We start from the raw sequence: 230,686 nt of genomic DNA on the forward strand, positions 1-230,686 counted from the left end.
CCCAGCCATTTCCAGGTTGCCTCGCGCGTCGGCACCCGCGTTCCCTTGAACTGGACGGCATCCGGCCGCCTGCTCGTCGGCCATCTGCCGGAAGAGGAGCGAGTCGAGCTTTTCAAACGCTGCGCCCGCACGTCGCCCACCGGCCGTGCGGAAATCAACCCGGAAGCGCTTTCTCAATCGGCAGGCACGGCGTTCCGTGACCGGCTGTCGATACAGGTTGCGGAATCCGACTACGCCGTTGCCTGCATCGCCTCGCCGATCTGCGACACCAATGGAGAATGCGTGGCGACGATCTCCATCGTTCTGCCGGAACAGAAGGTGCTGGCGGACGAAAACCACTACACCGAACAGGTCAGGGTTTCGGCCGAAAGGATCGAAAAGCTGATGGGCTGGCGCAACCATTGAACGGCCTCAATCCCTAAGGGCGATGATGGCTTCTATCTCGACGGTGATGTTGCCCGGCAGCGAACCGAACCCCACGGCGGAGCGGGCGTGTTGCCCCGCATCGCCGAACACATCGATGAAGAGATCCGAACAACCGTTGATGACACTTGGGTGATCGCGGAAGTCGCTGACCGCATTGACCATGCCCAGCAGCTTGACCACCTTCTTCACCCGCGACAGATCCCCAAGCGCCTCATGCATGACGGCAAGAAGATTGATGCCGGTTAAACGCGCATGCTGGTACGCCTCGTCCAGCCCGATCTCGGCCCCGACCTTGCCGGCGTACAAGTGTCCGTTCTCCTCCCTCGGGCCCTGCCCCGAAAGATAGAGCATGTTGCCTTCCACCACATGCGTGACGAAATTGGCGATCGGCGGCGGTGGTGGCGGCAGCGAGATGCCGAGCGCGGCAAGCCGGTCGTAGGGCGAATGACGCCCATCTGCCTCAAGCGAAGACTGTTTCACGCGAATTCCTCATAATACCGGGACGGGTATCCCATATTCTCTGCGGAAGGCGGAGAGCATCCCTCCCCGCCGCTCCAGTCGGTTCAGCGCCAGGAATAGCCATGGCTGTGGCGCACGAGCTTGCGCGCTCTTGGGACATAACGGCTGGCGGCAATGGCCTCCGCACCGATGACCGCATAGCGCGGCTCGAACAGCCGCTTGAGACGCGAAACATCGCCATTGGAATCGGTCGCCTCCAGATCGGCATCGACAAGATCGAAAACCGTGAAATCCGCGCGCTGGCCAACATCGAGGCGGTTTTCCATGTCGAGGCGGATGATGGAGGCCGGATTGCGGGTGACGGCCTCGACGACATTTTCGAAGGGCATATCGACCGAGAGCAGCTTCGACATGGTCGTCGCCAGATCCCAGACGGGGAAATTCATCGAATGGCCATGCAAATCCGTGGAGATCGAGAAGGGCAAAAGGCCGCGCGCGATCGCCGCTTCCGCCACTTTGAAGGAGAAGGATGCACCGCCGTGGCCGATATCCAGCCGGATGCCTTCCCCGGCGCAGCGCTCCGCAAGGTTGAACAGGTCCTCGTCTTCCATGATGCTGGAGCCGGACTTGCCGTTGAAGCAATGGGTCACGACATCGCCGGGGCCGAGAATTTCCAGCACCTCATCGTAGAGCGCAGGCGGTTCACCCACATGCACCATCATCGGCACTTTCAGGATCTTGGCGATCTTCTTGCCGAGTTTGACCGGCGTAACACCCCAGGAACCCGTAATGACATGGCTCGCCCGCACCTTGAGGCCGACTATATGCTCGCTGTTCTCGGCATAACATTCAAGGATGCGGTCGAGGTCGATATCCTTGATATCGCGCAGTTCCGGCACCCGGTTGCAGGCGACAAGCCCGATGGAGCCGAGATTGAGGAAGGCCTTGATGCGTTCCTTCGAGGGTTCAATGATATATTCCCGGAAACCGTGGAAATTTGCTTCCCCCGCCGAACCGGCATCCACCAGCGTCGTCACGCCGCGCTCGGCCCCGCATTCTGAGGGACGGATGGAGATATCGGTGCCGCCATGCCAGATGTGCACGTGCAGATCCACCCAGCCGGGCGAGACGAATGCGCCCTTTGCGTCGATGCGCTGCGCATCCGCCGGCGCCTGAAGGGCAGGCCCAACCGCCACGACCTTGCCATCGCCGCCGATCAGGATATCGGTCTGGGCCTGTGGCGCGCCCTTTTCGAAGCCGACGGGTTTCACATTGGAGAGAAGAATGGGAGCTTGAAAAGGCGTTTTTGCCTGTTCACCGGACGTCATATTACAAATCCCTTCGCAGTCTTGGGTCGAGCATGTCCCGCAGCCCGTCGCCGACCATTTGCAGCGAGAGCACGGAAAGAATGATGGCAAAGCCGGGGAAATAGGTCATCCAGTCCGCCTGGCCGATATATTGGCGGCCAGCGGAGATCATGGTTCCCCAGGTCGGAATTTCGGGGCTGACACCCAGCCCCAGAAATGAAAGGCCGGCCTCGGCAAGCATGGCGCTGGCGAAAAGGAAGGTGCACTGCACAAGGATCGGCGAGATCAGATTGCGCAGCACATGCCGCGTCATGATGTGGAAGGTGGAGATGCCAAGCGCCTTGGCCGCCTCCACATAGGGCAATTCCCGGATCACCAGCGTCGAGGCGCGCACGATGCGGGCAAGGCGCGGCGAATAAACGACGGCAAGCGCAATGATTACCGTCGTCAGCGACGGCCCGAGTGCGGCCACTAGCGCGATGGCCAGCAAAATATCCGGAAACGCCATCATGGCATCGATCAGTCGCGCGATCGGCGTATCCAGTTTCTGGAAGAAACCGGCAAGCAGGCCGAGCGTGATGCCGAGCAACGCCGAGAGCGCCACCACGGCGGCCCCCACCAGAAGCGACAGCCTTCCCGCAAAAATGGTACGGGAAAAAACGTCGCGGCCGAACTCGTCGGTGCCGAACCAGTAGAGTTCGCTCGGCGGTTTCAGACGGTTGACGATCGACAGTTTCGATGGCGAATATGGCGCGATCATCGGCGCGAAAACGGCGAGCAGCACGAAGACGAGCAGCACGATCAAACCGGCTGCGACCGTCTTGCGCTTCAACAGACGCCGAATGAACAGGACGGTCGGGTTGCGCGCCGGCTGGGCGGTGGAGGTGATATCGGCCATCAGTAACGAACCCTCGGATCGACCAGCAGATACAGCATGTCGATGGCAAAATTGATGAGCACGTAAAGCCCGGCGATGACGAGAAGCGCGCCCTGAATGACCGGATAATCGCGCCTCAAGACGGCCGACACGACGAGATTGCCGACGCCCGGCAGGCCAAACACGGTTTCCGTAACGACCGCGCCGGAAATCAGCACGGCGGCGGTGAGACCAAGCACGGTGAGGATGGGGATGAGTGCGTTCTTCAGCGCGTGTTTCATCACAACCCGGCGTTCCTTGACGCCCTTGGCTCTGGCGGTGCGGACGTAGTCGTCGCCGAGAACATCCAGCATCGAGGCGCGGGTAAAGCGCAGAATGAGGGCGGAAGAAACGAGGCCGAGTGCGATGGCCGGCAAGGTCAGGTGGTACATGCGCTCGAGGAAGCTTGCGCCCGGACCGCCATATCCCGACACCGGGAACATATCGAGCCGGACGGCGAAGAACTGCATGAGGATCAGGCCAAGCCAGAAGCTCGGAATGCTCGCCGCCAGCATCGCAATGGTTGTCGCTGCCTGATCCACGAAGGAACCGCGCCGGTAAGCAGCATAGATGCCGATGGGAAGCGCGATGGCACTGGCGATCAACAGCGAAAAGATCGTCAGGAAGAAGGTCGGTTCCGCCCGATCCAGAAGCGCCGATCCAACCGGCATGTTGAGGAAGATCGACTGGCCGAGATCACCGCGCAGCAATTGCCCGATATAGTAGACATATTGCACGCCAAGCGACTGATCGAGGCCAAGTCTGGTGCGCAACTCCGCGATGTCCTGCGCCGAGGCATCCGGCCCGAGCATCACGGCCGCCGGATCACCGGGCGTGACGCGCAGGATGATGAAGACGATGGTGACGACGAGAAACATCACCACGATCATTCCGGCAAGTCTCTGGAAAATATACCGTATCACGTATGAATGCTCCGAAGCGCGTGATGGGCCGCTCTCAGGCGACGGTTGAACAGAGTTGTCGACGAGTGCCGGTAAACCCGGCGCTCATGGCTGGAAAACTCCCGCCTCCCTCATGCCGGATCTGATCCGGCATCCAGCCACCGCGCGTCTGCGTGGTGAAGGCGTCCTCTTGCGGTCAAAGACTTGATCGCGCTGGACCCCGGATTCAGTCCGGGGTCACGGAATGCGGAGCGGTCTTACTTCGTAACCGAAGCATTCCAGAAATAGGGCCAGGGAGCCGGATCGACGCCATCAAGCTTGTTGGACTTCGCCGCCACGGCGTTGAAGTCGCCGATCTTGATGAGCGGCAGCTCGTCATAGATCGTCTTCTGCACCTTGGCCCAGAGAGCAATGCGCTTCTCCGGATCAGCTTCCGAGGTGAAAGCGTCAACCGCCGCCTTGCGTGTCGGCGTGTCCCACCAGCCCGGCGAACCCGTGGAAAGTGCGCCGATCAGCGCCGGCTCCGGCAGGAAGGGGCTGTGGCTGATGTAGATATCCCAGAGCTTCGGGTCGGCACGACGCTGCGTCAGCGTCGCCCAGTCCACCACCTGCATATCCACCTTGAAACCGGCAAGCTTCAGATATTCCGCTGCCACCTGCGCCATTTTGTAGTGGAACTCATACTGACGGCTGGTGAGGATGCGCAGCGGCTCGCCATTATAACCGGCGGCCTTCAGCTTTTCGGCTGCGGCCTCCGGGTTGCCGACATTATAATTGCCTTCGACGCCCTCTTCCGAATGCCAGGAGAAATTGGACGGATAATAGGCGCCATCAAGCGCATAGAAATCCGTGCTGCCGAACGCCGCCGCCAGCATGTCCTCCATGTTCAACGCTTCGGTCACCGCCTTGCGGACCTCCAGCTTGGAAGACAAACCTTCCTTGGTGTTGAATACAAAGACCGGATAACCGAAGGGCTTCAGCATCAACGGCTGCGAGGCCGAGGAGGACTTCACCTTGGTGAAGGATTCCACCGGAATGGAATCGACATAGTCATACTGGCCGGAAACGGCGGCCTCGACACGGGTATTCGGATCGGGAACCGGAACGAAACGGATTTCATCGAGATACTGATGGCGCGCACCGCCATATCCGTCACTTTCACCGTCACGAGACTTGTAGCCGTCGAAACGGACGAGCTGGATATATTGGTCCGCCTTGCGTTCCTTCAACATATACGGGCCGGTGCCGACAAATTCTGTCATCGGCTCAGCCTGCTTTTCAGCGGGCAGAATTATGGCCGCTGAATTGTTGAAGGCCAGCAGGGACGTCAGCGGTGCATAAGGCTGCTTGAGGGTGATCGTCACCGTCTCGGCATCAGGCGCGGAGATATTGTCGATGAAACCGGCGACCTGTTTTCCGCGTGATGCGATCTTCATCCAGCGGCCAAGCGAGGTGACGACGTCTTCCGAGGACATATCGCTGCCGTCATGGAACTTGATGCCCTTCCGCAGCTTGATCGTGTAGGTTTTGCCGTCCGCACTGATGTCAGGCAGGCTTTCCGCCAGAAGCGGCGTCACCTTCCACCCCTTGTCGAAGGTGTAGAGCGTTTCGAAAATATGTTGCGTGACAATGCCGACGAGATCGGCCGTCGAGGCCATGGGATCGAGTGTCGGCGGCTCGCCGATCGTGGCGACATTGATCACACCGCCCTTTTCCGCAGCCATCATCACCCCCGGCGCAAGCATCAAAGCGGCAGTGGCGAGAAATGCAAGTTTACGTCTCATTGTTAAGCTCCCAGCTCTTGGTTCCGACCTTATGAGTTCCATTATTATGTTATATCAATCTTTATAACAGAATAACTCGATAAGGCGCCTTGTCAATAACAATGCGGCGCGAGGAAGGGTTTCCAAGACAGGCGAAATGGAAGACGGGCCTTTGCAAGAGGCGGAAACGGAACGTAAGTCGATGGAAAAGAGGCTATTTCGCCCGAAACACGGCGCGCGGCAAACACCGCTGCTGCCAGCCGGAACTGCGGAAACTACGGCTGGCTTTCGACGGGAAAACGAAGAGGAGGAATTAAGAGGCTTTGATATTTCGCATTTGCGAACAAAGTGCTATTGAGGATCAGACCAAGACTAGATTACGACAGACATAATCTCGCATTCTTATTAATCGTTACGTTATTCGCCTTCCCCAGCCGTGTTTTTAAGGGCTGCAGACAGACCAGATATTCTAAACCGCCGAGCTTTATTCCAAGGCGGGTTATAAATTTTTATTACGTTGAAATTATTGAGGAAATCATGAAGACGGCAATCGTGCATGACTGGCTCACCGACAGAGGTGGGGCCGAAAAAGTGCTTCACAACCTTCTTGAGATCTATCCTCACGCGGATCTCTATTGCCTTGTCGATTTCATGAGCGATCGAGACCGGGGCTTTCTCGGCGGCAGGCCGGTCAACACCTCCTTCATCCAGAAACTGCCTTTCGCTCGGAAAAAATATCGCTCCTATCTGCCGCTGATGCCGCTGGCCGTCGAACAATTTGATCTCAGCGGCTACGATCTGGTGATTTCCTCAAGCTACGCCGTCGCCAAGGGCGTCATCACCGGACCCGGCCAGTTTCACGTCTCCTATATTCACAGCCCCATCCGTTACGCCTGGGATCTCCAGCACCAGTACCTGAAAGAATCGAAGCTTAGTCGCGGTTTCGCCTCGTGGATCGCCCGTGCCGTTCTTCACTATATTCGCATGTGGGACATCCGCACCGCCAACGGCGTCGATCTCATGACGGTCAATTCCAAATTCATTCGCAGCCGGGTTCGCAAATGCTACGGACGCGACTCTACGGTTATTTATCCGCCCGTGGATACTTCCCATCTCTCCCCTTCCGACCTGAAAGGCGATTATTTCGTCACGGCTTCACGGCTGGTGCCTTACAAGAAGGTCCACCTCATCGTGGAAGCCTTTGCAAAAATGCCTGACAGACGACTGGTCGTCATCGGCGACGGCCCGGACATGAAACGCATCAAGGAAATCGCAACTCCAAATGTCGAGATTCTCGGCTTCGTCGGCAATGACGAGCTTCACAAATACATGGCGGAAGCCAAGGCATTCGTCTTCGCCGCCGAAGACGATTTCGGCATCGTCCCGGTTGAATCGCAAGCGCTGGGAACACCCGTCATCGCCTATGGAAAAGGCGGCGTACTAGAGACCGTTGTTCCTCTCGGCGCCTCCAATCAGCCGACCGGGCTTTATTTCCGCGAGCAAACGCCTGAAGCCATCTGCGCTGCGGTGCAGGAGTTTGTCGACAACTCCGACAGTTTCGACAAGAACGCCTGTGTCGACAACGCCGCCCGCTTTTCAAGTGAACGCTTCCTGCGAGAATTTGCCGATACCGTGAATTTCGCGCTGGCCGAGCGGGCCTGACAAGCAATTTCCAAGGTCGAATATATCCATATTGGATATACTCTGTTGACGTCGACGGAAAGGCCCAAGTCGCGTGACGGACCCTCTCTTGTCCAGCGCCGCTTCGCCGTCGCCTTGTCCGTAGTGCAGTCGCCGTGCATAATGATTCCTCGTTGTGAGCGAGGCGGCCCTGACCGGCCTACCTCATGAGTGATTTGGTCTTTGTACAAACAGAGGAATATCACAAATTGGTATCTAGTAAATACCAAATCGTGATATTTGTGCGGAATTATGAGCAGGAAACGCGTCGAGCCAAAGACGCCGTTAGGAAAACGGCTGACCGAGGTCCGCGAAGCACTGAAATTTGACGAGCGTGAGCCATTTGCTGAGGCACTAGGCCTGACAGTTGCAATGCTTGGTTACTATGAACGGGGCGACCGTATTCCCGACGCTGGCGTTTTGGCTCTTTATCGTGAGCGGTTCGGCATCAATATAAGTTGGCTCGTGGCCGGTATGGGTGACATGTTTGACACGGCGCCAGCGGCACCTACTCTTGCCTACGACGTTGCCCTGCTGCAAAAAATCAGCGACCGGGTCGAGACGATCTTCACGGAGTGCAGCCAAAAGTCGCCTACACGGTCTACAATAACGGAGGCCGCGCTTATTTATAACGAACTGGCCAAAACCATATCGGACATTCGCGACGTCCAGATGGTAGAGGCAATTTTACCCGTACTTCTGCTACGCTTCAGGGAGCGTATAACAACAGCGGGATCGGGCCTCGGCAAATACGAATCTTCAAGGTTTTAATAGTCAGCATATTTATACAGATGCCATAATAGACATATTTTCAATCTAATTCAATACTTCCGAGATATGATTAGTATTCATAATAAATTTCGTATCCATCTCAACTAAATAGTTCACTAAATTATAAATAATTTTTAAATTTACATTAGGTGTTTTCATGGAAGATAAGGCGTTGCGTGATCACAGCTATGATATAGCCAAGGGTCTCGGCATAATTATGGTTGTCTTCGGTCACACGGAAAGAGGTTTGAGTGTTTCCGGTATGCCGACGCACTTCAGCCTTATGGGCTTTATTGACTACACGATTTACACCTTCCATATGCCGTTTTTTTTCTTCGTGTCTGGACTTTTTTTCTCCGAAAAAAATGTCGCCCCGAAGGATTTTCTTGCCAAGCTCGGAAAGAATATCGCTTACCCCTATCTGTTTTGGTCAATTCTGCATGGCAGTCTGATGGTGGCTATGGGGCGTTTTGGTCTCACTAACACGACCATAGATTTCACCCGTGTCCTCGAAATCCTGTGGAACCCGATCAGCCCCTTCTGGTTTCTCTACGCATTGTTTTTCTGCCAACTTGCATCATATGTTTTCGTTCAGGTGCCTTCGCTTGTCCGCATGGCATTTGCGCTTGCCCTCTTCACGCTTTTTTATCTGTACAGCCAGTCTGTTCCTTTGGATATCGCATATGGGCTCGTCTATTTCACACTTGGCATTGTTGCCAAGAAATATGGTTTTCGGCAGAGGCGATACACGGTACGCTCATTTCTCGCGCTTCTCGTCGCCTTTGCGATTTCCACCTATTTCTCGTGGCAAACCGAAATTCCCGAACGGCTTCCTTTCCCATCCGCAATCCTCGGCATATTCCTGATTATCGCAATTTCGCAGGCGCTCGTTATTCGCGAAAGCGCGATTTCGTTGATGTTCAAGACACTCGGCCAGTTATCCGTTGGCGTGTATGTCATGCACATCATCGCTATCGGCTTTGCCCGAGCTGTCGCGGTGAAGCTTTTCCACGTAACGGATATGGCGAGTTTGCTGGCGATCACGACCGTTATCGGCGTTGCCATACCGGCCATCGTACAGATGACCGCTATCCGCTTAGGGATTCAAGAGTGGCTGGCGCTGCCGGCCTCCGCCCACCGTAAGCGTGAAACCAGCGCCGCAGACCAACCGGGGAGACTGAGGATCGGCCGCTGACGCAGGGAAAACATCCTGTAAAACAACCAATTATCGTGTTTTTAAGTCAAGCCTGAAAGAAACTGGACAAGCGTGACAAAACTGCACTAGCGCTATGCGGTAATCGCAGTGATTATGGCGTCCGATTGAATATTGAAGAACGACGATACTGACACCATTCGGGTTCGTGAATATTGTGCATGCTACGGGTTTTCCGGCGCAATCGAGCGACGACTTAACTTGAAGCGTCGCCTGAAGTTAGGCAATAAGCCTGATGCAAGCGTAGACATTTCGTGACACGATTCTGCTGAACGGATGTAATGCCCGGTTGAGATTTGATTTACCGGTGTCAAATATGAAGTGCCGATTTTTATAAAACTATACGATGTCCGGTTTGTTTCTTTTTTTCGGACGAAATTTATTTTGAGGACCAAATGCGTTTATTGAATGTTTCGATTCTGCTTGCCTCCGCAGCACTTGCGGGGTGCACCGTCACCGCGGCATCAGGCCCCGATGCGGCAACAATCGAATCCAACGCTTCGGTGAAATTCAGTTCCAAGGACAAAAAGAAAACCGCGGGCGTTGACTACGCCCTCATCGATATCAACAGTTCCGTCCTGAACTATGTCGGCGATACCACCACCGCTACCCTGCTCGGCAGTTTCGGCGGTGGCAAGGGTGGTGTTCCGGCGTTGCCGATGGGCGTTGGTGACGTGGTGCAGGTCGCAATCTTCGAAAGCCAGGCGGGCGGGCTTTTCATTCCAAACGATGCGGGCAGCCGTCCCGGCAACTTCATCAGCCTGCCGAACCAGACGGTAGACCGGGAAGGCAATATCAGCGTTCCCTATGCCGGCAAGATCCGCGCAACCGGCCGCAATGTCGAGGATGTGCAGAGCGAGATCGAGGAGCGTCTGGCCAACCGGGCGATCGAACCGCAGGTCCTCATCACCAAGATTTCCAGCCGCTCCGCACAGGCATCCGTGCTTGGCGACGTCAAGGAGCCGACGAAGGTCCAGCTTTCAGAAGCGGGTGACCGCGTTCTCGACGTCATCTCCTATGCAAAAGGCCTCAGCGCCCCGAATATCGAATCCTATGTCACGCTGATCCGTCGCGGCAAGACTGCGCGCGTCAACTACAATCACCTTGTCAGCACGCCTTCCGAGAACATCTATGTGGTTCCGGGCGACACGGTCATGGTGGAGCGTGAACGCCGCACCTATCTCGCTTTCGGCGCTTCCGGCCTCAATGGTCGTTTCGAATTTGAGGACGCCGCGCTCAAGCTCTCGGATGCACTGGGCAAGGCGGGCGGATTGCTCGATTCCCGTGCCGACCCTGCGCAGGTCTATGTCTATCGTACCGTCAAACGCGATCTTCTCGTGAAGCTTGGCATCGATATGTCCAAGTTCCCGGGACAGGAAGTTCCGGTCATCTTCCGCGCCAACCTGCGCGATCCCTCAACCTTCTTTGCCACCACGAAATTCCCGATGCAGGATCGCGATATCATCTACGTCACCAACTCGCAGGCAACCGAACTCTACAAGTTCCTGGATCTCGTCGGCTCCGTTCCCGCAACGGCCGGCAACGTCTCTGAGGATGTACTTGCGACGCGCAACGCCATCCGGGCGTTCTGACCCTCGGCAACTCGCCGCTCCTGTTCAAAGCCGCCCCGGAAACGAGGCGGCTTTTTCTTTTGGCCACGAGTGGGGTCAACTGTTGTGCATCGAGCCCGGCGACTGGCATATGCCCAAAACCGCCACAACCCTTGTTTCGCAAGGCAACATGACGGCAGACATCGTCGCCGCCATTACAAAAGTTTAAGGTGATTTTGCAGCGCATTGGGTGTCTTGTGGGAGCTAAAGCTGCTCCCAGGGCTTGCCGAACATGTTCGGGAAACATGTATTGCTCTCATTTTGCGGAACCGTCAGATGAAACGTTTCTGGACCGCCCTCAGCGTTCTCGCCATCGCAGCCGCCGGCGCGTGGTATTTTAAAGATCGCCTGCCGCTTGATCAAATTCCCTACCTCAAACAATTCGCCAGCGTTTCGCCACATGCAGAAACGGCAACGGCCGATGGATCTGCCGGCAAGAAGGGCCAGCCGTCGCAGAACGGTCAAGCCGGCCAGCAGACAGGCCAGAGGCAAGGCAGCGGGCGGCGCAATGGCGGGCCGCCTACCGTCAGCACCATCGCCGTCAACAAGGCGACGTTGCCGATGGATGCAACGGCGACGGGATGGGCGGTTGCGGCCGACATCACCAATATAGCGCCGCTTCAGGCCGGTCTCGTCACGGAAATCTCCGCGAAGGACGGCCAGCATATCAAGGCGGGCGATCTGATCCTCAAGATGGATGACCGTATCGCCCGCGCAGCCGTCGACAAGGACAAGGCCAATATCGCTGCCGATCAGGCAACACTGGAACAGACGGAAGCCGCCTTCCAGCGCGCCGCCAATCTGGTCAAGCAGAGCGCAGAGTCCCAGCAGGTACTGGATCAGGCACGGGCAGCCCGGGACAGCGCCGCCGCCAAGATCGATGCCGACAAGGCGGCGCTCGCTTCCGACCAGGTGACGCTCGAACATATGGAGATCCGTGCGCCCTTCGATGGGCGACTTGGCGATGTTACCGTCAGCCCCGGTGCCTATCTCAGCGCTGGCATCAATATTGTGACGATCACGAAATACGATCCCATCTCTGTCAGTTTTCGCCTGTCGCAGCGCTACCTGCCGCAATTGCGCGAAGGCGTTCAGAAGGACACGGCGGTCGATGTAGACCCGGCGGCAACCGGCGGCGAGCCCATGAGCGGCATGCTGCGTTTTTACGACAACGTCGTAGACCAAACGTCCGGTACCGTACTTGCCAAAGCGGAATTCAAGAACGATCGCGGGCTGTTGTGGCCCGGCCAGTCCGTCAACGTCACGGCTCATTTCGTCTCCGACGCGGAGATGATCGTCGTGCCGACGGTTGCCGTGCGGCCGGGGCCGAAGGGCAATTTCGTCTACACCGTCGATGACAACCACCGTGTTCATATGACGACCGTGGAAGTTGCCCGCTCGAACGGAGATCTCACCGCCATTGCAAGCGGCCTCACCGGCGGCGAGCATGTGATCATCGAAGGCCAGTCGGGACTTGCCGACGGTCAACAGGTGGTCGAGCAATTCTCGGACAAGGGCGGCGCGGCCGCCAATCTGGCCGCCAATATTCCGCAGCAGGAACAGGTGGGTAACCCATGATCCCGAATTTCTGCATCAACCGACCCGTCGCAACCACCCTTCTCGCCATCGGCCTCGTGCTCGCCGGGCTTGCCGGTTTCCGCCTGTTGCCCGTCGCTGCGCTGCCGAAAGTCGATTTTCCGACGATCAGCGTTTCGTCGTCGCTGTCGGGCGCCTCACCGCAAACCATGGCCACCTCAGTCACCACGCCGCTGGTGAAGCAGTTCGAGACCATTCCGGGTGTCAGCGAAATCAGCGCCACCAACACGCTGGGCAACAGCTCCATCGTGCTGCAATTCGATCTCAACCGTGACATCGACGCAGCGGCAGCCGATGTTCAGGCGGCGATTTCGCGCGCACAGCGACAGTTGCCAAGCAACATGACGACAACGCCGAGTTACCGCAAGACCAACCCGGCCGATGCGCCGGTACTGCTGCTTGCCATCAACAGCAAGGAGATGCCGACTAGCAAGGTGGACGAAATCGCCGAGAATATCATCTCGCCGCTGCTTTCAACCATTTCCGGCGTCGCGCAGGTGAGTATCTACGGCGCGCAGACCTATGCCGTGCGCATTGGCCTCGATCCCTCGCAGCTTCAGGCAAGAGGGCTTGGCGTCGATACCGTCACAACCGCCATCGCGCAGGCGAACAATCAGGTGCCCGTGGGCGCGCTGCAGAATGACAACCAGCGCCTGACGATCGAGGCAGACACCCAGCGCACCGATGCCGCGGCCTTCCGCTCGCTGGTGGTAGCGACAAGCAACGGTGCTTCCATCCATCTCGGCGATATCGCCAATGTCACCGACAGTATCGACAACCCCAATGCCGGCAGTTGGTTCGATGGCGAACAGGCGATCGTTCTTGCCGTGCAGCGCCAGCCGGACGCCAACACCGTTGATGTGGTGGATGCCATCCGGGCCAAGTTACCGGCGCTGCGCCAGCAATTGCCGCCATCGGTCAATATCAACGTCATGAATGACGCCTCGACCGCGATCAAGGACGCGATTGCCGACGTGCAGTTCACGCTGCTCCTCACCATAGGGCTGGTGGTTGCGGTTATCTATCTCTTCACCGGGCATCTGACGGCGACCATTATTCCGGGCCTTGCCGTGCCGCTATCACTGATCACCGCCTTCGGTGCCATGTATGTTCTGGGATACAGTATCGACAATATCTCGCTACTCGGACTGACATTGTCGGTCGGACTTGTGGTGGACGATGCGATCGTCATGCTGGAAAACATCCTGCGACTGCACGAGGAAAAAGGCCTGACGATGCGCGAGGCGGCCCTTCAGGGCGCCGCGGAAGTCAGCGGCACCATTCTGTCCATGTCCATCTCACTGGTTGCCGTGTTCATTCCCATTCTGCTGATGGGCGGAGTGATCGGCAGGCTGTTTAACGAATTCGGCATGGTGGTCACGCTGGCAATCATGGCGTCGGCGCTGGTTTCGCTGACTGTCACGCCCATGCTCGCCTCACGGCTTTCGGGTCATTCCTCCAGACCGCCGGCCATCATCCGTTGGTTCGACGCCGGCTTCGAACGCACGCTTCGCCTCTATGGCAAGGCCGTCGGCTGGTGCCTTTCCCATCGCCGCGTGGTTCTGGGCGCATTCCTGGCATCAGTTGCAGCATCGCTTTATCTGTTCGAGACTTTGCCCTCCAGCTTCTTCCCGCAGGAGGATATCGGTCGCCTTTCCGTGTCGACGCAGGCGCGTGAGGACATTTCCTATACCGCGATGCGTGATCTTCAGGCGCAGGTGGCCGATCAGATCCGCAAGAACCCGGCCGTGGTGCATGTCACCTCTACAGTCGGCGGCAACTCCCGCAACCCGCTGAATAACGGCTCGATGTTCGTGGAGCTGAAACCGAAGGAAGAGCGTGCACCGCTAAGCCAGGTATTGGCGGAACTGGGGCAGGCGACATCGAAGGTGGCGGGCATCCGCACCTATATCAATCCCCAGCAAAGCTTGCGTTTGGGCGGGCGCAGCTCCGCCAGCCAATACCAGCTCGTCATTCAGGGCCTGAATGCCGACGCGACCAATGAATGGTCGAACAAGCTGATGGAGGCGATGCGCCGCGACCGCACATTCGCCGCCGTCAATTCCGACGCTCAGAACGGCGCAATTGCGGCGACGATTTCGGTCGACCCGGAAAAGGCCGCCGCCTTCGGCATTACCAACGACCAATTGCGCAAGACGCTGGAAATGTCGTTCGGCGGTTATACGGCGGCGCAAATCCAGTCAACCGGTGATAGCTATGATGTGATCGTGGAGTTCGACAGCTCGAAACAGTGGAATGACGATTTCCTGAGCGACATCAACATTCTCTCGGCAAAATCGGGTGTTCTGGTTCCGCTTTCCAACTTCGCCGCCCTCACCCGCACGCAGGCGCCGGTGACCATCAACCAGACGGGCCAGCTCGTTTCCACCACGGTCTCCTTCAACCTGCCGGATGGCGTGGCGCTTTCGGATGCGACGAGCCGCATTGACCAGATCAAAACCACCATAGGCCTGCCGCAGGACGTATTCACCAGCTATGGCGGCACGGCGGCGATATTCCAGCAGAGCCAGGGCAATACCGGCATCCTCATTCTTGCGGCGGTGTTGACCATCTATGTGGTGCTGGGTGTGCTTTACGAAAGCTTCATCCACCCGCTGACCATCCTTTCCGGTCTGCCGGCGGCGGCTTTTGGCGCGCTGGTGGCGCTGAAGGTGATGGGCATGGATTTCTCGATCATCGCGCTCATCGGGCTGTTGATGCTGATCGGCATCGTCAAGAAAAACGCGATCATGATGATCGACGTTGCGGTGGAACTGATCCGCGAAAAGGCCGAACCGCCCACCCGTGCCATCCACGAAGCCTGCGTGCGCCGTTTCCGGCCGATCATGATGACGACCTTCTGCGCGCTGCTGGGCGCCCTGCCCATCGCCCTCGGCTCAGGCGCCAGCTCGGAACTGCGCCAGCCACTTGGTGTTGCCGTGGTCGGTGGTCTCATCGTCTCGCAATTGCTGACGCTGTTCATCACCCCGGTCATCTTCGTGGAAATGGACAGGTTGGGTACCTATCTCACCGGGCTGTTTTCGCGCAAGAAATCGGCCGAAAAACACGCGGAACCGCAAAAGCCGGAGGGTGCCATAGAACCCGACTCCGTCGCGGCATAGATCGTAGATACGCATTTCCGGACACAAACCGCGATGCGGTTTCTACCGGAAATGCGCTAATGCAAGCTTCCGAGGCGCTCCAGTGCCTCGGAAAATCCCTGTCCCTGCAACTGGAACGAAACCGTTCGGCCCTGCAGATCGGGGGCCTCTATCGTCAGGGTTTGTCCGGCCTTCAGCGCGGTTACAAGTTCGACGAACGGCGTGAAGGAAACGACGCAGCCCACGGGCAGACACGTGCTGACCTGAACTTCCTGCAACCGCACATTTCCGGATTTTACCGAAAACAGCTTTGTGACGGCAAGGCCGAAAGGCATGACCATGGTGCCGGAAAGCTTGTCCGGCGTCCCGACATCGTCCAGCCGGAATTCGACGGAGACGACCAGTTTGCGTGTCTTCTCCTCAAGCTGGACCTGAGCGATGGCGCAGAGCGGTTTTGCCGTCTCTGCCACCGGCGTACTGGCGTCATTATCATCTTTTTTCGCAGGCGCGACGCAAGCAAGCTGCCAACTCCCGTGAACCTCACGCAACGGCGCGTCCGCCTTTTTTTCTGCATCTTGCGCGGGAGCACCGCCTGCCACCAAACCGGCGGACAGGAACACCGTGAGAGCCGTTTTCCAAAGCGTGTTTTGACTGCGCTTCATCAGAAACGAACTCCAAGTTGGGCTGAAGCAGATTGATCCAGCAGACCCGCGCTAAAAACCGCGCCGTAGCGGAATGTCAACGTGGCGGATGGGTTGAGATTGTAGCTAAGCCCCAGATTGATCAATGCCACGTCGCGCGCCGTGGCAGCACTTGTCACAGAAAACGCACTGCCGCCCTCGTAGAACAGTGCGCTCTCCATCATCGGATCGCCATAGGCATGACGCCACCCGATATCGAGCATCGCGCGTCCAAGCATCCCCTCCAGCGCAATGTCACGGCTGATGCGCGCTCCGAGCGTCGAATAAAACTCGTCGTGGCTGACGGCACCCGAAGACACGGCGGCGATACCGCCCATTTCCCGGAAAGCATCCGTCCGCGTATTCACGTAAGCGATATTGGCGTAAGGCTCGATATGGGTGAGATCGAAATCGAACCGCCAGGCGGCTTCGGCAAAGACCTGCGTGGTGGAAGCGTCGTAACCGGCGGTGAGGTCCTCCTTCAATGTTGAAAAAGAAACCGCCCGGCGGGTTTCGACATCCTGAAAGGCATGGGTTGCACCAAGACGCAGGGATGCAGGGCCAATTGTTTTGCCCGCATAACCCGCCACATAGTAGCTGTCCACGTCAGCAGATGCAGCAGGAGAACCCTGGCTGATCACATCACGGCCGTAACCGGCCGCCACCCCGGCACGCCAGCCATCAGCCAAATCTCCCTCAACACCAAAGAGGACGCCACCGCCCTTCATGTCGGCCGATGCGCCGTTGCCATCGTCATCGATGCGGCCGCGGGAGCCGAAACCACTGGACCAGAACGTGAGGGAACCCTCGTCAATGTCAAACGGGTTTGACCCGCCTTCAGCATAGGCGACCGGAAGGATCGGGCGCGCATCGACACCTTCGAAAGCACTACGCAGCCGGTTGAGAATGACATCGCGGGTGAGTTGGCTGCGGTTGATCAAAGCCATGGCAAGCGAGGGGTGAATTTCCCCGGCAAGCTGCGCGAAGGCGGATTGGGTTTCGCCCTGCTGCAGAAACACGGCTGCCTCGTAGAGCTGCGAGCTTTCCCCAAGCGCCTCTATGGCGTTGGCGGCCCCGCGCGCATTGGCCGTCGATGTTTCAGCGGCCAGAAAGCCGGCATCCGCTGATGCCCGGGCGAAGGAAAGATAGGTGGCGCCGTCGTCGGCACTCCGGGCTACCCTTGCGGTCAGATAGGCGAAATTTTCGCCGACACTTGAAAACGTACCGGTAATTCCGCCCGTTGCCGTCAGGATCGTGTAGCGGGTGCCGAGGCTATAGGCGGTTTGGTTCACCAGCGACGTAACGACAAGACTGACATCATTGTCGATGGTGATGGTTCCGGTCACGGCAAGCCTGTCGGAATTGCCGGCGGCGTCGATTTCAACCTCATAGCGAGAGCCATTGGCAAATGTTGCGCTGCCCGTGGAAGCCAGCGTGCCGATCGAATTGCCGGGCGCGAGCGTGCCACCCGAGCCGACGGTCAGGCCGCCGATGGTGCCGGAGCCGCCAAGTGTCGCGCCGGTACCGACCGAAACAGCGCTTGCAAGCGAGCCATTGACGCTGAGCTTTCCAGAGGAAACCGCAGTGGTGCCCGTATAGGTACTATTTCCGGTCAAGACCAGATTACCATCGCCGGTCTTTTCAAAGGTACCAGTACCGCTGATGGCATTGGAAAGCGTGCCGGCACCATCGACAACGAGTTGCGCATCATTGGCGATGCCGCCCGAGCCGAAACTTTTTGCGGTGCCCTTCAGCGTGCCGGAAGAAATCGTGGTGCCGCCGGAATAGCTGTTATTGCCGCCAAGCGTTGTGACGCCAGCTTCGGCAACGACTTTGCCCGCACCTGAAATATCGGCTGAGAGTATATAGCCGGTCTCGGAATGGTTGAAGACGATGCTCCCATTGCCGGCACCGAAAGCAATCGTGCGCGCTTCCAACGCACCGGCTGAGCGGGCGGTTTGGCCCGCGGCAGCTCCGATGTTGAGCACGCCTGTGGAACCCGCCGACGCGGCAATGAGAATAGTGGGCGCAGCAAGCGAGGCTCCGCCGGTTATCTCCACGGAACCGTTTCCTGCATCGCCGACGACCATGAGATTGCCAACCGCAACACGCGATCCCACACCGCTGACCAGAACGTTTCCATTTGATCCCGCCGCACTGCCCGCATAGAGATCATAGGCAGCAAGCGATCCGCCGTTGGTAACGGTCAAGCTTCCGGAACCTTCAAAACCCACATCGACGGAGCCGGAGTTCACAACGCCGTTGTCGATATAAGCGGTGACGTTCGAACCCGCTCCTGTGATCGTCATCGTGCCGGAGGAACCGGCAAGATCACCGAGCATCACCTTGGCAGCTTTGATACCGCCGCCGGCGCTGACCGACACATTTCCTGTAGCCCCGCCTCCGTATCCGACAAAAAACGTTCCAGTCATCGCCCAGCTCGATCCGTCGCCCGCCACCGTTACGGTGGAAGTGGAACCGCCATGGGCCGCAACATAGCCGTCGCGGCTTTCCACCGTGCCACCGGCCTCGACGGTCATGGAACCGTTGCCGTCAAGGCCGACATTGAGATCGCCGCGGCTTTGCAATTTGCTGCCGACGCCGGATACGCGGGCGGAACCAGTACCACCGGCATTTGTTCCGATGATGATATTCGCTGCATCGACAAGGCCGCCGCCCGTGACCGCCAGCGAACCCGTGCCATTCACCCCCACCTCGAGGTCGCCGCGGTTGACTGCCCAGACCGAGCCCTGCCCATCCACGGCGGCAGCGCCCGTCGCACCCGCCACAACGCCGAGCCGCGCCGCCGTACTATCAACGGAGCCACCCGCCATAACGTTGAGCTTACCATTGCCGGCGGCACCGCCCGGATCGGCGACATCGCCACCGACCTGCAGGTCGCCGGTCTTCCAGTTCGAGCCGTCGCCGGTGACAGTCGCCTCACTTGCCGAATGGCGGCCGATAATGGCCTCGCCACTGGTTACGGTCCCTGCGGCCTCTACGAGAAGCGTTGCAGCTCCCGAATTTCCGACGACGAGCGATCCGCCGCTTTGCAGCGAGGAGCCCAGACGGCTTACCGTCACAGAACTTCCGTCCGCAGAAGCCAGATTGGCAATCACCGTCCTTGTCTGACTGATGACCGTACCGCCACCGGTTACGGTGAGCTTACCAACGCCTGCTTCGCCAACGACTATATCCCCCGACATGGTCCAGTGGCTGTCTTCACCGGAAACCAGCGCGGTTCCCGTCGTGCCGAGGTCTTCGGCCAGAACGCCTCTCGCGCTGTAAAGCGCGCTGGCGCCGAGCACCTCCAGATTTCCACCGCCGCCAGCTCCGGAAGACGACCCACTCACAAAAACGGTGTCGGAAGTCGTGAGAGTGGATGAATTGTCGAGCTTGAGGGAGCCATTTCCGGTCCCGCTTCCGCCAATAAGGACGTTCTTCGACGATGCCGTCGTGCCGTGCAAAAGGGAAAGGTTACCCACGCCGCTGTCTCCGATGGAGACGTCACCACCATTCTTCCAGTTCGCACCGATGAAATTTGCGGTGCCGGACGCGCCACTGACAGCGCCGAGAAGAACCGAATCTGTCTGCAAGCCGCCCTGCACCACCAGCGTGCCGGCCCCTGGCGCGGTGCCTATCAACAATTGACGGGCTTCAGCGCTCGTGCCTATCGTAATGACCGGGCCGTAGGTATCGATCATCGCATCATCGCGGGCATCAGGCACACGGCGCGACGGCCCCCAGTCCGCGTCGTTAAACCAGTCCCCCCCATCGGATCCCGTCCAGAGCAACGTTTCGGCGATAGCCTCTGATGCAGCGGCAAGCGAAAATATAAAGAAGAAAAGACCCGCCGTCCCGCAGACGAAAAGCCTGCTTGGCGTCAAGGCACGCATTTCCGCTGTCGGACAGGTTTCCCCTTCCGAAACATGGCAGAAACAAGCGGACATTCAGTCTCCCTAACCCGCGCGACGTGCGGTCTTCCTTTGATCGAGCGAATCATTTTGTGAATGAGATCAACTACGCCAGTTTGAAAGATGATTTCCAGTATGAACAGCGCAAAGCGTGGTTTTTACTGACAGACGAAACAAAAACGGAGCACGACAGGCGTGCTCCGTTAAATAAGCAACAAATGGCTGGAGTAAATCTCTACCGAGATCGAACGGCAAAATCCCGTTCTGCCTACTGCTTTGAAAACCGCCCGAAGGCTCCGCCTGAAAAGCACAGGGGATCGCCATCGCGGTGGGCGGCGCGCAGCACTTCGCCGACGATGATGGTGTGATCACCCGCATCGTGAGCTGCCGCCTGCCGGCATTCGAAACGGGCGAGCGTGCCCGGAATGACCGGAACGCCCTCGTCGTTGATTTCCCAGTCAAGATCGTCGAATGCGCGGCCGTTGCGGGTGAAGCGGGCGCTCAGCACGTCCTGATCTGCGCTAAGCACATGGATGGCGAAATGCGTTGCGCCGCTGAAGGCCGGATAGCGCGACGAATTTTTAGCGGGCGACCACAGCACCAGCGGCGGATCGAGCGATACCGACGCGAAGCTGTTGACCGTCATACCGATCGGCCCTTCGGGCGTCGTTGCCGTCACCACCGTTACGCCGGTGGTGAAAGCGCCGAGCGCATTGCGAAAGCTGCGGCTGTTTTCGCCGCCGGGAACAAATACATGCTCATTGGGCATTTTGATCGCTTCTGCGACTGTCATCACGGCACCTCGCTTCCAATTGCAAGTGTGTAAAGCTCAAACCATGTCTGGCGGTCGATGGTGACGCGCAGGGCATCGGCCGCCGTTTTTATGCGCTGAATATTGTTGGTGCCGAGCACGGGCACGATCTTTGCCGGATGCCGCAGCAGCCAGGCGATGGCAACGGCAGTGGCATCGACGCCCTGCTCGTTGCCGATGCGCTGCAGGGCGGCCATGGTTCCACCATGCGCACCGGAAAACAGCGAACCGCCGCCAAGCGGCGACCATGCCATCGGTGAAACGCGCTTTTCCTGCAGGAAGGCCAGATCGCCATTGGTGAAGCTATCGGTAGCAAGCAGGCTCATTTCGATCTGGTTCGTAACCAGCCGATTGCTCATAGCCGATTGCAGCAGGGCGAAATCCCACGGGCGGAAATTGGAAACGCCCACGGCCTTGACCTTGCCGGACGCTACCAGTGCATCGAGCGCCTTGCCGGTTTCTTCGGGATCGATCAGCGGATCGGGTCGGTGGATCAGCAGCAGATCGACATGATCCGTGCCCATGTCACGCAAGGAGGCCTCGACTGAAGCGTTGATATGGCCAGCCGTGGTATCGTAGTGCTTGACGCGGGCGGCTGAGTGACGCCCGGTCGGCGCCACGATGCCGCATTTCGTCACGATCTCGATCTTGTCGCGAAGGGATGGAGTTGCCTTGAGGCCGGCACCCAGAATGGCTTCCGCCGTGTATCCACCATATATATCGGCCTGATCCATGGTGGTGATGCCCTGCGCCAGGCAGGCTTCGATCTTTGCCTGTACATGGGAAGGCGAAGTATCAGCATCGTCGCCGATGCGCCACATGCCGTAAACGATGCGGCTAAGTTCCAGGTTTTCAGAAAGAGCGATACGTTCCATCAGTGGCGTTCCCCGTTGCCGAGCGGCGTGGCAGGTGTTTCAGAAGGCACCCGGCCGTATGCATGCGGCAGGGAGCAGGTTTTCATTTGCGGCAGGACCTTGGTTCCGAAGTGTTCAGCCTCGTCGAGATGCGGGTAACCCGAGAGGATGAAGGCGCGAATACCCATCTTCTGGTATTCCTCCAGCGCCGAAAGAACCTTGTCGGTGGAGCCGACGAGCGCTGCACCACAGCCGGAGCGCGCCCGGCCGATGCCGGTCCACAGGTTGGGTTCGACATAACCAAACTTGTCGGCCAGTTCCCGGGCACGCGCCTGATGCGATACACCGAGTGAGCCGCTGTCGTGGGCGCGGTTGCGGATCAGCTGGCCGTACTCGTCATTGAGCTTCGAAACAAGATGCTCGGCATATTCGCGCGCTTCCTGTTCGGTATCGCGCACGACCATATGGACGCGCAGGCCGTAATCCAGCGTGCGGCCATGGGCTGCGGCACGCTCATGGGCAGCGCGCATGCGATCTGCGAGCTGGTCTTTCGTTTCGGGCCACATCAGATACACGTCGCATTGCGCGCCGCACAGCTCCAGCGCATCCGGCGAATAACCGCCGAAATAGAGCAGCGGACCGCCATTCTGCTGGTACGGACGTGCAGGCTCGGTGGAGACACCCTTGAACTGGTAGATCTCGCCGTCATGGTCAATCGTGTCACGGGTCCAAGCCTGGCGCAAAATCTGCACGACTTCATGGCTGCGTTTGTAGCGAAACGCGCTGTCAGCCACCTCGCCGGGAAAATCGGAGCTGATGACGTTGAGCGTCAGGCGGCCCTTCAGCATGTGATCGAGCGTCGCCACCGTACGCGCCAGCATGATCGGCTGCATTTCGCCGCAACGGATTGCAGCAAGGAAATTGATGCGGTCGCTGATCGGAGCGCAACCCGCCACGAAGCTCAACGTGTCCTGGCCAACCTGATAGGAAGAGGGGCAGAGAATGTTACGAAAACCGAGTTCCTCGGCCTTTTTGACGATGTCGGAGCAATGTTCGAAGCTGGAGCGCAGGCTGCCATCCGGCACGCCCAGATAGGCGTAATCATCGGAACAAAGGGCAGAAAACCAGGAGACCTCGGCAGCATCGAGATCAGCGGATGTAACGGGTACGACGGTCATGCAATTCCTCCTCAAGGCCGCTCTCGTTTTTCTTGCATAACATCAAGAAATATGTAAATCAATGATGTATCAATTTTTGTTTTGCGGAGGGGATGGCATCATGAAACACACGGGCGGCAGCCTGCCTATGTATTTGCAGATCGCCGAAATGCTGGTGCGCGAAGTCGCTGCGGGCCGTCTGACAGATGGTGAAAAGCTTGCTCCCGAACGGGATATGGCAGCCGATCTCGGCATTGCTGTCGGCACGCTTCGCAAGGCGCTTGCGGAGTTGCAGGAGCGTGGACTGCTGGAGCGCGTGCAGGGTTCCGGTAATTACATCCGGGCAGTCAGCGATCCGCAGAGCGTTTATGCCTTCTTCCGGCTTGAGATGATCGAGGGCGGCGGCCTGCCAACGGCGGAGGTGCTGGATGTTGCCCGCCTTGCCAAGCCCTCCACCCTGCCCGCCTTTGGCACATCGCCGGAAGGCCACCGCATCCGCCGCCTGAGGCGTATCGCAGGGAAACCGGCGGCGATCGAGGAGATCTGGCTCGACGGCTCCTATGTCGACACGATTACCATCGAGAACCTGTCGGAATCGCTCTATCTCTATTACCGCACCCGCCTCAATCTCTGGATATCGAAGGCCGAAGACCGCATCGACCTCGGGGAAGTGCCAGAGTGGGCGCCTGCACAATTCGGCCAGAAATCCGGCGCGTCGGTGCCGCGTGTCCTTCGCCTGAGCCAGGGTCAGGACGGCGCCGTGGCTGAAGTCTCATGGACATGGTTCGACCACACTGTCGCGCGGTACGTTTCACGCATACGTTGAAAACGCACGAAATTCGCGTGATCCACATGAACAGAGAAAATTGACCGCAGGCAAGGAAGCCGCGACCTGCCACGCAGGGGTTTTCGTTGAAATATTTCTACAAATCAAAGCTTTGCCGGTTTTTGATTTCTGTCAGAAATAAAATTGATACACTATTGATTTCCTTTTGACGAAAGGTAATATCACGGGCCTAGGGAGACAGGCGTTTTGCCGTCCCACGATATCGCCGGACGATCGGGATGATTTTTTCGAAAAGCGATGCGTGGATTTGAAGGTTGATGCCGGGTTTGCGTTCATCCGATTTTGGACGCCCCGGACGTGAGGAGGAAAAGATGGCTTCAGTCAGCCTGCGCAAGCTGGACAAGAGTTACGGTGCCCTGCGCATCGTCAAGGGTATCGACCTTGAAATCAACGATGGTGAATTCGTGGTTTTCGTCGGCCCCTCCGGCTGCGGAAAATCCACGACGCTGCGCATGGTCGCCGGGCTGGAAAGCATCAGCGGCGGTGAGGTGATGATCGGCGACCGTGTTGTCAACAAACTGCCGCCGCGCGAGCGCGACATCGCCATGGTGTTTCAGGACTACGCGCTTTACCCGCACAAGACGGTGCGTGAAAACATGGGTTTCAGCCTGAAGGTACGTGGTGTCAGCGCCTCGCAGGCCAATGCCAGCATTGATGAGGCAGCGAATATGCTGGGCATCGGCCATCTGCTGGACCGTCGTCCGGGCCAGCTCTCAGGCGGCCAGCGCCAGCGCGTGGCCATGGGCCGCGCCATCGTGCGCCGCCCGCAGGTGTTCCTGTTCGATGAGCCGCTTTCCAACCTCGACGCAAAACTGCGCGGACAGGTTCGCACGGAAATCAAGCGCCTGCACCAGCAGCTCGGCACCACCATCATCTACGTGACGCATGATCAGGTGGAGGCGATGACGCTGGCTGACCGCATCGTCATTCTGCGCGGCGGCGATATCGAGCAGGTCGGCACGCCGGACGAGGTCTATAACCGTCCGGAAAGCGTGTTCGTCGGCGGTTTCGTCGGTGCGCCTGCCATGAATTTCGCCCGCGCCAAAGTGATTGGCGACAGGCTTACATTTGCGGACGGCAACTCTCTTCCATTGGCAGCAGTCAGACCGTCCCGTGAAACGGCGCTCGATGGACGGGAGGTCATCGTCGGCATTCGCCCTGAACATTTCGGTCCTGCCGGGGGATTTGACACACAGCTTTCCGTCAAGGTGCAGGTGGTGGAGCCTCTGGGGTCGGATACGCTGGTGCATTTCACCCTCGGTGATGCAGCGCTGACGGCGAGAATGCCGCCAGAGATGAAACCGGCGCCGAATGAGGAACTGAAGATCGGCCTCGACCCATCGAAGGTGCACCTGTTCGACGTGACGACGGAACGCTCCATTCAGTGACAGGATCGGGCCGCCACCGGCCCGGCTTCAAGATTTCAATAACGGGAGGAAAACATGAAATTCAAAGCCCTTACGGGAGCGGCGCTCTGCGCGACGATGCTCAGCTTTTCGGGACAGGCCTTTGCCGACGCCGAACTAAAAATCTTCGTTTCCAGCCAGCATCAACCCGATGTATGGCGCAAGGCGCTCGATCAATATGAGGCGAAGACGCCCGGCGTGAAAGTCGTGATCGAGACCGGCGGCAACACCTCCGAAATGCAGGCGCAATATCTCAACACCGTCATGTCTGCCAAGGATTCGAGCCTTGACGTGCTGATGCTCGATGTCATCCGTCCCGCACAGTTCGCAACCGCTGGCTGGACCAGCGATTTCTCCGGCAAGGACTTGTCCGCCTACCTGCCGACCTATGCCGAGGCAAACACCGTGAACGGCAAGATCGTGGCGCTGCCGGCGTTCGCCGATTCCATGTTCCTCTACTATCGCAAGGACTTGCTGGACAAATACGGCATGCAGCCGCCGACCACCTGGGACGAGCTAAAGGAAGCGTCCAAGAAGGTTATGGAGGGCGAAAAGAACCCCGAGCTTCAGGGCCTTTCCTTCCAGGGCAAGGCCATCGAAGGTGCAGTGTGCACGTTCCTGCTGCCCTACTGGAGCGAAGGCAAGTCGCTGGTTCAAAACGGCAAGCTGAATTTCGACAATCAGGCGGCCGTGGATTCGCTGAAGCTCTGGAAGAGCTTCGTCGACGAAGGCGTTTCCAAGAAGAACATTTCCGAAGTGGCGACCGACGACACGCGCAAGGAATTCCAGGCGGGCAAGGTTCTCTTCGCCGTCAACTGGTCCTACGCCTGGACCCATTTTCAGGGCAAGGAATCGCAGGTGAACGACAAGGTTGGTGTCGCCCGTCTGCCGGCTGTCAAGGGCGGGGAGCAGACGACGTGCCTCGGCGGCTGGGAATTCGGCGTTTCCGCCTATTCCAAGCAGCAGGACGAAGCCAAGAAACTGGTGGAATATCTGTCCAGCCAGGATGTTTCGAAGTTCATGGCCATCAACGCCGCGCTGCTGCCCACCTATGCCTCGCTCTACAAGGATGCTGATGTGACCAAGTCCATCCCTTGGTTTGCGGATGCGCTTCCGGTTGTTGAAACGGCAAAGGCCCGTCCGGTCACACCGCGTTACAACGAGGTCAGCGAAACGATCCGCACCACGGTCAATGGCGTGCTTGCGGGCGTGATGTCGCCGGAAGACGGCGCAAAGCAGATGGAAAGCCGTCTGCGTCGCGTGTTGCGCTAAGCCCTGTGGCCGGGGGCGGCATGCAAGACATGCCGTTGCCGGCCTGTTTGGCCGAACCAGTTAAAATCGCCTGAACGGCGCGATAGACGGGCCGGAACTTAACCGGTCTGATCGGGAGACGATGACGTGAATTCAGTTGCGGGAGTGGCAGACGTGACGATGCCGGAGAGAACAATGGTCAGGGTGGACGAGAAACCGCAGCCGCGCTGGACACGGTGGCTCGATCTCGGTGACCGGTCGCTTGCCGTGCTTTTGCTGGCGCCTGCAGCCATTCTTCTTTCGCTTATCATCGTCTATCCGGTGGCGCGTCTCGTCTACACCTCGTTTTTCAGCCTTTCGCTGACATCAGGCCTGCCGGCGGAATTCATCGGCTTTGAAAACTACACGGCGATGCTCGATGACCCGATTTTCTGGGAAACGACCTGGAATACGGTGCTGATAACGCTGATAACGGTGCCGGGAGCGCTGTTCATGGGCCTGGGCCTTGCGCTCCTCGCCAACCTGCCGTTTTCCATGCAATGGCCGATGCGCCTGTCGCTGCTCATCCCCTGGGCGCTGCCGCTGTCGTTCGCCGGCCTCATCTTCGCGTGGTTTTTCCACTACGAATACGGCGTGGTCAACGATGTGCTGAACCGGCTGGGCTTTGAAGGCATCATCTGGTTCAACTCCCCGAACTGGGCCTTTGCGGCCATCTGCCTGACCATCATCTGGAAGACCTCCTCCTTCATGGCACTGATGATCCTTGCAGGGCTGCAAACCATTCCGCGCTCGCTTTATGAAGCCGCAGATGTGGATGGCGCCGGCAAGCTCAGGCAGTTCTTCGAGATCACGCTGCCGCTCCTCAAGCCCTCGATCGTCGTTGCTCTCATCTTCCGCACCATCACGGCGCTGCAGACCTTTGATATTCCATACATGATGACCGGCGGCGGACCCGGCACATCAACCACGACGCTCGCCATGTACATTCACCAGAACACTGTTTCCTTCCTTGATCTCGGTTACGGTTCGGCACTGGCGGTCATGATGTTTGCGCTCTCCATGTGCGTCACCGCCGTTTATCTCCGCATTATCAGGACGAAGGACTGATCCCATGAGCACCGTTGCAACCTCCTCCGGTCTGTCCTCCTTCTTCTCCGGCAAGCCGCTGCGCTTCATTGCGGCCTCCATATTGCTGGTCAACGGCCTGTTTCCGGCAATATGGATCCTGTTCACCTCGCTGAAAACCGAAGCGGAACTGACGGTGAAACCGATCACATGGTTTCCGCATGCGCCAACGCTTGCCAATTACATGCAGGCCTTTTCCGACCAGCCGTTGCACCTCTTCCTGTTCAACAGCTTCATGGTTGCGCTGCTTTCCACGGCCCTCACAATTCTGATTTCGGTGCTGGCAGCCTATGCGCTGGCGCGGCTCGATCTCAAATATCGGGCGCTGATCCTCTCGCTCATCATCGCCGTTTCCACATTCCCGCTGGTAACGCTGCTGGTGCCTCTGTTCGAGATCATGCGTGCGCTCAACCTGCTCAATAGCTGGACTGCTCTTATCCTGCCTTACACCGTGCTCTCCCTGCCGGTCTGCACGCTGATGCTGGTGTCGTTCTTCGAAAGCATCCCGCGCGATCTGGAAAACGCCGCCATGATTGATGGCTGCACCCGCATCGGCGCGCTGTTCAAGGTTGTCGTGCCACTCTGCGCGCCGGGCGTCTTCACCGCCGGTATTCTCGCTTTCGTGAACGCCTGGGACGAATTCCTGCTGGCGCTTTCCTTCAATTCCAATCCGGCACTGCGCACGCTGCCGGTCGGCATCCAGCTTTACCAGGGTGAGTTCGCTTTCCCCTGGCCCGTCATCTCGGCGGCGCTAGTGGTCGGCATCGTCCCGGTCGCGATCCTGATCGTCATCTTTCAGGAACGCGTCGTCTCCGGTCTCACCGCCGGCGGTCTCAAGGGTTAAACAGGTACAGTCATGCAATTCGAAAAGACCAGAGACGGCTTCACGCTTGCGATTGGCGGCCGCACCATTCTTTCTCATTCGCCTGAGAACCCGGCTTTCTTCGCCGGTTTCGGCAAGGAGCGGATGGATATGTATCGCGGCAATTTCGATATCGAGGACTATGTCATCGAACGAACTGCGCTCCGCCACGCCGAAGTCAGTGGCGACAGCGTTACGCTGTCTTCCGCACCCGGGCAGGCCGCGCGCTTTCATCTGGCGCTGGATGGAAATGCCATCAGGGTCACGGCGCTGGATGAAACCATCAATCGGCTGTGGCTGCGGATCGTCGCAGATGAGGACGAACATGTCTGGGGCGGTGGCGAACAGATGTCCTATTTCGACATGCGCGGCCGCCGCTTTCCGCTCTGGACCTCCGAACCCGGTGTCGGCCGCGACAAGACCGCTGAAATCACCTTCAAGGCTGACGTCAGCGGCAAGGCGGGTGGCGATTATTACAACACCAATTACCCGCAGCCGACCTATCTGTCGTCGCGCAAATATGCTCTGCATGTGGAGACCAGCGCCTATTCGGTCTTCGATTTCCGCAACGAAGATTTCCACGAAGTCGAGATCTGGGCGATCCCCGAGAGGATCGAGTTTTTCACCGGCGATCGTTTCACCGATATCGTTTCCGCCCTCTCGCTGCGGTTCGGACGCCAGCCGGAACTGCCGGAGTGGGTCTATAGCGGCGCGATCATCGGGTTAAAGGATGGCGCCAACTCCTTTGCCCGGCTGGAAAAAATCCGCGCTGCCGGAACCAAGGTCTCCGGCCTGTGGTGCGAGGACTGGGTGGGGCTTCGCCAGACATCCTTTGGCGCCCGGCTCTTCTGGGACTGGCAGGCCAATGAGGCGCGTTATCCGCATCTGCGTCAGAAGATCGCCGAGCTTGCCGATCAGGGCATTCGTTTTCTGGGATACGTGAACCCCTATCTCTGCGTCGACGGCCCGCTTTTTCCGGAGGCGGAGGCGGCCGGTTATTTCGCCACCGGTGCGGACGGCAAGACGGCGCTCGTGGATTTCGGCGAGTTCGATTGTGGCGTGGTCGATTTCACCAATCCGGCCGCAGCCGAGTGGTTTGCCGAAGAGATCATCGGCAAGAACATGCTGGATTTCGGCCTTTCCGGCTGGATGGCCGATTTCGGCGAATATCTGCCGATCGACATCACGCTATCGAACGGCATCGACGCCAAACTGATGCACAATGCCTGGCCGACGCTCTGGGCAGAGGTCAACGCCAAGGCCGTTGAAAGCCGCGGCAAAACCGGCGAAGCGCTGTTCTTCATGCGGGCGGGCTTTACCGGTGTGCAAGCCCATTGCCCGCTACTGTGGGGCGGTGACCAGTCCGTCGATTTCTCCCGCCATGACGGTCTCGTCACCGTCATATGTGGCGCATTGTCTTCCGGTCTTCTCGGCAATGCCTATCACCATTCCGATATTGGCGGTTATACCAGCCTGTTCGGCAATGTCAGAACCCCGGAACTCATCATGCGCTGGACAGAGATGGCAGCCTTTACCCCTGTCATGCGCACCCATGAGGGCAATCGCCCGCGCGACAATCTCCAGATCGATCAGGACGAGACGGTTCTTGGTCATTTTGCCCGCATGACGGCGATCTACGTTGCACTCGCTCCCTATCTGAAATCGCTCTCCACTGAAGCGGCCAAAACCGGCCTGCCGGTACAGCGCCCGCTTTTCCTGCATCACGAGAACGACCGGCAGACCTATGCCATTCAGGACAGCTATCTCTACGGGGCCGACATGCTGGTCGCACCCGTGTGCAAGGCGGGGGAGACGCAGCGCACGCTTTACCTTCCGGGCGATAGTGAATGGGTGCATCTTTGGAGTGGCGCGCGGTATTTTGGCGGGCACGAGATCACCGTGGAGGCTCCGATAGGCCAACCGGCTGTGTTCTACCGCGCTGAAACGCCCTTTACTGCGTTATTTGAACAGCTTCGCAATATCGCTTGAAGCATCACCTTCCGGCCATTTCCAAAAAACGCCGCAAATATTGCGGCGTTCAACCGATGCTTTAACAGGCCTCGCTAAACGGCCATCAGCCCGTCAGGCGTGGTGATGTAATGGCTTTCTTGAACAGCACCGTCATCGCGTCGCTGATGCCCTGGGACGGGCTGACTTCGAAGTACAGGCCCGGGGAAGCACAGCTCTGCATGCGTGAGCCGATTTCCGCCTGAAAGGGTTTGATCCAGCTATTATACCAGTCATTCGTCGGCAGCGGCAGATAGGTGGTATAAAGCACCGCGATACGAAAACCCTTTTCCTTCAATTTCGTACAGTCTTTGATGTCGATCGGCTCCTGACAGCGGCCTCCTGTCAGTTTTTTCGTACAGGAGGACGGCTTGTAACTGTCGCCCACCCCGTCTGAAACAAAGAAAATAACCTTATCCGGGTTTGCCGAGCTTGCGCCCGTGCCCGAACTGCCGACCTTATCTCCAATCTGGACCAGTGCCCGGTCGAAATCGGTTTGCTGGTCGTTGTTGTATCCCTGATAGGGGATCGACATCAGGTTGATTTCACCAGCTTTTTTCTTTGCTGCGTCCAGATCCGAGGTTAGCGAAACGACCTCAAGCAGCTTGGTATCTTCCGCCCGTTCCCCGAAGGTATAGACGGCCATGCGATATTGATTGCTGCTTTTGCGCGTGGACTTTGCCGTGTCCATCAGGCTGGCGGTTGCCTTAGCAACCACGTCGATACGCGTCGTAACCCCGAGTTTCTTGGCCTTGAAGTAATAGCTGTTCGGGTCTGCCACGCCGTCCTTCACGATGTGACAGGCAAAAGCGCATTTATCGCCAGTATTCGCAACCAGGGTGGCAACATCCGTGGGTGTGGCGCCCACTCCCATGGAGGGCGTATTATCAAGTAGAAGATAGAAATCGCTGAAGGTTTCCGTTTCGTATTTGGCCGTGGCCGTGCCGCCAACCGAAACGAAATCTTTCCCCAGAAGCCCTGAGAGCGTCGTGCTGACCGACGCCTTGAAGCTGACGGACGACTCGACCACATTGCCGTGCTTGATCACCGAAACATCGACAGAGGTAATGGTGTAGTCCGCGTCGCCGCGCTGATTGCCATCGAAGAATGCCCGGGCTTCGTCATTGCCGACGGGAATGACACCGTCCCCCGACATCTTCTTTGCCGCCTGAACACTTGCGGACATATCGGCGACTGCCGCCAGAGCTGCGGAATCCGCCGCCTGCTGCAGATCGGCTTTGACCGACATGCCGCGCGTAATATCGAGCGCCACACCGGCAGCCCCGCACAGAGGCACCATGAGCAGCGCGGTCAGAATGCCAAAATTTCCAGATTTCTCTTGCCAGAAGTTTTTCAAGTTCGCCCCCAACCATTCTGGGAGCTGAAGCTAATACAGCGGAATTGAAAAGCGGTTTCAATAAATAACTAATTTTTGATAAACTTAATATAATCAATAACTAATATGTTCGCGGCAAATTCGCCAATATTCTCGTTAACTTTCAACGTTGACATTACTTCAAAACCCTCCTAGCAAATCAGTCTCTTCCGAGGGGAGCACCTGACGGTGCTGAGATGGCGATGAGCCGGACCCTTGAACCTGATCCGGGTCATGCCGGCGTAGGAACGGAAACTGTAGCGCGTTTGCGGTACTGCCCTTTCTCTTCTCCGCTTTGCCCGGATCTCCGTGATCGCCACAGCTGGAGACCGAACGATGATGATGAAACATCCTTCCCTTCGTATACGGTACGGCTGCGTCTGAGGCCCGGCCGATGCGTGCCTCCCATGCGCTTAAGGGCGTCGTTCTCATTCTGATTGTCTGGCAGCTGGGCATCTGGCTGTTTGCACCGCCCCGCTATATCCTGCCCTCGCCCGCCGATGTTGCCGCAGCACTCCTGCGCCAGCCTGCCTTCCTGTTCGGACAGGCCATGGTGACATCAGGTGAAATGGCCGCCGGGCTTGCGGCTGGCATTGCCGCCGGCATTCTCGTTGCCTTTACGATTGCCGCCGTCCCGCGTTTTGGCCGCCTCGTCTGGCCCATGGTTCTCGTGTTGCAGGCATTTCCGGTCTTCGTGCTGGCCCCCATTCTCGTACTCTGGTTCGGTTTCGGCATGGCTTCGAAAGTGGTCATGACGGCGATCATCATCTTTTTCCCCGTCGCTTCAGCCTTCACCGATGGCCTCAATCGCACGGATCGGACGATCCTCGATGCCGCCTCGCTGACGGAGGCGAGCCACTGGCAAATCCTAATCCGGTTGCGTGTGCCGCTGGCGCTTCCCTCACTCATTTCCGGGCTGAGGGTCGCAGCTCCGCTCGCCCCGCTCGGCGCGGTCATTGGCGAATGGGTGGGCGCCTCCGCCGGGCTGGGTTTTGTCATGATCCAGTCCAATGCCCGCATGCAGACCGACACAATGTTCGCCGCCATGACCATTCTCGCCGTCATGGCGGTGCTGCTGCGGCTTGTCGTCGACCGGGCAACGGCCAACCTCGCCCCCTGGGCCAAAGAAACAGACCACGTCATTCCTTTCAAACATTTGCGGAGACTTTCGGCATCATGAAACGAACTCTTCTTTCCCTCATCGTTGCGGCAGCAAGCGTGCTTTCGCCCGTGCAATCGCAGGCGGCAGACAAGCTTACCGTATTGCTGGAATGGTTCGTGAACCCGGACCATGCACCGATGGTGATTGCCAAGGAACGCGGCCTTTTCGCCGATGCAGGGCTGGAGGTCGAGTTGATCCCGCCCGCAGACCCATCCGCCGTACCGCGTCTCGTCTCGGCAAAGCAGGCCGATATCGGTGTACACTACCAGCCGAACCTCTATCTCGACCACGATGCAGGGCTGCCGCTTGTCCGTTTCGGCACGCTGGTGGAAACCCCGCTGAACACCGTCACCGTTCTGGCCGATGGTCCGATCAAGAGCCTGAAGGACCTGAAGGGCAAGAAGGTCGGCTTCTCGGTTTCCGGTTTCGAGGATGCTATGCTGAAGCGCATGCTGGAGAAGGAGGGACTGACGAAAGACGATGTGGAACTGGTCAACGTCAATTTCTCACTCTCGCCGTCCCTGATTGCCGGCAAGGTCGATGCCACGCTTGGCGGTTTCCGTAATTTCGAACTGACGCAGATGAAGCTTGAGGGCCACGACGGCCGCTCGTTCTTCCCCGAGGAACATGGCGTGCCCGCCTATGACGAACTGATCTTCGTCACCCATCGTGATCTCGTGAAAGACAGCCGCCTGCCGCGTTTTCTCTCGGCCGTTGAGCAAGCCGCGATTTTCATCACCAACCACCCGCAAGAATCCTGGCAGCTTTTCATCAAGGCCTATCCGAACCTTGACGACGCGCTGAACAAACAGGCGTTTTTCGATACGCTGCCGCGTTTTGCCAAACGTCCAGGCGCACTCGATCGCACCCGATACACGCGCTTCGGCACCTTCATGCAGGACATGCAACTGATCAAGCAGGCGCCGGCGGCGGAAGACATTGCCGTGGAGCTGCAATAACCATGGCAAACAGTTTTCCGACTGCGGCGAAGGCCGCGGAGATCCTCGAAAGGGTAAGGCAGACGCGCCCGCGCGTGCATTGCCTGATGAACACCGTGGTGCAGAAATTCACCGCGGACGGCATTACCGTTGTCGGCGGCATCCCCTCGATGACAACCTCACTCGAAGAAATCGGTGCTTTCGTCACGAAAGCCGATGCGGTGACGATCAATCTCGGCACGCTCGACGCCGACCGGCGCAAAGTCATTCGATTTGCCGTCGAGATTGCCCGCGCGGCTGGCAAGCCGTGGATTCTGGACCCCGTGCATTGCGACTATTCGCCATCGCGACTGGCGTTCGCGCGTGACCTGATCTCGCTTGGACCCACCATCGTGCGCGGCAACAGCGCTGAGATGAGCCTGATCGGTGCTGTTCCGAACGCCATCAGGATAGAGACCGGACCTGTCGATAACCTGCGCGACGCCACACGGAGCGTCAGAATCGTTAACGGTCACCCGTGGATGGCGAAGGTGACAGGCACGGGTTGCCTATCGGGTGGCGTCATCGCCGCCTTCATGGCGGTGGAAAAAGACGCACTGACGGCCGCCGCCGCCGCCCTCGCCATCACGGGTGTAGCAGCCGAACTGGCAGCGAAAAACGCCAAAGGTCCCGGCACATTCGAACCGGCATTTCTCGATGTGCTTTCAGAAATTTCCGGCGAAGACATAATAAACCATGCGAGGATTGAGCATGAACAAGGTTGATTACCGTCTCAACGCGCTGGTTGATGCGAGCCTCGGCGATGTCGCGCCGTTGGCCGAGCTTGCTCTGGCGGCCGCACTCAACGGCGCGACCATCCTGCAATATCGCGACAAACACGCCTCCACGCGAGAGATGATCGAAAACGCCCTCGCCATTCGCGAAGCCATTGCCGGCACCGGCGTGCCGCTGGTCATCAACGACCGGGTGGATGTGGCGCTCGCCTCTGGCGCGGACGGGGTGCATCTCGGCGCCGATGATATGGATGCCCAAACCGCCAGACGCATCCTTGGAGATAAGGCGATCATCGGCCTCACCGTCAAGAACCGCGCCGATACCGAGCGGGCGGCCTCCATGCCCGCCGATTATGCCTGCATTGGTGGCGTGTTCGAAACGGTTTCCAAGGTCAATCCCGACAAGCCTGTCGGCCTCGACGGCTTTACGACGCTTCGCACTCTGCTTCGCGAATTGCGGCCCGGCATGCCGGTGGGCGCCATCGCCGGTATCGATCTTGCCCGCGTGCCGAACGTCATCGCCACCGGTGCGGATGGTGTCGCCGTCATTTCTGCAATCTTCCGCGCAGGCGATATTGCCAGCGCAACCAGGGACTTCCGCGCGGCAGTCGATGCAGCGCTGAAAGCGAGACAGCCATGACAGCAATCGCATTGACCATTGCCGGCTCAGACAGCGGCGGCGGCGCGGGCATTCAGGCCGACATCAAGACTTTCTCGGCGCTTGGCGCTTATGCCGCCAGCGTCATCACCGCCATTACCGCACAGAACACCAAAGGTGTGACAGCAGTGGAGGATATTTCCGTCGCCACAATCGTCGCGCAGATGGATGCGGTTTTTTCCGATCTTGCCGTCAATGCGGTGAAGATCGGCATGGTATCGCGGATCGAAACCATCGCGGCCATAGCTGCAAGGCTTCGGCAGCAGCCCCAGCCGGTGGTGCTCGACCCCGTGATGGTTGCGACCTCCGGCGACCGTCTGTTGCATACGGATGCGATCGAGACATTGCGGCGCGACCTGCTGCCGCTCGCCACCATTGTCACGCCGAACCTACCTGAAGCAGCGCTTCTCACCGGCTTGCCGATCGCAGCCACGCAGACGGACATCACCCGCCAGGCAGACATGATCCTGACGACGGGTGCAAAAGCAGTGCTCATCAAAGGCGGCCATGGCGACGGGCCGGAAAGCACGGACTATCTTTTCGCAAACGGCACCATGCAGACGCTTTCCGCACCGCGGGTGGACACAAAAAACGACCACGGCACCGGCTGCACGCTGGCGGCGGCGATCACCGCGCATCTGTCCATGGGGCATGATCTGGCGGAGGCAGTGGGGCTTGCGAAGGAGTATCTGAATGGGGCGCTTGGCGCTGGTCGGGGGCTTGCCATTGGGCAGGGTCGCGGGCCGGTGCATCATTTTTATCGGTGGTGGGGGTGAGGCCGAGGCACTGAGCAAGGGGCTTACCCCTTCGATCCTGCCGGACATCTCCTCACAAGGAGGGAGATTGGCTGGGACTTCTGCCTCAGTCCACGCAATCCTCTCAATGAAAGACACTCGCTGACAGGATGGTGATTAAGCCGCTTGTCGATCTCCCCTTGTGGGGGAGATGCCCGGCAGGACAGAGGGGGGTGGCCGCGCCTTCCGCCGTGAGCTAGAGTTCGCTACAGGCTACATCACCGCGCCTTCGGCGTCGCCAACACATTCCTGATCGCAAAACTCGAATGAATCCGCGAAACACCCGGCAGCTTCGACAGAATCTCCTTATGGATGCGCTCGAAATCGCCCGCACTTTCCGCCTCACATCGCAGGAAATAATCCGACCCGCCCGTCATCAGGTAACATTCGCGGATTTCTGGATAACGCCGCACCGCGTTCTCAAACCTGTTGAGAAAATCCTCCGTCTGGCGGTCGAGCGTGATCTGCACGATCACAGAGATCACCTCGCCGCCGGCAAGGCCGCTGGTGAGCGCCGTATAGCCTCGGATGATACCCTCCCGTTCCAGAATATCGACCCGGCGAAGACAGGCGGAGGCCGAAAGGCCGACTTCTGCGGCAAGTTTCGCATTGCTGATGCGGGCATTGAGCCGGAGCAGGCGGATGATGTGGCGGTCGGTCGCGTCGAGTGACGACATAGAAAATTCCAATATGACAATGAAAGTTGCGTAGATTGAAATTTTATCGCATTTTCTTCGAATAATAGCCAAGAAATTCGATAATCGTTGCAATACTCTCATATGATAAAAATGAGGGTGAACGACCATGGACATGCAGATCAGCCGCCAGCAGGCAGCGGGTGGTGCAAGCGGCCATCTGACCATCGATCTTGGCGCATTACGCGATAATTATCTCGCGCTTGCGGCAATGGCGCCCACATCGCAGACGGCAGCGGTCGTCAAGGCTGACGCATACGGCCTAGGCGCGGATATCGTCTCGCAGGTGCTGTTTGAAGCGGGCTGCCGGAATTTCTTCGTCGCCCATATCGATGAAGCGCTGGCGCTCCGGCTGCGTCTTTCAGCGGAAGCGCGGATTTTCGTCCTCAACGGGCTTCAGCCCGGTAACGAAACCTCCTGCGCAGCCATGGCCGTCACACCGGTTCTGAATTCGCTCGAGCATATCGCCCAATGGGCAGCCCACGCCAAAAATCTTGGCAAGACGTTACCCGCCGCAGTGCAGATCGATACCGGCATGTGCCGTCTCGGCCTCTCTCCCGAGCAGCTTGAAGTCCTCGTCTCCCGGCCGCAACTGCTTGATGGTATCGACATCGCCTTCGTGATGAGCCACCTCGCCTGCGCCGACGAGCCGGATCACCTCTCCAATGCCGCCCAACTCTCTGTGATGCGAAAAGCCGCTGTCGCTTTTCCTGATGTATCCGTCTGTTTTTCCAATTCCGGCGGCATCTTTCTGGGCAACGACTATCATAACTCACTGCTACGCCCCGGCATCGCGCTTTATGGCGGCGCGCCCTCCGTTACCCGTCCCAATCCGATGAAACCGGTCGTCCGGCTTGATATCGCCGTCATTCAGACCCGCGACGTTCCCGCCGGATCGCTGGTTGGTTACGGCGGCTCTTTCGAAGCGGCCGGGCCGACGCGCCTTGCGACGATCGCGGCTGGTTATGCCGATGGCCTGCCGCGATCGCTCAGCAATCGCGGCGCAGCATGGTACAATGGCGTTCGCCTGCCCATTGCTGGTCGCGTTTCAATGGACAGCATCATTCTCGACATATCCGCCCTGCCCTTGGGAACATTGACGCAAGGGAGCTTCGTGCAGATGATCGGGCCTGACCAGACGCTGGAAGACATTGCCGAGGATGCGGGCACGATCGCCTATGAAATCCTGACCGGCCTCGGACGCCGTTACCGCCGCAATTATATTCAGCCGGGCGAAACCCCGGCCGTCGCTTCAACATCTGTCAGCCATAAGTGAGACGATCATGAACGTCACTATCCTCGGAGCCGGCGTCGTCGGCGTGACCTCCGCCTGGTATCTGGCCAAAGCCGGGCACAAGGTGACGGTGATCGACCGCCAGCCGGCCGCAGCGCTTGAAACCAGCTTTGCCAATGCCGGCGAGGTTTCCCCCGGCTATTCCTCGCCATGGGCCGCGCCCGGCATTCCGATGAAGGCCATGAAGTGGCTGTTCATGAAACATGCCCCGCTCATCATCCGCCCGACTGCCGATCCGGCGGCGTGGCGCTGGATGAGCCAGATGCTGCGCAACTGCACATCGGCGCGTTATGCCATCAACAAGAGCCGCATGGTGCGCATTGCCGAATATAGCCGCGATTGCCTGATGGCGCTGCGAGACGAAACCGGGATAGAATACGACCAGCGCATGCAGGGCACACTGGAGGTTTTCCGCACCCAGAAGCAGTTCGACGCCATCGGCAAGGATGTGGACGTGCTGACGGCAGGTGGCGTGCCTTTCGAAATTCTCGACCGCGACGGCTGCGCCGCCATCGAGCCCGGCCTTTCTCCTTCCAGGGAAAAGATCGTCGGCGGCCTGCGCCTGCCCGGTGATGAAACCGGCGACTGCTTCATGTTCACCACCGAACTTGCGCGCATGGCTGAAGAGGCGGGAGTCACCTTCATCTACGATACCGGCATCATGCGCCCCATCGTCGAGGCAGGCCGTATCAAGGCCGTGGAAACCACCAAGGGGCTGGTGGAAGCCGATATTTTCGTCGCCGCACTGGGCAGCTATTCCCCGCAATTCGTCCGCCAGCTCGGCCTTACCCTGCCGGTTTACCCGGTCAAGGGCTACTCCATCACGGTTCCGATCGTTAAGGAGGAACGCGCGCCTGTTTCGACCGTGATGGACGAAACGTTCAAGGTGGCGATCACCCGGCTCGGCTCGCGCATCCGCGCCGGTGGCATGGCGGAAATCGCCGGTTTCAGCAAGGATCTGCCCGCAGCAAGACAGGAAACTCTGGCCCATTCGGTGGAAGACCTGTTCGGCGGCGCAGGTGACCAGAGCCAGGCGAAATTCTGGTGCGGCCTGCGCCCGATGACGCCGGATGGCACGCCTGTCATCGGCGCCACCCGCTACAGCAATCTTTATCTCAACACCGGCCACGGTACGCTTGGCTGGACCATGTCATGCGGCTCGGCCCGTGTGCTTGCCGATCTCATCAGCGGGAAGAAGCCCGAGATAGACACGCACGATCTGGCACTCAGCCGTTACGCAGCCTGAAGTGCGACAGGGCGCTTATCCCCGTCTGAACAGCACGCTTGTCCCCGTCTGAAAGGCGGGGATGGTGGCCGCTCAAAGTGCCAGTGCGTCTTTCAGCGCCAATCCTTCCTTCATGCGAAGGTCGAGATCGGCCTCGATGTGATCGAGGTGCTGCAGCATCAAGGCACGGGCCTTTGCCGCATCCTTCGCCTCCAGCGCATCGAGCAGGTCGGCATGATCGTTGTGGCCGCAGCTTGAAACGCCCGAGCGCCCGTAGAGCGCGATAACCAGCGACGAGCGGGCGACCAGTTCGTCCATGAATTTTTCGAGGATGGCATTGCCGGCAAGCGAGGCCAGCATCAGGTGGAAATCGCCTGATGCCTTAATTTCCGCGCGCCTGGCGTGCGGGCCGCGCTCATGCTGGTGGCGGCTTTCCTGAACCAGATGCTCTCTCAGCTGCTTCACCGCCGCAGGCGTAATCTTTTCGATTGCGGCGTCCAGAACGCCGGGCTCGATCAGCCGGCGCGAAGCAAAAACCTGCCGCGCTTCGTCCGGTGTGGGGTTGGAGACGAAAGCGCCGCGGTTGCGCTCGGCCTTTACCAGTCCTTCGTAAGCCAGCATCTGAAGAGCCGCCCGCACCACCGTGCGGCTGACATCGAACAGCGTTCCCACTTCCGATTCCGACAGCTTCGTTCCCGGGGCAAGCCGTCTGTCGACAATCGCATCGCGCAGCGTATCTCGAATAGCCTGGGCACGGTCTTCGTGGGATGAATCGGAATTGACGGTTATATGGGCAAGGCTCATGGAATTGTCCTGTTTGAACTTGAGTTCTAGCGCGAAGCGCGGCTTGCGCAAACAGGAATTGCGAGCTGTCGCCAGCCGCCACAATTCATTCAGCGCCCGTTCAGCAGGCGCGCTATATTTCTTTAACCATCGAATTTGCAACTGGCAGCGCCCTGCCATCCGGATGGAAGAAGATCATGTCGTCCTTTGCAGCTAAAACCGTTCTGGCTATCGCCGTCGCCGCCGCCACCATCGTGCCCTTCAACAGCGCATCCGCCGATGACTGGGGCCGCCGCGACCGTCGCGATGCCGCCATTCTGGGTGGCGTGCTTGGCCTTGCCGCCGGTGTCGCCGTTGGCTCAGCCCTTTCCCGCCCGGCACCGGTAGACGACGAGCGCGTCTATATCGACCCGCCGCGTCGCTATGAACCGAGCTATGTCTACGAAGAGCCGGACTACCGCTATTATCAGCCGCAGCCGCAGCCCGTTTATCGACCCGCTCCGGTCTATCGTCCGGCACCGGTTTACCGTGCCCAACCGGTCTATGACAATAATTCCGGCTACTACCAGCAACGCCGTACCTACCGCACCATCGAGCCGTGGACGAATGCCTGGTACGATTATTGCTCGCAACGTTATCGCAGCTTCAACGGCCGCTCCGGCACCTATGTCGGCAATGACGGCCAGCGTCATTTCTGCGTAGCGGGTTGATCGGGGACAACGTCTGCGCAGTTATCGCTGTTAATAATCAGGCCGCGGACGGAAACGTCCGCGGCTTTTCATTAAGTGTCACCCCAGATCCTGCGGCACCTCAAGCAGCGCCGTTCTTCACATAATCCGCCCGGTTGATGCCGTGACGTTGCAGCTTGTCGTAAAAGGTCTTGCGGGCAATGCCGAGTGTCGCAATGGTTTCGGCCACGTCGCCATTCGATTGCACAAGCGTTTCGCGAATGATCTGCGCTTCTATTTCATCCATTCGCTCCGGCAGGGTGCCGGAAGCCGGAATGCTCGATTGCGAAACAGTCGTGTTGGCCGCTTCCATCTCCAGCCCCAATATTACCCTTTCAGCGAAGTGCCCGAGTTCGCGCACATTGCCCGGCCAGTCGTGGTCGTTAAGGCGGCGGGAAACGCCGGCGCTGATCTGCGGCACCGGCATGTTGAACCGGTTGGCGGCCTTGGTGACGAAGTGCGAAAACAGCAGCGGAATATCCGCCTTGCGTTCGCGCAGAGGCGGTATCGACAGCGTCACCACATTCAGCCGGTAATAGAGATCCTCGCGAAACGTGCCACGCTCGGCCGGGTCGCCGAGATCCACCTTCGCCGCCGCCACCACGCGAATATCGACCGGCCGCTCCTCATTCGAACCGAGTGGCGAGACCTCGCGCATTTCCAGAACGCGCAACATCTTCACCTGCACGGCAAGCGGCATGCTTTCGATCTCGTCCAGAAACAGCGTGCCGCCGCTTGAATGTTCGATGCGACCAACGCGTTTTTTCTGCGCACCGGTGAAAGCACCCGGCTCATGGCCGAAAAGCTCGCTTTCGATCACCGTTTCCGGCAGCGCCCCACAATTCAGCGCCACAAAATTGCCCCTGGATCGCTTCTTGCTCCAGCGGTGAAGGGCAGTTGCCACCACTTCCTTGCCGCTGCCCGTCTCACCTGCCACCAGCACGTCCACGTCCGTATCAGCAATGTGCCGGAGCGTGGTGCGCAGGCGTTCCATGGCGGGCGTCTGGCCAATCAGCGGCAAATCGTCCTCGGCTTGAGCACTCGCCCGGCGAAGCGCGCGGTTTTCGAGCACGAGGCGGCGCTTTTCCAGCGCGCGGCGGGCGCTTTCAACCATGCGTTCGGCGGGGAATGGTTTGGCGATGAAATCATACGCGCCGTTATGAAGGGCATCGACCGCCATCGGCACATCACCGTGGCCGGTGATGAGGATAACAGGCAGATCGACGTCGATCTTGCGGACATGGTCGAAGAACTCAAGCCCGGTCATGCCGGGCATGCGCACATCGGTGATGACGACGCCGTCGAAATCCTCGTTGAGCGCCGCAAGTGCCTGTTCGGCGCGGGAAAAGGAGGTGACGGGCAATCCGTCGAGTTCCAACGTCTGCACCATCGCCTTGCGCAACTGGGAGTCGTCATCCACCAGAAATATGGTTCCACCTGCCATCATGTCATGCTCGCTTCAGATATACGGAAAAAGACGTGCCTGCCTCGCTGCTCGTTACCTCAATACGCCCGCCATAGTCGGAGGCGATATCGTTGGAGATAACGAGACCAAGGCCGAGGCCGCTTTCCTTGGATGTATTAAAGGGCGAAAAAAGCTGGGCGCGGATCGCTTCGGGAATGCCGGTCCCATTGTCGCTGACCGAAAGCAAGACCATGTCGCCTTCCTCGCGCACCCGCACCTCGACACGCGCCGCATCAATCGCTTCAGTGGCTTCCAGTGCGTTTTGCAGAAGGTTGATGAGAATTTGCTCGAGCCGGATGCGGCTGCCAAGCACCTTCAGGTCCTGATCCGGCAACACGATATCAAGCGCATCCATCTGACCGGAAAAACGGCTGCGCAACAGCATCACCGCGCCTTCGATGACCAGTTTCAGACTGACCGGTTCGGCAGCGGTGCGGCCCTTGCGCGCCAATATCTTCAAGTCGCCGGTAATCGTGCCGATGCGATCGGTCAATGCCGCGATGTTTTCGAGATTTTCGTTGGCCTCCGCCCTGCGGTCGCGTTTCAGCAGGGTGCGGGCATTGTCAGCAAAGGCGCGGATCGTCGCTACCGGCTGGTTGATTTCGTGGGCAACGCCGGCCGCCACCTGCCCCAGAATGGAGAGACGGTTGGCCTGCACCAGCTCGTGCTGCACGTTGCGCAATTCACCTGTCGTCTTTTCGTGCAGGGTAATTTCCGCCTGAAGATGGTCGCGGGTCCTCGTCAGGTCACGGGTGCGCTCCTGCACCTTCATTTCCAGCTCGGTGCGGGCGCGCTGCTCCTCTTCCTTTTCCCTCAGCGCCTTGTGCCTGCGCCACAGCCACAGAGCCGAAAGAGCCATAAGCGGCATCAGCGTCGCCAGCGCCACCACCCTGCCCTCGCGAATGGCGGCGTTCAGCGCCGGTGCCACCGGTTGCAGATAATGCAGGGTCCATGAGGTCGTCGGCACCGGCGTTTCCAACCGCAGATAATCGCCGCGCTCACTTGCCGGGTCATCGACACGGATGAGCGGAACGCCGTCGCTCGAGAGTCGCGCCATCCGGAACGGCAGCGTTGTCAGCGCCTCGTTACCGAATTGCAGGCTTTCGGAAATGGCTTTGCGTCGCGCCTCGTCAATCGGCGCTACGGTCTTGAAGCGCCAATCCGGCACGCTCGTCATCAGCACGACGCCGTTCCTGTCAACCACATAGACCGGTTTACCGCCGATGTTCCAATCCGCCTCCAGACGGTTGAACTCCACCTTGGCGATGACGACGCCGAGCGGCCGACCATCTGCGGCATCGATGCGGCGCGAGATATAAAGGCCCGGCCGTCGGCTGACATTGCCAAGCGCATAATGTTCGGACATGCCGGTATTCATCGCCGCCTGAAAATATTCGCGGAAGGCATAATTGGAGCCGACGAAGCTGTCGGCCTGCCGCCAGTTACTGGAGGCAATTGTCAAGCCGGTCGGTCCGGTCACATAGATGACAGAGGACTGCGTGCCTTCGATCAGCCCCTCCAGCTTGCGGTTCAGCCGGTCAATGGCAGGCGCGCCACCGCCATCCAGCGCAGTCGCAAGGTCGGGATCGCCGGACAGAACCAGCGGAATGGCGCGTGGCCGCTCCAGAGCGACATTCAGAAGCGCGATCTTGAGTTCGGCATCGGTGGAGGCCTCGGACGCGGCGGTGCGTATTGCCTGGTTTCGCGCAAACTCATCGGCAACCAGTAGAGCTCCCAGGCTGACGAGCAGCCACAAGCCCGCCAACGCCAGCCATTGAGCGCGCCGTCGTGCCTGGGAATGAGAGGCCTGATCTTCTTGGGTCATGCGACAATTGTGCGGATTTACACACAGACCGCAAGAGGTTTTGTCCGGATATCCGCACATACGCCGGCGAGCTGATACGGCGTCAATAAAAAGTACTTTTTAAATCAGCCAGTTACACCAAATAAGCAAGTCTGGCATGCGTATTGCACATGACTCCTCAATCGGCGCGAAGCCGTCAACGACACGGCGATCCCGGGAGGCCAATTAAGGCAGGGTGAGGCCGAGGAGGAAAAAACATGATCGATACAACAACCGTGGCGGCAGGCCACGCCAAGCAGCCATTCTACAAGCACCTGTATTTCCAGGTTCTGGTCGCCATTATCGCCGGTATCGCGCTTGGCCATTTCTATCCGGCCTTCGGCGAACAGCTGAAGCCGCTCGGCGACGGCTTTATCCGTCTCGTCAAGATGATCATCGCTCCCGTCATCTTCCTCACTGTCGCAACCGGCATCGCCGGCATGAACGATATGAAGAAGGTTGGACGCGTGGCCGGCAAGGCCATGATCTACTTCCTCGTGTTCTCCACCCTCGCGCTCATTGTCGGCCTCATCGTCGCCAACACCGTGCAGCCGGGCGCCGGCATGAACATCGATCCGGCCACGCTGGATGCCAAGGCCGTCGCGACCTACGCCGACAAGGCCCATGAGCAGACCATCACCGGCTTCCTGATGAACATCATCCCGACCACCATCGTCGGCGCATTCGCCAGCGGTGATATCCTGCAGGTGCTGTTCTTCTCCGTGCTGTTCGGCATCGCGCTCGGCATCGTCGGTGAAAAGGGCAAGCCCGTCACCGATTTCATGCATGCCATGATGTATCCGATCTTCAAGCTGGTCGCGATCCTGATGAAGGCCGCCCCCATCGGTGCCTTCGGCGCCATGGCATTCACCATCGGGAAATACGGCATCTCGTCCGTCACCAACCTCGCGATGCTGATCGGCACCTTCTACGTCACATCAGCACTGTTCGTGTTCGTTGTCCTCGGCGCTGTCTGCCGCTATAACGGCTTCTCGATCGTCGCGCTTATCCGCTACATCAAGGAAGAACTGCTGCTGGTTCTCGGCACCTCGTCTTCGGAAGCCGCCCTTCCGGGCCTGATGAGCAAGATGGAAAAGGCCGGCTGCAAGCGCTCCGTCGTCGGTCTCGTCATCCCCACCGGTTACTCCTTCAACCTCGACGGCACCAACATCTACATGACGCTGGCTGCCCTATTCATTGCCCAGGCGACCGGCATCCACCTCTCCTTCGGCGAACAGATCCTGCTGCTGCTCGTGGCCATGCTCTCCTCCAAGGGTGCTGCCGGCATCACAGGCGCTGGCTTCATCACGTTGGCCGCAACGCTCTCCGTCGTGCCATCGGTTCCGGTTGCCGGCATGGCGCTCATCCTCGGCATCGACCGCTTCATGTCGGAATGCCGCGCACTCACCAACTTCGTCGGCAATGCGGTCGCCACCATCGTTGTTGCCCGCTGGGAAGGTGAACTGGATCAGGAGCAGCTCGCCCGCGTTCTCAGCGGCAAGGAAGAATTCACCGGCATCGCGGATGTGGATTCGCTTCCGGGTGCGGTTCAACCCGCCGAGTAACACGACCTCCCAAGGTCCAGCCTGTCCCGGTTTGTCCGGGCAGGCTCTCGCATGAAGGCCGGCGCATCAGATCGATGCTCCGGCCTTTCATCGTTTGAAGCCCTCCCAACCGTCGAAAACGGTTTTTATCGCCGTGCGGATGTTATAGGCCAGATCGAGCAAGAACGAATGCGAAAAGCGGAGTAGGCCCTTATGAAGAACCTGTTTCTGGCCTGGCAATTCTGGGCACTGCTATCGGCGGCCCTTGCGGCATTGACCGCGATTTTTGCGAAAATCGGCATCGAAAACGTCAATTCCGATTTCGCCACCTTCATACGCACCATCGTCATTCTCGCCGCCGCTGGCCTAATGGTTTATGTTACCGGCAACTGGCAGCAGCCCTCCACCATTTCGGCGCGGACTTGGACCTTTCTCGTGCTTTCGGGGCTGGCGACCGGCGCATCTTGGATATGTTACTTCCGGGCGCTGAAAATCGGCGATGCCGCCCGCGTCGCCCCCATCGACAAGCTCAGTGTCGTGTTCGTCGCCGTCTTCGCGGTTCTGTTTCTGGGGGAACGGCTGTCGCTGCCCAACTGGCTGGGTGTGGTGCTAATCGCCTGCGGCGCGGTGCTTGTGGCATACCGGGGATAAGGCGAGCTAACAGCGGTGCCCGGCCGGACGAACCGGCCGGGACATTCGCAAAGTCATCAGGCGCGTGCGGCCGCAACCTTGTCCAGTCCGCGCTTAACGCCGGCGAACAGCTCATCAAGCTGCTCGGCCGTGATGATCAGCGGTGGGCAGAAGCAGATGGATTCGCCGATCGGGCGAGTGATCACGCCCTCATCCTCAATGGCGGCGGCAATGGCGAGCGTCGCATCACCCGGCTTCGTACCTTCCCACGGCTTTATCTCCAGCGCGCCAAGAAGACCGACGCCGCGCGAGGAATGCACCAGCGGATGGTCGGAAAGCGCTTTCAGATGATCGAGGAACTTTCCTTCCAGCCTCGCGACATTACCGACCAGATCGCGCTCCTGAATGATCTTCAGGTTTTCGAGACCTACGGCCGTCGCGACCGGGTGGCCGGAGGCGGTATAACCATGGCCGAAGGAGCCGATCCTGTCGGATTCGTCGGCGATCGGCTGGTAGAAACCGTCATTCATGATGATCGCCGAAAGCGGCATGTAGGATGAGGATATCTGCTTGGAAACAACAAGCACATCCGGCTTGATGCCGTAGGTCTCGCAGGCGAACATCTTACCTGTGCGGCCGAATCCGCAGATGACCTCGTCCACGACAAGCAGAATGTCGTATTTCTTAAGGATTGCCTGCACACCTTCCCAATAACCTACAGGCGGCAGAAGAACCCCGCCGGCACCCATCACCGGCTCGCCCCAGAAGGCGGCGACGGTTTCCGGGCCTTCGCTGAGGATCAGATCTTCGAGTTCCTTCAGAATACGCGCGGTAAAATCCGCCTCGCTTTCACCTTGCTTGCCGAAGTGCACATAGGAGGGGCAGGCCGTATGCAGCATGCGGTCCAGCGGCAGGTCGAAGCTTTCATGGTTGCGCGGCAGGCCGGTGATCGAGGCCGAGGCAATCGTCACGCCATGATAACCCTTGATGCGGCCGATGATCTTCTTCTTGTCCTTTTTGCCCAGCGCATTGGAGCGATACCACACCATCTTGGCAACAAGATCGTTCGCCTCCGATCCCGAAGACGTGAAATGGACCTTCGACATCGGCACTGGCGCAAGCTCGATCAGCAACTCGGCAAGATCGACCGATGGGCCGTGCGTCTTGTAGGAGAAGGTGTGGTAATAGGGCAGCTTCTGCATCTGCTTCGTCGCAGCGTCCACCAGTCGCTGTTCACCGAAGCCAAGCGCCACAGACCAAAGCCCCGCCATCGCCTCGATATAACGCTTGCCGCTGCTGTCGGTCACATAGATGCCTTCACCACTTTCGATGACCAGACCACCGGTCTTTTCGAATTTACGCAGATTGACGTTCGGATGCATCTGGTAGGCGATATCGCGTGCCTCGACGGAATTCGGCAGAATGGTCATGGGATAAAGGCTCCGTTTCGGTTGGATGGGCTGAAGCGTCAGACGTGCTGGCCGCCATTGATGAGAATTTCTGCGCCGTTGATGTAGCTCGACTGCTCCGAGCAGAGGAAGTAGATGGTCTGCGCCACCTCTGCCGTGGTGCCGAGCCGCCCGAGCGGGACCTGCGCCTCCACGAGTTCAGCGGTTCCGGGTGAAAGGATGGCGGTGTTGATTTCGCCGGGCGCAATGGCATTGGCGCGCACGCCGCGCGGGCCGAATTCATGCGCCAGCTCCCGTGTCAGCGCCGCAAGTCCCGCCTTCGATGCCGCATAGGCAACGCCCGCGAAAGGGTGCACCCGCGAGCCGACAATGGAGGTAACGTTGACGATGCAGCCTTTTGCCGCCTCCAGTTCCGGCAGAAGCGCACGGGCAAGAAGCGCCGTCGAGACGAGATTGACGTTGAGCACCCGCGTCCAGATCTCCGCCGTGGTGTCGGCAACGCCAAGGCGGCTACCGCCTTCGCCCTTCGGCGAGATTCCGGCATTGTTGACGAGTGCGGCCAGCTTTCCTTCCGGCAGGCGCGAGCGCACCTCGTCGGCCAGATCGTCGATGCGGGACAAGTCCTCCAGATCGGCCTGGATATGGCTTTCGCGCGCAGATGGCCAGCGGCATTCCTCTGAAAAGGGTTGCCGCGACACGGTCAGGATTCTCCAGCCTTTTTCCTGAAACAGCTTGACGGTGGCATGCCCTATTCCGCGGCTCGCACCAGTCAAAAGCATAAAAGGAACAGCCATGAGAGAACTCCTTTGCCATGCGAACCGTTGAGCCGGCCGCGCATTCAGCCCGCATGTTAGAGTGCTGCGACCCGCTGACAAGGGCTATTTTGTCGCGGTGCACGAATGGGAGCCGCGTCACGGGCTAATCCCATTTGATATAGGCCTTTCACCCGAAGGGAATATTTGAAGCCGGCCATTTGCTCATAAAATGCAATCTCCCGAATCTGTGATCCGTATTGGGAGGGGGACGAATGCGTATCGACATCATCGACACCGACGCCGGCTTCGAGGCGATCCGGCAAAACTGGGAAGCGGTGTTCATGGCCGATCCCCATTCCCGACACTTCCTGTCCTGGGGCTGGCTGCGGGATTACATGCCGCGCCGCAAGCGCTGGTTCATCCTAGCGCTCAGGGAACGCCCCGAAGGCTCGCCCTATGTGGCATTTTTTCCGCTGCGCATCGTCACCGAACCAGACAAGAAAACCGGCCGCTTCCACGACAGCATCGTCATGGCTGGCAATGCCGCGGCGGACTACACCGGCTTCATTACCCTGCCGGAATATGAAAATAACGCGGTTGCCGGTTTCTGTTCCTATATTCGGCAGCAGAACTGGACCGAACTCAAGCTCGACTATCTTTCCGGCCCGCCGGAGCGGCGCGACGCGATGATCCGCGCGCTTCAGGGGCCACTCGTCATGTTCCGCGACAACATGCCGACCAACCCCTATAACATCAACAATTGCATCTGCCCGGTCGTGGCCCTGCCGGACACGTTCGACTCCTATCTCGACAGCCATATGAGCAGCCAGTCCCGGCAAAAGCTCCGGCGCTTCATGAGGAAGGTGGAAGGCGGTGACGAATACCGTATCACCTTCGCAACGAGAGAAACAATCAAGCGGGACATGGGCATCCTGTTCGATTTCTGGCGCATCCGCTGGGCGCCCCACAAGGGCAAGGAGCGCACCGAACTGTTGATCGGCGCAACACGGCAAATGCTGATGGATGTCTATATCCGCGGCGATCTGGAAGTGCCGGTCCTATGGTTCGGCGACCAGCCGCTCGGCGCGCTTGCCAATATCATCGACCGGCAGAAAAAGTCGGTATTGTTCTACATTACCGGTCGTGACGAGAACTGGAAGACCCCCTCACCCGGCCTCGTGCTGCACGGACACTGCATCCGCAGGGCGATCGAACAGGGTTTCAAGACTTATGATTTCCTGCGAGGCAACGAGCCGTACAAATATTTTTTCGGCCCGGAGGAGCACAAGCTCAGCTGCACGCTGTTCCGCACCCGCTCGGGCGACAATCTCGGCGGCAAGCTCCACCCGCGCAGCATACGCTTCGTCTACGAAGAGGGTCTCAAACTTTACAAGACGGGCAAGAAGGCAGCCGCCAACATCGCCTTTTCCCAGGTGCTGGCAGCCGCGCCTGATCACCTTGGCGCACAATTCGGGCTGGCCAATCTGACCTTCGACCGCGGCGAATTCCGCGAAGCGGAAATCGCTTTCCTCGGTCTCCTCGGCAGCGGTCAGGACCCGGTTCTGCTGTGGATGCGCATAGGCGAAGCGCGGTTGGCGCAACGGCAATATCACGAGGCGTCCGAAGCATTCCGTCAGGTGACCAATCGCGCACCCTTCCACCGCGAGGCGCTCTACAAATGCGCCGTGGCGCTGATTGCCGCCGAAAGAACGATGGAAGGCGCCGAAATCCTCGACAGATTGCAGCATTACCATTCTGACGACGCGGCGCATCTGGAATATGCCGAAAAGGCGCGCGCAGCCCTTGCCCGGCTGGAACTGAGAAAGGCCAGGATTCCGCTGCCTGCCGATGTCATCACGCTGAGCGCCAGGCCAAAATCGACGGGCAAGCGCTGGCGTCCGCCAAAGGTTTTGCATTGAACGTAATGACCTGTAAGTTGCGGCAGACAAAATCGGCCGGACGACTTGCAAGGGTTTTTTATGTTTCTGACCAACAAGGATATGCTCGACCTCATCGAGCTGCGCCATGATCTGCACCGCCATCCGGAAATTTCCGGCGAGGAGAAGGAAACAGCGCGGCGTATTCGCGATTTCCTCAAGCAGGCAAAACCGGATCGGATGTTCACCGATCTTGGTGGTCATGGCGTGGCAGCGGTCTACGACAGCGGCAAAAGCGGTCCGGTAGTCCTCATCCGCTCGGAACTCGACGCTCTGCCCATTCAGGAAAAAACCGACGCCGAATACCGCTCCGGCACAGATGGTAAGGGCCATCTTTGCGGCCATGACGGTCATTCCACCATTCTGACGGCGCTTGCACTCGGACTTTCCAGAAAGCGCCCGGAAACCGGCAGCGTCGTACTGCTCTACCAACCGGCGGAAGAGACAGGTGCGGGTGCGGCCGCCGTCATCGCCGATCCACGCTTTGGCGAGATGAAGCCGGATTATTCCTTTTCTCTTCACAATCTTCCCGGCCTGCCATTCGGCCATGTCAGCGTGGTGGAAGGGCCGGTCAACTGCGCATCACGCGGCATCAAAATCCGCTTCTCTGGCAAGACCGCGCACGCCTCCTCCCCGGAGCATGGCGTCTCGCCGATGCGGGCGATATCTGAGTTGATGCCGGCTTTGACCGATCTCGGTTCCGGTTTTCCACCGCAACCCGATTTTTCGATGGTGACAATCACCCATGCCGTGATGGGTGAAGCGGCCTTCGGCATTTCTCCGGCAGACGCGGAAATCTGGGCGACGCTCAGGACGCTGACAGACGACCGAATGGAAAAACTCTGCGCGGATGCGGAAGCGCTGGCAAAAAAGGTGGCGGAAGAACAGAAACTGACACTCGATATCGCCTATGACGATATTTTCCTGCATTGCGAAAACGCGCCGGAAGCCGTCGACCATATCCTGCGGGCGCTGACTGAGGAGAAAATTTCCCACGGGTCGGAAGGTTTGCCAATGCGGGCCTCCGAGGATTTCGGACGGTTCCGCGCCGTCTCGTCATCGGCCATGTTCTTTTTGGGCGCAGGCAAGGACTATCCCAACCTGCACAATCCCGACTACGACTTTCCGGATGGGCTGATCGATATCGGCGCACGCATCTTCATGCGCATCATCCGCAACCTCACCGACGCGGGGTAAGCAACGGCAGCCCATTGCCGCCCAACGCCATCAGCCGCCTTGGGGCCCTCTGCTCGGCCGGGCGGCACGGACCGCTGCCAGTCCCCTGATGCCCTCCTTATCGCCAATGGACGTCAGACTTTCGAAAATCTGCGCAGCATCGGCGTAGCGGTTCATGGCAAGATAGGAATAACCGCGCAATACCATGAGATCGGTGCGCTCATCGGCAAGCCGCGCCCGCTGATCAAGCAGCAGAAGCGTTTCCGCATAACGTTTCGACTGGAAGGCGGAAACCGCCCTGTCCGCCAGGATTGAAACCTGCAACTCGGTCGCGCGCGGGCGGTCCATGCGCGATTTCGTCGCCGAGACAGCGGCATGGTCCGTCAGCCCCATGCGCAGATAGGCAAGGGTCTGGCCATAGGCCGCATCGCTTTTAACAGTCGACTGGCCGCCGGCAATGGCGGATTCGAAAGCCTTCAGGGCTTCCGCCGGCCGGTTGGTCTCCATCAGGCACCAGCCGAGATCAAGCGCCTGCTGTGCGGGCAGGCGCTGCGGATCGGGATAGACCGCGCAGGAGCGTGGACGCGACGAGGCACTTACGGTCCTCTGCGTCTGCGCTGGCAGACGCGCCTGCTTGCGCGAAGGCTCCGGAGCCGGCTGCTGGACAGACGGCTGGCTATAAGCCACCACTGTCTCAGGCTGCGGCGCATAGGGCGCGGGTGCCGTTGTCTGGGAAGCTGTGGCGACAGGCGGTGCGGTGACCGGCGCTATCTGCTGCGCGGACTGGTCCACCATGCGTGCCGTTCCCACATCAGCGATGCGTTGCGAGCGGCTTGCCCATTGCTGCTGTATGCCGCGCAGACCGGCGAGATTGCGCAGATCGTGATAGCTGACTGCCATGCCATAGGCCGATGGTTCGTCATCGGCTTTCCAGCCAAGCGCAGTGCTGAACCATTGCAAGGCGAGCGGCGTCTGCCGGAAAGCAAGCGAATACCAGCCGAACTGCTGCGCGGTTGCTGCATCCTTCCGGGTTATTGTTTCAGCGGCGATGCGCTGCAGCACATCCGGCGGCAGGACCACAGGCGGCTCAAGCGCCAGAAGATTGGCTGTCGCGGCAAGATAGGTCGCAAGCCCGTCGTCCGAAGCGGTGCGCCACTTATACATGACGTCCTCGGCTTCACGCGGTTCGTTGCGGTCGATCAGCGCCAGCGCCAACCCCTGCGATGCAGACGCGCTGTCTTCCTCTTCCCGCGCCTTGCGAAACCACTTTTCCGCCTCCGCCATGTTCTTCTGGCGGATATTGTACCAGCCGAGCAGCAGGGCATCGCTTGCAAGCTTGTCGGTCTCGGCTAGCCTTTCAAGCCGCATCAGATAGGCGGAAGGAACGGAAATTCCCTCCTTCTCCCCTGCCTTCGCCACGAACTGGCGGGCGAGATCGTTTTTGACCGGTTCGAATTCCAGCTGACCGTCGGCGTTGGGCTTTTCCTTGGCAAGCAAATCGCCGATCATCTCCGCCGGCAAAAGCGCGGATGCCTTCTGCACCGTGGCGAGCCGGTCGCTGGGCGTCGTGCAATTGTTGAGAATGTAGAGATAGGCGTCGCGCGCCCGTCCCATCCGGTCGGTATTGGCAAACGCATCGGCAACCCGCCACAGGACATCCACCTCGCTACAGGTCAGCAGGCCGGGATTGCTGGCGGCCGCGTCCACCACTGTCGCATATTGCTTGAGATCGGAAGCGTTGACGAGCCGCTGGCGGGCCTCGGCGAGGGAAAGCATGCCGGTCAGATTGTCGGGCGGCTGCCAGCCGGGCTCCGCCTGCTGGCGGTCGGCGATCGCCTTTCTGACCTCGGCGTAACGACCGTCGCTATAAAGCTGCCACATGGCATCGAGCCGGGGATCGCCGTTCACGGGAATGGCGAGCGGATCGGCAGGCGGTGTCCAGTTCGGATAGAGCGTGCGCAGCCTCGCGATTTCGGCCTGAAGGCGCTGGGTATCGCCCTTGGCCGCGAAATAGCGCAGCGCGCTGAGATCGACCTCGGGCATATCTGATGACGCCGGCTGGGTCTCGCGGGGTACGGGCGCCTGCGCCATTTGGGGCTGCGATATCTGTCCACCCGTCTGTGTCTGCGTAACCGGCGGTTGCGGATCAGTCGCCGGCACCGTTACCGCTGGCGTCACGGGTTGGGTTAGCTGCGCCATCTCGCGATCTTTAAGGAACGCGTTGATCTGGGCCGGATTGGCTGCCGCTGGAGAAACGCGCTGCGCCGCACGGTTGTCGCCAACCGCCGAAGTATGCATGTCCGATACACGTCCGAGAATGGTGTCGCGCCAGTGGAAGGCGGCGAGCGCAATCAGAAGCAGGATGAGAGCCGAGGTAGACAGCGGTTTGTTCATCGGCACTCCCCGTTATTCCTTGCCAGAAACGACAATGCCAGAAGATGCAATGTAGAAGGATAATAGAGCGTTGGCTGAAAGCCTTTCAGTTCGGCAGGCACAGTCGGGCCACCGCCGGCGCAGGCTGCGAGCGCCGGAATGATGCGATAACCGGGATCCGACAGAACGTCCTTGACCGCGCCGCTCTTGAGATCGAAGGTTCCCGCAGCACCGCTTTCCAGCGTCATGCCGTTTTTCAGGCGGTCAAGCAGCTCCGGCGAGCCCATTTTCGCCCTTGCAAGATAAAGCGGAATCCGCACCGCATTGTAACCAAACTCGGGTGGAAACGCCGATGCCGGTTGCGGTTTCGTCTTCATCGACACCCAGTCGGCGGGCAGTTTCCTGTCGCTGAAAGCAAACGTACCGATCTGCGCCACGCCGTCGTCGGCAAGCGCCTTCCAGAGTGGTGATGGTGCGACGAGATTGAGGACCGGAAATGCTTCGAAAATCAGATACGAAGGATTGACCACCGGGCCGTCGCCCCGGTCAACCTCGCCAAAGCCGCTGGCGGCGGGCAAAAGCAGCGTTCGCCCGCCGCGCTGAACGACAGTCTTCTTGAGGACGGCTGATGCGATGGCCGCCGATGCCTCGGCATAGTCCTGCCGGTTCCACTGCCCGGCAGCCAGCGCCAGCGCGTAGGCAATCAGAATATCGCCATCCGTGGCATTGTTGATGTCAGTCACATGTGGTCTGGTGCGCGGATCCCATTTCCACGCGGAGAGACCGTCGTCGCGCACCAGGAGTTCCGTGCGGGTAAAACTCCATATCAGCTCGAAGTCGGCAATGTTCTCTGAAAGAACGGCAAGCCACATGCCGTAACCCTGGCCTTCGCTGTGGCTGATATTGCCGTTACCGGTATCGATGATGCGCCCGCCGGGATCGAGAAACGCACTTTTATAGGCAGACCATGCCTCAGGCGAGACAGATGCGGCGCGGGCAATCGAGATGCTTGAGATCAGCGCCATCAGCGACAAGCAGAAAATGCCGGCAAGTCTTAAAATCCCAGGCCTCATCGGTGTCGCCCCATCATACGCAGCATCGCGAAGGTGGCAAAGCCCAGGAGCGACACGAACCCGATGAATGCCAGCGAATAGGAAAGAACATTGGAAGACAGCCAATTAGCAGCGATCAGCCTCCAGTTCGAGAGGGAAAACGCCCGCGTGACATAGAAATACGGCTGCCCCACCTCGACCGTTTCGATCTTTTCTGCACCGGCATCGTAAGCTGCGACCCTCCCGGTGACGTCGCGCCAATGGTTTTCACGCACCATCGAAGACATGCCATCACGAAGCTCCGCCGACGTCGGGGCGGTAGCCAGCGTCCAGACCCCTTCGCCGGAAGGGCTGAGACCCTGCACCAGCATGAAGGAGACATTGCCGGGTGGCGCATAGGGTTGCTCGGCCGCCGGCAGGAAACGCAGCGTATCGGAACTCAGATCGAAATTCCGCTTCATCCACTCCTCAAAGGAGGACACCTGCCCCTGCCAGATGCCGCCATCCACCCGCTCCCGCCAGTCATTAAAGAGGGTTTCGCTGTTCTGCGCAGGCGGCTGAACGCCTGTTCCCATTTTCCAGGATATCTGGCTGGAAGGGACAAGATTGAACTGGCTGATCAGCGATTGCGGGAATTGCGAAATCGTCCCGACGAACAGGGCGTCACGGTCGCCGATCACAAGCGGCGAGGCGACGGTCTCGACATTGATCGGATATCCCGCGGCGCTTGCCAGCCGGCTGACCAATGTCGCCGCCGCCGACATGGTGTCGGTATCGAAACGATCAAGCGACAATGCGACGGGATTTGCGGCAAACCTGTAGGGCTGCCCGGCACCGGACATCGCGGCGAGATCGGGCTTGCGACCGATCTGCGCGTAATCAGGAATATGGATTTCCGATGTGTCGAACAGGGCAAAACGCGGGGTCGTGCTGGCCGGCGCTCCCGGCGCACAGACCTGATCCTGCGCCGTCATCAACACGGCCTCGATGGTGATCTTGTTCGGGCCAGGCTTGAAATGGCGCATTGTCACATTGATGGGCAGATGCCGGAAAATGCCGCCACCATTGTTGGAGATCGGCACGGTCGAGGCGATCTCGTCATTGACGTAGATGTCTATATGGCTACCGGGCAGCACCTGCGAGGAATAGGCGGCATCGAGCAGCATGGCCGCCTCGCCATAGGCCGACGCATAAAAATCGGCGGGCATGCCGACGTAGAATTCGTTGCGGAAACGCCGTCCACCAAATTCGCTGCTCTCAAGCCCAAGCTCGGAAAGCGCGATGCGACGGTCCGACATGATGAGCGGCACATCCGGCGCATGCCAGCTGCGGGTGGAAAAGGTCGTTCTCTGGGCACCGGGCGTGCGCGAGATCGAGGAAAACAGCGTCTCAATCGCCGCCTGGACCGCCTGCGGGGTGGGACCGCTGACGAAGAGCGGCGAGAGGCCACCCGGTGCAGTGGTATCGAAGCCGGCAAAAGCACCCGCCGACGCCTCGGGCGGCACCGCGCCGGTGAAGCCGGCAATTTCGCGTGCGGTGCCGACAAGAACCACCAGCGTTCCCGCCTTGCGTTCAGCGGAGGGTGCTGCCATGAAACGGATCGTCTGGTTCGGCATCTGGGTTCGGAGCGCCAGAGCCTGCGAAAGGCGCAGCAGCGAATCTGCAAATGCCGGATTGCCGAGCGCAGGTGCAACGATCTCGATCGACGTTGCCGCCTTAGCGTCCGGACCGGTTGCCTGGATGTCGTCGATATTGGTGAAGTTGCCCGCGACATCGGCGTTGAAGCCGATATAGGTGTTCGCCGGATTAACATCGGTCCACAGATCATAAGTGGACTGGATTGTGCAATCGGTTCTGTGGCGCTGCTGCACGCCAAGCGTCACGACATTCGCGCCCACCTGCAGGACACCGGGTGGAATTTTCAAGGAAACATTGCCCTCGCCGTCGGGCGCCTCGATGCGCGCCGTATCCAGCGGAACATTGTTGAGGCTGACCTGGAAATTCGAGTCTTCCGGCGCGACCACGATGGCGTTCTGATAACCGATATTCAGCGAAACGGCGGCATTCACCTGCTCGGGCGTCAGATAAATGCTCCACTGCCGCCGGTCCATTTCGCCGGAAAGGCTGAGCTTTTCATACGGCAAGATATACCGGCGACGGCTATCCGCCGCGGATGACGGTGCCTGAACGGGTGCGGGTCTCGCCTGACCCTGCGGCGGCATGGATACGGGTGGCGTCAGCGGCCGCAGCGGCGCAGGTGCGGGCTGCATTACCACTGGAGGCTGGCCCACTGGAGGCTGGGTCGATTGCTGGGCTGGCTGCGGCTGGCGCGGTACAGCTGGGGGAAGCGGCGGCGGCGGCACGGGTGCCGGGGCTGTCTGTGCAGGCTTCTCCGGCGACATGTCGAAGGGTGAGGACTGCGCCATCGCACCGGTTGCGACGACACCCAACATCAGCGCTGTCAGTGAACTCCTGATCGTTTTACCGCCGGTCATTTTATAACTCCGGCAGGTTTGACGGTTTTGGAGGCGGGCCGGAGCGCCTTGGCCAGATAAAACAGGCCGCGCTGCGTCTGGAACAGCGATATCGCGAGAAAGATCGCCGTGCCTCTGATGAGGCCGGGGTTCTTGCGGCGCACGCGCTGGAACTCGCTCCATTGTTCGGAATTGGCGAAGATCAGGTCGGCGATCAGGCGATGATCGATGGCGCGCTGCGGCGAGAATGTGCAGCCTATGGAAATGAAACCGTCGCTACGGACCGTGCGGACCACATTGATGGTCATGGTTTCCGGCACGCCCTCGCTATGCGGCTTCACCCTAATTATCGCTGTCGTGTTCTTTTCGATCGCGGTGGTGCTGTCGAAAAGATTGATCAGCAGGCCATGCACCGACACGTTGTCGATGGAGGCCGGCACCCATGCGTCGCTACCCTCAAGCTTGACCTCGCAGCGCCGCTTGACGGTGATGCGCCGCGACGCCGATTTTTCGCCGCGCTCGGAGACGACGCCAAGCGCACAGCCCGCGAAAATGAGGTTGAGCAGGTTCCAGCCGCCGACGACGAGTGTGACGTCCGCCTTGTATGGCTCGGCATAGATGCGCCAGATGGCAAAGGCCATCGCAACCAGCAAAAGCGCGAAAATGACGAAGAACGGGCGGCTGATTTCCGAAAGCCGCGCCTCGGCGATGGATTCGTCCTTCGCCGTCACCTTGAAGGTCGGCTTGCCCGGATTGAAGATCACCGACACGACGGCTGGCAGAAGGTGGACCGTCTGCACATATTCGTAGAGTTCAGAAATCCACGGCCAGCGGAAGCTGCCGTAGAGATAGTTCTGCATCATCAGGTTCACGAGCATATACGCGGCCGTATAAGCCAAAAACTCGCCGCCGGAGGCCACGAAAATCTGAAGATCGAAGAACAGGTAGAACAACGGCGCAAACAGGAAGATCGTGCGCGGGAACGGGAAAAGCCAGAACAGCGTCGACGACATGTAGCAAAGACGCTGCGTGAAGGAGAGACCACGGCGGAACAGAGGCTGGCGAAAGATCAGGATCTGCATCATGCCCTGCGCCCAGCGGCTGCGCTGGCCGATGAAGCTTGCGAAGGTGGCCGGTTGCAGCCCGGCGATCAGGGGCTTGTCGACATAGACGCTGTTCCAGCCGCGCGAATGCAGCGCCAGCGCCGTTTCGCAGTCCTCGGTGATGCTGACGCCGCTGAACCCTTCCGTATCCAGCAGTGCCTCGCGCCGCAGCACGGCGGCGGAACCACAGAAGAACGCGCCGTTCCACTTGTCGAGACCGCGCTGGATGATGCCGTAAAACATCTCGTTTTCGCTCGGCATCGTCTCGAAAGTGCGCAGATTGCGCTCGATCGGATCGGGATTGACGAAGAAGTGCGGCGTCTGCACCAGGAAGAGCCGGGGGTCTTCCTCGAAATAGCCCACCGTTTCCAGAAGGAAATCGCGCGCCGGCGCATGGTCGGCGTCAAACACCGTCACCAGTTCGCCGGTCGAGTGGGCGAGGCCGTTATTGAGATTTCCGGCCTTGGCGTGGACGTTGCGCTCGCGCGTCAGATAACGCACGTCGAGGTCCTCGCAAAGCTTCTTCAACTCCTCATGGCGGCGCTGTGCCGCCTGAGCCTCGACGATATTGCTGGCATTACGCTTCTGCACCGAGCCGCCGTCGTCCAACAGCCAGACGGTGAACTTGTCGGCCGGGTAATCCATGTTCTTCGCCGCCGCCAGCGTATTGGCGAGAAGCTCCGCGTCCTCGTTGTAACTCGGCACGAAAACATCGACCGTCGGCCGGTAATCGGGCGAGCCAGGCCGGGTCTTGCGGGAAGGCAGCGGCATCGACACGATGACGAGGCTGAGACCCAGCATCACGACGCTGTACATTTCCGCGAGATAAAGCAGAAAGCCGGGAATGAAGTTTTCGAGCTGGTTGACGGGCGGCAGCGTGCTCGTGGTGCGCCAATAGACATAACGAAGGACGATGGCCGTGCCGAAACCAAGCGCCACGAGCCGCCAGGCTCCCTGCCCGTTAAAACTCTTTATTGTTGCGAGAAGTACAAGCGAGATCGCCGTGGCGACCAGGTGCGTCTGCAGGCTGACCGGCATCGTGACGATGGCCAGAACGCAAAGCGACACAAGAAACCAGACAATGATTGTGATGGCCTTGTTCATCCCGAAACTTTCCGCTCTCTTCCCCGCCCGGAATTTTTACCGGGATCTTTTACAATGCCCTCTTCTGCTGTTGCTCCAGCCATCACCTGCATCCCGGAGGCGCTGCCGAACCGGACAGACATGTGGGCGACGGAATAGCCACCTGCGGAACCTGCGTCGGCTGCTGGCTCTCCACCTGCACGCTGGCCGCGCGCCTGCCGACTACAGCAGGCCTTGCGGGCTGGGCGGGTGCGCCAACTGATGTGGGTGACGGAATACTGACTGCCGCCACCGGCGGTAGCGGCTGCGCCGTTGGCTGAACAGGCGTGACGGGTACGGCAGCACGGCGCACGGGTTGCAATGGTATGCTCGCGGTCACTTCACTGCCGGGCCGCATCGGCACATCATTGGTCTTCATGGGATAGACCGGATGGCCCGGCCGCCCAAGGTTCTGATCCACCGCCTGCGGCGTGCCATAGGGGTTCCAGCTTTGCGAGGCATAGGTGCCGGTGATCGTGTAATTATACATTACCGTCAGAAGCTGCTCGACACTTGCCCCCGACTGGCAGAGACGGAGCCGCACCTTGATACGCCCCAGGTTGCGGAAATCCTGCCGCATGCTTTCGGGCGAGCGGATGTCCTGCCAGCCATAAAGGCAGGTATCGCTGCCTCGGCCCTTGCCGGCCGCATAAGAAAAGGCGCCGTAACCGTTCTGCAGATAGTTCGCCGACATGACGATGTTCTCACCCGGAAACTCCGAGCGGATTTCCCGCGCGACGGAGGATGCCTTAAAGCCGGAGAAAGTCAAAGCATCGCGATCGGTGTCGCCGGCCTGCTGCGGACCGAAGAACTCGGCCTTGATGTAGTTCTGTCCGGGCGTAGCGGCTTCGGCGCGCAATACGACCTGCTGTGCCACGGCATTGGAATAGGTGCGGTTGACCACGGTGACGATTTCCGGACCGCCGGGCGGTGGGAATACCAGCGCTTCGGATGCAGACAACATCTTTGCGCCCCCGAACGACCTGACGCCCGAGGGAGTATTGCAGCCCGAAAGAACTGCAATAGAGAATAGCAATGAAGTAAAGGCAGAAAATTTCACTGCCCCGTGCCCCTTTATTTCCCCAAGCCCTAACAGGTTAAAAGGAGACCGAATCACTAATGACCAGACCATTGTTACGAAATACGGGAGGCAGGCGAATAAGCAATATCAAATTTAAGAAGTATCAAACTTACGTTGTGGTTTCTGAAATTTGTGACGTTCGAATCACTCGCAGGGCGTTACCCTTTACGAGACGACGGAACCAAATCGCGCTGGTGCGGGTTCGCTCGGCATGAGGTCGATATTTTTACGGTTGCAGCGCAATATGTCCCATGGTCTACTTGTGTCTATAATGACGTATTTTTATTGATCACTTTTTTCATTCAACTGTAAAAACAGAGAGTTGACGCATGACTGTGCAATTTCCGAGTATCGCGCAGGCGCTTGCCGAAGAGATCGGAACCTTACGGAAATGGCTTGAAGAGGACGCACTACCGCTGTGGTGGGAGGTGGGCTCCGCCCGTCCGGACGGCGGTTTTTACGAGCGCCTCGGCCAGGATGCGAAACCGGTTTTTTCTGATGACCGCCGCGCCCGCGTGCAGCCGCGTCAGGCCTATTGTTTCGCTGCCGCCGGCCAGAACGGCTGGCAGGGTCCGTGGAAGGACGCGTTGCTGCATGGGCTGAGCTGGTTCGAAAAGGTCTATCGCCTCGATAACGGCCTTTACGGCAACCTCGCCGACCAGACCGGCAAGCTGATCGATCCGTCCTTCGATCTCTACAATCAGGCTTTTGCGCTTTTCGCCGCAGCACAGACGGCCGCAGCCCTTCCCGACCGCAAGGACGAGATGCGTGGCCGGGCGCTCGATATCCTCGCCATCCTCAATCGCGACTACAAACACTCCGTCGCCGGCTTTGAGGAAGCGAACCCGCCGCGCACGCCGCTCTGCTCCAATCCGCATATGCATCTTTTCGAGGCGATGCTTGCCTGGGAGGTACAGGACCCCGAAGGCCCATGGACCGCGCTGGCCGACGAGATCGCCAGCCTTGCACTCACCCGCTTCATTGATGGCAGCAATGGCGGGCTACGCGAATTCTTCGGCCATGACTGGATGCCGTTTGAAGGCGAGAAGGGCCGCATCATGGAGCCCGGCCACCAGTTCGAATGGGCCTGGCTTCTGGTGCGCTGGGGCAGCCTGCGCAACAATGGCGAGGCAATCGCCAAGGCCAAGCGCATGTTCGAGATCGGCGAAGCGCATGGCATCTGCCCGCGCCGCAAGGTCGCGATCATGAGCCTGTACGATGATTTTTCGGTACATGACGGGCTGGCGCGGCTCTGGCCGCAGACGGAATGGCTGAAGGCAGCCGTGCGCCTTGCCAGCGTGACCACTGGTGAGGAAAGACAGCGTTATCTTGCCTCGGGCCTTAGGGCCATCGGCGCGCTGCAGCCTTTCCTCGACACACCGGTCAAAGGGCTTTGGTTCGACAAATGGCCGGCCGACAAGCCGATGCTGGACGAACCGGCACCGGCCAGCACTTTTTACCATATCGTCTGTGCCATCTATGAGGCTGAGGCCGTACTCGCCTCCAGCCATTAAAGTCCGGGCGGGCGAGCGGGCCGGGCGTCCGCTCTACCCGCTCCAGCCTCAGTTAAGCCGCGCCGGGCGCACAACGCGCCAGTCGGGCTTACCGAGATTGTGCGGCCATGGGTGCACGTCCTTGTCGTTGAAATAGACGACCTCTTCCAGCTTGGGAAAATCCGCCTGTTTCAGCGTCACGTCGTTCATCCATGGACGGACGTAGGAATCGCCGCCTTCATAACCCAGTTCAGCAACCCAGACCGGTTTATTGAAGGTTTCGACAAGCCCATAGCCCTTGCGCAGGAGATCGGTGAACTTCTGCGGCCCGCCATATTCGATCTTGTCATAGTCCTCGAGACCGAAGACCGAGAGACCGACCAGGTCCGCGTAATTGTCACCAGGATAGTAAGCGCGCAGACCGTCGAGACCTTTCGGCGACCACATCACCTTGACGCCGGGGACCGCCTTGCGGGTCATGTCCACCATGCGTTTGTAGGCCGTGATATAGTCCTGCGGGTTCCAGCCCGACCACGAGAAGCGGCCGGATGTGTCTTCCATTTCCTGTCCCCAACGCAGGATCAGCGGGCTCTTCATTGCGGACATGCGTGCGGCGATCGCCTGCATGTTCTTGTCGTAGTCGCCTCCCATCACCTTGCGGCGCAACTCGTCGGAGGTGAGCCGCCAGTTGACGTCCCATGACCAGGGTTCGACCGTGATCAGCACATTGCGCTTGCGCTCCAGAGCATAGGCGTCTGCGAGCGCGAGGCTGTCGAGATCAACGTCCTCCCAAGGCAGGAACAGATGTTCCGTCGCCACCCCGGTCTGGCCGGTGAAATCGCCGTGCGGATCGTAGGCGCCGAAGCGTATACCATCCGCGTGCAATATCGGACGTTTGTCGGCAAGCGTCTTCATGCCCGTGGAGCCCATGGGCGCGACCCCCTGGGCATCGAGTTTGAATATGGGGTACATGCTGGCTGAAGCAGCAACAGCAGCCCCGCTTGCAAAGAGCAGTCTTCTTCTTGTTATTTGCATGACACTTTCCTCCTACCTCGTCGCAGTCATCGCCTTGCCGTAGGCGGCGATTTGCGGGGTGACGTCGTCCTTGCGGACAAGTTTCAGGAATTCATCTCCGGGCCGTGGCGGATTATGCCGGAAGACGTACCAGGGGCCGCCCTGCTTGCGCTGGTAAAGCACCTGACCGATGCGACCGTGGTCGAAACACGTATCGGCCTTGCCGTTTCCGGCATCGGTTTTCCAGGTAGCGCGCATGCACAGCGTACCTTTGGCATCGACGGTCCAACGGCCTTCACCGACGGCCTTCTTGCCTTTCTCTTCAGTCAGAGCGATGAACTTGCGGCCATCGGCGATGAAGCGTCCGCCGCCAGTCTCCCATTTCCAGGTCTTGTCGTAATACATATCTACGACTTCGCTGGTCCGGAGCGGTTTCGGCGTCTTCGTGCCGCCCGCGGCGTGGACGGCACTTGGCGCGATCACCGCAAGGCAGAGTACGAAAGCGGAGAACCCGCATTTGCTTATTGTTGTTCTCATCACAGCCTCCTCCTTCTATTGTCCGACCCTATTGTCGGCCAGCATGATTTCTCCGGTTGTCATGACCGGTGGCGGCACCATGGGCTCCGCCTGCATGTTTCGAATTCCGGGCATTCCCGGCAGTACGATGCGCAGTTTCAGACGCACCGATCTCGCTCCCTCCACGCCAGCACCGGCCACGGTGAACCGCGTCTCAGTGAAGCTGACATAGGGTTGCCCGTGCGACAGGGCCTCCAGCCCACCAATCGCATGGGAGCTGAGTTCCGCGGCACTACCTGCCACAAGCAGCAACGAACAGGCGGCGACCGTCGCCCCTCCGCGCAATGCCGGCAGCCGTGGCAAGCCGTTTTCCATGGTGTGTCGGACGAGAAGAAAAACCGAAAGGCCCGCGTAGATCGCCACGTTGATCGCGGCGAAGACGAAGAAACCTTCCGCAGCGTTTTCACGCGGCGCCAGCACCATTGCGAGAAGGCTTAGTGCCGCCAGAACCATGTACGGCGCGATTACGCGCAGCGGCAGCGGCGGTTTTGCCTGCGTGCCCTTGGGTGTAATGCGAAAGTCGACGAAATCGCCACGGATCGTATCGCGTATCGCCGCAAGCACACCCATCAACGACCAGGGCCAGCGCAGGAACAGAAACACGATGGCTTCCCACCCGAAGAGTTTCGCATCATGCGGGCGAAAGGCCCCCGTGGCCCGCCAGAAAAAGGCGAACACGATCATGATGAGTGAAATCGGCAGGAAATGCGCCAGAAACACCGGATAGGAGGCATTGACGAGTACCTGGCCGCTCAACAGTGCAAAAGCGGGAAGCACGAACATCAGTGCCATGAAGCCGGAAAACAGGGGATACCAGAGCTGTGAAAACAGGAACTGGAATTTCAACCGCAAGGGAAGCTTCGGCACGTAATGCCGCGAATATTGCAAGAGGATGGTCATCAGACTGCGTGACCACTGGAATTCCTGCACCACGAGATCGGTAAAAGTCACCGGCCCGTCGCCATGCGCGACTGCGTTGACGGCGTGGACGCCGCGCCAGCCGCCAGCGTTCATCAAAAGCGTGGTGGAATGGTCCTCGGCAAGCTCGGGTCCCAGACCGCCCACCTCACGCAGGGCTTTGGTGCGCACGGCATAATGCGAGCCGATGCAAAGCGGCGCCCAGCTGTTGTTGTAACCCAGCTGCAGGGCGCCGTGCAGGCTTGCTTCGGCATAAAGCCTGCCGCGCGCAGCCCAGCTCTCCTTTGCATTGGCATCGCAGATGCTTGGTGCGGAGACATATCCAACCGCCGGATCGGCGAAAGGACGGATGATTTCGCTCAGATAGTCCGGTTCCGGAACGTGATCGGCGTCGAATTGCGCGACGAAATCATAACGCTCATACCCGTAATGATCGTAAAAATAAGCGAGATTGCCTTCCTTGCAACGGGTGCGGCGAGGCCATGTCTTGCGGTGATAATCGACGACACCCTTCCGGGTCGAAACGAAAACGCCGTGCGCGCCGCACCATTTCAGCGTTTGCGCATCCGGGTCCTCATCCGCAAGCCACACATCGAATTCCAGGCCCTTCTGCTCCAGCATGGCCTGCAGCGTCTTTTGTACTACGGTAAAAGGTTCCGACGGCGCCTTGGTTACAACCATCGCCACCCTACCCTGCGGCAGAGGCGAGCGCCGGTCGACGACCCTGGCGTTCAGGAAGATGAAGATGAAATAGGACGGCAGAAGCGTGATCCACGCGAGCGTTACCGTAACGATCGTAAAATACGGCCAGTCGATGACCCGATCCCGGTCCAGCCACCAGATCCAGAAATAGGCAAGCGTCACCAGCCAACCGCCAATGCCCAGACGATAGGCCATGCGGTTCCAGCCGGTGAAGACGGGCAGCATTCGCAATTGGCCCGCGACGGGACGCGATGATGGTACGGAAGGGGTAGAGCGAGCTTTCATGACAGCACCTCCAGCCCGAAGCCGGGACCAGCCGTGCGGATGATGGTGTCTATATCGGAGCGCTTCGGCGCAAAGCCGAGGGTCGCCCTCGCTCTTTCTATGTCGGCGAACAGGGCGGGCGGATCACCGGCGCGCCTTGCGCCGAAATGCACCGGCACTTCCTGTCCCGTGACGCGATGGATCGCGCGGATGATATCCCCGACCGATGTGCCGTGGCCGGAGCCGAGATTGACACGAAGGGTCTCGCCGCCATCGGAAAGATAGTTGACGGCGGCCACATGGGCATCAGCCAGATCGCTGACATGGATGTAGTCGCGGATACAGGTGCCGTCGCTGGTGTCATAATCCTGGCCGAAGACATCAAGTTGCGGTAGCCGTGAGGCGGCAGCCATCAGTGCCCGGGGGATCAGATGGGTTTCCGGCTCGTGGCGTTCGTAAAGTTCGCCATCCGGGTCGGCACCCGCCGCATTGAAGTAGCGCAGCGCGACGAAACGCAGGCCATAGGCGGCAGCGTAATCATCGAGCGCCATTTCAAAAATCAGCTTCGTGCGACCGTAGGGATTGACCGGCATCTGCGCCGTTTCCTCACGGATCGGTAATTGCGGCGGCACGCCATAGGTGGCGCAGCTGGAGGAAAATACCAGCCCGCCGATATTCTGGTCGAGACAGGCATCCAGAAGCGCCAGACTACCGCCGACATTGTTGCGGTAATATTTGCGCGGATCCTCGACGGATTCGCCGACATAGGCATTGGCGGCGCAATGGATGACGAAGGCTGGCGAGAACTCGTTAAGCGTGGCCTTCAAGAGACTACGATCCAGAATGTCGCCCTCGATGAAGGGACCCCAGCGAACCGAATCCGCGTGACCCGTGGAGAGATTATCGTAGGCAATGGGCTTGAAGCCGGAATGCGCCAGCGCCTTGCAGATGTGGCTGCCTATGAATCCGGCCCCGCCCGTGACGAGGATTGTACGGGACATCTCATACGGCCTCCGCAACCTTCTTGCCGGCCAGCAGCGCATCGAAATAGACGATGGTTTTCTCCAGACCGGTTTCGAGCGGTACGCGCGGTTGCCATCTGAGCATTTCCTTGGCACGCGAAATATCGGGACGGCGCTGCTGCGGATCATCGATCGCAGCGGGCAGATGAACGATGCGCGAGCGGGAATTCGTCATGCGGATGACGATATCGGCCAGTTGCCGCACCGGAATTTCAGTCGGGTTGCCGAGATTGATCGGTCCGATGCAATCCTTCGGCTTGGCTGAAAAGCGCAGGAACCCGTCGATCAGATCATCGACGTAGCAGAAGGAGCGCGTCTGGCTGCCGTCGCCATAAATGGTGATGTCCGAACCCTTCAGCGCCTGGACGATGAAGTTGGAAACCACCCGCCCATCATCGGGGCGCATGCGCGGCCCATAGGTGTTGAAGATGCGCCCAACCTTGATATCGACGCCATAAAAGCGGTGATAATCGAAAAAAAGCGTTTCGGCGCTGCGCTTGCCCTCATCGTAGCAGGCTCGCGGCCCGATTGTATTTACGTTGCCGAAATAGCTTTCCGGCTGCGGATTGACAAGCGGGTCGCCATAGACTTCCGATGTCGAGGATTGCACCACGGTTGCACCGCATCTGCGAGCGACTTCGAGAACGTTGACCGCGCCGAGCACATTGGTAAGCAGGGTGCCGACTGGATCACGCTGGTAGTCCGGCGGCGAGGCCGGCGACGCGAAGTTGAAGATCAGCGAGACGTCTATGTCATAGGGCTTGCGGACATCATGCTCGACCATCAAAAACCGCTTGTTGGCTTGCAAATGCTCAACATTCACGGTCCGTCCAGTCGAAAGATCGTCGAGACAGATCACCTCATGACCGCAAGCCAACAGACGTTCGCAAAGATGGGAGCCAAGGAAACCAGCCCCGCCGTTGACCAGAACGCGCTGGCCTGGCCGCCACTCGGAATAGATTGTAGCGCCGTTGTCATGGTCGTTGGGAACGAAATTACGCATTACACACTCCTCCCAATGAGGAACCAGCCCGGCTGATTCGACTTGAACTAGATCAAACTCCAGATTGCAGGATATTTCGAATGTCACCTCCGGTTTTTATTTCTTCTGGAGGTTTTAATATTTGGATTCGGTATATTTCAACTTTTATGATAGGCGCGTCATAAAACAGGTCAACTTTATTTTATCGAAATATTACAATTGATTACCCCGAATTACTCGTATTAATCACTCGATTTAATACTTTTTAACTACGCCTCCATTATGCCTTTCTTATTGAGCATTAGCGCAAGCTTCGCTCAACCAGTCGGGACTATTCTGGTTTTGTAAGGCTCGGTCCACCGGGGCAAAACCACCCGGCGAGATGCGACAGCTAGTCGATTTCAGGGGACATACATCATGAATGAAATGCCTTATTCCCATAACAGCAAAGCGGCCCGCCGCTGTCGTTTTGCACTTGTTGCCGCCGCACTTGCGACGTTCACTTTCGCAACGGCCTCGTGCTCCGTCGTTGAAGATGCCGTTCTGATCAAGACCGCATCTGCTAATACGGCGACGATCAAGAGCCGGGTTGCTCCAGCCAAGGCGTCCTACGGCTATGACAAGACAGGCAACGCAGCCGTCACGCTTGTTGCCGATACTTACGACACACCGACGATATCGCCGCGGCATTCCTATTCCGGTTCTTCTCCCTATATCTGCTCACCGAGCGGATTTGGTCAGAAGTCCCGCTGTTTCCTGAGGCCCTGAGCCTCAAGCATAACCTCTGCTTGAAACTCGCGTCCTTGCGGCATCAGGCCGCCAGATGTTCAGTTTCTCCAGCCGGAGATAGCCGCGTCGTCATCCTTGTGAAAGAAGCGCGACGCTGCCTCCGTTCGGTTGCGCACATTCATCTTCTTGTAGATGTTGCGAACGTGCACCTTTACGGTATTCTCGGACAGGTGAAGCCGGTCGGCAATGATCTTGTTTTGCGTTCCCTTGCAAAGCAGGTCGAGGATCTGCACCTCGCGCGTCGTCAGCGCCGCCATTTCACTCTTGCTGACGGCAAGAGCATCGGCGCGGTTGGCGATCACGGCGTTGCTTTGAACGCTTTTGCCGTTCACGGCCTGGGAATAGGGGGTGAGCTTGCCGAGAAGGGCAGCGGGAAAATGCTCCCCGCCCTTCATGAGGAGATCAACCGCCGCCATGAAAACGTCGAGCCGCAGATTAAGCGGCAGCACGCCATCGATGATACGCATCCCCACCAGTTGCTTCAGCGGCTCCTCAAACTTGTCGATGGTTTCGACGACAAGTGCAATCGGGGCGTCCGGATGCTTTTCGCGGACTGCCGAAAGAACGGTATGAAGCCGCTCGCCCGACATGCGGTAAGGCAGGACCAGCCGGACATCGGCGCCATAGTCATCGTCGATCGTTGCCGACGACATAACGCTCATCACAGCGAATGTAGGGAACTTTTTGCCCAGCGCCTCCACGAGGCACTCGGAAAACAGGTCCGGATCCGCGATGATCAATAAAGTTCCATTTATAGGCGCAACGGCTCCACTTTGTTTTGCCGCATAATCTGAAGTTCCCATGAACATCGACGTCTCCCCTAAAGCGCTACGCATTACGTTCTTTTTGGTTGTGTGCTCTGTCATTCGCCGGGACACCCCCTAGAAACAAATGGGGCAACTCCCGCTTCACGCCATGTCAACTATCATTAATTACCCGTTAATTAAGGAGGCTAATACGAAAAGCTGTGCAAAGAAATGGCCCAAATGGGTTATTTATTGCAATTGACGTACAAAATTGGTTACGCCCGTAATGAATCGTTCACCCCGGAACCATTGCAAAAACAAACACATCGGAAAAGCTTTCGCTGCGGTTTTGCAATCCGGGAAAATATAACTTTTGGTTGATATCCCTTTACATACCTGCCCGGCAAACGAGCTTCCGGAATGTGCCATTTCGGGATAGGGACCCTTTCCACCGCCATTGACAATATTTTTCGAAAAAGCAGCTTTTCCCGGCCTGAACACAATTATTTGCGTCTGAACCGGTGGCAAATCTCCATGCAAACCGCCCTCCAACATATATATTGGTGGTAAGGGTGCCGATATGTTTAGCCCGAATTGATAGCTAGGAAGAGCGATTTTTCTGCTGCACAGTCTGACCGTCGCTGCAAACAGTGACCGATGGAAAGACAACCCTGGCTTTGACGTGTGTTTGCAAACGCCGGTTCCTTTTCAAGCCATAACGAAAGCAAAAAGACGAAGCCACCGCGCTCCCAACGGAGCGAGGAACGGATTTGTGCGCCTTAATACCGAGTAGCGCACAAGGGCTGAACGAGAAGAGCCCGGTTACGGGCCGATGCCAAGCCGCAGATGAGACGTACCGATTGCATCTGCAGAACATCAATCTTTGTGCAACGCGGAGCAAGCGCGAAAAAATCCCGTTTTAGATGAGAGGGATTTCGAAAGCTGCTCCGAGCTTTTTCGGAGGAAATCGACATGGGTTACAATTCACAGCCTGCGGGCGACGACATCACCAAGATTGGCGCGCTTTCGGAGGGTTTCGCCAACACCTCGACCAATGACGCAGAGGTGGACGACAGCAACGTCGGCACCGCAAACGGTGAAAACCGCAACAACGACAACAGCGACAACAGCACCAATGTGGATGTTGACGCCAAAATCGACGTTGCAGTGGGCAACGGCGACAATCGCGACAACGACTATGACTGGAGCTATGACAGCAAGTCTTACAGCGACAACGATACGACCGTAAAGACGAGCACCGAAACCAGCACCGAAATCAAGACCGATTACGACTGGAGCTATGAAAGCAAGTCGTACAGCGACAACGACACCAACGTGAAGACGGTCACGGACACGGACACCAAGACCTTCTCCTACTCCGACGACGACACGACAACAACAACAACGACGACTTCCGACAGCTTCAACTCCGCTGACAGTTTCTACAAGTCGGATGACGACTTCGGCAACATCGCCGGCGTCAAGGATGTCGGCAATCTAGGCATCGCTGGCGGAGACCTCACCTTTAACCTCGGTGACGACTTCTCCTTCACACTTGATGTCGACAATATCCTCAACAGCTCGCTCAACGGCGAAGGCAACGACACGGGCTTCAGCCTTGTGCAGGCCAACCACCTGGCGGATCAGGATCAGGCCTGGGATGTCAGAATGGACAATGGTGGTGCCCAGAACCACCTGAGCGCGAATGCCGGCGACGCCTTTGGCGCAGAAGGCATGGACGGCAAGGGATGGGACCTCAAGGCCGGCGACGACGCTGCGGGTACCAGCACTGCCGATGCATCGGCTATCCTTGCAAACTCCGGCTTCCATCTGGAACTGGTGCAGGGTGCCAACATGCTCTCCAATGCCGTTGATGTCTCGGTCACAGGCGGTAACTCGCATGTTTCTGATACAGGCGAGGACAGCGGCTCCTGACGAGTACCTCTCTATGAAAAAAGCTGCACCGGCATTCGCCGGTGCAGTTTGCGGTTGAAGGACCGGGTTTGCGTGAAGACGAAGCACCGCCTCTTGGACGTGTGCCGCCCGCCGCCCCAGGCTCTGCCGCGATGATCAGGGAGGAACCTGCAATGCAAATCGACAGAATTTCAGACATGATTGCGCATTTCATCGGCCTGTTCGACACGGTGATCGAGGAAGCGCGTCTAAGAAGCAACTATGCCGAAGGCACGGCACACGCGAACCAAGACCGGTTGTCGGATGATGACGCGGCAAGACTGCTCGACAAGAACTACGACTTGCAGCTTCAGGATTACGATCCCGGCGTTAAATATCGCGCCGGCTATTACGACTTCGACTATCTGCAACCGCATTTCGCCCGCATGGTCGAACACGACATGCAGCAGCTTGCAAATGCGATACCGGTCGATATGTCAGCCGCGCATTTCCGTTTTCCGGGCAGTGTCTCCTTTGAGCAAGAACGCGAACTGGTGGTGCACACCGGCCCCGGCTCGGTTATCGCCCATGTCACGCAGGTCAATATTCTTCAGGACGACGACTATCTGAACATGACGGACGGCCCCAATGTGGCGCGCGACACCAGTTTCGTGACCCAGCGCACCGTCGAGTTCCATAACGAAGCAGCCGTCTTCACGCCCTTTTCCGTTTTCCAGCGCACCGACAGCTACGACGCGTTGCAAGCGCTCGCCAAATCAGCACATGATTATATCGACCATGCGCGCGAAAATGACGTGACGTCCCTTGGAACCGGCGCGGAACAGGATTTCGTTCTCGCCGGCAATGACATCAACAGCCTCTACATCAATGGCTCCATGGCAAGTGAAAAGCCAACGCTCGACGACTTCATGCCGGATCGTGGCATTGCCAAGCCCGCTGAAGAGCCGGAAAAGAGCGATGTTTCGCTGCATGAGGATAGCCCCGCCGGAAACAGCCTCGATGTGGCTGCCGGCGCAAATGTCGTCGCCAACATAGCAACGCTGGTCAATACTGCCGTCATGGCCTCCGTCACCACCGTCATGGGCGATTATCACCAGATCGACGCAATCACCCAGGCCTATGTCTATAGCGACCGCGATGAGGTCGATTCCGTTTTCACGCAGTCCGAAGACCATGCCGCAACCGCCGCCTACAATATTGCGACCTTCTCACGCAGTGTCTATCCGGGCGCGGAAAGCGCCGACAGCAGCCACGATAGTGGTGAAACGCCAATATTTCCCACCGCCTGGCGTGTCAGCGTCCTCGAGGGAGACGTGTCCTTCGTCCACTGGATCGAGCAGTACCAGTTCATCAGCGACAACGACACACTGACGGTTACCTCTTCGGGTGCCAGCGTCAGCTTGCTGAGCGGTGGCAACGCTGCCCTCAACATCGCCAATTTCCTCGGCATCGGCATGCAGTACGATCTGGTCATCGTCGGTGGCAATGTGCTGGACATGAACCTCATCAGCCAGATCGCCGTGCTTTACGACAATGACTGGATCCGCGCCAACCCCGACGCGCCTGAGGGCGCCACCGTTCAGTCCGGCAACAACCTGTTGTGGAACGACGCCAGCATCCACAATGTCGGCAGCAACGACCGTTTCGAAACCATGCCGGACTACATGGCGCAGACGGTGAAAGCGATTAACGAGCGTGATCCGAACATGCCGGACGCGCTTGCCCACGATGCCAATTTTGCGGGCTATCAGGGGATCAACGTCCTTTACATCACTGGCAATCTTTATGACGTCAGCATCATCAAACAGGTGAGCGTGCTGGGCGATTCCGACTATGTGACGCAGGCAGCAGCAAAGATTCTCGAAAACAACGAGAACGTCACGATCCATATCGATACCGGCAGCAACGCCGTCATCAATCTCGCGCAGATTATCGATTACGACAGCTTCGGTTCCACCACCTACGTCGCAGGCGGGCTTTATTCGGATGCTATCCTGATACAGGGCGGCATCATCGAAAACGATGCGTCGCAACCGGGTCACCAAGGCCAGCAGCTGGCAAACGAAGTGATCGCTTTTCTGCACGACGATCCCGCCACCATTCAGAATGAATCCGATGGCGTCATCAACGCCGGTCACGACATGTCGTGGTCGAGCGCGCATTCATCCGACGTCATGCAGGCGGTCACTGCATAGGTTTTGACAGGCGGGGAGAGACGCCAGCCGCCAAAGCCGCAAAAACCGCGAGATCACCGAGGGGATTAATAAAAAAATGGATCATATTTCAAGAAAAACCATTGCCGTCGGGCGCTCGCTGGACTTGCCGCTGGATCAGGATGCGGAAGACAGCAAGCTGACTGATGCCTGCATTTCGGCCATAAACGAGGCCGTCGAAAACCTGCGCCACCTGTCCGGCGCGGAACCAACGGCGAAAGCAGCCCCACCCTCCCCTGAGATCACACTGCCCCGGCCCCTTCCGCAACCTTCCCCAAACGCCGAACAACCGCAAATGCGTAACGTTCCGCAGAAAAGGCCAGTGCCGCCGCAGCAAGACCGGCGCCCCGCCTCGCCGCCGGAGCCGGAAGCAAAGGTGGACAATACCGAGCTGAAAAGCGCACCCGACCTGCCCTTCGTCAAGACCATCGACAATAATGACGGGCCTATCCGTGAAAACGAGCGCCGTCCGGTGACGGGCGGCGGCGGCAACGGCAAGGAGCCGACGGAGAATGGCGGTGGTGGCGGAGGCGGAGGCGGAGGCGGAAGCCAGAGCGGCTTCCACAAGCGCAGTGAACCCGTCAATTTCGCCGCCAGCCTCGCCAAGGGCATCGCCGCGATGCGGCGCAACATGGTGATCGTGATGCTGTTCACCGTCGCCATCAACGTTCTGCTGCTTGCCATCCCGCTCTATCTGTTTCAAATCTCGGACCGAGTCCTGACAAGCCGGTCCATGGATACGCTCGTCATGCTCACGGTCGCCGTTCTCGGCGCGGTTTTACTGCAAGCCTTCCTGGACGCCATCCGGCGCTTCATCCTGATGCGCACCGCTGTCGAGCTTGAAGTGCAGCTTGGCGCGCCGATCCTGTCGGCAGCGGCCCGCGCCTCCCTGCATGGCAACGGCAAGGACTACCAGATCCTGCAGGACCTGCAGCAGCTGCGTTCCTTCATTACCTCCGGCACCCTCATCGCCTTTCTCGATGCGCCGTTGATGCCGCTCTTCATCGTGGTGGTTTATCTTGTTCATCCGCATCTCGGCATCATCATCATGGTCTGCTGCGCGGTGCTGTTCATCATAGCGTGGCTGAACCAGCGTTTCACCGCCAGACAGTTCGCCGAAGCCTCGGGTTATCTGAGCCGCGCCAATTTCCATCTCGATTCCATGTCGCGCAACTCGCAGATCATCAATGCCATGGCGATGATCCCAGAGGCCGTGAAGATGTGGGGCCGTGAAACAGCCGGATCGCTGAAGTCGCATGTGGCGGCGCAGGATCGCAACATCATGTTCTCAGGTGTTTCCAAAGCAGCCCGCATGATTACACAGGTCGCACTCCTGGGTTGGGGCGCGCATCTGTCTCTCGCAGGCGAACTGACCGGCGGCATGGTGATCGCAGCATCCATCATTTCCGGCCGCGCGCTGGCGCCCATCGAAGGAGCGATCGAGGGCTGGCATCAGTTCAACAAATCTGCAGCCTCCTATAGCCGTATCAAGCAGCTTCTCATCACCTCACCGCTCAATTTCCCGCGTCTGCGCCTGCCCAATCCGGAAGGGCGTCTGGATGTGGAACGTATCCTTTTCGTGCCGCCGCCGCAGAAGAAGGTGATCTTGAACGGCATTTCCTTTTCGCTGAAGAAAGGTGAATCCCTCGCCATCATCGGCAATTCCGGTTCCGGCAAGACGACGCTTGGCAAGATGCTGGTCGGCTCCATCCTTCCCACTTCCGGCAATGTCCGTCTTGACCTCATGGACCTGCGCAACTGGGACCAGCGGCAATTCGGTGAAAGCATCGGTTATCTGCCGCAGGACGTGCAGCTGTTCCCCGGTACCATCAAGGCCAATATCTGTCGCATGCGTGACGATGTCGAAGACCGGCAGATCTACGAGGCGGCTGTGCTCGCCGACGTGCACGAACTGATCGCCGGTTTCCCGCAGGGTTACGAAACCGTGGTTGCCGCCGATGGTGCACCGCTTTCGGGCGGCCAGAAGCAGCGCATCGCGCTTGCCCGCGCCTTCTTCGGTGATCCAAAATTCGTGGTTCTGGACGAACCAAACTCCAACCTCGATACGCAGGGCGAACAGGCGCTGGCAAAAGCCATTCTGCACGCCAAGAAACAGGGCATCACCACCGTCACCATCACCCAGCGACCCGCACTTCTTCAGTGCGTCGACAAGATAATGGTGCTGAAGGATGGATCGGTCGCCATGTTCGGCGAACGGATGGACGTGCTGAAGGCCATTTCCGGCAATGGCCGGCAAAGTAGCCAGTCTCCGCAGATCGAGGGTTGAGGATCGTCATGTTCAAGAAAAAAACTGCCGTTGCCGTCGCAGAGGTAAAACCCCAGGGCCAGCTTGAGTGGTACAGCGAAGTGCCACGTTCCATTCGCCTCCACAGTTCAATCGGTCTTGCCGTGCTGCTCGCTTCCTTTGGCGGCTTCGGGTACTGGGCCGGCACTGCCCCACTCTCCGCCGCCATCATTGCCCAGGGCAGCTTTGTCGCCACAGGCAACAACAAGGTCGTGCAGCATCTGGAGGGCGGCATCATCAAGGAAATGATGGTCAGCGAAGGCGACACCGTCAAGGAAGGCGACGTGCTTCTGACGCTCGACAAGACGACGGCGCTCGCCAACGAGCGCATGTTCCAGCTGAGACGCCTTCGCCTCGAAACCATCGTCACGCGCCTGCGCGCCGAGGCGCAGGGCCAAAAAAGCTTCAAGGTGCCTGACATCGTCATGAAGGAAGCCAGCGATCCTGATATCAAATCCATCATCCAGAGCCAGAACATCGTGTTCCACAGCAAGATCGTGAAGCTCGACGAGCAGCTGAATCTCATCGAAAAGAATATCAAGTCGCTGGAGTTTCGTTATACAGGCTATGAGGGGCAGAAGCAGTCCTTCGACCGTCAACTGGCACTTTTGACCCAGGAGCGTGATTCCAAGGAAAGGCTTGCCAAGGACGGTGTCATCCGCAAGACCGACATGCTGGCGCTGGAGCGCGCGATTGCCGATGCCATGGGCGATATCGCCCGTCTGACCGGCGAGATGAACCAGAGCGAGGCTGAAATCGCTAAGTTCAAGCAGGAAGCGGTCATTGCCATCAACGCCAACAAGCAGGCTGCTCTCGACGCGCTCGAAACCGCCGAAGCGGATCTGGACAGCGTGCGCGAGCAGGTACGAGGTGCCGCCGAAGTGCTGGAACGCACCGTCATCCGCTCCCCCGTCAACGGTACCGTGGTGCGCGCCTATTACCACACGGCAGGCGGCGTTATCACGACCGGCAAGCCGATCATGGAAATCCTGCCCGCCCACGTTCCCCTGATCCTTGAGGCGCAGGTTCTCAGAACGTCCATCGACCAGTTGCATGAGGGCCAGACGGCAGCGATCCGCCTTTCGGCGCTGAACCGCCGCACCACGCCGGTTCTGAACGGCAAGGTCTTTTACGTCTCCGCCGACAGCATCGAGGAAAATGCAGGCCTGCAGGTTAAGGACGTCTATATCGTGCGCGTGCAGGTTTCAGACGAGGAGATCGCGAAGGTCCATAATTTCCATCCCGTTCCCGGCATGCCGGCGGATGTCTTGATCCAGACTTCGGAGCGAACCTTCTTCGAATATCTGACCAAACCTATCTCCGACAGCATGTCCCGAGCATTCAAGGAAAGATGAAGAAATACCGCTTTTCCAGGAAGGTTGGACGGCAGTTTTGCGTCTGGAAAATGCGGAACGCAGAATGGACCTACACTGTCAATCCCGTCCAGATCGGCATAGAATGCCAGTATAGGTCTGGTGGGGCGGGAGAACAGCATGGCGGCAATGTCTGATATATTGCTGATGGTCGGCAGGCTGAATTACGTGTGGACCAACACCGAAAGCCTGATGATCTATCTGATCGTCCATCTCCTGAAAGTGGAGAAGGAAGCGGCCATCGTCGTGTTTCTGACGCTCAACACCACGCGCGCGCGCATGGATCTCATCGAGCGTCTGGCAAAGCTTCCCTCAACGCCGGCGCCGGATCGCAAGACCATTCTCTCCATCATGGCGCGGCTCAAGAAAGAATCGAAGACGCGCAACAAATACAATCATTGCATCTACTCCTTCGACGAGAAGGGCGAAATCGCCAGCACCCAGCTCATGCGACTGGTGGAGGACGAAACCCAGGTCCGTTACGGCAAGGTAGAACGCATGGACGAGAAAGAAATCGAACACCTCGAGAAATCCATCGCCGACATCGTCTCCGTCAGCAAGGACATGTGGAGTTTCATCCACGCCAGCCCGCACGTCTCTTCGGATTACCTCTAGGATCGGGCAGCGCGAACGCTCAGGCTCTCGTTTGTAACCGCACGCCAATCGCGGGATGAGTTTCGCTATTCTGCATGGCTTTCGCCGGAAGGCACAGTTTTCCGGCGGCGAAATACAGCAGGAACGAACCGATCTGGAATGGGAAGATGATATCGATCTCCACGAAGGAGCGGACGACGAACAGCGCGCAGATGGCAAAGAGAATGACGCCCTGCGGATCGCTCTGGCGCATCAGGACCGAGCGCAGATGGCCGAGCAGCGTTCCGTAAAGCACCATGCCGAGCAGAACCATGCCGACGATGCCATTCTCCACCACAGTCTCGATATAGGTGTTGTGAAAATGGAAGCCGCTGCGTCCGGTGATGAAGAAGTCGTTCCACAGGCGCTCGGCATCGGCAAAACCCACCACCCAGAACCCCTGGTAACCAACGCCGAGGATCGGTGTCTGCTTTGCCGCTTCGATGCCCTGCTGCCAGAGATAGGTGCGTCCTGTCAGTGTCGAATCCTTGCCGAAAAGGCCGAGAATGGCATCAAGCAAGCCGAACTGCAGGGACGCAACCACCAGCAATATGCCAAGACCGCCAAGTGCGAAAAAGGTCATCTTGCGGTTGGCCGGTGAAAGCATGCCAATCGGGATGAAACCGATGATGAGGGCGACCACCGCCGCCGTGGTAATGGTGGATGTGGCCGATTGCGAAGCAATTAGGCTATAGGCCGATAAGAGCCCGGTGACGCCCGCGACCGGCAGCCAGATACCCCTTTGCTTGAGGATCAGCACGGATGAGACGGCAAAAATGACGCCGAGCGAGGCGTAAAAGCCAAGCTGGTTCTTCGATGAGAAAGCCCCGACGAAACTGTAGGTTCCATCAAGCGCATCGAAAAGGTGGACACCGAACAGCAGCGAATAGAGCAGAATGACGGTGATACCGATCAACGCCCCACGCGTCAGCGTGCGGATGGAGACCACCCGCATGGCGATAAGTGCACAGACGATATGCGTCATATACTGGATCGATGCGCGCATGGTGACCGATGCTGCCTCTGACCAGAAGCTCGACAGCACGGTCAGGATGCCGAAGGCGAATATCCACAGATAGCGCGGATAGTTACCCAGCACGCGCCGGTAATTGACCACTACAAGGGGCAGCCACATGCCATAATAGGCCAGAACCGAGATTTGCCCGAAACGCGACGAATAGGCGAAAACGAAGAATGACAGCGCAATCGCCGCCATTCCGTAGACTTCATTGCGTTCGGGATCGATCAGTGCCGATTTGGCGATCCGCATGAAAACCTCACTGCATCAGGATTTCGGACGAGACCTTGATGACGTCGCCTGGCTGGAGCAAGGCGTTTTCATCCACCTTCACTTCCTTCGGCTTGCCGTTTTCCTCACGCACCACGACGTAGCTGATTGTCGCGGATTTTCCCGACGGATCGAAACGGATCGCCTCAGCCGATTGTGCGAGCGCCTCCGACATCAATTCCCGGCTTGTACCCAGTTGCAGATTGAGCTTGTCGAGTTCCGCTTCCGTGTCCTGCAATTCCTTGGAGCGCTGTGCCACCCAGTCGTTGCGCAGGTTGATCTCATCCTGGGTCGCCTTGTTGATATCCTGCTTGGCCCGCAGCGACTGCGTGTCGATATCGAGCAGTGCAGCCTCCACCTCTGCTGCCCGTTCTTCCGCGGAAATACGCCGTTGCGATAGTGCAAGGCCCTGCTCGTTCAGCCGATTGACGCGATCTCGGTCCTCATTGGCAAGCTCGAGCTGGCGGTTTTGCGTTTCCGATTTCTTCTTCAGCGATTCGACTTCGCTTTCCAGGAGCGCATGCAGATCCGTCAACGCCTTAAGCTGCAAAGTGTAACGCTCGGTGCGCGATTTCATCAGCGCGCTTTCGCTGGCGAGAAGCGCGTCGATCTCGGCAATCTTTTCCATCTCCGGCGTCTTGGCGATGACCGTGTCACCCTTGACCTCGGCGATCAACCGCGCCTGACGGGCAAGCAGCCTTGCGCGCTGGTTGTCGTAAACGGCTGCGTCGCCGCGGGCATTGATGAAGTCGCGGGCAAAACGCTGCCCGGCATCGGAGCGCCGCAACCCACCGGCAAGGCTTACGGCCTTCAACACCGTGAGATTGGCAGCATAGGGATATTCGCCAGGCGTCTGTACATCACCGCTGAGGAAGATCGGCCGGAACTGGGCGATTTCGACAGAAGCCGACGGCAGGTTGCGAAGGGCGAACTTGCTCTGAAGCTGGGCTCCAATCGCCTCACCGACCTCCGCTGACGTCTTCCCCGCCACATCCAGCTGGCCGATGAAGGGCAGCGACAGCGCGCCGGATGGGCCGACGGAATAATCGCCGTTGATGACATCCCAGTTGCGGATGCTGCCATCGGCCGGCTGCCATTCGGCAACGCGGATGCGCAGCTTGTCGGCGGTGCCGAGCTTGTATTGAGCGCCTTCCGCAGCCATTGCGGAAAGCGGCGCTCCGAATGCGACGGATGCGACAAGCAGAAGGGCGGAGAAAGTGCGTCCGGCGGTTCTTTTTACAAGCGGACGGCTGGCGACGGCAATAGGACCGTTCATCGGGAAACTCCCTGTTTGCGGATCGCCGCGCGGGCGATCAGGCGATAGAGCAGCCGGACGGTGCCGGCTCCACAGCGCCGCAAAAAGCGGCCATTATGATTTGCACCAATGACGCACCCAAAGACCGGACTTGGGATCCCGGTCAGGGTGCGTGGCAAAACAAAGATCGATAAAGCCAAACTCAATATCGGTTTTCAGTAGCTTCCGCGTGAAAGGCACACGGCGGGAATGGTCTTGACGATGATGAAGACGTCCTGTCGCATCGACCAGTTCTGCACATATTGCGTGTCGAAAGCCACGCGGGTCTTGTAGCTTACGTCATTGCGGCCGCTGATCTGCCAAAGGCCGGTCAGGCCCGGACGGGTGCTGAGGTAATAGGCGGCATCGCTTTCGTAGTAGCTCAGCTCCTCGTCGACAACGGGGCGCGGGCCAACGACGCTCATTTCGCCGCGGATGATGTTGAGAAGCTGCGGCAGCTCATCAAGGCTGAGCTTGCGCAGCACGGCACCAACTGCGGTTACGCGCGGATCATTCTTGAGTTTGCGGGTCGCACGCCATTCCTCGGCGGCTTCCGGATTGGCGGCAAGATATTGCCGCAACATTTCATCACCGTTCATCGCCATCGTCCTGAATTTCAGGCAATGGAAATAGCGGCCATTATGTCCCACACGCCGATGCCCATAAAAGATCGGGCCGGGATCGGACAATTTCACCAGTGCGGCGATCAACAGAAAAATCGGGCTGAAGATGAGCAGCGCAAGCACGGCCGATGTCATATCGAAGCTGCGTTTTGCGATGCCCCCGATAGGGAAACTGACATCGAAGTCTTCGGAACTGCTGAGTGTCTGTTCAGCCGATTGGGTCGCGGACTTCATAGAGAGAACTCCATTTATGTTTTGCGATTGGTCGGTGCCCGGAGGCGTGTCTTTCCGTCTAAAAGAGATAACAAGTCTGTGTTCTGAATTTGATGCTAATGGATTTTTTGTAAGGCACATTGCCCCTGACCGTCTATGCGATTTCTTGCGAGAGCGGCCGATCAACGTCAGGGCAATATTAACGGTTGCATAAAAAAGCAACAAATGTGCCGGCGGCCATGTGTTGAGAGCATGGGTGCCGCTCCCGCATGTATTGCGTTTTCGACAACAGATAGTCTTTTCTTATATGTTTCTTGTGACTTAATCAGGTGAGACAGGAACGCCAAGAACAGCCATGCGTCGGGAAGAATATTAAATTTTTTTGCAGCGCAGCAAGATTGTGGCAATGCATATAAAATTTGACATATTAGCCGGGATTTTTTTGCCCGCACGCCAACTTCACCAAGAAAAAGCGATGGAAAAATTGCAAAAGCGGCGCAAAAGCGGCAAAATAATGGCAGAAACCCGTATCAAAGTTTGGTCGGATCGTAGAAAATCTCTTCGGCTGGACCATATTATCTCCGGCCACAACGGTCAGACCACCATTCCGGCGTAACTTTACGCGAAAAGCCATGGAATCAGAAGGTGGGTGGCGTGCAGGCACTGATGACCTCGCACGGCACTGGACCAACGCAGCGGAAGCGGTGCGGCCTCCGGCTTTCGAAATAATAGGCATCCCCCGGCCCGAGCACCCGCCGCTCCTCGTCGACCGTCACCTCCAGACGCCCGGAGAGGATGATACCCCCCTCTTCTCCATCGTGGACCAGTGGCACCTTGCCGGTATCGGCACCCGGCTGGTAACATTCCTTCAGGATTTGCAGGCTGCGACCAAAAACATTTTCGCCCACCTGCCGGAAGGATATCGGCCCCTTGCCGATTTCGACCAGTTCATCCGCGCGGTAAAATGCCTTGCGGCTGGTCTCCGGCTCGTAGGCGAAAAATTCGGCAAGGCCGATCGGTATACCGTCGAGAATGCGCTTCAGCGCGCCGACGGACGGGTTGGAGGTGTTGGATTCGATCAGGGAAATCGTCGAATTGGTAACGCCGGCGCGTCTTGCCAGTTCACGCTGGGAAATATTGTGACGCAGCCGCAAATGGCGCAAACGCCCGCCTATATCCACCGACATGCGTGATCCCCCGTTGCCGTTGTTTGAAATATCGAAAACTACCTTTCCCGCCTATAACATTTTCAATGGCTTGGCCACAGCGAGAAAAGGGCTTGTTCAGCCCGGAAAATAGCTTTCAATCACCGGCACCGAACAGGAGCACCGTTATGGACAACCCCAACCGATCCAACTCCACCTCACTCGACAGCTACTGGATGCCATTTACCGCCAACCGGCAGTTCAAGGCCAATCCCCGCCTGCTGACGAGCGCGGAGGGCATGTATTACACCAGCAATGACGGTCGTCAGGTTCTCGACGGCACAGCTGGCCTGTGGTGCGTCAATGTCGGCCATGGCCGCCACCAGATTGCATCCGCCGTCAAACACCAGCTTTCGACCATGGATTATGCGCCCTCGTTTCAGATGGGCCATCCCGTCGCCTTCGAATTCGCCGAGCGGCTGGCGGAAATCGCGCCCGGCCCGGAGGGCGCGAAGCTCGACCGCGTTTTCTACACCGGCTCGGGTTCTGAATCAGTCGATACGGCGCTGAAGATTGCCATCGCCTATCAGCGCGCCATCGGTCAGGGCACCCGCAGCCGCCTGATCGGCCGTGAGCGCGGTTATCACGGCGTCGGTTTCGGCGGCATCTCCGTTGGTGGCCTTGTCAACAACCGCCGTGTTTTCCCGCAAATCCCGGCCGACCACCTGCGTCACACCCACGATCTGGCGAAAAACAGCTTCGTAAAGGGCCAGCCCGAGCATGGTGCTGAACTGGCAGACGATCTGGAACGGCTGGTTGCCCTGCATGGGGCCGAAACCATCGCGGCCTGTATCGTTGAACCGGTAGCCGGCTCCACCGGCGTGCTGGTGCCGCCGAAGGGTTATCTGGAGCGCCTGCGGGCCATCTGCGACAAGCACGGCATTCTGTTGATCTTCGATGAGGTCATCACCGGTTTCGGCCGTATGGGCTCGTCCTTTGCCAGCAACTACTTCGGCGTGACGCCTGACATCGTCACCACCGCCAAGGGGCTGACCAACGGCGCAATCCCGATGGGTGCGGTTTTCACCAGCCGCAAGGTGCACGATGCGTTGATGCATGGGCCGGACAACCAGATCGAGCTGTTCCACGGCTATACCTATTCCGGACATCCGGTTGCCTGCGCCGCCGGCATCGCCACGCTCAACATCTACCGCGACGAAGGGCTCTTTACCCGCGCGGCAGAAATGCAGGATGTCTGGCACGACGCGATCCATTCGCTGAAGGGCTTGCCCAATGTCATCGACATCCGCACCATCGGCTTCATCGCCGGCATCGAGCTGCAATCGCGTGATGGAGCTATCGGCGCACGCGCCTATGACGTTTTCGTGGATTGCTTCGAGCGCGGTCTGCTCATTCGCGTCACGGGCGATATCATCGCCCTTTCGCCGCCGCTTATCGCCGAAAAATCCCATTTCGACGATATCGTATCGATCTTGGGCGACGCGCTGAAAAGAGCGGATTAAGAGTATAAATCTCTAATAAATAAAAGGCTGCAATTTCTATTGCAGCCTTTTTGCATTTATCAAGGCCGCAACAAAAATAGATCATTTCTTAAGCATATTCTATTAATTTCCCGCAGTATAACCAACCGAGCGGGAATGGCCTCATGGCGTCGATTCAGAAAAAGATTATATTGGCAAGCATTGCAATATTTTCCATCACCGGAAGCGCGGCGGGGGTCGGCATCTGGGCGACGAATACGCTCAATCGCAATAGTACGGATGTATCGCGGTCCGCCGAGATACTTCACAATCATATGCGTGCCGACATGATGCACGATGCGCTGCGCTCAGACGTGCTGGCAGCCATTCTTTCCACGAATGATACGATGGGCCTGTCGTTCGACGCGGTAAAGGCTGACCTTGCCGAACATGAAGCCACTTTCCTTGAAGCAATGAAGCTAAACAAGGCGCTTACCGAAGGCACGAATGCCAAAGCCGTTATCGAGAGCGTTGAAAAGCCGCTTCAGTCGTATCTGGAAAGCGCCAAAACGGTGGTTGGCCTCGTCAACGCCGATCCGGGCGCGGCGACAAAAATGATTCCGGACTTCATGCGCCAGTTCACCACTCTCGAAACCGCGATGGAAACGGCGAGCGAACAGATCGACGCGCTTTCCGAAGCAACTGTCGCGGAAAGCCAGGAAACGAAAGCGGTAATCGAGCTGGTATTAAAAGGGCTGCTGGTTCTGGCGACACTCTTCTGCGTAGGCCTCTTTATCCTCACCCGCAAAACGGTAACCGGTCCAATCCTGCGCCTGTCGAAGACGATGGAAATCCTTGCCAGCGGCGACACGTCACAGCCACCTTCAGGCATCGACCGGAAGGACGAGATCGGCTCCATGTCCGGCGCGGTCGAAATATTCCGGCAGGCGGCGATTGCCAATCGGGCGCTCGAAGAACAGGCCGCAGCAGCCAGACTGCAGGCAGAAGCCGATCAGGCGGCCGCGCGGCAGCAAGCGGAGGACGATGCGTCTGAGCGGCTGCGCATCGCCACTTCCGGTCTTGCGACAGGACTGAAGCGGCTGGCATCGGGCGATCTGGCGTTTCAGCTCGATCAGGCCTTTGCCCCTCAATTCGAGGCCTTGCGTCACGATTTCAACAGCTCAGTGCGTCAACTCGGCGAAACGCTGTTCGCCATTTCCGATGGCATCAGCACGATTGACGGCAGCAGCCGGGAAATCGCCGCAGGTGCCGGCGATCTTTCCCGCCGCACGGAAAATCAGGCGGCGTCTCTGGAACAGACCGCAGCAGCGCTCGATGAAATCACGGTCAATGTTTCAAACGCCAACAAGCGTGCCGCCGAAGCGCGGCTCGCCGCCACCGATGCCAACCACAGCGCACTGAAATCTGTGGAGGTTGTCAGCCATGCGGAAGAGGCGATGCGTCGCATCGAAACCTCGTCCCGGCAGATCACCGGCATCGTCGGCGCCATAGACGAGATCGCCTTCCAGACAAATCTTCTGGCGTTGAATGCAGGCGTGGAAGCAGCGCGCGCCGGTGAAGCCGGCAAGGGATTTGCCGTAGTGGCGCAGGAGGTGCGCGATCTCGCCCAGCGCGCAGCAAAGGCCGCAAGCGAAATCCGCGATCATATCCGGCAATCCTCGACGGAAGTGGAAAGCGGCGTGAAACTGGTTCTCGACACCGGCACGGCGCTGAAGGATATCGGCGAGCGTATCGCCGGCATCGATCGCCATATGAACGCCATCGCCACATCGGCGACCGAACAATCGACCGGTCTTGCCGAAATCAACGCGGCGGTAAACTCCATGGATCACGCCACCCAGCAAAATGCGGCAATGGTGGAGCAGTCCACTGCGGCTTCTGCAATGCTCGCCGCCGAAACGGCAAAGCTGCGCTCGCTTGTATCGCGGTTCCGTCTGGAGATGGAAAGTGCCGGTAGCCGCGACGTTACCCGTCGCGTGGCCTGAGGTCGCTGCCGCAGATCGAGCCGGCAGCAGCAGTTATCGAAGCGCTGTGATTGCGCCTTCATTCACCAGCCATTTCCAGCCGCCCTCTCAGGCGGCTGGAAATTTTGTCTATCAATAGGTCTGCATTGGCTGCGACAGGCCATCGCCGACCACGCCGCCGCCATACTGCGCCACGGGCACGCCCGCCTGCCCGATAGGAACACCCTGCTGTGCCGGCCCGAGCGCCGTGACCACAATCGGCGTGCCATCAGGCACACGGTTATAGAGGTCGACAATATCCTGGTTCAGCAGACGCACGCAGCCGGAGGAAACCGACTTGCCGATCGTCCACCATTCCGGCGAGCCGTGCAGACGGTAGATCGTGTCCTTGCCGTCCTTGAAGATATAAAGTGCACGCGCACCGAGCGGGTTCTTGAGGCCCGGCTCCATGCCGCCGTTGCGGCCACTATAGGGTTCCAGCTCAGGCTGGCGGGCAATCATCTCGTCGGGAGGGGTCCAGCGCGGCCATTGACGCTTGTACTGGATAACGCCGCGTCCGGCCCATTCGAAGCCCGCGCGGCCGAGACCGACGCCGTAACGCATGGCCTGGTTGTTCTCGTAGGTGAGATAAAGGAAATGGTTGGCGGTATCGACCACGATGATGCCGGGACGCTCACCGGTGGGGTTTTCCACCATTTGCCGCAGGAACTGGCGCGGGATGCGCTTGTAGGGAATTTCCGGCAACGGAAACTGCTCGTCGGGCTTCGGACCGTACATCAGGGCATACATCGGGTCGTCGGCGGGGGCGGTTGGCCGTGTGGCCTCACGCGCGGTGGTGTTGCAGCCTGCAAGGCCGGCCAGCGCCAATCCGCCCGCTCCAAGCAGGAAACCTCGCCGGGTCGTTGTCGTGTCGTTCAATTGAAAAACCTCATCTGCGTCATCTTACGCTGGCAAAGGGATCTGCCAGCGCCGCCTCGGGGCGGCTTATAGGGTACTTCGTGCCGGAGACCTGCGATGCCATGGCCTTTGCGCCACTGGATTTCAGGATGGCACGGAAGCTCGGGTGCATGCCGCCGTCTACATACGCGCTGACCGGGGCAGAAGTTCCCTCGTTCATCGCGGCGGCAAATTTCTGTTGCTCTTCGGCCAGTTTCGACGCCACCAGCGGATCCGGCTGGTTTATCGCAGGTGGGCAGGCCGCCAGCGGATCGGCAGGCTCACCGCCGGCAAATTCGCTGTTAAAAACGTATCGCCGGCCGCAAACGGAAACCTTTGGCTGGCGGCGCGTCACCTCGAAATAGTCGTAGCCTTCCTTGAGCGTCTTCCAGAAGGGCATATTGGGATCGTCCCGATTCGCCACCATGTTCCGCGCGCTCATGCGGAAGGGATAGGCCTGAACCTGAAAGCGGTCCTGCCCGCCCTGCAAAGCGCGCGCCACCACCGCATAAATCTCGCCGACCTGTTGATCGGTCATCGCGTAACAGCCTGACGAAGAACAGGCGCCATGCACCATCAACGCTTCGCCGGTGTAACCAAGCGCCGATTCCAGCCGGTTGGGATAGCCAAGATTGAAGGAGACGTAATATTGCGAATTGGGGTTCAGCATGCCTGCAGAGACATGATAAAATCCTTCCGGCGCCTGCCGGTCGCCCGTCTTCATCTTCGGGCCAAGTTTTCCGGACCAGCGGCACATGGGATAGGTCTTGAGCAGCGCGTAGTTACCGGTCTTGTCGATCTTCCAGACCTCAAGCTCGCTTTCCTGCTTGAAAATGCGAACGAGAACCGGGCTTTCCGGGCGCATGCTCTTGGCAGACATCTGCGCCATCATCTTGGATGACAGCTTCGGCGGGTCCTTTTTGACGCTGTCGAGACCCATGGAGGTGCACGCGGCGAGACCGCCGCCGATCGCGACGACCGCAGCTATTCTCATTCCCGCTTTCACCTTGCGCCGCAGCCTCGCACTTGCGAAGTTCAGCAATGCATTCATACCCATGGATCGTTCTGCCCGCCCGATTTGCCCGCCTTTGCGGCAGAGGCTTAACTAGCGAAGGTGGCCATATGGCGGCAACCTCCCGCAAGGACAAAGTCTCGTGAACAGACGTTACCCATTCGTTAATCATACGCACACAAGCCTGTGATGGAACTGCCGCTACCGAAGAAGCCCCTGCCCGCCATCGATCCATACCGGCGTTCCGGTGATATGGCGCGACTGGTCGGATGCCAGAAAACCGATCAATGCAGCAACATCCTCGCTCGTCCCTGCAACCCCGCCGGTGACCGGAATGTCACCCGCCGGGAAACGGACTGGCACTTCGGTCCTGTCGCGCCCGCGTATGTCGGTATTTTCGTCAATCGCCGTTTCAATTTCGCCCGGACACACCGCGTTGACACGGATGCGATGACGCCCGAGCTCCAGCGCCAGTTGCTGGGCCATGGCAAGCTGCCCGGCCTTCGTCACCGAATAGGCGGTAGCGCCCGGCGAGTTGAAAGTGCGTGTGCCGTTGATGGAAGAGACGATGACGATGGAGCCGCCACCTGCCGCCTTCAGATGCGGCACACTGGCATGGATAGTGAGATAGGTGCCTCGCAGGTTGATGCGGATCGTATCGTCCCACTCCGAAGGCGTCAGCTCGTCAATCGGTGCCCAGACGCCGTTGACGCCCGCATTGGCCACCACGACATCCAGACGACCGAAAGCATTCACGAGCTCTGCAACTGAGTGTCGCATCGCTGCCTCTTCCGCCACATCGGCGACGAGGACCTTAGAAGCGCCGGATCCGGCAGAAATCTCATTTTCCACCGCCTGCAATTCAGATTCGGTACGGCCGAGAAGGCCTACGGAAAAGCCTTCCGCAGCCAGATGAAGGGCAGCAGCCCGGCCGATGCCGGAGCCAGCGCCGGTGACGAGGGCGACTTTACCATTGGTCAATGTCACAGCCCTCCTTTTCTCGACGCGATCGAGGTGACCGTCGCCGAGACGGGGTCGCTGGCCGGAAAACTGTCTTCCAGCCCCTCTTCCAGTTCCTCTTCAAGAATGTCGCGATCCTTCGATGTGCGGGCGCTCGCCTGACCGTGCGGGACTTCATCCTGCGCCGTGCCGAGAGCGGAAAACTGCGACGGAGCATCGGCGCCTTGACGCGTTCCGAATGCCGTCAGCTGAACCATCACCGCGCTCGCGCGTTTGATGGCCTCCGCATCGTCGACGCCATCAAGACCGTCGGCAAGGCGGACCGAGACCTGATCGCCGTCGCTGCCGACAAATTCCACGGAAATCACTCCGTTATCCCGTTTTACATAGGTCGTAGAAAGTTGCATGACATGCCCTCCGATTTGAAAAAGCATCGGCGCAATCCGATGCGACAACACACTGAAACCTGAATTCACAACGATGGCAGAGCAGAAGGGGTTCCAGATGGACCAGGCCTTGGGCCCGGAAATGCAGGAGCGCTTCTTTCAGCGCGATCCCGTTGACGTTGCCCGCGCCCTCATCGGCGTGGAATTCCGCGTCGGCAATACCGGCGGCATCATCGTGGAAACCGAAGCCTATCATCCTGATGATCCGGCATCCCATAGTTTCAATGGGCAGACCCCACGCACCAAGGCGATGTTCGGCCCGGCCGGCCATCTATATGTCTACCGGTCCTATGGCATTCACTGGTGCGCAAATTTCGTATGCGCTCCGGGCTCCGCCGTGCTTCTGCGCGCCATCGAACCCCTTACCGGCATAGACATGATGAAACTGCGTCGAGGAACTGACAAACTAAAACTGTTATGTTCCGGCCCCGGCAGGCTTTGTCAGGCCTTGGCCATCACCGGAGAAATGGACGGAGAACCGCTGGATCGCCCGCCGTTTTTCCTCCGTCTGCCAAAGGAGGCCGCTGCCGTTACCAGCGGCAGACGCATCGGCATCAGCCGTGCGCAGGATTATCCTTGGCGCTTCGGGCTTGAAGGCTCGGCCTTCCTCAGCAAGAAATTCGAACAGGCCTGAAACCTACAAGACCTTCGGCGGTCCGTCGTTTTCATCTGGATTGGGCGTTGGCGCCTCGTCCGGCAGCCTGTCGGGCTCCGGCTCTTTGACCGGCGGTATATCCGGCTGTGGCGGCACCGGCATTGGCGGGTCCGGATAGGGTTCAACGGGAACAGTTGGCATTGCAGCTCCTGATATAAACGCTTCGTCCAATGCGGAATCGAAATGCGTTTTCATCTGCTGGGACAACGCGAGAGCGCCGCCCCTCGTCAGGCGGCGCAACACCCAATTCGCCCATCGGTCAAATGCCGGTCAGGTCCCTTCGGTTTCATTGCACCGCCCTGTGGATTGTACAGGGCAAACGCAGGAAAACGCCGGTCAGTTCCGTTTTTTTGGGAAGCTTTTGCGAGGGCTCAGGCGAAACCGAGCGAGCTGCGGGAAATATCGCGGTTTTCGCAATAGTCGCGGGAGTGGGCCTCATGTCCGTGTTCGCGAGCGGTGGAACGGGTTAGTTCCGGGCTGGGTACGTTGAGCAGCGCATCGGCATAGGTGCCGGTTGCCTCCACGTCATCGATCACAGTCTGTTGTTGCGGCTTTAAAAATTCAAACATCGGTCACCTCCTTCAACACGTCCCCTCAACGCGCTGGCCCAGGTCCTGTTCCAAAAGGCCTGTGCAGCTTCGATTATACACGAGATGACACTGGCGTATAGGCGGTGAAAGACGAACGGCAATCAATTGACGTTCACAAAATGGAATGGAATCAGTGAGCTATGGCGACGAGCTCAGGCTGGACCGACCGATTCCCGCAAGATCAGTTCGACCGGCCACAATTCCTGAACCTCGCGGACGGGACGGCCGCCGACGATCTGCAGAAGCAGGTCCGTAACCCGCATGCCAGCCATGCGCATGGGCGAGCGGGTGGTGGAAAGCGGCGGCATCATGCTTTCCGGAGTGAGGTAAGGAAACACGTCGTCATGGGCGATGACGGACACGTCCTTGCCGATCACCAATCCCAGCTGGGTTGCCGCGCGATAGACGCCCTGCGCCGTCATCATCGCGCCGGCGACGAAGGCGGTCGGGCGCGGCGTCTGCTCCAGCAGCGAGCGGGCGAAACGGAAGGCGGCATCTTCGCTGAAATGCTCGCTCATCATGAGGCGCGGATCAGGCGTGATGCCATGGGTCGCCAGCGCATCGCGAAAACCCTGTTCGCGGTCCTGCACGAATGTACGGCCTGTCGGGCCGTTGATCATCGCGATGCGACGGTGGCCACGTTCCAGAAAATGGATTGTCGGACGATACGTCACATCATGATTGTCGATATCGAGCCAGGCGTGCTCGAACGCCGTCTTCGAGCGGCCATGCACGATAAAAGGCACGCCCAGGCGATTGAGCAGCGCGATGCGCTCGTCCTCCGGACGCGGCGAATGCACGATTATGCCATCCACCCGTCCGCTCGAGGCCAGCCGGCTGAAAATCGCCAGCTCTTCCTCAATGTTATTGTCGACGGTGACGCTGACGAGAATATCGGTCTCTTCGCCTTCCAGCCGCGTCGCCATGCCGCCCATGAATTCCGAAAAGAAATGCCCGCCGCCCGAACGGCCCATCACGACACCGATCGCGCCGGCCCTGCCTGTTGCCAGCCTGACCGCGTTGGCATTGGGCCGGTAGCCGTATTTCAGCGCAGCATCCATCACCCGCTGGCGCGTTTCTTCACGCACCTCGGGATAGCCGCCAAGCGCGCGGCTGACGGTTGTGGGCGACAGCCCGACCTTTTCTGCGAATTCCTTGAGCTTCATGTTTTCTGCCAATTTGCTCCTGCATGCGTTGCCGCCGCAGATTTTTCAAGCGGACAAAAATTGAAATCGCTTTCAATTTATTCCCACCTGAAACCTTACAGTTCGCCATTTCGAAAGGCAAACCCTACGTAACAACATCCGAAGATGCCTAATTTCCACGCCATAAGAAAGAGTATTGACAGATTTGTCGGCTTTTGCGAACTTCACACCAGTCAAAAGCGCTTTCAATTTTGAGGATGATTGAAAGCGTCAACGGAGGAGTTTGACAATGAATATTTCCATGAAGACTTTGTTGCTGTGTGGCAGCGTGCTGTCTGCGGCAGTTTCCGCGCAGGCGGCCGAACTTTCCATCGCCGCCAACTCGACCGGCAAGAACATTGCATTTTTCAAGGAGCGGATCGCCGCCTTCGAAAAAGAGACCGGCCACAAGGTCAATCTCGTCACCATGCCGTCATCGTCCAGTGAGCAGTTCAGCCAGTACCGGCTATGGCTTGCCGCGGGTAACAAGGATGTCGACGTCTACCAGACGGACGTGATCTGGGCGCCGCAGCTCTCCGACCAATTCGTGGACCTGACCGAAGCGACGAAGGATGTCATCGGCGATCATTTCCCCTCCATCGTGGCGTCGCAGACCGTGGACGGCAAGCTTGTCGCCATGCCGATGTTCACCGACGCGCCCGCACTATTCTACCGCAAGGACCTTCTTGAAAAATACGGCAAACAGCCGCCCAAAACCTGGAAGGAACTGGGCGAGACCGCCAAGGAAATTCAGGACAAGGAGCGCACAGCCGGGCAGAAAGACCTGTGGGGCTTTGTCTTCCAGGGCAGCGCCTATGAGGGCCTGACCTGCAACGCTCTGGAATGGATTGCGTCTGCCGGTGGCGGCCATATCGTTGAGACCAACGGCGACATCTCCATCAACAACGAGAAAGCCGCAGCCGCGATTGAAGCCGCCAAGGGCTGGGTCGGCACCATCGCGCCGCAGGGCGTGCTTGCCTATAAGGAAGAGGAAGCACGCGGCGTCTGGCAGACCGGCAATTCCGTCTTCATGCGCAACTGGCCCTATGCCTATGCGCTTGGAAACGGTGCCGACAGCGCCATCAAGGGCAAATTCGGCGTCACGCCGCTGCCGGCCGGTGAAGAGGGTGCGGCACCCGCCTCAACGCTCGGCGGCTGGAACCTCGCCGTTTCGAAATATTCCGACGATCAGGAAGCTGCCATCCAGCTCGTGAAGTTCCTCGCATCGAAGGATACCCAGAAGATGCGTGCGATCCAGCTTTCCAACATGCCTACGATCGCCTCGCTTTACGACGACAAGGATGTCGCGGACGCACAGCCTTTCATGCCGACATGGAAGCCGATTTTCCAGACCGCCGTTCCACGCCCCTCCGCCTCGGCGAAGGTGAAATACAACGAGGTTTCGGCCAAATTCTGGGGTGCCGTGCACAACACGCTCTCCGGCAACGGCACGGCGGCGGAAAACCTTGAGCTCCTTGAAGTCGAACTGACCGATCTCAAAGGCAACGGCTGGTAATCCGGCTCGTGTGGGAAACGGTCTCGCCTGAGCGTTTCCCACACCCCAACTGCGAGATATCCCCATGAACGATACCGCCCTTCAAAGACCGGTCGCGGCATCCGGCACCGGCTCCGATCTTCAGTCGGAACGCCTGAAATCCGCATGGCTGTTCCTTGCCCCCACGTTTCTGGTACTTGCGATGGTGGCCGGCTGGCCGCTGGTGCGCACCGTCTGGTTCAGCCTCACCGACGCGTCGCTGACCAATCTCGACGGCGCACAATTCGTTGGCTTCAAGAACTACCTCACCTGGATCACGCTCAGCAGCGGCCGCACCATCTATCGCGGCCTGCTGGCGGATCCCGCCTGGTGGGGCGCGGTTCTGAACACGCTGAAATTCACCATCCTTTCGGTCAGCTTCGAAACCGTTCTCGGCCTTATCGTTGCGCTGGTGCTGAACGCGGAATTCAAGGGACGCGGCCTCGTGCGCGCCGCCATCCTCGTTCCATGGGCCATTCCCACCATCGTCTCGGCGCAGATGTGGGCGTGGATGCTGAACGACCAGTTCGGTATCTTGAACGACCTGTTCCTCAATCTCGGGCTGATCTCCCACAAGATCGCATGGACAGCCAATCCGGACACTGCAATGGTCGCCGTGCTGATTGTCGATATCTGGAAGACGACGCCCTTCATGGCGTTGCTCATTCTCGCCGGCCTACAAATGGTGCCGAAGGACATGTACGAGGCGGCGAAGGTGGACGGCATCCACCCCGTCAAGGTGTTCTTCCGCGTCACCCTGCCGATGATCCGGCCAGCACTCATGGTTGCCGTCATCTTCCGTATGCTGGATGCGATGCGCGTCTTCGACCTCATCTACATTCTGACGCCCAATAACGCCCAGACCCGCACGATGTCGGTGCTGGCGCGTGAAAACCTGTTCGATTTCGACAAGTTCGCCTATGGCGCAGCCGCTTCCACCATGCTGTTCCTCATCATCGCCTCGATAACAGTCGTTTATATGTGGCTCGGGCGCGTCAACACAGATGGAGCTTCGCGATGACCCTGCCAAGCATCCTGAAAACCACCGCCTTTTATGCGCTGGTCGCCGTCATCATGGTGATTTCGGTATTCCCGTTCTATTACGCGATACTGACCAGCCTGAAATCCGGCTCAGCGCTGTTCCAGGTGAACTACTGGCCGCGTGAATTCTCGTTGACCAATTACAACTTCGTCATCGGCAACGGCACGTTCCTGCGCAATCTCGGCAATTCGCTGTTCGTTGCATCTTCAGTCGTCGTACTGTCGCTGTTCCTTGCGGTAACGGCGTCCTATGCGCTGGCCCGTGTCCGTTTCCGGGGCCGCTCGCTGCTTCTGCTCACCATCCTCTCGGTTTCGATGTTTCCGCAGATCGCCGTTCTCGCCGGCCTGTTCGAACTTATCCGCTGGGCTGGCATCTTCAACACGCCGCTCGCGCTGATCTTTTCCTACATGATCTTTACCCTGCCCTTCACTGTCTGGGTGCTGACGACATTCATGCGCGACCTGCCGATCGAAATCGAGGAAGCGGCAATCGTCGATGGCGCAACGCCATGGGTCATCATCACCCAGGTTTTCATGCCGCTGATGTGGCCGGCGCTCGTCACCACAGGGCTTCTCGCCTTCATTGCGGCTTGGAACGAGTTCCTCTTCGCGCTCACCTTCACCTCATCGAACGAACAGCGCACGGTTCCGGTCGCCATCGCACTTCTTTCGGGCGGTTCGCAGTTTGAAATCCCCTGGGGAACGATCATGGCGGCCTCCGTCATCGTCACCGCCCCGCTCGTCGTCCTCGTTCTTATCTTCCAGCGACGCATCATTTCCGGCCTCACCGCCGGCGGCGTCAAAGGCTAGGAGAAAACTTATGACCACCATTCAACTGCGCAATCTTCGCAAATCCTTCGGCGCCTTCGATGTCATCAAGGGCATCGACATGGACATCCGCTCCGGCGAGTTCATGGTTTTCGTCGGCCCTTCCGGCTGCGGCAAGTCCACGCTGCTACGCCTCATCTGCGGGCTCGAGGAAATCACTGGCGGCACGCTCTCCTTTGACGGAGAGGCCGTCAACCGCCTCCCACCCGCCAAGCGTGGCGTCGCCATGGTCTTCCAGTCCTATGCGCTTTATCCGCATATGACCGTATTCGAAAACATGGCCTTCGGCATGAAACTCTCTGGCGCCGACAAGGAACAGCGCCGCAAGCGTGTAGAGGCGGCAGCGGAAATGCTGCAGCTCACGCCCTATCTGGAACGCCTGCCGAAGCAGCTTTCCGGCGGCCAGCGCCAGCGTGTCGCCATCGGCCGCGCCATCGTGCGTGATCCGAAAGTGTTCCTGTTCGACGAACCGCTCTCCAACCTCGATGCGGCGCTGCGCGTCGCAACCCGTCTCGAAATCGCCAAGCTGCACCGGGAGATGCATGACACGACGATGATCTACGTCACCCACGACCAGGTGGAAGCCATGACGCTTGCCGACCGCATCTGCGTTCTGCGCGATGGCCGCGTCGAACAGATCGGCACGCCGCTCGAGCTTTACGAAAGCCCGGTCAACACCTTCGTTGCCGGCTTCATCGGCTCGCCGAAGATGAACTTCCTCGCCGGCAAATATGCGGAAGTCGAAGGTGCCGCGACCATCGGCATCCGCCCCGAACACCTTGCGATCGGCGCCGGTGAGACCGGCTGGAACGGCGAAATCATCCATTCGGAAATGCTGGGATCGGACAGCTACATCTATGTCGAGATTGGTGCTGGCGAACCCATCGTCGTTCGTGAGGAAGGCGTGACCGACCGCAAGCCGGGAGAAAAAATCGTTCTCGTGCCGGATGCGGCGCAGATCCACCGCTTCGACGCGCAGGGCCAGGCCCTTGCCCGCAATCCCGTGCGCGGCGCCGCCTGAACAGTTAACTTTCGCCGGATCACCCAAGCTTCCGGCTTTCACCAAGGAGCAAGAAAATGACCATCAACACCGTTGTATGGGGCGAAAATATCCACGAACACATCAACGAGACGGTGCGTTCGATCTACCCTGATGGTATGCACAACACCATTGCCGATGCGCTGAATACCAACCCCGAGATCAGCGCCACCACCGCCACGCTTCAGGAACCGGAACACGGCCTTTCGCAGGATCGTCTGGACAACACCGACGTTCTGGTCTGGTGGGGCCACAAGGACCACGGTGCGGTTCAGGATGAGATCGTCGAGCGCGTTGCCAAGCGTGTCTGGGAAGGCATGGGCCTCATCGTCCTGCATTCCGGCCACTTCTCCAAGCCTTTCAAGCGACTGATGGGCACGCCCTGCGCGCTGAAATGGCGTGAGGCGGGCGAACGCGAACGCCTGTGGACGATCAATCCGCGCCACCCGATCGCAGCCGGCCTGCCCGAGCATTTCGAGCTGGAAAACGAAGAGATGTATGGCGAGCAGTTCTCCGTGCCGGAGCCGCTGGAAACCGTCTTCATCTCCTGGTTCCAGGGCGGCGAAGTCTTCCGTTCAGGCCTCACCTGGCGCCGCGGAGCTGGCAACATCTTCTATTTCCGCCCCGGCCACGAGACTTATCCGACCTATCACGACGCCAATGTACAGAAGGTCATCAGCAATTCGGTGAAATGGGCCTATAATCCGGTCGGCGCACTGAAAAGCATTCATGACGCCCCCAACGTTCCCGTCGACAAGGCGCTGGAGCCGATCGAAGAACGCGGCCCCAAGCTGCACAAGGCAGGCGAAGCAGGTTACAGGTAAACAGCCATGAGACTTCTCATTCTCGGAACCGGCGGCATGGCCAACAACCATGCCACATATTTCTCGCAAATCCCCGGCGTCGAACTGGTGGCTGCGGTGGATGTGGACGATGTGGTGGTGCGGGGCTTTGCGCTTCGCCACAACATTCCGCTCTCCTTTACCTCGCTGGATGACGCGATTGCCTGGGGCGAGTTCGACGCGGCGGCAAACGTCACGCCGGATGCGATTCACCACCCTACCAGCCTCAAGCTTCTGGCGGCGGGCAAACATGTTTTCTGCGAAAAGCCGCTGGCGGAAAACTACGCCAAGGCCGCCGAAATGGCCGATGCCGCAGAAAAAGCGGGCCTCGTCGCCATGGTCAACCTCACCTATCGCAATGTCGCCCCCTTGCAGGCGGCACGCGAAATGGTGCTTGCCGGCAAGATCGGAAAGGTGCGCCATCTGGAAGCCTCCTATCTCCAGAGCTGGCTCGTTTCCAAGGCCTGGGGCGACTGGATGACGGAGAGCAAGTGGCTGTGGCGGCTTTCCACCAAGCACGGCTCAAACGGTGTTCTGGGTGATGTCGGCATCCACATTCTGGACTTCGCCTCCTATGGCGCGGGCAGCGATGTGGAGCGCATCTTCACGCGCCTGAAGACCTTCGACAAATATGAAGGCAACAAGATCGGCGCCTACGATCTCGACGCCAATGACAGCTTCACCATGACCGCCGAGTTGGAAAACGGCGCCATGGGCGTCATTCACGCCAGCCGCTGGGCAACGGGCCACCTCAACGAACTGCGCCTGCGCATCCATGGCGACAAGGGTGCGCTAGAGGTGATCCACACGCCTGACTATTCCAGCCTGCGGGCCTGCATCGGCGACGATGTGGAAAGGGCGATCTGGAAGACAATCGATGTCGACCCGGTGCCGACGAATTACGAAAAATTCGCCAAGGCCGTCATGGAAGGCGGCATTGCTGACCCGGACTTCCGCCACGCCGCGAATTTGCAGAAGGTGCTTGATCTCTCGATCATCGCCGACCGCGAACGGCGGGAACTGGCCGTCTCGGCTTGAATTGCAAGGGCGCGGCGGCGTAAGCCGCCGCTTCCAGTACTGCAGCGTGTACTGTTATCTTCCGTCATCCCGAATCTAGCCCGGCATGACGGAGGTACTACCTCAAACGCCTCGCCTATTCCCCCACAAGAGCACATGCAACTGCGGCAGCACGCGGGCGGAAAACCAACGGTCTTCGCTGACCTTGTCTACCAGCCACAACATGCGATCCATGATCCCATCGATATCCACACGCGCGTCGTCGTCATCAGGCGGCGGCGGCGTGTGGTTGCCGGGCTGGAGGTAAATCGGCAAATGCGGGAAACGGGCCGATGCAGCCTTGGCATAAGCATAGTCCGCATCGTCAAACACCACGATCTTCAGCGCCACCTGCGGTCCATCGCCGGCGGCGGCAAGACAGTCTTCAAAGGCCCGCCAGTCGGTTTCCATGCCGCTCGATGGTGGCTTTGGGCTCAGCACCAGATGATCGAGATCGCCAAACCAGTCTTTTGCGATGCTGCCCTGCGTTTCCAGCGCGAACCTATAGCCCTCGCCCTGCCCCTTTGCGATTAGTTGCCCAAGGGGCTGGATGGCGGGATTGCCGCCCGAAAGCGACACCGTCAGCGGCATACCGCCGGAAAGCCGTCGCACCTCCTGCCAGATCGCCTCGACGGACATCGGTTTCCATGTGTCGCGATACTCGCTGTCGACGGCATGCAGCGTATCGCACCAGGAGCAGCGGTAATCGCAGCCACCAGTGCGAACGAAAACGGTAGGCAGACCAATCAGCAAACCCTCGCCCTGAATGGTCGGGCCGAAGATTTCGCTGATGCGGATCGCTGTTTCCTTCGCTGCAACTTTCTGTGCAGCCGCCGTCATGGCCGGTATTCCGCCCAGGTCTTGGCGGTTTCGCTCACTCGCACGGCGCTGGTTTCCGGCAGGCTCGTCTTGCACCAATCGTAAAAGTGCTTCGCCAGACATTCTGCTGTCACCCGGTCATGGCCGAGAACGTCGTTCAGGTGGCGATGATCGAAATGATCGTCGATGTAGCGCTTCAGCGGCGCGAGTTCGTGGTAATCACGCACGAAACCGTGCTCGTTCAGCTCTTCGCCTGATAGTTCGACCTCAACGATGTAATTATGCCCGTGCAGGCGGGCGCACTGATGGTCGGCGGGCAGGCTTTTCAACTGGTGAGAAGCGGAGAAATGGAACTCCTTGGTGATGCGAAACATCAACGCACCTCCTGTGCCGCATAGGCATGGGTGGCCGCCACCCAGAAATCGGGGTCCTCATAGTCCGTCGGATCGGTAACACCTGCCAGATGGAAGGCCTCGCGCCGCTCCACGCAGGTGCCGCAACGGCCACAATGGCGAGAGCCGCCCTTGTAACAGGACCAGGTTTCGCCAAATGGGGTGCCGTATTTCACCGCGTCAGTCACAATCGCCGCTTTGGAGACGGTGACATAAGGCGCAAACAAGGTGACGTCGGCGTAGCCTTCCAGCGCATGCGCCTGCATGGCATTAAAGCTGTCGATGAAGCCCGGCCGGCAATCGGGATAGATGAAATGGTCGCCGCCATGCACGGCGATCGCCACCGCATCCGCCTGCTGGGCGGCGGCAAGGCCGAAGGCGATGGTCAGCATGATGGCGTTGCGGTTCGGCACCACCGTGGAGCGCATGGTCTCTTCCGCATAATGTCCGTCCGGCACGTCGATATCGTCCGTCAGCGCGGAACCGGTGAGGTGCGCGCCGATGGTTTTGATGTCGATGAGATGATGCGGCACGCCGAGACGTTTTGCGCAGTCGGCTGCGAAATCCAGCTCCTTCTTGTGGCGCTGGCCGTAATCGAAGGAGACGAGAGCGAGAAGTTCATGTTCCGCCGCGATTTTGTGCGCAAGCGAAACGGAGTCCAATCCGCCGGAGCAGATGACGATGGTTTTCATACGTTGGGATCCCTTGTTTTGACCGGGTGGGCTGCGACCGGATTACGGGGGCGGCTTTAAACCAAAGCGAAGCGATTGTGAAGGGCTTTGCGGAAATAGCAGAAATTCCGCGCAATCCACGAAATTGCCCCGCCGCAGCAACAAGACGAAACAATCGCGACATAAGCGGGAAACCGGCTTGATCTAGAACGGATCGAACGTTGCAGTTCTTGAAGGGTATTGCCGATGGCGGCCGGTTCTATGTTCCTCTTTTCGCTAAGCGATCTCAGCTCCATCGGCTCCGGCATTTTGATGGCGTTGGCAGGCGCGCTTTATGTCACCCTTACCATTCGTGGGCTGATGGCCACCGTGCGTCATGGATAAGGCACTCGGCAACAGGCGCCCAGGGCTCAGGCGCAATCTTGCAGTCTTACTTTTCGTGGCCTCGGCGACGCTCGTCGCCACGATAGGGATCGCCCCGTTCGTTTTCCTGATCTGGATGGTTACGACCGTCGCACGCTGGCTTGGTTTTTTCATCGGCTTTTGAGACACGAAGCTCGCGATGATGCGGCGGAGCGGAAGGAGCCCGGCAAAACGGCAGTGCGCCGGGCTCTTTTTTTTCGATAGACCGGGCTCAGCGCAGCAGCGCCTGCGCCTCCTCGATGCCGAGTGCGGCCGGCTGCGTGCAGGTCGTCGTCATCTCGATGAAGCGGCCTTCTTCTCCGGATTTGAGGATGGAGGTCATCACGTCGATGCCATGCAGGGAGCGATCCAGCGAGCAGCGTGCATCGCGGCCTTCAAGGATAGCAATCGCCATATCGGCCAGGCCTGCCGTGCGATAATTGGCGCGCGGGCCATTCGGGCTTTCCTGGTTGGCAATGCCGAAGGGATGCGCCCAGTCTTCCAGCGGCTGGATATTCTTGTCGCGTCCGCTCGCCTCCACCACACCGCCGAAGAAGTTCGGGTCCGGCACGTAGATCGATCCTTCCGTGCCGTAAAGTTCCATATTGGCGTGGCGATGCGACCACACATCCCAGCTGGCCGAAAGTGTGATCGTTGCTCCGTTCACGAATTCCAGAAGCGCATGGATGTTGGTTGGCGTTTCTACCGGGATGATCTCGCCGTTCAGCGGCTGGCTGGTCACCGTTCGGGTGGGGTTGGCCATTGATGTCAGTGCGCCAACGCGCTTGACCGGGCCGATGAGGTTGATGAGGTTCGCCACATAATAGGGGCCAAGATCGAGGATCGGCCCGCCCCCCTTCAGAAAGAAGAAGCCTGGATTGGGGTGCCACATCTCCATGCCGGGGCTCATCACATGGCAGGTGCCCGAGGTGATGCGCCCGACCTTGCCCTCGTCGATATATTGCCGGGCAAGCTGATGCGCGCCGCCAAGGAAAGTATCAGGCGCGCAGCCGACGGAAAGGTTCTTCTCGCGGGCGATGCGCCGCAATTCCTCGCCTTCCTCCAGCGAAAGCACCAGCGGCTTTTCCGAATAGACGTGTTTACCCGCCTCGAGTGCCGCTTTCGACACGGGAAAATGCGCGGCGGGAATGGTGAGGTTCACCACCACGTCGATGTCCTTGTTGGCGAGCAGTTCCTCGATCGACTGCGCCGTGACACCAAATTCTTCTGCCCTCAGTTCCGCCGCATTGCGGTTAAGGTCGGCGCAGGCCAGCACCTTGATGCCCTTGAAGAGCGGCGCCAGCGAAAAGTAAGCAGACGAGATGTTGCCGCACCCGATGATGCCGACGCCCAGTTCCCTTTGCATGATGAAAACTCCGGATTGATGCTCAATAGGTTTTGAAGGATGCGATGGAGCGGGTGATCAGCCGATCGATGTCCTTGGGATTGTCGTGTTCGACCACGAAATGTTTCGTGGCGGATTTTGCCTTCAGTGCTGCCACGAGGGCCTTCCAGTCCACCGTGCCGTGGCCGACATCCGCCCAGCCGTCCTCATCCGCATTTTCGCCTGATGGTGCGATGTCCTTCACGTGCACGGCGGTGATGCGCTTGCCGTAGCTTTCGATCCAGGCGAGCGGATCGGCATTGCCTCTGATAATCCAGGCGATATCCGCCTCCCATTTCAGGTCCGGTCCGCCGGCAAAAATCTGCTCCTGCGGGGTGGAGCCGTCCGGGAGTACCTTGAACTCGAAATCGTGGTTGTGCCAGCCGAAGGTCAGCCCGGCATCCACGAATGGTTTACCCGCTTCCTGCAGGCGCTTGCCGAAGGCGAACCATCCAGCCGCGTCCGCCGGGCGCTGGTCGGGCATCAGGTAAGGGCAATAAATCGCTTCCACGCCCAGAACCTTGGCGATGTTCAGGGCCTTTTTCGGATCACCCTCGAGAAGGTCGAGGCCGAAATGGCCGGTCGGCATGGCAAGACCATTGGCATCGAGTTCGGAGCGCAGGCTGTTCAACCCGGCGTCATCAAGCGAGGCGTACATGGCGCCGTAACCTTCGACCTGTTTGTAACCGGCCGCCGAAAGCTTCTTCAAAATATTGGAAAACGGCTGGAAATTGCGGGCGCTGTAAAGCTGGAAACCGAGTTCTGTCATTATCTCCTCCATAGAGATGTGGGTGCTTGGGATGGTGTTGGGGGTAAAATCGGGGCCCTTCCTAAAGCCGCTCTTCGCTCTGCGCATCGAACAGCGAGGCCATGGTGAGGTCCAGGCCGAGGCGAACCCGGGTGCCCGGCGCAAACCGCCTGTGGCCGCCAACGCGCACGGACAGGGTATGACCGGCATGTTTGAGCCAGATCAGATTGTCGGCGCCCATCGGCTCCTCGATATCAACGATCGCCTCATGCACCTCGCCGCTGACGATGTCGGCATCGACGCGCACATGTTCGGGACGCACACCGAGAACCACGGCACGACCGGCGACAAGCGGCGTCTCCGGCTGATAACCGTCCAGCGAAAAGGTGACGCCGTTGGTGGTGAAGACCACCTTGCCGTCCTTCTCGATCAATTCACCACGCAGGAAATTCATTGAGGGCGAACCGATGAAGCCCGCGACGAAGAGGTTCCTTGGCTTGTTGTAGATGGTGACGGGATCGGCGAGCTGCTGGATGACGCCGCTTTTCATGATGGCGATACGATCCGCCAGCGTCAGCGCCTCGATCTGGTCATGCGTCACATAGATCATGGTGTTTTTCAGCGCCTGGTGCAGCCGCTTGATCTCGACGCGCAGTTCCGAGCGCAGCTTGGCGTCTAGGTTGGAAAGCGGTTCATCGAACAGGAACACATCCACGTCGCGCACCAGCGCCCGGCCGATCGCCACGCGCTGGCGCTGGCCGCCGGAAAGCTCGGCGGGCTTGCGCTTCAGGAGTGGTTCGATCTGCAATATGCCCGCCGCCCGTTTGACGCGCCGGTCGATTTCCTCTTTCGGAACCTTGGCGACCTGAAGGCCGAAGGAGAGATTCTTCTCCACCGTCATCTGCGGATAGAGCGCATAGGACTGGAACACCATGCCGATGCCACGATCCTTCGGCTCCTCCCAGGTAACGTTGCGGTCCTTGATGAAGATTTGCCCGTCGGTTGGCTCCAAAAGGCCCGCAATGCAATTGAGAAGTGTCGACTTGCCGCAGCCGGAAGAGCCGAGCAGCACGAGGAACTCGCCGTCGTAAATATCGAGATTGAGGTCTTTCAGGACGGTAACGGCACCGAAGGACAGGGAAAGATCGCGAATGGAAACGCTTTTGTTCATATAACTCAACCTTTTACTGCGCCTGCGGCGATGCCACGGACGAAAAGCCTGCCGGACACGAAATAAACGATCAACGGCACGGCCCCGGTGAGAAGGGTTGCGGCCATGTTGACGTTGTATTCCTTCACGCCCTGCACGGAGTTGACGATATTATTGAGCTGCACCGTCATCGGGTAATATTCCGGCCGCGTGAACACGACGCCGAACAGGAAGTCGTTCCAGATGCCGGTGACCTGCAGGATCATCGCCACGACGAAGATCGGCAGCGACATGGGCAGCATGATGCGAAAATAGATCTGCCAGAAATTGGCGCCATCAATACGTGCCGCCTTGAACAATTCCTCCGGCAGCGACGCAAAATAGTTGCGGAAGAGTAGCGTCAGGATCGGCATGCCGAAAATCGTGTGCACGATCACGAGGCCAGTCAGAGTGCCATAAATGCCCAATTCGCGCAGCACGATGACGATCGGGTAGATCATCACCTGATAGGGGATGAAGGCACCGATGATGAGGATCGAGAAGAACAGTTCCGAACCCCTGAACTTCCAGTTCGCGATGGCGTAACCGCTGACGGAAGCCACGATGATCGAGATCACGACCGAAGGTATGAGGATGCGTACCGAGTTCCAGAAGCCGCGTGAAAGCCCGTCGCAGTTCAGCCCGGTGCAGGCATTCGCCCAGGCTTTCACCCAGGGTTCGAAGGTGATTTCCACCGGCGGCGCAAAAATGTTGCCGAGCCGTATTTCCGGCATGCCCTTCAGAGAGGTGACGACCATCACGTAAAGCGGCAGCAGGTAATAGGCGGCAGCGACAAACAGCGTGCCGTAGAGAATGATGTTGCGGCGGGAAAACGTTTTTTTCGGCTTCTTGCCGCGGGGACCGGAAAGGTCGGTGGCAACCGCATCGGTTGCGGCGGCGACCGTGTTCAATGTGCTGATATTAGCCACGCTTCTTGCCTCCGAATTCGAGGTACGCCCATGGAATGACGATGATGGCGACGGTCAGAAGCATCATGGTGGATGCGGCGAAGCCCTGCCCCAGGTTCTGCGCCTGGAACATGTAGTCATAGACATATTTCGCCGGCACTTCGGATGCGATGCCCGGTCCGCCACTGGTCTGCGCCACCACCAGATCGTAAACCTTGACGATGCCGCTCGCGATAATGACGAGCGTGGTGATGAAGACCGGCCGCATCATGGGAATGATGATGAGGATATAAGTCTTCCACATCGGAATGCCGTCGACGCGCGTCGCCTTCCAGATATCCTCGTCTATGCCGCGAAGACCGGCCAGCATCAGGCACATGACGAGCCCCGTGCCCTGCCAGAGCGCCGCGATCAGGATGCCGTAGATAACGATCTCGGAATTATAAAGCGGATCGAAGGTGAAGCTTTCCCACCCCATCGAGCGGACCACGGACTGAATGCCAAATTCCGGGTTCAACAGCCATTGCCAGACAAGGCCGGTAACGATGAACGACAGAGCAAAGGGATAAAGGAAGATGGTGCGGAAGGTGTTCTCGAAACGGATCTTCTGATCCATCAGCGCCGCCAGCACGAAGCCGATCACCAGACTGAAGATCAGCGAGAGAATTCCGTAGATCGCCAGATTCTGGATGGAAATGATCCAGCGCGGTGCGGCCCACAACCGCTCATACTGGTCGAAACCGATGAAGCTTGCACGTGGCAGAAGCTTGGAATTGGTGAATGAGTAAATCACCGTCCAGACCGTTCCGCCGAGAAAAATCACGACGGCGGTCAATATCATGGGAATGGAAGCAATCTTCGAATTGAGATTGCGGAAAAGCTGGTTGGGGCGGCCGGAGCGCGCTAGACCCGCCATGGATGACCCTCCTGTAACGTTGCCGTTGATAGCCAGGCAAGGTCGCAAAGACCTCGCCCCAATCCTCCGGGCTTGCGCGTTTACGCATCCCGCAGGGAGCTTACGGCGGATGGATGCCACCCGCCGCACAAGAGGTTGCGGTTAGTCAGCGGAACCGATGATGCCGGCGAAGCGCTTTTGTGCATCTTCTGCAGTCATCGCGCTGGCAAAAAACTCCGCCATCAGGTCTTCTTTCTGCTTCTGCGTATCAGCAGAAATCAGCTGGTCTGTGCTGGTCAGCGCATTGCCCTTGGCCAGAATTTCCAGACCCTTCTTCATGCAGTCATTGGCCGCATTCAGGTCGACGTCGCCACGGATCGGCAGCGAGCCTTTCTTAAGGTTGAAAGCCACCTGCGTTTTAGGATCGACGATGGTTGCGGCCAGAACGTCCTGCGCCTTGGATTTTGCTTCATCCTTCAGCAGCGGGAAGTAAAAGGCGTCGCCGCCGGTGGTGAGATAGTCGTTAAGGCCGAGACCCGGCAGGCAAGTGTAGTCCGTACCCGCCTTCTGGTTGGCAAGCTGGAACTCGCCCTGCGCCCAGTCGCCCATGATCTGGCCGCCGGCCTTGCCTGTTATGACCATGTTGGTGGCCTGGTTCCAGTCCTGAACATTGGTGCCCTTGGCCATGTCGCGGGCCTCGACGGCGGCCGCGAAAATCTTGGCCATGTCGGGACCGGCCGCTGCTTCGGCATCCTTGTCGCCATAGACCTTCTGATAAAGATCCTTGCCGCCGATCGAAAGCGTCAGCGTGTCGAACAGGCCATTGGCCTGCCATGCCTGACCGCCGAGCGCGAGCGGCTGGATGCCGGCTTTTTTCAGTGCTGGTGCTGCGGCAGCAAATTCAGTCCAGTTCTTGGGAACTTCGACGCCCGCTTTCTTGAACGCTTCGTTGGAAAGCCACAACCATTGCCAAGAATGGATGTTGACCGGCGCGCAATAGATCTTGCCGTCGATGGTGCAGCTGTCGAGCAGGCTTGCCGGCTTTATGACGTCTTTCCACTTGCCCTTTTCGGCAACGTCGGTCAGGTCGCGCATCAGGCCGGCCTGCACCAGTTCTTCCGCCTGTCTGCCATGGTTGAACTGGGTGGCACCCATCGGGTCGCCGCCGGTGATACGGCTAATCATGATCGGACGGGCGGTGCCGCCCGAACCGGCAATAGCGCCGTCCACCCACTTGTTGCCGGTGGCATCAAAAGCCTTGGCAAGTTCGGCAACGGCAGCGGCTTCACCGCCCGATGTCCACCAATGGGTAACTTCAAGATCGGTAGCCCCAGCGACACCCGCCGGAATCATAACACTGGCCAAAAAGGCCGCAGAAATAAAGCGCATTCGCATGAGTCTCCTCCCTCACTGAAACGTTGCAGTTGGAACGTAAGCGAAGATTTTTGATTAGGCAACCGCCTAAAAAATGAATCTCGCCGCGGCTCGCCGCGCTGTTTCGAGCAGATACAAACGTGCCGAACGGCTAGATTTGTTGAGAAAGAAGATTGGGAATTTGGAAGGATGCCGAATGGCACGACAAAGACTGCGCACCCGTAATCTGCAGGCAACTTAGTATCTTCATAGTCTTCCGACTTTGGCGTCGGTTCCCGCGCACAGAGTGCCAAGCCCGCATGGATGGGCAAACATAAGGTGAGCGATCGTGAAACGTTGGCACATTCTTTTGATGATCGGTCTGGCGGGCGTGTTATCGCTTTTGCTCGCACCGTTCGAACGGCTGGCGTCGGGACAGGATCTTTCCTTCACGATACGGGTTGTGATGCTCGTCCAGCCGGCAGTCCTGATCATTGCTGCGGTGGCGACGGGTCAAGCGCTCGCCGGCAAACTCGGGCTGGGCACTCCACTGATCGATGCATGGCTGAAAGGAACCGGGTTCGGGCCAGTCTTGCGCAGGCAAGCCCCATCAGCTTTGCTGACGGGTCTTCTCGTCGGCCTGTTGATGATCGCTTATTCGTCTGTGATCCTGCCTGCCTTAACCGATACGGCAACCATGGAAAAAATGGCGGCGTTTGAAGTCCCACTCGTCACCCGGCTTCTCTATGGCGGCATAACGGAGGAGCTGCTGACCCGATGGGGCTTGATGGCATTCTTCGCATGGGTGCTCTGGCGAATAGTGGGCAAGGGACAAGTCCAGCCGGTCATGCTGTGGACTGCCATTGTCATCGCAGCGGCCCTTTTTGCCGTGGGCCACCTGCCCTTTCTGTTTGCCATTGCCGTTCATCCGCAACCATTGCTGATTGTCAGTGTCCTGCTCGGCAATTTTATCCCCGGACTGACGTTCGGGTGGTTGTTCTGGCGTCGCGGGCTGGAAGCAGCGATGCTTTCCCACGCCTTCGCCCACTGCGTGAATGCAACTGTCGCCTGATCCGTCGAACCGACAGAAAAGCTAGGGATTTATCATCCCGGCCCCGCTGGCCGGGATAAAATGCCGCTTCGGTGCGGGCAGTAGTCCTACTGCCTCTTATAATCATCCTCGATGCGGATGACGTCGTCTTCGCCAAGATACGCGCCGGTCTGGATTTCGACCAACTCAAGCGGAATCTGCCCCTCATTGGCAAGCCGATGCGGTTGGCCAATCGGGATATAGACGGACTGGTTTTCCGTCAGCAGCCGGGTTTCGTCGCCAATCGTCACGGTTGCCGTGCCCTTGACGATGATCCAGTGCTCCGAGCGGTGATAATGTTTCTGGAACGAGATGCGGTGGCCAGGATCAACCGTGATGTGGCCCACGCGGTAGCGCTCGTCCACATACATATGTTCGATGTAACCCCATGGACGATAGACTCGCCTGTGCGCTTGCGTCCGCGGCGCGTGTTCGCCATCCTTCAGTGTTTCCACCAGGCCTTTCACATCCTGCACCCGGTTTTTCGGCACCACCAGAACCGCATCCTTGGTGGCCACCACCACCAGATCCTTCGCGCCCACCACCGTCGTCAGCAATTGCGTGGAATGGATCAGGCAGCCCTCGGAATCGATGAAGACACCGTCGCCCTCGAGCGCATTGTCGTTGCCGTGCTTGTCGGCGATTTCCCAGATCGCGTCCCAGCTGCCGATATCCGACCAGCGGAAATGGCCGTGCACCACCGCCATGCGCTTGGTCTTTTCGATCACCGCATAGTCGATGGAGTTTTTCGGCGAGGCTTCGAAGCTCGCCTGATGCAGGCGCACGAAGCCAAGGTCGCTTTCATATTGTTCGACCGACTGCGTTACTGCCGCAAGAATCTCTGGCGCGAATGCCTTGAGTTCGGCAATCATCACGTCGGAACGGAACAGGAAGTTGCCGGAGTTCCAGAGATAACCCTTCTCCAGATAGGAGATTGCCGTCTTCACATCCGGCTTTTCCACGAATGCTTCAACGATGCTCAGGTCAGCTTCACCATCAATCGCTTCACCAGGCTTGATGTAGCCGTAGGAGGTGCGCGGTTCGGTTGGCACCAGACCGAAAACGACGATATTGCCCTGATCGGCGGCCCTGGCGCCAAGCCTCACGGACTCTGAGAATTTGTCGGCATCCAGCACCACATGGTCGGCGGCAAGCGCCAGCACCAGGCATCCCGGCTCCCGGCGCTCTGCCAGCACGGCGGCAGCGGCCATGGCGGCGGCACTGTCGCGGCGGGCGGGTTCGAGAACCACCGTAGCCGGAAGATCGATCTCCTCAGCCTGACGGCGGGCGAAGAAGCGGAAATCCTCGTTGGTGATCACCAGCGGCTCGGCATAAAGCGCCTTGTCGGCCACGCGCGTCAGTGTCTGCTGATAGGTCGAAAGATTGCCGACCAGCGGCTGGAACTGCTTGGGCAACTGATCGCGCGATACCGGCCAAAGCCGTGATCCCGCCCCACCAGCAAGAAGAACCGGCGTGATCTTTCGAGATTGTTCCGTCACAATAAAAACCTTTCCAACTTTAAAAAATTTCCGGCGGGCCGGACAATATACATATTTACCAATGCTGCCATCATCGGTTCACGGGCGGATAAGCGCAAGCTCATAAGTTCGCCTTGTGAAAGCTTGGTGAATGTCGGACCCGTTTTGCTAACGCAACGCACAGGGTGAGGTTCCGCGCGAAGGGCGATCAGTCGCTTTGAAAGGCCGCAAAGAAAAACCCGGGCGAATGGCCCGGGTTTCCGTTTTCAGAGCGATGACATGTCAGGATCAGTTCGGCAGCGCGTAAGCGATCACGTAGTCGCCACGGTCAGGAGACTGACGTGCACCGCCGGCCGAGATGACGACATATTGCTTGCCTGTCTTCGGAGACTTGTAGCTCATCGGGCCGCCCTGGCTGCCGACCGGAAGGCGGGCCTTCCAGACTTCCTTGCCGGTCGCCGTATCGAAGGCGCGCAGATAATAATCCTGGGTGCCGGCGATGAAAACGAGACCGCCCTGGGTGGCAAGCGTTCCGCCGAGCGTGGGCATGCCGATCGGGATCGGCAGACCCATCTTGATGCCGAGCGGACCGGTATCTTCAACGGTGCCGACAGGAACCTGCCACTTGATCTGCTGCGTCTTCATGTCGATCGCAGTCATCGAGCCATAGGGCGGAGCCTGGCAGGGAATGCCGAGAGCAGACAGGAAACGGTTCTTGTTCACCGCATAGGGCGTGCCCTTCATGGGAACAACGCCCATGCCGGTATTGACGCTTTCGCCGCCGCTTGCCGTTGCCTTGGTGGGAGCCGCTTCCTTCATCTCAATCCACAGGCCGAGGCGCATGTCGTTGATGAAGATTGTGTTGGTCGTCGGGTCAGTCGAGATGCCGCCCCAGTTCATGCCGCCAAGCGAACCCGGGAAGGCGAGGGAGAGGTCCGTGCCCGGCGCCGTATAGAGGCCTTCATAACGCATGCCCTTGAAAGCGATACGGCACAAAAGCTGATCGAAAGGGGTGGCACCCCACATATCGGCTTCCGTCAGCGTCTGCGCGCCGATTTGCGGCATGCCCACCGAACGCGGCTGCGTTGGTGCATATGGCTCGTTCGGAATGTTGCCGGCCTTGACCGGAACGTCTTCCACCTTGGTCAGCGGCTGACCAGTCGCCCGGTCCAGCACATAGATCTGACCGGCCTTGGTGCCGAAGACCAGAGCCGGAACGGTCGTTCCGTCAGCCTTCGGGAAATCTATGAAGCTCGGCTGCATCGGCACGTCGAAGTCCCAGAGATCATTATGAACCGTCTGGTAGACCCACTTTTCGCGGCCGGTCGTGGCATCGAGCGCCAGCATGGAAGCGCCGTATTTATGATCGAGCGGTGTGCGCGTCGCGCCGTAAAGATCGACCGAGGGGCTGCCCACCGGCATGAAGACCGTGTTCAGCTCCGGATCGTAGGACATGGATGCCCAGACGTTCGGCGTGGAACGGGTATAGGTCTGGCCCTCGGGCGGCAGCTTGGTGATTTCAGGATTGCCGGGATCGAAAGCCCAGCGAAGCTCACCCGTCACCACGTCGAAACCGCGCATCACGCCGCCAGGCATATCCACCTGTACGTTGTCAGCGATACGTCCGCCGACCACGACGGTGGTGCCGGCCAGTGTGGGGGCCGATGTCAGCACGTATTGCGGGTCCGGCGCATCACCAAGACCGATCTTCAGATCGACGCGGCCATTGGTGCCGAAATCCGGGCAAAACGCGCCGGTGTCGGCGTCGAGCGCGATGAGTTCCGCGTTGATGGTGTTCATGAGAATGCGGCGCTGGCAAAGCGCACCGTCGGCTACGATCGCCGGGGTGACAGGCGTTGCACCCGGAGCGGTCGGCTGCTTCAGCTGCGCCTTGGCATCGAAATAGGCAAGACCACGGCAACGCATCCAGACGGTGGATTTGGCGTTGATTTCGGTCTTCCACTTCTGTGCGCCGGTATCGGCGTCGAGCGCGATGACATTGTTGTGCGGTGTGCACACAAACACGGTGTCGCCGACCTGAAGCGGCGTTTCCTGATCTTCCGCACCGTTCGCGCCGGGGCTGATCGGCGTGTCGCCGGTCCGGTAGGTCCATGCCACCTCAAGGTTCTTGACGTTATCGCGGTTGATTTCATCAAGCGCAACGAAGCGGCTGCCGCCCGCCGTATTGCCGTAATGTTCCCAGTTCTTCTGCTCTTTTTCCGGCGTTACCGGCGTCAGTGCAGCAACCTCACCCTTGAAGGCGACGGTCGGATGCGGCACGAACATGCCGGCAAAACCCGCAGCGGACGCGATGGCCAGAACGCCAGCAAGGGCAAACGAAGCGCCGTAAGCGGGCGTCTTGCCAGCCGCGCGCCGCAGCAGCGGATAGGAGAGCGCAACCACCGTGGCGCCCACACCCAACGCCAGCAGGCGGGAGATGAGCGGCCAGAAGTGCAGTCCGGCTTCCCACACTGCCCAAACACCGCTGACGATGAAGACAAGGCCGAAGAGGAGCGCGCCGGCGGGCTTGCGCAGGAGAATAAGCAAGCCGGAGACGATCAGTGCGATACCCGCCAAGACGAAATAGAGGCTACCGCCGAGTGTTGCGAGCTGCCCGCCGCCAATGGCGAAGAACAGTCCCGCAGCGACGATGACAGCGCCGAGCACGAAGAGCCATAATCTGGCTACGAGCGACGTTGAGGTTGCTGGTTTACTCATGAAATTAAATATCCGGTTAGGAGAGCCGCCGCTAAGGCTGACGCCCGATGATCTTTCAATGCCCGGCCCAGGCCAGACAGTCCGCCGCACTTACGGCTGAGCGAAGATGCGCTGAAGGCGACGAGGCAAAATGGGGAACAATGGTGCGGGAGACTTCCGTGGTGACTGTCATTTTGACCCATTCACTGCAGTTTATCGCCGGCCCCAATGGACGGCGGACAATGTGCTCGAACAAATCCTCCCAAGTTCGTATCGCAGAGGCCCGCATGCAGGCACTGGGCGACCGAAACCTCGGTGCGGTATAACGTCGCCTGCGACAAGATGACAATGCGCAAGACGGGCATTTTTGATAAGCTGCGCTTATACCATATCAACACCTACAACACAAAGACCTCTCCGCCGATGGATATTCGCCAGCTCGCCATTTTTGTGGAAGCCGCAAGGGCTAAAAATTTCCGCGCGGCCGCTTTGCAGCTGGGCATCGCCCAACCGGCCGTAACCCAGCGTATCCGGCAACTGGAAGAAAATCTGGGCTTCAAGCTTTTCCTCCGTGTCAACCGCGGTGTGGAACTTACGCCGGCTGGGCAGTCGATGCTGCTCGATGCGGAGGAAATTCTTGCCCGCACCAAGGGCGCGCTGGAAAAGGCACACCAGATCAGGCGCGGCCAGCTCGGCACGCTGCGAATCGGCTTCGGCACCAGCGTGATGGCGGAACGCAAATTGCCGGCGCTGATCACCCGTTATGGCAACGACCACAGGGAGGTCACGCTGGAACTCCTGCCCGGCATGACGATGGAACAGTTGATCGAGCAGGTGGCGACGCGCAAGACAGACGTCGCTTTCATTCGCGCACCCCTGCCCCAATTGCCGCAGAGCTTGCGGGCCATGCCCTTCGACCGCTCCAAACTGTGCGTCGCCCTGCCGGAGCGCCATCCGCTCACCTCCCGTCCCAGGGTTTCGGTTGGCGATATCGTGCGGGAAAAACTGCTGCTGCCGGTGGACGAGATCGGCCTGGGGCTCAGCAGCAGCGCGCTTTCCCTTTTCGAGGATGCAGGCTGTGAGCCGGAAATCGGCATGCGCATCGCCAACGTCAACACCATCCTTGCCCTCGTGGAAGCTGGCGCGGGAATTTCCATTCTGCCGGAAAGCACCGTGCGCTCCACAAGGGGCATCACGGGTGTACCGCTCGAAAGCGCCGATGCCTGGTCAGATAGCGTGCTGGTCGTCAGGCGCGGTCCGCTTGCCCTCCATGTGGAGGCCTTCGTGAATATGGTACGGCAGGCCTACCAGCCCCACCTATAACGCCGACAATACGCAATTAATCGATTGAATCGGCCACAAATTTCGCCACGGCTAAATTTGCTGCACTGAACAACATTCAACGCTTGGCACGCGCGCGAAAAATACAATAACAACGACGGATATTTTTACACTGTTATCGACACGAAAGCACACTCAGCCCATGTCCGACACGACGAAGCCCGCCAGCACCAGAACATCGGTTACGGATCAGGAAGCACTGGATTTCCACGCGCAAGGCAGACCGGGGAAACTGGAAATCACCCCGACCAAGCCGATGGCGACTCAGCGGGATCTGTCGCTTGCCTATTCGCCAGGAGTGGCCGTGCCGGTGAAAGCCATCGCCGAAAATCCGGCGACGGCTTACGATTATACGACACGCGGCAACATGGTAGCAGTGATCTCCAACGGCACGGCGATCCTCGGTCTCGGCAATCTCGGCGCGCTCGCCTCCAAGCCTGTCATGGAAGGCAAGTCCGTTCTGTTCAAACGCTTTGCGGATGTGGATTCCATCGATCTCGAGGTTGATACCGAAGACGCCGACGAATTCATCAATTGCGTGCGTTACCTTGGCCCCTCCTTCGGTGGCATCAATCTGGAAGACATCAAGGCGCCGGAATGTTTCATCATCGAAAGCCGCCTGCGCGAGCTGATGGACATTCCCGTTTTCCATGACGACCAGCACGGAACCGCCATCATCGCCGCCGCCGGTCTCATCAACGCCATCGAACTGACCGGCCGAGACTTCAAGACGACGAAGCTCGTCTGCAACGGCGCAGGTGCTGCTGCCATCGCCTGCATGGACCTCATCAAGGCCATGGGTTTCAACCCCGAAAACATCACGCTTTGCGACACCAAGGGCGTGATCTACCAGGGCCGCACCGAAGGCATGAACCAGTGGAAATCCGCCCATGCGGTCAAGACTAACAACCGCACGCTGACTGAGGCCATGAAGGGCGCAGATGTCGTCTTCGGCCTGTCGCAGAAGGGTGCCTTCACTGAAGAGATGATCCGCTCCATGGCGCCGAAGCCGATCATTTTCGCGATGGCCAACCCTGACCCGGAAATCACCCCGGAAGAAGTCGCCCGCATCCGCGATGACGCCATCATGGCGACCGGGCGTTCGGATTATCCGAACCAGGTCAACAACGTCCTCGGCTTTCCCTATATCTTCCGCGGCGCGCTCGATGTCCGCGCAAGCCAGATCAACGACGCGATGAAGATTGCCGCCGCACAGGCGCTGGCCGATCTTGCCCGCGAGGATGTGCCGGATGATGTGGCCGCCGCCTATCAGGGCAACCGCCCGCGCTTCGGATCGCAATATATCATTCCCGTTCCCTTCGATCCGCGACTGATCTCGGCCATTCCGGTAGCCGTGGCCAAGGCCGCCATCGAAACCGGCGTCGCTCGCCGCGAATTGCCCGATCTCGATGCCTATGCCCGCGAGCTTTCCGCCCGCCGCGACCCCATGGCGTCGACCACGCAGCGCCTTTACGAGCGTGTGCGCCGCTCTCCGAAGCGGGTCGTTTTCGCCGAAGCGGAAGAAGAACAGGTGATGCGCGCAGCGATCTCGTTTACCGCGCAGGGGCTTGGCACCGCCATCCTGCTCGGCCGTGACGACATCATCAAGGCCAATGCGGAGCGTGCCGGCATCGATCTCGACCGCGCCAATATCGAGATCACCAATGCCCGCCTTTCCAGCCGCGTCGATGCCTATGTCGATTATCTCTATGCGCGGTTGCAGCGCGGCGGCTTCCTGCTGCGCGACGTGCAGCGCCTGATTCACAACGACCGTAACCATTTCGCCGCCTGCATGGTGGCGATGGGTGACGCGGACGCCGTGGTGACTGGCGTTACCCGCAACTATTCCACGGCGCTCGAGGATATCCGCCGCTGCATCAACACCAAACCCGGCCACCGTGTCATCGGCGTTTCGCTGGTCGTGTCGCGCAACCGAACGGTCTTCGTGGCAGATACCGCCGTGCACGACATGCCGTCCGCCGAAGATTTGGCCGATATCGCGGAAGAAGCAGCAGGTCTCGCCCGCCGTTTCGGCTACGAACCGCGTGTGGCGATGCTCGCCTATTCCACCTTCGGCCAGCCGGTTGGCGAACGCTCCGACAAGGTGCGCGAAGCGGTGAAAATCCTCGACAAGCGCAACGTCAATTTCGAGGTCGATGGGGAAATGTCGGCCGATGTGGCGCTGAACCATCATCGCATGCAGAGCCAGTATCCCTTTGCCCGCCTTTCCGGTGCAGCCAACGTGCTGGTCATGCCCGCCATCCATTCCGCCTCGATCTCCACCAAGATGCTGCAGGAACTGGGCGGTGCGACCGTCATCGGCCCGCTTCTCGTCGGCCTCGACAAATCGGTGCAGATCACCTCGATGGGCGCCAAGGACAGCGACATCGTCAATATGGCGGCGATCGCGGCCTATAACGCCGGTCGGTAACGATGCGGGAGCGCTCTTCGGGAGAAGGCGCTCAAAATGCCCAGGCATAGCCAGCGTCATCCTCGCCCCTGTGGCGAGGATATGCCAAAGCGCCAAACCCCGCCAGCGTAAGAACAAGATTCTACGATTTCAAATTATTAGGTTATTTTTTCCCACCAGAGAACTTATTGGAACACGATTTTATTTATACGATTTTTTGCGCAACGCCAATTCTCGCTCTCGACGGACGCCTCATGTAGTTTCCACCCACAACCAAAAGGAAATACCCATGGCCCTCTCCTTCTCCAGATTTGCCGCGAAACTCATCGCCGGAACCGTCGTCATCGCTTCGATGGCCACCGCCGCTCACGCGGATGCTACGATCGACCGTATCAAGGGTCGCGGCAAGCTCACCGTCGGCGTCATCCTGTCCGGCGCGCCTTTCGGCTTCATCGATCCGAAGACGCAGGAGCAGAAGGGCCTCAACATCGACGTTGCCAAGGCGCTGGCCGCCGGTCTCGGTGTGGAGCTGGTGACCGAAACCGTGACCCCGCCCAACCGCGTGCAGTTCCTGCAGCAGGGCAAGGTCGATATTCTGATCGCCAACATGCAGTACACGGAAGAGCGCGCCAAAACGCTCGATTACGTGCCCACCCCCTATGACCGCCAGGGCGGCGCCGCCATCGGCCGCAAGGACTCGGGCATCAAGGACTGGCCGGACCTGAAGGGCAAGATTGCCTGCGTATCGCAGGGCTCCAACTACACTCAGCCGCTGATCGAGCAATATGGCGCGCAGGTAAAGGCGTTGCCGAGCCAGCCGGAATCGCTGCTCGCGCTGAAGGGCGGCAATTGCGATGTCTCCGTACACGTCAACGGCACGCTGAGCCTGATGCTTCAGGACCGCGCCGATGAGTGGAAGGATTACGGCATTCTGATCCCCACCGACCTTATCCCTTCTGACTCCGTCATCTGGCTGCGCAAGGGCGAGGCCGACACGCAGGCTGCGCTCGACAAGATCGTCAAGGAGCTGCACGCTTCCGGCAAAATGATCGAATTCGCCAAGGCCAACCGCCTGCCGAGCATCGGCTTCATGGAAGAGCAGAAGACGAAGCTCTCCGCGGCGCAGTAAAGGCTGGGCAATCCCGCTCGCTCCGTCACCCCGGACCTGGTCCGGGGGACCAGCATGTCGTAGGGGCATCTGCCATCACGGAGATTTCCCCTCACCACTGAGAACGGCCGGTTTCGCCCGCCGTTCTTTTCTGCTTTATAGCAAGACAGGTCATTCTGGCACCGCCTGCCGGGCGGCAGCCGCGACAACAGCATGGATATCCGATGCAGGATGGATTTACAGCGCGTTTCATAGAGTTGGCCGCGCATATAGGCCTCAACTATGACTTCCTGAACAGCGGCTACGAGGTTCAGATCTGGCTCGACGGCATGAAGATGACACTCATCCTCGTCGCCGTCACCTTGCCGCTCAGCCTCGTTTTCGGCTTCATCTTCGCCGCAATGCTCACGTCAGGCAAAGGCTGGCTCGCCGGTCCCGTGCGCGCCTATGTGGAATTGACGCGCAACACGCCGACGCTGGTGCAGCTGATGTGTGGTTTCCTTGTGCTAAACATGTTGATTTCAAACGCGCTCGGCGGCGCGCAGAACAATCCGCTCACCCCGTTCTTCTGGGTCGTCGCCATCACCGGCCTGCACGTTGCCGCTTTCCATGCGGAAGCCTTGCGCGGCGGTATCGAAGCGGTGCCGGCCACCACCATCGAGGCGGCACGCGCCATCGGTTTCAGCTCTTTCGAGATTTTACGTTACGTGGAATTTCCGCTGGCAATCCGCACCGCACTTCCTTCCATCATCAACAATCTCATCAATCTGGTGAAGCTCACCACCGTCGGCTCGGCGATTGCGGTCGGTGAAATCACCTATGCCTCGATCCTGATCTGGACGCAGCGCGACAATGTGGTCGAACTGATGCTGGTGATCCTCATCTTTTTCAGTGTCATCAATTTCATCGTCGCAAGGGCGGGCCTGTGGCTTGAGCGGCGTCTTGCGGTTCCGGGGTTCGGTCAATGAGCGCGGTGGTCTCTCCAACACAGGCGGCGAAGAAGCTGCCTTTCGGCACCATTCTTCTGTGCGGCGTGCTCGTTGCCGTCGTGCTGTGGCTGGTTCTCGATCCCTCGCTCGGACAGGTGCTGCTGGAATGGCTGCCCTATCTCGGCAAGGGTTTTGCCATGAATGTGCTGATCAGCATCCTGGCGATTGCCATCGGCACCATCATCGGCGTCGTGCTTGGCATCATGGAGCTTGCGCCCTATCGCCTCGTGCGCGCGCCGGCGCTCACCTACGTGCAAATCTTCCGCAACGCCCCGCATCTGGTGCTGATTTTCGCCGCGACCTACATCTTCCCCTTCGAGATCGTCGCCTTCGGCAACTACATTCCGTTTCCAGACTGGATCAAGGCCGTCGTCGGCCTTGCGATTCCGGCCAGCGCCCACATCGCCGAAATCACCCGTGGCGCCATCCAGTCCATTCCCACCGCACAATGGGAAGCGGCGCAGGGCCTCGGGTTTTCGCGCAACCAGACGCTGCGCTGGATAATCCTGCCGCAATGCGTGAAGCGCTCGCTGCCGCCGTGGATGAACCTTTACGCCTCCATCACCATGGGCACGGCGCTTGCCTCGCTGGTCGGCGTGCATGAGCTTCTCCACGCCGCAACCGATGCCAGCACCGCCGTGCAGCGCAACGATTTCACCGTCGTGGTCTATCTCACCGTCCTGATGGCGTTCTTCCTGTTCTGCTATCCAGTGTCCCGTTTCACGCAGCGCCTTGAACGGCGCTTCGCTTCCCGCTGATTGGAATACACCATGCCCGCATCCGCCCCCCAAACCGCCACCAAAGCTCTGGTTGAACTGGAAGGCGTGCACCTGTCCTTCGGCGACAATCAAGTGCTCAAAGGCATTGATCTCACCGTCAACAAGGGCGACGCCGTCTCCATCATCGGCCCTTCCGGCTCGGGCAAATCCACGATCCTGCGCTGCATCAACGGCCTGCTCATTCCGCAATCTGGCAAGATCACCGTGGGCGGCACCCGCGTCGATCAGCTGAAAACGGAAGCTGAGCGCATAACGCTGCGCAAGCGCATCGGCATCGTCTTCCAGCAGTTCAACCTCTTCCCGCATCTGACGGTGATGGAAAACATCACCATCGCGCCAATCAAAATCCTCGGCACGCCGAAGGCGGAAGCCGAGCGTCATGCCCGCGAATTGCTGGAAAAAGTCCGCCTGTCGCAGAAAGTGGATGCCTATCCCGGTCAGCTGTCCGGCGGCCAGCAGCAGCGTGTGGCCATTGCCCGCGCGCTTGCCATGCGGCCTGAACTGGTGCTGTTCGACGAGGTTACCTCCGCACTCGATCCGGAAACCGTGGGCGAAGTGCTCGCCGTCATCCGCGATCTCGTCAATGACGGCATGACCAGCATTCTCGTGACCCACGAAATGCGCTTCGCCGAGGAAATCAGCGACAATATCGTCTTCACGGAAAACGGCCTGATCGTCGATCAGGGCACGCCGGAGCATATCTTCTACAAGTCTACCAATCCGCGTATCAACGCCTTCGTAAAGGGCCTCGGCGGACAGGTGGCACGGGTCGCCGACGGCGAAGGGATCTGACGCCATGACCGCCGACGAAAAACTCACCCTTCATCTGGCAGAAGCCATCGCCGCCTCTGATCCGCTCCGCGACGAAGAGGCTGTGACGATCGCCCGTACGGCGCTGATCGACTTTTTCGCCTGTATGCTAGGTGGCGCTTCCGACCGAAGCACGAAAATCCTCATCGACAGCTTTACGTCAGGCACATCCGGCACGGCGGGCATTGTCGGCAATGATCTGCGCACGGAGGCTTTCACCGCCGCCCTCATCAATGGTCATGCGGGGCACGTGCTGGATTATGACGACGTCCACGGCAGCGTACGCGGCCACCCCACCGTCGCCATCGTTCCCGCTCTATTGGCTGTTGCGGTCGAGGAAGGCTCTATGGCGGACGCATTTATTGCCGCCTATATTGTCGGGCTGGAAACCATGGCGCGGCTTGGCCTGTCGCTCGGCACCAAGCATTACGAAAATGGCTTCCACGCCACCGCGACCCTCGGCCCCATCGGTGCGGCAGCGGCCATCGCCCATCTTCTGAAATTCACCCCGCAGACGACCGCTATCGCACTCGGCCTTGCCGCCACGCAATCTGCCGGACTTCGCCTGCAATTCGGTTATGATGCGAAGCCCCTGCATGCCGGGCTTGCGACACGCGCTGGCCTCACCGCCGCGCAGCTGGCAAGATCAGGTTTTCAGGGCGCGCCGGATTTTCTGGAAAACCCTATCGGCTTTTATTCCGCCTTCGCCTTTGGCGCGGAACAGCCGAAACGGCTCCTGTCCGGCTGGGGCACACCCTGGCAGATCGTCTCTCCCGGATTGACGCTCAAGGCATTTCCCTGCTGCACCGCCAGCCACCCTGTTGCCGTCGGTGCGCTTGCACTGCGCAGCGCCAATGATCTGGCACCAGATGAAATCGAAACTGTCGTCATCACCTTTCCCCCGGGAGGCGATGCCGCTCTTGTGGGTTCGGCCACACCCGCCACGGGCATCGATGCGCGTTTCAGCGCCGAATATGTCTTCGCAGCCGCACTGACGGATGGCGCACTCGGCATCACCCATTTCGACGAACGTCCTGCACGCGCCGACCTGCTTGGACTTTCCGCAAAAGTCTCGCGCCGGCACGACGAGACCGCCCGCCGCCTCTCGCCGGATCCTACCACCCGTTTCGTGGTCATCGACGTGACGAAGAAGGACGGCACGGTGCTGTCGCGCCGCATTGACGGTCTTCCCGGCATTGATGACCCCACGGAAAAATTTGCCGACGCCACTGGCGGCAATGAAAAATTCGCCGGAATTCCGGCACTGGTGCGGACCATGAAAACCTCAGCCGACCTCAAGAAGCTAGAAGCGCTTCTGGCAACGCAAATATAACACGACCGAAATAAAGGCATGATCACCATGACCACGACTACCCGCAAAAGACAGATGCATCTTGGCCTGTTCCTGCAAGGAGCAGGCCACCACGTTTCCGGCTGGCGTCACCCGGATGCGGAGGCCGGCAGCGAGAATTTCGACCTGTTGACCCGCGTCACGAAAATGGCCGAAGAGGCCAAGTTCGACATGGTCTTTCTGGCCGATGGCCTCACCAGCGGCGTCGACGCCCATCCCTCGATGATCGCCCGTTTCGAGCCGCTTACCCTGCTTGCGGCGCTTGCCATGGTGACAAACAAGATCGGACTGGCCGCCACCGCCTCCACCACCTATGGTGAGCCCTACCACACCGCACGCGCCTTCGCCTCCATCGACCATCTCAGCCACGGGCGTGCGGCGTGGAACATCGTTACCACCTCCTATGCCCGCACGGCGGCGAACTTCTCCAAGAGCCATCCTGAGCATGACGAGCGTTATGCCGTTGCGGAAGAATATGTGAACGTCGTGCGTGGCCTGTGGGACAGCTGGGACGACGACGCCTTCGTAAAGGACAAGGAAGGCGGCCGTTACGTCGATCCGCAGAAGGTCCATATTCTCGATCACGAAGGCAAATATTTCACGGTGAAGGGTCCGCTGAACATTCCGCGTTCGCCACAGGGTCACCCGGTTCTCATTCAGGCCGGCTCCTCCGGCCCGGGACAGGATCTCGCCGCCCGCACTGCCGATATCGTCTTCACAGCCCAGCAGGCCATTTCCGAGGCGCAGGCCTTCTACACCAGCCTAAAGGCGCGAGTGGAGAAATTCGGCCGCGATCCCGCAAGCGTCGCCGTAATGCCCGGTTTCATGCCCATCATCGGCAAGAGTTTCGAAGAGGCCGGCGAAAAGCTGAAGGAGCTGAACCGCTGGACCGACATCAAGAGCGCCATGCCGTTGCTTGAGGAACGCATCGGCCATAGCCTTACCGAGTACGATCTCGACGGCCCGCTGCCGGACCTGCCTATTTCCGACCAGTTGCGCAGCCGCGCCGAACTTTTGACCGAACTGGCGCGCCGCGAAAAGTTGACGATCCGGGAACTGGCGCTGCGCGTTGCAGCTGGTCGTGGCCACCATATCGTCATGGGCACGGCCAAGGACGTTGCGGATCGCATGCAGGAGTGGTTCGAGAACGGCGCCGCAGACGGCTTCAACGTCATGCCGCCCTTCTTCCCCGGTGGGCTGGACGAATTCAACCGCGAAGTCGTGCCGCTCTTGCAGGAACGTGGCCTGTTCCGCAAGGAATACGAAGGCTCGACGTTGCGCGACCATCTCGGCATCAACAGGCCTGCCCTGCGGGCATAAAAAACGGATGCCCGGCGACGGGCATCCGCATGACAAGAGGCTCACGTAGAAGCAGGCTGTCGCCGATCCGTCAGGCCGCTTTCCTTCCCGACAGTTTCACACTGTGGCTCGTCCGCGACGAGTTGGATGAAATGGATGCCCCGTCGTCGCGCTGGGTCGCGCGGCGGTTCAGTTTGAACAGGCTGACCAGTTGCGCCAGTACATCCGCACCCTGGGCAAGGGTAGCGCTAATGGCGGTCGTGCGCGCGCTCATCGCCGCGTTTTCCTGCGTCATCCGGTCGAGCTGGTTGACTGCACGGTTGATTTCGCTGATGCCTAAGGCCTGTTCATCGGCGGCCTTGGCGATCATATCGACATTGCCGTCAATGTGCTTCACCAGCGCATCGATCTGCTTCAGCGCCTCACCTGTCTCGCCGACAAGCCGCACGCCTTCCAGAACCTCGGTGCCGGAATTGTTGATGAGCGCCTTGATTTCCTTGGCGGCACTGGCGGAGCGTTGCGCAAGTTCGCGCACCTCCTGTGCCACGACCGCAAAACCCTTGCCCGCATCGCCCGCGCGTGCGGCTTCGACGCCCGCATTCAGGGCAAGAAGGTTGGTCTGGAAGGCGATTTCGTCGATAACGCCGATAATCTGGCTGATTTCCCGCGATGCCGTCTCGATGCGCTGCATGGCGTTGACGGTACGCCCAACGACTTCCGTGGAAGCCGCCGTTGACGTCCGCGCACTCTGAACGAGTTTTCGGGTTTCCTTGGTGTTTTCCGTCGATGCCCGTACGGTCGCGGTGATTTCTTCCAGCGCCGCCGAGGTTTCCTCCAGCGCCACGGCCTGCTCGCGCGATCTTTCGGCGAGATGAACAGAGGCTTCGCTGACTTCCTGGCTGCTTCTGGTCAGGTCATCGGTCTGCCCAAGAACATTTTCCAGGGTTTTCTGGAATTCGGCGATGGACTTGTTGAAATCCCGTCTCAGCCCCTCGAACTCACCCACGAAAGGCTTGTCGAGCGTGACGCGGATGTTGCACTGGGAAAGACGCTCAAGCGCAGCGCCCAGTTCTTCCACCGCATGGACGCGGTCCGTTATATCGAAGGCGAATTTCACCACCTTGACGACTTTTCCCCGCTCGTCGATGATCGGGTTGTAGGACGCCTGGATGAAGACGCGTTTTTCGTTCTTGCCAAGCCGCATGAACTGACCGGTCGAGAACTCGCCCTTACTAAGATCCTTCCAGAAATTCCGGTACTCTTCGGACTGCACGTAGCCACGCTCACAAAACATCGAATGATGGTTGCCGATGATCTCTTCCGCTGTGTAGCCGAGTGCTGTCAGGAAGTTTTCATTTGCGGAGAGAATTTTCCCCTCGGGCGTGAACTCGATCATCGCCTGCGCCCGCGAAAGCGCCGCCAGCTTGCCGTTATCCTCGGTGCTTCGGCGCTTCGTCGCCGTGATATCGGAAGCGATCTTGACCACCTTGTAAGGTTTGCCGAAACGAAAAACCGGATTGTAGGAGGCTTCAATCCAGATGTCGTCGCCGGTTTTCGACCGCCGCCGATATTGGCCCTGATCGTATTCGCCGCGTGAGAGTTTCGCCCAGAAGGCCTTGTATTCGGGTGACGCTACATCTTCGGGAGACAGGAACATGCTGTGAGGGCGTCCGATGATTTCTGATTGCTGATAGCCGACCGCCTTGCAGAAATTGTCGTTCGCCTTCAGAATTTTTCCAGTCAGATCGAACTCGATGATGGCTTGCGAGCGGCTTAGGGCATCAAGTACCGCAGATGCGTCCGTACCGAGTTTGAAAAATTGAGACATGTCTTTGAACTCCCAACAATAACCTGTATGCGGACCTTTCCTCCTCGATGCCAAAGAGATGAAAATAACGGATCGGTCTGCGTGCACGCGAAACCTAGCCGGACACCGTTAAATAGCAATTAATGATGACCCATAACTATTGGTCCAATGGCCGAAACTGTTGGCAAGAATACTTCAGACCCCGCTCCCTTTACCAACCCGTCCGCACCGGATGAGAACCGCTTATTTGCCACAGTGCTGATATTTCTGCCGCAGCAGAGCGATACGGGCTTTCATCGGTACGGCATTCATTGTTATGGCGGGCTTGAAAGATTTGTGTTGCAGGAGCGCCGATGACCAAAACCCTGAAATGCGACGTGCTGGTGATCGGCACCGGCATTATCGGTTCGATGGCGGCGCTTTACCTGCAAAATGCCGGGCGTGAGGTCTTTCTTCTGGAGCGCGGTGAAGTTGCCCGGGGCGCGAGCTCCGGTAATGCCGGCATCCTGGCCTTTCCCGAAATCATCCCCATTCCCGCCCCCGGCATCATGAGAAAAGCACCGCGCTGGCTTTTCGATCCGCTCGGCCCGCTCAGCGTGCCGCCTGCCTATGCGCCGAAGATCGCGCCGTGGCTGTGGCGTTTCTGGCGCGCCAGCGCTGAGCGCAACTTTCGCCACGGCCTGAGAGCGCTCAGCGAGATCAACCGGCTGTCTGCCACCGAAATGGCCCATGTCGCCGCCATGCCGGAGCTCTCGCACTTTGTCGCGAAAACCGGCACGCTCGATCTTTACGACAGCGAAGCCAGCCTCAACGCTGCCCGCAAGGACTGGGATGAAAAGGAACAGGCAGGCTTCTCTTCCAAGCGTGTCGGCCGCAACGAGATAGACGAGTTGCAGCCGGGTCTTGCCCCGCAATTCCGCCACGCCATGTTCTCGCCTGATGGCTTGCAGGTCTCCGATCCCTACGACTTCACCCGTGCCATTTTCGATCTGGTGATCGCCCGTGGCGGAAAGCTGCGCAAGGGCGAGGCAGAACGCATCGACGCCGTCGGCGAAAGTACGATCGTGACCCTGGAAAACGGCGACAAGATCGACGCCGACAAGGTGGTGATCGCCTGCGGCGCGTGGTCCAAGCCGCTTGCCGCAACACTTGGCAACATCGTGCCGCTGGAAACCGAACGCGGCTATAACACCACCCTGCCCGCCGGCGCCTTCAACCTCACGCGCCAGCTTTATTTCAACGACCACGGTTTTGTCGTCACCCCGCTATCTTCTGGTATCCGCGTTGGCGGCGCAGTCGAGTTGGGCGGTCTGGAATTGAAGCCGAATTTCAAGCGATCCGAGGCCATGCTCAAGAAAGCCGGGCGTTTCCTGCCCGGTCTTAAGGTGGAAGGCGGCCAGCAATGGATGGGGTTCCGCCCTTCGATGCCGGACTGTCTTCCCGTCATCGGCACCGCGCGCACCACACCTTCCGTCATCTATGCCTTCGGCCATGGTCATCTGGGGCTGACACAATCGGCAGCTACCGCCCGCCTCGTGACGCAACTGGCAAACGGTGAGGAGACCGCAATATCGGTCGATCCGTTCCGTCCGGGGCGTTTTTCCTGAAAATGCGGAAATCCGGTTTCAAGCCGGTTAGAGTTTTTACAGTTTAAGCGGACGCCTGCGCGCTATTTCACCTGCTGTACGGAATCTTCCGGAAACTCCACCGTGGCGAAGGACGGATAGACCTTTCGCAGGATCGTCACCTGCTGCTGATCGCTCACACGCAGCAAATACCATTGCGTACCGTCGATAAGCGCCAGGGTATGGGATTTCGCTTCGATCGTCTGGCCGCCGGTTTCCATCACCGTTTTCGTCGGAACGAGTGCATAGGGCGTTCCATCAGGCGTCTGCTGCACACTGATCGCCGCCGTGTCCATGGTGAATTCGGTGATCTTGACTGCCGCAAGCGCCATTTGCATCTGCGTGGTCAGAGCGCTACGCAACTGCCCGACGGAAACACCCGCGTCGTTTGCAATGAATTCAAAGATTTTCGGCGGCACCGTCCGGCCGACAAAATCAAAATCCTGCGCATTCAAGGCGGCGCTGAACCGCTCTATCTGTGTTCGCAGCTTGTCCTGCTCGGACGGCAAAAGATCGCGCGACAAAGCGGGATGCGACATCACCGCCAGTAATAACAGCCAGGAAAACAGGCGTTTCATTGCTTCGCCTTTCCGGGTTGGGGCCTGCCGGTTGCCCGGCATCGCAACGTCCTGCGCCGCGAAACGCTTGTGAACAGCGTCGCTCAGCGCAGCAGAATGAAACCCGCAGCCGAAAGCACGAGGAAAACGATAAGGCCGCCAAGGAAACCCACGGACGTAAAGAAACCCGCGACCATGGCCAACATCAGCACACAGACCAGCATCGTGCCGTACTTCGTCATCGCAAGAAAAGCGTTATAGGTCTTTTCATGCTCGGCGTAGTTCATCTCGGCGCCAACTTCGACCGGACCTGTGTGGTGTTCGCTCATTCCGCTTCCCCTTCTGCTCCATCCGCCATACCCGCCGCACAAGACAATTTGCCCCGCGGACGATAACGGGCCCATGCCGGATTCTCCGGAGCCAGAGGTAACATGAAGTCGGCGAAAAGTGCAATGCGTTCCACACGAAAGAACATCGATGGCAAGCGGGGCAAACGGTATGCAGTGCAAAGCGTGCCGTCATGCAACATTCTTTTGTAAACGGTTGAAAACGGCGGCCATGCGGCCGGTTTAATAGTGGTTTCGGTTGCTTTTCGGACAACCTGCCCATACACGGGATTCTGTGGGGAGGAACGCCGGAATTTGGCTGTGCGGATACGCGTGGAGGCGTGCCCGTCACGATGGCCGACCGGCTTGCTTGCCACCATAACCCGCAAAGGGCCCGGCAAGGGAAGAGGGGAAAGTCATGAAACCGCTTTTGAAATTAAGTGCGCTGATCGACCTTGTCAGCGAAGCTCTGGGCAAGGTCGCCGGTTATCTGGTGCTTGTCTGCTGCCTCGTCAGCGCCGGAAACGCCATGGTGCGTTATACCTTCAATTATAGTTCAAACGGCTGGCTCGAAATCCAGTGGTACATGTTTGCCTTTATCGTGCTGGTGGGTGCCTCCTACACGCTGCGCATGAACGAACATGTGCGGGTCGACATCATCTACGGGGCTATCTCGTCTCGCACGCGCCTGTGGGTGGACATCATCGGCATCGTACTTTTTCTTATGCCCGCCTGCTTTTATCTGGCCTGGCTTTCCTGGCCGATGTTCATGCTTTCCTGGCATCAGAACGAAATGTCCTCCAATGCCGGCGGGCTCATCCGCTGGCCGGTGAAACTCATCATCTTCGCCGGTTTCGCCCTTCTGGTTCTTCAGGGATTTTCCGAACTCATCAAGCGCATCGGCGCCCTCAACGGGCTTTATGCGCTCGATACGAAGTACGAAAAACCCCTGCAATGATCGCCGCGATCTGAACCTTCAGGATATTTCCCATGTTCGAATATGGTATTCTTCCGCCACTGATGTTCCTCGGCATGATCATCTTCATGCTCTACGGATTTCCGGTCGCTTTCTCTCTTGCCACCGTCGGTCTGGTTTTCGGCGTCATCGGCATCTTCACCGAGCATTTTTCGCCGGCCTTCCTTCAGGCCTTGCCGCTGCGCATCTTCGGCATCGTCTCGAACGACCTGCTGCTCGCCATTCCCTTCTTCACCTTCATGGGCGCGATCCTGGAGCGATGCGGGCTTGCCGAAGATTTGCTTGAAGGCACGGGCAAGCTGTTCGGCGCCATTCCGGGCGGCCTCGCCTATGCCGTCATCATCGTCGGCGCAATCCTTGGCGCGATCACCGGCACGGTTGCGGCCTCCGTCATCACCATGGGCGTCATCTCGCTGCCGATCATGCTAAAATACGGTTACAATCCGCGGCTTGCAACCGGCGTCATCGCCGCGTCGGGAACCATCACGCAGGTCATTCCACCTTCGCTCGTGCTGATCGTTCTTGCCGACCAGCTCGGTAAATCCGTCGGCGACATGTATCTCGGCGCGATCGGCCCGTCGATCCTGCAAGTCGCCATCTTCATGCTCTTCATCCTGTTCATGTCGATCGTGCGGCCGAAGGATTTGCCTGCTTTGCCGCCGGAAGCGCGGGGCGAACTCAACCGTGCACTGGTATTTCGCGTGCTGGCGGGCATGGTGCCCTCCATCGTGCTGATCTTCCTCGTGCTCGGCACCATCTTCCTCGGCCTTGCAACACCAACGGAAGCCGGCGCGCTCGGCGTCGTCGGCGCCATGGCGCTGGCCGCAGCCCACCGCCGCCTCACCTGGGACCTCGTCAAGCAGGGCATGCATTCCACCATGCACATCACGTCCATGGTGGTGTTCATTCTGGTAGGCGCCACCTGCTTTTCCCTCGTCTTTCAGGGCATGGACGGTTCACTGTGGATCGAGCACATGTTGTCGGGCATTCCGGGCGGCCCGATCGGCTTCCTGATCTTCGTCAACATCTTCATCTTCTTCCTCGCCTTCTTCCTCGATTTCTTCGAGATCGCCTTCATCGTCATCCCGATGCTCGCACCCATCGCGCAGGCGCTCGGCATCGACCTGATCTGGTTCGGCGTGCTGATCTGCATCAACATGCAGACCAGCTTCATGCACCCGCCCTTCGGTTTCGCGCTGTTCTACCTGCGCTCAATCGCGCCGCGCACGGTCAAGACCTCGGATATCTACATGGGTGCCATTCCCTGGCTCGGCATGCAGCTCATCCTCGTCGCCATCGTGATCTTCTGGCCGGAATCCGTCACCTACTGGTTGGACAAAGCACCCCAGGTGGACCTCAACTCCATCAAGATCGAAGTGCCTGCCTTCGGCAATCAGGGCGGCAACACCATGCCCAATTTCGGCCTGCCAGGAGGCCAGCCGGGTGGGTTGCCAGGCATGCCTAACCTCGGTGAACCACCGAAGATCGGGCCTTAACCGGCGTCTTTTAAGGATTTTTCGGAGAACTTATCGTTGCTGAGTGGAAGACAGGGTTGCACCCTGCCTTCCATTTACTCTGTGTGGAAATTGAACCTGACAGTCATCGACCAGCCTGTCCGGTTTTTCCGAGGTCGGCGTGGCCAATCCTTGCCGACACTGCAGCCAGTCACTGAGCCCGCTGCTTTTGCTTCCGACAGCCCTGATCGTCAATCGCCCTTTCCTGTCGGGCGCATGCAGGCGCGACGGCACAACAAAAACCCCGGAGACCGAAGTCCCCGAGGCTTTTGTCCGGTCCGCCGCACCGAATAATCAGAGCTTGCCGTTACGCTGCTGGATCATCATGAAAGTATCGAAAGTATATTCCGCAAGCTGCATCCACAGGTAACCCTCACGCTTGAAGGCGACCTGATCCTCGTAGATCTTCTTGAAATCCGGATTGGTTGCTGAAATATTGGCATAGACTTCCAACGCCGCCTTATAGCAGGCCTCGAGGATTTCCTGGCTGAAGGGCCGCAGCACGGCACCTTCCGAAACCAGCTGCTTGATGGCGATGGGGTTTTTCGCGTCGTATTTCGCCATCATGCTGGTATTTGCGAAGGCACAGGCATCCTGCAGGACCGTCTGGTAGTTCTTCGGCAGGCTGTTCCACTTGTCCAGATTGACGAAAGAATGGATGACCGGGCCGCCTTCCCAGAAGGCCGGGTAATAATAGTATTTCGCCACCTTCTGGAAACCGAGCTTGTGGTCGTCATACGGACCAACCCATTCCGCAGCGTCGATGGTGCCTTTTTCCAGCGCCGGATAGATGTCGCCGCCAGCGATCTGCTGCGGCACCACGCCGAGCTTTTCCACCACCTTGCCGGCAAGACCGGCAATGCGCATCTTCACGCCCTTGAAATCGTCGACGGTGTTGATTTCCTTGCGGAACCAGCCGCCCATCTGGGCGCCGGTATTGCCTGATATCATGCCGTAGAGATTGTGCTTGGCGTAAAACTCGTTGAGAAGCTTGTTGCCGTTGCCTTCGTAGAACCAGGAATTGGTCAGGCGGGCATTAAGACCGAACGGTATCGCCGTGCCGATGGCGAAGGTCGGATCCTTGCCGACGTAATAATAGGAGCAGGTATGGCACATTTCCACCGTACCCGATGATACGGCATCGGCCGCCTGCAGGCCGGGCACGATTTCGCCAGCCGCAAAGGGCTGGATGGTGAAATTGCCGTCAGTAGCGGCCGCCACGTGTTTGGCAACATCCTCGGCGCCGCCATAGATCGTATCGAGCGACTTCGGAAACGACGACGTCAGTCGCCAGGTTATCTTGGTATTCTGTTGTGCAATTGCGGGCGCAGCCAAGGCTGTCGCGGCAGCCCCTGCCAGCGCACCTTTTTTCATAAAGGAACGGCGATCCATCTATATCCTCCCAGATATCAACGCTGCCCGCAGCTTGAATTCCCCTCGTGCTGTTCAGGCATCGCAGCAAAGTAAGCACGGTTACCGCCCAGCTGACAAGCACCCGCGCCAAGAATTAATTGCCGGAAAACCAGCCTTGTCGGGATTTTTTCGGCGGCCTCTTCGCTATTTTATTTGCAACTGAAATATCACGACGCCGCCTTATACTTTAGCCGCATATATCGCGCTCCGAGGACGAAACACATGCTTGACTTGGCCCGCTGGCAGTCGCACAAATTTTCGAAGATTCGCCCCCGGAGCCACCATGCCAAAACCGATTATCGCCGTCCCCGCCGACATCCGGCATTTCACCGGAGCCGACTGGCACGCCGCGCAGAACCAGTATCTTTCCGCGGCGCTGAAGGTGGCTGATGTCATGTCCTTCATCGTTCCGGCCTTTGAAGACGGCAATGAGGTCGATGCCATCCTCGACCGGGTCGATGGCTTGCTCGTCTCCGGCTCGGCCACCAATGTTCACCCTTCTCTTTACGGAAAAGAGGCACAGGAGAGTGACGGCCCGTTCGATCCAGCCCGCGACGCCACCAGCCTGCCGCTGATCCGCCGGGCGTTGGAACGCGGCATTCCGATGCTTGCCATCTGTCGCGGCATTCAGGAGCTGAACGTCGCGCTGGGCGGCACGCTTGCTTCCGAAATTCAGGAACAGCCCGGAATCTGGGACCACCGCAAGCCGGAACATGAAGACCGCGACGTGGCCTTCGCCATCCGCCAGCCGGTGCATGTACGCGAAGGCTCCTGCATTGCACAGCATCTTGGCGTCTCGGGAGAAATCCAGATCAATTCGCTGCACCGGCAGGCAATTGCCGAGACCGCGCCACGCCTGCAGGTGGAGGCGACGGCGGCAGACGGCACGATCGAGGCCGTTTCCGTCATCGATGCCAAGGGCTTTGCCGTTGGTGTGCAATGGCATCCGGAATATTGGGCCGAGACGGACGCACCCTCGCGCGCTTTGTTCGAAGCTTTCGGCAAGGCAGTTCACGAGTACCGGAACAGCAAGGCCTGAAACCGACCCCTCCCCTCCAAGGTCACTCAGGCCCTTGTCGATAGGACAAAAAAAGGGGCAAGCCTGAAAGGCCTGCCCCAGGTCCGGGAGGAGGAGTGCTTAGCGTTTTGCGCGTTTCTTCTGGCGGTAGACGTCCGCGACGACGGCAGCCACGATGATCAGTCCCTTGACGATCTCCTGGTAATAGGCATCGACCCTGAGGAACGTGAAACCGGATGTCATGACACCGAGAATGATGGTGCCGATCACTGTTCCGGTAATACGGCCGGCACCGCCGGCGAGCGAAGTGCCGCCGATAACGGCCGCGGCGATGGCGTCGAGTTCATACATCACGCCCATGCCGGCCTGCGCCGTCTGTGCACGGGCGGCGGTGACGACGCCTGCAAGACCGGCCAGCATGCCGGCAATGGCATAGACCTTGATCAGATGCGCCTCGATATTGATACCGGAAACACGGGCGGCCTGCTGGTTGGCGCCGATGGCATAGGTGAACTTGCCGTAACGGGTGTAACGCAGCGCAACGTGGAAAATAACCGCGACGACGAGGAAAACCACGACCGGCCAGACACCTGTACCGATGAAGGTGAAACCGTCGGTCAGACCGGAAATCGGCTGGCCCTTGGTGTACCATTTGGAAAGGCCGCGCGCCGTCACCATCATGCCGAGGGTTGCGATGAAGGGCGGGATTTTCGTGCGCGCTATAAGCTGCCCGTTGATGAAACCGGCCAAAGCGCCAGCCAGAATGCCGACAGCCAGCGGCATGAAGAAAGGGAGATCGGTCAGACCCGGGTAAAGCGCCCGCGGCCATGTGGAGGCCTGCCCCACGCTGGCGGACAACATCGCCGTCAGACCGACGACCGAACCGGAGGACAGATCGATGCCGCCGGTGATGATGACCTGCGTGACGCCGACGGCGATGATGCCGATGACCGACACCTGCAGGATCATGATCGTCAGGCGCTGCTGGTTCATCAGAAAGCTCTGGCCGATGAAAATCCAGCCAAGAATTTCGTAAACCAGCGCGATGCCAATCAGCACGAAAAATATATTTGCTTCGGGCGGTATGCGCCTGTGCGGCTTGCGCCCGGATTTTGCATCCAACTCTGCGTTGGCGGCGGCGTTCGTATTCATAGTCATTCCTCCTCGAGAAATCCCGGCGCGCCTCACCGCGATGCGAGATCCATCACTTTCACCTGTGTGGCTTCACTTCTGTCAAGGAAGCCCGTCACGCGACCTTCATGCATGACCATGATACGGTCGCTCATGCCCAGAACCTCCGGCATTTCGGAGGAAATCATGATAACGGCGACGCCATTGCGCGCCATCTCGCCAACCAGCTTGTGGATTTCGGCTTTTGCGCCAACATCGATCCCGCGCGTCGGCTCATCCAGAATGAGGATGCGTGGCTGTGTCAGCATCCAGCGCCCGATCAGCACCTTCTGCTGATTGCCGCCCGACAGGTTTTCGATGCGCTCGTAAAGATTGGGCGTCTTGACCCTGAGCTTGCGGCACATGTCGTCGCAGGCTTCCGAAAGCGTCTTTTCCTGCACGAAGCCGTTGGCGACATATTTGTCCTGAAGAACCGCGATCTGCATATTCTCAAGAATATTGAGGATCAGCAGGCAGCCGGTATCCTTGCGGTCTTCCGTCAGGAACGCCATGCGGTGACGGATCGCCTCTGTCGGACTTGCGATCGACACAGGCTTGCCGTTGATTTCCACAGTGCCCGAAGACGCCGGCGTAACGCCGAACACCGTTTCCGCAACGTTCGAGCGGCCAGAACCGACAAGGCCGGCGACGCCTAGAATTTCCCCGGCGCGAACATCAAATGACACGTCATGGAAGACGCCGTTCAGTGTCAGATTCTTGACCGACAGCACCACATCGCCGATCGGAACCTCTTCCTTCGGAAACATCTGGGTAATTTCGCGCCCCACCATCATGCGGATGATGTCGTCACGCGTCACATCGGTGGACGCGTGGGTGCCGATATATTTGCCGTCGCGAAAGACGGAAAACTCATCGGCGATCTCGAAAAGCTCATTCATCTTGTGGGTGATGTAGACGATGCCGATACCGCGTTCCCTGAGATCGCGGATGATACGGAACAGATGTTCCACCTCGCGCTCCGTCAACGCTGACGTCGGTTCGTCCATGATGAGAACGTCGGAATCGTAGGAAACCGCCTTGGCGATTTCGACCATCTGCCGGCTTGCAACCGATAGTTCGCCGACACGCATTTCCGGATCGAGATCGATACCGAGCCTTTCGAGCAATGTCTGGGTGCGGCGATACATTTCGCCATGGTCGATAAAGCCCAGCCGGTTTTTCGGCTCGCGGCGAATCCATATATTTTCCGCCACCGTCATATAGGCCATCAGGTTGAGTTCCTGATGGATCATCGCAATGCCGTTTTCGAGCGCATCAAGCGGTGAATCGAGGCGTATCGCAGCGCCCTTCAGGCGAATTTCTCCGACATCCGGCTGGTAGATACCTGCCAGAATCTTCATCAGCGTCGATTTACCGGCGCCATTCTCACCCATCAGCGCATGCACAGTGCCGCGCTTGAGGTGGAACGAAACGTCATCCAGCGCAACAACGCCGGGAAATTCCTTGCGTATGCCGTCCGCTGCGAGAAGATATTCTGCATTGGGCACGGCGCCGCTGGCGCGCACGGCGGCCATTGTCGATGGGCTGACGACCATCTTATCCTCCACGATAGACAAAAATGACCGGGGGAAGAGGTTTCGCCAAAAAGCGCCCATCCTCCGGGGAGGCCTACAGCGCCGTGCCGGTCAAGACACACAAAAGCGCTGTAACACTTTGAATTCACTGAAATACTATTCTAGCCTGCTTCAACTCGGCGTCTGAGACGCCGACTGCCGTCCAGAACCGGCATTTGCTTCCGATATTGCTTGAAACGGTCGCAAATGCCGGTAAAGGGTCGTCAGTTCTTGGCTACGTAGTCCTTGACGTTTTCCGGGGTAACGAGCTGGAAGGGAATGTAGACCTTCTTATCCACCTTGTCGCCCTTGACGAGCTTCAGTGCGGCATCGAGAGCACCCTTGCCCTGGCCAGCCGCATCCTGGAAGACCGTCACATCGAGATCGCCTGCCTGCATGGCGGCAAGAGCGTCTTGCGTGGCGTCCACACCGGCAACGACATATTCCTTCATGTCCTTGCCCGCGGCCTTCAGCGCCTGGACAGCGCCGATCGCCATTTCATCGTTATTGGCGATGACGGCATTGAACTCGATACCGCTGGACAGCCAGTTGGTGCCGAGGTCGGAACCCTGCGTGCGCTGCCAATTGGCCGTCTGCTCTTCAACCACGGAAATGCCCTTGCATTCATCGGTTTTCAGAACATCGTGAACGGCCTGCGTGCGCATGCGCGCGCCCTGATTGGACAACTCGCCCATCATGATCACGGCCTTGCCCTTGCCACCGAGAAGGCGGCAGACTTCCTTGGTTTCAAGCGTGCCGGCCACGGTTTCTTCCGATGCCACGAAGGCCTGGCCGTCCGGCAGGGCATCCACGTTCACCGGCTGGCGGTTGACGTAAACCAGCGGAATCTTGGCTTCAGCAGCAAGTTTCGACATGGCCGCCGTCGCATCCGTATCAACCGGATTGACGATGATCGCATCGACCTTGGAGGCGATGAAATTCTGGATCTGGCTCTGCTGCTTGGCAACGTCGTTCTGCGCGTCCTCAACTTGCAGGGTGACGCCCTTCAGCTCCTTGGAATAATCCTGCATGCCGTTGCGCAGCACCGTCAGGAAGTTGTCGTCGAACAGGGCCATCGAAACACCGACGGTCTCGGCATGTGCCGCCGTGCCCAAAAGCACAGACATAGCCGCACTGATAATAAGCTTTTTCATTGTTTTCTCCTCCTCGGTGTCCAGCGCCACCTCTCCCAGCCGGAAACGGACCCGAGAGCCCGCCGCTAACTCCTCACATCCAGAAAACGGAATAATGAAACCGAATTTCTGTTGTTCGATATATTTATTCCATTTTTGGTTCGAACGTCAATGCTTTCTTCGTGGCCGTGGAGCGAGACGGCACACAAGGCGGTGATGACCAGGAGTTTTCAGAGAAAACGGGGATAGCCCCCTCCGCCCTGGCGTGGGCGGAGGGGGCTCATGCGCTTGCTGAGCACTTTCGCGGAAGTCGCTGGGCTGCCTGCGATAAAACGTCAGCGACAAATGGAAGAGTGGGATGGGCGCGAAAGACGCGCCACGTCTTAATCGTGAAAACCGGGCATCACATCCGCCGGAATGGGGCAGACATAATCACTGCCCTCGGTTTTCTCCAGCCATTCTTTTTTGACACTTTCAAGCAGCTCGGGCGAGGTCATCAGCGAAAGACCTGTCGATGCGAGCGTCTTGGCGGCGTGTGCCATGGCTTTGTGGGCGGCCGGGCTTTTGCCCTGCGCCACCACCTGCCATGTGTGCGGATTGGTCCCGATTGCCCATGCGGGCGTCCAGCATTGCGCTGTCGGCGTCACCCAGCTGACATCACCGACATCGGTCGATCCGGCACGAAAATGCGATTGCCCCTCGAAATCGCGCAGGCCGAGATGCAGCGGCGTCGACCCGTCGATCTTCCCGTTGGAAAAGACGTCGCCCTTGATCTGGTAGAGCCGGATACTGCTCTTGATTGCCTCTTCCGTGAACGTGTCCTGAATGACCTTGGCGAAGGCCTGATCGGCCTCGTCGAAGGCTATGGGTCCAAGCGCCACCATGTTTTCATGCATCGCCGTTTCGAGCGTGATGTTGGGCAGGAGATTGGTGGAGGCGGTATCGAAGACGATCTCCACCTCTGTTTCGGTCATCATGGCCGCACCAAGCGCGACCTTGTCCACACGGGCTGCGAGATCGAGCGCCTGGCGCATTTCAGGTGCGCGGATCAGATAGAGCACTTCGGCCTTTGCCTGCACCACATTTGCCGCTTTGCCGCCGGCATCGGTGATCGCATAATGCACCCGGCAATCCTGCGGCATGTGTTCGCGCAGGAAATTGACGCCGACATTCATCAGTTCAACGGCATCGAGCGCCGAGCGACCAAGATGGGCGGCGTTGGAGGCATGGGAAGCAACACCTTTGAAGCGGTAAAAATATTCCAGCACCGCGAGATTGTTGGTGGAGCGCACGCCGTTGAAGGGCGCGGGATGCCACGTCAAAGCCGCATCGACATCGTCAAACAGACCGGCACGCACCATGAAAGTCTTGCCGGAACCGCCCTCTTCGCCGGGGCAGCCATAATAACGCACCGTGCCGGGCAGGTTGTTGGCTTTCAGATGCCGGGCGAGTGCGATGGCGGCCATCAGCGAGCCGACGCCGAGCAGGTTGTGGCCGCAGCCATGGCCGGTGGCATCGGATTCAAGCGGTTTTGCCTCAGCCACGCCGGCCATCTGGCTCATGCCGGCAAGCGCGTCAAATTCGCCTAGGAAGGCAATAACCGGCCTGCCGTGACCGAATTCACCGATGAAGGCCGTGTCCATGCCGGCTACGCCGCGGCGGACTGCAAAGCCGTTTTCCTCAAGCGCGTTTGCCAGAACCCCGGAGGATTGCCTCTCCTCGAATTTGAGTTCGGCAAAATCCCAAATGCTGTCGCTCAAAGTGGTGAAATGTGGCTTCATTGACTCGATTTCGGCGGCAATCGACATCACGGCTTCACGATTCATGGCTTGTCCTCGCATTCCTGCCCTTTAAGGGCGCACGCAAACGCTTCGGCGGGGGGGGGCCGCCAAATCATTACGGTCATGATGGAAAATGCCCGTGCCGGGCTTTACTTCCGGCGCGGGTAATATTGGATCAGTTGTCGACCGAGACTTCCCAGAGGCGGGCGTTCGACTGCCAGACCGGCTGACCCTTGAGCTTCTTGGTCGCGCCCCAGACATCGACCATGTCGTAAAGGAAGATGCCGGGCATTTCCTTCAGCATCAGTTCGTGGAACTCGTCGAAAATCTTCTGGCGCTTCGCCTGGTCGGCCTCGACGTAGGCGGCCTTCATCAGCTCGATCGCCTTCGGATCATCCCACATCAGGGAGGCGTTCTTGTCCTTGTTACCGACATAGAATGCATACATCAGGGCCGGATCGAGACGCGGCGCGACAGACTGCGAGATCACCTGATAATTGCCGGAACGGCGACGATCCACCTGCGTGGCATAGTCCAGCACCTCGATCTGTACGTTCAGACCCGCCTGCTGCATCATGGCCTGCGCCATGACGGCTGCCGGAAAACTCGGCACATTGCCGCGCTTGTTGGCGATGATAGAGATCGGCTCGCCCTTGTAACCGGCTGCCTCCAGTTCCTTCTTGGCTGCCTCAATGTCATAGGCCGGACGCTTCTTCTGGGTCTCATCGAAATAGACCGAGTCCTGTGAAACCATCGAGCCGTTGGCTTCGCCCGTACCGTTCGATGCGGCGGCGACCAATTCATCGAGATCAAGCGCCATCGCCATGGCGCGGCGCACGCCGGGATTGCTCAGCACCTTGTCGCGGGTCTGAATATAGAAAAGGTTCTTGCCGTTGTTGCGGGCAACAATGAGCTGCATCTTCTCATTCGTCTTGAACTCCGGAATGAGATCGGGAGAAATCTCGGCGGTGTCGAGCACGCCGGATTCGAGGCCCGCCTTCACGGTCGAGGCGTCCGGAATAACCATGAACTTGATGCCGTCGGCCAGCGGCCGCTTGGAGCCGACCATGCCATCCGGCTTGCCGTCATTTACAGGCGAAACATAATCCGCGAATTTGGCGAGGCGGATATATTCACCCTTTTTCCATTCGTTCCACTGGAACGGACCGGTGCCGATGGGCTTGACGAAGCTGCCGTCAGCGGCAACGGATTCCGGCGAGATCATGCCGGTATAACCGCATTCGGGCCGCGACATCAGGCCGAGGAAAACGGCTGACGGCTTTTCAAGCGTGATCTGAACCGTGGAGGCGTCCGTGGCCTTGACGCCGGTGACATGCGCGGCACCGCCTTCCACGAAATCATTCAGGCAGGCCCATTTGGTTTCGGGCTTCAGATAGCGCGTCCAGTTCCAGACGACATCCTCTGCGGTGAGCGGCTTGCCGTTATGGAATTTTACATCCGCGCGCAGCTTGAACGTATAGGTGAGACCATCTGGCGAAACGTCGAAGCTCTTGGCAAGCAGCGGCTTTACTTCGCCGCCATTGTTGTAACCGACGAGGCCTTCGACGATGTGCAGGATCACCCCGTCCGTATTGCCGTCACGATTGACGCCGGGATTACTGCTGCGCAGATCGGAGCTCTGCGCGATGGTGATGTCGCGAGCCGCCGCGATATTGGCTGTTACGAGCAGGGCCGCGCCTGCGAGAAGAAGTTTTTTCACTGTTCTACCCTCTTTGTTGTCGTTGATTATCATTGTTGAAATCCATCCCAGCAGGCCTGCGCCAGCCGGCCGATCGTTTCGAGCGCGATGGTGTATCCCGGCGTGCCGTCAGGCATCACCTGCAGCACTTCATCGGTATAGGCGGTGATGATGAAAGACGGCGCGCCGTTTCTGTAGACGATGCCGGCGTCCATACGCCCGCGCTTGCCGCGTCCGCTCTTGCTCGCCACCACAGCCTCGAACGGCAGGCGGGAGCGGATTCCGTAGCGCAATATCTGGTTTTTCAGCGTCTGCATTGCCCAGCCGCACAATTGCGGGCTGCAGCCGAGCTTTGCCTGCGCCTCTGGCGAGGACTGGGCATCAAGAATGGTCTGAAGCAGCAGCACCTGGTCCGCCGCCGAGGTGGTGGTGACGGTCTTCAGCGGATGATCGGCCGCCAGCGCCAACGGCGGAATGAGGAAACGGTGGTGCGTATTGGCCATGCCGAGCGTCTTGCAATAGCTATCCACTTCCTCAAGCGTCAGCCGCTCCAGCACCATCTTGGTGCAGACATTGTCGCTCAGCACCATCATGCCGGCGAGCGCATCGCGCAGGGAAATGACGATACCCGGCGTCAGATAGCGGAACATGCCGCTGGCCACCTCTTCCGCCAGCCTCTTCTCATAGGTGACGGGCTGGTCGAGATCGAGCCGCCCTTCGCTGGCGGCCTTGAGCACGGCCATCATGATCGACGTCTTGCGGGTGCTGCCCGATGGGGTCTCCTCGTTTTCTCCCCGTCCGATCTCTTCGCCGGTCAGGAGATTGCGCACCATGAAGCGCGTCACAAAAGGCTGTGCATCACAGATAGCATTCAGTTGGGCAGCCACAGTCATTGTCATCTTCCTGTTAAACTTCTTCTTCCAGACGCCATTTGAGTGTCACACCGCCCTTTTCATTCTGGTCGAGGGCGGGAATGGCCGAGAGGAGCCGGCGTGTGTAGGCCTCTCTCGGGCTGTCGAAAATCGTGTCGCGGTCGCCCTCTTCGATGATACGGCCGTCCTGCATGACGACGACACGGTCGGCCACCTGTTCGACCACGCCGAGATCGTGGCTGATGAACAGGCAGGAAAAGCCGTAACGTTTCTGCAGATCGGAAAAGAGATCCAGCACCTGCGCCCGCACCGTCACGTCAAGGGCGGAAACCGGTTCGTCGGCGATCAGGAACCGCGGACGGCGGGCAATGGCACGGGCAATCGCCACGCGCTGGCGTTGGCCGCCGGAAAGCTCGTGCGGATAACGGCTGGCATAGTCTGCGCCAAGCCCCACCTCTTCCAGCGTTTCCAGCGCCCGCTTGCGCTTGGCGGCCTGATCGAGACCGGGGACGAGACGCAACGCCTCATCCACCAGCGCCTGAATGGTCATTCGCGGATCGAGTGAGGAATAGGGATCCTGAAACACCATCTGGCAATTCAGGCGATAGTCGTTCCAGTCCTCGTTGCGTTCCCGCCCCTGAAACTGGATCTGCCCTTCGCTTTCCTTTACGAGACCGGCAATGGTGCGGCCAAGCGTGGTCTTGCCGGAGCCGGAGCCACCGACCAGCGCCACGACCTCACCTTCGTGAATATCGATGCTGACCCCATGCAGCGCCCGCTTCGGCTTGGCTTTCTTCAGCAGTGACTTGCGTCCGGCATAATCGACAACAATGTTTCGGGCTGAAATCATCGGCGCCTTGCTGGTGTCGACGACACGCGGCTCGCCCCGGAAGGGCAAAGAGGAAAGCAGCTTTTTCGTATAGGGATGCTGCGGCGCATCGAGTAGGTCTTCGGTGCGACCCTGTTCGACGATCGCGCCCTTCTCCATAACCACGATACGGCTCGTATAGCGGGCCACCATCGGCAGGTCATGGCTGATGAGAAGGACGGCTGTTCCCTCCGCCCGTGTCAGTTCGACCATCAGCTCCATGACGTCGCGCTGGATGACGGCATCGAGCGCCGTCGTCGGCTCGTCGGCGATCAGCAGCGCCGGTTTCAGGAGCATGACCGAGGCTAGCATGATGCGCTGGCGCATGCCGCCGGAAAACTCATGCGGATAGGCAGCAAGCGCCCCTTCGGGATCGCGGATGCCGACCCGTCTCAGCATCTCGAGAATTTTTTCGCGGCGCTCTTCCGGCGATAACTTGGTGTGAAGGATCAGGCCTTCTTCCAGCTGCCGGCCAATCGTCATCGACGGATTGAGAGAGGTCATCGGCTCCTGGAAAACGACGCCGATTTCCGCGCCGCGCAGGCGGCGAAGTTCCCTTGCCGGCAGGGACATCACGTCCCTTCCCTTGTAGATGACCGATCCGCCGGTGACGGCAATTGCCGGGGGCAGAAGCGAGATGAGCGCGCGGGTGGCCAGCGTCTTTCCCGATCCGCTTTCGCCGACGATGCCGAAGATTTCGCCAGGCGCAATATCGAAAGAAACATCCTTGACGACCCGGTGGCCGCTTCCTGCAACCTCCAGCGAAAGGCCGCGCACGGTAAGAAGAGTATTGTCCGTCATTTGAGACCTCTCATACGCGGGTCAAGCCTGTCGCGAAGGGCATCGCCCAGAAGATTGATGCCGAGCAGTGTCAGCGCGATGCAGAGACCGGGGAAAAGCCCGAGCCAGACGGCTTGCTGAATAAAGGGCCGGCCGGCGGCCAGCATGTTGCCCCAGGTGGGGGCCGGCGGTGGCACACCAAGGCCGAGGAAGGACAGTGCGCTTTCCGAGAGGATTGCCCAGCCGAACATGGACGTGGCAAGCACCGTGATCGGCGCGATGCAATTGGGCAGGATATGGCGGAACATGGTGTAGATCTCGCCATTGCCCATCACCAGCGATGCCTCGATGAACTCGCGCTCACGCAGCGACAATACCGCGCCACGCACCACGCGGGCCATGGACGGCGTGTAGGCGATGCCGAGCGCAAAGATTATGCCGTACTGGTTGGCGCCAAAGACCGCGAGAAGGCCAAGCGCCAGGAGAATGCCCGGAAAGGCGAGAAGCGCGTTGTTGATGGCCATGATGACGCCATCCACCCAGCCGCGTGCATAACCACTGACAAGACCGATCAGAGTGCCGCAGATCGTTGCGAAGCTGACCGTCAGGAAGCCGATCCAGACGCTGGCACGCGCGCCGACCATCAGGCGGCTGAGAACATCGCGCCCGAATTCGTCGGTGCCGAGAAGATGGCTGGGACCGGGCGCGGCCAGCCGCGAGGCGAAACCGAGCTTCATCGGATCATAGGGCGTCCAGAACAGGCCGGTAATGGCGGTGATGAGCAGGAGGCCGATGAGAACGCCGCCGATAAGCCCGTTGAGTGTGAACTTTTTCATTCGGCAACCACACGCGGATCGAAGAGGGGATAAAGAAGGTCGACGAAGAGATTGACCAGCACGTAGGACAGGGAAACGAACAGCAGGCAGCCCTGTATGACGGGGTAGTCACGCGCAAAGATACTGTCGACCATCAGCCGCCCGAGCCCCGGAATGGTAAAGACCGTCTCGATGACGGCGATGCCGCCGAGAAGATTGCCGAGGATGAGGCCGATCATCGTCCATGTCGGACCAAAGGCATTCTTGAAGGCGTGCCGCCAGAGGACGGCGCTCTCCGAAAGTCCCTTGGCGCGGGCATGGGTAATGTAATCCAGCCGCAGCACTTCCAGCGTGGAGGCGCGAGCCATGCGGATCAGAACACCCATTTCGTGGATCACCAGCGTCATGACAGGCAGGACAAGATAGAGCATGCCGCCAACGAGATTGTCGCTGATCGACACGTATCCCAGCACCGGCAGCCAGCCGAGCTTTAGGCCGAAGAACAACAGAAGCAGAAGCCCGAGCCAGAATGTCGGTATGGACAGAAGCAGGGTTGCCGTTCCCACCAGTGCAAGATCGGTCAGGCTGTTCTGTTTCCAGGCGGCGATCACACCTGCCGGAACCGCAATCAGGCTGGCGAGCAGAACGGCGACGACGACGATCTCGGCACTGACGAGGAACCGCGACACGACCAGCGGCAATACTGCCTCGTCGTTGACGATGGACCGGCCGAAATCGCCCTGCACCACATTGCCCGCCCATATAAAGAACTGTTGCGGCATGGACTTGTCGAGACCAAGCTCTGTTCTCATCGCCTCGATCTGTTCCGGTTGCGCCATGTCGCCCAGCATCAGGGCGGCTGGATCACCCGGAATGAAGCGGATGAGCGCAAAAACCGTGATCGACACAAAGGCGATCGTCGGCAGCGCCATCAAAAGACGGCTCAGTATGAATCTTATCATCGGTTCCCCACGATTGATGGCCGGGAACGTGCTCCCGCCTCTATCGGTTTCGTTGCGAATGACTATGACGGATTGATAAATAACGCGCAATATTATGCATAAACGTCATACGCCTATGCAGAATGGTGGCACGTTTCATCCTGACAGGGACAATGAGATTTCTCGCGAAAAACCCTGTTTTCAGTCGATTTTTTGCGAAAGCTGGATTTGTTGCTTCAAGGCGTCGCTGAGTGCCTGCGCCGCGATGGACAGCGGTGCGCCCGAGGCCCGGGCAAGACCGAACTCCTGCGTTGATTGCGGAATGAAGGGCAGCGCCACAACGGGAAGGTGCCTGTAGAGGTTAGCATAAAAACTGCTGATGATCGTAACGCCCAGACCATGCGCGACATAGGCACATGCGGAACTGTTGGTGTGGGTCTCGATCTTCACCATGGGCTTGACGCCCGCCTTCTTGAAGACCTGCTCGAGCGCCATGCGGTTCGGCCGCTGCCTGCCGATCAGAATGAGCGGAACGTTGCGCAGGTCCTTCACCGTTATCTCGGTAAGCTCGGCTAAAGGGTGATCCTGACGGACCACGCAGACGCTTTTGCCGGTGGCGACACGCTCGACATCAATGCCCGGTCCAATCTCACCTTCCATGCGCAGGAAACCGAGGTCGATCACCCGCTCGCCAACCAGCCTGTTGATGGCGGTGGTCGTTTCAAAGAAAGTCTCGATGCGCACGCCGGGGAAATCCCTGACATAGTCTATCAGCATGGCGGGCGCGAAGTTCTCCCACATGCTGCTCGGCAGGCCGATGCGGACGATTTCCGGACCGGCAGCACCATTGCGCAGATCTTCGGCGTGGCCGGACATGCGGTCGACGGCAAGCAGCACATTTTCCGCGTCACGCGCGAGAAGCGCTGCCTCCGGCGTCGGGATCAGCCGCCCCTTGTCACGGGCAAACAGCGTCAGCGACAGGTCCGCCTCGAGCTGAGCCAGAAGCCGGCTGATACCGGACTGGCTGAGCCCCATGGCCTTGGCGGTGGCGATGGTCGAGCCGGTGGAAAGAAGCGTGCGAAGGACTTCGAGCTGCTTGATATTCATGAGGCCAGCACCATGGGATGAAAAGACGAGCCGGTTTCGGTTCAGACCTTTTGCCGCCGATAGGCCTTCATGTCACCGGTTTTTTTCGCATTGTCATTCGGCCCGGTCGGTCGCCGGTTACAATTCCACGTCATAGACCCTGTCGTGGGTGGCAACACGGGCCTCTCCTGATGGAGTCACCCAGCCCCGGAACATGCCGGGCGTATTATAGGGCGCGGCAATGCCACCTTCGGCATCGATGGCGACAAGACCCGCACCGATATCGTAGGGCGCCAGATCCTTGTGGACGAGGTTGCCAGCGGCGGTTTCCAGATTCTGCCCGAGATAGGCGACACGGGACGCGATCTCATGGCCGACGACGTAACGGATGAAAAATTCACCCTTGCCGGTGCCGGAAACGGCGCAGGCGCCGTCGCGTGCATAGGTGCCCGCCCCGATCACAGGGCTGTCACCCACCCGGCCGTCAGGCTTGTTGGTGTAGCCGCCGGTGGATGTCGCGGCTGCGAGATGCCCAGCCGCATCGAGTGCCACGGCACCGACGGTTCCGTGTTTTTCGTTTTCCGTCGCTTCCGTACCTGCGGTGGCATGGGCCTTCATGGCCGCCAGCGCCTCGACACGCTTTTGAGTGGTGAAATAGGATTGAGGCTCCGTGGCAAGCCCTTTCTCCTGCGCAAACCGGTCAGCCGCTTCACCGGTGAGATAGACTGCGCGTTCATCCTCCATGAGCGCCCGGGCCGCCTTCACGGGGTTGCGGATGGCGCGGGAGGCGCTGATTGCGCCTGCCGCAAGGGTCTTGCCATCCATGATCGACGCGTCGAGTTCGTGAATGCCATTCTCGTTGAGCGCCGCCCCATGGCCTGCGTTGAAATGCGGGCTGTCCTCCATGACGACGACTGCCGCCTCAACCGCTTCCAGCGCAGTTCCGCCAGCCTTGAGCACACCATAACCGGCGCGCAGTGCCGCTGCCAGATCCTGGCGCGCCGCTTCCCATTCCTCCGGAGTCATGCTGTCTTCCGGCATAACCCCGCAACCACCGTGAATGGCCAGTGCGATCTTCGTCATATCCTCACTCCACTGTTGCCCCGCCGCAGGCAGGGCCTCTTACCATCAATGAAAGGCGATATCGCCGATAACACGCACGCGGACCCTGCGAGCGCCGCCAGGCAGATAGGCGATGGGAATATCCTCCACCTCAAGCGTCTTGAGGCTCGCGCGCTCCGCTCCCGAAGCGACCGCCGCGTTCTGCGCTTCGGTCTCGGCTTTCGCAAGGGCCTCGTCGCGGCTCAACCCGGAAAAGACCTGATCCACCTCACCGGACACCTGCGCCATCGCTGCGCCGAGCGCATTGGCAACGCCTGCATTTTCCACACGCAGCACCTCGGATGCGCCCGGCACCTGCTCCGGTATCAGGAATGCGCCGCCGCCGACCGCGACGAGCGGCACGTCTTCGGCTGATGTCTTCATCTGGTCGAAACTGTCAGCCACCATGTCGCGGATATGGCCGAGTGTCGCCTGCACGAATGCCGGATCGAGGCCCTTCACACGATCCCTGTCGCCCATCTCGATCAGGCCTGCCGCAACGGCGATATCCGATGTCGTCAGTGTCTCGCCGCCGAAAACGCGGGCTTCAGTCAGGATGCGATACCCCACCGAGCGCGGGCCGATCTTGCCTGTCTGCGGGTCGACAATGGTGCCGCCGCCAAGTGCTACAGGTAGAAGATCGGGCATGCGGAACAGGGTGCGGACCCCGCCAATATGGACAATATTATTTGCCTCACGCGGAAAACCACCGACAAGGCAACCAATATCGGAGGTGGTGCCGCCGACATCCACCACCATGGCATCGGAAAGCCCGGTGAGGAAAGCGGCACCACGCATCGAATTGGTCGGGCCGGAAGCGAAGCTGTGCACGGGGTTTGCGGCAGCCACATCCGCAAGCGCCACGGTGCCGTCGTTCTGTGTAAGATAGAACGGCGCCTTTACACCCGCTTCGCGCAGCGCATCCGAAAATGCCTGTACCGTGGTCCTGCCGAGCGTCTGCAAGGCGGCATTCAGAAGTGCGACGTTTTCGCGTTCCAGAAGCCCGATACGGCCCAGCGTATGGGAAAGCGTGATGCGTGCATCGGGGATCACCGAACTGACAATCTCCGCCGCCCTCACCTCGCACTCCGTGGTCAGCGGCGAAAAGGTTGCAGAAATGGCGATCGAGGTGATGCCCGCATCGCGGATTTTCATCGCCGCTTCACGGATTTCATCCGGGATCATCGGCACCAGCGGACTGCCATCATATTCATGGCCACCATGAACCATGAAGATCAGCGGATCGACGGCCTCGTAGAGATCCTTCGGCCAGTCGCACATGGGCGGCAGTGAAGAACCGGTCGGCAGCGCGATGCGGATGGCCGCAACCCGCTCCAGCCGGGCACGCTCCACGACTGCATTGGTGAAATGGGTGGTGCCGATCATGACCGCATCGATCGGGCGATCTGCCGCGCCGACATGGCCAGACACGTGAGCTAGGGCCGCCTTCACGCCGGACAGGACATCCTGCGTGGTCGGAACCTTGATCGAGGCTACAATGGCGTCTCCATCGATCAGAACGGCATCCGTATTGGTGCCGCCAACGTCAATACCGATGCGTTTCATGGGAATACCGATCTGAAGTCAATGTCATAACCGAAGGCGCGCGGGCCAACGGCAGCAATGCCGGCAGGCGTCGTCAAGAGTTCCGGCGCCGGCAGGGCGATAACCGTGACACGCTGGCCATAGCGCACCGATTCCGTGCCGATGGCGCTGCCCGAAACACTGTCAAGAAGGCAGATCAAATCCGGCGTCATGGCGACCGGCTGGCCGTCGCGGAAGGCGACCGCCCACTCATTCTGGAAGGCAAGTTCCATGCGTGAGCCGCGATCGGCGTCGATGCCTTCAATGGTCGTACTGCCGCGCAGAAAGCCACCGGTGGTCTCGCGGGCGACATCCACCACCTTGCCGCGGAACAGCTGTTTGCCACCCTCATGGTTGAGAACCGCCTGAACCGGGTCATCATGGCGTGCACGCGCCTCCATCACCGCGCGCCCGAGTTCGGTCGCCTTTGTGACGGTGTAATGAATGCCCCATTCCTTCACTTCCTTGCCGGTGCGCGGCGCCTTGCAGGTGGCGGCGGTGGAACCAACTTCGGTGCAGACCTTGCGCGAGATGCGCTCCATCCATTTCCAGGACGCAGCGCGCGTCACGATCACCTCATTGTCGCGTACATCGACCAGCGACAGCGGAAACATCGGCAGGTTGCCGATGGCGAATGAGGTCATCTGCGCTTCGGGATAAGCACGCCCCATGGCATCGGCATTGACGACGGGACGGTCGAGCATGGCGGCGGCGAGGAAGGACGATAACGCATTCGAACCGCCGATTTCCACGCTCATGATCGCCCGGAAAGGCTTGCCGAGATAATCCTCCATGACCTCGACCGCGCGGGCAAGATGAACGGGGTCTCCCAGCCGTTCCTGACCAACAAGCGGTGCACCCATCTTGGAGACGACCGCAACCATGTCATCATCGGCAAGCGCCATGGGGTCCATGACCTTCACCCGTCTGCCTTCGGCATAAAGACGGCGCAGATTGAGCGTCGAGATATAGGGATTGCCTCCACCGCCCGTTCCCAGAATCCAGGCGCCGGTGGCGAGAGGTTCGATATCGTCTTCGGAAAATTCCTGGATCATGCGTCATCCTCGGGCATGCCGCAGCCGTTCCGGCGCAAGCGATGCTCCTTCCCTTTATCGTTCCAAGTCTCATCGGCCCCGCCCTGCGGCGGGACCGCTTTTCATGGGACGGAGATCACTCCGCCTTGCAGTCCCAATGGAAGTTGGAGAAGTTCAGGTCCCAACTCTGCATGGGAATGAACTCGTAACCCTGAAGGCACTTGTTCGCGGCATAGCGGCGGTTAGGTGCAACCGCCCAGACATCCGGTTGAAGATCGGCGATCTTGGTCTGAAGGTCCTTGTAGGTGGCGTTCTGTTCGCTGGTATCGGTCGTGGCACGGACCTTGTCGATTAGCCCGTCGATTTCCGCGTTCTGCAGCCATTCCATCGACATCCATGTGCCTGATGCCCTGGAGTGATACTGGTTGTAGAACATCGCATCTGGAGACGGATAGGTCGGCGAGATATTGACCTGCGTCGACGCTGGCGTCGTTTCAGGCTTGGAGGAAAGCTCGACGATACGGTTCCATGGCTCGGGCTTGATATCGAGCGTGATGCCGATCTGCTCGAGGCTGGATTGCAAAAGCAGCGCCACTTCCGCCTCGAAGGCCAGCGAAGCGACATAGCTGTTGACCAGCGTGATCTTCTGGCCGGCATATTTCGACTTCGCCAGTTCCTCCTTCGCCTTTTCCAGATCGTACACGCCGGGCTGAATATCGCCGTTATGCGCATCCTTGAAAGCGTCGGAGAGCGGCCCCTGCATGTCGAAACCGGGATAGATTACTTCCTGGATCGTCTTGTAATCCGTCGCATAGGCAATGGCGCGACGAACGTGAACGTCGTCGGTCGGGTAAACCTTGGTGTTGAGCTTGATGACGAAACCGCCGGCGGTGCGGGTCTGGATCAGCTTGTAACCCTTCATGCGGCCGATAGATTCATAGGTGTCGTTGCCAAGGCCGTGCGAGGAAAGGCCAAGTTCGCCCTTTTCAGCCAGCGCCTTGACGGTGGCGTCGTCGCTCGTCTGGACGAAGCGTACTTCGTCGATCGGCTTGCCCTTGGTCCAGCCAAGGAAATAGTCCGCATTGCGGGCAATGACCATATCGGCAGAACGGTTGTAGCTGACGAGCTTGTATGGGCCGGAACCGGCGGAATGTTCGCCCACATAGGCCTCGCCCCACTTGTCTTCGGGCTTGGCATTGGCTTCGATCAACGTCTTGTTCAGCGCCATCATCAGCGGCGTGGAGGCCATGAAGGGCGAAAACTGACGCTCGATCTTCATGACGAGGGTCGCATCATCAGGCGCGCTGACGTTTTCGGGCTTCAGCACGCCGACGATGAGGTTCGACGGACCCTTGTTGATGCCGAGCAGGCGCTGCACCGACCAGACGAGATCGGCAGCCTTCACCGCCGTGCCATCCTGGAACTTCGCATCGTCGCGCAGATGGAAGGTATAGGTCAGGCCGTCTTCAGAAATATCCCAGGACTTTGCCAGATGCGGCACGATTTCGCCCTTGGCATTCACCGTGGTCAGGCCGTCATACATGTTCACGATAGCCATGTAGCCGGTATAGTCAGTTACTTTCGCCGGGTCGAGCGAGCTGAATATCTGCATGGTGTTGACCGCGACCGAAACCTTGTCCTCCGCAAAAGCAGCGGAAGAAACAAGCGGCAACGCGATTGCCGTGCCGAGCGCAAGCACGGCAAGGCGGGAAGGAAGTCCTGGCATTTTCATTGTCGTTCTCCTCTTTATTGCGGGTCATTTGCCCCGCTTATGGTTAGGCAGCCTTGCCGACCGGGACGGGCAGCGGTGAGAAAGGAATGTCCGGGTAACCGAAAGCCGCCGGTCCAACGACTTCGAGCGCGCGGGCGCTGCGCAGCAGATCGTGGCAGGGGATCGCGACAACGGCCACGCGCTGGCCGTAACGCAGGACTTCGGTGGTTATCGGGTAACCGGTATCGACATCGAGCAAGACGATCAGATCAGGAACGGTCACTTCCACCTTGCCGTCACGGCGGAACAGCAGGAATTCGTTCTGGATCGCCACGCTCGCCGTCTGGCCCGAGCAATCGTCGAAGCCGGAAAGCTCGACATCGCCCACGGCGAAACCGCCGCGCAGATGGCGTTTCAGATCGGTGATCTTGCCGTTGAAGATGCGCCTTCCACCTTCAAGCGCGCAGACTGCCGCAATCGGGTCTTCCTGTTGCTTGCGGGCACGGATCACCGCCTCGCCGAGCGCGATCGCCTTGGTGTAGGTTTTCGGAATACCATACTGGTGCACGTAGTGGGCCTGCATCGGCGCGGTCGCCAGCATCGCGCCGCCGCCCTGAGAAACGACGCAGGCGCGGGCCATGCGCTCGTGCCAGACTTCGGAAACGGCGTGGCTGAAGATCACGGCATTGCCGTGCAGGTCGCACATCACCGATGGCGTCGAACTGTGGCCATAGATGGAGAAGGTCGTCATCTGCATCTCGGGAAAAGCCCGGCCCATGCCGTCGCAATCGAGGATCGGCAGGCCACCAAGCGCCGCCGTCACCAGCGGGTTCATGGAGTTCGAGCCGCCGATTTCCTCGCAGACGATGGCGTCTACCGGCGTGCGGATCAGCTCTTCCATGGCGCGCAGGCAACGCAGACCCTCACGGCCCTCGCGGATGCGTTCCACGCCGACAACGGGGGCGCCAATGCCGCCGATGGACATGCATAGTGCGTCCGGCTCGATGGCGTCGGTCGCAAGGATCTTCATCTCGTAACCGGCCTTCATGGCCTCGAGTGCAAGCAGCTTTCCCAGATAGGGGTTGCCGCCGCCGCCCGTGCCGAGAATGCCCGCACCGATTTCCAGCGCGTCGAGATCTTCCCTCGTCAGCGTACGCAATGCCGCTTCGTCATATTTCAGCTTGCGCGTCTCAGCCATGATTGGCTCCCATTTCTCCAACGACTTTCACATGAATGCGGGTGGCATTGCCGGGCAGATAGGCAAGCGGCATATCCTCGCGCTCGATGACTTCCAGCGTTTCGGCCACTGCGCCTGCCGCAATCGCCTTTTCGCGCGCCTCGGCCTCCGCCTCGGCAAGCGCGCTTTCACGCGTGCGCCCCTCGATCAGCGAGAAGACGCGGTCCGTCTCGCCGCTGATCTGCGCGATCGCTGCACCCACGGCATTCGCCACCGCGAAATTCTCGGGGCGGATGACCTCCAGATCGCCGATACGGTCAGGCATGAGAATGGAGCCGCCGCCAACGGCGATCACCGGAACCGGCGATGACGAGATGCGGCTGCGTTCCACACAGGACTCGAGCATGTCGTTGATCTTTTTGACTGCGGCATCCACCAGCCGCTTGTCCAGAGTGGAAACCAGAGCCTTCTCGCCCACGTCCGCCTTGCCGGATGCGACAGCAATATCGGTTGCAGTCAGGGTCGTGCCGCCGAAGCAGAGCGCCTCGCGGCGGACGCGGTAACCGACGGATTTCGGGCCAACGATGAGGCCATGTTCGCCATTGACCACCAGCGAGCCGCCACCGAGACCGATCGAGAACACATCCGGCATGCGGAAATTGGTGCGCACGCCACCAATATCCACCGTCGTGGACGCCTGGCGCGGAAAGCCGTGCGACAGCGAGCCGACATCGGAGGTGGTGCCGCCGACATCCACGACCACGGCATCCTTGAGGCCGGTGAGGAAAGCCGCGCCGCGCATGGAATTCGTCGGCCCGGAGGCGAAGGTGAGCACGGGGAAGCCACGCACCACATCCGCCGCCATCAGCGTGCCGTCGTTCTGGGTGATGTAGAACGGGCAGGTTATGCCCGCTGCCTTCAGCGCCTCGCCGAAAGCGGCAACGGTGCGGTCCGCAAGCGAAAGAAGGCTGGCATTCATGATCGCAGCACTTTCGCGGGCGAGCAGACCATGCCGTCCGATATCCTTGGACATAACCACCGGCAGGCCGGGGCAGCGCTCCTGCAGGATATCCTTCGCCCGCACTTCCATCGCATCATTGATGCCGCTGAAGACGCAGGTGACGGCCGCGGCCTTCAGGCCCTTTGCGCGGATATCGGCGGCGATGCGGACAATCTCGTCCTCATCGAGGGCTGAGATTTCGCGACCGTCGAATTCATATCCACCGCGGACCTGGTAGCCGTGGTTACCAACGATTTCCCGGAGGTCATCCGGCCAGTCGACCATCGGCGGCAGGCCAGCGCCGGACGGCAGGCCGATCCGGATGGCTGCGACCTCGTCCATATGCCGCCGCTCGATCACCGCATTAGTGAAATGCGTGGTGCCGATCATCACGGCATCGATGCGTGCCCTGTCGATGCCCGACGCCTCGATCACCTTTTCAAGGGCTTCGATGACACCGGACGTCACATCTTCGGTGGTGGAGGCTTTCACCCCCGCCAGAACGGTCTTTTCCTGTAACACAACGGCATCGGTATTCGTGCCGCCGACGTCAATTCCAACGCGATACACGTCAGGCTCCTCTTTTATCAATCGGTCGTTTTTACGAGGAAGCGCATGCGCTCTTCCTCCGTCACGGTGGGTTTCAGGCGCTCTTCCTCGTCGGTGACGACGGGGATCGCCGCAATAAGGGCGCGGGTGTAGGGATGCTCTGGCTCGGCGAAAACCGCAGACGTCACCCCTTCCTCGACGATCTCGCCACGCAGCATGATGGCAATGCGCGAACAGAAATTGCGCATCAGCGACAGGTCGTGCGAGATCATCAGATAGGTCAGGCCAAGCTCTTCCCGCAGCTGCAGCAGAAGGTCGATAACGGTCTTCTGCACGGAGACATCGAGCGCCGCCGTCGGCTCGTCGAGGATGAGGATCTTCGGTTCAGCCGCGAGTGCCCGGGCAATGGCGACACGCTGCTTCTGTCCGCCGGAAAGTTCATGCGGGTATTTACCGAGATAGGATTGCGGCAATCGCACCAGCCCCATCAGTTCCTGCATCCGGCGTTCGCGCGCCTCACCGTCCATACCGATGGATTTCAACGGTAGGGTAAGCGTCTGCCTGACCGTGCGCTTCGGATTAAGGGAAGTGCCCGGATTTTGATAGACGATCTGCGTCAGCCGCTTGCCACGCCCGGGAGATGGGGCGTCGATGACAAGATTGCCGGAGGTCGGGCGCGAAAGTCCCATGATCATGCGGGCGACCGAGGTTTTTCCAGAACCGGATTCGCCGGCAAGACCGAAAATTTCGCCGTCCTTCAGCGTCAGGTTCACATCGCGCACGGCGTGGTAACCGTTGCGTCTGCCGTAAATCTTGTTCAGTCCCTCGATGGTAACGATCGGCGAGCGTGTGCTCTGCGCAAGATCGGCGACACGCGGACCGTAGAGCGGCGGCACCGCATCCAGCAGCGACCGCGTGTAATCCGCAGCGGGAGCGTGCAGGATTTGCGTGCAGGGACCGGTCTCGACGATATCGCCATGGTGCATAACCACGACCCGATCCGCCACCTTACGTACGACACCGAGATTATGGGTGATCATCAGCAGGGCCATATTTTCTTCGGCAACCAGCTGGTTGATGAGATTGAGAATTTCATCCTGCGTGGTGACGTCGAGCGCCGTGCCGGGCTCATCCGCGATGAGGAGCTTCGGCTGATGCAGCAGCGCAAGCCCGATCAACACGCGCTGGCGCATGCCCCCCGAAAGCTCGGACGGATAGGCATTCATGACCCGCTCGGTATCGCCAAGCTGCACGCGGCGCAGAACCGCTGCGATACGGGTGCGGCGCTCTGCCTTGGACGAGTTGATGCCGTTGCGCTTGTCGGCAAAGCGCATGACATCATCGAGATGCGTGCCGATCTTGAAGACCGGATTGAAGGAAGACAGTGGGTCCTGCATGATCAGCGAAAACGCCGTTCCCTTCAGCGCCTCGCGTTCCCTTCGCGGCATGGCGAGCACATCCCGCCCGTCGATGACGATGGCGCCGGAGGCAATAGTGGCATTCTTTGGCAAAGTGCCGATGATCGCCTTGGCGGTGACCGATTTACCCGATCCGGTTTCGCCGATCAGCGCCACCCGCTCGCCGGCTGAGACTGTGAAGGCGACATCGCGCAGCACCTGGCGCGTGCGGCCGTAATTGGTGAAGGTGACGTTGAGGTTTTCGACTTTGAGAAGCGGTTCAGTCATGGCTTTAGCTTTCCACGTCGAACATGTCGCGCAGGCCGTCGCCCAGCAGATTGAAACCCAGCGTCACGTAAAGCACGGCCGCGCCGGGGCAGAGGACTTCCCACCAGAAATCCGGCATGAACTGGCGCCCGTCGGCAACCATCGAGCCGAGATCGGGGGTTGGCGGCTTGACGCCGAAACCGAGGAAACTGAGCGTCGCGCCGAAGAGGATGACGAAAGCCGCATCCAGCGTCGTCTTGACTGATATGACCGAGACGCAATTGGGCAGAATTTCGCGAAAGAGAATGTGCAGCGGACCCGCACCTGCAAGACGTGCCGCTTCGATATAGTCCTCGGATGCGATGGATTTCGACACCGAATAGATCAGCCGCGCATGCCAGGTCCACCATAGAAGCGTGATCGCGATCATGGCGTTCATCAAGGTGGGTTCCAGCAGGTTGGAGACCGCCAGCGCCATGACGAGCGGCGGCATGGCCAGCATCACATTCGTCAGGCCGCTGATGATTTTTTCAGTCCAGCCGCCGAAATAACCGGCGACCAGGCCAAGTACGGTGCCGACCGGGACCGAGATGCCGAGCACGCCAATGACGAGAAGAAGCGAGACCCTGAGCCCGAAGACAGTTCGGGAAAAGATGTCGCGTCCGGCCTTGTCGGTTCCGAACCAGTGCTCCAGATCCGGCGGCATGTGGCGGGAACGAAAATCGACGACCGCGCCGATATGTTTGGGATAGGGTGTAAGCCAGGGCGCAAAGATCGCCAGAACCAGCACCGACAACAGGATCAGCGAACCGATGACCGCTGCCGGATTGCGGCTGAAGCGGTACCACATCATGTAACCGGCGCTTAAGCCCCGATCGGTGGGTTCGAGCATTTTCATATCAGCCATCAGCGAGCCTCCTTGCGGCGCAGGCGCGGGTCGATGATCGAGATCAGGACATCAACGATCAGGTTCGCAACGATGAAGAACAGGCCGGCCACCAGCACCACGGCAGTCACGGCATTGAGGTCTTTCTGAAGGATGGCGTTCAGCCCGTAGGATGCGAATCCGCCCCAGGCGAAGACCATTTCGATCACGAAGGCATTGCCGATCAGCGAGGCGAATTCGAGCCCCATGATCGTCAGCGGGGCGATGGAGGAAAGCTTCAGCAGATAACGGAAGATGATGACCCGCTCCGGCACGCCGAAGCTTTGCAGGGTGAGCACGTGATCCTTGCGCTGGTTCTCGATCATCGAGGAACGCGTGATGCGGGTGATCTGGCCGATACCGGCCATGGAGAGCGCAAAGGCCGGCAGCGCAAGGTGCTTCAGCGCATCCAGCACCACATCGAACCGTCCGGCAAGCGTACCGTCGATCAGGATGAAGCCCGTCGGGCCACCCTGCCAGCCAAGTGAGTGATCGATCCTACCGATGATCGGCCAGCCGGAGAGAAAGCGAGCGGCCAGCAATTGCAGCGTGATGGCAAACAGAAAGCTCGGGATCGTCACGCCGGTGAGCGAGAGGATACGGCCGATATGGTCGAGCGGACGGTCGCGGTAATGCGCGGTGATGACGCCGAGCGGGATGGCGACGGCAAACATGAAGATGACTGAGACCAGAACCAGTTCGACGGTCGCAGGAACGGTCTGGGACAGATCGGTGGTGACGGGGCGCTGGGAAACCAGCGAGAAGCCCAGGTCACCGTGCAGGGCGTTGCCGATATAGTCGAGGTATTGGGCGGCGAGCGGCTTATCGAGACCCATCTCGCCACGCAGCGCATCAACTTGTTCCTGTGTTGCGGCAGGGCCGAGCGCCATGCGGGCAGGATCACCCGGCACCACACGGGCTAGAGCAAAAATCATGATGGACAGGGCGATCATGACCAGCACGAAAGCGCCTAGCCTGTTCAAAATCGCGACCAGCGGATGTTGCTGCATCGGTGGACCGTTCCTTGTGCATCAGTTTCCTGAGCACAAGTTTTCACCACATGTCCTTTTGAACAATCGCAGAAAGGTATAGTTTTTTGATAAATGAGTATAGGTTTTTGAATTCAGATCTCCTATCCCTGTCTGAATGACGCTTCTGCCGCGCACCACACTTTGCCGCCGTATCGCCAGCGAAACCGCAGGCGTGATCTTTCTGCGCGCGCCGGCGGGCGCCGGGAAAAGCGTTCTCATGGACTTGCTGGCACAAGAGCTGGGGACCGAGGTATGCCGGACGCACCAGCCCAGAAGTGATGAGGCGGCAAAAGGCTATCTACTTTGGGATGTGCCGGTCTTCGCACGCGCGGTCCGCATGCCCGCCCCTATTCTGGAAACCGTGCGTTTCGTGGTCATCGCCTGCCGTCCGGATCAACGTATCAGCGGGCTGGCGCGGCAAATATTGCATCGTGGTTCGCTGACGATCGGAGCGCATGAACTGGCCTTTGGCCAAGATGAGACCGCGGGCCTTCCAACAGAACAGAAGCGTCTGGCGCTCAATGATTATGCGGGGTGGCCGGCCTTTCTGTCTCTCGCTCGCCTCGCCGACGAAAAACTATGCGTCGACTATCTGCGGGAAAATTATCTGCCGCATCTGTCACCGGCCCAGACGGTCGCGCTTTCGCTCTGGCTGGAAAATCCCTCGGCAGAACCCGACGCTGAATGGGCAGAACTTCTGCCGCCCTTCCTGATCGCAAACCCCGAAAAACACGACACACTGATAAGGCTTCTGACCGTGGCAGCGGGAGAACGTCTCGCCACATTACAGGCTGGCAGGGCAGTGGTAGAGGTCGCTTCCGCATTCGAGAAGGAAGGGCGGGCGCTTGCGGCAATGGCCATGTTGCTTGACCGCGGTTATGAGACCCACGCCGCGCAAATCCTAGAACGCGCCCATGGACGCGAACTGATCTACAGGAGCAGCGTCGACAGGTTTCGCGAGATCATCATGCGGTTTTCGCAGGACATGATCGCGGCGAATGAAACAGTCCTCTTCGCCGTCACCCGCGCATTGCTGAAACAGGGCGAATTGCAACGCGTGCGCCATCTGCTTGGCAAGAGCCTCGGTTCGGATTATCTCGATCCACTCAAGGTGCTTGCCCGCGGTTCGCGTTTTTCCTTTGCCGCCCGCACCTTCCGGCTGAACCTGATGATTGCCGAAGACCTGACCCCCAATGACGCTGTGATAACGCGCCTCGGGGAATTCATGGCCGATTACCCCATGGACGATCACGGCAAATGGGCGGCCTATTACAATGCGCTGCTGGAATTCGAAATCCGCCGCCGTAATTTTCGCGAGGCCGAGGCCGCCGCCGCCCGCGCGCTTATCTATCTGCGCAAGATGGGCGGGCAGCCGCTGCTCGAATTCTTCATCCATCTGCACCAGATCGTCCTGCGACTGATGAGCGGTGATGTGCTCTTGGCCCGTCGCGCGGCACAGGATGCGCGCACGAGGTTGGAACAGGTGCCACACGACGCCGCGCAGGAGTTCCGAATGCTGCGGCTGGCGGAAGCCTGCCTTGCCTATGAGGCGGGAAAACCGCGCGACCTGTTGCACTTCGTCGAGCATGAATTCGACCACTTCGCCGCCGCCGAGATATGGCCGAGCCTGATGCAGTTTGCCCTGCATTATGCCTCGCAGGTGCTGATCGATCATTTTCCGATGACCGTTCGTCCGGGCTTTCTCGACGGCCTGTGGATTCACCTTTCGGAAGGGCTGCAATTCCATGCGATGATGGAGATCAGAACAGCCATCGCCTACCAGAACGCCAACCGCTGGGCGGATGCGGCAGCGACGCTATCGGCAATTCGCATGCCGATGGGTCGCAACTGGGTGGAGAGCGCGAATGAGGACCTTGCCCGGCTCACGCGGCGCGACGAAATCGCCTATGTGATGGCCTGGCTCCGCGACGCGGTACATCTTTTCACGCCGCGCGCCTATCTCTCCCGGCAGATGGATGCAATGATCGCCAACCCCAAGGTCACCAACCGCGAAAAAGTCGCACTCAGAATATGGCAGAGCTATGCCGCGCACCAGCGTCGCGACAGTGCCGGCGCCCGCGCCCATATCCTCAACGCACTTGAATCGGCGACGCGCCTTGGCTGCAACGGCGTCCTGTCGGAGGAGCGCATATTCCTGTCGCCGCTTCTGAACAATCGCCGTATCCGCGGTTTCATCGAAACCTCTTCCGATGTCCGGACCGCGCTGTCGATTTTCGCCGCCTCGGTCAACTCGCCGCAGGCACGCGCTCTGCATGGCGGGCTTTCACAGCGGGAAGCACAGATGCTGCAATTGCTGGCCAGCGGCATGTCGAACAAGAAGATCGCGCAGACCCTCAACATCTCGGAAGTGACGGTAAAATTCCATCTCGGAAACCTGTTCCGCAAGCTGGATTGCAAACGACGCGCGGAAGCGATCCGCGCAGCGAAAGCGCTGGGCTGGCTTTGATCTCAAGTCGTGACTGCCGATCAGAAAAGCCCGCTCCCTGTCCCAAACCTATTCCTCCCGGAAGGCGCGGTTGATCTGGTCCGTCAGCGGCTTGGCGATATAGGACAGCGCGGTGCGCTCGCTGGTCTGGATGAAGGCCTCGGCAGGCATGCCTGGCATCAGCGGCGCATTGTTCAGCTTTTCCCGCTCGGCAACCGGTATGGAAATCCGCGCCAGATAATAGGAGAGGCCGGTCCTCTGGTCGGTGGTGATATCGGCGGCGATGCGACTGACATGGCCTTCCAGTTCCGGCGTGACGCGTTGGTTGAACGCGGTCATCCGCAGCATCGCTTTTTGCCCTACCTGCAACTGGTCTATATCCTTCGGCACGATCTGCACCTCTAGCGCCAGTTCGTCCCCATCAGGCACGATGAGCATGATCGGGTCGGCCGGCGTCACCACGCCGCCCACGGTATGCACCGCCATTTCATGCACCATGCCGGATTGCGGCGCGATGATATCGATACGCTTCAGCTCGTCCTCGGCAGCGACCTTCCGCTCGACATATTCACCCGTCTGCGCCTGTATCTCGCGTAGTTCCCGGCCCACTTCGGTGCGCAGTTCCTGATCGATCTGCAGGATTTGCAGTTTCGTTTCGGTGATCCGGCCCGCCGTCTGCGCCTGATAGGCGATTTTTTCGCCGCGCTCACCGCCAAATGTCGCGGCCTGGGTCTGCAGACTGTTCAGCCGCTGCACGGACACGATGCCCTGCTCCCGCAAGGATTTCTGCGAGGTGATCTCAGCCTGCAAAACCGCAAGCCCGTTGTCGTAGGCGACTTCCTGTGCCCTCAACCCTTCGATTTCATGTTCGAACTGGGTGATACGCTCCACAAGCTGTGCTTTGCGCCCCTCGCGATAGGATTTGCGGAATTCGAACAGCCTAGTTTCGCTGCGCATGGCGGAAGCAACATCGGGATCGTCCTTGCGCGCCACCAGAGCCTGTGGAAAAACGAGTTCCGGCAGATCGTCCCGCTCGGCCTCCAGCCTTGCCATGCGCGCGCTCAGCTCATCCAGCCGCTTGGTCACTATGGCGAGATTAGCGCGGGTCTGGGTGGCGTCGAGACGCATGACGACGTCGCCGGCCTTTACCCTGCCACCTTCGCTCACCAGAATTTCACCGACGACGCCACCTTTGGGGTGCTGTACCTTCTTGGTATAGGAATCGACCACAAGATGACCGGACGCGACGACCGCGCCAGCAAGATTTGTCGTCGCTGCCCATCCGCCGACGCCGGCCAGCAGTGCGACGCTTGCGGCAAGACCGGCAAGAAGATGTTTGCGGATGGAGCGGGACACTTGCGTGCGCTGGTCAATTTTTGACATCCGTATCTCCTTTCTGCCTGTTCTCTTCGCCACTCTCTTCCAGCGCCACCGTCTTAGGTTGGGTATTCGCGACGACACGCAATGGTGAAACCGTGTGGGCGGATGCGGTGAAACCTTTCGCCGCTTGAGCGTTCGGAGTGCGCAGCACTTTCGAGAGAACCTCGTCGCGCGGACCGAAGGCTTTCATCCGCCCTTCCTCCATCATCAAAATGAAATCGACGGCACCGATCGCGCTGGGCCGATGCGCGACGACGATAGCGATACCGTTGCGCGCCTTGACCGACGCGATCGCCCTGACGACGGCGGCCTCGCCCTCCGCATCGAGATTGGCATTCGGCTCGTCCAGCACGACGATGAAGGGATCGCCATAAAGCGCACGCGCGAGACCGATACGCTGGCGTTGTCCTGCCGAAAGCGCGGATCCTGCCTCGCCGATATCGCTGTCGTAACCCTTTTCGAAGCGCAGGATCAGTTCGTGCGCACCGGCGGCTTTCGCAGCGGCAATGATTGCGTCGGGATCGGGATTGTCCTCGAAACGGGAAATGTTTTCGCCGATCGTGCCGTCGAAAAGCTCCACGCCCTGCGGCAGATAACCGATATGGCGGCCGAGAGCTTCGCGATCCCATTGATCGAAGCTCGCACCATCAAGCCGCACCTTGCCGGCGGCGGGCATCCAGGCTCCGGTGAGAATGCGCGCAAGAGTGGATTTTCCCGAGCCGGACGGGCCGATGACACCGAGCGCGTTCCCGGCGGTCATAACGAAACCAAGGCCCGCGACGGTCGGTTTTCTCGCTCCCGGTGGAATGATGGTGACGTTTTCGACTTTCAATTCTTTCTCAGGCTGCGGCAGTGCCATTGCGGTCGCCGTTACCGGCATCTGCGCAAAAAGCTCCCTCAGCCGCGCCCAACTCTGGCGGGCGGCAACGAAGGACTTCCAGTTGGATATGGCGAGATCGACCGGCGCCAAAGCCCGGCCCATCATGATCGAACTGGCGATCATCACGCCGCCTGAGGCCTCCTGCTGAATGACCAGCCATGCGCCGACCGCCAAAATGGCCGATTGCAGCACGATCCGCAGGGATTTTGCGATATTGCCGAGGCCGCCGGCTACATCGCCCGCCTTGCGGTTGGCGGCGAGATAAGCCTCGTTGGAGATTTGCCAGCGTTTGCCAAGCCGGCCGCCGAGCCCCATGGCCTGCACGACTTCGGCGTTGCGGCGCGAGGCTTCCAGCTGCCGGTTGCGCGCCATGTTTTCGACCATGGTGTCGCGGATCGGCTTCTGCGAGAACATATTGGTCAAGATGGTGAGGGATATGAGCAGAACGGCACCGGCAAGAGCTGTCACGCCGATCCAGAAATGAAACAGAAAACATATACCGAGATAGAGCGGCATCCAAGGCAGATCGAAAAAGGCGGTCGGCCCCGTGCCAGACAGAAAACCGCGCACATTGTCGAGATCGCGCAGCGGCTGCAGGCCGTCCCCCGGCATACGGTTGACGAGCGGCAGGCGCACCACCGCATCATGCACCGTGCCGGAATAGCGCATGTCGAAGTCCTCGCCGATACGGATCAGGACCCGGGCGCGGATGATGTCGAGCAGGCACTGGAAGCCGTAGAGGCCGAGCGCAAGAATGGCGATCCCGACCAGTGTCGGCAGACTGCCGCTGGCCAGCACCCGGTCGTAAACCTGAAGCATGAACAGGGGTGACGTCAGCGCCAGGATGTTGACCACACCGCTGACGAGCGCCACACCGAGAAACGTGCTTTTAAGGGGCGAAACAACCGCCGCAGTGAGGGACTGCGGCGGTGTCTGCTGGTGGTTTTGAAAGCCCACAGCCTGATTTTCCTTTAAGCGGCAAGCGCCGATGCGCTGGCGAAAATGAAGTCCGATGCGTCGAGTACGCTTGCATCGACACCGTTGAGCGTGATGGATACGGACGTGTCTGCTGCCGAAAGGATAACGGCATTTCCGTTATCGTTATACCACAACAAATCATTCACCGAAGTTGCACCCCAGGCGGAAACATCAAGCGTATCCGTACCATCCTGATAACCGTAGGTTCCGGTCGGGCCAGCATTCACGACGTCATTGCCGCCGGAGAATACGAAGGTGTCCGCGCCGGCAAAGCCCGTCAGGGTGTTGGACGCGGCCGTATCCTCGATCACCGTGCCGGTGGCCGCGAAGTAGTCATAGAAGCCGGCCAGAGAGCCGAAACGGGCAAGCTGGTAAACGGCGAGATCGAGAAGATCGCGCGCACCTGCAAGCGAATAGGAGCTATCAGGATCGATCAGCAGTTCCTGCTGGCTGACGGCGATGCCGCTGGTGGACTGGCTGTAACCGGTGCCGAGAACGATGCTGTCGACCGAACCCGTCAGGTTGCCCTGGGAGTATTGCAGGGCACCGCTCATGACGATGCCCTTGCCACCGTTGCTGCCATCGCCCCACGCCTCATAGGTCGTGTTCGGATCGATAGTGGTGGTGGCGAGAGAGCTGGTCTGAGCGTCGTAGAACGCACCATAGGTCGAACCGAAACCGCTCGTCCAACCGTTGAGGTAACCGATCAGGTCGGAGGAAGACTGCGTCAGTTGAATTGTGGTAGCCATAGGTGTACTCCTTTGCTGGCCAATAGGGATACCTTGGTCATGTGACGAAGGCGTTTCATCTCCGGGACGGGCTGCAACCCCAGCCCGGAGAATTTCTTACGCACATCAAAACTTCACGTTCATCGTCGCGATAAAGGTGCGGCCCGGGGCCGTATAGGCACTCGCTGCCGGGATGTATTTGCGGTCCGTCAGGTTGTTGACCGCGAAACGAAGCGTCGCCCTGTCGTTGAAGGCATAGGAGCCGTAGAGGTCGACCGTCGTGTAGGGATCGGTTAACTCACGCAGATTACCCTCCGTATCGAGCGAACGGGACTGGGTCGGCGTGACGTGGTTCAGCCGTGCGCCCAAAGAGAATTTTTCCTCGAAGAAACGCATGCCGCCATCGAGCGTCAGCTTTACCTTGGGTGCAACGTCACCCGGCCATGCGACGATCTCGCCGCTTGTCGTGGTCGTGCTGTTAGAGAAAACCTGCGTTTTGTCCGGCCAATCGGTCTTCAGCAGCGTCGCCGAGCCACCAAGCCAGAAGCTTCGCGCATCGTAATTGCCCTCGAACTCAAGCCCACGCATGTAGGTCGTGCCGTCGAGATTGACGAAGCTGGTATAGGTCCGATCCGCCACCTGATCCGTGACGAGATAACCGAGAGCGATATAATCCTTAACCTCACGGCGAAAGGCGGCCATTTTGATGCGCACGGAATCGTGGTCCAGTAGCACACCGTCAAAGCTCATATTCGCGCCGATTTCGTAAGTGGTGGCTTTTTCGGCCCGCAGGGATGCGTTCGGGGCATATTCATATCCGGGGCTGTCCCCCGGACGGGCACCGGCAAAGAGAGCCTCGAGAATTGTCGGCGGACGCAGGCTCTGGGAATAGCTCACATAGGGACGGAACCAGTCGACGGGTTTCAGTTCAATCGTGGCGGAGGGTAGCCAGGCACTGTAGGTGCGATCGATATCGACATTGTGCGCCGGGTATTCGGTAACAGGTATCGGTGGCGTGGTTGTGCCAGTTCCAGGCATGCAGCCTGCCGAAGCATTAGGCCAGGCACGCGCCAGATAAAGCGCGTAGCGCGCAGCCCAGGACGGGTTGGCGGGAAGGAACACCTGATTGAAATAGTCGAGAGGTGTGTAATGGTTGCCGACTGGATCGCAAGGGACAGAGGTGTCTACGAGATAGCTGCGGGTACTGTAATAAGTCGCCGATCCCTTCAGGCGTGACCAGTCGTAACGCACGCCGCCACTTAGCGTGATCCAATCCGCCGGCTCCAGCTCACCGTTTAAAAACAGGCTCGCGACATCGCGCCGCCCGGCGGGGCTGAAAGCCGTGTAGCTGGTAGCAAAGGAGGGGTTTTCCTTGATCTTGGAGCTCATAGCAACGGATGTGGCTATATCCCGGAAGGCTTCGGCCCCATAATTCAGGCTGAGCGCACCCGCCTTGGTGTCGAAACGACTGGTATTTTCCAGGCTGCCGCCGAAACTGCGCAGGCCCATATCAAGGTTCGTTTCAACAGCATATCCTTTGCGCGCCGACCGCAACTCGTGCGTCATATTGTCGTTCAGCCACAGCGAAGACTTGAAGTCTATGAGTTCGCTTTCAGGATCCCAGTCCAGCTTGGCAACGATACTGTCGTTACGCACGCTCTCCCGGTCTATCTGTTCGGCGGCACCCTGCACGAAGTCATTCTGCTGATGCATCCATGACAGAGACGTTTTCACATCCCCGAAGTCACCTTCCCCCTTGAAAAAACTCGACCAGCCGTCCCGGCCGAGCAGGTCCTTCATCGTCAATGCGGTGCTTCGTGCCTCGCCTCTTGTGCCGATCTTGTATTCATCCATGATCGTGCGGCTGTAACCGGCAACGAAGGAGAGAGGGCCATCCGGCTCTCGGACAGCAGCCAGAACCGAACCCTGAAAATCGTAACCATTGGTACCGCGGGAAACATTCACCTCTCCGCCCTTGTTTGCACCCTCAGGGATGAGATCGACGGCGCTGACAGTGCGGAACTCGACCTTTCCGCCCAGCGAACCGGCATTGCCGGATGTGGCGTTGGTCATTTTTTCCACCTCGACGGCGCGGATGAAGGCCACATCCACATAGGCCTGGCCGTTATTGGCAGAATAAATCGAGGCACCACCGGTGCTGAAACCACGCTGCGCATTCTGCCGCGCACCATCGATGGAGACGACCACACGGCCGCTTTCCTGCAAGCCACGTACATTGGGCGAAACGGTAGGGAAGCTGCCGTTGCCCTCACCGGCATAGACGCCGGAGACGCGGTTGAAGACGTCGCGCGTGTTCCGCACGCCGGCGGACTGGATCGCCTCGCGGCTGACGACGCTGACACTGGCGGGTGTTTCATAAACCCAGTCGGGCGTTCCCTGATAACCGGTGCCGGCAATGGAATTGCGTCCGGTTTTTCCGGTCACGGTAATTTCTTCCAGAACGGTCGTGCCTTCCGCCCCGGAAAGATCGGCAGCGGCCTGCCCCGAGCCGATGACGACGGTTCTGCCATTTCCGGCAAACCGGAAATTCACGCCCGTGCCGGCCAGAAGCCGGGACAGCGCATCGCGCACCGTAAAACTGCCGGTAACGGCATTGGTGCGCACATTGCCGGCGGACGGTGTGGCAAGCGTAACCTGCAGACCGGATTGCCGCCCGAAAGCGCCGACAACGGAGGACAGCGGCTGGGCGGGAATATTAAAAGGCCGCGTTGCACCCTGCTCGCCACCGAGGCGCTGACCATTGACGGCATTCGGTCCGCTCTGCGCAAAAGCCGGTACCGACATTGAAACGACCACCGCCGTTGTCGCCAAAAGCATGGTCATACGTGCCGGCTTTGCCGCGTTTTTCCCTGAACCGTTTATACGTATCTGGAGGCGCATACTGCTTTTGTCTTCCTGTCTTCGCTCCGGCTATATCTTGACCGGATTACTCAACAAAAAGACGATTGCCTCGGCGGTTTTTTTCAGGGTTTCGGAAAATTTTTAATAAGCGACTGAAAACAAATATGATTTTTTGTTTTATGGCGCTTCAGAAACGGGTGATGATGCGGGCAGTATTGGCAATTGCATGCACCTTGCCCTTATAGGGTTCCACCAATGCTTCCAGCGCACGGTCCGGATCGCGAAGATTGTAGAAGCCAGTCACCCGCTGCTCTGCAAGCGTCTTGTCCGCCATCGTCAGCCATGCGGGATGATACCGCTGGATTTGCTCGACGACAGAACCGATCGTCGCATCCACAACGTAAAGCTCGCCGTTGCGCCAGCCACCAATATCCTCGACAGGAACGGTTTCTTTCCGGATCGCACCGGAGGCGTCGACAACCAACATCTCACCCGGAACGAGCCGCGTTGGTGGCGCGTTGCGGAAGGAAGCTTCCACGGAACCATGCGCAAGCGCGACTTGCGTCACGCCATCCGTCATGTCGACATCGAAAGCCGTGCCAAGCACTTGGACGGTCAGGTTTTTGGCCTCCACGACAAAGGGACGGTCGCTATCCGGCACGACATCAAAAAAAGCTTCGCCCTTCAGCACCTTCACATTACGGCGGCCATTGGCAAAATCAGTGGTAAGCGCACTTGCCGCGGCAAGCTGCACCCTGCTGCCGTCTTCAAGGGTTATGGTGCGGCTCTCCGCAGTGCTGGTCTGATATTCGGCCTTGATATGGACGAAAAGCGTGGGAACGAACAGCACCGCAAGACAGAGAGACGCTGCAGCCACCGCCATGCCGGCATAATGCCGCAAGGACCAGCGCCGTCGCGATGCCTGTTTTCCGGCAACGCCAGGAAGGTGCGGCGCGTCTTCCCAGAGGCTCTTTAAACCCGGCTCGACCAGACCGAGATTCCGCCAAGTCTTGCATGTCCGCTCCCAGGCCAGACGATTTGCCGGCGAAGCAGCCAACCATCGATCGAATTCCGCCTTCAGCCGCGGTTCCGCCGAACCCGTCTGCAGGCGTATCAGCCAGTCGGCAGCCTCTTCCGCCTTCCCGGTCGGCAATGTTATTTTTTTATCGGGATCAATGGTCATTGAGCCTGTCAGTTCCTTTGACTGGGCGGAGGAGATGCCTCGTCTTCCGTGTTGCTATAAAGACGTTTGAGGGAGAACTTTTTTTCACAAGATGAAACAATAAAGGCTATTTTACTGCATTTCTTTGGTAATGGCGGCAATACTACTCTTAATCAGACGGTGGGCGCTAGCCACGGATACGCCGAGGTGACGGGCGATCTCTTCCATATTGTAGCCGCCAAATCTATGCATTTCCAATGCCACACGCGCCTGAACCGGCAGAGAGGCCAAAATAGTCTGCATCTGCCGGACCTCGTCGCAGAACAGGGCATGCTCTTCGGGTGTGCCGTGACCCTGCGGTATGCCCCAGAATGGGGTATCGTCGGGCCGCTCCCGCAGGTCCTGCCGGTTGCGGCGGCGATTATCGAGGGCGAGGTTGCGGACGATGCGGAAAAGATAGGATTTGAGGTTGGAAGGATTGCCGGAACCTTCGGGAACGAATTTCAGGAATGCCTCCTGAACCACGTCCTCCGCGTCCGCCCGCGACCCTAAAATAAGCGTGGCGTATTTGATCAGGTCAACCCTGTGCGCGACGTAAGCGTTATAACGCTTGTCATCTTCCCGTATGCCCATGTCTCAACCGAGAGAAATTTCAAGGATAAACGAAACTGCAAGCCTCCAAACGACAAAGCAGTTTTACCGTCTAAACCTCTAGCACCCAAACTCTCGACCGAACAGATATTTCATGACTATTATTATCAAGAATTTGTGCGGTCGCGGGTCCTGCAACAGCCGGAGACTCGCAGACCCGGCGGCAGGCGCGGCCGGGTCCTGTGATAGCGTCAGATAGCGCCGTCGACTATGACCATCGGTCTGCCCTGCGAACAGGGTTCGATGCGCGCATCGATGCGGTAGATATCGCGCAGCATGGCCGGGGTTATCACCGTCTCGGTGCTGCCGCTCACCACCATTTCGCCGCGCGCGATCACCATTGTATTCTCGCAATAACGAAGCGCATGATTGAGGTCGTGCAGGGCGATCAGCACGATCATGCCGGTCTTCTGGGCAAGGTCGGTCACAAACCCCAGAACCTCGACCTGCCGGTGGAGATCGAGAGCGGATGTCGGCTCGTCCATCAACAGCACCTCCGGCTTGCGGGCCAGCGCTTGCGCCAGCGACACAAGCTGCCGCTGACCGCCCGACAATTCGCCGAGCCCCCGGAAGGCGAGATCGTGGATTTTCAGCGCCTTGAGAATGGCGTCGATCTCGAACAGCTCATCGTCGTGAACACGCCAGCCGCCGCCCTGCTTGGCGGACAGAAGCACGGATTCGTAAACCGTCAGCACGGCGTTGGCGCCGGTGTCCTGCGGCATGTAGCAGATGGCCCGGTTGCCGCGTGCCGTATCTGACAACTCGACAAGCCCGGGACCGGAGATCAGGCTGGCGATGCGCTTGAAAAGCGTGGACTTGCCAGCAGCGTTCGGGCCAATGACCGCCGTGACGCTGCCGCTTTCCAGCGTATCGATGCCGACTTTGGAGAGAACAGTCGTGCGGCCGTAGGCAGCGCCGACATCCTTCAATGCGAGCGCTACCATGCGCGTCTCCTGTTGCCGAAAATGAGCGCGAAAAAGAACGGTACGCCAACCAGCGCCGTAATGACGCCGATTGGCAGAATTGCGCCGGGAATGAGTATCTTGCTGATAACAGAGGTTGCCGACAACAGCAGCGCCCCGCAGATCACCGAGCCCGGCAGAAAGAACCGCTGATCTTCGCCCACCACCATGCGGGCTATGTGCGGGCCGACAAGCCCGACGAAACCGATGGTGCCAACGAAAGAAACCGGAATCGCGGCAAGAAGGCTGACCGTCAGCATGGTCTGCAGCCGCAGCCGACGCACATTGATGCCCATGCTGGCTGCCTTGTCGTCACCCAGCCGAAGCGCCGTCAGCGCCCATGCGCTGCGCATGAACATCGGCACCGTAACGAGAAGAATACCACCGGTGATATAGACCTTTTCCCACGTGGCCTTGGTCAGGCTGCCCATGGTCCAGAAAACGACGGCAGCGAGCGCCTGTTCGGAGGCCAGATATTCAAGCAGCGACAATGCGGCATTGAAGGTGAACACCAGCGCGATACCGAGAAGGACGATAGTCTCCACGGTAACGCCGCGCATCGTCGAGGCAAAATGAATGAACAGGGCGGCAATCATCGCCATGATGAAGGCGTTGATCGGCACCATGTACTGGACGGCACCGGGAAAGATCGCCACGCCGCCAACAAGGGCCAGCGCGGCGCCGAAACTGGCGGCGGCCGAAATGCCGAGCGTAAACGGGCTGGCGAGAGGGTTAGACAGGATGGTCTGCATCTGTGCGCCCGCAACCGAAAGCGACGCGCCGACGGTGACCGCCATCAGCGCAATCGGCATGCGGATATCCCATATCACCACCCGAAGCTGGTTTGCAGCAGCAGCCGGATCGGCAATCGTCGCCAGAACTTCTGATATCGTGTAGCGCGCCGGCCCAAGTGCCATGTCGGCAGCCATACTGAAACAAAGGGCGATGAAAAGCCCGAAGAGAATAACGATCCTTCGCGCAGCAAGGGCGCGATATTGATCGCGCCCACTCACGCCAACGGCGCTTTCATTCAACGAACTCATTCATTCGAACCTTTTTCGAGGGATGCGAAGTAGCCTGGCTTGTAGGTGACGGGCAGGAATTTCCGGTGAAATTCCTCAAAATTCTTCTCGGGATCGAGATCGGCGAAGAGCTCGGGGTGGAACCACTTGGCGAATTGCTGAATCGGAAAGAACTCGTAGGGCGCGCCGTAGAACTGGTGCCAGACGGCATGGACATTGCCTTGTTTGACAGCCTTCAGTTCCGGAAACGGCGTGCGCTTCATCAGGTTTGCCAGTCTTTTCCTGGAAAGAGCCATGTCGGCTCCGCGTCCAACGGGAACGAACTGGTTGATGTCGGATTCAGCCGCCCAGTTTGAGCCGGTGACGATGACATGATCCGGATCGGCAACGACGAGCTGCTCGGGATTGAGATCGCCGAACGTCGTCTTGATGATGCCGTCGGCAATATTATGACCGCCAGCGAGATCGACCATCGCGCCGAAATTGACCGGGCCGAAGGTGCGGCAGCAATTGTCCTCACCGGAAATGCCGGGCGCGCGCTCGATGAAGACGCCGGGACGCTTCAGGTCCTTGACGCTGGCGAGCCGGTCGGTCACGCGGGCGATTTCTGCACGGCGATAGGCGATGAATTCCTTTGCCCGCTCTTGCGCGCCAAACATTTTCCCGAGAATTTCAATCGAGGCTTCGCTGTTCTTTTCGGGATCGATGCGAAAATCGAGATAGACGATCTTGATTCCGGCGGCGGCGGCCTTTTCTTCGAAACCACTTTCCTTGGCGGATTTTTCCGCTTCCAGATTGAGGGTGATCACGTCAGGCGAAAGGGTAATGGCCGTTTCCAGACTGAAATCGCCCTGCGGCACATAACCGAAGCGCGGCAGTTTTTCGATCTGCGGAAAGCGCTCGACATAAGCGGCGTAGCTGTCAGGGTCCTTCTTGAGGAGATCGTCACGCCAGCCGACAATGGTGTCGAAGGTCTGGTCGCCCTTGAGCGCCGCGATGACGTGGATCTGGCGCGCCTCGCCGACGATGACACGTTTGACTGGCAGGTCCAGTTCGACCTTGCGTCCGGTGACATCGGTGATTTCTCCGGCATAAGCCGGAAAAGCGAGAAGAGACAAAGCCAGCACCGCAAGATGCCTGAGAGCGTTAAGCCGCATGAGAAGTCCTCTTAGTTCCAAAAGAAAATGATGAAGCCGCATGGCTGCGGCTTCATCCATCGATCGGACGGCGCTCCCCTTCACCGTCCCTGTCTTATTTCGTGTCCTTCAGCGACACAAAGTAACCGGGCTTGTAGTCGAGCGGCAGGAAGCGGGCATGCAGCTCCTTGAAGGTCGCCTCGGGGTCGAGATCCTTAAAGAGGTCCGGGTGCAGCCACTTGGCGATTTCCTGAATGGCCACGAACTGATACGGGTTGTTGTAGAACTGGTGCCAGATGGCGTGGACATTGCCGTTCTTGACCGCCTGTACCCCGGTGAAAGCCGGGCGCTTGGTCAGGTTTTCAAGCTTGCGGTGGGCTTCCTTCATATCCGCGCCATAACCGACACCGACCCAGTTGCCGCCGGGAACATAACCGTTCCAGTTGCCACCCGTGATGATGATCTGTTCCGGATTCGAGGCGATGATCTCTTCCGGATTGACGTTGCCGAACGTGCCGGGAATGATGTCCTTGGCCATGTTGATGCCGCCGGCGAGTTCTACCATCTTGCCGAAATTCTCGTTGCCGAAGGACATGCAGCAATCGTCGGAATAACCGCCGGCGCGTTCGACGAACACGACGGGCTTCTTCGGATTGGCCTTTTCAAGCGTATCGGTGACCTTGGCGATGGAGTCAGCGCGGAACTTGATGAAGTCCTCGGCGATCTTTTCCTTGCCGGTCAGCTGGCCCATCAGACGCATGCTCGGCTCGGTGTTTTCCATCGGCTTTTCGCGGAAGTCGACGTAAACGAGCGGGATGCCGACCTTTTCGAGCTTCTCGATGTAACCGGCTTCCTGCGTGGCGGTCTTCGCATCGATGTTCATCAGGATCACGTCTGGCTGCAGCGAAATGGCCTGCTCGATGTCGAAAGTGCCATCCTTCATGCCGCCAAAGGTCGGCAGCTTGGCAATATCAGGGTACTTGGCGAGATAGGCCGCATAGGTTTCCGGGTCGGCTTTCGCCAAGTCGTCGCGCCAGCCGACAACGTGCTGGAAAGGGTTTTCCTTGTCGAGCGCGGCCAGGAAATAGATCTGACGGCCTTCGCCGAGGATCACATGCGAAACGGGCACATTGACTTCCACGTCGCGGCCGGTCACATCCTTGACGGTGACCTTTTCGGCCAATGCAGGCCACGCTGCGGATACGAGAAGGCCAAGGGCAAGTGCCGCGGATTTGGCTGAGATGCGCATCGGATATTGCTCTCCAGTGTTGACTGGCGCGGCTGTATTATTTTCTGACTATACTAGTCAAGTTTTATGTTTTAGAGCCATTCTTAACTGACCGGTATGTGAGCTGAAGACCGATGATCGACACTATCCACTATGGCAAAAACGACAGCCTGAGAGACGAAATCAAAACCTATTGGTCCGGCCGCGCCGCGACTTTCGACCTTTCTCCCGGACATGAGATTTTCTCCGAAGAAGAGCGCAAGGCCTGGCACGCGCTGGTTTTGAAGCATCTGGGCCAGGGAGAAGGCCGCAAAGCGCTGGATCTGGCTAGCGGCACCGGCGTTATCTCGCACCTGATGGACGATCTCGGTTTTCAGGTCACCGGCATGGATTGGTCGGAAACCATGCTGGAGCTTGCAAGGGCGAAGGCGAAAACCCGTGGGCGCAATATCCGCTTTTTTGTCGGCGACGCCGAGAACACGATGGAGCCGGACGAAAGCGCCGACGTCATCATCACCCGCCATCTGGTCTGGACGCTGGTGGACCCGAAGGCGAGCTTTGCCGAATGGTTCCGTGTCTTGAAACCCGGTGGACGCCTGCTCATTGTCGATGGCGATTTCGTCAACACCGGCTGGCGCGAAAGACTGGTCAAGAAGCTGGCGGCGGGTCTGGAAAGCATCGGCCTTGTGAAGCCGGACCAGCCGCACAAGCCGGCGGATCCGGAAAACACCTTCAACAGCATTCTCTCGCGGGTCTATTTTTCACAGGGTGCAAGAGCTGGTGACGTCGCGGCGCTGTTGCGTGAGATCGGCTTCGAACCCGTTGCCATCGATCAGGAACTTCAGGCCATTCATCGTGCCCAGGCGAAAAATTTCAGTCTGCTGAAAGGCATTTTGCGGGGATTGCAGCACCGTTATGCAGTATGCGCCGTGAAGCCGCACACGTCCGGCAAGGGATAGGGCGACCAAAGCCCCCAAAGCTGCCGCCCAGCTCTCCGTCACCCCGGATGTGATCCGGGGTCCAGTGCGACCAAGTCCTTGATCGCGTAATAATAGTTTCTCACGGCGCAGACGCGCCTTGGCTGGATGCAGGATCTAGTCCGGCATGACGCATGAAAACGCGACGCAGGGACCTCATTTTTCCGCCCGCTCGAATAGCTCCTCAAAGCGCGGCTTCGCCCGGCCGGGGACCTCTACCGTCCTGTAGCTCTGCGGCAAAACCGCGTCCCCCACCTTGATCAGCATGACCATGCCCATGCCGTAATGCGGCGAGCATTTAATGCCGTAAAAGCCTGGCTTTTCGAAGCCGGTCTCGAATTCGTCGTTGATCCGGCTTTTGAAACCTTCAATACCTTCGGGAACCATACCGTCGATCGTCGCGGCATTATGGCTCTTGTGGCTCGGCACGAAGCGCACGCGGTCGCCGGGAGCGATCTCCAGAAAATCGGGCTCGAACACCATGGAGCCCTTTTCGCCCCGGTTCAGCATCTTCACCTCGAAGGTCTCGGCTCCGGCTTGAATGGAAAACCCTGTGGCCACAACCATGGCAAGTCCCGCGGAAACGCAAAGCTTTCGCGCGCCAAAGCGGAGATTTGCAAGTCTTTTCAATTTCATCATCGTGCCGTTGCTTTCCTTGCATGATCGGCCGTCCCGTGGGCCGGCAGAAAACGAATATGTGAAAATCCGCTTTCATCCGTGGTGATGACGGATTGCACCCCGAACACATCGGCGATGGTCGAAGAAGTGAGGACCTCGCGCGGTGGGCCGACAGCGATCATTTCACCCCGATGCATGATGGCGACGCGGTCGCAGAACATGGCAGCGTGATTGAGATCGTGCAGAGCCGCCACAACCGTCAGTCCCTGCCTGCGCACCAGATCGAGCAGGCCGATCTGGTGGCCGATATCGAGATGGTTGGTCGGCTCGTCCAGCAGCAGAATATGCGGCTCCTGCGCCAATGCGCGGGCAATGTGCAGGCGCTGGCGTTCGCCGCCGGAAAGGTGATGCCAGTTTCGCGCGGCCTTGTCCGCCATATCGACATTTCCAAGCGCTGCATCAACGATGGCATCGTCCTTCGGCGACCATGCGGAAAGCGGGCCGAGATAGGGCGTGCGCCCCAGTTCCACGGCCTGCCGCGCGCTGATGCGCTCGGTGGTTTCGGCCTGCTGCTCCACAAAGGCCAGCCTGCGGGCAAGTTCGCGCCGCCCGAATGTGGCAAGCCGTTCCTCACCAAGCATAACATGACCCCGACGCGGCATGCGAATGCCGGCCAGCATGGAAAGCAGCGTGCTTTTACCCGAACCGTTCGGCCCGATGATACCCAGAAACTCGCCCGGGGCGACCTCCAGCGAAACACCGCGCACGATGTCGAGATTGCCGGCATGGAAATGCAGATCGTGGGCGGATAATTTCATGACCGGCCTCTCTTCTGCCCGAGAATGAAGGCGAAGGCGGGCGCGCCGACCAGCGCAGTGATCACGCCGATCGGCAGCACCTGCCCCGGAATGACGGTGCGCGAAAGAATATCTGCGATGATCATGAAAATTGCCCCGGTCAGCGCCGTCACCGGCAGCAACATGCCGTGGCGAACGCCAACGAAGATGCGCGCCGCATGCGGGATGACGAGACCGACAAAGCCGATAGAACCGACCAGCGACACCATGACTGCCGTCATGACAGCCGAAACCGAGATCAGCACCGCATAGACCCGGCGCACCGGAATACCGAGCGAAGCTGCTGCCTGACTGCCGAAAGCGAAAGCATCAAGCGCGCGTGCGTACCAGAGGCACACCGCAAGACCCGCAATACTGACTGGCAAAGCCAGCCAGACATCCGGCCAGCGCACGCCCGAAAGATTGCCCAGCAGCCAGAACATGATGCCGCGCGCCTGTTCGGCATTGGCGGATTTGGTGACGATGAACGACGTCATGGCGTTGAACAGTTGCGAACCGGCGACCCCCGCCAGAATGATGGCGCTGTTGCCGTGCCCTGCCCGCACCGCCAGAAGGCTGACCAGCGAAAAAGCCACAAAAGCCCCGATCAGGGCGCCCGCCGGCATCGTCAGGAACCCCGCCCCGAAGCCCAGAAGCGCCACGGCCACTGCCCCGGTTGAGGCGCCTGCGGAAATACCGAGGATATAGGGATCGGCGAGCGGGTTGCGCAGGAGTGATTGAAGCACCGCACCGGCCAGCGCCAGCGAGGCGCCACAGCACGCGGCAACAACGGCGCGGCTGAGACGGTAACTCCAGACGATGCCCTCATCCAGCGGCTCCAGCGGATAACCCGCATGAAAAACACGATTGGCAATGGTCTTTGCCACCACGTCGAACGGAATGGCAGTCTCGCCGATGGCCGCACCGCCAATCAGCGCGACGAGCAGCAGGGCGAGTGCGGCAAATGCCAGACCCGCCCTGCCAAGATTGACGGAAAGACCGTTCACTTGGCGAGACCGGCTGTGGAAATCGCCTCAGCCAGCGTTTCAATGCCTTCGATCGTGCGGATAGTCGGGTTCATCGCCTGCGCGTCCATTTCGAAGACATGGGCCGCCTTGACGGCGGGCATGATGCTGGCAACCGGATCGGTAGCGAGGAACTTGAGCTTGACGGCGACGTCATCGGCGGGGAAACGCCGGCGGTCCATCTTGCCGGCAACGATCACGGACGGATTGGCCTTGGCGATGGTTTCCCAGCCAACAGTCGGCCATTCCTCATCGCTTTCGATAACGTTCTTCAGCCCGAGCGCGGACATGATGTAACCCGGCGCACCATTGCGGCCCGCCACGTAAGGATCGATATCCAGCTCGGCGCTGGAGAACCAGAAAACTGCTGAAATCTTGCCATTCGCCGAAGCGATCTTGGCGCGGGCGGCTTCCTCACGCTTTTTCAGGTCGGCAACGACTTCCTCGCCGCGATCCTGCACGTTGAAAATTTTCGCAAGGTCGCGGACCTCCTGGTAGATCAGGTCCATGGTGAAAACGGACTTGCGCACGCCGTCGCCGCCGCCGGAATTATCCTTGCCCATGCAATCGGCAGGGGAGGTATAAACGGGAATACCGAGTTCGGCGAATTGCTCCGGTGTTCCAACAACGCCTTCGGGACCGATCTGCCACTGGAACTGCGTCGTCACGAGGTCCGGCCTCTTGCCAACCACCGCCTCGAAGCTCGGATCATTGTCGGCAAGCCGCTCCACCTTGGCATTGGCGTCTTCGTAACCCTTCAGAACCGGGCCGATCCACAGCGCCGTGCCCACCACCTTGTCGGCAACGCCGAGCAGATAGAGAACCTCGGTCGTGCTCTGGCCGACCGATACTGTGCGGGCGGGCGCCTGCTTGAAGGTGATTTCGTGACCGCAGCTATTGATCGTCAGCGGATAGGTGGTTTCGGCAGCCTGAGCGGCACCGGGGGTCAAGGCCGCTAATGCGACAGCCAGAAGACCGGCGGAAACCGGCAGGTGTTTGAAATGAAACATATGTTCTCCAGTCTAAATAAAGTGGCGTGATCCGCAGGCCGCGCGTCAAAACGCGTAGTGACAGAGCGACAACAAGTGTGGAGATGGAGAACGGGACTTTAAATACGTTTCCGCGGACGGAAAGGTCATAATTAGCTCCTCTTCCGGGCATCCCCGCCCGTAACGATGGTCAATATTATGACGGCAGGTCTCCTGGCTCACGAATATGCGCCGTTCATCTGCCTTCCCGCACCTTGAAGGGTGCAGTGGCATGACGCTTTTCAGGCGTCACGAGGATGAACGGCAATCCGCTTACAGTTGCGGGGGCAGCCACGGCATTGGGCGATAGAAATCGCCCGCACCATGTTCCCTATTAATCCCTTTGCCCTTCGGCTTCAGGAACCGTCGCTTTCTGACATAAGGGGCAAGCGACGGGGCGTCAATTGCGATAGTGCTGCAGCTCAGCACAAAGACGGGCCTGCCAGAGCGAAAATTTTTGTAGCACCGGAAGGCGCCGGTTGCGGCGCGTCTTTGGACATGGTGGTAAGAGTTTCAATCACCACCAGCCCGGATTGCGCAATAAAATCAGTAAAGAGACTATTGTCGCTGATGGTGTCGAGGCGCACCAGCTCATCGTCCAGATCGGAAAAATGCCGCCTCACAAGCGCAATCGCATCCATGTCCGCACCCGCAACGACCGGACCGATAATGTGGCCCCGCCCCGCCGCACGGCGCAGCGCAAAAGCGATAAGACGGTCCGCCTCAAACACACCGTAACCCGCATTCTGCGTCAAAAGTCGCTGTAAAACGTTCCGGCGCGAAACGCCAAAAGCCGCCCGGTCTAGTTCCACCACATCAGTCAGATGACCTGCGGATAACGGCTCTATTTGTTGTTTTCTGCCGGGCGGCGGTATCTCGAAAAGGCAATTCGCCCTTCCCCGGAAGAGATATACTTTTTCCGCATCGCCGGCAAAGCCCAACCTTGAAAACAGCCGCCGCGACGCTCCCGTCGCGTTCAACCGCAGGGAGACAGCGGGGAATGTCGCGACAAGTTTCTGCACCAGCCATGGTGCTACGCCCTGCCCCTGCAAACGGGGGGAAACAATGACCATGCCAAGCGTCGCAAACCCCTGATCATAGGGAAAGAGCATCGCGGTTGCGACAACACGGTCGATCTCATCGAGCGCAGCAAGACCCACGCCGCATTGCCGCAGAAAACACCATTCATTCGCGTGATATCGCCATCCGACGGCCATGGAGAGTGCATGCAGATGATCGGCATCCACCTCCGCGATATCCACGGTCCGCAGTTCGAAACTATCGACTTTGAGCAGGTCCATAACCAACGGCCCTCATCCCCTACGGCTCACAACCTTCATCCGGTCCCGGCCTAGCCCACGACATCCGACGGTAGCCGGTTACGCCAGCACGAATTTTCTGAAAGCACTGGAAGGTCACAACAATCTACCGAAATCATCCGCATTTCAGCAGATAAACGTCGCAGTCCATTCTAAGCTTTCGGGATGACAATCCGGTCAGCGGAGACGACCATTGAACGCAATCGAAATCCTTGAGCGTCTCGTCGGTTTCCCGTCGGTCGTCGGAACCGCCAATGGCGATATTGCCGGCTGGATCGCCGATTATCTTGAAAGCCACGGCGCGAAAGTATCGCTGCTTGCGGGACCGGAGGGCGACCGCGCCAATCTCTTCGCCACCTTCGGCCCGGCCGATCGCGCCGGATATGTTTTGTCCGGCCATATGGATGTCGTGCCCGCCAGCGAGCCGGAATGGTCTTCCGATCCCTTTACGCTGCGGGCGGAAAATGATCGTCTCTACGGGCGCGGAACCACCGACATGAAGGGTTTTCTGGCCACGGTTCTCGCCGCGGCACCTGCATTTGCGCGCATGGCGCTGAAACGTCCCGTGCATATCGCCTTTTCCTATGACGAGGAGGCGGGTTGCCGTGGCGTTCCGCATCTTCTCGCCAGATTGCCTGAACTGTGCGCCCAGCCGGCGGGCGCAATCATCGGCGAGCCCAGCAATATGCGGGCGGTTCGTGCGCACAAGGGTAAAGCAGCAGCTCGCATTACCATCCGTGGCCGTTCCGGCCATTCGTCACGCCCTGATCAGGGGGTGAATGCCATTCACCTGATGACCGGCATCATGGCAAAGGCCGTGGAGACGACACATGAGCTGACGAAAGGCCCCTTTGAAGCGACCTTCGAGCCGCCCTATTCCTCGCTGCAGATCGGCACGATGAAGGGCGGCCAGGCGATCAACATCATCCCCGATTTCTCGGCCATCGAGCTGGAAGCGCGGGCAATTTCCGGCACATCGCCGCTGGAACTGCTCGGGCCGGTTCGCGCAAGCGTCGAGGCTCTTGCAGCAAAGGGTGTCGATATCGAATGGACGCCTATGAGCGATTACCCGGCGCTTTCGCTTGCAGCCGATGCTCCGCTTGTTCTGCTTCTGGAGGAATTGACCGGCACCCCCTGTCTCGCCGCCGTCAGCTACGGCACGGAGGCGGGGCTGTTCCAGGCGGCAGGCATCGACGCCATCATCTGTGGGCCGGGGGATATCGGCCGCGCCCACAAGCCGGACGAGTTCATAACGACGGGCGAACTTTCGGCCTGCCAGTCGATGCTGGAAACACTCGCAAGCCGCTGTACGGCTTGAACCTTCGGGAAGCATAGATTTCAGATGACGTTTCTCTTCAATTCCGACGCCAAGCGTGGCGAAATTTTCCGGCAGGCTCTGGCCGCAGAACTGCCTGATCTGCCGTTTTCGATGGATGCGTCAACTGTCGATCCCGACGCAGTCCGTTACCTCATCACCTGGACGGTACCACAGGACATTGCCCGATATCGCAATCTCGAAGTCCTGTTTTCGATCGGCGCGGGTGTCGACCAGTTTCACATCGAGGCGATCCCTCAGACGGTAAAGGTCGTACGCATGGTGGATGAGGGCATCATCCGCATGATGCAGGAATATATCTGCCTCGGCGTACTTTCCCTTCACCGCAACCTGCCGGTCTATTTAAACCAGCAGCGCCAGCAACTGTGGAATGCCCTACCCCAGCGTCAGGCTGAAGAGTGCCGGGTGGGCGTTCTCGGCCTCGGCATGCTGGGCGTTGCGGCGCTGGAGCGGCTGAAACCTTTCGGCTTTCCGCTTTCCGGCTGGAGCCGCTCACCGCGTCAGATCGATGGCGTCACCTGCCATCATGGCGACGACGGCCTCAAAGCCATCCTCTCCACCAGCAATATTCTCGTCTGCCTGCTGCCTCTCACCGACGAGACCACCGGGCTTCTGAACGCCGAGCGTCTGGGGATGCTTCCCGAAGGGGCGGGGCTGGTTCACGCCGGGCGCGGCAAACAGCTCGATCACGACGCTTTGCTCGATGCACTCAACAGCGACAGGCTTTCAGGTGCGGTGATTGACGTTACCGATCCGGAGCCCCTGCCCAAAGACCACCGCTTCTGGACCCACCCGAAAATTCTCCTGACGCCGCATGTTGCCAGCGTCACCCAGCCCCATTCCGCTGCCCGCACCGTCGTCGAAAATATCAAACGATACGAATCCGGTCTCGAACCGCTCGGCCTCGTTGACCGTAGCCGCGGATATTGATCCTACCGTTCCAAGAAAGGACACCCATGTCTCTCCTCAAGACCATCGACACCAATCCCGCCTTTGAACCGAAAGCCTCCAAGGCCCTGCCCGAACGCCTCATCGCCGGCGACCCGTCGTTCAAAACCTGGCCGCTAGATGAAGCCCGTGATGGCACCGTGCATACTGGCATATGGGAAGCGACCCCCGGCGAAAGCCGCTCGATCAAGGGCGAGACATTCGAGTTCTGCCACATTATCGAAGGCGTTATCGAGATCACACCGGAAGGCGGCGCGCCGCTGCGTTACACAGCGGGCGACAGCTTCGTCATGAAGCCCGGTTTCGTTGGCGTCTGGAAGACAATCGAAACCGTGCGCAAGATCTATGTGACTGTGAACGGATGATTTGCCGAACAGCATGCCTGGCATCCCGGCTGATGGAGAGGCATTTTTGAGAAAAGCGATGGCTGGCAATCCACAGGTGGATGCCAGCCATGGTTTACATGGGTATCCTGCCCGGATGCGTTTCGACCGGATTTACGGCCCTCGATCGGACCCGCCGCAAGATTTTCGGCGCGGTCTTCATGCCCGCCGAAGATTGCGCTGTGGGCCACCAGCAAAACAGGATTTTCGTTCACCGCCCCCGCCGCAGTCGGTCGATGCTGCTTGCCATCAGGGAGTAGCTTTGGCGCATATCCACAGAGGATCATCCATGACGCTCAGCTTCGATCCAGACAGCCTGTCCCTGCCGATCGGCCATTTCATCGGCGACCGGCTGATCCCGGCTAAAAACGGCATCGACATGCATCGTCCTTCGGACGGCATCGAATATGCCGGTTGCCCGAAGGCGGATGCGGCACTTGTCGATGAGGCGGTACAAACCGCCAAAGCCGCACTGAAGAGCAGCAACTGGGGCAGCGTACGCCCGCGTGAGCGCACCAGGGTGCTGCAACGCTGGGCAGACCTGATCGAGCAGGAAGCCGAGACGCTGGCGAAAATAGAAGCGCTCTCCTCGACCCGGCCCGTGGGCCACCTGATTGCCGGCGATATCGCCGTCACTGCCGAACAGATCCGTTTCTTTGCCGAATTTGCGGACAAGGAGGGCGGTGATCTCGTGCCGACCGACGATACAAGCGTCGGCATGATCATGACCGAGCCCTATGGCGTCGTGGGCGCCATTACGCCCTGGAATTTTCCGGTGTCCATGGCGGGCTGGAAGCTTGGCCCGGCACTCGCAGCCGGCAATGCCGTAGTGCTGAAACCATCGGAAATGACGCCCTTCTCCAGCATTTTCATGGCGCAACTGGCCATCAAGGCAGGGCTGCCCGCCGGGCTCATCAACATCGTGCTGGGTGACGGGCCTGTGACAGGCAATGCCATCACCGGCCATCCCGAAATTTCCAAGGTCAGCTTCACCGGATCGACGGCAGCAGGTTCGGCCATCATGGCCAATATCGCGCGTACCGGCGTCAAGCCCATGACGCTGGAACTGGGCGGCAAAAGTCCGCAGCTGGTTTTTGCAGATGCCGATATCGAAAAAGCCGCCGCCGCGATCGCCGGCAATATTCTGTCCAATGCCGGGCAGGCCTGCGTTGCCGGCTCGCGCATCATCGTTGAAGAGAGTGTCGCAGAGGCGCTTTCCGCCGCAATCATCGCCCGTATGAAGACGGTGAAGCCCGGCCCGACCTGGGACGAAGCAACACAGTATTCGCCGATCATCTCCGAAGTGCAGCGCCAGCGCATCGACGGCATCGTGCAGGCGGCCGTCGCCCATGGCGGCGAATGCCTGACGGGCGGCGCGATCATGGACGGTCCGGGTTATTTCTACCAGCCGACCTTGATCGCAAATGTCGACCAGACCTCCCCTGCTGTCACAGAGGAGATATTCGGGCCAGTGCTGACCCTGCAAACGTTCAAGACGGAAGAAGAGGCGCTGGCGCTCGCCGATCATCCGACCTACGGTCTTGCCGCGGGTCTTTTCAGCCGCGATATCTCGCGCGTCATGCGCCTGTCGCGCGCCATCCAGGCAGGAACGATCTGGGTCAACCGTTATGGCCGCTCCCGCGACCATATCCTGCCGACCGGCGGTTACAAACGCTCCGGCATCGGCAAGGATCTCGGACGGGAGGCCTATCTCGCCAACCGCAAGAGCAAAAGCGTCCTGATCGGACTGTAACAGGGGAAACATCTTGAAAACGCATCGCATCGCACTCATTCCCGGAGACGGTATCGGCAAAAGCGTGACTGATGCCGCATGGCAGGTTCTCAACACCGCAGCAAAAAGCTCCGGTTTTGCGCTTGAAGGCACCGAATTCCCCTGGTCCTGCGCCTTCTACAAGGAGACCGGCGCGATGATGCCGAAGGATGGCATCGAGACCCTGCGCGGCTTCGACGCCATTCTGCTGGGCGCGGTGGGCTGGCCAGCGGAGGTGCCGGATTCGGTGTCGTTGCACGGCCTGCTTCTGCCGATCCGCAAGGCTTTTGTGCAATACGCCAATATCCGCCCACACCGGCTTCTGCCCGGCGTGCAGGGACCGTTGAAAGCGGATGGATTCGACATTCTCTGCATCCGCGAAAATACCGAGGGTGAATATTCCGGTGCCGGCGGACGCGTGCATCAGGGCACCGAAGACGAGGTCGCTGTCGAAACATCCATCTTCACCCGCAAGGGCGTGGAACGCATCCTGCGCTTCGGCTTCGAGCAGGCGCAAAAGCGTCGCGGCAAGTTGGCCTCCGTCACCAAATCCAACGCCCAGAAATATTCGATGGTGTTCTGGGACGAGGTGACGCAAAAGCTCGCCGCCGAATATCCGGATGTTGAAGTTTCCAGCTACCATATCGACGCCATGGCGGCGCGCATGGTGATGGCGCCGGAAAGCCTCGATGTCGTGGTCGCCTCAAACCTCTTCGGCGATATTCTGACAGATCTCGGTGCGGCCATTCAGGGCGGCCTCGGTTTTGCCGCCTCCGCCAATATCAATCCCAACCGCACGGCACCCTCCATGTTCGAGCCGGTGCACGGTTCGGCCCCTGACATCGCCCATCTCGGCATTGCCAACCCCATCGCCGCCATCTGGTCCGGCGCCATGATGCTGGAGCATCTGGGTGAGGCGGATGCGGCCAAGCGGGTCATGGCGGCGCTGGAAAAGGCGACCGGCCGGGGCATCGGCACTGTGCCGGGCAAGGACAAGACAGACGTAATAACTGCCGCAGTTCTCGCGGCTCTCGACTGATTTCGGAGACAGATAATGCAGGGCTTGAAGGATAAGGAACTCTTTCGCCAAACGGGTTTGATCGGCGGCGCATGGAAAGCGGCCGCATCAGGCGAGACGGTCGACGTGATCGACCCGGCGACGCAGGCGGTGATCGGCACCGTGCCGGATATGGGCAGCGTGGAAACCCGCGCGGCCATCGAAGCCGCCAACGCTGCCTTCGGTCCGTGGAAGAAGAAAACGCACGCGGAGCGCGCGGCGCTTCTGGAAAAATGGTTCGCGTTGATGATCGAACACATCGATGATCTCGGCCTGATGTTGACCATCGAACAGGGCAAGCCACTCGAAGAGGCCAAGGGCGAAATCCGTTACGGAGCATCCTTCGTCAAGTGGTTTGCGGAAGAAGGCCGACGCATCAGCGGCGGCACCATTCCCTCTCCGACGCCGGATCGCCGGATCGTGGTGCTGAAGGAGCCGGTTGGCGTCTGCGGCATCATCACACCGTGGAATTTCCCGAACGCCATGATCACCCGCAAGGTCGCGCCGGCACTGGCGGCCGGCTGCACCGTGGTCATCAAGCCCTCGGAATTCACGCCCTATTCGGCCTTAGCGCTCGGCGTTCTCGCCGAACGTGCAGGCATTCCGGCTGGCGTCATCAACATCGTCACCGGCATGCCGACGGAGATTGGCAACGAGATCATGGCCAATGAGACGGTGCGCAAAATTTCCTTCACGGGCTCTACCCGTGTCGGTTCGCTGCTGATGCGCGGTGCGGCCGACAGTGTAAAACGACTGTCGCTGGAACTCGGCGGCAATGCCCCTTTCATCGTATTCGACGATGCCGATCTCGATCTCGCCATCGAAGGCGCGCTCGTTTCGAAATTCCGCAATGGCGGTCAGACCTGCGTCTGCGCCAACCGCATTCTCGTTCAGGCGAGCGTTTACGATGCATTTGCGAAAAAACTGGCTGATCGCGTCGATGCCATGCGCGTCGGACCCGGAACGGAGCTAGGTGTTTCCATCGGTCCGATGATCAACGAGCCGGCAATCGCCAAAATCCGCGCGCATATCGATGACGCCGTTTCCAAGGGCGCCGAGATCATTACCAAGCCGCATGATCTGCCTGAAGGTTCGCAATATACCGCACCGGTGGTGCTGACGGGCGCAACAACCGCCATGCGGCTGGCGAGCGAAGAGACCTTCGGGCCGGTCGCCCCGCTCTTCCGCTTCGAGACGGAAGTGGAGGCGATTGCGATCGCCAACGGCACGCCCTTCGGCCTTGCTGCCTATTTCTATACTGAAAGCCTCAAACGCGCCTGGCGCGTGGGCGAGGCGCTGGAGTTCGGCATGGTCGGCCTCAATACCGGCGCGATCTCCACCGAAGTCGCCCCCTTCGGCGGCGTCAAGCAATCCGGCCTCGGCCGCGAAGGCGCACAGGTCGGCATCGAGGAATATCTGGAAATGAAGACGTTCCACATCGGTGGACTTGCCTGAAGACTGTTTCTTTCTCCCCGCCTAAAGGGTCGCTCTGCGGCCCTTCTTTTTTTGTTGCGAAATTGAAAAAACAGCATTCCCAGGGCTGGAAGAAAAGTCCGAGGGCATGAATTGGTTTCGCAAAGCCACGGCATTCACGTGTCGTGCCCCCCGACTAGATCCGGGTTCCAGCGCGATCACGTCATTGATCACAAAAGACTATTCACCGTGCAGGCGCGCAACGGTTGGATGCCAGATCAAGTCCGGCATGACGAAGGAATGAACTAGCGCGCTACTGAATCTTATCCAGCATCTTGTAATAAAGCCCCACCAGCGGAAGAAACCAGGGCTTGCCGAAATGGCCAGGCACCGCCGGCCAGTCCATCCCCTTCAGCGGGTTGTTGTCCGGGCGACCCAGAATGGAGTCAGCCATGATCATGCCCAGATGGGTGGAAAGCTGGGCGCCGTGGCCGGAATAGCCCATGGCGTACCAGACGCCGTCATGGAAACCGGCACGGGGATAACGGTCCTTGGTCATATCAACCAGTCCGCCCCAGCAATAATCGATCGGCACATGCGCAAGCTGAGGGAATATGCGGTGCAGGCTGTCCATCAGGATCGCGCCACTTTTGGCATCCGAACGCTGGTCCGATGTCGTGGAAAAGCGCGCGCGGCCGCCGAAGATCAACCGGTTGTCCGGTGCGAGGCGGAAATAATTGCCGATATTCATGGTATTGACGTAGGTGCGGTTACCCGGGACAGACGCCTTGATCTCGGCATCCGTCAATGGTCGCGTGGCGATGATGAAACTGCCGACCGCGATGATGCGGCGGCGGAAATAGCCAAAGCCGGAGGGCGTGTAGGCGCCCGTTGCCACCAGAACATTATCGGCAGTTACCTTGCCGCGCGCCGTTTCCAGCGTGTGGGTCTTGCCGTTCTGAGTATGTTTCGTCACCGCCGCATTTTCGAAGATCACCGCGCCATGGCGGCTGGCAGCCTGCGCAAGGCCGGCCACATAGCGGCCCATATGCATCATGGCGCTCTTCTTGGACAGCATGGCGCCATAAAAGGGAGAGCCGATTTCCGCCTTGAGATCGTCAACCGACAGAAGCGCCGTATCGGGATCCACCTCGGCATGAACAGCCTCAAAATTCTTCGCCAGACTTTCGAAATGCTGCGGTTTCGAAGCCATTTTCAGCTTGCCGGCGCGGCGGAAGTTACAATCGATCCCTTCCTCGGCGATCAGGCTTTCCAGCGTGTCGATCGAGGCATCCAGCGCCTTGTAGAGCGCGATGGCGCGCTCCTTGCCGAGTTCCGCCTTGGCGGAGAGGTAGGAATGGGCAAGCCCGTTGTTGAGGTGGCCGCCATTGCGGCCGGAAGCACCCCAGCCGACGCGCTGCCCTTCAAGAACAACCACGCGTGCGCCCGCTTTTGCCAGCTGGCGCGCAGCACCCAGACCCGTGAAGCCGCCACCAATGACGGCCACATCGTAATGGCCTTCGACAGGACCTTCCGCCGCCCCAGCAAACAGGGGCGCCGTGTCGTGCCAATAGGAGACGAGCTTCATGATCCGGTCCTTCCTTACAGTCCGACGACGCCCGCGAGACCGGAAATATCGGAGATCTCCGTATAACCGTAATAGGGGTTTGCCGGTTCGTGGCCGCGGTTGACCCAGACCTTGTTCTTGATGCCGAGATCGTGCGCGGACATCAGGTCGTAGCGGAAGGAGGACGAGACGTGCAGAATATCTTCCGGGCCGCAGCCGAGCATGTCGAACAAATATTCGAAAGCCTTGAAATGCGGCTTGTAGGCCTGCGCCTGTTCCGCGGTATAGACGGCATGGAACGGCGCACCAAGCTTTGCCACATTCGACATGATCTGCGAATTCATGGCGTTAGACAGAATGACCAGCGGAATTTCCTTGGCAACCTTCGCAAGACCGGCCGGAACGTCCGCATGCGGACCCCATGTCGGAACGCGCTCATAAACCATTACCGCATCTTCGTCCTTGAAGGCCACACCGTTGCGCTTGCAGGTGCGCGACAGGGCGTTATGGACGACTTCGGCGTAAGGCTTCCAGTCATGCATGACCTCGTCCAGGCGATAGGCAGAGAAGTCCTTGATGAATTGCTGCATCTCGGCCTCGTCCAGACGATCACCATAGAGATCGCGGGCAGCTTCTGCCATCTGGAAATGAATCAGCGTACCGTGGCAATCGAAAGTGATGTATTTCGGGCGGAAGATGGTCATGTCGTCGTCGTCCTTGCTTGGGGATGGGTGGTGGCTGCAATAACAAGATCATAGAGGCCTTTGCCCGGTCGACGCACTGCAATTGCCATTCGCGAAAGCAGATTGTTGCGTATGCAGCCGCCAGTTTGGCAGAGAGTTGCGTGCGACAAAACCGAAAGCCGCCCCACACCCCCGGTTCTGCGGATGGAAGCAGATGATGTGCGGCATAAGATGCGGCGGCGGGTAAATGCAACAGTGAAACATATCGAACCTTGCCATTCGTCGGGACAATGTTCTTTTGCCGCCGGTCTATCAATGAACATGAAGAATAAAACGGAGTTGGGCCATGCAAGCCAGCCTCATCGATATCCAGAAATTTGAGCCGCAACACCTCGACGCCGCCGTCGAGCTTTCCCGCCAGGCCGGATGGCCACACCGCCGGGAAGACTGGGCGCTCGTCCTTTCACTGAGCAAGGGTTTCGTCGCTATCGAAAACGGTCGCGTCGTCGGAACCGCAATGGCCACGCTTCTCGGAGACACCTGCGCCACCGTCAACATGGTGATCGTGGACGAGGCCATGCGCGGCCGTGGTCTCGGACGCAAGCTGATGCAGGCGGTCGTCGATGCTGCGGAAAATCGCGAGTGCCGTCTGACCGCCACCGCTGAAGGCCTCCCCCTCTATGAGAAGATGGGGTTCGTCGCATGCGGCGAAGTGCGTCAGCATCAGGGAATTCCTACGGCCGCCGATAAGCCCGCCAATGTGGCATGGGCAGAAACGATTGTACCGGCAGAGCTTGCCGCACTCGACGCGCAGGCATTCGGTGCGGATCGTACGGCACTCTTTACCGAGCTTGCGGATAGGGCACGGTTTGCGGTGGTTCAACAGCATGGCGCCATCAAGGGTTTTGCAGGCCTTCGCGCCTTTGGCCGTGGTGAAGTCATCGGCCCGATTGTGGCGGAAACTGCTGAAATCGCAAAAGATTTGATTACCTTCGTAGTTTCCGAGCGCCCCGGCGCATTCCTGCGCGTGGACACCACCACCGAGACGGGCCTCGGTCCCTGGCTTGCCGAATACGGTCTTGGCCATGTCGGTGGCGGCATCGCCATGCGCCGGCCGAAGGCGGAAACCTCTGCCGACAAAAAACTGAAAACATTCGCGTTGACCAGCCAGGCGCTGGGCTGAATCCGGAGAGACCCATGTTAAGCAATTCACTGATCGAGCTCGACCGCGCCCATCTGGTGCACCCGGTCTCTTCCTTCCGCGGCCATGAAAAGCTTGGCGTGCGCGTTCTGAAATCGGCAAAGGGCGCCACGATTACCGACATGACCGGCCACCAGCTGATCGACGGTTTCGCCGGCCTCTGGTGCGTCAATGCAGGCTATGGGCATGACAGCATCGTGGAAGCGGCGGCAAAGCAGATGCGTGAGCTGCCCTATGCCACCGCCTATTTCGACATTGGCAGCGAACCCGCCATCCGCCTGGCCTCCGAACTCGCCGACCGCGCACCCGGCGATCTCAACCACGTCTATTTCACGCTTGGCGGATCCGACGCGGTGGACAGCACCATCCGCTTCATCCGCTATTACTGGCATGCCAAAGGCCAGCCGCAGCGCGACCAGTTCATTTCCATCGAACAGGGTTATCACGGCTCCACCACCGCCGGTTCAGGCCTGACTGCGCTGCCCGCCTTCCATGCAGGTTTCGGCGTGCCTTACGACTGGCAGCACAAAATTCCGTCTCACTATGCCTATCGCAATCCGGTCGGCAGCGACCCCGCCGCCATCATCGCCTCTTCCCTGCAAATCCTGAAGGACAAGATCGAGGCTATCGGCCCGGATCGGGTCGCCGCCTTTTATGCCGAGCCCATTCAGGGCTCCGGTGGCGTTCTGGTGCCGCCGCCTGGCTGGATCAAGGCCATGCGCGAACTCTGCCGTTCCTACGGCATTCTCTTCGTTGCCGACGAAGTCATCACCGGCTTCGGCCGCACGGGACCACTGTTTGCCTGTGCCGACGAAGATATCGTGCCGGACTTCATCACGGCCGCCAAGGGTCTGACTTCAGGCTATGTGCCGATGGGCGCCGTCTTCATGGCCGACCATGTTTATGATACAATAGCCGACTTCGCCGGCGATGCCGCGGTAGGGCACGGTTATACCTATTCCGCCCATCCCGTCAGTGCCGCAGTTGGTCTCGAAGTGCTGAAACTTTACGAGGGCGGGCTTCTGGAAAACGGCCGGCGTGCCGGTCAGCGGCTGATGGCCGGGCTGGAAGGATTGAGAAGCCATCCGCTGGTTGGCGATGTGCGCGGCCGGGGCATGCTCGCCGCTATCGAACTCGTGACCGACAAAGAGAAGAAAACCCCACTGCCGGCTGCAGCGGCCCCCGCACGCAAGGTTTTTGACCGCGCCTGGGAAAACGGCCTCATCGTGCGCGCCTTCGCCAACGGCATCCTCGGCTACGCGCCGCCGCTGTGTTGCACCGATGACGAGATCGACGCCATTATAGAGCGGACGCTGAAAACCCTCGACCAGACGCTCGATGACCCGGCAGTGCGGGCCGCCATGGCCTGAGGCGAACAGTGGATGGCGTTGCGGCACCTTCTCGAAATGTCGCAACGCCGCACATATTCGCAATATTCTGCCGAAGACCCGATCCTTTTCGGAGAATCCGGCGCGCTGGAACTGCCAAACTATCAACAGAAAAAGCACTAAACGCCATAAAAAAGGGCGTTAGCAAGAATGGGAACGGGGCAAGGATCCCGTCCGGGAACAGAATAAAATGCCGCAGCCTTCCCAAGGGCGCTACGCGGCAAAGCGGAGACCGACATTGCCCAAGAAACTGAGCGACTTCAAATATATGAGCTTCGACGTGGTGGGAACTCTCATCGACTTCGAAGGTGGCTTGAAATCGACCCTGATCCAGATCGGCGCTGAAAACGGCGTTGAGGTCGAGGGTGAAAAGGCGCTCGGCCTTTACCGCGCGGCGCGTTACTCCGACGCCACCGATCTGTTTCCGGACGATCTCGTCCGCGTCTACCTGATCATCGCTCCGGAACTCAGTTTGCCGGCGGAGCGCGCTCTGGGTGAGCGCCTGCGCGACGCGGCAAAAAACTGGAAAGGCTTTGAAGACAGCCGTGCCGCGATGGCCGAGCTTGCAAAGACGCATCGTCTCATTGCCATGACCAACGCCCAGCGCTGGGCCTTCGAGTATTTCTCGAAGGAACTCGGTAGTCCCTTTTACGCCGCTTTCACAGCGGATGATACCGGCACGGAAAAGCCGGATCCCGCATTCTTCGAGAAGGTTTTCGCCTTCGTTGAAAGCGAAGGCGCATCGAAGGACGACATTCTGCACGTTGCGCAGAGCCAGTACCACGATATCGGCATTTCACGGAAACTCGGGATGACCAATTGCTGGATAGAGCGCCGCCACGCCCAGAAGGGATATGGCGGCACCATCGAGCCGGAGAACTTTACCGAACCGGATTATCACTTCACCTCGATGGCCGGCCTTGCCGAGGCCACGAGACACTCGGGCCGCTGAACCGCCTGTGGCATGACGCGCACTGGGGCGTGGATGCCGAAAATTTCTGCAGATGCCATTTCAACAAATCATACAAAAGGGGAAGACCATGAGTGACAGGATTACAAATTGGACCCGCTCTGACGATGCCGCCGTTGAACAGGCTATCCGTCGCGGCGCGACGCGGCGAGAGCTGCTTCACATGATGCTGGCCGGTGGCGTAGCACTTTCCGCCGGTTCGGCCATTCTCGGCCGCGCCTCGCAGGCTCTGGCGGCCACTCCCGTTTCCGGTGGCACGCTGAAGGCGGCCGGCTGGTCCTCCTCCACGGCCGACACGCTCGATCCCGCAAAAGCCTCGCTTTCGACGGATTACGTTCGTTGCTGCGCGCTCTATAACCGGCTGAGCTTCCTCGATGTTTCCGGCACGCCCCAGATGGAACTGGCCGAATCCATCGAAACGAAGGACGCCAAGACCTGGACGGTGAAGCTGCGTTCCGGCGTCACCTTCCATGACGGCAAGGCGCTGACCGCCGATGACGTGGTCTATTCGCTGAAGCGCCACCTTGACCCGGCTGTCGGTTCGAAGGTCGCCAAGATCGCCGCCCAGATGACCGGCTTCAAGGCGATCGACAAGAGCACCGTCGAGATCACGCTGGCAAACGCGAATGCAGACCTGCCGGCCATCCTGGCATTGCATCATTTCATGATCGTTGCCGATGGCGCGACCGATTTCTCCAAGGGGAACGGCACCGGTGCCTTCAAGCTGGAGAAATTCGAACCCGGCGTCCGCTCGATCATGTCGAAAAACACCAATTACTGGAAACAGGGTGGCCCGCACGTCGATAGCTTCGAATTCTTCGCGATTGCCGAAGACAATGCCCGCGTTAATGCCCTCATTTCGGGCGATATCCACCTCGCAGCGGCTATCAATCCGCGTTCGCTGCGTCTGCTCGACAAGCAGGAAGGCATCGTTCTGTCCAAGGGAACGTCCGGCAACTACACCAACCTCAATATGCGGCTGGACCAGACGCCCGGCAACAATGCCGATTTCATCGCCGGCATGAAGTCGATCGTCAACCGCGAGCAGATCGTCAAGGCGGCTCTGCGTGGCCTCGGCGAAGTCGGCAACGACCAGCCCGTGCCGCCAATGAGTCCCTACCACAATCCGGACCTCAAGCCGAAGGCCTTCGATCCTGATAAGGCGAAGTTCCACTTTGAAAAAGCGGGGCTTATCGGTCAGTCCATCCCGGTCATCACCTCGGATGCCGCAAACTCTGCTGTGGACATGGCGATGATCATCCAGGCGTCGGCCGCAGAAATCGGTGTAAAGCTGGATGTGCAGCGCGTTCCATCGGACGGTTACTGGAGCAATTACTGGCTCAAGGCGCCTATTCACTTCGGCAACATCAACCCGCGCCCGACCCCGGATATTCTGTTCTCGCTGCTTTACGCCTCCGACGCGCCGTGGAACGAAAGCCAGTACAAGTCGCCGAAGTTCGACAAGATGATGCTCGAAGCACGCGGCATGCTGGACATGGACAAGCGCAAGCAGATCTACTTCGAAATGGAAAAGATGATCGCCGACGAAGCCGGCACCATCATTCCCGCCTATATCACCAATGTCGACGCCATCACCTCCAAGCTGAAGGGCCTGGAAGCCAATCCGCTCGGCGGCATGATGGGTTACGCCTTTGCTGAATACGTCTGGCTCGAAGCCTGATAGACCAAGGGGCCGGGCGCTGATGCGCCCGGCAACCTTTCCGCCGGTGCGGAAAGCCTCCACAGCTGGAGCGAAACTTTGAAAAATAAGCGGTTTTCGCCTGATATATCGCCCAAGCAATACAATTTGGATCATGATGATTTCAGGTCGATCCGGCCTGAAATCATCATGACCCAGGCAGGTCGCAGGAGCATGTAAATGAACAGCCGGATACTCTCCCTTATCGCCAGGCGGCTGGTCGTCATGCTGACGACGCTGCTTATCGTATCGTTTATCGTCTTTTCCGCCACGAGCCTCCTGCCCGGCGACACGGCAACGATCCTTCTTGGCCAGTCGGCAACGCCGGAGGCCGTGGCTGGTCTGCGCACCGCCATGCATCTCGATGACCCGGCCCTTCTGCGTTTTGTCCGCTGGCTTTTTGGCCTGCTGCACGGCGAACTCGGCACGTCCTACGCCAACAATATGGCGATCGCCGACCTCATAGGTCCACGTTTCGTCAACTCCATGAAGCTTGCCGGCATCACCACTGTTATCGCCGTGCCGCTGGCCCTGACGCTCGGCATCAGCTCCGCCATGCTGCGTGGAACGCTTTATGATCGCGCCGTCACCATCCTGACCATCGGTGTCATTTCCGTGCCGGAATTCATGATCGCGACGCTCGCCGTTCTGCTGTTCGCCGTATACCTGAAGTGGCTGCCGGCCCTGTCGCTGGTTAGCGAGGTGCATACCGTGTTCGATATGCTGCGGGTTTACGCCATGCCGGTCATCACCCTCACCTTCGTCGTGTCGGCACAGATGATCCGCATGAGCCGCGCCGCCGTCATCGAGACGCTCGATACGCCCTATGTGGAAATGGCGCTCCTGAAGGGCGCACCGCGCATGCGCATCGTCCTACGTCACGCGCTTCCCAACGCGCTCGGCCCCATCGTCAATGCGGTTGCTTTGTCGCTTTCCTATCTCGTCGGCGGCGTCATCATCGTCGAGACCATCTTCAATTATCCCGGCATCGCCAAGCTGATGGTTGATGGCGTCGCGACCCGCGACCTGCCACTGATCCAGAGCTGCGCAATGATTTTCTGCGTCGGTTATCTCCTCCTCATCACAACCGCCGATATCATTGCCATCATGTCCAATCCGAGGCTGCGCTGATGACCGACCATATCAAAATAACTTCGGGGACCTCGCGCTTGGGTTACAAAATCAACGTCGTCGGCGTTTTCGGCTTTCTCGTCATTTTTCTCTGGGCCATGGTCGCGATCTTTGCGCCCTATCTCATCCCGCATCCCGTCGGTGAAATCGTCGATCTCGATTATTTCGGTCCGATGACCTCCGATCTCTGGCTCGGCTCCGACTATCTCGGCCGCGACGTGTTTTCCCGCATTCTCATGGGGGCGCGTTTCACGGTCGGCATTTCACTTGCGGCCGTCACCATCGCCTGCGTGTCCGGTGTCGTTCTCGGCATGAGCGCTGCCGTGGTCGGCGGCTGGTTCGATGCGGCACTCAGCCGTTTTCTCGATGCGGTGAACTCCATTCCAAGCAAGCTTTTCGGGCTTGTGGTTGTCGCTGCCGTCGGCTCCTCCATTCCAGTGCTGATCGTCACCCTGTCGGTTATCTATACGCCGGGCGCCTATCGCTTTGCCCGGGCGCTCGCCGTCAATGTCAACACCATGGATTTCGTCACCGTCGCCCGCGTGCGCGGCGAGAGCCTCTTGCACCTCATCAGCTCCGAAATCCTTCCAAACATCATCCGTCCTGTGCTGGCCGATCTCGGCGTGCGCTTTGTGTTCATCGTGCTGCTTCTGTCGGGCCTTTCCTTCCTCGGTCTCGGCCTGCAGCCGCCGAATGCAGACTGGGGTGCGCTGGTGCGTGAAAACATCGGCGGCCTGCCCTTTGCCGCGCCAGCCGTGATCTTTCCGTCGTTGGCGATTGCCAGCCTGACGATCAGCGTCAATCTGCTGATCGACAATCTGCCGCAGAAAATCCGCGACAGGAGCGAATAATGACCAATCTTGTTGAAATCCGTGGACTTAAAGTCGAGGCGACCACCGATTCCGGCCGCCGCATCCAAATCATCAGGGGTGTAGACATCGATATCGCCGATGGCGAGATCGTCGCATTGATCGGCGAAAGCGGCTCCGGCAAGACCACCATTGCACTGACATTGATGGGATATGCCCGCCCAGGCTGCCGTATTTCCGGTGGCAGCGTCACGGTGGCAGGCCGCGACATGGTACAGCTTTCCGAAATGGAACGGGCGAAGATCCGCGGCACGAAAATTTCCTACGTCCCTCAAAGCGCCGCAGCCGCCTTCAATCCGGCGCAAAAGATTATCGACCAGGTCATAGAGGTCACCCGCATCCACGATCTGATGCCGCCGCAGGAGGCGCGCCAAAGAGCGGTGGAACTGTTCAAGGCATTGTCGCTGCCCAATCCCGAAACCATCGGCGACCGTTATCCGCACCAGGTTTCCGGCGGCCAGCTTCAGCGTCTCTCCGCCGCCATGGCGCTGATCGGCAACCCGGAACTGGTCATTTTCGACGAACCGACCACAGCACTCGACGTGACGACACAGATCGAGGTTCTCCGTGCCTTCAAATCAGCGATGCGCAAGGGCGGTATCGGCGGCGTCTATGTTTCGCACGATCTCGCCGTCGTTGCCCAGATTGCCGACCGGATCGTGGTGCTGAAAGGCGGCGAGATACAGGAAACCGGCACGACCACGGATATTCTCGAGAATGCCCAGCATCCTTATACGCGGGAGTTGCTCACCGCTTTTAACGACAAGGTACGCACCGTAGCGCCGCTAAAACAAAGTGACGCGAAGCCGCTGCTGGATATCGAGAAGCTGATCGCCGGCTATGGCACGAAAGGCGACGACCATATGCCGCTGGTGCGTGCGGTCGATTCCGTCAGCCTTGCGGTCTATCCCGGACGCAATCTCGGCATCATCGGCGAATCCGGTTGCGGAAAATCGACGCTGGCGCGCGCCATTGCCGGCATTCTGCCCGCCGCCAGCGGTCATGTCATCTTCGAAGGCCGGCAGCTGGATGCCGATGCCCGCCGACGCACCAGCGATCAATTGCGCCGCATGCAGATCGTCTTCCAATATGCCGATACGGCGCTCAACCCGGCCAAATCCATCGAGGATATTCTCGGCCGACCACTGACCTTTTATCACGGCATGAGAGGCAAGGCGCGCGACGCCCGGATCGACCAGTTGCTGGATATGGTGAAGCTGCCGCGCTCGGTTCGCCACCGCCATCCTTCCGGCCTGTCGGGCGGACAGAAGCAGCGCGTCAACTTCGCCCGCGCGCTCGCAGCAGAACCATCGCTCATCATTTGCGATGAAATTACCTCGGCGCTTGATACGGTCGTCGCAGCCGCGATCATCGACCTGCTCGGCGAACTCCAGCGAGAGCTGAACCTCTCCTACATCTTCATCAGCCACGATCTCTCCGTGGTGGAAACCATCTGCGACGAAATCGTCGTGATGTATGGCGGACAGAAAGTGGAGCATCTGGAAACGGAAGCGATCAAGTCGCCGACCCATCCCTATTCGAAGCTCCTGTTCTCCTCGGTACCTAAGCTCGACCCGAAATGGCTCGACAATCTTCAGCAGGATGCAGAGTTAGTGCGGGCGTTTTCCAAGAGGTGACAACATCAGTTTCGTCATCCTCGGGCTCGTCCCCGGGATGACGTTGAGTATGATGCGACGTGTCTCGATACTCTGGCGCCCCTGCAAAGGGACGTCTTCCACCTCAAAGCGGAAACAGGCTGGTCAGCGGCATATGCGATTTGATGATCGGCGATTTCAGCACAACGAAGCTGAAATATTTGTCGATACCGACGTCCATGTCCGTCAGCCGCTCCATGATCGACTGATATTCGACGATGCCGGAGGTGACGAATTTCAGGAGGTAATCGTAACCGCCTGAAACGAGGTGGCATTCCACCACCTGATCGATCTTTTCGATAACGCCGAGAAAACGGGCGAAGTCGATCTGGCGGTGGTTCTTGAGCGTGATCTCGGTGAATACCGTCAGCGTCTGGCCGAGCTTGTTGATGTTGATCTGTGCCGAATAACCTTCGATATAGCCCTCGGCCTGAAGCTTCTTGACGCGCATCAGGCAGGGACTTGGCGAGAGATTGACAAGCTCCGCCAGCTCGACATTGGTGATGCGACCATTTTTCTGGAGTTCGTAAAGGATCTTGATGTCGATCCGGTCAAGTTTCATCACGTGCGGAACCCCTTTTATATTTTTTCGTGCACGCGGCATAAAATTCTGACGCGGCCATGGAAATCTTATCACATGAGCGAGCCCTGTCGACGCGGGGATGTTTTTTTCATCCAGCATAAAGAGTTGCAGACATGGCTACGAACAGCAGGAGATTCCGGCAATCGGCGCAGTCTGGCAGCGTTTACCCGGCGACCAAGGTAAATTAAGACGAATACAAGGAGCCCCACCATGCCTGCGCCGCTGCAACAGATCACGACATCACCGGAACTGCCGAAATCCGCGGACGCCGTCATTATCGGCGGCGGCATCGTCGGCGTGTTCGCAGCCTATTACCTCGCCCGGCGTGGCCTGAAAGTGGCTCTTGTCGAAAAAGGTCTTGTTGGCGCGGAGCAATCCAGCCGCAACTGGGGTTGGTGCCGGCAGCAGAACCGCGACGCCCGCGAATTACCGATTTCAACGCAGAGCCTGGCGCTCTGGGAACGGTTTGCCGCAGAAAGCGGCGAAGACACCGGTTTCCGCCGCTGCGGATTGTTCTACCTGAGCGACAACGAAGCTGAAATTGCCGGCTGGGCGCGCTGGCGCGACTTTGCCATCACCGCAGGCGTGACGACGCATATGTTGAGCGCGGATGAGGCGAGCAACCGCGGACGCGCAACGGGAAAACGCTGGAAGGGTGGCGTCTTTTCGCCAACGGACGGCACCGCCGATCCCTCGATGGCGGCGCCGGCCGTCGCGCGCGCCCTCATGAAACTGGGCGGAACGGTGCACCAGAATTGCGCCGCGCGCGGTCTGGAGACGGAAGGTGGTCGCGTTAGCGCCGTCGTTACCGAAAAAGGCACGATCCGCACCAAAACCGCCATCATGTCCGGCGGAGCCTGGGCCTCGTCCTTCTGCCGCCAGCTCGGAATTCGTTTTCCGCAGGCCGCTGTCCGCTCCTCAATCCTGTCCGTCACAGCAGGTGCGGAAGGACTGCCAGATGCACTGCATACAAAAGCCGTTTCTGTAACACGCCGGAACAACGGCGGTTACACGCTCGCCATCAGCGGCCTCGGTCGCATCGACCCGACCGCGCAGCAAATGCGGTTTGCACGCGAATTCGTTCCGATGTTTCTCAAGCGCTGGCGCAGCCTGCGACCGGGTGGATTGGAAGGAGTTCGCGGTGGGCACGAAACGCTGAAACACTGGCGGCTCGATGCGCAGACGCCGATGGAGCGGGTTCGCATTCTCGATCCGAAACCGAATGCCGCCGCCATCCGTGAGACCCACAAAAGAGCGCTGGAACTTCTGCCTGCACTCCGCAAAACCCAGATATCCGCTGCCTGGGCCGGCTTCATCGACAGCACGCCGGATGGTGTGCCCGCCATCGGCGAGACCAGCGAATTGCCCGGTTTCATCCTCGCCGCCGGTTTCAGCGGCCACGGTTTCGGCATCGGACCCGGTGCTGGCCACCTGATCGCCGATATCGTGACGGGTTCAACCCCGATCGTTGACCCCGCCCCGTATCATCCCAGCCGTTTCCTTGACTCGTCATGGGGCAAGGTCGCGGATTTCTGATTGTTCTGCGCAGGCTAACAGACGAATAAAACAGCACCCGCAGGCATGACCTGCGGGTGCTGCCGTCCACCGCATTTATTCGACCGGTCAGCTTTTCGGCAGGCCGGGTGGGTTGGTTCGCGATTCCGGCAAGGCCTCTTCCGAAAGCTGCCAGCGTTCCAGTATCTTCGCGTAAGCACCGCTCTTGATCAGATCGTTGGTGGCGAGCGTCAGCGCATCGGCCAGTCCCGAACCCTTGCGGGTGGTGATGGCGACATCCGAACGTTCCGGCCAGCCGGCGGAGAGTGTTCCGACACGCTTGATCGTCTTGTCACGCGCGGCGATGAAGACCAGCTGCGCATGCGGCTGGACGATCACATCCGCCCGCCCGGCAGAAAGCGCGACAAGCCGGGTGGCCTCGTCGTCATAATATTGCAGCTCAAGCGGCTTTAATCCGGCGGCGACATTCTCGTCATTCCATTTCAGCAGAATACGCTCCTGATTGGTGCCAGCACCGACGATGATCTTCAGGCCCGCCGCATCCTTCGGCTCATTGATGGCGGTGATGCCGCTATCGGATTTGACGAAAAATCCGTGCAGGCCCTGACGATAGGTTGAAAAGTCGAACTTCTCCTTGCGCTGCTCAGTGACGCCGACATTGGAGATGACAGCATCATATTTGCCGGAGGCAAGCCCCAGCGGCCAATCCGCCCAGGCCACAGCCACCAGCTCAAGCTCAAGGCCGAGGCTGTCCGCCACGGCAAGCGCATAGTCCGGATCGGCCCCCACCACGGTCTTGGCGTCCGTCGCATAGGTCGCGAGCGGCGGTCCACCAGGTGCAACCGCGACCGTGAGTTTGCCCGGGGTGATGAATTTGAAATCTTTCGGGATGGCGGCGATCGCGCCGGGGTCTTTTTCTACCCTGATCCGGCCAGGCTGGTCTGCCGAAAGATCGAAGACATCAGTTGCGAAAGCCGATCCGAAAGCGGCGATAGAGAGAAAAACGCCGAACGTGACTGTGGCAAGACGAGAGGTGAGTGCCATTCTGGCTCCCCGATAAAATGGATTGCGGGACGGAGGTAGCGCGGGCGGGAGGAGCCCGCGCTACCGGCTGAGTGATGTCCCACCTTCAACTCAGCGTGTTGGCAACTCCGCTTTTCTAGAAAATCGGCCGTTAGCTCTTGGGCAGACCGGGCGGATTGGTGCGAGATTCGGTGATGGCTTCCGAACCGAGGTTCCAGCGGGCGAGAACCTTGCCGTAATTGCCGTTCTTGATCTGGGCATTCAGCGCCGCCGTGATGGCTGCGGCAATTCCGGCATCCTTTTTGGAGGCAACGGCGATTTCCGCCGCTTCCGGCCAGCCGCCGGAGAAGGTACCAACGAGCTTGGTCTTCTTCTGGCTTGCCGCCTGGAAGGCGGACGTCGCGTTGGGGCCGAGATAGGCGTCCGCGCGACCGGATTGCAGGGCGACATCAAGCACGGCCTGATCGTCGTAATATTGCACCTCGGTGTCGGCCAGACCCTTGGCCTTGTTGTCCTTGATCCATTTCAGCAAGATCTGCTCCTGATTGGTGGCAGCTCCGACAATAACTTTCAGCCCGGCCACATCCTCGGGCTTGCTGATGCTCGTCACCTTGCTGTTGCTGCCCACGTAAAAGCCGAGCAGATCGTTGCGGTAGCTGGAGAAGTCGAACTTTTCCTTGCGGGCTTCCGTCACCGTGATGTTGGAGGTGACGGCATCATATTTGCCGGAGGTGAGACCCAGCGGCCAATCGGCCCAGGCGATCGGAACTAGCTGAAGTTCAAGGCCAAGACTGTCAGCAACCAGCTGGGCGATATCCGGCTCCACACCAACAGGCGTTTTTGTATCGCTGGCATAATCGACCAGCGGCAGCCGGAACGGCACAGTCGCGACCGTCAGCTTTCCATCCGCGACGAACTTGTGGCCAGCGGGCAGAAGCTTGATCGCCTCTTCCACATTCTCGGCGCGCACCCGCCCCTTCTGCTCCGGCGACAGGTCGATTTCCTGCGCATGCCCAGCTGGTATCAGCACGGTGGTAGCGGTGAAAAGACCGCCTGCAAGCAACGACAATAATTTCGATGAAAAAGCCATGCGAGTGTTTCCTTTGTTGTTTTGATTAGAGAACTTTTGCGAGGAATTCGGCGGTGCGGGGATGTTCCGGGCTGTTGAACACCTGTTCCGGCGTGCCCGTTTCGATGATGCGGCCCTGTTCCATGAAGACGACCCTGTCGGAGACTTCACGGGCAAAACCGATTTCATGGGTAACGATGATGAGCGTGACGCCGGAGCGGGAAAGCTCCTTGATGACATCAAGCACTTCGTTGACGAGTTCAGGATCGAGCGCGGATGTCGGCTCATCGAACAGCAACACCTTCGGCCGCAACGCCAGCGCCCGGGCGATCGCCACGCGTTGCTGCTGACCGCCGGAAAGCTGACGAGGATAAGCACCAGCTTTTTCGGCAAGGCCGACGCGAGCCAGAAGATCGCGCGCCTCGGCCTGCGCCTGCTCTTTCGATATGCCACGAACGGCGATGGGTGCTTCGATGATGTTTTCAAGCGCGGTCAGATGCGGGAACAGGTTGAAGCTCTGAAACACCATGCCCACTTCGGCGCGGCGCTTGAGGATTTCCCGTTCCTTCAGCTCATAAAGCGTATCGCCCTTTTGACGATAACCGACCAGTTCACCGTCTATGGCGATAAAACCGTCATCAACGCGCTCGAGATGGTTGATGGAGCGCAGCAATGTGGACTTGCCGGAGCCGGATTGGCCGAGAATGGTGGTGACACTGCCTGCCGGAATGGAAAGGCTGATATCATCCAGCACCTTCAGCGACCCGAAGGATTTCGAAACGCCATGAATATTGACCGACCCGCCACGATTTCCGAGCTGAAAGCTCACGGCACGGGCAGGCACCGAACGCTCGGGCCTTGCGGCTGTCGTGGCCACCGTTTCCACGGCTTCAGGCAAGGGTTTGCGTGGAAGGAAGGTGCGGTAAATCGTGGCGAACAGCGACGGCGGCGGATTGCGCAGCGCACCGCGTGAAAAATGCCGCTCGATATGGTGCTGCACGATCGAAAGCGCCGTCAGGATCACCAGATACCAGACGGTCGCGACCATCAGCAGCGGGATCACTTCCAGATTGCGGCGATAGATGATCTGGATCGTGTAGAACAGCTCCGGCAGGGCAAGGATATAGACCTGCGAAGTCCCCTTGGCGAGGCCGATGATGTCGTTGAAGGCGGTGGGCAGGATGGAGCGCATCGCCTGCGGCAGAACGATGCGGGACGCCTGCCGCCGCCGGGGAAGGCCGAGTGCTGCGGCAGCCTCAAGCTGTCCCTGATCAACCGAAAGAATGCCGCCACGGACGATTTCGGATGCGAAGGCGGCCTGATTGAGCGTCAGCCCCAGAACGGCGGCCGCGAACGGCGTCATCAGCTGCGTGGTATTCCAGCTGAAGAAGTTGATGCCGGTATAGGGCACACCGATCGTTACGGTCTCATAGAGATAACCGAGATTGTTGAGGATCAGCAAAAGCACGATCAGCGGGATGGATCGAAAAATCCAGATATAGGTCCAGGATACGGCAACCAGCAGTGGCGAGCGTGAAACGCGGGCAAGCGCCAACAGCGTTCCCAGCGCGAAACCGAGCACCGCACCGAGCGCGGTCAGCAGCAGCGTCCGGCCGAGACCGACCAACACCGGTTCAGCGAAAAACCATTCCGCAAAGACATCCCAGCCCCAGCGCGGATTGCCGAAAACGGAATGCAGAACGGCCGCAATGATGAGTACGGAGAAGACCGTTCCCACCGTCCGCAAGGGGTAGCGGGCCGGCACGATGCGGAAATGGGAGTACCCACCCTTGATCGGTTCACCCTTCTGGTCGCTCAATGCAACATGCGGAAAATCAGAGGCTATCGTCATCGGAAAAAGCCTTTCACGGGTGGGCCGGGGAAGAGTGCGGCCGGGCCGCCGGTATCGAAGCGCCTTCCGCAACGGAGGCGGCGGCGCTATCGGCAAGCCATTTTTCGAAAGGCAGCGACCTGATCGTTTCAGGATCGGCCGACGTATCGAATAACGCGCGATAACCATTGGTGAGATAAAGGCCGACCGCTTCCGGCTGGCGGAAGCCCGTGGTCAGATAGACACGGGCGTAACCCTGCCGGATCGCCTGCCGCTCCAGCTCCTGCAGCACTATTTTGGCAAGCCCCTGCCGGCGGTGGGCCGAATGGGTCCAGACCCGCTTGAACTCGGCGGTTTCCTCGTCGTAGCGCATGAAGGCACCGCCGGCGATCGCCTTGCCGCCACGCAAGAGCAGCAGGAAATTGCCCGACGGCGGGCTGAAAGCCTCCGGCGGATATTTGTTAAGTTCCGCCTTGGCGCCTTCCGCGTTGAAATATGTGCCGTAGCGGCTGTCATATTCGAACAGCAACTCCTCCAGAAGCGGGGTTGCGAGCGGATCCTTGACCGATGTGTAGAGAAAACTGTCGCTCATCTCATTGTCCTAAACTCGTTGCATCAGGAGAGGTATGCTTCGGCCAGACGCACCCAGAAGCGTGCCGCAGGCGCAATGATCGCATCGTTGAAATCGTAGTGAGGGCTGTGCAGCGGCGCGCTGTCGCCATTGCCGACGAAGAGATAGGAGCCCGGCCGCTCCAGAAGCATGAAGGCGAAATCCTCGCTCGCCGTTCGCGGCTGAAAGCCTTCTGCAACCTGTTCGGCTGGAAAATGCCGTTTGGCGACGTCGCGGGCAAAAGCCGTCTGCCTGATGTGATTGATGACGGGCGGAAAGCCACGGGAATAGGTGACATCGGCGCTTGCGCCGAAGCTTTCCGCCTGTGCTTTGGCAAGGGCGGGAAGCCGCTCCTCCAGTCTGTCGCGCACGGCGGGCGAAAAGGCCCGCGCGGTAATCTGCAGTTCGACACTCTCGGGAATGACGTTGGAAGCAGTTCCGCCATGGATGGAGCCTACCGTCAGCACCGCCATGTCTCGCGGGTCGACATTGCGCGAGACGATGCTCTGCAAGGCGGTGACGAAGCTTGCCGAGGCAAGAACCGGATCAACCGTTTCATGCGGCGCCGCCCCGTGCCCGCCCTTGCCGATGATCCGAACCTTCGCCTTGTCGACGGAGGCCATGGCAGGCCCTTCGACAAAGCCGAATTGTCCGGTTTCAACACCCGGCCAGTTGTGCAGGCCGAACACGGCATCGACGGGAAACCGCTCGAAAAGCCTGTCCTTTATCATCGCTCTAGCACCTGCACCGATTTCCTCGGCGGGTTGGAAAATCAGCGTCAGTGTGCCAGAAAAACTCGATGTTTCAGCTAGATAACGGGCAGCGGCTAGCAGGATCGTCGTGTGACCGTCATGACCGCAGGCATGCATGACGCCCTGCGTCTGGCTGGCATAGGCAAGACCGGTTTCCTCGACGATGGGCAGGGCGTCGATATCGGCGCGGATACCCAGACGCTTGTCACCATGACCACGTTTCAACGTGGCGACGACGCCATGGCCCCCGACACCCTCGGTCACCTCATATCCGAAGGAGAGGAGATAACGGGCAACGAGCGCCGCCGTGCGCTTTTCCCCAAGCGAAAGCTCCGGATGCCGGTGAAGATCGTGCCGGATGGCGATGCTTTCCTCGATGAAGGCAAGGATTCCCCGTTCGGCGTCGTCCTGCGGACGCGCGCCGTCAATGCGGATATTCATGGTTCTGGTCTCCTGCGCTGCGCTTTACCCGCACAGCACCTTGAAATTCTCTCCGGGCGGCAATGGCCGCCGCCCGACCCCGCTTCTATGCGATCGCCTTGTTGGGACCGCTTTCAGCGTGGGAATAGATGCTGTCCTTGAAAGGCAGGCCGAGATGCTCACGCAGCGTTGTGCCTTCCAGATGCGGTTCGAAATATCCGCGCCGTTGCAGCACCGGTATGACGAGGCGGATGAAATCATCCAGCCCTTCGGCAATCACCGGGAAGCCCAGAATGAAACCATCGGCCGCATCGTGCTCCACCCAGCGGATGATCTCGTCCGCCACCTTGTCCGGGGTTCCGATGAAACCTTCGCGCGGGGTCGCGGCCTCCAGCGCCGCTTCGCGCAACGTCTGGTTCTTTTCCTTCGCACGGCGCTTGATGCGGTCTGTCGTCGAACGGAAGCTGTTCTTGCCGATCTCGCCAAGTTCGGGGAAAGGCTCGTCCAGTGGATAGACACTGAAGTCGTGGTGATCGAAGAAACGGCCGAGATAGGCGAGCGCATCCTCGATGGTGATGAGGTTGCGGATGATGTCGTATTTCGCTTCCGCCGCCTCCTGCGTTTCGCCCACAATCGGCCCGATGCCGGGGAAAATCTTCACGTCGGCAGCGGACCTTCCCTGCGCGACAGCACTCTGCTTCACACGCTTGAGGAATGTCTGGTTTTCCTCGAGCGATGCGGAATTGGTAAAAACGGCGTCGGCATGTTTGCCCGCAAGCCCGATACCGGCATCCGAAGAACCCGCCTGGAAAATCACCGGCTGCCCCTGCGGCGAACGCTGGATGTTCAGCGGGCCTTCCACCTGGAAGAAGCGACCCTTGTGGCCGAGCGTGTGGAGTTTTTGCCTGTCGAAGAACTGTCCCGTCTCGCGGTTACGCACGAAGGCATCGTCGTCCCAGCTGTCCCACAGGCCCTTGATCACCTCCAGATATTCATCGGCGATCTCGTAACGCAGCGCATGTTCGGGATGGTTGCGGCTGTAGTTCTTCGCCGTACCTTCGAGTGGCGTCGTCACTGCATTCCAGCCGGCCCTGCCGCCGCTCAGAAGATCGAGCGAGGCGAACTGGCGCGCGATGGTGAAGGGGTCGCTGTAGGAGGTCGAAACCGTGCCGGCAAGACCGATCTTCGAGGTGACGGAGGCCAGCGCCGAAAGGATGGTTAAAGGCTCGAACCGGTTGAGGAAGTGCGGAATGGACTTGTCGTTGATGTAAAGCCCGTCGGCCACGAAGGCGAAGGCGATGCCGGCGGCTTCTGCCTTCAGCGCGTTCTTCCTGAAGAAATCGAAGTTGACGCTGGCATCAACAGGGCTTTTCGGGTGCCGCCAGGCGTTCATGTGCCCGCCGGGGCCCTGGAGCATGATGCCGAAACGGATTGTCTTTTTCGTCATGTCATTTCCTCCTGAGGACAAGTTCACGCGGCCTTGGAAAGGCGGTGTGTGGCCAGCAATTCGATCGAGGCGAGCCTTTGATCGGCCCCCACATGCGGCGGTTCCACGATGAATTCCTCGATACCGTGCTCATCGGAAAGCGCGCGCAGCGCCTTGTGAATATCGTCCGGCCCGCCATGCAGGACGTTGGGCTTACGCTCCTCGATGCGATAATCGGTATCGCCGGACTGGCGGGCGAATTCTTCCGCCTGTTCACGGCGGCCAAGGTTGAACGCCTTGCCGTCGCTGAGGAACACCCGATAGATGCGCTGACCTTCCACCTGCCGCGCCGCATGATCGGGATCGCTGGCGGCAAAGACGGAGAGGGCAAGGATCGGCGCCCTGCCGCCGCTCTCCTCACGGAAAGCCGACAGGCTGCTGCGAAGAACCTCCGGATCACCATTGAGGTGGCCGGCAAAGACGAAATTCCATCCTCTGGAAGCTGCAAGCCTTGCGCTTTCCGGGCTGGCACCGAGCAGAAACCGTTCCACCGCAACCGGCGGCACCGGTGTTGCCTGCAATCCGGCCTGCGCATGCCCCTGCGGCGCGGCACCGGAGAGAAACGTGGTAAGTTCACCAAAAGCCGTTTCGAAATCCGGCTTGCGGGCAGGATCATAGGCCTGCTGTAGGGCAGAGGTCGCAAGCGGCAGCCCGCCCGGTGTCTTGCCGACGCCGAGATCGACCCGGCCGGGGGCAAGCGACGACAGCACGTTGAAAACCTCGGCGACCTTGTAGGGGCTGTAATGCTGCAGCATCACGCCGCCCGAGCCGACGCGGATGCGCGAGGTCTTCGCCAGAATCCATGCAACCAGCGCTTCCGGCGCGGAACCGGCAAGCTCCGGCGAATTGTGATGTTCTGCCACCCAGAATCGGCGATAGCCCAGTTCTTCGGCGCGTTTGGCGAGATTGATCGTGTCGCGGAACGCGCTTGCCGCGTTCTCACCCGTTGGAACAGGGCTCTTGTCCAGCAAACTGAGAGTATACATCATCACCTCGCACGTCTTTTGATGCATACTTTGTCTACTGATTTTATATAGTAATAAAGGACGTTCGTTCCACGTTGCGACGCGATCAGAGAAAATATTGTTTCCCGCTATGGTTTCGGCAGGCGTCTTTGGCAAAGCAATCCGAAACGATGAGGAAACAAGGCGAAAAATGATGGTGCGAAGCCGCTTTGTGCATCGAGCCCAGACGAAACGGACTTGCGCGGGAATTCGGTAAAAACTACTTAGTAAGTTGAGAACACCATAACCCGGCACTCAGAAGGTGCTGGCCCTCTTTGCGGATCATGCGATGTTGACCAAAAAAGGCAAATACGGACTGAAGGCTCTTGTCGATCTGGCGCGGTTGCCCCAGGGCGAGACCGCTTTTGTGACCGAGATTGCAACCCGCAACAATATTCCGAAAAAATTTCTGGATACTATTCTTCTGGAACTGCGCAACAGCGGCATTCTGCGTTCCAAGAAGGGACCGAATGGCGGTTATTCGCTGTCGAAAATGCCATCGGAAATCATGATCGGGCAGGTCATCCGCACGCTGGACGGGCCCTTGGCCCCCATCCGCTGTGCCAGCCGCACCGCTTTTGAAGCCTGCGACGACTGCGACGATCCTGAGACCTGTCAGGTCAGGGTTTCGATGACGGACGTGCGGGACGCCATCGCAACAATCCTGGACAATATGACGCTCGCACAATTCGTGGCAAAAGGCGGACAAGACGCGCAATTTATTCCGGCAGGCGAATAAGCGCCGCTTACTGCCGGCGCAGATCGTCGCCCAGGGTCGCAATCAGCCCGGATTCACTTGCGCCATCGATAAGGCCGAGACGGGCCATTAGAATTTCCAGCGTGATGGCATTGTTGCGGACAGAGCGAAAGGTCACGCTTTCCGCCCCCACCTGCGCCGCATCGATATTGGCCGCGAGGCGGGAAATCTGCGCCTTCAGCAATTCGATTGCGAGAAATATTTCGCCGATAAGGGGGCGCGCATCGCCTTCCTCTGCCAATCTGTTAATCAGCAACGCTGAAAGCTCACGCTGTTTCTCACCCAGAGCCACGGCGGCCTTCAGCAGGGTGAAAACAGAGGCTGCCAGATTTCCAGCGCCCTGGGCAAGAAACGCGACCTGATCGGCGCGCAGCAGGCCGTCCCATGATGTATCCGGGCGATTGCGCAGAACGACGAGCACGGCCTGCCCTGCCGCGTTGACTGCCGGGACAACGATCCAGTCTGCATCTGAGGTAACTGATCGGGCAATGTCATCGGGCAGCCGCAAGCCATAGTCGTCGCCAGTCAACAGAACCGCCTGATCCACGCCGGCGTCAGATGAGGCAAGCGCAAAGGTCTCACCAAGATCGAGGCGGGCGAAGAGTGTCTTGCGCTGCTCCTCGCCACCGGCGTTCCTGATGAATTCCAGCGCCGTGAAATGTTCGGCAAGCGCATGCGCTGCCTCCGCATCCGCCGCGGAAATAATCGAGAGAGCTTGCGAGAGAACGTCGTTTGTGATGTCCGCCCCGCCCAGATCGTTTGGAACGGAAAGGGCGAGAAGGCCGGAACGGGCAATCCGCGCGTGGATTTGCGCGGCACTTTCCACCGCGCATTTTTCGGCAATCGTCCGGGCAACGGTCAGTACATCCCCATCCGCGCCGAGGCGCGGGGACACGAAACGAATTCTTTCGCCGAGCGGCGTGACAGATCCCATGCTCAACTCCCTCAAAGAATGACCCAGTGAAAGCGCCGGAAAGGCCAGAACTCAGTCCAGCGAATGATAACGGCCGTTTTGATAGACCAGCGAGTGACCCGACCCGATGCGGATCGCCTCCACCTTGCCGATGATGATGACGTGGCTGTGGCGCTCGATCGCCTCCTCGATGGTGCAATCGATCGCGGCAACGGCGTCCTCGAGGATGGGCGCGCCGCTCGCCAGACGGGTCCATTCCGCGCCGCGATAACGGTCCACACCTTTCAGACCGCCAATACCGGCAAACTGGTTGGCGATGAACTGATGGTTCGGGCCGATAATATTCACCGCCAGATGGCCGAAGCGCTGCACCACAGGCCATGTTGACGAGGAGCGGTTGAGCGCAACCAGAATTCTTGGCGGATCGACCGACAGGGCGGTGGCGGATGTTACCGTAGCACCCGTGCGCGCATCACCCTCGCCCGCCGTAATGACGCTGACACCGCCGCCGAGCGTCCTGAGCGCCGCCTTAAGGCTATCGGCATCCGGCGCCTTGCCAGAGACGGGGTCGCGGAGATTGATGAATTGTTGATCCTTGGCCGCATATTGCAATGTCATCGATCGCTCCTGAAAACAGCTTGTTGCTCAATAGTTAGCAGCGGCGGCGGGGCGTGAAATAGACATCGTTTTCCATAATACTTATATTCTATGGAAATAATGTTTTATATGCCGCTCTCTCGTGGACGCTCCGCCGAATGACGCCCATCGGAAAGGCTAACCGGAAGACAGGGCCACCTGCCTTCCGGCGATTGATCACGAGCCGGATACCAGCTTGACGTTACCGCCGTGGCCGCCGCCGCCGAAAACCTGTTTCGTGCCGAAAGACGAACGGATCTGATTACGTGGTCCATTAAGCCCGATTTCCGGAAACAGCAATTCGGATAGACGGTAGGCTTCCTCCAGATGCGGATAGCCCGATGCGATGACGGTATCGATGCCCAGCGCCTGATACTCCCGCAGCCGCGCCGCAACTGTCTTCGGCGAACCCACCATCGCGGTGCCGGCGCCAGAGCGGACAAGGCCGATGCCCGCCCACAAGTTCGGAGAGACTTCAAGCTGGTCACGCCGGCCATTATGCAGCGCCCGCATCCTTGCCTGACCTACCGAATCCGACGCCTTTAAGAAGGCCTCCTGAGCGGAAGCGATGGTTTCGTCGGAAAGCTTGGAAATCAGTTTGTCCGCATCGGCCCAGGCCTCCTCATCGGTTTCGCGCACGATGAAATGCAGGCGAATGCCGAATGTCACTTCTCGCCCTTTTTTCGCTGCGGCGGCGCGAACCTTGGCGATTTTTTCCGCCACCTGTGCCGGCGGCTCACCCCAGGTCAGATATTTGTCGGTGATACCGGCCGAGAACTCGATACCGGCATCGGAGGAGCCGCCGAAATAAAGCGGCGGACGCGGTTCCTGCACCGGTGGCAGGCCGAGCCTGGCACCCTGTGCCTTGATATATTTGCCGTCGAGATCTCCCTTGCCAGTTTCGATCAACGAATTGAACACCTGGAAGAACTCGTCAGCGTGGTCGTAGCGCTCGTCATGCGGCAGAAAGATGCCATCACCAGCCAGCTCCTGCGCGCTGCCGCCAACGACGATGTTGAGAAGCAGCCGGCCATGGGAAACACGGTCCAGCGTGGAGGCCAGCCGCGCATAATAGGCCGGCGAGGCAACGCCCGGACGGATGGCGACGAGGAATTTCAGTTTCTCGGTATAGGCGGCGAGATTGGCCGCGAGGATGAAGGATTCCTCGCAGGCGACGCCGGTGGGAATAAGCACCCCGGAATAACCGAGCCGATCCGCAGCCTGCGCTATTTCCCGGAAATAGCCGGGATCGGCGGGACGTGACAGATCGTCGGAGCCAAGATAGCTGCCGTCGCCTGAGGTGGGTATGAACCACAGAAAATCGAGTGGTTTGTCAGCTGTGCTCATCGACAGGTCCTTTGCAATCCGCCCATCGGGCAATTCGGCTGGGTACTAAAAGGGTAGCCAATTCCCCGCCGCGTTTAAGAAATTTTGTTCCAATTTCCGCGCCGCAAGGAGAGTTTATCTCCGCTGGGAAATGGCTCTGGGAAGCGAAAACAAACCTTTCGTCTCCCTGTGTCAGAGGACCGGATAAAGTCCGAGCATCGCGAAATTCATTTCGTAAATCTCTTCCCGCTCAAGGTCGAGATCGCTCTTTTCCCGCCTGATACGACCGGAATGATCCAGCGGCTGGAGACTGCCCTGATCATCCCCTCGCGGCCTACGCCTGGCCAGACCGAACAGATCGACAGTAAACGCGTGAAGTCCCTGCGGCATGTGCGCCTCCTTTGGTCATTCGCTCTATCCTCCGGCGAGCGCCCAGATTGGTCAATATTTTCCATAAAATTACTATTCTATAATTGGCGGATTGCCGGCAAACGTGGACTAAGGTTGCGGCAGCGGGAAAAATTCCGTTTCGAACCGCCAATAAAGGGGTCATCGCAATGGCGCCGACACGATGGCCGCTCGAAGCACGGACTTGGGACGAAAAGACTATAGAGCGCCGGCATCACCCTGCAGCAGCGCACCGTGCAGAGCGGGTGATCCGCGCTTCCTCGATCTGCCGGCCTTGATTTCGGACGCGGCTTTCAGGCGTGCGAAAAGAGCATAGCCCTCGGACCACCGGCCGAAACCGGCGGCGATATTGATGTGTCCAACGGAGCCGAGATTGAAGATATCGCTTCCCCAGTCAGCGGCGGTGCGGGCCAACTCGTCCGGGTTCATATAGGGGTCGTTCATGCTACCCACGACGAGACTGGGGAAGGTGAGCGGCGCCCGAGGAAATGCGCCGAAGCGGACGATGCATGGATGCATTGCCTCCACTCTGTCGAGATGGGCGGGCGCCACCAGAAGCGCACCCCTGATTTTGCTGGCCACGGGTCGTGTCGCCATATTAGCGACAAGCAGGCAACCGAGGCTGTGGGCGACAATATAGGCGCTTTCGGTTGCGGCGAGCGCCGCTTCCAGACGCTCAAGCCAGTCTTCAAGAACCGGGCATTCCCAATTCTGCTGATCGACCAGCTGCGCCTCCGAATCTTCCAGCAGCCAGTGCCGCTGCCAATGCCCCTCATCCGAACCGTTGAGGCCGGGGACAATCAAGGTGGTACACATGCCTACTCCGTGGTTTGCGGGCGGGGTGTGCCAAGAATGGTGAATTTCGCAATTTTAGTCGACTATTGCCTTGCTCAGCTTTTCCGAACTCGAGAAAAATCGATCCAGACAATTCCGTTCTGGCAAAAAATACGTTCTCGGCAGCGGCCTTGGCACTGCACATGTGGAATCATCGCCTAAAATATTTTCCATAGAAAATATGTTCTAATTGAGCAAACCACGCGGAAAGCTTTTCCTCTGCCGCATCCCAAAAGAAACGCAGCTGCTTGGCCGTGCCGCCGCCGGTTTGTCATTCTCGCACTATCGGAGACCACAACCTCCCGAACCCCAAAATGGCAAATGCCGAGCCTCGGCAGGGCCATTCAACCGCGACATAAAGCGAAAATTCAGGCGGACAATGTGAGCAGCACGAGCGAATTTCTCTGGTACATCCCCAATGACGTCAAACCCGGACATCGGGGCGACGCCGTCAGCGAAAACCACAACAGCCTCGATACTTTAACTACCCATGCCAGGGCGCTGGAAAACCATGGTTGGAAGGGCGCGTTGATCGGCACCGGCTGGGGGCGTCCGGATACCTTTACGGTTGCGGCGTCGCTTACCGCGCGTACCACCACTTTCGAGCCACTGATCGCCATCCGCCCCGGCTACTGGAAGCCGGCCAATCTCGCATCGGCCGCCGCCACGCTCGACCAGCTTTCTGGTGGCCGGGTACGAATCAATGTCGTTTCCGGCCGGGACGAGCTTTCGGCCTATGGCGACGAAGAAGGCGATCAGGCGCAGCGTTATGCGCGCACGAAGGAGTTCATGCGGCTGGTGCGTCGGCTCTGGACTGAGGAAAACGTCACTTTCGATGGCGACCATTTCCGGGTCAAGAACTCCACCGTCTCGCCGCGCATCAGTGAGAGTGCCGGCCGGCCACATCCCAAGCTTTATTTCGGCGGCGCGTCCGAGGCCGCCGAACAGGTTGCCGCAACTGAAGCCGATGTACAGCTCTTATGGGGCGAACCGCTCGCCGGCGTGCGCGAAAGGATCGAACGTCTCAGACATTTCAGTGAGACCCTCGGCCGTGACCTGCCGCCGCTGCAATTCGGTCTTCGGATCACCACGCTGGTGCGCGAAACCACGGCTGAGGCTTGGCGCGATGCGGAAGCAAAGGTGGCAGAGATGGCTGCGAACAATGGCGTGCGCTGGAACGATCATCTGCAAGGGGTCGCAGTCGGCCAGCGCCGCCTGCTGGATCTGCACACGCAGAGCGATGTACTGGACGACAATCTTTACACCGCACCCGGCAAATTTGGCGGCGGCGGTGCCGCAACGACATGGCTCGTCGGTTCGGCGGAAGACGTCGCCGCGTCGCTGCGCAAATACCGCGCGCTTGGCATCACCCATTTCGTGCTTTCCGACACGCCCTATCTTCAGGAAATTGAACGACAGGGCGACAAGCTGTTGCCGCTACTCCGGGACTGATGCGGGCGGCGTCAACATGGGCGGCCTGCCGAACAAAGCCGCCCATGTCTTCTACGGTCAGTCGCCGACAGCCTTGATGCTCTGACGGCCGAGGATAGTTCGTATCATGTGGCTTTGCGGCGCATGCGCCCTTGCCGTTATGGCGTCGCGGTGATGCCGCTCGAGATTATAGTCCCGGCGAAGGCCGCGATTGCCGCCAAGCTCCAGCGCCAGATCCGTCACCGCCACCGCATTGTCGATCACCACATGACGAACGGCGAGCGCATCCGTGCCTACCTTCTCACCCGCATCGATATCACGCGCGACGGAGCGGAGCAGACGCCTGTTTGCTGCGAGAAGCACCTCGATCTCGCCCAGACCTTCCTGAATGCGCGGAATGGATGACAGCGGAGCACCAAGGCTTGCCGGAACATGGCCTGTCAGATGGCGCAAAAGGGCGTCACGCGCCGAAAGCGCGACACCGTGATAGACGGAGGCCAGCAGCACGAAGAAATTGTAACCGTCCGCCTCATCCCGCCGCAACGGCTCGTCCGCCGGCTGTTCGGCAACGATATCGGCGAGCGGCACCCTCACATCCTCAAGCAGGAGATCGTCGCTGGCGGTTGCATACATTCCGGTCGCTTCCCATGCCTTTTCCCGGCCGATGCCCGGCGCATCGAGCGGGACCAGAAGCTGGATCAGGCGCGGCACCTCTTCCGTCGTGACGGCAAGTACAATCGCCCATTTCAGACCCGGCAGGCCGGTGACGAAGCTCTTGCGGCCATTGACCACCCAGAAATCGCCCTCGATCCGCGCCGTCGTTTCCGGCAGGCCGCCATGGGCCGGGGAACCGATCCCCGGCTCTGCCTGCGCATTGTTCAGAAGCGCCCGCTCCCTGTTATTGGCGGCCAGCACTTTTGCCGCGAGATCTGCCGGCCACTTGCCGCGCCGGATGGCAGCATGAACGCTGTAATGCATGGCAAGGATGAGGGCGGTTGACGGATCACCCTTGGCAATGGCGGCGATGACGGCATGCGCGGTTTCCATGCCCTCCCCCCAGCCACCGTCCTTTTCAGCCGTCACGAGACCAAGCAGGCCAGACTCAAAAAGAGCAGCAAAATTACCGGCGGCGAATTCGCCGCTTTTGTCATACTCCGCCGCAGTCAGGCTGAAATCTTCGGCGAGCGCGGTTGCGATGGCGACGGGATTCAAGTGCTGCTCCGGGCTCGGAACGGCGGATAAAGCGCCGCTCATGCCACCGCCCTTTCACTGGCCGTGACGAAACGGTCATCGATCCACGCAGCGAGATCGAAGTCGTTTTCAAGGAAGCCCCATTGATGCAGGAAATCCTTGTAATGGCCGACAGCGGCGACGAGGTCTGCATCGAGGCCAAGACCTAGATGGCGGTGGACATCCGGGCCGTTGGCGGCCAGAACCTGCTCTTCGGTCGCACCCGCCTCGCTCGCGATAAAACGGCGGGTCTCTTCCGGATGCTGCTCCGCCCAGAGCGAGGCTTTGGCAATGGCGGCAACCAGCCGCTCCACCAGATCCGGGCGCTCATCGGCAAGTCGTCCGTCGACTGTCAACACGCGGGGAGAGCCGGAGTTGATACGTATCTTCGGGTCGGGGTGAAAACCGAATTCCGCCACCTGCATGGCGCCGATCAGGTTCGCGGCGGCGATACCGGCAGTACCCTTGACGAAAATCGCATCAACCTCACCCCGCAACAGCGCGATGATCTCCTCACCGAAGGATTGTCGCCGCTTCAGGCCGAAAAGGGATGGTCCCTCCTGTGTCGCCAGCACGGAATCCTTGATGATGATATCCTTCAGCTCGATATCCTCGACCTTCAGCCCCTCCAGCGAAAGCGCCGAAACGATGCCCTTCAACGCTGTCGCTCGCATGAAATCGACAATGCCATCAGGTCTGCGCGGCACACCGAAACGGCGGCCGACGAGATCGGCAAGCGAGCGGATACCGGTTTCAGGAAGGGTGATGATCGCCTGGAACTCATCCGTCCAGGTAATGCCGATAAGACGCGTATTGCGCCCTTCCGAGCGGGCGCGGATAGGGGGCACATTGCCGCCGTGGCGGAAGGACCATTCCAGCGTGTGGTTGAAATGGCTCTGCCGCACAGAACGATCCGGTGAATCGATGATGGATTTCAGCGATATCCCCACATCCTCGAAGGTCTGCGCGAGATAACCGAGCTGCGCTGCAAGCCCCACGGGCGTGGGCACCGGGCAACGTGTGTACCAGATTTCAGAAAGTGTCGTGCTCATGGCTTTGGCCTCGATGAAAACGATGACACCAGAAAGCGATGCTGCGGTGCCCGTCGACGAAAGGGGGATATCCCTGCCCGCCGCAAAAGGCGGGCAGGGTCTGGCGAGACGATCAGGATGCGGCGATATGCGCGAAGGCCAGGCTGCCCGCGACGCCTTCGGCACCTATAGTGTGATCGGCAATGCGCTTGTTGAAGATGGTGATTTCAGGTGCCGCAACGATGTCGATGGCAGGAACGTCATCGACGAGGATCTGCTGTATTTCCTTCCATTGCGCGACGCGCTTGTCCGGATCGATCTCGACAGCGGCAGCTTCCAGCAGCGCATCCACCTTGGGATTGCTATAAGCAGCGCCATTGGAGAAGGGCACGCCCTTCTTGAAGTTCTTGGACCAGTAGAGCCGCTGCACACCGACTGTCGGGTCGAAGAGATTGCTCATGCCCTCATAGGCAAAGTCGAAATCGCGATCCGTGTAGATGCGCTTCGTGTAGGTGGCGAAATCCTGCGTCCGCACCGTCACATCCACGCCGACCTTTGCCAGTGCCTGGCGAATGTAGTCCGCGCCGCGCGGATAGGCCTCGGTGCTCGGCACATAGTCCAGATTGAGCTTGAAACGGATGCCATCCGCGCCGCGCTTGTATCCCGCCTCGTCCAGCAGCGCTTCGGCCGCCTTCAGATCGATCGGATAGGTCTTCAGATCTTCGACAAACCATTTCGTCAGCTTCGGATTGATCGGGCCGGTGATTGTCGCGCCATAGCCATAATTGACCGTGTTGAAGATGACTTTGCGGTCGATCACATGCGCGAAGGCACGGCGGACGCGGACGTCCTTGAACACATCCTTTTCGAGGTTGAACTCAACGCGGCTGATCGAATTCGAATATTGATATCCGTTCGTCTCGAAGCCGAGGCTCGGTAGCTCCTTCAGGCGGTCGAGATCGCTATAGGCGACCGGTGTGCTTGGAGCGAGATCGATCTCACCGGTTTCGATTGCGATGGCACGGGCCGACGCATCTGGAATGAAGCGGACGATAAGCTTGTCGAGATAGGGGCGCGGCGCATCCCAGTAATCGGCATTGCGCTCAAAAACGATATGGCTGCCGCGCACCCACTCCTTGAACTTGAACGGGCCGGTGCCAACAGGCGCGAGATTGATGGGATTTTCGGTAACTTTCGTGCCTTCATAAAGATGCTTGGGCACGATAGGCGTTTCAGCAGCGGCAAGCGCCGTTATCAGATACGGCGCAGGCTTGGAAAGAACCAGTACGGCTGTCAGATCATCCGGGGTCTCGACGCTGGTGAGGTTCAGGAAGGTATTGCGCCCGCGCGGATGCACTTCCTTGATGGTGTTGATGGAGAACGCCACATCGGCAGATGTGAAGGACTTGCCGTCATGCCATTTCACACCGGGCCTCAGATTGAAGGTGTAACGCAGGCCATCGCCGCTGACATCCCATGATTTGGCCAGGAGCGGCTTGGGATTGAGGTCGAAATCGTAGGTCAGCAGCCCTTCCGTGACCTTGGGCGATATGTAGACGGAATTATAGGCCGTGTGCGCGATCGTCGTCAGAACCGGCGGTTCCGATGAGATGAGCAAAGTGGCCGTTCCGCCGCTTGCCGGCTCTGCTGCGTTGAGCTTCAGCCCCGGCAACGACACCACGCCAAGCGCCGCCGACGCCAGCAGAAATCCGCGCCGCGTCGTCTGGTTGAAAACAGTCATGCGATACCTCTCCTTAATTGAACCGGCAAAAAACCGGCAAAACTGAACGGCCGCGCTTGGAAAGAAGTTTGTTCCGCAGACGAGAGTGAGATTGGCATGAAGCACCAACCATTCTCATAAATAGGAATTATCTTTTCTTTATGGCGCATTTTTCCGTAAATTTCAGAAAATAATTCTATTACTCTTTGACAAATTCCATAAAATTAGTCAACTAATACCAACGCCTTTGCGGGCCGATTTCATGTTTTCAAGCGAATGGACTGGAGCCGATGTCGAATTCAAAACGGATTTTATCGCAGGCAAGGCGGGTGGCCATTCAGGCCGTCCCGACGGTTCTCGGTATCGTCATCCTGAACTTCTTCCTGCTGCAGCTGGCGCCTGGTGATGCGGCTGATGTGCTGGCCGCGGAAGCGGGTTCGGCGACCGTCGAGACCATGGCCGAGATTCGCTCCCGCTTCGGGCTCGACCTGCCGGTCGTCCATCAGCTCATGAACTATCTCGGCAATCTGGCCCAGTTCAGCCTCGGCTTTTCACCCCGCTACGGCATGCCGGTCGCCGATCTCATCGGCCAGCGGTTGCCCGGCACGCTGGCGCTGATGGGAGCAGCACTTGGCATTGCGATTTTCGTCGGCGTTTTCCTCGGCTCCATCATGGCGCTCTTTTCCGGCAAGCTGCCGGACCGGATCATTTCGATTGGCTCGCTAATCTTTTATTCCGTGCCGGGCTTCTGGATCGGCCTGATGCTTATCCTCACCTTCTCGGTCAAGCTCGGCTGGCTTCCGTCTGGCGGCGACAGCACCATCGGCAGCAGCCTTACCGGCCTCGACGCCTTTCTGGACAGGCTGCGCTATATCGTTCTCCCCGCCCTTTCGCTGGCGCTTTATTTTCTGGCGATTTATGCCCGCCTCACCCGCGCGGCGATGCTGGAAGTCAAATCCCAGGACTATGTGCGCACGGCACGGGCAAAAGGCGTTTCGCCTTTCCGGCTCACCACACGCCATATTCTGCGCAACGCGCTCATCCCGATCACCACCATGGCCGGCATGCATATTGGTGGCCTGCTGGGCGGCGCGGTCGTGGTGGAGACCGTCTTCAGCTGGCCAGGCCTTGGCCGTCTTGCTTTCGAGGCCGTCATGGCCCGCGATTTCAGCGTACTGCTCGGCATTCTGCTTCTCTCTTCACTCGTCGTCATCATTGTCAATGCGGCCGTGGACCTGTTGCAGGCATGGCTCGACCCCCGCATCGGAGAAAGCCGATGAATTCCTCCCAGACATCAGCAGTTCTCGACGCGGCCGAACTCAGTGCCCAAGAGAGCAATCCCAAACCTAAAAAACCTGAAGAAAAGGTCTGGCCCTATATTCATGCGCCGGACGCACTTTCAGCCCGCTCCGTCTCCGTGCCGCGGCGCGGACTGCGGCGGGAACTGAAGATTTTCCTGACCAATCCCAACGCCATCGTTGGGCTGCTGTTTCTCGCCACCGTCCTCATCGCCGCTGTCACGGCCCCGCTGATCTATCCGGGCGATCCGCTGGAAATGGTGGCCCGCCCCTTCCTCTGGCCCGGCCAGAATCCGGCCTATCCGCTCGGCACCGATTCCATGGGTCGTGATGTGCTGGCGGGGATCGTGCACGGCGCACGCATCTCGCTCACCGTCGGTGTCGTCGCCACCCTGATCGGGCTGACGATCGGCATAACAATCGGTGCTTTCGCCGGTTATTTCGGCGGCGTCATCGACGATATTCTCGTGAAGATCATCGAAATCTTCCAGACATTGCCGAACTTCGTGCTGCTGGTGGTGCTCGTCGCCATCGCCCAGCCTTCGGTCACCACGGTAACCTCGGCAATCGGCATCATTACCTGGCCACTCGTTGCGCGCCTGACCCGCGCCGAATTCCGCGCCATCCGCGAGAAGGACTATGTGCTTGCCGCCCGCAGCCTCGGTTATGGCCATGCGCGTATCGTGTTTCAGGAAATCCTGCCCAACGCCCTGCCGCCGATCATCGTCACCTCCTCCGTCATGGTGGCGGGTGCGATCCTCATGGAAGCAGCCCTTTCCTTCATGGGACTTGGCGACCCCAACCGTGTTTCCTGGGGTTCGATGATCGGGTCGGGACGCGATGTCATCCGCACCGCCTGGTATCTGACCGCCCTTCCCGGCCTCGCCATCGTCTTCACCGTCATTTCGCTGAACCTCATCAGCGACGGTCTCAACGATGCGCTAAACCCCCGTTTTTCGGAGGAACGCCGATGAGCAAACTGATCGAAGTCCACGATCTCTCCGTCAGCTTCGGCTCAGCCCAACCGGTCAAGGGCGTCAGCTTCGATGTGCAGTCCGGCGAAATGCTGGCAATCGTCGGCGAAAGTGGCTCGGGAAAATCGCTGACTGCGCTCGGCCTGATCGGCCTGTTGCCGTCGCATGCAAAAACCGGCGGGCGTGTTCTGCTCGAAGGCCGCGATCTCCTGCCGCTTTCCGAGCGGCAATGGCGAGGCATTCGCGGCCGCGATATAGGCATGATCTTTCAGGAACCGATGACGTCGCTGAACCCGGTCCTGACGGTGGGCGAACAGATTGTCGAGGTGCTGCGAATCCATGAAAGGATCGACAGGCACCAGGCGCGCAAACGCGCCATCGAGCTTCTGGACCTCGTCAATATTCCCGACGCCCGTCGCCGCGTGGACGATTATCCGCACCAGCTTTCCGGCGGCATGCGCCAGCGCGTCATGATCGCCATCGGCGTTGCCTGCAATCCCAAATTGCTGATCGCCGACGAGGCGACGACAGCGCTGGACGTGACGATACAGGCGCAGATCCTGCAGCTGCTCGATAATCTGCGTCGTGATCTCAACATGGCCGTCATCCTCATCACCCACGATCTCGGCATTGTGGCGCAATGGGCCGACCGGGTGATGGTCATGTATGCCGGCCGCAAGGTGGAAGAAGGATTGCCTGAACCGGTTTTCTCCAATCCTTACCACCCCTATACGCGCGGCCTGCTGGCTGCCTCTCCGCGCGCCGAAGACGGCCAGCATTATCGCGACGGGCCACTCATCGAAATTCCGGGTTCAATCGTTTCCGCCACGGGCGAGCGTGGCTGCGCCTTCCGGCCACGCTGTCCGAGCGCCCGCGGTTTCTGCGGGCAGTTCGTACCGCCGCTGAGGCTGATCTCGGAAGGCCGCTACGCCGCCTGCCCCTTCGTATCCCCCACATCCCAAGAGGTATCCGATGACGCTCTTGTCAGTGCATAGTCTTTCCACCCACTATTCGGGAGGACGCGGAACAGTCCGCGCCGTCGACGATGTGTCGCTCGACATCGAGGCGGGCGAGACCGTGGCGCTGGTGGGTGAATCAGGCTGCGGCAAATCCTCGCTCGGCAAGTCGCTGATGCGGCTGGTGGAACCCACTTCCGGCAGGATCACCTTCAAGGGCGCCGATGTCACGGCGATGACGTCGTCGCAGCTGCGCGGCATCCGCCGCCGCATCCAGATGATCTTTCAGGACCCATTCGCGTCGCTCAATCCGCGCCAGACGGTGCGAACCATCCTTACCGGGCCGTTGAAGGTGCACGGCATCGGCGACAGGGCGCAACAGCGTGAGATCGTCGAGGCGATCGTCGCGCAGGTGGGTCTGCCGCCTGATGCACTCGACCGTTATCCGCATGAGTTTTCCGGCGGCCAGCGCCAGCGCATCGGCATTGCCCGGGCGCTCGTTCTCGAGCCGGAACTGGTCGTCTGCGACGAGCCTGTTTCGGCGCTCGATCTTTCCATACAGGCGCAGATCCTCAATCTTCTGGTGGAGATGAAGAAACGGCTTTCTCTGTCCTATCTCTTCGTGTCCCACGACCTTTCGGTCGTGCGCTATTTTTCCGATCGCGTTCTCGTCATGTATCTCGGCAAGATCGTGGAAAGCGCACCGACCGCGGAGCTCTGGGCCTCGCCGAAACACCCCTATACCCGTGCGCTTCTCGCAGCCGTTCCCGATCCCGCGCGCCGCAAGCAGGCAGCGCCCATTTCCGGCGACCTGCCGAGCCCGCACAACCCGCCATCCGGCTGCCGGTTTCACACCCGCTGCCCACTCGCCACAGACCTCTGTCGCGAAAAAGCGCCGGATTACACCCTTTTCGGCAAGAACCACGCCGTGGCTTGCCACCATGCCCAATAAACTGAAGGAGCAACCATAATGGTCGACTATCGCTATCTCGGACGCAGCGCGCTGAAAGTTTCACCGCTGAGCCTCGGCACGATGATGTTCGGAGGCCCGACGCCGGATGACGTGGCCTTCCGCATCATCGACAAGGCACGTGAGCAGGGCATCAACTTCATCGACACTGCCGATGTCTATCACGACGGCAAGTCGGAAGAAGTCGTTGGTCGCGGCATCAAGGCCAGTCGCGATCACTGGGTTCTGGCAACGAAATTCGTCAATTCCCACACCAAGGGTCCGAACCTTGGCGGCCATTCGCGCAAGTGGGTGATCGAGACCGTCGAGAATTCGCTTCGCCGTCTCAACACCGACTACATCGATATCCTCTATTTCCACCGCGCCGTCTTCGACGCGCCGCTGGAAGAGCCGGTGCGCGCCATTGCCGATCTCATCCGTGCGGGCAAGCTGCGCTATTTCGGCGTTTCGAACTTCCGGGGCTGGCGCATCGCCGAAATTTCACATCTGGCCGATCAGCTCGGCATCGACCGGCCTATCGCCAGCCAGCCGCTCTACAACATCGTCAACCGCACGGCCGAAGCCGAGCAGCTGCCCGCGGCACATAATTACGGGCTGGGCGTCGTTTCCTATTCGCCGCTGGCACGTGGCGTGCTGACCGGCAAATATCAGCCGGGTGAGCAGCCGGGTGCAGATACCCGTGTCGGCCGTGGCGACAAGCGGGTTCTGGAAACGGAATGGCGCCCCGAGTCGATCGAAATCGCCCAGAAGGTTGCGGCGCACGCCGCATCGAAGGGTGTTTCGGCAGCGGATTTTGCGCTCGCCTGGGTGTTGAACAACAAGTTCGTCACCGCCGCGATCACCGGCCCGCGCACTGAAGACCATTGGGACGGTTACGTCCGCGCCCTCGATGTGAAGATCGATGCGGAAGACGAGGCGCTGGTCGACAGCCTTGTGACGACAGGCCATCCCTCGACACCCGGCTTCAACGATCCGAGCCATCCCGTCGAAGGCCGTGTGCCGCGCAATATCGAACCTGCTCCCCGCCAGGTCGTCAAGCCGCGCGCGGTCGCCTGATCGTCCAGAAGAAAATGCCTGCGGCGCGACCGTGCCGCAGGTCATCACATCCGCTCAGGGAAACCCGCAATGTCCAATCCTAAAATGCAGACCGCAACCACCGACAATTCCGGCGTGCCGAGCCGAGACGACATTCTGGCCCGCGCCAGGGACATTGCGGCTGTTGCTGCCAAGGATGCCGCCCGCCGTGAGCGTCAGCGGGAACTTCCCTTCGAAATCTTCGGCCTGATCAAAGAAGCCAAGATCGGCACGCTACGCATCCCCGAGGCCAAGGGCGGACCGGGCGGGTCGATTGCGGACTATATAGAAGTGCTGATGATCCTCGGGGAAGCCGACAGCAATATTCCGCACGCACTCCGCAGCCATTTCAATTTCACCGAAAACCTCGCTCTCACACCGATCGAGCTTGAGGATCGGCGGCACCTCGAAAATGTCCTCGCCGGCAAGCTCTTCGCGGGCGCCAGCACGGAACAGGGTACCAAACGCCCCGGCGAAATCACCACGCGCCTCAGCGCCGATGGCGACCGTTATCGTCTGAACGGCCGCAAATGGTATGCGACCGGCACCGCCTTCGCAGATTTCGGCACCTTCAGCGCTGTCGGCGACGACGAACAGCCGATCGGCGTCCTCATTCCGCTTGATCGGCCCGGGATCACCATTCTCGATGACTGGGACAGCATGGGCCAGCGCATGACGGCAAGCGGCGGCGTTTTGCTTGAAAATGTCGAGGTGCTCCAGCATGAACTGACGACCCGCAAGCTCGGCAGCCAGGTCGGACGCCACAGCTCGGCCATGCGACAGTTGCATCTCGCTGCCTCTGCCGCCGGTGCCGTTCAGGGCGCACTCAACGACGGCATTGACTATGTTCTGCGCCAGGCGCGCACCACGCTCCACAGCAGCGCCGAAACCGCCAATCAGGACCCCTTTGTGCAAAAGATGCTCGGCGAGATCAGCGCCGGTGCCTTTGCCGTCAAGACGCTGATCCGCGAGGCGGCAAGAACGCTCGACAGGACCGCCGCCGCCTTTTCCAGCGGCGACGAAGAGGCGATAGAAGCGGCTTTGCTGGAAGGTTCTCTCGCTACCGCCCGTACCCAGATCATCGCATCGCAGCTTTCACTGACGGTCGCCACCAACCTTTACGAACTCGGCGGCGGATCGGCGACGTCCAGCGAGCGGAATTTCGACCGCCACTGGCGCAACATCCGCACGGTCTACAACCACAATCCGCTTGCCCACAAGGCGCGTGTCATCGGCGACTACTATCTCAACGGCACCACGACGCACCTCAGGGAAGGCCGGGTATTCTAGCCATGAAGGAAAAACGGCCATGAGAACGGAATTTATCCCTCCTTCGGTCGCAAGAGCGGCTTTTCGATTGCCGACGCTTTCCCGGCTGCCGCCGCTGACGGCCCTGCGCGCATTTGTCGTGGCCGCGCGTCACGCCAGCTTCTCGCGGGCGGCGGAGGAATTACATGTCTCGACTGCCGCAATCGGCCAGCAGGTGCGCATTCTCGAAACCCATCTCGGGCAAACGCTCTTCAGCCGCCAGCGCGGCGAACTGGTGCTGACCGAGGCCGGCAGCACGCTTTACCCCGGCCTTGCGGACGCTTTCGAGACCATGATCGGCAGCCTTTCCGATCTCATGGCCTCCGGCGGCCGGCGGCAGGTGAAGGTTGTGGCGGAAGGCTGTTTTGCGGCCCGATGGCTGGCACCACGGTTGGGAACCATCGTTCCAGCCCTTGGAGACGTAGATATCTCGATTGAATCTCTCGAGGGCGATACCATCGACCTCACGCATTTCGATGCCGATTGCGCGATCGTCGTGACCCACGGACAAATCCCCGGTTTCATTCACGAACCGCTTTTTGCCGATACCGTCAGTGCCGTCTGCACCCCGGATTTTGCCACCCGCCACCAGCTATGTGGTGAACCCGAGCGGCTTCGGGATATCTCTTTTGCGATGTTGCGCGGCAACGGCGCGGATGCTGCCTTCGAATGGGCAAACTGGCTTCGCGCCTGCCGCATTCCGCTTCGGCTTTCAGCAACCGGACCGCGCTTTTCGCGCCAGACCGCGCTGATAGAGGCACTCTTGTCCAGCCACGGCATCGGCCTTGCGCGCCACTCGCTGATTTCCGAAGAGCTTCGAACTGGCCGTCTGATCGCACCTTTCGGCGTGCCTCAGCCGACCGCCAGCCGGTATCATCTGCTGACCAGTCCTGACAGGCGGCGGCTGCCGGAAATCGCATCTCTACTCGCCTTGTTGCGCGAGGATACACGCTCTCTCGAAGCCGCCGCCTGAACACGCCCGTCCCACATCAGGCGCGTTCCCTTTGCAACTCCCTGGTCGTATGGATGTTTTCCGGCCGGGGCAGGCCGTAATGATCACGCAGCGTGTCGCCCTCGTAATCCTCGCGGAACAGCCCGCGCTGTTTGAGGATCGGCACGACCTCGTCGACGAAAATATCGAACCCGCCATTCAGCCATGGCGGCATGATGTTGAAGCCGTCGGCAGCACCTTCACGGAACCAGGTCTCTATCCAGTCTGCCACCTGTTCCGGCGTTCCCGAAATCACCTTGTGGCCGCGCCCACCGGCAAGCCGGTGCAACAATTGCCGGATCGTCGGATTTTCCCGGTCGATGACATCGAGAACCAGCTGATGGCGGCTGCTATCCGCCTGCGCGCGCGTCGCTTCCACCGCCTCCTTCGGCAACGGCTGATCGAGATCGGCCGATGAGAGATCAATGCCTGTAATGCGCTGCAACTGCCCGAGCGAAAAGGCCGGCTGGATGAGATCGTTGAAACTCGCCTCGAGCTTTCGCGCCTCCTCTTCGGTGGAGGCGATGAAGGGGCTGATCCCCGGCAGGATTTTCACATGGGCGGGATTGCGCCCCGTGGCCGCGACACGCCTCTTGATGTCGGAATAAAAAGACCGCGCACTCTCCAGAGTTTGATGCGCGGTAAAGATTGCCTCGGCATACCGGGCAGCAAAGCCACGGCCGTCCTCCGAAGAGCCGGCCTGCACATAGACCGGCCTGCCCTGCGGAGAGCGTGGCAGGTTAAGCGCGCCCCGTACCCGGTAGAACTCGCCCTCGTGACTGGCGGGATGGATGCGGTCGGTATCGGCGAAAAGACCGCTCTCCTTGTCGGCGACGATGGCATCGTCTTCCCAGCTGTCCCAGAGCTTCGTCACCACATCGACGAACTCAGTCGCCTGCCGATAACGGTCGGCATGCGGCGGATGCTGCTGGAGATTGAAGTTTCCGGCCGCCGCATCGGCCGAGGTCGTCACGATGTTCCAGCCCACCCGGCCACCGCTGATATGATCGACCGAGGCGAACAGCCGCGCGAGATTGTAAGGCTCGTAATAGGTGGTGGAGGCCGTCGCAATGAAGCCGATCTTTTCGGTGACGGCCGCCAAGGCCGCCAGCATGGTGATAGGTTCCAGCCGGTGCCGGGCGGCATAGCGGATATTGGCGTCCAGCACCGGCGCATCGGCAAAGAAAATGGCATCCAGCTTTGCCGCCTCGGCCTTGCGGGCGATATCCTGGTAGAGCCTTATATCGGTGACGCGCAGTGGCTCCGACTCGGGGTGGCGCCAGGCTGCTTCATGGTGCCCACCCGGATAGATGAACGCATTGAGGACCAGCTTCTCGGATTTTCTGCTCATGGCGATGAACCCTTTTCAACTTGACGCGGCTTTAAACGAGAGGTGAGGAGGCGCTTACGCCTCCTTCGTCACCCACGCTTTGGCGAGATTGCCGCTGAGACCCTCCGCCCCTGTCGCGTAATCCTTGATGCGGCCGCTGCCGACGACCGGCTGGATTGGCGAAACGAGATTGATGACGGGAAGATCCTTGGCGACGACGGCCTGAAACTCCTTGAAGAAGGCTGCGCGCTTTTCGATATCCGGCTCCACCGCGGCCGCTTCCAGCAGCCGGTCCACCTCCGGATTGGCGTAGTGGCTGGCATTTGAGAACGGCAGGCCGATCTTGAAGTTCTTGCTCCAGTAGACACGCTGCACGCCGGCCGTCGGATCGAAGGTATTGGAGAGGGATTCGACTGAAAGATCCCAGGCGCGATCGGTATAAACGACCTTCACATAGGTGCCGAAATCGAATTTCTGGATATCCGCCTCGATGCCGATCTTGGAAAGCGCCTGCGCTATGAAATCCGAATAGGTCTGAGGGTTGAACGGGTTGGTGGTGACCCTGAGCTTGAAGCGCTTGCCGCCATCCTTGCGCGGAAAGCCCGCCTCATCCAGCAGCTTTTCCGCCAGCGCGACGTCGAATTTGGCAAAACCGATATCCGGATTGTGGAACTTCGCAAGGCCGGGGCTGATCGGCGTGGGCGATGGCACGGCGTAACCGTAAAGCACGGTATCGATCAACGCCGGAATGTCGATCGCGTGAGCGATGGCCTGCCTCACCTTCAATTCCTTGAGATATTCGTTCTCAAGGTTGATGACGAGCTGGTTCTGCTGGCCGGCATAGGCGTAGATGCGGTCATCCACCTTCAGCGTCGGGATGGATTTCAGTCGTTCCAGATCGGCAAGCGCCACCGGGTTCGGGCCAATGTCGCCCTCTCCGGTTTCCAGCGCCGCCGCGCGAGCGCCCGCATCGTTGATGAGGCGAATGATGACGCGGTCGAGATAGGGGCCTGACGCGTCCCAGTAGTCGGCATTCTTTTCCAGAAGAATATGGCTGCCCGGCACCCATTCCTTCAGCACGAAGGGGCCGCTGCCGATGATCTGGGCGGGTTTTGGATTATCAGTCGGCTTGAAGGTCTCGAAGATGTGCTTTGGCACAACAGGCGATTCAGATGAGGCGAGCGCGGTTATCAATCCCGGCGCCGGCTTGGAAAGCTTCACCTTTGCGACCAGCGGATCGGAAGTATCGACGCTTTCAACATGCGAGAAAGTCGCCCGGCCGCGCGGATGGGCTTCCTTCAGCCGCAGGATCGAGAACTCCACATCTGCCGATGTCACCGGCTTGCCGTCATGGAACTTCGCATTCGGCTGCAGATGAAAGACATATTCCAGCCCGTCGGCGGAAACGCTCCATTCTTTGGCAAGGCTCGGCTTGGGCGAAAGTTCGTAATCGTACGTCAAAAGCCCGTCATAAATCTTCGAGCCGATGAACTGCGGACCACCCGCACTGGTATTGATTGCCACGAGCTGCGTCGGCTCGGGAAAATAGACGATCTTGAGCGTACCGCCCGAAACCGGCTCTTCAGCAGCAGCGAAAGAACCACCTGGAAGCGCCACGAAAGCGCCGGCAGCGAGTGCAATTTTATGAAACTGGCGTCTGGAAAAGGTCATGTCTGTCTCCGAAAAATCCGATGTGCTGGGTGGGGCATCTCAGTGCAGTTGCGGGAACCCGTGACGCTCGGCGAGGATTTGCAAAATGCGTTTCGTGTCCTGAATGAAGTGCGTGTCGCCTTTGGTGGTCGCATCGGCTGGTGCGTCGCCGATAAAGACGAACAGCGGCAACGACTGGTTTTCCTCACCCACGACGGCGATGACCGCTTCGCGCGGACGCTGAAAACCGACCCGGTGGATATCGATCCCGGCGGCAAGGTCCGGAAAGGCGGCAAGCAGGCCTTCGATCTGGTTACAATGCGGGCAGACGAACCGGACACCGGGGTGCTTGGGGTCTTCAAAACCGGGGGCAATCAAAAAAAGCGTATCCTTGGCCATGGCATCCATCATGTGCGGGTGAGATTTCATGGACACAGTGCAGGCAGAGAAATCAGAGGTCCAGAAAGCTATTCTTCCAGCAAAACGAAGAATTCCTTCGCCCTAAATTATTGAAGAAATTGATTTTTTTAGAGTTCCGATAACAGGCATCACCGTTCCTGCCGGCCTGTTCCAAAGGCAACGTTTTTCCCGAAAACGCCGTTATCGCGCGATAGTGGAAAAAGGCCGGAGGGCCTTTTTCAGCAATAAAAAACCCGGCAGAACTGCCGGGTTTTTCAATGCCATATGCAAAACGCTCACTCGTTCTTCCAGGCCGTCGACAGATCGCCATAGGCAATGTCGATGGTGGTGACGAGAGACTGCAGGCTGGTGTTGCGCAGAATGACGGTCGGCAGGGCGACGATAGAGAAATTCGGCAATTCGTCACCGGTGATTTTCTGGATATCGTGGAACTGCCCCGCCCGTTTCGTTTCATCCACTTCAATCGCGGCGGCGCGGAAAAGCTCATCCACCCTCGGATTGTTGTAGTGGGCGGCATTGACGTATGGCGCGGGTTTCTTGATGCCATCGGACCAGTAGAGCCGCTGCACGCCCGCTGTCGGATCAAACAACCGGCTGATGCCGTTCACCGTCAGGTCAAAACCGCGCTCCGTATAGACGCGCTTGATGAAGGTGGCGAGATCGCCTTCAACGATATCCACCTTCACGCCGAGCTTGCCAAAGGACGAGCGTAGATATTCGGAGGTTTTGCGGAAGACGTCGGAGGGCAGGAAGGCCAGCCGCAGCGAAAAACGCGTGCCATCCGCACCCCTCGGATACCCCGCCTTGTCCAGCAGCTCGTTCGCTTTGGCCAGATCGAAAGGATAGGTAAAGGGCTTCTCGTCATTATAGGCGGTGAAGACCGCTGGAATGTTCGAACCGGCGGGTTTCGCCGTGCCGAAGAAGATCGCGTCGTTGATGAAATTGCGGTCGATGGCATGGGCCAGCGCGTGCCGCACCTCCTTTTTCGCGAGGATCGGGTTCTCCAGATTGAACTCGAATACGGCGGCGTTATTGAGATAGGAGTCGGTATAGACCTCCACCGAAAGCTTGGGATTTTGCCGCAAACGCTCCAGATCGCTGTAGGAGACATCGGCGGTATAATCCGCCTCGCCCGTTTCCACCGAGATGGTGGTGGAGGCCGCGTCAGCGACGAACCGCGCCACGAAGCCATCGAGATAGGGAAGATCGGCCTGCCAGTAGTTCGGGTTCTTCTTGAGCTTCACATAACTGCCGCGTTTCCATTCCTCGAACACGAAGGGGCCGGTGCCAACGGGCGCGTTGCCGTTCGGGCTCTCATTGTAGTTTTCCGAAGCATAGGCATGGGCCGGCAAAATGGGCGTTTCGCCACCGGTCAACGCCCGCAGAAGATAGGGTGCCGGTTTGGAAAGCACCACTACCGCCGTCAGCGGATCGGGCGTTTCGATATCGGCAACATTGGCGAAAGTGATACGGCCGCGTGGGCCCACCTTCTTGAAGGCAAGCAGGGAAAATTTCACATCCTGTGCGGTGAAATCCTTGCCATCATGCCATTTGACGCCCTTGCGCAGCTTGAAGGTGTAGCGCAGCCCGTCGGCGGAGGTTTCCCAGCTTTCGGCGAGAACCGGATGCGGCTTGAACTCGCTGTCGAAGCGCACCAATCCTTCCAGGATCTTGGTGGAAATGGCGCGCGTGCGCGTATTGGAATCGGAAAGGGGCACAAGCGTCGTCGGCTCACCGAGACCCGCAAGGGTGACAATACCGCCCTTTTTCGGCGTTTCCGCCGCCAGCACCGGCAGGGATGGCAGCAGCATGGCCGCACCTAGCGCAGCACTCAAAAGCAATGTCTTACGTCTTGTAATATCCATGGATGTTTCCTCTTGCAGGCTTGTTTTCAAATTTTCAGGCAGGCTTCAGCCGGGTTTCGACCAGCCGGGCAAACAAGGTGGCGCCGACCGGCAGGATGGCATCGTCGACAATGAAACCGGGATTATGGGCAGGCACGGTGCCGGAATGACCGAGGGTGAAAAACGCACCGGGCGCATGTTTCAGGAGATCGGCGAAATCCTCGCTGCCCATGAAGCGGCTGGGCTCGGTGGAAACGCGCTCGTCTCCGAGAACTTCGCGCGCCACCCCGGCCACAATCTCCACCGACGCGTCGTCATTGGTCAGAACCGAGAATATGTCGCGAATATCCACCTCGGCGGTCAGGCCGTGAGCCGCGGCAATATGATCCGAGATGGTGCGGATACGGCCGCGGATCGTTTCGCGCACGCTGTCGGAGAAGGCCCGCACCGTGCCTGCAATCGAGGCCGTTTCGGGGATGACGTTATAGGCCGATCCCGCCTCGATGCGAGTGATCGACAAGACGGCTGGATCGGTCGGCGGCACATTGCGGCTGACGATGGTCTGCAAGGCCTGGATGAGTTCACCCGTCGCCGGCACCGGATCACGCGAGACATCCGGGTGAGCCGCATGCGCGCCCCTGCCCTTCAGCCGGATATCGAAGAAATCGGCGCCTGCCAGAATGGTGCCCGGCGAAACCTTCAGATGGTTGGGTGCTGCATGGGAGGAATTGTGCAACCCGTAAATTTCATCGACGGGGAAATCCTTGAATAACCCATCGGCGATCATGGCGCGTGCGCCACCCAGACCTTCCTCGGCGGGCTGGAAAATGAAAATCACCGTGCCGGCGAAATCACGGGTTTCCGCCAGATAGCGGGCGGTGCCAAGCAATATGGTGGTGTGCACATCATGCCCGCAGCCGTGGAACTTGCCGGGATAGACGGATGCATAAGGCAGCCCGGTTTCTTCCGGCATCGGCAGGGCATCCATATCCGCCCTCAACCCGATTGAACGGTTGCCGGCATGGCGGCCACGCAGCACGCCGACCACGCCGGTCTTGCCATAACCGCGATGCACCTCAATGCCCCAGGAGGTGAGTTTCTCGGCGACGATGCCGGAGGTGCGCACCTCTTCGAAACCGATTTCCGGATGCTGGTGCAGATCGTGGCGGATGGAGACGAGTTCGGGAACATAGGTCCCGATCCGGTCTATGACTTTCGGCGCGGGCGTTTTGACGGGATCGACGGCAATATTCACGGTATCTCCTCAGGGCAAAAAAGATCGTTCTCGCAATCTCTGTGATTGCGAAGTGCTCAGCTTCAGAACTGGAAATCTGAGGTGGGAGAGGCGTCAAAGCCTCAGGCCAGCCTCCTTCATCAAGGGCAGAATGCGCTCAGCGAAATATTCGAGATCTTCGCGGAAATCGTAGAAATTCAGCTGCACGCCATCGATGCCAGCCTTTTTCAAGCCGACAAGCTGCTCGACCACCTGCTCCGGCGAGCCGATTATTTCGATATTGCCGCCGAGATTGCGCCCCTGCTTGTGGCGCGCATCGCCGCGGCCACGCCAGGCATGGGCGTCGCTTTCGTAATTGTTGGTCGCAAAGGCACGGGTGCCGGGCTGCGGTTTTCCCGCCTCGATAGCGTCGGCATAGGCGATCGCTTGCTTCTCCGTGTCACGGCTGACGATGATCGGATTGATGAGCGTCTTCACCTGACGGCCATAGGCCCTGGCGCGGTTCTTGATGGTGGCGATATGATCGGGAAGCGTTTCCAGCGCGCTGTCGATATGCGCGCCGCCGGGCGAGGTAACGAAAACCAGATCGGAATGGCGCGCGGCGAAATCGATACCGGCCGGCGAGCCGGTCGCCGTCACCAGCGGCGGGCGGCCAAAGGCGGGCTTTGGCGTTATCCAGCCGTTGTTGATGGCCCAGGGGTTAAGCTTACCCTCATAGGAGAAGTTTTCGGTTTCACCCCACAGGCGGTGAAGCACATCGAA

The 230,686-nt window shown here is 59.3% G+C and carries 193 protein-coding genes and 2 riboswitches (2 of these 195 running past the window's edge); of the genes, 81 read left to right on the forward strand and 112 right to left on the reverse strand.

The genetic code is table 11. The features are described from left to right. On the forward strand, positions 1-405 hold the 3' portion of the coding sequence (locus tag CRP02_RS05040) for an IclR family transcriptional regulator (protein WP_179783941.1). It extends 432 nt beyond the left edge of the window; 405 of the gene's 837 nt are visible here — the last part of the coding sequence; the start codon falls outside the window, past its left edge; it ends in the stop codon at positions 403-405. A gap of 6 nt (positions 406-411) precedes the next feature. Here CRP02_RS05040 and CRP02_RS05045 read toward each other — a convergent pair whose 3' ends face one another. From CRP02_RS05045 to CRP02_RS05065, 5 genes are all read right to left on the reverse strand, one after another. Then, positions 412-906, reverse strand: coding sequence for a RidA family protein (locus tag CRP02_RS05045; protein WP_019564632.1), 495 nt, complete (start codon positions 904-906; stop codon positions 412-414). Between the two features lie 83 nt (positions 907-989). Then, positions 990-2,213, reverse strand: coding sequence for an amidohydrolase/deacetylase family metallohydrolase (locus tag CRP02_RS05050; protein ID WP_038493995.1), 1,224 nt, complete (start codon positions 2,211-2,213; stop codon positions 990-992). Between the two features lies 1 nt (position 2,214). Further along, positions 2,215-3,090 carry an ABC transporter permease gene (locus tag CRP02_RS05055; RefSeq protein WP_097170448.1) on the reverse strand — a complete coding sequence of 292 codons (876 nt, stop codon included), beginning with the start codon at positions 3,088-3,090 and terminating at the stop codon, positions 2,215-2,217. Next, positions 3,090-4,031: an ABC transporter permease gene (locus CRP02_RS05060; protein ID WP_003510794.1), complete on the reverse strand. Its 942-nt coding sequence runs from the start codon at positions 4,029-4,031 to the stop codon at positions 3,090-3,092. The genes CRP02_RS05055 and CRP02_RS05060 overlap by 1 nt, the downstream gene beginning before the upstream one ends. Before the next feature lie 236 nt (positions 4,032-4,267). After that, positions 4,268-5,794, reverse strand: a complete 1,527-nt coding sequence (locus tag CRP02_RS05065; RefSeq protein WP_097170449.1) for an ABC transporter substrate-binding protein — start codon at positions 5,792-5,794, stop codon at positions 4,268-4,270. Positions 5,795-6,310: 516 nt separating this feature from the next. Here CRP02_RS05065 and CRP02_RS05070 point away from each other — a divergent pair. The 6 genes from CRP02_RS05070 (at position 6,311) to CRP02_RS05095 (ending at position 15,765) form a co-directional block, all read left to right on the forward strand. Then, positions 6,311-7,435 (forward strand): glycosyltransferase family 4 protein, encoded by a 1,125-nt coding sequence (locus CRP02_RS05070; RefSeq protein WP_097100171.1) that lies wholly within the window; start codon positions 6,311-6,313, stop codon positions 7,433-7,435. A gap of 270 nt (positions 7,436-7,705) precedes the next feature. Then, the gene (locus tag CRP02_RS05075) at positions 7,706-8,224 is read left to right on the forward strand and encodes a helix-turn-helix domain-containing protein (protein WP_097170450.1); all 519 of its coding nucleotides are present in this window, start codon (positions 7,706-7,708) and stop codon (positions 8,222-8,224) included. A gap of 157 nt (positions 8,225-8,381) precedes the next feature. Next, positions 8,382-9,419, forward strand: a complete 1,038-nt coding sequence (locus tag CRP02_RS05080; RefSeq protein WP_097170451.1) for an acyltransferase family protein — start codon at positions 8,382-8,384, stop codon at positions 9,417-9,419. A gap of 413 nt (positions 9,420-9,832) precedes the next feature. Continuing rightward, complete coding sequence (locus CRP02_RS05085; protein ID WP_013761539.1) at positions 9,833-11,029, forward strand: polysaccharide biosynthesis/export family protein; 1,197 nt, start codon at positions 9,833-9,835, stop codon at positions 11,027-11,029. Between the two features lie 294 nt (positions 11,030-11,323). Next, complete coding sequence (locus CRP02_RS05090) at positions 11,324-12,625, forward strand: efflux RND transporter periplasmic adaptor subunit (RefSeq protein ID WP_097170452.1); 1,302 nt, start codon at positions 11,324-11,326, stop codon at positions 12,623-12,625. Next, on the forward strand, positions 12,622-15,765 hold the full coding sequence (locus CRP02_RS05095; RefSeq protein ID WP_097170453.1) for an efflux RND transporter permease subunit: 3,144 nt from the start codon (positions 12,622-12,624) through the stop codon (positions 15,763-15,765). Before CRP02_RS05090 ends, CRP02_RS05095 begins: the two co-directional genes overlap by 4 nt. A gap of 56 nt (positions 15,766-15,821) precedes the next feature. Here CRP02_RS05095 and CRP02_RS05100 read toward each other — a convergent pair whose 3' ends face one another. The 5 genes from CRP02_RS05100 to CRP02_RS05120 form a co-directional block, all read right to left on the reverse strand. After that, positions 15,822-16,406, reverse strand: coding sequence for an invasion associated locus B family protein (locus CRP02_RS05100; RefSeq protein WP_097170454.1), 585 nt, complete (start codon positions 16,404-16,406; stop codon positions 15,822-15,824). Beyond that, positions 16,406-20,374: an autotransporter domain-containing protein gene (locus CRP02_RS05105; protein WP_097170455.1), complete on the reverse strand. Its 3,969-nt coding sequence runs from the start codon at positions 20,372-20,374 to the stop codon at positions 16,406-16,408. The genes CRP02_RS05100 and CRP02_RS05105 overlap by 1 nt, the downstream gene beginning before the upstream one ends. A 232-nt stretch (positions 20,375-20,606) precedes the next feature. After that, a complete protein-coding gene (locus tag CRP02_RS05110; RefSeq protein ID WP_013761544.1) occupies positions 20,607-21,131 on the reverse strand; it encodes a flavin reductase family protein in 525 nt (174 codons plus the stop codon). Next, the gene (locus CRP02_RS05115) at positions 21,131-22,024 is read right to left on the reverse strand and encodes an aldo/keto reductase (RefSeq protein WP_097170456.1); all 894 of its coding nucleotides are present in this window, start codon (positions 22,022-22,024) and stop codon (positions 21,131-21,133) included. The genes CRP02_RS05110 and CRP02_RS05115 overlap by 1 nt, the downstream gene beginning before the upstream one ends. Then, a complete protein-coding gene (locus CRP02_RS05120) occupies positions 22,024-23,181 on the reverse strand; it encodes an LLM class flavin-dependent oxidoreductase (RefSeq protein WP_097170457.1) in 1,158 nt (385 codons plus the stop codon). Before CRP02_RS05120 ends, CRP02_RS05115 begins: the two co-directional genes overlap by 1 nt. Before the next feature lie 100 nt (positions 23,182-23,281). Here CRP02_RS05120 and CRP02_RS05125 point away from each other — a divergent pair, with 100 nt between their 5' ends. From CRP02_RS05125 to CRP02_RS05150, 6 genes are all read left to right on the forward strand, one after another. Beyond that, positions 23,282-23,986, forward strand: coding sequence for a GntR family transcriptional regulator (locus CRP02_RS05125; RefSeq protein WP_065661628.1), 705 nt, complete (start codon positions 23,282-23,284; stop codon positions 23,984-23,986). A gap of 332 nt (positions 23,987-24,318) precedes the next feature. Then, positions 24,319-25,395 (forward strand): ABC transporter ATP-binding protein, encoded by a 1,077-nt coding sequence (locus CRP02_RS05130; protein ID WP_097171249.1) that lies wholly within the window; start codon positions 24,319-24,321, stop codon positions 25,393-25,395. Positions 25,396-25,449: 54 nt separating this feature from the next. Further along, entirely contained in the window at positions 25,450-26,685 is a 1,236-nt protein-coding gene (locus tag CRP02_RS05135; protein WP_097170458.1) for an ABC transporter substrate-binding protein, read from the forward strand. A gap of 174 nt (positions 26,686-26,859) precedes the next feature. Then, a complete protein-coding gene (locus tag CRP02_RS05140; protein WP_003510821.1) occupies positions 26,860-27,771 on the forward strand; it encodes a carbohydrate ABC transporter permease in 912 nt (303 codons plus the stop codon). A 4-nt stretch (positions 27,772-27,775) separates the two neighbouring features. Further along, positions 27,776-28,633, forward strand: a complete 858-nt coding sequence (locus tag CRP02_RS05145) for a carbohydrate ABC transporter permease (RefSeq protein ID WP_003500737.1) — start codon at positions 27,776-27,778, stop codon at positions 28,631-28,633. A 12-nt stretch (positions 28,634-28,645) separates the two neighbouring features. Then, the gene (locus CRP02_RS05150) at positions 28,646-30,640 is read left to right on the forward strand and encodes an alpha-glucosidase (protein WP_097170459.1); all 1,995 of its coding nucleotides are present in this window, start codon (positions 28,646-28,648) and stop codon (positions 30,638-30,640) included. Between the two features lie 85 nt (positions 30,641-30,725). On the opposite strand, the gene CRP02_RS05155 is transcribed toward CRP02_RS05150, so the two are convergent. Further along, positions 30,726-32,015 (reverse strand): TadE/TadG family type IV pilus assembly protein, encoded by a 1,290-nt coding sequence (locus CRP02_RS05155; RefSeq protein WP_097100159.1) that lies wholly within the window; start codon positions 32,013-32,015, stop codon positions 30,726-30,728. A gap of 181 nt (positions 32,016-32,196) precedes the next feature. Beyond that, positions 32,197-32,299: riboswitch (TPP riboswitch) on the forward strand. Between the two features lie 128 nt (positions 32,300-32,427). Between CRP02_RS05155 and CRP02_RS05160 the strand changes: the two genes are divergently transcribed. From CRP02_RS05160 to thiD, 5 genes are read left to right on the forward strand one after another with little or no spacing between them, the layout of a single operon-like run. Next, complete coding sequence (locus CRP02_RS05160) at positions 32,428-33,213, forward strand: ABC transporter permease (RefSeq protein WP_097170460.1); 786 nt, start codon at positions 32,428-32,430, stop codon at positions 33,211-33,213. Next, entirely contained in the window at positions 33,210-34,154 is a 945-nt protein-coding gene (locus CRP02_RS05165; RefSeq protein ID WP_179783942.1) for an ABC transporter substrate-binding protein, read from the forward strand. The genes CRP02_RS05160 and CRP02_RS05165 overlap by 4 nt, the downstream gene beginning before the upstream one ends. Before the next feature lie 2 nt (positions 34,155-34,156). After that, positions 34,157-34,897, forward strand: a complete 741-nt coding sequence (locus CRP02_RS05170) for a hydroxyethylthiazole kinase (protein WP_019564651.1) — start codon at positions 34,157-34,159, stop codon at positions 34,895-34,897. Beyond that, the gene (gene thiE / locus CRP02_RS05175) at positions 34,884-35,546 is read left to right on the forward strand and encodes a thiamine phosphate synthase (protein ID WP_097170461.1); all 663 of its coding nucleotides are present in this window, start codon (positions 34,884-34,886) and stop codon (positions 35,544-35,546) included. Before CRP02_RS05170 ends, thiE begins: the two co-directional genes overlap by 14 nt. After that, positions 35,543-36,340 (forward strand): bifunctional hydroxymethylpyrimidine kinase/phosphomethylpyrimidine kinase, encoded by a 798-nt coding sequence (gene thiD / locus CRP02_RS05180; protein ID WP_097170462.1) that lies wholly within the window; start codon positions 35,543-35,545, stop codon positions 36,338-36,340. The genes thiE and thiD overlap by 4 nt, the downstream gene beginning before the upstream one ends. Before the next feature lie 236 nt (positions 36,341-36,576). Here the strand turns inward: thiD and CRP02_RS05185 are convergent, their stop codons facing one another. Beyond that, complete coding sequence (locus CRP02_RS05185; protein WP_003500727.1) at positions 36,577-37,035, reverse strand: Lrp/AsnC family transcriptional regulator; 459 nt, start codon at positions 37,033-37,035, stop codon at positions 36,577-36,579. A gap of 127 nt (positions 37,036-37,162) precedes the next feature. On the opposite strand from CRP02_RS05185, the gene alr reads away from it, so the two are divergent. Together alr and CRP02_RS05195 are read left to right on the forward strand one after the other, a co-directional pair. After that, the gene (alr, locus tag CRP02_RS05190) at positions 37,163-38,329 is read left to right on the forward strand and encodes an alanine racemase (RefSeq protein ID WP_097170463.1); all 1,167 of its coding nucleotides are present in this window, start codon (positions 37,163-37,165) and stop codon (positions 38,327-38,329) included. Between the two features lie 7 nt (positions 38,330-38,336). After that, a complete protein-coding gene (locus tag CRP02_RS05195; protein ID WP_097170464.1) occupies positions 38,337-39,593 on the forward strand; it encodes a D-amino acid dehydrogenase in 1,257 nt (418 codons plus the stop codon). Positions 39,594-39,665: 72 nt separating this feature from the next. Here CRP02_RS05195 and CRP02_RS05200 read toward each other — a convergent pair whose 3' ends face one another. Next, positions 39,666-40,376 (reverse strand): GntR family transcriptional regulator, encoded by a 711-nt coding sequence (locus CRP02_RS05200; protein ID WP_025595694.1) that lies wholly within the window; start codon positions 40,374-40,376, stop codon positions 39,666-39,668. Positions 40,377-40,552: 176 nt separating this feature from the next. Between CRP02_RS05200 and CRP02_RS05205 the strand changes: the two genes are divergently transcribed. Then, complete coding sequence (locus CRP02_RS05205) at positions 40,553-41,065, forward strand: BA14K family protein (protein WP_003510838.1); 513 nt, start codon at positions 40,553-40,555, stop codon at positions 41,063-41,065. Positions 41,066-41,165: 100 nt separating this feature from the next. Here CRP02_RS05205 and CRP02_RS05210 read toward each other — a convergent pair whose 3' ends face one another. After that, positions 41,166-42,530 (reverse strand): sigma-54-dependent transcriptional regulator, encoded by a 1,365-nt coding sequence (locus tag CRP02_RS05210; RefSeq protein WP_097170465.1) that lies wholly within the window; start codon positions 42,528-42,530, stop codon positions 41,166-41,168. 1 nt (position 42,531) lies between these two features. Further along, on the reverse strand, positions 42,532-44,373 hold the full coding sequence (locus CRP02_RS05215) for a sensor histidine kinase (RefSeq protein WP_097170466.1): 1,842 nt from the start codon (positions 44,371-44,373) through the stop codon (positions 42,532-42,534). Between the two features lie 236 nt (positions 44,374-44,609). On the opposite strand from CRP02_RS05215, the gene CRP02_RS05220 reads away from it, so the two are divergent. Together CRP02_RS05220 and CRP02_RS05225 are read left to right on the forward strand one after the other, a co-directional pair. Next, positions 44,610-45,956, forward strand: coding sequence for a dicarboxylate/amino acid:cation symporter (locus tag CRP02_RS05220; RefSeq protein ID WP_013761559.1), 1,347 nt, complete (start codon positions 44,610-44,612; stop codon positions 45,954-45,956). A gap of 192 nt (positions 45,957-46,148) precedes the next feature. After that, on the forward strand, positions 46,149-46,586 hold the full coding sequence (locus CRP02_RS05225) for an EamA family transporter (RefSeq protein ID WP_097170467.1): 438 nt from the start codon (positions 46,149-46,151) through the stop codon (positions 46,584-46,586). 56 nt (positions 46,587-46,642) lie between these two features. On the opposite strand, the gene CRP02_RS05230 is transcribed toward CRP02_RS05225, so the two are convergent. Together CRP02_RS05230 and CRP02_RS05235 are read right to left on the reverse strand one after the other, a co-directional pair. Continuing rightward, positions 46,643-47,995 carry an aspartate aminotransferase family protein gene (locus CRP02_RS05230; RefSeq protein ID WP_097170468.1) on the reverse strand — a complete coding sequence of 451 codons (1,353 nt, stop codon included), beginning with the start codon at positions 47,993-47,995 and terminating at the stop codon, positions 46,643-46,645. Positions 47,996-48,033: 38 nt separating this feature from the next. Then, a complete protein-coding gene (locus tag CRP02_RS05235; protein WP_003510849.1) occupies positions 48,034-48,768 on the reverse strand; it encodes an SDR family NAD(P)-dependent oxidoreductase in 735 nt (244 codons plus the stop codon). 233 nt (positions 48,769-49,001) lie between these two features. Here CRP02_RS05235 and CRP02_RS05240 point away from each other — a divergent pair, with 233 nt between their 5' ends. Both CRP02_RS05240 and CRP02_RS05245 read left to right on the forward strand, forming a co-directional pair. After that, positions 49,002-50,648: a GNAT family N-acetyltransferase gene (locus CRP02_RS05240; protein WP_097170469.1), complete on the forward strand. Its 1,647-nt coding sequence runs from the start codon at positions 49,002-49,004 to the stop codon at positions 50,646-50,648. 60 nt (positions 50,649-50,708) lie between these two features. Further along, on the forward strand, positions 50,709-51,863 hold the full coding sequence (locus CRP02_RS05245; protein WP_097170470.1) for an amidohydrolase: 1,155 nt from the start codon (positions 50,709-50,711) through the stop codon (positions 51,861-51,863). Between the two features lie 30 nt (positions 51,864-51,893). Here the strand turns inward: CRP02_RS05245 and CRP02_RS05250 are convergent, their stop codons facing one another. The 5 genes from CRP02_RS05250 to bcsN form a co-directional block, all read right to left on the reverse strand. Continuing rightward, positions 51,894-54,236, reverse strand: coding sequence for a cellulose synthase (locus CRP02_RS05250; RefSeq protein WP_179783943.1), 2,343 nt, complete (start codon positions 54,234-54,236; stop codon positions 51,894-51,896). After that, entirely contained in the window at positions 54,233-55,288 is a 1,056-nt protein-coding gene (locus CRP02_RS05255) for a glycosyl hydrolase family 8 (protein WP_097170471.1), read from the reverse strand. The genes CRP02_RS05250 and CRP02_RS05255 overlap by 4 nt, the downstream gene beginning before the upstream one ends. Next, positions 55,285-57,762, reverse strand: a complete 2,478-nt coding sequence (locus tag CRP02_RS05260; protein WP_097170472.1) for a cellulose biosynthesis cyclic di-GMP-binding regulatory protein BcsB — start codon at positions 57,760-57,762, stop codon at positions 55,285-55,287. The genes CRP02_RS05255 and CRP02_RS05260 overlap by 4 nt, the downstream gene beginning before the upstream one ends. Continuing rightward, positions 57,759-59,948 (reverse strand): UDP-forming cellulose synthase catalytic subunit, encoded by a 2,190-nt coding sequence (gene bcsA / locus CRP02_RS05265; RefSeq protein ID WP_097170473.1) that lies wholly within the window; start codon positions 59,946-59,948, stop codon positions 57,759-57,761. Before bcsA ends, CRP02_RS05260 begins: the two co-directional genes overlap by 4 nt. An 82-nt stretch (positions 59,949-60,030) precedes the next feature. Then, positions 60,031-60,930, reverse strand: coding sequence for a cellulose biosynthesis protein BcsN (bcsN, locus tag CRP02_RS05270; RefSeq protein WP_097170474.1), 900 nt, complete (start codon positions 60,928-60,930; stop codon positions 60,031-60,033). Positions 60,931-61,376: 446 nt separating this feature from the next. Here bcsN and CRP02_RS05275 point away from each other — a divergent pair, with 446 nt between their 5' ends. Beyond that, positions 61,377-62,561 carry an AGE family epimerase/isomerase gene (locus CRP02_RS05275; protein WP_097170475.1) on the forward strand — a complete coding sequence of 395 codons (1,185 nt, stop codon included), beginning with the start codon at positions 61,377-61,379 and terminating at the stop codon, positions 62,559-62,561. A gap of 48 nt (positions 62,562-62,609) precedes the next feature. Here CRP02_RS05275 and CRP02_RS05280 read toward each other — a convergent pair whose 3' ends face one another. The 5 genes from CRP02_RS05280 to CRP02_RS05300 are packed head-to-tail and all read right to left on the reverse strand — an operon-like array spanning position 62,610 to position 68,039. Next, positions 62,610-63,575, reverse strand: a complete 966-nt coding sequence (locus CRP02_RS05280) for a glycoside hydrolase family 26 protein (protein WP_097170476.1) — start codon at positions 63,573-63,575, stop codon at positions 62,610-62,612. Between the two features lie 12 nt (positions 63,576-63,587). Then, positions 63,588-64,091, reverse strand: a complete 504-nt coding sequence (locus tag CRP02_RS05285; protein WP_003510879.1) for a DUF995 domain-containing protein — start codon at positions 64,089-64,091, stop codon at positions 63,588-63,590. Between the two features lie 15 nt (positions 64,092-64,106). Then, positions 64,107-66,035: a glycosyltransferase family 2 protein gene (locus CRP02_RS05290; RefSeq protein ID WP_097100141.1), complete on the reverse strand. Its 1,929-nt coding sequence runs from the start codon at positions 66,033-66,035 to the stop codon at positions 64,107-64,109. Next, positions 66,032-67,015: a UDP-glucose 4-epimerase GalE gene (galE, locus tag CRP02_RS05295; RefSeq protein WP_097170477.1), complete on the reverse strand. Its 984-nt coding sequence runs from the start codon at positions 67,013-67,015 to the stop codon at positions 66,032-66,034. Before galE ends, CRP02_RS05290 begins: the two co-directional genes overlap by 4 nt. A gap of 1 nt (position 67,016) precedes the next feature. Continuing rightward, positions 67,017-68,039, reverse strand: a complete 1,023-nt coding sequence (locus tag CRP02_RS05300) for a UDP-glucuronic acid decarboxylase family protein (protein ID WP_097100139.1) — start codon at positions 68,037-68,039, stop codon at positions 67,017-67,019. A gap of 396 nt (positions 68,040-68,435) precedes the next feature. Here CRP02_RS05300 and CRP02_RS05305 point away from each other — a divergent pair, with 396 nt between their 5' ends. Further along, a complete protein-coding gene (locus CRP02_RS05305; protein WP_013761572.1) occupies positions 68,436-68,786 on the forward strand; it encodes a hypothetical protein in 351 nt (116 codons plus the stop codon). A gap of 59 nt (positions 68,787-68,845) precedes the next feature. Here CRP02_RS05305 and CRP02_RS05310 read toward each other — a convergent pair whose 3' ends face one another. Continuing rightward, on the reverse strand, positions 68,846-69,616 hold the full coding sequence (locus CRP02_RS05310) for a helix-turn-helix domain-containing protein (RefSeq protein WP_097170478.1): 771 nt from the start codon (positions 69,614-69,616) through the stop codon (positions 68,846-68,848). Positions 69,617-70,525: 909 nt separating this feature from the next. Here CRP02_RS05310 and CRP02_RS05315 point away from each other — a divergent pair. From CRP02_RS05315 to CRP02_RS05335, 5 genes are all read left to right on the forward strand, one after another. Then, positions 70,526-71,488 (forward strand): fibrinogen-binding protein, encoded by a 963-nt coding sequence (locus CRP02_RS05315; protein WP_097100137.1) that lies wholly within the window; start codon positions 70,526-70,528, stop codon positions 71,486-71,488. A gap of 152 nt (positions 71,489-71,640) precedes the next feature. After that, positions 71,641-73,662, forward strand: coding sequence for a hypothetical protein (locus CRP02_RS05320; protein WP_097171251.1), 2,022 nt, complete (start codon positions 71,641-71,643; stop codon positions 73,660-73,662). A gap of 76 nt (positions 73,663-73,738) precedes the next feature. Next, the gene (locus tag CRP02_RS05325) at positions 73,739-75,967 is read left to right on the forward strand and encodes a type I secretion system permease/ATPase (RefSeq protein ID WP_097170479.1); all 2,229 of its coding nucleotides are present in this window, start codon (positions 73,739-73,741) and stop codon (positions 75,965-75,967) included. 8 nt (positions 75,968-75,975) lie between these two features. Then, entirely contained in the window at positions 75,976-77,340 is a 1,365-nt protein-coding gene (locus CRP02_RS05330) for an HlyD family type I secretion periplasmic adaptor subunit (protein WP_038494081.1), read from the forward strand. A 138-nt stretch (positions 77,341-77,478) separates the two neighbouring features. Then, positions 77,479-77,973 (forward strand): hypothetical protein, encoded by a 495-nt coding sequence (locus tag CRP02_RS05335; protein WP_013761578.1) that lies wholly within the window; start codon positions 77,479-77,481, stop codon positions 77,971-77,973. 19 nt (positions 77,974-77,992) lie between these two features. Here CRP02_RS05335 and CRP02_RS05340 read toward each other — a convergent pair whose 3' ends face one another. The 3 genes from CRP02_RS05340 to CRP02_RS05350 form a co-directional block, all read right to left on the reverse strand. Beyond that, positions 77,993-79,261: an O-antigen ligase family protein gene (locus CRP02_RS05340; protein WP_097100134.1), complete on the reverse strand. Its 1,269-nt coding sequence runs from the start codon at positions 79,259-79,261 to the stop codon at positions 77,993-77,995. Between the two features lie 7 nt (positions 79,262-79,268). Further along, positions 79,269-80,555: a polysaccharide biosynthesis/export family protein gene (locus CRP02_RS05345; protein ID WP_179783944.1), complete on the reverse strand. Its 1,287-nt coding sequence runs from the start codon at positions 80,553-80,555 to the stop codon at positions 79,269-79,271. 194 nt (positions 80,556-80,749) lie between these two features. Continuing rightward, positions 80,750-81,430 carry a sugar transferase gene (locus CRP02_RS05350; protein WP_097100133.1) on the reverse strand — a complete coding sequence of 227 codons (681 nt, stop codon included), beginning with the start codon at positions 81,428-81,430 and terminating at the stop codon, positions 80,750-80,752. Positions 81,431-81,815: 385 nt separating this feature from the next. On the opposite strand from CRP02_RS05350, the gene CRP02_RS05355 reads away from it, so the two are divergent. After that, positions 81,816-82,025, forward strand: a complete 210-nt coding sequence (locus tag CRP02_RS05355; protein ID WP_143539309.1) for a hypothetical protein — start codon at positions 81,816-81,818, stop codon at positions 82,023-82,025. A 22-nt stretch (positions 82,026-82,047) separates the two neighbouring features. Here the strand turns inward: CRP02_RS05355 and CRP02_RS05360 are convergent, their stop codons facing one another. Beyond that, entirely contained in the window at positions 82,048-82,596 is a 549-nt protein-coding gene (locus CRP02_RS05360) for a cupin domain-containing protein (RefSeq protein ID WP_003510910.1), read from the reverse strand. 146 nt (positions 82,597-82,742) lie between these two features. Here CRP02_RS05360 and CRP02_RS05365 point away from each other — a divergent pair, with 146 nt between their 5' ends. Both CRP02_RS05365 and CRP02_RS05370 read left to right on the forward strand, forming a co-directional pair. After that, positions 82,743-84,077, forward strand: coding sequence for an aspartate aminotransferase family protein (locus CRP02_RS05365; protein WP_003510911.1), 1,335 nt, complete (start codon positions 82,743-82,745; stop codon positions 84,075-84,077). A gap of 143 nt (positions 84,078-84,220) precedes the next feature. After that, positions 84,221-86,041 (forward strand): methyl-accepting chemotaxis protein, encoded by a 1,821-nt coding sequence (locus CRP02_RS05370; RefSeq protein WP_097170481.1) that lies wholly within the window; start codon positions 84,221-84,223, stop codon positions 86,039-86,041. Between the two features lie 111 nt (positions 86,042-86,152). On the opposite strand, the gene CRP02_RS05375 is transcribed toward CRP02_RS05370, so the two are convergent. The 4 genes from CRP02_RS05375 to CRP02_RS27465 all read right to left on the reverse strand — a co-directional run bounded on the left by CRP02_RS05375 (position 86,153) and on the right by CRP02_RS27465 (position 89,335). After that, positions 86,153-86,938: a L,D-transpeptidase gene (locus CRP02_RS05375; protein WP_035251547.1), complete on the reverse strand. Its 786-nt coding sequence runs from the start codon at positions 86,936-86,938 to the stop codon at positions 86,153-86,155. 19 nt (positions 86,939-86,957) lie between these two features. Continuing rightward, positions 86,958-88,013: a L,D-transpeptidase family protein gene (locus CRP02_RS05380; RefSeq protein WP_174002972.1), complete on the reverse strand. Its 1,056-nt coding sequence runs from the start codon at positions 88,011-88,013 to the stop codon at positions 86,958-86,960. Positions 88,014-88,169: 156 nt separating this feature from the next. Further along, positions 88,170-88,955: an SDR family oxidoreductase gene (locus CRP02_RS05385; protein WP_097170482.1), complete on the reverse strand. Its 786-nt coding sequence runs from the start codon at positions 88,953-88,955 to the stop codon at positions 88,170-88,172. Next, complete coding sequence (locus CRP02_RS27465) at positions 88,952-89,335, reverse strand: hypothetical protein (protein ID WP_065662589.1); 384 nt, start codon at positions 89,333-89,335, stop codon at positions 88,952-88,954. The genes CRP02_RS05385 and CRP02_RS27465 overlap by 4 nt, the downstream gene beginning before the upstream one ends. Before the next feature lie 97 nt (positions 89,336-89,432). Here CRP02_RS27465 and CRP02_RS05395 point away from each other — a divergent pair, with 97 nt between their 5' ends. Then, positions 89,433-90,008 carry a DNA-3-methyladenine glycosylase gene (locus CRP02_RS05395; RefSeq protein ID WP_097100467.1) on the forward strand — a complete coding sequence of 192 codons (576 nt, stop codon included), beginning with the start codon at positions 89,433-89,435 and terminating at the stop codon, positions 90,006-90,008. Between the two features lie 3 nt (positions 90,009-90,011). Here the strand turns inward: CRP02_RS05395 and CRP02_RS05400 are convergent, their stop codons facing one another. The 3 genes from CRP02_RS05400 to CRP02_RS05410 all read right to left on the reverse strand — a co-directional run bounded on the left by CRP02_RS05400 (position 90,012) and on the right by CRP02_RS05410 (position 91,785). Continuing rightward, a complete protein-coding gene (locus CRP02_RS05400; RefSeq protein WP_034501930.1) occupies positions 90,012-90,170 on the reverse strand; it encodes a hypothetical protein in 159 nt (52 codons plus the stop codon). Between the two features lie 230 nt (positions 90,171-90,400). Next, the gene (locus tag CRP02_RS05405) at positions 90,401-90,598 is read right to left on the reverse strand and encodes a hypothetical protein (RefSeq protein WP_003510923.1); all 198 of its coding nucleotides are present in this window, start codon (positions 90,596-90,598) and stop codon (positions 90,401-90,403) included. Positions 90,599-90,771: 173 nt separating this feature from the next. Then, on the reverse strand, positions 90,772-91,785 hold the full coding sequence (locus tag CRP02_RS05410; RefSeq protein ID WP_003510924.1) for a substrate-binding domain-containing protein: 1,014 nt from the start codon (positions 91,783-91,785) through the stop codon (positions 90,772-90,774). Between the two features lie 268 nt (positions 91,786-92,053). On the opposite strand from CRP02_RS05410, the gene CRP02_RS05415 reads away from it, so the two are divergent. The 6 genes from CRP02_RS05415 to CRP02_RS05440 all read left to right on the forward strand — a co-directional run bounded on the left by CRP02_RS05415 (position 92,054) and on the right by CRP02_RS05440 (position 98,125). Then, the gene (locus CRP02_RS05415) at positions 92,054-93,319 is read left to right on the forward strand and encodes an ABC transporter substrate-binding protein (protein ID WP_003510925.1); all 1,266 of its coding nucleotides are present in this window, start codon (positions 92,054-92,056) and stop codon (positions 93,317-93,319) included. A gap of 64 nt (positions 93,320-93,383) precedes the next feature. Further along, positions 93,384-94,358: a carbohydrate ABC transporter permease gene (locus CRP02_RS05420; RefSeq protein WP_065662588.1), complete on the forward strand. Its 975-nt coding sequence runs from the start codon at positions 93,384-93,386 to the stop codon at positions 94,356-94,358. Further along, the gene (locus tag CRP02_RS05425; RefSeq protein ID WP_003510927.1) at positions 94,355-95,188 is read left to right on the forward strand and encodes a carbohydrate ABC transporter permease; all 834 of its coding nucleotides are present in this window, start codon (positions 94,355-94,357) and stop codon (positions 95,186-95,188) included. Before CRP02_RS05420 ends, CRP02_RS05425 begins: the two co-directional genes overlap by 4 nt. 10 nt (positions 95,189-95,198) lie before the next feature. Continuing rightward, entirely contained in the window at positions 95,199-96,227 is a 1,029-nt protein-coding gene (locus CRP02_RS05430) for an ABC transporter ATP-binding protein (RefSeq protein ID WP_013761592.1), read from the forward strand. A 56-nt stretch (positions 96,228-96,283) separates the two neighbouring features. After that, positions 96,284-97,069: a ThuA domain-containing protein gene (locus CRP02_RS05435; RefSeq protein ID WP_097170483.1), complete on the forward strand. Its 786-nt coding sequence runs from the start codon at positions 96,284-96,286 to the stop codon at positions 97,067-97,069. A 6-nt stretch (positions 97,070-97,075) separates the two neighbouring features. Next, positions 97,076-98,125, forward strand: a complete 1,050-nt coding sequence (locus CRP02_RS05440) for a Gfo/Idh/MocA family protein (protein WP_097170484.1) — start codon at positions 97,076-97,078, stop codon at positions 98,123-98,125. A gap of 102 nt (positions 98,126-98,227) precedes the next feature. Here CRP02_RS05440 and queE read toward each other — a convergent pair whose 3' ends face one another. The 3 genes from queE to queC are packed head-to-tail and all read right to left on the reverse strand — an operon-like array spanning position 98,228 to position 100,046. Continuing rightward, positions 98,228-98,983: a 7-carboxy-7-deazaguanine synthase QueE gene (gene queE / locus CRP02_RS05445; protein ID WP_097170485.1), complete on the reverse strand. Its 756-nt coding sequence runs from the start codon at positions 98,981-98,983 to the stop codon at positions 98,228-98,230. Then, positions 98,980-99,336, reverse strand: a complete 357-nt coding sequence (queD, locus tag CRP02_RS05450; protein ID WP_003510937.1) for a 6-carboxytetrahydropterin synthase QueD — start codon at positions 99,334-99,336, stop codon at positions 98,980-98,982. The genes queE and queD overlap by 4 nt, the downstream gene beginning before the upstream one ends. Further along, entirely contained in the window at positions 99,336-100,046 is a 711-nt protein-coding gene (gene queC, locus CRP02_RS05455) for a 7-cyano-7-deazaguanine synthase QueC (RefSeq protein ID WP_097170486.1), read from the reverse strand. Before queC ends, queD begins: the two co-directional genes overlap by 1 nt. A 225-nt stretch (positions 100,047-100,271) precedes the next feature. Between queC and CRP02_RS27470 the strand changes: the two genes are divergently transcribed. Next, positions 100,272-100,409, forward strand: a complete 138-nt coding sequence (locus CRP02_RS27470) for a hypothetical protein (protein WP_179783945.1) — start codon at positions 100,272-100,274, stop codon at positions 100,407-100,409. Positions 100,410-100,659: 250 nt separating this feature from the next. Here the strand turns inward: CRP02_RS27470 and CRP02_RS05460 are convergent, their stop codons facing one another. The 6 genes from CRP02_RS05460 to CRP02_RS05485 all read right to left on the reverse strand — a co-directional run bounded on the left by CRP02_RS05460 (position 100,660) and on the right by CRP02_RS05485 (position 106,946). Further along, the gene (locus CRP02_RS05460; protein ID WP_003510945.1) at positions 100,660-101,793 is read right to left on the reverse strand and encodes a Gfo/Idh/MocA family protein; all 1,134 of its coding nucleotides are present in this window, start codon (positions 101,791-101,793) and stop codon (positions 100,660-100,662) included. A gap of 22 nt (positions 101,794-101,815) precedes the next feature. Beyond that, complete coding sequence (locus CRP02_RS05465; RefSeq protein ID WP_097170487.1) at positions 101,816-102,580, reverse strand: sugar phosphate isomerase/epimerase family protein; 765 nt, start codon at positions 102,578-102,580, stop codon at positions 101,816-101,818. Positions 102,581-102,641: 61 nt separating this feature from the next. Beyond that, complete coding sequence (locus tag CRP02_RS05470; protein ID WP_097170488.1) at positions 102,642-103,730, reverse strand: ABC transporter ATP-binding protein; 1,089 nt, start codon at positions 103,728-103,730, stop codon at positions 102,642-102,644. A gap of 5 nt (positions 103,731-103,735) precedes the next feature. Then, positions 103,736-104,677, reverse strand: a complete 942-nt coding sequence (locus CRP02_RS05475; protein WP_097100122.1) for a carbohydrate ABC transporter permease — start codon at positions 104,675-104,677, stop codon at positions 103,736-103,738. Then, positions 104,670-105,572, reverse strand: coding sequence for a carbohydrate ABC transporter permease (locus CRP02_RS05480; protein WP_003510951.1), 903 nt, complete (start codon positions 105,570-105,572; stop codon positions 104,670-104,672). Before CRP02_RS05480 ends, CRP02_RS05475 begins: the two co-directional genes overlap by 8 nt. 141 nt (positions 105,573-105,713) lie before the next feature. Then, entirely contained in the window at positions 105,714-106,946 is a 1,233-nt protein-coding gene (locus CRP02_RS05485; protein ID WP_026330684.1) for an ABC transporter substrate-binding protein, read from the reverse strand. A 331-nt stretch (positions 106,947-107,277) separates the two neighbouring features. Between CRP02_RS05485 and CRP02_RS05490 the strand changes: the two genes are divergently transcribed. Then, positions 107,278-107,976, forward strand: a complete 699-nt coding sequence (locus CRP02_RS05490; RefSeq protein ID WP_323455339.1) for a CPBP family intramembrane glutamic endopeptidase — start codon at positions 107,278-107,280, stop codon at positions 107,974-107,976. An 86-nt stretch (positions 107,977-108,062) separates the two neighbouring features. Here the strand turns inward: CRP02_RS05490 and CRP02_RS05495 are convergent, their stop codons facing one another. Together CRP02_RS05495 and CRP02_RS05500 are read right to left on the reverse strand one after the other, a co-directional pair. Further along, positions 108,063-109,493 carry a mannose-1-phosphate guanylyltransferase/mannose-6-phosphate isomerase gene (locus CRP02_RS05495; RefSeq protein ID WP_097170490.1) on the reverse strand — a complete coding sequence of 477 codons (1,431 nt, stop codon included), beginning with the start codon at positions 109,491-109,493 and terminating at the stop codon, positions 108,063-108,065. A gap of 267 nt (positions 109,494-109,760) precedes the next feature. Next, entirely contained in the window at positions 109,761-112,190 is a 2,430-nt protein-coding gene (locus CRP02_RS05500) for a glucose/quinate/shikimate family membrane-bound PQQ-dependent dehydrogenase (RefSeq protein ID WP_097170491.1), read from the reverse strand. Positions 112,191-112,517: 327 nt separating this feature from the next. Between CRP02_RS05500 and CRP02_RS05510 the strand changes: the two genes are divergently transcribed. The 8 genes from CRP02_RS05510 to CRP02_RS05545 all read left to right on the forward strand — a co-directional run bounded on the left by CRP02_RS05510 (position 112,518) and on the right by CRP02_RS05545 (position 122,277). Then, positions 112,518-113,492 (forward strand): LysR family transcriptional regulator, encoded by a 975-nt coding sequence (locus CRP02_RS05510; RefSeq protein ID WP_174003007.1) that lies wholly within the window; start codon positions 112,518-112,520, stop codon positions 113,490-113,492. Between the two features lie 160 nt (positions 113,493-113,652). Continuing rightward, positions 113,653-115,941: an NADP-dependent malic enzyme gene (locus CRP02_RS05515; RefSeq protein ID WP_097170493.1), complete on the forward strand. Its 2,289-nt coding sequence runs from the start codon at positions 113,653-113,655 to the stop codon at positions 115,939-115,941. A gap of 268 nt (positions 115,942-116,209) precedes the next feature. After that, on the forward strand, positions 116,210-117,049 hold the full coding sequence (locus CRP02_RS05520) for a transporter substrate-binding domain-containing protein (protein WP_097170494.1): 840 nt from the start codon (positions 116,210-116,212) through the stop codon (positions 117,047-117,049). A gap of 203 nt (positions 117,050-117,252) precedes the next feature. Then, positions 117,253-117,996 carry an amino acid ABC transporter permease gene (locus tag CRP02_RS05525; protein ID WP_003510965.1) on the forward strand — a complete coding sequence of 248 codons (744 nt, stop codon included), beginning with the start codon at positions 117,253-117,255 and terminating at the stop codon, positions 117,994-117,996. After that, entirely contained in the window at positions 117,993-118,775 is a 783-nt protein-coding gene (locus tag CRP02_RS05530; protein ID WP_013761604.1) for an amino acid ABC transporter permease, read from the forward strand. The genes CRP02_RS05525 and CRP02_RS05530 overlap by 4 nt, the downstream gene beginning before the upstream one ends. Before the next feature lie 12 nt (positions 118,776-118,787). After that, positions 118,788-119,588 (forward strand): amino acid ABC transporter ATP-binding protein, encoded by an 801-nt coding sequence (locus CRP02_RS05535; RefSeq protein WP_097171255.1) that lies wholly within the window; start codon positions 118,788-118,790, stop codon positions 119,586-119,588. Positions 119,589-119,592: 4 nt separating this feature from the next. Further along, positions 119,593-120,939 (forward strand): MmgE/PrpD family protein, encoded by a 1,347-nt coding sequence (locus tag CRP02_RS05540; RefSeq protein WP_097170495.1) that lies wholly within the window; start codon positions 119,593-119,595, stop codon positions 120,937-120,939. Positions 120,940-120,957: 18 nt separating this feature from the next. Further along, positions 120,958-122,277 carry an LLM class flavin-dependent oxidoreductase gene (locus CRP02_RS05545; protein ID WP_174003016.1) on the forward strand — a complete coding sequence of 440 codons (1,320 nt, stop codon included), beginning with the start codon at positions 120,958-120,960 and terminating at the stop codon, positions 122,275-122,277. Positions 122,278-122,347: 70 nt separating this feature from the next. Here CRP02_RS05545 and CRP02_RS05550 read toward each other — a convergent pair whose 3' ends face one another. Beyond that, positions 122,348-124,084, reverse strand: a complete 1,737-nt coding sequence (locus CRP02_RS05550) for a methyl-accepting chemotaxis protein (RefSeq protein WP_097100112.1) — start codon at positions 124,082-124,084, stop codon at positions 122,348-122,350. Between the two features lie 332 nt (positions 124,085-124,416). Here CRP02_RS05550 and CRP02_RS05555 point away from each other — a divergent pair, with 332 nt between their 5' ends. Beyond that, on the forward strand, positions 124,417-125,670 hold the full coding sequence (locus tag CRP02_RS05555) for an NAD(P)/FAD-dependent oxidoreductase (RefSeq protein ID WP_097100111.1): 1,254 nt from the start codon (positions 124,417-124,419) through the stop codon (positions 125,668-125,670). A 62-nt stretch (positions 125,671-125,732) separates the two neighbouring features. On the opposite strand, the gene CRP02_RS05560 is transcribed toward CRP02_RS05555, so the two are convergent. Both CRP02_RS05560 and CRP02_RS05565 read right to left on the reverse strand, forming a co-directional pair. Continuing rightward, on the reverse strand, positions 125,733-126,266 hold the full coding sequence (locus CRP02_RS05560; RefSeq protein ID WP_097170496.1) for a hypothetical protein: 534 nt from the start codon (positions 126,264-126,266) through the stop codon (positions 125,733-125,735). A gap of 83 nt (positions 126,267-126,349) precedes the next feature. Next, positions 126,350-126,574, reverse strand: coding sequence for an aa3-type cytochrome c oxidase subunit IV (locus CRP02_RS05565; RefSeq protein ID WP_003510978.1), 225 nt, complete (start codon positions 126,572-126,574; stop codon positions 126,350-126,352). Positions 126,575-126,989: 415 nt separating this feature from the next. Between CRP02_RS05565 and CRP02_RS05575 the strand changes: the two genes are divergently transcribed. Further along, on the forward strand, positions 126,990-127,529 hold the full coding sequence (locus CRP02_RS05575) for a TRAP transporter small permease subunit (RefSeq protein ID WP_003510982.1): 540 nt from the start codon (positions 126,990-126,992) through the stop codon (positions 127,527-127,529). A 32-nt stretch (positions 127,530-127,561) separates the two neighbouring features. Continuing rightward, positions 127,562-129,043, forward strand: a complete 1,482-nt coding sequence (locus CRP02_RS05580; protein WP_003510985.1) for a TRAP transporter large permease — start codon at positions 127,562-127,564, stop codon at positions 129,041-129,043. A 312-nt stretch (positions 129,044-129,355) separates the two neighbouring features. Here CRP02_RS05580 and CRP02_RS05585 read toward each other — a convergent pair whose 3' ends face one another. Continuing rightward, on the reverse strand, positions 129,356-130,453 hold the full coding sequence (locus CRP02_RS05585) for a TRAP transporter substrate-binding protein (RefSeq protein WP_097170498.1): 1,098 nt from the start codon (positions 130,451-130,453) through the stop codon (positions 129,356-129,358). A 304-nt stretch (positions 130,454-130,757) separates the two neighbouring features. On the opposite strand from CRP02_RS05585, the gene CRP02_RS05590 reads away from it, so the two are divergent. Continuing rightward, positions 130,758-131,513: a gamma-glutamyl-gamma-aminobutyrate hydrolase family protein gene (locus CRP02_RS05590; protein WP_097100463.1), complete on the forward strand. Its 756-nt coding sequence runs from the start codon at positions 130,758-130,760 to the stop codon at positions 131,511-131,513. A 99-nt stretch (positions 131,514-131,612) separates the two neighbouring features. Here CRP02_RS05590 and CRP02_RS05595 read toward each other — a convergent pair whose 3' ends face one another. From CRP02_RS05595 to CRP02_RS05690, 19 genes are all read right to left on the reverse strand, one after another. Further along, on the reverse strand, positions 131,613-132,644 hold the full coding sequence (locus CRP02_RS05595; RefSeq protein ID WP_025595623.1) for an ABC transporter permease: 1,032 nt from the start codon (positions 132,642-132,644) through the stop codon (positions 131,613-131,615). A gap of 32 nt (positions 132,645-132,676) precedes the next feature. Next, positions 132,677-134,218, reverse strand: a complete 1,542-nt coding sequence (locus CRP02_RS05600; RefSeq protein WP_097170499.1) for a sugar ABC transporter ATP-binding protein — start codon at positions 134,216-134,218, stop codon at positions 132,677-132,679. Between the two features lie 242 nt (positions 134,219-134,460). Next, complete coding sequence (locus CRP02_RS05605; RefSeq protein ID WP_097170500.1) at positions 134,461-135,390, reverse strand: sugar ABC transporter substrate-binding protein; 930 nt, start codon at positions 135,388-135,390, stop codon at positions 134,461-134,463. A 362-nt stretch (positions 135,391-135,752) separates the two neighbouring features. Next, positions 135,753-137,195: a M20 family metallopeptidase gene (locus CRP02_RS05615; protein WP_097170501.1), complete on the reverse strand. Its 1,443-nt coding sequence runs from the start codon at positions 137,193-137,195 to the stop codon at positions 135,753-135,755. A gap of 130 nt (positions 137,196-137,325) precedes the next feature. Beyond that, positions 137,326-138,870 carry an ABC transporter substrate-binding protein gene (locus CRP02_RS05620; protein WP_179783946.1) on the reverse strand — a complete coding sequence of 515 codons (1,545 nt, stop codon included), beginning with the start codon at positions 138,868-138,870 and terminating at the stop codon, positions 137,326-137,328. Between the two features lie 29 nt (positions 138,871-138,899). After that, the gene (locus CRP02_RS05625) at positions 138,900-139,742 is read right to left on the reverse strand and encodes a serine hydrolase (protein ID WP_179783947.1); all 843 of its coding nucleotides are present in this window, start codon (positions 139,740-139,742) and stop codon (positions 138,900-138,902) included. A gap of 13 nt (positions 139,743-139,755) precedes the next feature. After that, positions 139,756-141,390 (reverse strand): ABC transporter ATP-binding protein, encoded by a 1,635-nt coding sequence (locus CRP02_RS05630; RefSeq protein ID WP_097170504.1) that lies wholly within the window; start codon positions 141,388-141,390, stop codon positions 139,756-139,758. Next, positions 141,387-142,205, reverse strand: a complete 819-nt coding sequence (locus CRP02_RS05635; protein ID WP_003511004.1) for an ABC transporter permease — start codon at positions 142,203-142,205, stop codon at positions 141,387-141,389. The genes CRP02_RS05630 and CRP02_RS05635 overlap by 4 nt, the downstream gene beginning before the upstream one ends. Next, on the reverse strand, positions 142,202-143,146 hold the full coding sequence (locus tag CRP02_RS05640) for an ABC transporter permease (protein ID WP_097100103.1): 945 nt from the start codon (positions 143,144-143,146) through the stop codon (positions 142,202-142,204). Before CRP02_RS05640 ends, CRP02_RS05635 begins: the two co-directional genes overlap by 4 nt. A gap of 180 nt (positions 143,147-143,326) precedes the next feature. Next, complete coding sequence (locus tag CRP02_RS05645) at positions 143,327-144,232, reverse strand: LysR family transcriptional regulator (RefSeq protein WP_097170505.1); 906 nt, start codon at positions 144,230-144,232, stop codon at positions 143,327-143,329. A gap of 117 nt (positions 144,233-144,349) precedes the next feature. After that, on the reverse strand, positions 144,350-145,294 hold the full coding sequence (locus tag CRP02_RS05650) for an isoaspartyl peptidase/L-asparaginase family protein (protein ID WP_097170506.1): 945 nt from the start codon (positions 145,292-145,294) through the stop codon (positions 144,350-144,352). 45 nt (positions 145,295-145,339) lie between these two features. Continuing rightward, complete coding sequence (locus tag CRP02_RS05655; RefSeq protein WP_097170507.1) at positions 145,340-146,878, reverse strand: hydantoinase/oxoprolinase N-terminal domain-containing protein; 1,539 nt, start codon at positions 146,876-146,878, stop codon at positions 145,340-145,342. Continuing rightward, a complete protein-coding gene (locus tag CRP02_RS05660; RefSeq protein ID WP_035199485.1) occupies positions 146,875-147,951 on the reverse strand; it encodes a DUF917 domain-containing protein in 1,077 nt (358 codons plus the stop codon). Before CRP02_RS05660 ends, CRP02_RS05655 begins: the two co-directional genes overlap by 4 nt. A gap of 115 nt (positions 147,952-148,066) precedes the next feature. Continuing rightward, on the reverse strand, positions 148,067-149,662 hold the full coding sequence (locus CRP02_RS05665; protein WP_179783948.1) for an ABC transporter substrate-binding protein: 1,596 nt from the start codon (positions 149,660-149,662) through the stop codon (positions 148,067-148,069). A 43-nt stretch (positions 149,663-149,705) separates the two neighbouring features. Beyond that, positions 149,706-150,839 carry a DUF917 domain-containing protein gene (locus CRP02_RS05670; protein ID WP_013761623.1) on the reverse strand — a complete coding sequence of 378 codons (1,134 nt, stop codon included), beginning with the start codon at positions 150,837-150,839 and terminating at the stop codon, positions 149,706-149,708. After that, entirely contained in the window at positions 150,832-152,388 is a 1,557-nt protein-coding gene (locus CRP02_RS05675) for a hydantoinase/oxoprolinase N-terminal domain-containing protein (protein WP_097171257.1), read from the reverse strand. Before CRP02_RS05675 ends, CRP02_RS05670 begins: the two co-directional genes overlap by 8 nt. A 17-nt stretch (positions 152,389-152,405) precedes the next feature. After that, positions 152,406-154,052: an ATP-binding cassette domain-containing protein gene (locus CRP02_RS05680; RefSeq protein ID WP_097170509.1), complete on the reverse strand. Its 1,647-nt coding sequence runs from the start codon at positions 154,050-154,052 to the stop codon at positions 152,406-152,408. A gap of 4 nt (positions 154,053-154,056) precedes the next feature. Continuing rightward, a complete protein-coding gene (locus CRP02_RS05685) occupies positions 154,057-154,938 on the reverse strand; it encodes an ABC transporter permease (protein ID WP_013761626.1) in 882 nt (293 codons plus the stop codon). After that, the gene (locus CRP02_RS05690) at positions 154,938-155,966 is read right to left on the reverse strand and encodes an ABC transporter permease (RefSeq protein WP_097170510.1); all 1,029 of its coding nucleotides are present in this window, start codon (positions 155,964-155,966) and stop codon (positions 154,938-154,940) included. Before CRP02_RS05690 ends, CRP02_RS05685 begins: the two co-directional genes overlap by 1 nt. 136 nt (positions 155,967-156,102) lie before the next feature. On the opposite strand from CRP02_RS05690, the gene CRP02_RS05695 reads away from it, so the two are divergent. Next, entirely contained in the window at positions 156,103-158,454 is a 2,352-nt protein-coding gene (locus CRP02_RS05695) for a helix-turn-helix transcriptional regulator (RefSeq protein WP_179783949.1), read from the forward strand. 48 nt (positions 158,455-158,502) lie between these two features. On the opposite strand, the gene CRP02_RS05700 is transcribed toward CRP02_RS05695, so the two are convergent. The 10 genes from CRP02_RS05700 to CRP02_RS05745 form a co-directional block, all read right to left on the reverse strand. Beyond that, a complete protein-coding gene (locus CRP02_RS05700) occupies positions 158,503-159,816 on the reverse strand; it encodes an HlyD family type I secretion periplasmic adaptor subunit (RefSeq protein ID WP_065662568.1) in 1,314 nt (437 codons plus the stop codon). Next, positions 159,803-161,650 (reverse strand): type I secretion system permease/ATPase, encoded by a 1,848-nt coding sequence (locus CRP02_RS05705; RefSeq protein ID WP_097170511.1) that lies wholly within the window; start codon positions 161,648-161,650, stop codon positions 159,803-159,805. The genes CRP02_RS05700 and CRP02_RS05705 overlap by 14 nt, the downstream gene beginning before the upstream one ends. A 14-nt stretch (positions 161,651-161,664) precedes the next feature. Next, complete coding sequence (locus CRP02_RS05710) at positions 161,665-162,420, reverse strand: hypothetical protein (RefSeq protein ID WP_097170512.1); 756 nt, start codon at positions 162,418-162,420, stop codon at positions 161,665-161,667. 105 nt (positions 162,421-162,525) lie between these two features. Further along, positions 162,526-165,300, reverse strand: coding sequence for a TonB-dependent receptor (locus tag CRP02_RS05715; protein ID WP_097170513.1), 2,775 nt, complete (start codon positions 165,298-165,300; stop codon positions 162,526-162,528). A gap of 148 nt (positions 165,301-165,448) precedes the next feature. Continuing rightward, positions 165,449-166,444, reverse strand: a complete 996-nt coding sequence (locus tag CRP02_RS05720; RefSeq protein ID WP_097170514.1) for a FecR family protein — start codon at positions 166,442-166,444, stop codon at positions 165,449-165,451. A 111-nt stretch (positions 166,445-166,555) separates the two neighbouring features. Further along, positions 166,556-167,056 (reverse strand): RNA polymerase sigma factor, encoded by a 501-nt coding sequence (locus CRP02_RS05725; protein ID WP_097100091.1) that lies wholly within the window; start codon positions 167,054-167,056, stop codon positions 166,556-166,558. A 209-nt stretch (positions 167,057-167,265) separates the two neighbouring features. Then, a complete protein-coding gene (locus CRP02_RS05730; RefSeq protein WP_003511038.1) occupies positions 167,266-168,018 on the reverse strand; it encodes an ABC transporter ATP-binding protein in 753 nt (250 codons plus the stop codon). Continuing rightward, complete coding sequence (locus tag CRP02_RS05735) at positions 168,012-169,079, reverse strand: FecCD family ABC transporter permease (protein WP_097170515.1); 1,068 nt, start codon at positions 169,077-169,079, stop codon at positions 168,012-168,014. The genes CRP02_RS05730 and CRP02_RS05735 overlap by 7 nt, the downstream gene beginning before the upstream one ends. Continuing rightward, the gene (locus CRP02_RS05740) at positions 169,076-170,215 is read right to left on the reverse strand and encodes an ABC transporter substrate-binding protein (protein WP_097171259.1); all 1,140 of its coding nucleotides are present in this window, start codon (positions 170,213-170,215) and stop codon (positions 169,076-169,078) included. Before CRP02_RS05740 ends, CRP02_RS05735 begins: the two co-directional genes overlap by 4 nt. A gap of 94 nt (positions 170,216-170,309) precedes the next feature. Then, positions 170,310-171,443 (reverse strand): ABC transporter substrate-binding protein, encoded by a 1,134-nt coding sequence (locus tag CRP02_RS05745; RefSeq protein WP_097170516.1) that lies wholly within the window; start codon positions 171,441-171,443, stop codon positions 170,310-170,312. Between the two features lie 113 nt (positions 171,444-171,556). On the opposite strand from CRP02_RS05745, the gene CRP02_RS05750 reads away from it, so the two are divergent. Continuing rightward, complete coding sequence (locus CRP02_RS05750; RefSeq protein WP_097170517.1) at positions 171,557-172,381, forward strand: class I SAM-dependent methyltransferase; 825 nt, start codon at positions 171,557-171,559, stop codon at positions 172,379-172,381. A gap of 174 nt (positions 172,382-172,555) precedes the next feature. Here the strand turns inward: CRP02_RS05750 and CRP02_RS05755 are convergent, their stop codons facing one another. The 5 genes from CRP02_RS05755 to CRP02_RS05775 all read right to left on the reverse strand — a co-directional run bounded on the left by CRP02_RS05755 (position 172,556) and on the right by CRP02_RS05775 (position 177,207). Next, positions 172,556-173,038, reverse strand: a complete 483-nt coding sequence (locus CRP02_RS05755) for a pseudoazurin (RefSeq protein ID WP_097170518.1) — start codon at positions 173,036-173,038, stop codon at positions 172,556-172,558. After that, entirely contained in the window at positions 173,035-173,835 is an 801-nt protein-coding gene (locus CRP02_RS05760; protein ID WP_097170519.1) for an ABC transporter ATP-binding protein, read from the reverse strand. Before CRP02_RS05760 ends, CRP02_RS05755 begins: the two co-directional genes overlap by 4 nt. After that, on the reverse strand, positions 173,832-174,860 hold the full coding sequence (locus CRP02_RS05765) for a FecCD family ABC transporter permease (protein ID WP_179783950.1): 1,029 nt from the start codon (positions 174,858-174,860) through the stop codon (positions 173,832-173,834). Before CRP02_RS05765 ends, CRP02_RS05760 begins: the two co-directional genes overlap by 4 nt. Beyond that, positions 174,857-175,888: an ABC transporter substrate-binding protein gene (locus tag CRP02_RS05770; RefSeq protein ID WP_097170520.1), complete on the reverse strand. Its 1,032-nt coding sequence runs from the start codon at positions 175,886-175,888 to the stop codon at positions 174,857-174,859. The genes CRP02_RS05765 and CRP02_RS05770 overlap by 4 nt, the downstream gene beginning before the upstream one ends. Positions 175,889-176,052: 164 nt before the next feature. Then, a riboswitch (cobalamin riboswitch) is annotated at positions 176,053-176,289 on the reverse strand. A gap of 39 nt (positions 176,290-176,328) precedes the next feature. Beyond that, positions 176,329-177,207: a GNAT family N-acetyltransferase gene (locus tag CRP02_RS05775; RefSeq protein WP_097170521.1), complete on the reverse strand. Its 879-nt coding sequence runs from the start codon at positions 177,205-177,207 to the stop codon at positions 176,329-176,331. Between the two features lie 211 nt (positions 177,208-177,418). Between CRP02_RS05775 and argE the strand changes: the two genes are divergently transcribed. The 6 genes from argE (at position 177,419) to CRP02_RS05810 (ending at position 184,175) form a co-directional block, all read left to right on the forward strand. Further along, positions 177,419-178,543, forward strand: a complete 1,125-nt coding sequence (gene argE, locus CRP02_RS05780) for an acetylornithine deacetylase (RefSeq protein ID WP_097170522.1) — start codon at positions 177,419-177,421, stop codon at positions 178,541-178,543. A 24-nt stretch (positions 178,544-178,567) separates the two neighbouring features. After that, a complete protein-coding gene (locus tag CRP02_RS05785) occupies positions 178,568-179,491 on the forward strand; it encodes a 2-hydroxyacid dehydrogenase (protein WP_097170523.1) in 924 nt (307 codons plus the stop codon). 26 nt (positions 179,492-179,517) lie between these two features. Further along, a complete protein-coding gene (locus CRP02_RS05790; RefSeq protein ID WP_097100082.1) occupies positions 179,518-179,874 on the forward strand; it encodes a cupin domain-containing protein in 357 nt (118 codons plus the stop codon). Positions 179,875-180,181: 307 nt separating this feature from the next. Beyond that, positions 180,182-181,645, forward strand: coding sequence for an aldehyde dehydrogenase family protein (locus tag CRP02_RS05800; protein ID WP_097170524.1), 1,464 nt, complete (start codon positions 180,182-180,184; stop codon positions 181,643-181,645). Between the two features lie 13 nt (positions 181,646-181,658). Further along, entirely contained in the window at positions 181,659-182,702 is a 1,044-nt protein-coding gene (locus CRP02_RS05805) for a tartrate dehydrogenase (RefSeq protein ID WP_097170525.1), read from the forward strand. A gap of 15 nt (positions 182,703-182,717) precedes the next feature. Beyond that, positions 182,718-184,175 (forward strand): NAD-dependent succinate-semialdehyde dehydrogenase, encoded by a 1,458-nt coding sequence (locus tag CRP02_RS05810; protein WP_097170526.1) that lies wholly within the window; start codon positions 182,718-182,720, stop codon positions 184,173-184,175. A 271-nt stretch (positions 184,176-184,446) separates the two neighbouring features. Here the strand turns inward: CRP02_RS05810 and CRP02_RS05815 are convergent, their stop codons facing one another. Next, positions 184,447-185,721 carry an NAD(P)/FAD-dependent oxidoreductase gene (locus CRP02_RS05815; RefSeq protein WP_097100077.1) on the reverse strand — a complete coding sequence of 425 codons (1,275 nt, stop codon included), beginning with the start codon at positions 185,719-185,721 and terminating at the stop codon, positions 184,447-184,449. A gap of 14 nt (positions 185,722-185,735) precedes the next feature. Further along, a complete protein-coding gene (locus tag CRP02_RS05820; protein ID WP_097100076.1) occupies positions 185,736-186,404 on the reverse strand; it encodes a haloacid dehalogenase type II in 669 nt (222 codons plus the stop codon). Positions 186,405-186,729: 325 nt separating this feature from the next. On the opposite strand from CRP02_RS05820, the gene CRP02_RS05825 reads away from it, so the two are divergent. The 7 genes from CRP02_RS05825 to CRP02_RS05855 all read left to right on the forward strand — a co-directional run bounded on the left by CRP02_RS05825 (position 186,730) and on the right by CRP02_RS05855 (position 195,278). Further along, positions 186,730-187,566, forward strand: a complete 837-nt coding sequence (locus CRP02_RS05825; RefSeq protein WP_097170527.1) for a GNAT family N-acetyltransferase — start codon at positions 186,730-186,732, stop codon at positions 187,564-187,566. Positions 187,567-187,580: 14 nt separating this feature from the next. Next, positions 187,581-188,954 carry an aspartate aminotransferase family protein gene (locus CRP02_RS05830; RefSeq protein WP_097170528.1) on the forward strand — a complete coding sequence of 458 codons (1,374 nt, stop codon included), beginning with the start codon at positions 187,581-187,583 and terminating at the stop codon, positions 188,952-188,954. A gap of 256 nt (positions 188,955-189,210) precedes the next feature. Continuing rightward, a complete protein-coding gene (locus tag CRP02_RS05835) occupies positions 189,211-189,924 on the forward strand; it encodes an HAD-IA family hydrolase (protein ID WP_097170529.1) in 714 nt (237 codons plus the stop codon). Between the two features lie 88 nt (positions 189,925-190,012). Continuing rightward, positions 190,013-191,623, forward strand: coding sequence for an ABC transporter substrate-binding protein (locus CRP02_RS05840; protein WP_013761652.1), 1,611 nt, complete (start codon positions 190,013-190,015; stop codon positions 191,621-191,623). 198 nt (positions 191,624-191,821) lie between these two features. Beyond that, positions 191,822-192,772: an ABC transporter permease gene (locus tag CRP02_RS05845; protein ID WP_097100071.1), complete on the forward strand. Its 951-nt coding sequence runs from the start codon at positions 191,822-191,824 to the stop codon at positions 192,770-192,772. Continuing rightward, the gene (locus CRP02_RS05850) at positions 192,772-193,623 is read left to right on the forward strand and encodes an ABC transporter permease (protein WP_097100070.1); all 852 of its coding nucleotides are present in this window, start codon (positions 192,772-192,774) and stop codon (positions 193,621-193,623) included. The genes CRP02_RS05845 and CRP02_RS05850 overlap by 1 nt, the downstream gene beginning before the upstream one ends. Further along, on the forward strand, positions 193,623-195,278 hold the full coding sequence (locus CRP02_RS05855) for an ABC transporter ATP-binding protein (protein ID WP_097170530.1): 1,656 nt from the start codon (positions 193,623-193,625) through the stop codon (positions 195,276-195,278). Before CRP02_RS05850 ends, CRP02_RS05855 begins: the two co-directional genes overlap by 1 nt. A gap of 103 nt (positions 195,279-195,381) precedes the next feature. On the opposite strand, the gene CRP02_RS05860 is transcribed toward CRP02_RS05855, so the two are convergent. After that, positions 195,382-195,858: an Lrp/AsnC family transcriptional regulator gene (locus CRP02_RS05860; protein ID WP_013761655.1), complete on the reverse strand. Its 477-nt coding sequence runs from the start codon at positions 195,856-195,858 to the stop codon at positions 195,382-195,384. 231 nt (positions 195,859-196,089) lie between these two features. Here CRP02_RS05860 and CRP02_RS05865 point away from each other — a divergent pair, with 231 nt between their 5' ends. Beyond that, positions 196,090-197,415 (forward strand): NAD(P)/FAD-dependent oxidoreductase, encoded by a 1,326-nt coding sequence (locus CRP02_RS05865; RefSeq protein WP_097170531.1) that lies wholly within the window; start codon positions 196,090-196,092, stop codon positions 197,413-197,415. An 87-nt stretch (positions 197,416-197,502) separates the two neighbouring features. Here the strand turns inward: CRP02_RS05865 and CRP02_RS05870 are convergent, their stop codons facing one another. The 7 genes from CRP02_RS05870 to CRP02_RS05900 form a co-directional block, all read right to left on the reverse strand. Beyond that, complete coding sequence (locus tag CRP02_RS05870; protein ID WP_097170532.1) at positions 197,503-198,438, reverse strand: ABC transporter substrate-binding protein; 936 nt, start codon at positions 198,436-198,438, stop codon at positions 197,503-197,505. Between the two features lie 130 nt (positions 198,439-198,568). Continuing rightward, positions 198,569-199,507 (reverse strand): ABC transporter substrate-binding protein, encoded by a 939-nt coding sequence (locus tag CRP02_RS05875; protein WP_097170533.1) that lies wholly within the window; start codon positions 199,505-199,507, stop codon positions 198,569-198,571. 25 nt (positions 199,508-199,532) lie between these two features. Next, entirely contained in the window at positions 199,533-201,338 is a 1,806-nt protein-coding gene (locus tag CRP02_RS05880; RefSeq protein ID WP_097100065.1) for an amino acid ABC transporter permease/ATP-binding protein, read from the reverse strand. Between the two features lie 13 nt (positions 201,339-201,351). Then, entirely contained in the window at positions 201,352-201,909 is a 558-nt protein-coding gene (locus CRP02_RS05885; RefSeq protein WP_097170534.1) for a GNAT family N-acetyltransferase, read from the reverse strand. A 23-nt stretch (positions 201,910-201,932) separates the two neighbouring features. Beyond that, the gene (locus tag CRP02_RS05890; RefSeq protein WP_013761660.1) at positions 201,933-203,120 is read right to left on the reverse strand and encodes a M20 aminoacylase family protein; all 1,188 of its coding nucleotides are present in this window, start codon (positions 203,118-203,120) and stop codon (positions 201,933-201,935) included. Between the two features lie 85 nt (positions 203,121-203,205). Continuing rightward, entirely contained in the window at positions 203,206-204,546 is a 1,341-nt protein-coding gene (locus tag CRP02_RS05895; RefSeq protein ID WP_097170535.1) for an LLM class flavin-dependent oxidoreductase, read from the reverse strand. Between the two features lie 23 nt (positions 204,547-204,569). Further along, on the reverse strand, positions 204,570-205,574 hold the full coding sequence (locus CRP02_RS05900) for an LLM class flavin-dependent oxidoreductase (protein WP_179783951.1): 1,005 nt from the start codon (positions 205,572-205,574) through the stop codon (positions 204,570-204,572). A gap of 304 nt (positions 205,575-205,878) precedes the next feature. Here CRP02_RS05900 and CRP02_RS05905 point away from each other — a divergent pair, with 304 nt between their 5' ends. Continuing rightward, positions 205,879-206,328 (forward strand): RrF2 family transcriptional regulator, encoded by a 450-nt coding sequence (locus tag CRP02_RS05905; protein ID WP_003511094.1) that lies wholly within the window; start codon positions 205,879-205,881, stop codon positions 206,326-206,328. 7 nt (positions 206,329-206,335) lie between these two features. Here the strand turns inward: CRP02_RS05905 and CRP02_RS05910 are convergent, their stop codons facing one another. From CRP02_RS05910 to CRP02_RS05930, 5 genes are all read right to left on the reverse strand, one after another. Then, positions 206,336-207,280, reverse strand: coding sequence for an acyl-CoA dehydrogenase family protein (locus tag CRP02_RS05910; RefSeq protein ID WP_097170537.1), 945 nt, complete (start codon positions 207,278-207,280; stop codon positions 206,336-206,338). A gap of 51 nt (positions 207,281-207,331) precedes the next feature. Continuing rightward, positions 207,332-207,877 (reverse strand): flavin reductase family protein, encoded by a 546-nt coding sequence (locus CRP02_RS05915; RefSeq protein ID WP_097170538.1) that lies wholly within the window; start codon positions 207,875-207,877, stop codon positions 207,332-207,334. A 195-nt stretch (positions 207,878-208,072) separates the two neighbouring features. Next, complete coding sequence (ssuD, locus tag CRP02_RS05920; RefSeq protein ID WP_097170539.1) at positions 208,073-209,242, reverse strand: FMNH2-dependent alkanesulfonate monooxygenase; 1,170 nt, start codon at positions 209,240-209,242, stop codon at positions 208,073-208,075. Between the two features lie 171 nt (positions 209,243-209,413). Beyond that, positions 209,414-209,611 (reverse strand): hypothetical protein, encoded by a 198-nt coding sequence (locus CRP02_RS05925; RefSeq protein ID WP_097100059.1) that lies wholly within the window; start codon positions 209,609-209,611, stop codon positions 209,414-209,416. Positions 209,612-209,827: 216 nt separating this feature from the next. Then, on the reverse strand, positions 209,828-210,445 hold the full coding sequence (locus CRP02_RS05930) for an alpha/beta hydrolase (protein WP_097170540.1): 618 nt from the start codon (positions 210,443-210,445) through the stop codon (positions 209,828-209,830). Positions 210,446-210,844: 399 nt separating this feature from the next. Between CRP02_RS05930 and CRP02_RS05935 the strand changes: the two genes are divergently transcribed. After that, entirely contained in the window at positions 210,845-211,915 is a 1,071-nt protein-coding gene (locus CRP02_RS05935) for an LLM class flavin-dependent oxidoreductase (protein ID WP_097171261.1), read from the forward strand. 57 nt (positions 211,916-211,972) lie between these two features. On the opposite strand, the gene CRP02_RS05940 is transcribed toward CRP02_RS05935, so the two are convergent. From CRP02_RS05940 to CRP02_RS05950, 3 genes are all read right to left on the reverse strand, one after another. After that, positions 211,973-213,148: an acyl-CoA dehydrogenase family protein gene (locus CRP02_RS05940; RefSeq protein WP_097170541.1), complete on the reverse strand. Its 1,176-nt coding sequence runs from the start codon at positions 213,146-213,148 to the stop codon at positions 211,973-211,975. Continuing rightward, entirely contained in the window at positions 213,145-214,176 is a 1,032-nt protein-coding gene (locus tag CRP02_RS05945) for an ABC transporter substrate-binding protein (RefSeq protein WP_097171262.1), read from the reverse strand. Before CRP02_RS05945 ends, CRP02_RS05940 begins: the two co-directional genes overlap by 4 nt. Before the next feature lie 112 nt (positions 214,177-214,288). Beyond that, a complete protein-coding gene (locus CRP02_RS05950; RefSeq protein WP_097100055.1) occupies positions 214,289-215,896 on the reverse strand; it encodes an ABC transporter substrate-binding protein in 1,608 nt (535 codons plus the stop codon). Between the two features lie 269 nt (positions 215,897-216,165). On the opposite strand from CRP02_RS05950, the gene CRP02_RS05955 reads away from it, so the two are divergent. The 7 genes from CRP02_RS05955 (at position 216,166) to CRP02_RS05985 (ending at position 223,428) form a co-directional block, all read left to right on the forward strand. Beyond that, positions 216,166-217,155 (forward strand): ABC transporter permease, encoded by a 990-nt coding sequence (locus CRP02_RS05955; RefSeq protein WP_026330697.1) that lies wholly within the window; start codon positions 216,166-216,168, stop codon positions 217,153-217,155. Then, positions 217,152-218,147: an ABC transporter permease gene (locus CRP02_RS05960; protein ID WP_097170542.1), complete on the forward strand. Its 996-nt coding sequence runs from the start codon at positions 217,152-217,154 to the stop codon at positions 218,145-218,147. Before CRP02_RS05955 ends, CRP02_RS05960 begins: the two co-directional genes overlap by 4 nt. Continuing rightward, positions 218,144-219,142 carry an ABC transporter ATP-binding protein gene (locus CRP02_RS05965; protein ID WP_097170543.1) on the forward strand — a complete coding sequence of 333 codons (999 nt, stop codon included), beginning with the start codon at positions 218,144-218,146 and terminating at the stop codon, positions 219,140-219,142. The genes CRP02_RS05960 and CRP02_RS05965 overlap by 4 nt, the downstream gene beginning before the upstream one ends. Then, positions 219,120-220,055 (forward strand): ABC transporter ATP-binding protein, encoded by a 936-nt coding sequence (locus CRP02_RS05970; protein ID WP_097100052.1) that lies wholly within the window; start codon positions 219,120-219,122, stop codon positions 220,053-220,055. The genes CRP02_RS05965 and CRP02_RS05970 overlap by 23 nt, the downstream gene beginning before the upstream one ends. A gap of 18 nt (positions 220,056-220,073) precedes the next feature. Further along, complete coding sequence (locus CRP02_RS05975; RefSeq protein ID WP_097170544.1) at positions 220,074-221,129, forward strand: aldo/keto reductase; 1,056 nt, start codon at positions 220,074-220,076, stop codon at positions 221,127-221,129. A gap of 69 nt (positions 221,130-221,198) precedes the next feature. Further along, entirely contained in the window at positions 221,199-222,437 is a 1,239-nt protein-coding gene (locus CRP02_RS05980) for an acyl-CoA dehydrogenase family protein (RefSeq protein ID WP_097170545.1), read from the forward strand. A gap of 19 nt (positions 222,438-222,456) precedes the next feature. Then, positions 222,457-223,428 (forward strand): LysR substrate-binding domain-containing protein, encoded by a 972-nt coding sequence (locus CRP02_RS05985; protein WP_097170546.1) that lies wholly within the window; start codon positions 222,457-222,459, stop codon positions 223,426-223,428. A gap of 16 nt (positions 223,429-223,444) precedes the next feature. Here CRP02_RS05985 and CRP02_RS05990 read toward each other — a convergent pair whose 3' ends face one another. From CRP02_RS05990 to CRP02_RS06015, 6 genes are all read right to left on the reverse strand, one after another. Further along, positions 223,445-224,797 (reverse strand): LLM class flavin-dependent oxidoreductase, encoded by a 1,353-nt coding sequence (locus CRP02_RS05990; RefSeq protein ID WP_013761676.1) that lies wholly within the window; start codon positions 224,795-224,797, stop codon positions 223,445-223,447. Between the two features lie 54 nt (positions 224,798-224,851). Further along, positions 224,852-226,447, reverse strand: a complete 1,596-nt coding sequence (locus CRP02_RS05995) for an ABC transporter substrate-binding protein (protein WP_097170547.1) — start codon at positions 226,445-226,447, stop codon at positions 224,852-224,854. Between the two features lie 39 nt (positions 226,448-226,486). Further along, positions 226,487-226,837 carry a DUF3088 domain-containing protein gene (locus tag CRP02_RS06000; RefSeq protein ID WP_097170548.1) on the reverse strand — a complete coding sequence of 117 codons (351 nt, stop codon included), beginning with the start codon at positions 226,835-226,837 and terminating at the stop codon, positions 226,487-226,489. A gap of 284 nt (positions 226,838-227,121) precedes the next feature. Continuing rightward, entirely contained in the window at positions 227,122-228,711 is a 1,590-nt protein-coding gene (locus CRP02_RS06005; protein WP_179783952.1) for an ABC transporter substrate-binding protein, read from the reverse strand. Positions 228,712-228,745: 34 nt separating this feature from the next. Continuing rightward, positions 228,746-229,945, reverse strand: coding sequence for a M20 aminoacylase family protein (locus CRP02_RS06010; RefSeq protein WP_097170550.1), 1,200 nt, complete (start codon positions 229,943-229,945; stop codon positions 228,746-228,748). A gap of 93 nt (positions 229,946-230,038) precedes the next feature. Beyond that, a protein-coding gene (locus tag CRP02_RS06015) for an LLM class flavin-dependent oxidoreductase (protein WP_097170551.1) crosses the window boundary here: on the reverse strand, positions 230,039-230,686 show its 3' portion. It continues 522 nt past the right edge of the window; only the last 648 of its 1,170 coding nucleotides appear in the window; the start codon falls outside the window, past its right edge; the stop codon is at positions 230,039-230,041.

It is taken from the genome of Rhizobium sp. AN5, assembly GCF_900215255.1.
Classification (GTDB): Bacteria; Pseudomonadota; Alphaproteobacteria; order Rhizobiales; family Rhizobiaceae; genus Agrobacterium; species Agrobacterium tumefaciens.

Bases quoted from the DNA above. Each gene is read 5' to 3' on its own strand.
- CRP02_RS05415 (WP_003510925.1), top strand. From the start codon at position 92,054: ATGAATATTTCCATGAAGACTTTGTTGCTGTGTGGCAGCGTGCTGTCT.
- CRP02_RS05275 (WP_097170475.1), top strand. From the start codon at position 61,377: ATGACTGTGCAATTTCCGAGTATCGCGCAGGCGCTTGCCGAAGAGATC.
- CRP02_RS05880 (WP_097100065.1), bottom strand. From the start codon at position 201,338: ATGACGATAGCCTCTGATTTTCCGCATGTTGCATTGAGCGACCAGAAG.
- CRP02_RS05925 (WP_097100059.1), bottom strand. From the start codon at position 209,611: ATGCCGCAGGGACTTCACGCGTTTACTGTCGATCTGTTCGGTCTGGCC.
- CRP02_RS05845 (WP_097100071.1), top strand. From the start codon at position 191,822: ATGAACAGCCGGATACTCTCCCTTATCGCCAGGCGGCTGGTCGTCATG.
- CRP02_RS05600 (WP_097170499.1), bottom strand. From the start codon at position 134,218: ATGGTCGTCAGCCCATCGACAATGGCCGCCGTGCGCGCCAGCGGCGCC.
- CRP02_RS05335 (WP_013761578.1), top strand. From the start codon at position 77,479: ATGGCGGCAATGTCTGATATATTGCTGATGGTCGGCAGGCTGAATTAC.
- CRP02_RS05305 (WP_013761572.1), top strand. From the start codon at position 68,436: ATGAATGAAATGCCTTATTCCCATAACAGCAAAGCGGCCCGCCGCTGT.
- CRP02_RS05540 (WP_097170495.1), top strand. From the start codon at position 119,593: ATGACCGCCGACGAAAAACTCACCCTTCATCTGGCAGAAGCCATCGCC.
- thiD (WP_097170462.1), top strand. From the start codon at position 35,543: ATGACAGCAATCGCATTGACCATTGCCGGCTCAGACAGCGGCGGCGGC.
- CRP02_RS05615 (WP_097170501.1), bottom strand. From the start codon at position 137,195: ATGAATCGTGAAGCCGTGATGTCGATTGCCGCCGAAATCGAGTCAATG.
- CRP02_RS05655 (WP_097170507.1), bottom strand. From the start codon at position 146,878: ATGAAACGCATCGGTATTGACGTTGGCGGCACCAATACGGATGCCGTT.
- CRP02_RS05560 (WP_097170496.1), bottom strand. From the start codon at position 126,266: ATGAAACGCCTGTTTTCCTGGCTGTTATTACTGGCGGTGATGTCGCAT.
- CRP02_RS05740 (WP_097171259.1), bottom strand. From the start codon at position 170,215: ATGCGGCTTAACGCTCTCAGGCATCTTGCGGTGCTGGCTTTGTCTCTT.
- CRP02_RS05775 (WP_097170521.1), bottom strand. From the start codon at position 177,207: ATGGACCTGCTCAAAGTCGATAGTTTCGAACTGCGGACCGTGGATATC.
- CRP02_RS05115 (WP_097170456.1), bottom strand. From the start codon at position 22,024: ATGGAACGTATCGCTCTTTCTGAAAACCTGGAACTTAGCCGCATCGTT.
- CRP02_RS05220 (WP_013761559.1), top strand. From the start codon at position 44,610: ATGATCGATACAACAACCGTGGCGGCAGGCCACGCCAAGCAGCCATTC.
- CRP02_RS05430 (WP_013761592.1), top strand. From the start codon at position 95,199: ATGACCACCATTCAACTGCGCAATCTTCGCAAATCCTTCGGCGCCTTC.
- CRP02_RS05510 (WP_174003007.1), top strand. From the start codon at position 112,518: ATGCGCAAGACGGGCATTTTTGATAAGCTGCGCTTATACCATATCAAC.
- CRP02_RS05140 (WP_003510821.1), top strand. From the start codon at position 26,860: ATGGTCAGGGTGGACGAGAAACCGCAGCCGCGCTGGACACGGTGGCTC.
- CRP02_RS05070 (WP_097100171.1), top strand. From the start codon at position 6,311: ATGAAGACGGCAATCGTGCATGACTGGCTCACCGACAGAGGTGGGGCC.
- CRP02_RS05170 (WP_019564651.1), top strand. From the start codon at position 34,157: ATGGCAAACAGTTTTCCGACTGCGGCGAAGGCCGCGGAGATCCTCGAA.
- CRP02_RS05290 (WP_097100141.1), bottom strand. From the start codon at position 66,035: ATGAAAGCTCGCTCTACCCCTTCCGTACCATCATCGCGTCCCGTCGCG.
- CRP02_RS05940 (WP_097170541.1), bottom strand. From the start codon at position 213,148: ATGAGCGGCGCTTTATCCGCCGTTCCGAGCCCGGAGCAGCACTTGAAT.
- CRP02_RS05195 (WP_097170464.1), top strand. From the start codon at position 38,337: ATGAACGTCACTATCCTCGGAGCCGGCGTCGTCGGCGTGACCTCCGCC.
- CRP02_RS05500 (WP_097170491.1), bottom strand. From the start codon at position 112,190: ATGAGTAAACCAGCAACCTCAACGTCGCTCGTAGCCAGATTATGGCTC.
- CRP02_RS05125 (WP_065661628.1), top strand. From the start codon at position 23,282: ATGAAACACACGGGCGGCAGCCTGCCTATGTATTTGCAGATCGCCGAA.
- CRP02_RS05745 (WP_097170516.1), bottom strand. From the start codon at position 171,443: ATGCGCATCTCAGCCAAATCCGCGGCACTTGCCCTTGGCCTTCTCGTA.
- CRP02_RS05945 (WP_097171262.1), bottom strand. From the start codon at position 214,176: ATGAGCACGACACTTTCTGAAATCTGGTACACACGTTGCCCGGTGCCC.
- CRP02_RS05085 (WP_013761539.1), top strand. From the start codon at position 9,833: ATGCGTTTATTGAATGTTTCGATTCTGCTTGCCTCCGCAGCACTTGCG.
- CRP02_RS05380 (WP_174002972.1), bottom strand. From the start codon at position 88,013: ATGGGTATGAATGCATTGCTGAACTTCGCAAGTGCGAGGCTGCGGCGC.
- CRP02_RS05550 (WP_097100112.1), bottom strand. From the start codon at position 124,084: ATGTCTCAATTTTTCAAACTCGGTACGGACGCATCTGCGGTACTTGAT.
- CRP02_RS05340 (WP_097100134.1), bottom strand. From the start codon at position 79,261: ATGCGGATCGCCAAATCGGCACTGATCGATCCCGAACGCAATGAAGTC.
- CRP02_RS05905 (WP_003511094.1), top strand. From the start codon at position 205,879: ATGTTGACCAAAAAAGGCAAATACGGACTGAAGGCTCTTGTCGATCTG.
- CRP02_RS05720 (WP_097170514.1), bottom strand. From the start codon at position 166,444: ATGACCATTGATCCCGATAAAAAAATAACATTGCCGACCGGGAAGGCG.
- CRP02_RS05630 (WP_097170504.1), bottom strand. From the start codon at position 141,390: ATGACGGACAATACTCTTCTTACCGTGCGCGGCCTTTCGCTGGAGGTT.
- CRP02_RS05870 (WP_097170532.1), bottom strand. From the start codon at position 198,438: ATGGCACTCACCTCTCGTCTTGCCACAGTCACGTTCGGCGTTTTTCTC.
- CRP02_RS05130 (WP_097171249.1), top strand. From the start codon at position 24,319: ATGGCTTCAGTCAGCCTGCGCAAGCTGGACAAGAGTTACGGTGCCCTG.
- CRP02_RS05255 (WP_097170471.1), bottom strand. From the start codon at position 55,288: ATGAGGCCTGGGATTTTAAGACTTGCCGGCATTTTCTGCTTGTCGCTG.
- CRP02_RS06000 (WP_097170548.1), bottom strand. From the start codon at position 226,837: ATGATGGATGCCATGGCCAAGGATACGCTTTTTTTGATTGCCCCCGGT.
- CRP02_RS05150 (WP_097170459.1), top strand. From the start codon at position 28,646: ATGCAATTCGAAAAGACCAGAGACGGCTTCACGCTTGCGATTGGCGGC.
- CRP02_RS05900 (WP_179783951.1), bottom strand. From the start codon at position 205,574: ATGATGTATACTCTCAGTTTGCTGGACAAGAGCCCTGTTCCAACGGGT.
- CRP02_RS05525 (WP_003510965.1), top strand. From the start codon at position 117,253: ATGCAGGATGGATTTACAGCGCGTTTCATAGAGTTGGCCGCGCATATA.
- CRP02_RS05240 (WP_097170469.1), top strand. From the start codon at position 49,002: ATGCGTATCGACATCATCGACACCGACGCCGGCTTCGAGGCGATCCGG.
- galE (WP_097170477.1), bottom strand. From the start codon at position 67,015: ATGTCCCGTACAATCCTCGTCACGGGCGGGGCCGGATTCATAGGCAGC.
- CRP02_RS05635 (WP_003511004.1), bottom strand. From the start codon at position 142,205: ATGAAAAAGTTCACACTCAACGGGCTTATCGGCGGCGTTCTCATCGGC.
- CRP02_RS05800 (WP_097170524.1), top strand. From the start codon at position 180,182: ATGACGCTCAGCTTCGATCCAGACAGCCTGTCCCTGCCGATCGGCCAT.
- CRP02_RS05755 (WP_097170518.1), bottom strand. From the start codon at position 173,038: ATGATGAAATTGAAAAGACTTGCAAATCTCCGCTTTGGCGCGCGAAAG.
- CRP02_RS05815 (WP_097100077.1), bottom strand. From the start codon at position 185,721: ATGAAGCTCGTCTCCTATTGGCACGACACGGCGCCCCTGTTTGCTGGG.
- CRP02_RS06005 (WP_179783952.1), bottom strand. From the start codon at position 228,711: ATGGATATTACAAGACGTAAGACATTGCTTTTGAGTGCTGCGCTAGGT.
- CRP02_RS05895 (WP_097170535.1), bottom strand. From the start codon at position 204,546: ATGACGAAAAAGACAATCCGTTTCGGCATCATGCTCCAGGGCCCCGGC.
- CRP02_RS05700 (WP_065662568.1), bottom strand. From the start codon at position 159,816: ATGTCAAAAATTGACCAGCGCACGCAAGTGTCCCGCTCCATCCGCAAA.
- CRP02_RS05185 (WP_003500727.1), bottom strand. From the start codon at position 37,035: ATGTCGTCACTCGACGCGACCGACCGCCACATCATCCGCCTGCTCCGG.
- CRP02_RS05310 (WP_097170478.1), bottom strand. From the start codon at position 69,616: ATGTTCATGGGAACTTCAGATTATGCGGCAAAACAAAGTGGAGCCGTT.
- CRP02_RS05260 (WP_097170472.1), bottom strand. From the start codon at position 57,762: ATGACCGGCGGTAAAACGATCAGGAGTTCACTGACAGCGCTGATGTTG.
- CRP02_RS05970 (WP_097100052.1), top strand. From the start codon at position 219,120: ATGACGCTCTTGTCAGTGCATAGTCTTTCCACCCACTATTCGGGAGGA.
- CRP02_RS27465 (WP_065662589.1), bottom strand. From the start codon at position 89,335: ATGCAACTTTCTACGACCTATGTAAAACGGGATAACGGAGTGATTTCC.
- CRP02_RS05435 (WP_097170483.1), top strand. From the start codon at position 96,284: ATGACCATCAACACCGTTGTATGGGGCGAAAATATCCACGAACACATC.
- CRP02_RS05715 (WP_097170513.1), bottom strand. From the start codon at position 165,300: ATGCGCCTCCAGATACGTATAAACGGTTCAGGGAAAAACGCGGCAAAG.
- CRP02_RS05395 (WP_097100467.1), top strand. From the start codon at position 89,433: ATGGACCAGGCCTTGGGCCCGGAAATGCAGGAGCGCTTCTTTCAGCGC.
- CRP02_RS05285 (WP_003510879.1), bottom strand. From the start codon at position 64,091: ATGAGAACAACAATAAGCAAATGCGGGTTCTCCGCTTTCGTACTCTGC.
- CRP02_RS05670 (WP_013761623.1), bottom strand. From the start codon at position 150,839: ATGGCTGAGACGCGCAAGCTGAAATATGACGAAGCGGCATTGCGTACG.
- CRP02_RS05685 (WP_013761626.1), bottom strand. From the start codon at position 154,938: ATGGCTGATATGAAAATGCTCGAACCCACCGATCGGGGCTTAAGCGCC.
- CRP02_RS05320 (WP_097171251.1), top strand. From the start codon at position 71,641: ATGCAAATCGACAGAATTTCAGACATGATTGCGCATTTCATCGGCCTG.
- CRP02_RS05850 (WP_097100070.1), top strand. From the start codon at position 192,772: ATGACCGACCATATCAAAATAACTTCGGGGACCTCGCGCTTGGGTTAC.
- CRP02_RS05885 (WP_097170534.1), bottom strand. From the start codon at position 201,909: ATGAGCGACAGTTTTCTCTACACATCGGTCAAGGATCCGCTCGCAACC.
- CRP02_RS05710 (WP_097170512.1), bottom strand. From the start codon at position 162,420: ATGGCTACCACAATTCAACTGACGCAGTCTTCCTCCGACCTGATCGGT.
- CRP02_RS05650 (WP_097170506.1), bottom strand. From the start codon at position 145,294: ATGACGAAGATCGCACTGGCCATTCACGGTGGTTGCGGGGTTATGCCG.
- CRP02_RS05250 (WP_179783943.1), bottom strand. From the start codon at position 54,236: ATGAACAAACCGCTGTCTACCTCGGCTCTCATCCTGCTTCTGATTGCG.
- CRP02_RS05095 (WP_097170453.1), top strand. From the start codon at position 12,622: ATGATCCCGAATTTCTGCATCAACCGACCCGTCGCAACCACCCTTCTC.
- CRP02_RS05200 (WP_025595694.1), bottom strand. From the start codon at position 40,376: ATGAGCCTTGCCCATATAACCGTCAATTCCGATTCATCCCACGAAGAC.
- CRP02_RS05480 (WP_003510951.1), bottom strand. From the start codon at position 105,572: ATGGCGGGTCTAGCGCGCTCCGGCCGCCCCAACCAGCTTTTCCGCAAT.
- CRP02_RS05075 (WP_097170450.1), top strand. From the start codon at position 7,706: ATGAGCAGGAAACGCGTCGAGCCAAAGACGCCGTTAGGAAAACGGCTG.
- CRP02_RS05865 (WP_097170531.1), top strand. From the start codon at position 196,090: ATGCCTGCGCCGCTGCAACAGATCACGACATCACCGGAACTGCCGAAA.
- CRP02_RS05980 (WP_097170545.1), top strand. From the start codon at position 221,199: ATGTCCAATCCTAAAATGCAGACCGCAACCACCGACAATTCCGGCGTG.
- CRP02_RS05985 (WP_097170546.1), top strand. From the start codon at position 222,457: ATGAGAACGGAATTTATCCCTCCTTCGGTCGCAAGAGCGGCTTTTCGA.
- CRP02_RS05665 (WP_179783948.1), bottom strand. From the start codon at position 149,662: ATGAAAATGCCAGGACTTCCTTCCCGCCTTGCCGTGCTTGCGCTCGGC.
- ssuD (WP_097170539.1), bottom strand. From the start codon at position 209,242: ATGAGCACAGCTGACAAACCACTCGATTTTCTGTGGTTCATACCCACC.
- CRP02_RS05370 (WP_097170481.1), top strand. From the start codon at position 84,221: ATGGCGTCGATTCAGAAAAAGATTATATTGGCAAGCATTGCAATATTT.
- CRP02_RS05585 (WP_097170498.1), bottom strand. From the start codon at position 130,453: ATGGATCGCCGTTCCTTTATGAAAAAAGGTGCGCTGGCAGGGGCTGCC.
- CRP02_RS05790 (WP_097100082.1), top strand. From the start codon at position 179,518: ATGTCTCTCCTCAAGACCATCGACACCAATCCCGCCTTTGAACCGAAA.
- CRP02_RS05160 (WP_097170460.1), top strand. From the start codon at position 32,428: ATGCGTGCCTCCCATGCGCTTAAGGGCGTCGTTCTCATTCTGATTGTC.
- CRP02_RS05565 (WP_003510978.1), bottom strand. From the start codon at position 126,574: ATGAGCGAACACCACACAGGTCCGGTCGAAGTTGGCGCCGAGATGAAC.
- CRP02_RS05530 (WP_013761604.1), top strand. From the start codon at position 117,993: ATGAGCGCGGTGGTCTCTCCAACACAGGCGGCGAAGAAGCTGCCTTTC.
- CRP02_RS05890 (WP_013761660.1), bottom strand. From the start codon at position 203,120: ATGAATATCCGCATTGACGGCGCGCGTCCGCAGGACGACGCCGAACGG.
- CRP02_RS05215 (WP_097170466.1), bottom strand. From the start codon at position 44,373: ATGACCCAAGAAGATCAGGCCTCTCATTCCCAGGCACGACGGCGCGCT.
- CRP02_RS05355 (WP_143539309.1), top strand. From the start codon at position 81,816: ATGCATATAAAATTTGACATATTAGCCGGGATTTTTTTGCCCGCACGC.
- CRP02_RS05640 (WP_097100103.1), bottom strand. From the start codon at position 143,146: ATGATAAGATTCATACTGAGCCGTCTTTTGATGGCGCTGCCGACGATC.
- CRP02_RS05330 (WP_038494081.1), top strand. From the start codon at position 75,976: ATGTTCAAGAAAAAAACTGCCGTTGCCGTCGCAGAGGTAAAACCCCAG.
- CRP02_RS05625 (WP_179783947.1), bottom strand. From the start codon at position 139,742: ATGACTGTGGCTGCCCAACTGAATGCTATCTGTGATGCACAGCCTTTT.
- queC (WP_097170486.1), bottom strand. From the start codon at position 100,046: ATGAAAACCATCGTCATCTGCTCCGGCGGATTGGACTCCGTTTCGCTT.
- CRP02_RS05995 (WP_097170547.1), bottom strand. From the start codon at position 226,447: ATGACCTTTTCCAGACGCCAGTTTCATAAAATTGCACTCGCTGCCGGC.
- CRP02_RS05515 (WP_097170493.1), top strand. From the start codon at position 113,653: ATGTCCGACACGACGAAGCCCGCCAGCACCAGAACATCGGTTACGGAT.
- CRP02_RS05910 (WP_097170537.1), bottom strand. From the start codon at position 207,280: ATGGGATCTGTCACGCCGCTCGGCGAAAGAATTCGTTTCGTGTCCCCG.
- CRP02_RS05965 (WP_097170543.1), top strand. From the start codon at position 218,144: ATGAGCAAACTGATCGAAGTCCACGATCTCTCCGTCAGCTTCGGCTCA.
- CRP02_RS05955 (WP_026330697.1), top strand. From the start codon at position 216,166: ATGTCGAATTCAAAACGGATTTTATCGCAGGCAAGGCGGGTGGCCATT.
- CRP02_RS05575 (WP_003510982.1), top strand. From the start codon at position 126,990: ATGAAACCGCTTTTGAAATTAAGTGCGCTGATCGACCTTGTCAGCGAA.
- CRP02_RS05810 (WP_097170526.1), top strand. From the start codon at position 182,718: ATGCAGGGCTTGAAGGATAAGGAACTCTTTCGCCAAACGGGTTTGATC.
- queD (WP_003510937.1), bottom strand. From the start codon at position 99,336: ATGTTTCGCATCACCAAGGAGTTCCATTTCTCCGCTTCTCACCAGTTG.
- CRP02_RS05930 (WP_097170540.1), bottom strand. From the start codon at position 210,445: ATGTGTACCACCTTGATTGTCCCCGGCCTCAACGGTTCGGATGAGGGG.
- CRP02_RS05770 (WP_097170520.1), bottom strand. From the start codon at position 175,888: ATGTTTCATTTCAAACACCTGCCGGTTTCCGCCGGTCTTCTGGCTGTC.
- CRP02_RS05055 (WP_097170448.1), bottom strand. From the start codon at position 3,090: ATGGCCGATATCACCTCCACCGCCCAGCCGGCGCGCAACCCGACCGTC.
- CRP02_RS05065 (WP_097170449.1), bottom strand. From the start codon at position 5,794: ATGAGACGTAAACTTGCATTTCTCGCCACTGCCGCTTTGATGCTTGCG.
- CRP02_RS05830 (WP_097170528.1), top strand. From the start codon at position 187,581: ATGTTAAGCAATTCACTGATCGAGCTCGACCGCGCCCATCTGGTGCAC.
- bcsN (WP_097170474.1), bottom strand. From the start codon at position 60,930: ATGTTGTCTGCATCCGAAGCGCTGGTATTCCCACCGCCCGGCGGTCCG.
- CRP02_RS05230 (WP_097170468.1), bottom strand. From the start codon at position 47,995: ATGACCATTCTGCCGAATTCCGTCGAGGCACGCGATATCGCCTACCAG.
- CRP02_RS05820 (WP_097100076.1), bottom strand. From the start codon at position 186,404: ATGACCATCTTCCGCCCGAAATACATCACTTTCGATTGCCACGGTACG.
- CRP02_RS05400 (WP_034501930.1), bottom strand. From the start codon at position 90,170: ATGCCAACTGTTCCCGTTGAACCCTATCCGGACCCGCCAATGCCGGTG.
- CRP02_RS05695 (WP_179783949.1), top strand. From the start codon at position 156,103: ATGACGCTTCTGCCGCGCACCACACTTTGCCGCCGTATCGCCAGCGAA.
- CRP02_RS05855 (WP_097170530.1), top strand. From the start codon at position 193,623: ATGACCAATCTTGTTGAAATCCGTGGACTTAAAGTCGAGGCGACCACC.
- CRP02_RS05365 (WP_003510911.1), top strand. From the start codon at position 82,743: ATGGACAACCCCAACCGATCCAACTCCACCTCACTCGACAGCTACTGG.
- CRP02_RS05470 (WP_097170488.1), bottom strand. From the start codon at position 103,730: ATGAACAAAAGCGTTTCCATTCGCGATCTTTCCCTGTCCTTCGGTGCC.
- CRP02_RS05735 (WP_097170515.1), bottom strand. From the start codon at position 169,079: ATGAGTTCGTTGAATGAAAGCGCCGTTGGCGTGAGTGGGCGCGATCAA.
- CRP02_RS05460 (WP_003510945.1), bottom strand. From the start codon at position 101,793: ATGCAAAGGGAACTGGGCGTCGGCATCATCGGGTGCGGCAACATCTCG.
- CRP02_RS05360 (WP_003510910.1), bottom strand. From the start codon at position 82,596: ATGTCGGTGGATATAGGCGGGCGTTTGCGCCATTTGCGGCTGCGTCAC.
- CRP02_RS05325 (WP_097170479.1), top strand. From the start codon at position 73,739: ATGGATCATATTTCAAGAAAAACCATTGCCGTCGGGCGCTCGCTGGAC.
- CRP02_RS27470 (WP_179783945.1), top strand. From the start codon at position 100,272: ATGGCGGCCGGTTCTATGTTCCTCTTTTCGCTAAGCGATCTCAGCTCC.
- CRP02_RS05050 (WP_038493995.1), bottom strand. From the start codon at position 2,213: ATGACGTCCGGTGAACAGGCAAAAACGCCTTTTCAAGCTCCCATTCTT.
- CRP02_RS05105 (WP_097170455.1), bottom strand. From the start codon at position 20,374: ATGTCCGCTTGTTTCTGCCATGTTTCGGAAGGGGAAACCTGTCCGACA.
- CRP02_RS05580 (WP_003510985.1), top strand. From the start codon at position 127,562: ATGTTCGAATATGGTATTCTTCCGCCACTGATGTTCCTCGGCATGATC.
- CRP02_RS05960 (WP_097170542.1), top strand. From the start codon at position 217,152: ATGAATTCCTCCCAGACATCAGCAGTTCTCGACGCGGCCGAACTCAGT.
- CRP02_RS05690 (WP_097170510.1), bottom strand. From the start codon at position 155,966: ATGCAGCAACATCCGCTGGTCGCGATTTTGAACAGGCTAGGCGCTTTC.
- thiE (WP_097170461.1), top strand. From the start codon at position 34,884: ATGAACAAGGTTGATTACCGTCTCAACGCGCTGGTTGATGCGAGCCTC.
- CRP02_RS05725 (WP_097100091.1), bottom strand. From the start codon at position 167,056: ATGGGCATACGGGAAGATGACAAGCGTTATAACGCTTACGTCGCGCAC.
- CRP02_RS05410 (WP_003510924.1), bottom strand. From the start codon at position 91,785: ATGAAGCTCAAGGAATTCGCAGAAAAGGTCGGGCTGTCGCCCACAACC.
- CRP02_RS05350 (WP_097100133.1), bottom strand. From the start codon at position 81,430: ATGAAGTCCGCGACCCAATCGGCTGAACAGACACTCAGCAGTTCCGAA.
- queE (WP_097170485.1), bottom strand. From the start codon at position 98,983: ATGACGGCGGCTGCACAGAAAGTTGCAGCGAAGGAAACAGCGATCCGC.
- CRP02_RS05210 (WP_097170465.1), bottom strand. From the start codon at position 42,530: ATGATGGCAGGTGGAACCATATTTCTGGTGGATGACGACTCCCAGTTG.
- CRP02_RS05840 (WP_013761652.1), top strand. From the start codon at position 190,013: ATGAGTGACAGGATTACAAATTGGACCCGCTCTGACGATGCCGCCGTT.
- CRP02_RS05245 (WP_097170470.1), top strand. From the start codon at position 50,709: ATGTTTCTGACCAACAAGGATATGCTCGACCTCATCGAGCTGCGCCAT.
- CRP02_RS05785 (WP_097170523.1), top strand. From the start codon at position 178,568: ATGACGTTTCTCTTCAATTCCGACGCCAAGCGTGGCGAAATTTTCCGG.
- CRP02_RS05135 (WP_097170458.1), top strand. From the start codon at position 25,450: ATGAAATTCAAAGCCCTTACGGGAGCGGCGCTCTGCGCGACGATGCTC.
- CRP02_RS05405 (WP_003510923.1), bottom strand. From the start codon at position 90,598: ATGTTTGAATTTTTAAAGCCGCAACAACAGACTGTGATCGATGACGTG.
- CRP02_RS05205 (WP_003510838.1), top strand. From the start codon at position 40,553: ATGTCGTCCTTTGCAGCTAAAACCGTTCTGGCTATCGCCGTCGCCGCC.
- CRP02_RS05485 (WP_026330684.1), bottom strand. From the start codon at position 106,946: ATGCGAATGCGCTTTATTTCTGCGGCCTTTTTGGCCAGTGTTATGATT.
- CRP02_RS05090 (WP_097170452.1), top strand. From the start codon at position 11,324: ATGAAACGTTTCTGGACCGCCCTCAGCGTTCTCGCCATCGCAGCCGCC.
- CRP02_RS05760 (WP_097170519.1), bottom strand. From the start codon at position 173,835: ATGAAATTATCCGCCCACGATCTGCATTTCCATGCCGGCAATCTCGAC.
- CRP02_RS05345 (WP_179783944.1), bottom strand. From the start codon at position 80,555: ATGAACGGTCCTATTGCCGTCGCCAGCCGTCCGCTTGTAAAAAGAACC.
- CRP02_RS05825 (WP_097170527.1), top strand. From the start codon at position 186,730: ATGCAAGCCAGCCTCATCGATATCCAGAAATTTGAGCCGCAACACCTC.
- CRP02_RS05225 (WP_097170467.1), top strand. From the start codon at position 46,149: ATGAAGAACCTGTTTCTGGCCTGGCAATTCTGGGCACTGCTATCGGCG.
- bcsA (WP_097170473.1), bottom strand. From the start codon at position 59,948: ATGAACAAGGCCATCACAATCATTGTCTGGTTTCTTGTGTCGCTTTGC.
- CRP02_RS05315 (WP_097100137.1), top strand. From the start codon at position 70,526: ATGGGTTACAATTCACAGCCTGCGGGCGACGACATCACCAAGATTGGC.
- CRP02_RS05520 (WP_097170494.1), top strand. From the start codon at position 116,210: ATGGCCCTCTCCTTCTCCAGATTTGCCGCGAAACTCATCGCCGGAACC.
- CRP02_RS05750 (WP_097170517.1), top strand. From the start codon at position 171,557: ATGATCGACACTATCCACTATGGCAAAAACGACAGCCTGAGAGACGAA.
- CRP02_RS05535 (WP_097171255.1), top strand. From the start codon at position 118,788: ATGCCCGCATCCGCCCCCCAAACCGCCACCAAAGCTCTGGTTGAACTG.
- CRP02_RS05440 (WP_097170484.1), top strand. From the start codon at position 97,076: ATGAGACTTCTCATTCTCGGAACCGGCGGCATGGCCAACAACCATGCC.
- CRP02_RS05605 (WP_097170500.1), bottom strand. From the start codon at position 135,390: ATGAAAAAGCTTATTATCAGTGCGGCTATGTCTGTGCTTTTGGGCACG.
- CRP02_RS05990 (WP_013761676.1), bottom strand. From the start codon at position 224,797: ATGAGCAGAAAATCCGAGAAGCTGGTCCTCAATGCGTTCATCTATCCG.
- CRP02_RS05110 (WP_013761544.1), bottom strand. From the start codon at position 21,131: ATGACAGTCGCAGAAGCGATCAAAATGCCCAATGAGCATGTATTTGTT.
- CRP02_RS05555 (WP_097100111.1), top strand. From the start codon at position 124,417: ATGACCAAAACCCTGAAATGCGACGTGCTGGTGATCGGCACCGGCATT.
- CRP02_RS05950 (WP_097100055.1), bottom strand. From the start codon at position 215,896: ATGACTGTTTTCAACCAGACGACGCGGCGCGGATTTCTGCTGGCGTCG.
- CRP02_RS05420 (WP_065662588.1), top strand. From the start codon at position 93,384: ATGAACGATACCGCCCTTCAAAGACCGGTCGCGGCATCCGGCACCGGC.
- CRP02_RS05145 (WP_003500737.1), top strand. From the start codon at position 27,776: ATGAGCACCGTTGCAACCTCCTCCGGTCTGTCCTCCTTCTTCTCCGGC.
- CRP02_RS05590 (WP_097100463.1), top strand. From the start codon at position 130,758: ATGCCAAAACCGATTATCGCCGTCCCCGCCGACATCCGGCATTTCACC.
- CRP02_RS05595 (WP_025595623.1), bottom strand. From the start codon at position 132,644: ATGAATACGAACGCCGCCGCCAACGCAGAGTTGGATGCAAAATCCGGG.
- CRP02_RS05100 (WP_097170454.1), bottom strand. From the start codon at position 16,406: ATGAAGCGCAGTCAAAACACGCTTTGGAAAACGGCTCTCACGGTGTTC.
- CRP02_RS05425 (WP_003510927.1), top strand. From the start codon at position 94,355: ATGACCCTGCCAAGCATCCTGAAAACCACCGCCTTTTATGCGCTGGTC.
- CRP02_RS05165 (WP_179783942.1), top strand. From the start codon at position 33,210: ATGAAACGAACTCTTCTTTCCCTCATCGTTGCGGCAGCAAGCGTGCTT.
- CRP02_RS05645 (WP_097170505.1), bottom strand. From the start codon at position 144,232: ATGAATATCAAGCAGCTCGAAGTCCTTCGCACGCTTCTTTCCACCGGC.
- CRP02_RS05080 (WP_097170451.1), top strand. From the start codon at position 8,382: ATGGAAGATAAGGCGTTGCGTGATCACAGCTATGATATAGCCAAGGGT.
- CRP02_RS05860 (WP_013761655.1), bottom strand. From the start codon at position 195,858: ATGAAACTTGACCGGATCGACATCAAGATCCTTTACGAACTCCAGAAA.
- CRP02_RS05490 (WP_323455339.1), top strand. From the start codon at position 107,278: ATGATCGGTCTGGCGGGCGTGTTATCGCTTTTGCTCGCACCGTTCGAA.
- CRP02_RS05235 (WP_003510849.1), bottom strand. From the start codon at position 48,768: ATGGCTGTTCCTTTTATGCTTTTGACTGGTGCGAGCCGCGGAATAGGG.
- CRP02_RS05975 (WP_097170544.1), top strand. From the start codon at position 220,074: ATGGTCGACTATCGCTATCTCGGACGCAGCGCGCTGAAAGTTTCACCG.
- CRP02_RS05465 (WP_097170487.1), bottom strand. From the start codon at position 102,580: ATGACAGAACTCGGTTTCCAGCTTTACAGCGCCCGCAATTTCCAGCCG.
- CRP02_RS05280 (WP_097170476.1), bottom strand. From the start codon at position 63,575: ATGCAAATAACAAGAAGAAGACTGCTCTTTGCAAGCGGGGCTGCTGTT.
- CRP02_RS05875 (WP_097170533.1), bottom strand. From the start codon at position 199,507: ATGGCTTTTTCATCGAAATTATTGTCGTTGCTTGCAGGCGGTCTTTTC.
- alr (WP_097170463.1), top strand. From the start codon at position 37,163: ATGGACATGCAGATCAGCCGCCAGCAGGCAGCGGGTGGTGCAAGCGGC.
- CRP02_RS05660 (WP_035199485.1), bottom strand. From the start codon at position 147,951: ATGATCCAGGAATTTTCCGAAGACGATATCGAACCTCTCGCCACCGGC.
- CRP02_RS05120 (WP_097170457.1), bottom strand. From the start codon at position 23,181: ATGACCGTCGTACCCGTTACATCCGCTGATCTCGATGCTGCCGAGGTC.
- CRP02_RS05680 (WP_097170509.1), bottom strand. From the start codon at position 154,052: ATGACTGAACCGCTTCTCAAAGTCGAAAACCTCAACGTCACCTTCACC.
- CRP02_RS05730 (WP_003511038.1), bottom strand. From the start codon at position 168,018: ATGGTAGCGCTCGCATTGAAGGATGTCGGCGCTGCCTACGGCCGCACG.
- CRP02_RS05300 (WP_097100139.1), bottom strand. From the start codon at position 68,039: ATGCGTAATTTCGTTCCCAACGACCATGACAACGGCGCTACAATCTAT.
- CRP02_RS05545 (WP_174003016.1), top strand. From the start codon at position 120,958: ATGATCACCATGACCACGACTACCCGCAAAAGACAGATGCATCTTGGC.
- CRP02_RS05915 (WP_097170538.1), bottom strand. From the start codon at position 207,877: ATGACATTGCAATATGCGGCCAAGGATCAACAATTCATCAATCTCCGC.